Genomic DNA, 224,536 nt, shown 5'->3' on the forward strand with positions numbered 1-224,536 from the left:
TTCGCCCCCACGCCCGAGGATCTGGAAGATGACCTCTTCTCCGTCCCCGTCCTCACCTTTGCCCCGCCCCTGACCGATGAGACGGCGGAAGAAGAAGAACAGGGCTGACGCCCACCCCCGCCCCGTGCCATCCTGCCGCGGTCCACAGACCGGAGCCTTTCGCCATGACCAGTGACACCCGTCCCCCCTGCCGCAAGCTGCGCCCCTCGGCCGATCATACCTATGCCGGCAAACAGGGGTTCAGCTATTTCGAAGGCATCGCCCGCGAAACGACCGGCGCCCACGCCATCTGCATGCACCTCCTGACCATCCCGCCGGGCGGCCGCGCCAAGGCACACAAGCACGCCACGCACGAAACCGCGATCTTCATGCTGGAAGGCACCACCACCATGTTCTGGGGCGACGCGCTCGAACATCGGATGGAGGTAGAGGCCGGCGATCTCCTCTACATCCCCGCCGACATGCCGCATCTGCCCTTCAACCCCGGCCCCGGCCCCGCCCGCGCCGTCATCGCGCGCACCGATCCGCATGAACAGGAAAGCGTGATCCTGCTGCCGGAGCTTGAGGCGCTGGTCGCGGACTGACCTCATACCGACCTCGTCAATCCGCCATCGACGCGCAGGTTCTGCCCGGTGATATACCCCGCCCCGTCCGAGGCCAGGAAACCCACCACGGCGGCAATCTCCGCCATCGTGCCATAGCGGCGCATCGGCACCATCGCCGCGCGCTCCTCCGTCCCCGGCAGGCTGTCGATCCAGCCCGGCAGCACATTGTTCATCCGGATATTCGCCGCCGCATAGGTATCGGCGTAGATCTTGGTGAATGCCGCCAGCCCCGCCCGCGCGACCGCGCTGGTGGGAAACATCGCGGATGGCTCAAAGGCCCAGGCGGTGGAGATGTTGATGATGGCCCCCCCGCCCTGCGCCTGCATGATGGGCGTCACCAGCCGCGTCGGGCGCACCACGTTCAGGAAATACACCTCCTGCCCGCGCATCCAATCCTCGTCCGTGATGTCCAGAAGCGCCCCGCGCGGCCCGTGGCCTGCACTGTTCACCAGCACATCCACCCGCCCCCAGCGCGCCATCGCCCCATCCACCAGTGCCTGCAGATCAGCGACCGACTGATTGGATCCCGTCACCCCGAACCCGCCCAGCGCCGCCCCCAGGGCCTCGCCCTTGCCCGACGAAGACAGGATGCCCACGGCAAACCCGTCCTCGGCCAGCTTGCGCGCCGCAGCGGCCCCCATGCCGCTGCCCCCTGCGGTGACGAGGGCGACCTTCACATCACACCCCCGTCGCCGGAATACCCGTCCGCACCACAGGGCGCGGCGCGGTCAGGTCCTTCCACTGGCTCAGCGCCCGGTTCACCGCAGGCCGCGCCTCGCGCCCGACGAATTTCCCGTGCCCTTCCTGCGTCTTGACCGCCCCGTCATCCACCGCAACCTGCCCCCGCGTCAGAACATAACGCGGCAGCCCCTTCACCTTCTGGCCCTCGAACACGTTGTAGTCGATCGCCGATTGCTGGGTGCTCGCCGAGATGACCTTCTCCTTCTCGGGGTCCAGCACCACCAGATCGGCATCCGCCCCCACCAGCACCGCCCCCTTCTTCGGGTACAGGTTCAGGATCTTGGCGATATTGGTGGACGTCACCGCCACGAACTCATTCGGCGTCAGCCGCCCCGTCCCCACTCCATGCGTCCAGAGCATCGGGATACGGTCCTCAAGGCCGCCCGTCCCGTTCGGGATCTTGGCGAAGTTGCCCACCCCGAACCGCTTCTGCTCGGTCGTGAAGGCGCAGTGATCGGTGGCCACCACCGACAGCGACCCCGACATCAACCCCGCCCAGAGCGACGCCTGATGTTCCTTATTGCGGAAGGGCGGGCTCATCACGCGCCGCGCGGCATGGTCCCAATCGGGATGGAAATACTCGCTCTCATCCAGCGTCAGATGCTGGATCAGCGGCTCCCCCCACACCCGCTTGCCCGCCGCCCGCGCGCGCCGGATCGCCTCATGCGCATCCTCGCAAGAGACGTGGACGACATACAAAGGTACGCCCGCCATATCGGCGATCATGATGGCGCGGTTCGTGGCCTCGCCCTCTACCTGCGGCGGGCGGGAATAGGCATGGCCCTCCGGCCCGGTATTGCCCTCGGCCAAAAGCTTCGCCGTCAGTTCCGCCACCACATCGCCATTCTCGGCATGCACCATGGCAAGCCCGCCCAGATCGCCCACGCGACGGAAGGACGAGAACAGCTCGTCATCATTCACCATCAAGGCGCCCTTATAGGCCATGAAATGCTTGAAAGAGGTAATCCCCGCTTTCACGCTGTCGGCAATGCCCTCCCAGACCTTCTCGCCCCACCATGTCACCGCCATGTGGTAGGAATAGTCGCAATTCGCCCGGCCCGATTTGTTGTGCCACATCTGCGCGGCATCCATCAGCCCCTGCCCCTGCCCCGGCAGCACGAAATCCACCACCATCGTCGTCCCGCCCGACAGCGCCGCCCGCGTCCCGCTCTCGAAATCATCCGCGCTATAGGTGCCCATGAAGGGCATCTCCAGATGCGTATGCGGATCGATCCCGCCCGGCATCACATAGCAGCCCGTCGCATCCAGCTCCGTCCCGCCCTTGAGGCCCTGCCCGATCTCGGTGATCTTCCCGTTCTCGATCCGCACATCGGCCTTGTAGGACAGGTCGGCGGTCACAACGGTGCCGTTCTTGATGATGGTGGTCATGGTACGCCCCCGTTTCTATCGCTTGACTGTCTTTTCGGACATCAACTGGACTATTCCCTTGATGTCAGTTCCCTTCAGAAACTCAAATTCAACCATACCCATCCCAGACAACCAAACCTTAAACTCAGCGTCCAAGTCAAAGCTTCCAGCACTTTCGCAAGAAAACGCAGTGATGGCGGAGAACGAAATTGACATATACTCTTTCTTTCGACCTGTAATTCCTTGAGGGTCAACGGTAATGAGCCTGCAATCGGTCAATAGCAGCACATCCCTAATGGATTTAAACTCCATTATAACATTTTCACCCGGAAGGAGCATGTACTCGTAAAGATCCTTACTCTCACCAACTTTTCTTGGCGAAAGTGCGATTATTTTTTTGCCATCCCAACCCAATCTCTTAATCTCCTATGCAGATAAACTGGAACAAGGCGCGAGTACTCACGCCACCACCTCCGCCACCTCAAGCGCCGCATGCAGCAAAACATCCGTCCCCGCCGCCGCCCATTCCGGGGAAATCGCCTCCGCCTCATTATGCGAAAGCCCGTCCACGCAGGGACACATGATCATCACCGTCGGCGCCACGCGGTTGATCCAGCAGGCGTCATGCCCCGCGCCCGACACGATATCCATGTGGCTATAGCCCAACCGCTCCGCCGCGCCCCGCACCACCTCCACCAGACCGGGGTCAAAGGTGACGGGGTCGAAATGCCCCACATCCTCGATCTCGCAGCCCAGACCCAACTCCTTCGCCACCGCATGGGCCGCGCGGATCACTTCCGCCTTCATCGCATCCAGCTTGCCCTGTTCCGGGCTGCGGATATCCACCGTGAAGACGACCGTCCCCGGAATCACGTTGCGCGAATTCGGGAACACCTTCACCTGCCCCACCGCGCCCACCGCGTTCGGCTGATGGCTCATCGCGATCTGATGCACCCGCTCGGTGATCCGCGCCATGCCCAGGCCCGCATTCACCCGCATGTTCATGGGCGTCGATCCCGTATGCGCATCCTTTCCCGTCAGCGTGATCTCCAACCACCACAGGCCCTGCCCATGGGTCACCACGCCGATCGTCTTCCCTTCGGCCTCAAGGATCGGCCCCTGCTCGATATGCAGCTCCAGCATCGCATGCATCTTCCGCGCGCCGACCTTCTCGTCGCCGACCCAGCCGATCCGCGCCAGCTCCTCGCCAAAGACCTTGCCCTCAAGGTCGCGGCGGCCCTTCGCATATTCCTCCGTATGGATCCCCGCAAACACGCCCGAGGCCAGCATCGCCGGCGCGAACCGCGCCCCTTCCTCATTCGTCCAGTTCGTCACCACGATGGGGCGCCGCGTCCGCACCCCCATGTCGTTCATCGTCCGCACCACCTCCAGCGCGCCCAGAACACCCAGCACGCCGTCGTATTTCCCGCCCGTCGGCTGCGTATCCAGATGGCTGCCCATATAGACGGGCAGCGCGTCCGGGTCCGTCCCCGCCCGTGTGGCGAACATGTTGCCCATGGTGTCCACCCCCATGGTCATCCCCGCCGCCTCGCACCAGCGTTTGAACAGATGCCGCCCCTCGCTGTCGGCATCGGTCAGCGTCTGGCGGTTGCAGCCCCCGGCCACGCCCGGCCCGATCAGGGCCATCTCCTCAAGGCTGTCCCAAAGCCGCGCGGAATTGATCCGCAGGTTCTCCCCGGGTGCTGGCATAAGCTTGCTCTCCCTGTGCGCTGCGGGCGTCTTCCGGCCCGCTCACCCACGTCGTTGATCGACTCGCATCCTGACCGTATGGTCAATACGAAGGCGACCACAACCTGACCATACGGTCAACGAAAAACACGAGGCCGAATGCCCGACACTGCCCGCATTTCACGCATCCGTTCCGGCCGCCGCACAGATATCCGGCAACAGAACGAACGCCTCATCCTCGAAGCGGCGGAACGCGTCTTTGCCGAGGCGGGCTTCGGCGGCGCGACCATGCAGCTGATCGCCGACATGGCCGGTCTGCCCAAGGCCAACCTGCATTACTACTTCCCCACGAAAGAGGCGCTCTATCGCCGCGTGGTGCAGAACATCTTCGAAATCTGGCTCGATGCCGCCTCCTCCTTCGATGGGGCGGCTGGCCCGGTGGAAGGCATCGGCGCCTATGTGCGGGCGAAGATGGACATCTCCCGCCGCCATCCGCACGGATCCAAGGTCTGGGCGGCAGAGGTGATGCACGGCGCGCCGGTCATTCAGGATTACCTCGAAACCACCCTGCGCGCCTGGACCGAAGGGCGCATGGCCGTGATCCAGCGCTGGATCGACGAAGGCAAGATGGCCCCCATCGACCCGCGCCATCTGCTCTACATGCTCTGGGCCACCACGCAGCATTATGCCGATTTCGGGCACCAGATCGAAACGCTGAACGCAGGCGAGGCGCTCTCTGACCGGCAATGGCGCGAGGCAACCGAAAGCGTGACGCAGATCATCCTGCGCGGCATCGGCGCCATCTGACGGCGGCCCGCAGACCCACGCCCCCGGCCCCAGTCCCGGCCAAGACACAGCCCAGCCCCCATCCCCGCCACCCCATCCCGTCTGCCATGACGGATGCAGACAGGAGACACCGCATGACCCTCGAAGAGCTCGAAGCCGAAGCCGCCCGGCTGATCCTCTCCGAATTCACCGAAGAGACGGCCCTCCGCCTTGGCCTCACGCTGATGAACATGTCCAAGCTCGACCGCCTGCCGGTGGTGATCAACATCCGCACCAATGACCGCACCCTCTTCCATCTTGCCATGCCGGGCTCGGCCCCGGTCAATGACCGCTGGGTGCGGCGCAAGTCGAACACCGCGCTGCATTTCCACCTCGCCTCGCTCCATGTCGGCCGCAACATGGAGGCCAAGGGCGAAACGCTGGCCAAGCACGGCCTGTCGGATGCCGAGTTTGCCGTGCAGGGCGGTGCCGTGCCGCTCTGCGTGGCAGGCGCCGGTCTGGTGGCCTGCGCCACGATCTCGGGCCTTCCGCAGCTTGAAGATCACCGCCTCGTCGTGCGCGGGATCGAAACACTGCTCCCGGGCCGCTAGGGCAGGCGCGCAAGGGGAAGCGGTGCCATGGGCAGGGGCGCAAAACTCGGGCCTGCGGCACCCTTCAAAATGCCGGTCCCTGCCCTATCTTTGCGTCACGGACACAACAGACAACGAGGGAAGCCATGAAATTCAAGGGATTGACCCGCTCACTCGCCATCATCACCGGGATGCTGGTGGGTGTGCCTTATCTGATGATCCTCGCCGTCGAATGACGGCCCTGGCATGGGGGGCCACGCCCCCCGCGCCGCCATCCGCCCCACCGCCATCCGCAGCACTGGCCCCCCAGCGCCCTACAGAATCTCCACCTCGACAAAGCGCATGTCGGCCGTCCCGGCATTGATGACATTGTGCTCGACGCCCGCCGCGCGCCGATAGGCCGTGCCCGCCGGAACCAGCACCCGCCGCCGCGCGCCCCCCGGCTCTTCCAGTTCCATGTCGCAATCGGTCAGGGCGGTGATCACATAATCCGCCTCATGCCGATGCCACCCCGTCTCGGCCCCCGGCGCAAAATCAAAGCGCGTCACCCGCACCCGGGCATCCTCCACCAACACTGTCGCCTGACACGCGATCCGCATCCTGTCCCCCACCCTTGCCGTTACCGCTTTGCATCCGGCGCAGAATTCCGCCAAGGTCGCCAAAGCGGCCGCCCCGCGCAAGAACAAAGTCCCGACCGATGACCAGACCTCGAACCCGCATCCAGCAGAAGAATTCGGAAACCATTCTGGAAGCCGCGCTTGAGGTGTTCTCCACCTACGGCTTCCGGGGCGCGACGCTCGACCAGATCGCCGATGTGGCGGGCCTGTCCAAACCCAACCTTCTCTACTATTTCCCGTCGAAAGAGGCGATGCATCAGGCCCTGCTGACGCGCCTTCTCGACACCTGGCTCGATCCCTTGCGCGAATTGGATGAAGCCGGGGATCCCGTCACCGAAATCCTGGCCTATGTGCGCCGCAAGATCGAACTCAGCCGCGACTATCCCCGCGAAAGCCGCCTCTTCGCCAACGAGATCCTGCAAGGCGCCCCACGGATGCAGGCCGCCATCGAAGGCGATCTGAAGCGGCTGGTGGACGAGAAATCCGTCATCCTGTCGCGCTGGATGGATCAGGGCCGCATCGCCCGCCTGCCCCCCCAGCACCTGATCTTCTCAATCTGGGCGCTGACGCAGCATTACGCCGATTTCGACAGTCAGGTCCGCGCCGTGCTCGGCCCCGGCCACGATCCCTTTGCCGAGGCGGGCGACTATCTCGACACGCTGTTTCGCAAGCTGCTCGCCCCCTGAAGCGCAGCCAAGAAATCATCTTGGCCCAAATACCCAAGACGGCACCGCATCAAGGCAAACCACGGCCTGTGAAAGCGCGTGTCAGGCCGCCCGCGCCTTGTCCACCAACCCCGCCAGAACCCCCGCCGCGATCTCGAAGGACCGCAGCCGCGCCACGGGATCGTGGATCATGCCGGTGACCATCACCTCGTCCGGCTGATAGCGGTCCAACAACGCGCGCAACTGCCGCGCCACTGTCCCCTCCGCCCCGACCGCCGAACATCCCAGCGCCATCTCGACCTCTGCCCGCATCCCTGCGGGGATCTCGGACAGATCCTCCACCGGGCGGGGCAGCGGCCCCGGCCGCCCCATCCGCAGCCGGGAAAAGGCCAGGATCTGCGACGACCGCAGGAACTGCGCCTCGGCATCCGTCCCCGCCGCACAGACACCCACGCCCATCATCGCATAAGGCGCCTGCAACCATTGCGACGGCCGGAACGTCCGGCGATACACCTCAAGCGCTTCGTCCAGCATCTGCGGCGCGAAATGCGACGCAAAGGCATAGGGCAGCCCCAGCCACGCCGCCAGTTGCGCCCCGTAAAGGCTCGATCCCAGAATCCAGACAGGCACCTTGGTGCCGACCCCCGGAATCGCCCGCACCCGCGCCTCCGGATGATCCTCATCGAGGTAGGAGATCAGCTCCGTCACATCCTGCGGAAAGGTATCGCTCTGCTCCATGTGCCGCCGCAAGGCCCGCGCCGTGGCCATATCCGTACCCGGCGCCCGCCCCAGCCCAAGGTCGATCCGCCCCGGAAACAGCGTGGCCAGCGTGCCGAACTGTTCGGCAATCACCAAGGGCGCATGGTTGGGCAGCATGATCCCGCCTGCCCCCACCCGGATGCGCGACGTCCCCGCCGCGACTTGCCCGATGACCACCGCCGTGGCGGCCGAGGCGACACCGGCCATGTTGTGATGCTCGGCCAGCCAAAAGCGGTGATAGCCCCATCTTTCAGCATGACGGGCAAGATCAAGGGTGCCCGCCAAGGCGTCAGCGACCGTGGCGCCCTCTGGCACCGGCGACAGGTCAAGGATCGAGAAATGCTGCATAGGATAAGGATAGGCATCGCAGAAGGTGGGGACAATGCCGGATTAACCCGTCCTTAACGCGATTCGCGCAACGCTCTCCGCCATGGCACAAGACATGACCGTTTCCCGCCGCCCATCATGGGCAGACAGCCTCTTTGCCGCCAAAGCGGTGGCCAAGGGTGGCGTGATCCGCCGCGCCATCCGCGATGTCGCGCGCGACATCGGTCGCGCTGCGTTTGAACTGGAGGTGCGGCGCCGCGGCTATCACCTGATCGAGTGTGACACGCAGTACATCGTGATCTGCAACGCGGGCCGCATCAACGTCATCTGCTGAACGGGCGCGCAAGAGGCGGAAAGTTTTTCAAAAAACTTTCCGCCCTCGCCACACCAAAATTTTCCATTGGAAAATTTTGGTCCTCCGCCCCGAAAATCTTTCAGGAAAAATTTTCGGATCCGGGGTTCGCGCGAAGGCCTGTCCGGGACAGGCTACTCCGCTGCCTTGGACATCGGGTTGTTGGGATGGCTCGTCCAGTTGGCGTAATCCGCCACGACACGGCCCGTACGCGGATCGGTCGCCCCTTTTGGCATTTCCACCATGGTGATGCAGTTCTCCACCGGGCAGACATTGACGCACAGGTTGCAGGCCACGCATTCATCGTCCTTCACGGTGAAGACGCGTCCGGGCCCCATGTCGATGGCCTGATGGCTGGTATCCTCGCAGGCCGCATAGCAGCGTCCGCATTTGATGCAGGCGTCCTGGTCAATATGCGCCTTGGTGACGTAGTTCAGGTTCAGATACTGCCAGTCCGTCACATTCGGCACTGCCCGCCCGATGATCTCGTCAACCGAGGCGAAGCCCTTCTCGTCCATGTATTGCGACAGGCCCGAGATCATCTCCTGCACGATCTTGAACCCGTAGGTCATGGCGGCCGTGCAGACCTGCACGTTCGATGCCCCCAGCGCCATGAACTCCACCGCATCGCGCCATGTGGTCACGCCACCGATGCCCGAGATGGGCAGACCCCGCGTCTCGGGCGACCGCGCAATCTCGGCCACCATGTTCAGCGCGATGGGCTTCACCGCAGGCCCGCAATAGCCGCCATGGGTGCCTTTCCCGTCGATCATCGGTTCAGGCGAAAAGCTGTCGATATTGACCGACGTGATCGAATTGATCGTGTTGATCAGCGACACCGCATCCGCACCGCCGCGCTTGGCGGCCTCGGCCGGGCGGCGGATATCGGTGATGTTGGGCGTCAGTTTCACGATGCAGGGAAGTTTGGAATACATCTTCACCCATTCGGTGACCATCTGGATGTATTCCGGCACCTGCCCCACGGCCGAACCCATGCCGCGTTCGGCCATGCCGTGCGGGCAGCCGAAGTTCAACTCCACGCCATCCGCCCCGGTATCCTCGATCCGGTGCAGGATGTCCTTCCAGCTTTCCTCGTCGCAGGGCACCATCAGGCTGATGATCATGGCGCGATCGGGGTAGTCCTTCTTCACGCGCCGGATCTCATCAAGGTTGGTCTGCAAGGGCCGGTCGGTGATCAGTTCGATATTGTTCAACCCCAGCAGCCGCCGGTCTGCCCCCCAGATCGCGCCATAGCGCGGCCCGCTCACGTTGACGACGGGCGGCCCCTCGCTGCCCAGCGTCTTCCACACCACGCCGCCCCAGCCCGCCTCGAAGGCGCGGCGGACATTGTATTCCTTGTCCGTGGGCGGGGCCGAGGCCAGCCAGAACGGGTTGGGCGAGCGAATCCCCAGAAAATTGGACGTCAGGTCAGCCATCAAAGCCTCCATGTTGGCGCGCGGGACCGTCGCCCGAAGGCGCGCCCGTCGTTTTGCTATGTGTGAAGGAAGGGGTCAGAACCCCAGCAGGTTCCAGATCCAGCCGACGATGATCCCGCCGACCTCGCCGAATTTCGGGATGACATAAGCCCAGGCCAGCGCCGCGGCCACGTTCACCCCGCAAAACAGCGGAAAGTTCATCCGCGTCATGCCTGCGAACAGAAAGATCACCGGGCGCAAGGGGCCGAAGAAATGGCCCACGATCACCGCGCCGATCCCCCATTTGCGAAAGGCGTCGCTCGCCTGTTCCACCAGATCGGGATGGTCCCGCAGCGGCCACATCCCGATGATGCGCCCGCCATAGCGCCGCCCCAGCCAGTAGCTGAAGGTCGAACCGATCACCGCTCCCAGCGCGGCCCCCGCCCAGATCGGGAAGAAGGGCAGCGCCCCGGTCGCGACCGTGGCGCCCACGCCCACCAGAATGGCCGTGGATGGCACCGCGATGGACAGAAAGGCCGTCGTCTCGGCCGCTGCAAACACCAAGGCCAGCCAGAACGACCATTCCTGATGCCGTTCGATGAAGGCGATTACCGCCTCGGTCCACGATTCCATGCGGCGCCTCCTGCAACGGCACCGCATGTGGGGCCTTTCCGCGCCCCGGTAAAGGGGGGCGGGCGAAAATCATGCCCGCGCCGCCATCAGCGTGGCATGGATGTCCTCAGCCGCATCGCGCCCCTCGGCCACGGCTGTCACGGTCAGGTCATCGCCCCCCGCCGCGCAATCGCCCCCGGCCCAGACGCCCGCCACCGAGGTCCGCCCCGCGCCCGACACGGCGATCTTGCCCCCTGAAACGGTCAGCCCCTCGGGTGCGCCGGTCAGCGTTTGGCCGATCGCCTTGAACACCTGATCCGCGCGCAGCCGGAACGTCTCGCCCGTGGGCTTCAACCCGTCCGGGCCGTCGGCCATATAGGCAAACTCCACCTCCACCCCGGCGCCTGCGGGATGCACCGCCACCGGGGCCGCGTTGCAGATGATCCGCACGCCGGCGCTGGTGGCATGCTCCTGCTCATAGCCGCTCGCGCTCATGCGGTCCTGCCCACGGCGATAGACGATGCTCACCGTCTCGGCCCCCAGAAGCCGCGACTGCACCGCCGCATCCACCGCCGTCATGCCGCCGCCGATCACCACCACATCGCGCCCGACGGGCAGCGCGGCCTTGTCCTTGGCCTGACGCAGCTCTGCGATAAAATCCACCGCATCGCGCACCTGCGCCAGATCCTCGCCCGGTGCGCGCAGCGCGTTAACGCCCGCCAGCCCCATGCCCAGAAACACCGCGTCATGGCCCGCCTGCAATTCGGCCAGCGAAACCTCGCGCCCCAGCGCCATCCCGGTCTTCACCGTGATTCCGCCGATCCGCAGCAGCCAATCCACCTCGGCCTGCGCGAAATCGCCCACGGCCTTGTATTGCGCGATCCCGTATTCGTTCAGGCCGCCCGCCTTGGGCCGCGCGTCATAGATCACCACGTCATGGCCCTTCATGGCCAGCCGGTGCGCACAGGCCAGCCCCGCCGGCCCCGCCCCTACGACCGCCACCTTCCGCCCCGTTGCCGCCGCCCGTGCAAAGGGATGCACCCCCTTCTCCATCAGCGTATCGGTGGCAAAGCGCTGCAGCCGCCCGATCTCCACCGGCTTGCCCTCGGCCACCTCGCGCACGCAGACCTCTTCGCACAGCGTCTCGGTCGGGCAGACGCGGGCGCACATGCCGCCCAGGATGTTCTGCGAAAGGATCGTCCGCGCCGCCGCCTCCGGCGTGCCGGTGGCGATCTGGCGGATGAAAAGCGGGATGTCGATGCTGGTGGGACAGGCCGTCATGCAGGGCGCGTCATGGCAGAAATAGCAGCGATCCGCCGCCACCCGCGCCTCATGCGCGGCAAGGGGTGGTTCGTGATCGCTGAAATTCCGGGCAAGCACGTCGGCTGGCAGACGCCCCGGCACCACGCCGGGCGTAAGCGGGCTGTTGGACAAGGCCGTTTCTCCCTGTTTGCTGTTCTTGTTCCCGAAACGCTGCCATGGGTTCCTTTTTTTATCAAACGGTAAAATTCATGCGATCCAAGATTTTTCGCCCCTCCCCGACCCAAGCCGCTTTGGATGCCCGAAAATCAGGCGTTCCCGCCCCGCAGATCGCCGCTTTTCACCCCCGGCATCGTGGCGTATAAGCACCCAGCACAACATACCGCATCTGGCGCGGCCCCTCTGGCCACCCCAGATGAACAGGCAGAAACAACACGGGCGCAACGTCGCCAGCAGAGGACCGGCATGAGCAAGCACACTTCCGAAGCCGATGTCGCCTTCATTCAGGCGCTCGCGGAACTTCTGAACAAGAACGAACTGACGGAACTGTCGGTCAAGCGCGAATATGGCGAAGATGACAGCCTCGAGGTGCGCGTGGTCAAGCAGGCCAATGTCGTGACCGTGGCCGCCGCCGCGCCCGCCTATGCCGCCGCGCCCGCCGCTGCCGTGGCCGCCCCGGCCGCCGCTGCCGCAGCGCCCGCAGCGCCGGAAGACCCGGCCCAGCATCCGGGCGCGGTCACCTCGCCCATGGTGGGCACCTGCTACCTCGCCTCCGAACCCGGCGCCGCCCCCTTCGTGACCATCGGCGCGACCGTGGCCGAAGGCCAGACCGTCCTCATCATCGAAGCGATGAAGACGATGAACCAGATCCCCGCCCCCCGCGCAGGCACCGTCAAGCGCATCCTCGTCGAAGACGGCACGCCGGTCGAATACGGCGCGCCCCTCCTGATCATCGAATAAGGGAAAGCCCATGTTCGAAAAGATCCTGATCGCCAACCGGGGCGAAATCGCGCTGCGCGTCATCCGCGCCGCCCGGGAAATGGGGATCAAGTCGGTCGCCGTGCACTCCACCGCCGATTCCGACGCGATGCATGTTCGCATGGCCGACGAATCCGTCTGTATCGGCCCGGCCTCCTCCACCGCCTCCTACCTCAACAAGGCCGCCATCATCTCGGCCTGCGAGATCACGGGCGCGCAGGCGGTGCATCCCGGCTATGGCTTCCTGTCCGAGAACGCCGCCTTCGCGCAGGCGCTGGAAGACCACGGCATCACCTTCATCGGCCCCTCCGCGGAACATATCCGCATCATGGGCGACAAGATCACCGCCAAGGAAACGGCCAAGGAACTGGGCATCCCGGTCGTCCCCGGCTCTGATGGCGGCGTGCCGGATTTCGACACCGCCCGCGGTGTGGCCGAAGGCATCGGCTACCCCGTCATCATCAAGGCCACCGCCGGCGGCGGCGGTCGCGGGATGAAGGTGGCCAGGAACGCCGAAGAGCTGGAGGTCGCCTTCCGCACCGCGCGGAGCGAGGCCAAGGCCGCCTTCGGCAATGACGAAGTCTATATCGAGAAATACCTCCAGAAGCCCCGCCATATCGAAATTCAGGTCTTCGGCGATGGCAAGGGCCGCGCGGTGCATCTTGGCGAACGCGATTGCTCGCTCCAGCGCCGCCACCAGAAAGTGTTCGAAGAGGCGCCGGGTCCCGCCATCACCCCCAAGATGCGGTCCGAGATCGGCAAGATCTGCGCCGAAGCTGTGGCCAAGATCAATTACATCGGCGCCGGCACGATCGAATTCCTCTACGAGGACGGCAAGTTCTACTTCATCGAGATGAACACCCGCCTGCAGGTCGAACACCCGGTGACCGAGGCCATTTTCGGTGTCGATCTGGTGCGCGAACAGATCCGCGTGGCGGCAGGCCTACCCATGTCCTTCACCCAGGAGGATCTGGAAATCAACGGCCACGCCATCGAGGTGCGCATCAACGCCGAGAAACTGCCGAACTTCGCCCCCTGCCCCGGCAAGGTGCGCGTCTTCCACGCGCCGGGCGGCCTTGGCGTGCGGATGGATTCGGCGCTCTATGGCGGCTATTCCATCCCGCCCTATTACGACAGCCTGATCGGCAAGCTGATCGTCCACGGCCGCGACCGCCCCGAGGCGCTGGCGCGCCTCAAGCGCGCGCTGGGGGAATTGATCATCGACGGGATCGACACCTCGGTGCCGCTCTTCCACATGCTGCTGGCCGAGCCCGACATCCAGAACGGGGATTACAACATCCACTGGCTGGAAAAATGGCTGGCCGCGCAATTCGCGGAATGATCTGTAGGATGGGCAGAATTGCCCATCCTACGCCCATGCCATGATCGCCAATGCCCTGACCCCGGATATCCTGCTGCGCGCCTATGCGGCGGGTATCTTCCCCATGGCCGAAAGCCGGGACGATCCGCAGATCCACTGGGTCGATCCCCGCCGCCGGGGCATCCTGCCGCTGGATGGCTTCCACATCTCGCGCTCGCTCCGCCGCCGCATCCTGCGCAGCGATTGGCGCGTCAGCGCCGACACCGCCTTCGCGCAGACTGTGCAGGCCTGCGCCGCGCGGGATGAGACATGGATCAACGCCACGATCTATGACACCTACCTCGCCCTCCACCGCATGGGCTTTGCCCATTCTCTTGAGATATGGGATGGCGACACCCTCATCGGTGGCGTCTATGGCGTCACCCTCGGCCGCGCCTTCTTCGGCGAAAGCATGTTCTCCCGCCGCACCGATGCGTCAAAGCTCGCGCTGGCCTACACCGTTCACCGCCTGCGCGCCGGAGGCTTCACCCTGTTTGACACCCAATTCCTGACCGCCCACCTCGCCACGCTGGGCGGGATCGAAATCTCGCGCGGCGATTACCACCGCCGCCTCGGCGCGGCGCTCGAAGGCCGCGCGCAGTTCCACCCCGACAATTACTCGCCCGCGCCCTCGGACGTGGCCGGATCGGCGGGGGCGGCCGCCTCGGGATAGGCGCAGCGCAGCACCCAGACGTCATAGCGCGGATGATCCAGCGCCGACAGCGCCGGCGAAGACGCCACCATCCACCCTTCAAACACGGGCGCCTCCACCCCCGCATCGCGGATCGTCAGATGCGCCTGCGCGTCCGAGGCCGGGTTATCCGCCGGATAGCGGCAGGCATCCAGCCGGATCGACAGCCGCCCCGACACCGCCTCCTGCCCCAGCACCAGTTCGATATCCGCCGTCTCGCCCGTCAGCTTGTCAAGCCAGCGCAGGATGCCCGCATCGCTGTCCGTAAAGCCCTGCGCCCCGGCAGACCCTGCCCACAGGACCATCAGCAGCACCGCCCCGACCGCGCGGATCCTCATTCGACCGCCGCCCCGTCCTCCGGCGCCGCCGCCTCATCCCCGCCGCCCGCGAATTTCATCATCAGCGAGATCACGGACACCGCGCCCTGCGTATCCTCGATCTCCGCCCCGGGCGTCAGGTTGTCCAAGGCCCCACCCGGCACCAGTTCCACGAAATTCCCGCCCAGCAGCCCTTCCGACGAAATCAGCGCCGCCGAATCCTCCGGCAGCAGCACATTGCCCTGTACCGACAGACGCGCATCGGCAAAGAAGGTCTGCGGGTTCAACGCCAGCCCCGTCACGGTGCCGACCTTCACCCCCGCCAGCCGCACATCGGTGCCCACGCGCACCCCTTCGACCGACCGGAACGAGGCTACAAGCTCATAGCTGTCCCCCGCGGCGGTCGTGGCCCCGGTCTCCCGCCCGGCATAGACAAGAAAGCCGATCGCCGCCGCCAGAACCGCTGCCCCGGCCAGAATTTCTGTCCGATTTTCCGCCATCACTCGGGCTGCCACGCCTCATAGTCCCGCCGCGCCACCGGCTCGGGCCGGCGGATGGATCCGGGCGGCGCATAGGCGGCCTCGGTCCCGGTCAGGTTCTCCTGATGCGGCTTCTCCCACGCCTTGTGCTTCAAGGGCGCCTTCGTCGGCGGCTGGTCCCAGGTGTGGTGCAGCCAGCCATGCCAATCGGGGGCCACACGGCTCGCCTCTGCCTCGCCGTTGAAGATCACCCAGCGGCGCTTGCCGTCGCGCGTCTCGTAATAGACATTGCCCTGATCGTCCTCACCCACCTTCACGCCCTTGCGCGAGGTGTAAAGCTGCGTGCCCAGCGTCTGGCCGTTCCACCATGTGACAAGCCGCTTGAGGAAATCCATCGTAACCCTCCGGGAACCCTTTGCGTTCCATATGGCCGAAGCCCGCGCAAAGGTCCAGCGCCAAGCCGCCGCGCCCAGCGGAAAGTGACTGTCTCTGCTTAACCTCATGTTCACTTTTCCCTTCGACCGTATATTGTGTATCTGAAATCAGGAGCGGCTATTGATGGATTCCGTTGAACTCTGTGCGGGCGCTGGCGGTCAAGCTCTCGGGCTTGAACTGGCCGGTTTTTCGCATCGCGCAGCTGTCGAGATTGACGAGGCCTGTCAAGCAACACTTAGACACAATCGCCCACACTGGAATGTACAAAGCGGAATTCAGGCCGACGTCACTCAGTTTGATGCCGCTGCATACAAGGGGATAGACCTTCTTGCGGGTGGCTTGCCCTGCCCTCCTTTTTCGGTGGCCGGTCACCAGCTTGGCGAAAAGGATGAACGAAACCTGTTTCCCCATGCAATCAGGATCATAGACGAGTGCAAACCGAAAGCCGTAATGATTGAGAACGTCAGGGGGTTCCTTGATCCCGTCTTCTCCGACTATCGAGAATTCCTACGGCATCAGTTTTCGAGGCTCGGCTATCACGTGGATTGGCGGCTGTTCAACGCTTCGGACTTTGGCGTTTCTCAACTGCGTCCGAGGGTCGTCATTGTAGCAGTCCGCAACACTCTCAAAGACCGTTTCACTTGGCCGAAAAGGCATGAGACCCCTCCTCAAGACGTCGGTTCGCTTTTGCGCGATCTCATGGCCGCTGATGGATGGCAAGGTGCGGATGCATGGGCAAGACACGCCAAGGGAATTGCTCCAACCCTCGTTGGCGGTTCCAAGAAGCATGGCGGCCCCGACCTAGGGCCTACCCGCGCACGGAAGGCGTGGGAATTGCTCGGCGTCGACGGGAAAGGCGTTGTTGACTGTCCACCTTCTCCCGATTTCTCTGGGATGCCTCGTCTAACGGTTCGGATGGCCGCGCGCATTCAGGGCTTCCCTGACGATTGGCATTTCGTCGGTCGCAAGACGGCAGCCTACAGACAAGTGGGCAATGCCTTTCCACCTCCCGTCGCAAAAGCGGTCGGACACAGCCTCTCCCTCGCACTCGGTGCGGGTCACGCTGATGAAAAATGGGTGGTGAATGGTTAGGGCTTCCAGCGGTGGCGCGAGAGCGCGGTTGCGCCAGCATTTCTTGGCAAATCTCGGCCGCGTGATGGACACGGAAGAGTTGCGTGACGTCGCTGGTGGAATCTCGGAATGGGCACGACGCGTTCGGGAATTAAGGACCGAGGAAGGCTACCAGATCCTTACGCATAACGACCGAAGTGATCTGAAACCGGGACAATATCTGCTGCTTACACCTAAGCCGGAGCCCGCCTTCGAAAGGGCGATCTCGAAAGAAACGCGCGCCTTCGTTCTTGATCGCAATGGGTTCACCTGCCAGATGTGCGGTGCCGTGGCAGGTGAGCCTCACCCCTACGATGACACGCGCAAAACCCGGTTACACATCGGGCATGTTATCGACAAATCCATGGGTGGTTCGGACGACCCGGCCAATCTGCGGGCGATCTGCTCCGTCTGCAACGAAGGCGCCGCCAACTTGACAGCTGACCGTCCGAGCTCACAGAAACTTTTGGCGCAAGTGCGGCGCGCCACCGCCACGGATCAGCGCGAGGTTCTGCGTTGGCTGTTGCGCAAATTCCCGCAAGAGCTTGACTCCAAAAGATAAAAAAGAGCGGCCAAGTCTTGGCCGCCCCCCTGCTGGAACCGATTAAATCATCACCCCGCCGTGGCAGGTTCCTTCTTCTTGGCATCGGTGTAGACAAGCATCGGCTTCGCCTCGGCGGCATTGACCGCCTCTTCGTTCACCACGACCTCGGCCACGCCATCCATGCCCGGCAGTTCGAACATGGTATCCAGAAGGATATCCTCCATGATCGACCGCAGCCCCCGCGCGCCGGTCTTGCGCTTGATCGCGCGCTTGGCGATGGCCGACAGGGCATCCGGCGTGAAAGTCAGCTTCACCCCTTCGATTTCGAACAGGCGCTGATACTGCTTGACCAGCGCATTCTTCGGCTCGGTCAGGATGGTGACCAGCGCCGCCTCGTCCAGATCGTTCAGCGTGGCGATCACCGGCAGACGGCCCACGAATTCCGGGATCAGCCCGAATTTCAACAGGTCCTCCGGCTCCAGCTCCTTGAACAACTCGCCCACGCCGCGCGCGTCCGGGTCTTTCACATCGGCGCCAAAGCCGATGCCCGATCCCTTGTTGCGCTGCGCGATGATCTTCTCCAGCCCGGCAAAGGCGCCGCCGCAGATGAACAGAATGTTCGTCGTGTCCACCTGCAGGAATTCCTGCTGCGGATGCTTGCGCCCACCCTGCGGGGGCACGCTCGCCACGGTGCCTTCCATGATCTTGAGCAGCGCCTGCTGCACGCCTTCGCCGCTCACATCGCGGGTGATCGACGGATTGTCCGACTTGCGGGTGATCTTGTCCACCTCGTCGATATAGACGATCCCGCGCTGCGCGCGTTCGACGTTGTACTCGGACGCCTGCAACAGCTTCAGGATGATGTTCTCCACATCCTCGCCAACGTAACCCGCTTCCGTCAGCGTCGTCGCATCCGCCATGGTGAACGGCACATCAAGGATGCGCGCCAGCGTCTGCGCCAGCAGCGTCTTGCCGCAACCCGTGGGTCCGATCAGCAGGATGTTCGACTTCGACAGTTCGATATCCGTCTTCGACGAATTGTTCAGCCGCTTGTAATGGTTGTGCACCGCAACCGACAGCACCCGCTTGGCATGGATCTGCCCGATCACATAATCATCCAGCACCTTGCAGATCTCGCGCGGGGTCGGCACCCCTTCGCTGGATTTCAGCCCGGTCGTCTTGGTCTCTTCCCGGATGATATCCATGCACAGCTCGACACATTCGTCGCAGATGAACACGGTCGGCCCGGCAATCAGCTTGCGCACCTCATGCTGGCTCTTGCCGCAGAACGAACAGTAAAGCGTGTTCTTGCTGTCGCTGCCGGAGTTATTCGCCATTCGGTCGTCCTTTGCCAGAACCCGGCCCCGCGACCGGTCGTAATCGGGAAGTCTAGGCCAAGGCCCGCGCCCCCACAATGCCAAAAAGCCCCCGCCCGGCCCGCCCGGCGGGGGCGCACTCTCACTTCGACGTGTCGTCCGCCTTGCCGCGGCTTTCCACGATCTCGTCGATCAGGCCCCAGGCCTTTGCATCCTCGGCCGACATGAAGTTGTCCCGCTCCAGCGCCGCCTCGACGGTGTCGTAATCATTGCCGGTATGCTTTACATAGATCTCGTTCAGCCGACGCTTCAGCTTTTCGGTCTCGCGCGCATGGATCATGATATCCGTGGCCTGCCCCTGATAGCCGCCGCTCGGCTGGTGCACCATCACGCGGCTGTTGGGCAGCGAGAAACGCATCCCCTTCTCCCCCGCCGTCAGCAGAAGCGACCCCATGGATGCCGCCTGCCCGATCACCAGCGTGGAAACCTTGGGCTTGATGTATTGCATCGTGTCATAGATCGACAGACCGCTCGTCACCACGCCGCCGGGGCTGTTGATATACATGCTGATCTCCTTGGACGGGTTCTCCGCCTCAAGGAACAGAAGCTGCGCGCAGATCAGGCTCGACATGCCGTCATGCACCGGGCCGGACAGGAAGATGATCCGCTCCTTCAACATGCGCGAGAAGATGTCATAGGCCCGCTCGCCCCGGCTCGTCTGTTCGACGACCATGGGAACGAGGGTATTCATGTAGTGGTCGACGGGATCGCGCATTTCGGCCTGCCTTTGTGTCTCACATGATCTAAACGACGGACTGTTGCCAGAGTCTTAGTTGCGTGGACGGGGGGCTGCAAGGGCACCCGGTCCGAATGGCGCAAAGCGACCGCCCGATGTCGCGGGCAACGCGGGCCTGACGCACCCCGCCCCCACCCGACCGCCCCTCCTTTCGGCCTCCTGCGGCGGCCCGCCGCGCCGCCTTGCGGATCGCGCTTTCACGCCTAGCTTGCCCGCCCATGACACAGCTTCCCCTCCCCCTCCCTGCCACCCGTGCCGCCGCCACCGCACGCCTTGCCGCCTTCCTGCCCCGCGCCGGCGCCTCCTACGCCGCCCGCCGGAACGAGGATCTGCCGGGCCATCCTTACGTCTCGGGCCTCTCGCCCTATATCCGCCACCGCCTCGTGACCGAGGCAGAGGTGCTCGATGCCACGCTGCGCGCCCATCCCCAGGGCGCCGACAAGTTTCTGGCCGAGGTGTGGTGGCGCACCTACTGGAAGGGCTGGCTCGAACGCCGCCCCGCCATCTGGTCCGCCTACCGGCAAGGCCTGACCGAGGCGCTCAACCGCGTGCAGACCGAGGCAGGCCTGCGCGCGCAGTGGGAGGCCGCCTGCAAGGGCGACACGGGCATCGACGGCTTTGATCACTGGGCGCGCGAACTGGCGGCGACCGGCTATCTCCACAACCACGCCCGGATGTGGTTCGCCTCGATCTGGATCTTCACCCTGCGCCTGCCTTGGGAGTTGGGTGCCGATTTCTTCCTGCGCCACCTGATCGACGGCGACCCTGCCTCGAACACGCTGTCCTGGCGCTGGGTGGGCGGGCTGCACACACCCGGCAAGACCTATGCCGCCACGCCCGACAACATCGCCAAGAACACCAACGGCCGCTTCCGCCCCACGGGCCTTGCCCGCGACTGCCGCCCACTGTCCATGGCCCCGCACCCCGCCCCGCGCCCGGTGCCGGATGGCGATGCGCTGCATCCGGGCGCGGCAACCGCGCTTCTCCTGCATGAGGATGACCTCGCCGGCGATGGCTTCCCCGGCCTGCCCGCCGCGACCCCGCTCCTCTTCCTTGTCACCACCGCGCGCCGCTCGCCGCTCGCGGTCAACCCGCTCGTGACAGGCTTCGTCGATGCAGCGCTCACCGATACGGCGGCGCGGCTGGGCCAGCCCGACGCCCCCCGCTTCACCGAAGGCGATCTCGACGCGCTGGCCGATCACCTCGCCGCGCAGGGCATCCGCCAACTGGCCACGCCCTATGCGCCGATCGGCCCCACCGCCGCCGCGCTCCAGCGCCTCGCCCCGCTGCTAGATGCGCGGGGCATCCGCCTCGCCCGCCTCCTGCGCGATCATGACGCGCAGGCCTGGCCCTACGCGACGCATGGCTTCTTCCGCTTTCGCGAAGGCGTGATGGCCTGATCCAACGGCCCCGGGAGGGCGCGGCATCCCACCGCCACACCCTTACCAACGTCAAAAGACACCGTGCGCTGCGTGCATACATTTTGCTGCACGCCTGTCTGCATACGCTCCTGCACGCCTCACGACAGCCGCCGAAACGTCCGCACCGCCAGCCAGACCCGCGCCCCCGCCGTCACGAAACACAAGGCGCCGAATACCCATGCGAGGGGCGCAAACCACCCCGGCACAAGGCACAGGATCACGAAAAACCCGATCGTCTCCGTCCCTTCCAGCAGGCCCGCGGTGAAGTACAGCGACTTCTCCCCCCGCTCCCGCGTCGCCATCCCGCGCTTCTCGGCCAGCACGGCATAGCCCAGAAAGGTGGTGCCATTCACATAGAACGAGGCCAGCAGAAATGCCCCCGCCACCGCGTTCACGCCCGGATCGCGCAGCACGAAAGCCATTGGAATCGCAGCGTAAAAGACAAAATCGCACACGATGTCCAGATAGCCGCCGAAATCGGTCTTGCCGCGCGCCCGCGCCACCGCCCCATCCAGCCCATCCGCCACCCGGCTGGCCAGCAAAGGCATCAGCGCCACCCAGCCCGCCCCCCCCAGCGCGATCACCCCCGCCGCCACCAGCCCCAGCGCCAGCCCCGCCAGCGTCACCCCATCCGCCGTCACGCCCCGCGCCGCCAGCCGCAGCCCCGCCGCATCCAGCCCCGGATCCATCCACCGCCGCATCCAGCCATCCAGCACGCCATCACCTTCCCGTTGTCATCCTGAAAAACTGTTGCCACCCGCCCCACGCCCTAGCTATCCCGTCAAAGCCGCACCCCACAAGGACAAGCCATGCACCGCCGCAGCGCCCTCAAACTGATTGCCAGCCTTCCCGCCTTCGCCGGGCTTTCCACAAAAGCCCTTGCTTCGGAATGGGATGGCATCCTGTCCCAGGCGCGCGGCCAAACCGTCTACTGGCACGCCTGGGGCGGCGATCCCAAGATCAACGACTTCATCGCGTGGATCGGCGCGACGGCCTCTGAACGCTACGGGGTCACGCTGGAACATGTGAAACTCGCCTCCACCGCCGATGCCGTGGCCCGCGTGCTGGCCGAACAGCAGGCCGGGCAGACAACGGGCGGCGCGGTCGATCTCATCTGGATCAACGGCGAGAACTTCGCCGCGATGAAGGCGCAGGGCCTGCTGTTTGGCCCCTTCACCGAAACCCTGCCCAACTGGCCCCTTGTCGATACCACCGGCAAACCGGCCACGGTGACGGATTTCACCCTGCCCACCGAAGGTTTCGAATCCCCCTGGGCCATGGCGCAACTGGTGTTCGAATATGACAGCGCGCGCCTGTCCCAGCCGCCGCAAACCCTTGCTGCGCTTGCAGATTGGGCCGCCGCGAACCCCGGCCGCTTAACCTATCCCCAGCCGCCCGATTATCTTGGCACCACCTTCCTCAAACAGGTGCTCTACGGCGTGATGGACGACCCCGCCCTTCTGCAATCCCCGGTGGACGAGCCGCGCTATGACGCGCAGGTGGCCCCCCTCTGGGCCTTCCTCGACCGCCTCCACCCCAATCTCTGGCGCGCGGCACAGGCCTTCCCGCAGAACGAACCCGCGCTTGGCCAACTGCTCGCGGATGGCGAGATCGACATCGCCTTTGCCTTCAACCCCGGCCGCGCCAGCGCCGAAATCGCTGCCGGAAACCTGCCCGACAGCGTGCGTACCTTCGTGCTGGAAGGCGGCACCATCGGCAACGCCTCCTTTGTTGCGATCCCCTTCAACGCCGCCCATCAGGCGGGCGCGCTTGTCATCGCCAACCTGATCCTCGACCCCGAGGTACAGGTGCGGGCGCAGGATCCGGCCATCCTCGGCTTCCAGACCGTGCTCGACCTCGCCCGCCTCTCGCCCGAAGACCGCGCACGGTTCGAGGCGCTGGAACTCGGCGTGGCCACCCTGTCGCCCGCCGAACTCGGCCCCGTGCTGCTGGAGCCCCACGCCTCGTGGATGACCCGCATCGCGCAGGACTGGACCGCGCGCTACGGGGTTGCCCAGTGACCGACGCGGCGGCGCCGGGCTGGCTTCGGCTGGTCCCGCCCCTGACACTGGCGCTGATGGCGCTGCCGGTTGCGGCAGGGCTGGCGGGAACCGCGCTTCCCGCCTTTCGCGACGGGGCCGCCGCCTTTGCGACGCTGGCCGCGTGGCCCGGCCTGCCCCGCGGCGCGCTCCTGTCGCTCGGCACCGGGATCGCCGCCACGCTGCTGTCGCTGACCCTCACGCTCCTGATCCTTGCCGCCTTTGCCGGCACCCCGACCTTTGCCCGCATCCGGCGGCTGATCGCGCCGCTCCTGTCGGTTCCCCATGCCGCGGCGGCCCTCGGCCTTGCCTTCCTGATCGCGCCGTCAGGCTGGATCGCCCGCGCCCTTTCGCCGTGGGCCACCGGCTGGCAGGCCCCGCCCGACCTGCTGATCCTGAATGATCCATGGGGGGTGTCGCTGACGCTGGGCCTTGTGGCCAAGGAATTGCCCTTCCTCCTGCTCATGGCGCTGGCCGCCCTGCCACAGATCGACGCCGACCGCCGCCTCGCCACCGCCGCCACGCTGGGCTACGGGCGCATCGCGGGCTTTGCCTTCACCACCCTGCCCGCGCTTTACGCCCAGCTGCGCCTGCCCGTCTACGCGGTCCTCGCCTATGGCATGACGGTGGTGGACATGGCGATGATCCTCGGCCCGACCCTGCCCCCCACGCTTTCCACCCAGATCGTGCTCTGGATGGGCGAGGCCAGCCTTGGCCAGCGCGACACCGCCGCCGCCGCCGCCGTGCTGCAATTCGCCCTCGTCCTAGCGGCCATCGCCCTGTGGCGCCTTGCCGAGGTCGCAGGCCGCCGCCTGCTCATTTCCATCGCCGTCCGGGGCCACCGCCATTGCGCGCTCGACCGGCCCGCCGCAGGCGCCGCGCGGCTGGCCGCGGCGATCACGGGCGGCAGCCTGATCCTCGGGCTGGCGGGCCTTGCGCTCTGGTCGGTCGCGGGGCTGTGGCAGTTTCCCGATGCGCTGCCCGAAAACCTGTCCTTGCGCACCTGGGCGGGCGCGGCCCCGGTCCTGAGCGAAACCATGGCCCTCACCCTCGCCATCGCCGCCGCCGCCACGCTGGCCGCCCTCGCCCTCAGCCTCGGCTGTCTGGAGGCCGAGGCGCGCTTCAACCTCACCCCCACCCACCGCGCGCTCACGCTTCTCTACCTGCCGCTTCTCGTGCCGCAGGTGGCCTTCCTGCCGGGCCTGCAGGGGCTGGCCCTGGCGGCCGGGCTGGACGGGGATGCCCTCGCCGTGGCGGCCGCCCACCTGATCTTCGTGCTGCCTTACGTCTTTCTCTCGCTCGCCGGTCCCTTCCGCGCCTGGGACCGCCGCATCGCCATCAGTGCGGCCACCCTCGGCGCCTCGCCCGCTGCGATCTTCTGGCGCCTGCGCCTGCCCATGCTGCTGGCCCCCGTCCTGACCGCCAGCGCGGTGGGCATCGCTGTGTCCGTCGGGCAATACCTGCCCACGCTCCTGATCGGGGGCGGCCGCGTCGAAACCCTGACGACCGAGGCCGTCGCCCTGTCCTCGGGCGGCAACCGGCGCCTGATCGGCGCTTACGCCGTGCTGCAGATGGTGCTGCCCGCGCTCGGTTTCGGGCTGGCCCTGCTCATCCCCGGGCAAATCTGGCGGAACCGGCGCGACATGCGGGGGGTGGCATGAGCGGCACGCTGGACCTGCAAGATCTGCGCATCACCCTGGGCGACCGGCGGCTGGTTGACCTGTCGCTTGCCATTCCGGCGGGTGGCACGCTCACCATCATGGGGCCGTCGGGGGCAGGCAAATCCACCGCGCTTGCCGCGATCACGGGCACACTCGCGCCTGCTTTCCGCCTGTCCGGGCGCATCCTGCTGAACGGGCGCGACATCACGCATCTGCCCACCCGCGCGCGCAGCGTCGGGCTGATGTTTCAGGACCCGGTCCTGTTCCCGCATCTCTCGGTGGGCCAGAACCTCGCCTTCGGCCTGCCCGCCCATGTCTGCGGCCAGACGGCCCGCACCGCCCGGATCGCGGCCGCGCTCGCCTCGGCCGGACTGGACGGCTTCGCCAACCGCGATCCGGCAACGCTGTCGGGCGGGCAGAAGGCCCGCGTCGCCCTCCTGCGCACGCTGCTCGCCGAACCCTGCGCGCTTCTGTTGGATGAACCCTTCTCGCGGCTCGATACCGATCTGCGCGACCAGATCCGCCGCTTCGTCTTTGACCGCGCCGCAGCGGCGGGCATCCCCACGCTCCTTGTGACGCATGATGCCGATGACGCCCGCGCCGCGGGCGGCCCCGTCGTCGATCCGCTCGGCAAGCCGTTGCCGCTCTGACGCGTCCCGCTTCCCGCCCCCCGGTCCGGCAGGCTAGACTGCGCGGACCCCGTCCGCCCCTCCTGCCCAAGGTGCCCCATGCCCCGCCGCGCCCTCGCTTCGCTTTTGTCCGTGGCCATGCTCCTTGCTGCTGGCCCGGCCCTCGCCTGCCGCCTGCCCGAAGGCGCCGCCCGTCTGGCCGACGCCACGCTGGCCGCGATCAATGCCGAACGCGGCCAGCGCGGCATGGCCCTTCTCGACCCTGATCCGCAACTGACCGCCGCCGCGCAGGCCCATGCCTGCGACAGCGCCGCCCGCAACCGGATGAGCCATCGGGGCAGCGACGGCAGCACCATCGCCCGCCGCGTGCAGCGCGAAGGCTACGCCTATCGCATCATCGCCGAAAACGTGGCCGCAGGCTATCGCAGCGCGGGCGCGGTGATGCAGGGATGGATGAACTCGTCCGGCCACCGCCGCAACATCCTGGACCGCACCGCCCGCGACGTGGGCATCGGCCTTGCCACCGCCCGCGACGGGACGCTGCACTGGGTGCTCAACCTCGGATCGCGGCGCTGACCGCGCCGCCGCCGCCCTGCGCCTCAGCCCCGCGTCACGTCATGGCCGTATAGCCAGTCGAACCGCCGCAGCGCCAGCCCCGGCGCCACCCGCCCCGCCACGTGTAGCGCGGTATGGCCCACGACCCGCGCCATCCCGCGCAGGTGATAGTTGCGCGCATTGGCATCCGCCGCCGCCACGATCCGCGCACAGCGCGCGGCCCGCGCCTGACGATAGGCCGCAAGCGCCGCCGCGTCCCCGTCATGCCCGGCCAGCGCCGCCGCCAAAACCCACGCATCCTCCAGCGCCATATTCGCCCCCTGTGCAAGGAAAGGCAGCGTCGGATGCGCCGCATCACCTAGGATCGCCACCGCCCCCTGCGGCAGCGCCCGCCCCCAATCCGCGACCACGGGATGGCGGAACAGCCCCCACAGCCACACATCCTCCACCCGCTCCAGCCAGCCCCGCACCCGCGGGCCGAACCGGGAAAAGGCCAGACGCAGCTCCATCGGATCGTCGCGCAGCGACCAGCCTTCCTCGACCCAGCGCCCCCGCTCTTCCACCGCCACGATGTTGCGCCACGCCCCGCCGCGCAGGGGATAGCTCACCAGATGCCGCCCGGGGCCCATATGCACCTCGGCCTCGACCGGATCGCCGGGATCGTTCGGCACCACCGCGCGCCACGCCACCTGATGGGTAAAGAACGGCGCCACCCGGCCATTCAGCGCCACGCGCACCGGGGAATGCAGCCCATCCGCCCCGATCAACAGCCCCGTCTCCACCTCCCCGCTCTGCGCCATCCTAAGCCGGGGCCGGTCGCCCGACAGATCCACCGCCTCCGCCCGCTGCAACAGGCGCAGCGTGACCCCGGCCTCTTCGGCCCCCGCGCGCAGAAGCGCGATCAGATCCGCCCGGTGGATGAAGTGCCAGCCCTGCCCGGGGCGCAGCCCCGCCAGATCCATCCGCAGCACGGCCGCGCCGTCCCGCCCATCGCGCAAGACCACCGCCTGCGCCCGGAGCGACGCCGCCGCCAGTTGCGGGCCAAGGCCCAATGCCGCAAGCACCGCCGCGCCATTGGGCGAAACCTGCAGGCCCGCGCCCACCTCGCGGATGGCGTCGGCCTGTTCCAGCACCGTGACCGCCGCCCCCCGCAGGGCCAGCGCCCGCGCCACCGCCAGCCCCGCCACGCCCGCGCCCAGCACCGTCACCGGCCGCCCGATCAGGCTCATCCCCCGCCCCTCTCCGCCACAGCAAAACGCCGGACCCGCAGGCCCGGCGTCAGTTTCTGCCGATGGGTGCCGCCCCGCAAGGGCCGCGCCCGCGTTCAGTCGTCGCGGTGCACCTTTTCGCGCCGTTCGTGCTTTTCCTGCGCCTCAAGCGTCATCGTGGCGATCGGGCGCGCATCCAGCCGCTTCAGGCTGATCGGTTCCCCCGTCATCTCGCAATAGCCGTATTCGCCATTCTCGATCCGCCGCAGCGCCGCGTCGATCTTGGCCACCAGCTTGCGCTGCCGATCCCGGGTGCGCAGTTCTAGCGCGCGGTCGGTCTCTTCGCTGGCGCGGTCGGCGATATCGGGCACGTTGCGCGCCGAATCCTGCAGGTTGTCGATCGTCTCGGCGGATTGTTCCAGCAGCTCGTTCTTCCAGTTGATCAGCTTGCGCCGGAAATATTCCAGCTGCCGATCATTCATGAACGGCTCGTCTTCTGCCGGGCGATAGTCGTCTGGAAGAAAAACCTCGGGCTTCATCACTGCTTTCTCCGTCTGGTCGGATCGCGCCGACAGGGGGTCTGCTGGCATGGCGCGCTCCTGTTGGCGCTGCGTCTAGACCATAGACAAAGGATTGTCACTAGCAGTTGCGACGGAAAAGCGCGGGCGCTAGGGTCCGCGCTGCCCTGTCCCGTCGCCCTGCGAGCCCTGATGAAATTCTCCTCAACCTCCGGTTATGTCGCCACCGATGACCTGACCCTTGCCGTCAACGCCGCCGTCTCGCTGCAGCGCCCGCTCTTGGTCAAGGGCGAACCCGGCACGGGCAAGACGGAACTGGCGCGGCAGGTGGCGCAGGCGCTGGCCATGCCGCTGATCGAGTGGCATGTGAAATCCACCACCAAGGCGCAGCAGGGCCTTTACGAATACGATGCCGTCTCGCGCCTGCGCGACAGCCAGCTCGGCGATGCCCGCGTCCATGACGTGAAGAACTACATCCGCAAGGGCAAGCTCTGGCAGGCTTTCGAGGCGCCCGCGCGCGTGGTCCTGCTGATCGACGAGATCGACAAGGCCGATATCGAATTTCCCAACGACCTTTTGCAAGAACTCGACCGGATGGAATTCCACGTCTACGAGACGGGCGAAACCATCCGCGCCACCCACCGCCCCGTGGTCATCATCACCTCCAACAACGAAAAAGACCTGCCCGACGCCTTCCTGCGCCGCTGCTTTTTCCACTACATCCGCTTCCCGGACATCGACACGATGCGCGCCATCGTCGAGGTGCACTTTCCCGGCATCAAGCCCGCGCTGCTGACCGCTGCGCTCACCCAGTTCTACGAGCTGCGCGATGTGCCGGGGCTGAAAAAGAAACCCTCTACCTCCGAGGTGCTCGACTGGCTGCGCCTCCTTCTGGCCGAAGACCTCTCGCCCGAAGACCTGCGCCGCGAGGGCGGCCCCGCGCTGCCCCGCCTGCACGGCGCGCTGCTGAAGAACGAACAGGACGTCCACCTGTTCGAACGGATGGCCTTCCTTGATCGGGCCCGGCGCTAGCGCGACTCACCCAATCTTTGCCGCAACTTGGCCGCAGTTTCGCCACAAAGCGGTCACGGAAAACCGCATTTCTGACACAATCCGCAACACGGCGTGATCGTGCCGTGCAGATAGAGTATGCTGGCGCGCTGCTGCCGCGATCCTTAGTCCGACCTCTGTCTCGGACTTTTCCCGGAATTGACACAGGCGCGCCCTCGTAGGGACATTCTCTAATATCTTTCTGCGGGCAACCGTTTCTCAGTTTGATGGTGTTCTGGTGCCTGTGGTTCTGTTCGAAATCCGGCTTTCTGCCCCGCGCTGCGCGGGTCTGGCCGGTCGCGGACAGGCTGCCGGCCAGAACGGATGGAGCGGTTCCGGTCTGATGACGCGGGGGCGTCAGCGGGTCCGGGGTGACGGAACCGCAGCCTGCGGAGCGTGTTCCGGTGTTGGTCGGGTCGCAAGGCCCCTTGGTAAAAAAGAAAGCAGAGCTGCCACTCATGCGCATGTTCCCGGCCGTTGCGGCCCTGTCCCTGATCCTCTCCGCCTGTTCACCCGCCCCGGTGGCGCAAGTGACCATGAACCGTCCCGCCCAAGCCATGTCCGGCACGGCGCTGCCGCCCCTGCAGGCCTTCGCGCCGCAGGCGGCCCCGGCCGCCGGGCGCAGCAACGCTGACATCGCCCGCGACATCCTCGATCTGGAGTTTCTGCTCGAAAGCGGCCGCGCCCTGCCCGCCCTGTCGCGGTTCGAAGGGCCCATCACCGTGGCCATGACCGGGGACGTCCCCGCCACCGCCCCGCCGGATCTGGCGCGCGCCCTGTCGCGCCTGCGGGCCGAAGCCGGGCTTGACATCCGCGCCGCCACCACCGGCGCGCCCGCCTCCATCACCATCGACTTCCAGCCCCGCGCAACGATGCGCAGGCTGGTCCCCTCCGCCTCCTGTTTCGTGGTGCCGCGCGCCACATCGCTGGCCGAATACCGCGCGCTGCGCGGATCGCCGCAGGTGGATTGGGCCAGCGTCACGCGGCGCGACCGCGTGGGGATCATCGTGCCCTCCGACACCACCCCGCAAGAGGTGCGCGACTGCCTGCACGAGGAACTGGCCCAGGCCGTGGGTCCCTTGAACGACCTCTACCGCCTGCCCGACAGCGTGTTCAACGACGACAACTTCCACACCGTCCTGACCGGCTTTGACATGCTGGTGCTGCGCGTCCATTACGATCCCGCGCTGCGCCCCGGCATGTCGCGGCAAGAGGTGGCCGCCCGCCTGCCCGCGATCCTCGCCCGGCTCAATCCCGCCGGCGAAGGGCGCGCCAGCGCCGGGGGCACCAACATGGCCCCGCGCGCCTGGATCGACGCGGTGGAAACCGCCATCGGCCCGCGCGGCTCGGATGCCGCCCGGCGCCGTGCGGCGGAACGGATGCTGTCCATCGCCCGGGCGCAGGGCTGGCAGGACAACCGTCTCGCCTTCTCGTGGTTCGCGCTGGGCCGCGCGCAGGTGGGCAGCGACATGGCCGCCGCCAGCCGCGCCTTCCTCGAGGCGCGCCGCATCTGGCAAGGCCTCCCCGGGGGCGACATCCGCGCCGCGCATGTGGATATGCAGCTTGCCGCCTTCTCGCTGGCCCAAGGCCGCTTTGCCGAGGCGCTGGCCCTGTCCGACCGCGCCATTCCCGTGGTGCGCCGGGCGGAAAACGCGGCGCTCCTTGCCACGCTCCTTATGATCCGGGCCGAGGCGCAAACCGCCCTTGGCCGCCCCGATCTGGCGAAATCGGCCCGTCTCGACAGTCTGGGCTGGGCGCGCTATGGCTTCGGCACGGATGCGATGGTGCGCGCGCGGCAATCCGATATCGCGGGCCTCGCCGCATCCGGCCGCAGCGGCTGAGACGGGCGGGCCCGGCCTGCCCCGGCCACCGCAAAGATAGGGGCAGAACGGGCATGATCGTGATCGCGGGTCTGGTGTTGGGCGCAGCTTACGGCGCGCGCAAGGCGCTGAAAGCGGGGGGCAAGCGGCTGGACGCGCTGCAATATGGCGCAGGCTTCGGCATCGCCTTCGCGCTTCTGGGCCTGTTCCTGACGCTGTTCATCGACCGCATGGTGTAAGGGCGCGGCATGTTCCTGCCCTTCTTCGCAAGGCTCAGGCAGGAGGGCGTGCCGGTCAGCTTGCGCGAATACCTCGCCTTTCTGGAAGGCATGGAGGCAGGCCTCGTCACCTATGACGTGGACGGGTTCTACCACCTCGCCCGCGTGGTGATGGTCAAGGATGAACGCCATCTGGACCGGTTCGACCGCGCCTTCGCCGCCGCCTTCAACGGGCTGGAACAGATCAGCGCCGATCAGGTGCTGGAGGCCATCGACCTGCCGCGCGACTGGCTCGAAAAACTGGCCGAGCGCCACCTTTCGCCCGAAGAACGCGCCCAGATCGAAGCCCTGGGCGGGTTCGAGGCGCTGATGGAAACCCTGCGCCAGCGGCTGGCCGAACAGAAGGGCCGCCATCAGGGCGGATCGAAATGGGTGGGCACCGCCGGCACCTCGCCCTTCGGCGCCTATGGCTACAACCCCGAAGGCGTGCGCATCGGGCAGGACCAAAGCCGCCACCAGCGCGCGGTCAAAGTCTGGGACCGGCGCGAATTTCGCAATCTCGACGATGGGGTGGAACTGGGCACCCGCAACATCAAGGTGGCGCTGCGCCGCCTGCGCCGCTGGGCGCGCGAGGGCGCGGCGGATGAGCTTGATCTCGAAGGCACGATCCGCGCCACCGCAGGTCAGGGCTGGCTCGATGTGCAAACCCGGCCCGAACGGCGCAACGCGGTGAAGGTGCTGCTCTTCCTCGATGTCGGCGGCAGCATGGACCCCTATGTGAAGGTGATGGAAGAGCTTTTCTCCGCCGCGCGGTCCGAATTCCGCCACCTCGCGCCCTTTTACTTTCACAACTGCCTCTACGAAGGCGTCTGGCGCGACAACCGCCGCCGCTGGGATGACCAGACCCCGACGATGGATCTCTTGCGCACCTATGGCCCCGACTGGAAATGCATCTTCGTGGGCGATGCCAGCATGTCGCCCTACGAAATCCTGCAGGCGGGCGGCGCCAACGAACACTGGAACCCCGAACCCGGCAAACTGTGGCTGGAACGCGCCTGCGCGCAATGGCCGCGCCATCTCTGGATCAACCCCCTGCCCGAGGCACATTGGCACTACACCCAATCCACCCGGCTGATCCGTGACATCTTTTCAAACCGCATGGTTCCGATGACACTGGACGGAATCGCGCGGGGGATAAGGGAACTCAGATGATCGGGCGGCTCTGGCGCAAAAGTCCGGCCCTGACGCTTGCCTTCGCGCTTGCGCTGGCCGCGACGCTGTTCTTCGGCGGGCGGGCGATCATGTTCGCGCTCACCCTGTCCTACCGTGCCGAACTGCCCGTCGCGGGTTGGATGACCCCGCGCTACATCGCGCGCACCTATGACCTCGACCGCGACGATCTGAAAGACATCCTCGACATCGCCGACCGCGACGATCTGCGCCTGCCGCTTTACACCATCGCCCGCGAACAGGGCGCGCCGGTTACCGATCTGATCGACGCCGTGCAGGCCGCCGTTGACGCGCAGGACAAAGACGAATGACCCAAACCCTTCTCGCCCTCGTGCCGGAATGGGGGGCGATCCTTCTGGCCTTGGCCAATCTTCTGGCCTGCCTTGCCCTGCCGATCCCGGCTTCGCTGGTGATGCTGGCCGCCGGGGCCTTTGCCGCGGCGGGGGATCTTGATGCCCTGCCGCTCTGGATCGGGGCGATGGCGGGGGCGCTCTTGGGCGATCAATGCGGCTACTGGATCGGGCGCGGCGTCGGGCCGCGGCTTCTGGTGCGCCTGTCGCAGCGGCGGCGCAGCGCGGCGCTTCTGCGCCGCGCCGTGGCCTGGCTTGAACATCGCCGCCTGCCGGCGATCTTCCTGTCGCGCTGGCTGGCCTCGCCGCTGTCGCCCTACATGAACTTTGCCGCCGGGGCCGCGCGCATCAACTGGCTGGGCTTCACCCTGCCCGCCATGGCGGGGGCCAGTGTCTGGGTCTCGATCTATATCGGTCTCGGCTACAGCTTTTCCGGCGATCTCGAGGCGCTGGGCTCCGTCCTCGGCAACCTTGTCGCCGCCATCGCGGCAGGGGTCGTGGCCATCGTGCTGTGGCAGCTTCTGGGCCGCAATGGCGATGGGCTGGCCGAAGATGACCTGCCCAACGATCCCGCCAGCGATCCCGTCACGCCCCCAGCTGCGCCCGCCTCCCTGGATGCCGCCGCCCCGTCTGCGCCGTCTGCGGATCGCCCTGCGGCGGATCGTCCCCCCACGATCCCGCCCACCACGCCGCCCTGACCCTTCCCCCGCGCGAATTCCTCCCCATATTCTGCCCCATGGCCGCGCTACTCATTCCCACCCTTCTCGCCATCGCCTATGCGCTGATGATGTACCGCTTCTCCGTCTGGCGGACGGCGAAGATGCTGGATGCGCAGTCCCGCCCCCTGACCGATCCCTCCATCACGCGGCTGGCCGACCGCATGGCCGCCGCGCTCGATCTGCCCGCGATCCCGGTCCATGTGTTTGAGGTGGACCCCGTCAACGGCCTTGCCGCCCCCGACGGGCGCATCTTTCTCACCCGCGGGTTCCTCAACCGCAAGATGCGGGGCGAGGTGACGGCCGAGGAACTGGCCTCCGTCATCGCGCATGAGATGGGCCATGTCGCCCTCGGCCATACGCGCCGTCGCATGATCGACTTCACCGGTCAGAACGCCGTCTTCGTCGTGCTCTCGGCAGTCCTGAACCGCTTCCTGCCCTTCATCGGCTTCTGGATCGCCAACCTGATTTCCGCCGCCCTCGCCGCCCGCCTGTCGCAACGCGATGAATATGAGGCGGACGCCTATGCCACGGCGCTGCTCCTCAAATCCGGCATCGGCACGGCACCGCAGAAATCGCTCTTCCGCAAGCTCGACGCGATGACCAAGGCCAACCGGGGCGACACGCCGGCATGGCTCTTGTCGCACCCCTCCAGCGCCGACCGCATCGCCCAGATTGAGGCGAACGAACGCCGCTGGCTTCAACCCGCCCGGCTGCCGTCCTGAGTGACGGCCTTCGCCAGCCGCGGCAGCGATGCCCGCTTGAGCAGCGCCTTCAGGGACACAGGCCCCCCCGCCATCTCTTCCGCCCGGGCGTGAACCCGCGCGATCACCGCGCCCGCCCCCGCGGTGTCGCCCGACCACAATTCCCACAGAAACCCGTCCGGGTCGCGCCGATCCACCCCTTCGCCCGCCAGCACATGGCGCGGAAAATCGGCTGCATTGAAAGTGACGATCGCATCCGCCCCGCTGGCCACCGCCGCCGCCAGCACATGGCGGTCATTGTCATCGGGCAGCACCAGCCGCGCCTCCACCCCCGGCGCGGGCGCCACCATCGCGCGGGGAAACACCTCGCGCATCAGCACGGCCGTCCCGCGTGCCTGCGCCTCGGCCCCCGGCCCCAGCTTCACCGTGGCCCGCGCCCATTCCTCCAGGATCCGCTCCGACCAGCGCGGCTCGTAAAGCCCCGCCTCGGCAAAGCCCAATAGCAGGTCCCGCAACACCGGCGGGAACAGGACGCAGGCATCCAGAACCGCCCGCATCAATCCAGTCGGAAGAACAGCGATTTCAGATAACCGCTTTCCGCCAGTTGCGGCAGCATCGGATGGTCCGGCCCGGCAAAGCCCGTATGCAGAAGCTGCCCCCGCCGCCCGCCGCGCCCGATGCCCCGCGCGCTGGCATTGCGGAAGGCCGCCAGATCGGCCGCATGGGAACAGGAACACAGCACAAGGTATCCCCCCGGCGCCACCAGGGGCGCTGCCAGCCGCGCGATCCGCTCATAGGCCCTGAGCCCCGCCTCCAGCGCAGGTTTCGCAGGCGCAAAGGCAGGCGGGTCGCAGATCACCAGATCGAAGCGCGCCCCTTCGCCGCCCAGCGCCTCCAGCACGGCAAAGGCATCGCCCTGCCGCGTGCTGAACCGCTCCGCCACGCCCGTGGCCCGCGCCCCCGCTTCCGCCAAGGCCAGCGCCGGGGCCGAGGCATCCACCGCCAGCGCCTGCTCTGCCCCGCCCGCCAGCGCGGCAAGGGCAAATCCCCCCACATGGGTGAACACATCCAGAACCCGCGCCCCGCGCGCCAGCCGCGCCGCAAAGGCGTGGTTCGGGCGCTGGTCATAGAAGAGGCCGGTCTTCTGCCCCCCCGTCACATCCGCCATATAGACTGCGCCATTCATCGGCACCGGCACGGGCGCATCGACGCCGCCGCACAGCACCGCCGTCTCTTCCGCCAACCCTTCAAGACCCCGCGCCCGCCCCGTGCCGTTCTTGACGACCGTCGTCACCCCCGTCACCGCCCGCAACGCGGCAACCAGCGGCTCCAGCAACATATCGGCCCATGCCGCATTGGGCTGAACCACCGCCACATCGCCGAAACGGTCGATCACCACGCCGGGCAGACCATCCGCCTCGGCATGGACCAGCCGGTAGAACGGCGCCTCGAACAGCCGCTCCCGCAATTCCAGTGCGCGGGTCAGACGCGCCGCGAACCACGCCTCATCCACCACCGCCGCCGGATCGCGGTCGATCATCCGCGCCACGATCTTCGATTTCACATTGACGGTCACAAGGCCCAGCGCCCGCCGCTCGCCATCTTCCAGCACGGCCAGCGCGCCGGGCGCTATGTTGCCGGTCCGCCGGTCCATGACCAGCTCATCGGCATAGACCCAAGGGAAACCATGGCGGATCGCCCGCGCCTCGGCCTTGGGCTTCAGCCGCACCACGGGAAGGCCGCGCGCGGCGGCCCCATCATCGGAAAATGAGGAAGGGGAGGACATCATGCCCTCCCCTTACCCCGTCCTGTCCGTTTGCGAAAGGCTCAGCGCGCGACGATCACCGGCACGGCCGGGTTCTGCGTGGCCCGGGCGACCAGCGACGGATCCGTCACCGGCCCCGAAAGCTCGCGCCGCAGCGTCTCGACCAGCTTCTCGACCACCACAACCTTCTGCGTCCGTCCGGCCTGTTCCTCGGCAATCGCAGCCTGCCCACCGGCGGCCCGCGCATTGGCCTCCACCCGGCGCGGTCCGTCGATGACCGCCCCCGTGGCCGCATCGCGCACCGTCAGGTTGAACACCATGTTATGCGTGCCGCCCACCGTATAGCGGGTCTTCTCAGTCACCCCGTGGAAACGCACGATCTCCAGCGCCAGCACGGCCTGCCGCGGCCCAGCCATGCCCGCCGTGGCCCGATCCGCCGCCGCCTGGAACAGCGCGGCCACCTGCTGGTGGCGGTCCCCCATGGGGTCGCCCCGCCACACGATATCGGCCAGCGGATAATAGCCATTCGCTTCCGACACCTGCAGCGACCGCGGCACCGCGATCTGCACATCGGTGATCGTGTAGCGCGGTGCCACAACCCGTGCCGCGCCCGTCGCGCCGCTTTCCGCCCCGCGCGAGGCCAGCGTCAGCGGATCATTGGAAACGCTGCGGCTGGCAGGCTCGCTGCTCACACAGGCCGAAAGCGCCATTGCCATCGCCAGACCTGCGAATTTCGTGAAACCGTTCATATCCATACCTCCGGGCTCCTGCCCAATGCACTGGGAAGAGGTATGCGAATCGATTATGGCCAAAATTGGTTAACGGCAGAGCCTTTTCAGGATTTAGTTTTGTTTTGGAAACAATCCCTGCCACAATCGCCATTCCGGCAACAAAACCCGCACCTTTGCCACGCGCCTGCGCAGAAAGCCGCGCATCGGCCCCCGGCCGACGCGGCGCCTGATCCGGGACATCCTGTCACAACCTTCCCGATGCGAGGTGGTTGTTAGCGCTAACACATTCTGCTACCCTGCCGCCAGCCGCCGCCGAAGGAGTCGTCCATGTCCCTCAACCCCGCCATTGCCCGCGTCACCGACCGCATCCGCGCCCGGTCCGAGAACAGCCGTGGCACCTATCTGGAGCGGCTGGCAAAAGCCGCCAAGGACGGCCCCGCGCGCAGCCATCTCGCCTGCGGCAATCAGGCCCATGCCTATGCCGCCATGGGCGCCGACAAGGACAGCCTCGCCGCGGGCCGCGCCCCGAATATCGGAATCGTGACCGCCTATAACGACATGCTCTCCGCCCATCAGCCGTTTGAAACCTACCCCGCACTGATCCGCGCCGCCGCCCGCAAGGCAGGCGCCACGGCGCAGGTGGCGGGCGGCGTTCCCGCTATGTGCGATGGCGTGACCCAAGGCCAGCCGGGGATGGAACTGTCGCTCTTCTCGCGCGACGTGATCGCGCTGGCGGCGGGCGTGGCCATGTCGCACAACACCTTCGATGCGGCCCTCTATCTCGGCGTCTGCGACAAGATCGTTCCCGGCCTCATCATCGCCGCCGCCACCTTCAGCCATGTCCCCACCATCTTCGTCCCCGCCGGTCCCATGACCTCGGGCCTGCCCAATGACGAAAAGGCCCGCGTCCGCAACGCCTATGCCGCGGGCCAGATCGGGCGCGAAGCGTTGATGGCGGCCGAAATGGCCTCCTATCACGGCCCCGGCACCTGCACCTTCTACGGCACCGCCAACACCAACCAGATGCTTATGGAGTTCATGGGCCTCCACCTGCCCGGCGCCTCCTTCGTGAACCCCGGCACGCCCCTGCGCGACGCGCTGACCACGGCCGCCGTGGAACGCGCGGCCCAGATCACGGCACTGGGCAACGATTACCGCCCCGTGGGCGAAATCCTCGACGAACGCGCCTATGTGAACGGCCTTGTGGGCCTGATGGCCACGGGCGGCTCCACCAACCTCGTCCTGCACCTGCCCGCCATGGCCCGCGCCAGCGGGGTGATCCTCGATCTGCAGGATTTCGCCGATATCTCGGAAGCCGTGCCGCTGATGGCCAAGGTCTACCCCAACGGCCTTGCCGACGTGAACCATTTCCACGCTGCGGGGGGCTTGTCCTACATGATCGGCCAACTTCTCGATGCAGGCCTCCTCCACCCCGATGCCAAGACGGTGGCGGGCGACGGCCTCTCCCTCTACAGGCAGGAGCCAAAGCTGAAGGACGGCAAACTGCACTGGGAAGACGGCGCGAACGCAACCCTCAACGACAAGATCCTGCGCCCCGCCACCGATCCGTTCCAGCCGACCGGGGGCCTCAAGCAACTCACCGGCAATCTCGGCCGCGGCGTGATCAAGGTCTCCGCCGTCGCCCCCGAACGCCATGTGATCGAGGCGCCCGCCCGCATCTTCCACGATCAGGACGATGTGAAAGCCGCCTTCAAACACGGCGAATTCACCTCCGATTGCGTGGTCGTCGTTCGCTTCCAGGGGCCGAAGGCCAACGGGATGCCCGAACTGCACTCGCTCACCCCCACCCTCTCCGTCCTGCAGGAACGCGGTCTGAAAGTCGCCCTCGTCACCGATGGCCGCATGTCGGGCGCCTCGGGCAAGGTGCCGGCCGCCATCCATGTCTCGCCCGAAGCGGCGACCGGTGGCCCGCTCGCGCGCCTGCGCGACGGCGACATCATTCGCCTTGACGCCACCGCAGGCACGCTCACCGTGCTCGCCCCCGATTTCGACAGCCGCACCCCCGTCACCGCCGACCTCTCCGCCAATGAGTTCGGCATCGGGCGCGAACTTTTCGCCGCCTTCCGGGCCCATGTCGGCCCCGCCGAAACAGGGGGCGCGGTCGTCGTCTGACGCCGCACCTTCCCCTCCTTCCCCGTTGCGAAAACATCCTGCGGGGGTCCGGGGGCGCAAAGCCCCCGGGTCTTTCCACCAGACCCACGCCAGAGGATCGCCATGACCCCCGCCGAACAATCCGCCGCTGCCCTCCGGGTTTGCCAACTCGCCCCCGTCGTCCCGGTCCTCGTGATCGACGATCTCGCCCATGCCGCCCCCCTCGCCCGCGCGCTGGTCGCAGGCGGCCTGCCCGCGCTCGAGGTCACGCTCCGCACCCCCGTCGCACTCGACGCGATCCGCGCCATGGCCGATGTCGAAGGTGGCACCGTGGGCGCAGGCACCCTTCTCACCCCCGCCGATGTGAAGGCCGCGAAGAAGGCCGGTGCCACTTTCGGCGTCTCCCCCGGCGCCACCGACCGCCTCATCAAGGCCTGCGAGGATGAGGGCCTCCCCCTCCTGCCCGGCGCGGTGACGGCGACGGAAATCATGACGCTCCTCGAACGCGGCTATACGGTGCAGAAGTTCTTCCCCGCCGAACAGTCGGGCGGCGCGGCTTTCCTCAAATCCATCGGCTCCCCCATCCCGCAGGTGCGCTTCTGCCCCACCGGCGGCATCAGCCTGAAAAACGCGCCCGATTACCTGTCGCTCAAGAACATCCTCTGCGTGGGCGGCTCCTGGGTCGCCCCGAAAGAGGCGATGGCCACGGGCGACTGGGCCGCGATCACCAAACTCGCGACCGAGGCGCGCGCCCTGCGCTAGGCGCGGGTCCCGCCCCTGCGGCGCGCGCGCTCTCCCCGCGATCTGTGGGCGGGCGCATAGGCCCCCCCTGCCGCCCTGATCGCAGCCCCCCTATCCGAAGGGGATGGCACAGACCTGGCTACTGCGGTGCAGGCGGGGTCACATCCGCAAGAAAGCGCCTGATCTCCGCCTCAAGCCGGCTCGGTGACGTTTTCAGATCAATCGTTGGGATGTGAATTCGGTCGATCTGCATCAGAAGACCAAGGCGCCCAAAGACCCGATAACTGCCATTCCAGTCCAACCGCCGCAGCCCTTCCGCCGAAAGCGTAAGCATGAGTTGTGCGCCTCCCCACCAATTCACAGGGGTGATGGTCACATCCGTCACATCCGTCCAGGGAATCTCGCTGCGGAACTGGCGCCTGTCCAGTATCCCGGTTGACCGCAACCGCACCGGAAACCTCGGGCCGAACACAAGGCGCCGCAGCGCCACAAGCGCCGCGATCCCACTGAACAAAAAACCGAACCAGCCCATGACGATGCTGACGGGGCCATCCCGCCGCAACACGATCCACCCTTCCCCGATGGCCAGTGAGACAGCCGCAAAGCCCAAGGCGCCTGCCAGCAGGCCAACCAGCCCCGCGACAGAGCGCGCGATCCTCACCTCATCCCTGGCGCCGTGATCGGCCATGCTGCCTCTCGCCCTGACTGCGGATCCGACATGTCCCGACAGGCCGCCCGCCTAACGCCACTCTGGCCCACATCCACTTGCCAAAAAAGGGCTTTACCTCGGTCCATCCCAAATCCGCCCGCGCTGCGGGGGGCGGGCGTGACGGGGTCAGTGTGCGGCCTCCCTGCCCCGCAAGACCGCAAACGTCAGCGGCACAGGCACGCCCACCCCCCCGGTCTGTTTGGACCACGCAAAGGTCGCACCCGACGGCGCGACCTCCCCCCAAACTTTCCCAAGAGTTTCCCTCAGACCCCGCCCACCCGCGCGGCGCGCCCCCCGCGCCGCTTCGGCGCGTCCGGCGTCTTCAACCCGTCTTCCAACACCTGCGACATGGGATGGCCGGGCGCGCCCAGCGCATATTCCGCGATCAGCACCCGGACCGCATCCTTCATCGGCGCATCCACCGGCAGGCTCAGCGCCCAGTCGACAAAGATCGACCGGCACTCCCCCAGCGTGATCCCCTCGATCCGATAGCTTTCCCGCACCAACCCCTTGGGGTCCGCCTCATCCAGCCGCACTGCCCGTCTCCCCATCCTCTGCCCCTCGCGCCGCGCCCCCAAGCAGGGCAAGGATCACCGCCTCGGCCTGCCCCGCCACCCGTTCCAGCCGGTCGGTCAGGCCCGCCTCCGCAGCCTCTCCCGTCTCGCGCAGCAGGAAGGCCCGTCCCCCCTCGCCCAGCCGCGCCGGGTCCAGCGTGCCTTCCGTGATCAGCCGGGTCCCGGCCTGCAGGCGCCACATCAACCTGTAGGCCGCCAGCAGCGCCGTCGCGCCCGAATCCGACAGGATACCGCCCTTTCGCCCCGCCTCGATCTGCCGTTCCACCCCGCGCGCGGGCGACCCGGTCAGCAGCGCTGCCATCTGCGCCGTCAATTCGATGTCCATCAACCGCCCGGGACCGTTCTTCGCCTCCCACACCCCGCGCGCGGGTTTCGCCTGCGCCAGCCGCGCCCGCATCTCGGCCACGTCGCGCCGCACGCCCGGCCCCTGCCCCTTGCTGGCGACAACCGCGCGCCGCACGGCCTCCACCTCTGCCATCACCTCGGGCGCCCCCGCCATGGGCCGCGCCCGCGTCAGCGCCAGATGCTCCCAGGTCCAGGCCTCGGTCTCCTGATAGCTGGTGAAAGACTGGATCGACGTCGCCACCGGCCCACCCCGCCCGCTCGGGCGCAGCCGCATGTCCACCTCGTAAAGCCGCCCCTCCGCCATCTGCGCCGTCAACGCCGTGACCAGCGCCTGCGTCAGCCGCGCATAATAGGCCCGCGTCGCCAGCGGGCGCGGGCCCTCCGACATCTCCACACCCTGCGCATCATAGATCACGATCAGGTCAAGGTCCGATCCCGCATTCAGCCGCGCCGCGCCCAGCGATCCCATGCCCAGCACCGCCGCGCCCCGCCCCGGCATCGCGCCATGCCGGCCCGCAAACTCGGCCACCACCACGGGCCACAGGGCCACGATCACCGCCTCGGCCAGATCGGCATAATGCTTGGCCGCCTCGAAGGCATCGACCAGCCCGCGCAGGTGATGCACCCCCACCCGGAAATGCCACTCCTTCATCACCCGCCGCGCGGCATCCAGCTTCTTCTCATAATCCCCCTGTTCCGCCATCGCGCGGCCCAGCGCCTCGGCCAGCGGCCCCACCTCTGGCCAGGGCGCAAAGAAGGACCCGCCGATCACCCCGTCCAGCACGCCCGCATTGCGCGACAGATACCGCGCCAGCAGGGGCGAGGTACCTGCGATGTCGATGATCAGGTCCACCAGCGCAGGGTTGGCCTCGAACAGCGCAAAAAGCTGCACCCCCGCCGGCAGCCCCGCCAGAAACCCGTCCAAGGCCAGCAGCGCCTCGTCAGGATTGGCCGCCCGCATCAGGCGCTTCAGAAGCACAGGCCGCAGGCGGCGAAAGATGGCCTGCGCCCGCTCGCTGCGCAGGGCGGGATACTGGCCCCAGCCCTCCACGACCGCCCGCGCGGTGGGCGACAGGTCCGGCAGCGCCTCCACCTCGCCCGGGGCAAAGAACCCCTCGGTCAGCGCATCCACCCGCGCCAGCCGGTCCAGAAGGCCCGCCCGAAAGGCATCCTCGCGCTGGCCGCAAAAGGCCGCGATCCGCGCCACGCCCTCCGCCGTGACCGGCATCACATGGGTCTGCGCATCGCCCACCATCTGCAGCCGGTGCTCCACCTCGCGATGCGCGCGGTAAAGCGTGGTCAACTCCGCCGCCACATCCGCCGGGATCCACCCCTTCGCCGCCAGCGCCGCCAACCCGCCCACCGTGCTGCGATCCCGCAGATCGGGATCGCGCCCCCCCGCAATCAACTGCCGCGTCTGGGTGAAGAACTCGATCTCGCGGATGCCGCCCTGTCCCAGCTTCATGTTATGCCCCTCCACCGTCAGGGGGCGGTTCAACTGCCGATGCTCGCGGATGCGCAGCCGCATGTCATGGGCATCCTGGATCGCCGCGAAATCCAGATGCTTGCGCCAGACAAAGGGCGTCAGCGCCCGCAGGAACCGCTCCCCCGCCGCCAGATCGCCGCCACAGGGCCGTGCCTTGATATAGGCCGCGCGCTCCCATGTGCGCCCAACGCTTTCGTAATAGCTCTCCGCCGCCGCCATCGAGATGCAGACCGGCGTCACCGCCGCATCGGGCCGCAGCCGCAGATCCGTGCGGAACACATAGCCCTCCGCCGTGTTGTCCGACAAAAGCGCCGCCATCTTGCGCGTCACGCGGATAAAGGCCGCCCGCGCCTCCTGCGCGGCCTCGCCATAGCGGGCATCATCGAACAGGCAGATCAGGTCGATGTCGGACGAGTAATTCAACTCCCCCGCCCCCATCTTCCCCATGGCCAGCGCCACCATCCCCGCCCCCGTCGCCGCATCCTCCGGCACCGCCCCGGGCAGCTTGCCGCGCCGGATCTCTTCGGCCACGAAGGCCCGCACCGCCAGATCCACCGCCCGGTCGGCCAAGGCCGTCAGCGCCCCCGTCACCGCCTCCAGCGGCCAGACCCCCCCCAGATCGCACAGCGCCGTCAGCAGTGCCGTGCGCCGCTTGGTCACCCGCAGCGCCACGCCCAGCGCCTCGGCCCCCTCAACGGCATGAAGATCGGCCAGCATCCCCGCCATCGCCGTCTCCGGCGTCGCCTCCAGCGCGCCGCGCAGCCAGGCCCCCTCCTGTGCCATCAGCCCCTTGAGAAACGGGCTACACCCCGCAACAGCCCCGATCAGCCCCGCCACCTCGGGCGGCAGATCGGAAAAGGCACGCGCGGAATCCCGCGCCGCCTCGGTGTCATGGGCGATGGGGGAACGGGTCAGGCGGGCGGCGAAATCGGCATGGGTCATGACCCGCACCATGCGCCGCAGGCCACATCCCCGTCAACGCACCCCCGTCAACGAACCCTCAACGTACCCCTCAACGCGCGCCCCCCCGCAGCCCCCCACAGCACCCCCCGTTGCCCTCCCCCCATCCGCAGGCTACACCGTCCTTCCGCAATCGGAGCCCCGCATGAGCAAGAGCCTCGCCCGCGTCACCGCCGCCCTGCACGCCTCCGGCCTGTCGATCACCCCGCTCGAGATGCCCGCCGAAACCCGCACCGCCGCGCAGGCGGCCGCCGCGGCTGGTGTGACCATCGACCAGATCGCGAAATCCATCCTCTTCGCCGGGGCCACCACGGGGCAGCTCTACCTCTTCCTCACCGCAGGCGGCAATCAGGTGGATCCCGACCGCGCCGCCACCCTCGCGGGCGAGGCGCTGGGGCGCGCCGACATCAACAAGGTCCGCGACATCACGGGTTTCGCCATCGGCGGGGTCGCCCCCCTGGGCCACCTCACCCCGCTGCCCACATGGTTCGACCCGCGCCTGATGGAATTCTCCGTGATCTGGGCCGCCGCCGGCACACCGCGCCACATCTTCCCCATCGCGCCCGCCGACCTGCACCGCATCACCGGCGCCACCCTGGCCCCCTTCACCGCCTGACCCCCAAGCGCCCCCCTCACGGCCCCTCGCTTCATCTTGGCCCCAAATACCCTCAGGGGGTGAATTGGCGCACGCGCCAAGAGGGGGCGGAACGCCCCCCAACGGGCCCCGCACGCGCCGCATGGCGCGGGTGGGGAGAACAGGCTTGCGCGGGCCGCGCCCGCGCGCCGCAAGATCACCGCAGCCACGGCAGGGCAGCGATGTAAATTATTTTAACATACCCCCTTGATCCGACCCCCCGCACCCCTCATCTTCCCCAATGTGAAAGAGCTTCACATACACGATCAACGGGAGAACGCCGATGAACACCTCCTCCACCGCCGCCCGGGTCCAGGCCTATGTTCCCGGCGGCCTCCTCTCCTGGCCCCGCCGGGCCGAGGCCTGGCTCGACGGCCATGGCCGCAAGGCCTGGATCACCGCCATGGTGCTGGGCTTCATCTTCTTCTGGCCCGTGGGCCTTGCCCTCGTCGCCTATATGACCATGACCAACCGCTGGAGCAAAACCATGTTCGGATCCACCTGCCGCAAGTCCCGCCGCGCCGAATGGGGGGCGCACCGCGTCTATGCCTCTTCGGGCAACAGCGCCTTTGACGCCTACAAGGCCGAAACCCTGCGCCGTCTGGAAGACGAACAGGCCGCCTTCGAGGGCTTCCTCAACCGCCTGCGCGAAGCCAAGGACAAGCAGGAGTTCGACGCCTTCATGGCAGACCGCGCCCGCACTCCCCGCCCGGGGAACGACCTTCCCCCGCCGGCCGAGGCCTGATCGCCTGACGCCACGACACCGGCTTGATCCGGTGGCACTTGATCCGGTGGCCCGCAAGGGCCACCTCTTCCCCATCCGCCCGCAGGAACCCGCCGCAATGATGACCGACAGCCTGATCCACGTCCAGCCCGACCCCGACCGCCACGCCGAATTCTACAGCGGTGTCGCCTTCAAGCGGGGCATCGCCTGGATCGTCGATACGATCTTCGTCACGCTCATCGTGGCCCTCGTCGCCATCGTCACGGCGCTGACGGCGCTGTTCATCCTGCCGCTCGTCTGGCTGGCCGTGGGCTTCCTCTACCGCTGGATCACCCTGTCGGGCAATTCGGCGACCTGGGGCATGCGGCTGATGTCGATCCACTTCCTCGATCGCTACGGCCAGCGGTTCGACGCCGCCACCGCCTTCCTGCACACCTTGGGCTATTCGCTCTCCATGGCCTTCGTGCTGCCGCAGATCCTCTCGGTCGCGCTGATGATCATCAGCCGCCGCGGTCAGGGCCTGACCGACTTGGTGCTGGGCTCCGTCGCGATCAACCGCGCCGCCTGATCCCCGCACCCGGCCCCCCCACGCCCGCCCCCCGCACCTTCCGGCACCCTCCGCCCGGGGGCGCTGCGGCGGTTTTCGCAAGGCGGCGGTGTTTTCCACGGAAATCGGCGGAAAACGCCCCGCTCTCGCCCCAATCCCGGCTTGGCGGCGACCATCTCCCTTGCTAGGGTTGCCTCTGTCCCGAGGTTGATCGCAAGATGCGCCACACCCTTCCCATCGCGCCCCAGTTCTATGTGACGGCCCCGCAGCCCTGCCCCTATCTCGAGGGGCGGATGGAACGGAAGCTGTTCACCGCGCTGCAGGGGGAACATGCGCAGAAGCTGAACGACACGCTGTCCAAACAGGGCTTCCGCCGCAGCCAGAACGTGCTCTACCGCCCCTCCTGCGCGGAATGTTCGGCCTGCCTCTCCGCCCGCATCCGCGTGGCGGATTTCGAACCCCGCCGCACCCAACGCCGGGTGCTCAAGCGGTGCGGGGACCTGCGCCGCAACGCCACCTCGCCCTGGGCGACCGAAGATCAGTTCTCGCTCTTCCGCCGCTATCTCGACACGCGCCACGCCGATGGCGGGATGGCCGACATGGACATCTTCGAATTCGCCGCCATGATCGAAGAGACGCCGATCAAATCCCGCGTGATCGAATATACCCGCCCCGCCGGCCCCGGCGAACGCGGCCGCCCGCTGGCCGCCGTCTGCCTGACCGACGTCTTCGATGACGGGCTGTCGATGGTCTACAGCTTCTATGACCCCGACCTCGCCGATCTGTCGCTGGGCACCTACCTGATCCTCGACCACGTCGCCATCGCGCGCGAAGCGGGGCTGCCTTACGTCTATCTCGGCTATTGGGTCCCGGGCAGCCGCAAGATGGGCTACAAGGCGGGCTTCTCGGCGCTGGAGATCTACAAGGGCGGGCGCTGGCAGGACATCGGCGATCCCGCCGCGCACAAGGCCGAACTGCACCCGCTGTCGGTCGATCCCATCGCCGAACAGGTGGCGCGCATCAGCCTGCCCGAAACCCGCACCCCGCGCGACGCCTGATCCCGCGCGCGCCGGACGTGACCTTCGCGCCACGCGCGGCGGCAATTCCCTGCCGGAACGCGGAAAATCGCCACCCGGCACCTTGTCCCGGCCGATCCGCACCCGATGTGGGGCACACAGCGTTCGCTCATGCGGGGAATTAAATGACCTACCTTCTGTTCGTGCTGGGCCTTGTCGCCCTTTTCTTCGGCGGCGAATACCTCGTCCGCGGGGCCACCGCGATCGCCAAGCACTTCCGCCTCTCGCCCATGGTGATCGGCCTGACGATCGTGGGCTTCGGCACCTCTGCCCCCGAAATGCTCGTCTCCGTGCAGGCCGCGCTGGCGGGCCAGCCCGCCATCGCCATCGGAAACGTGCTCGGATCGAACATCGCCAATATCCTGCTGATCCTCGGCCTCTCCGCGCTGATCGCGCCGCTGATCATACCGGTGCGCAAGCTCTGGCGCGATCTGGGCTTCATGCTGCTGGCGTCCGCCGTGATCTGGGTGATGCTGCTGGATGGCAATGTCACCCGGCTCGATGGCGCGCTCCTGATGGCGGGTCTCCTGATCTTCCTCATCGTGGCCTTCCTCACCGGCAAGGCCGAGGATGACGATGCGGCCTCCGGCGACATGCCGCAATGGAAGGCCTGGGCCATGACGCTGGGCGGTCTCGTGGTGCTCGTGATCGGCGCGCGCCTGCTGGTTGACAGTTCAACCGAAATCGCCCGCGCCCTCGGCATATCCGAAGCGGTGATCGGCCTGACCATCGTCGCCGTCGGCACGTCGCTGCCGGAACTGGCCACCTCCGTGATCGCCGCGATCCGCAAGCAGACGGAAATCGCCGTCGGCAACATCGTGGGGTCGAACATCTTCAACATCTTCGGCATCCTCGGCACCACCGCACTCATCGCCCCCATCCCGTCCGAGGCGCGCTTTGCCGCGATCGACATGCCTTGGGTGGCAGGCTCGGCCATCGGTCTGACGGTCCTCGCCTTCGTGCTGGGCGGCCTGCCGCGCATCGCCGGGGTGATCCTTCTTGTCACCTATGCAGGCTATGTCGCGCTGATCGGCTCCTGACCACGCATCCAGCATGCAAAAGGCCCGCGCTTCCCGCGCGGGCCTTTTTTCGTTCCTGAACCCACAGGCTTACTTCAGCAACCCTTCCGCCTTCATCGCCGCCTGCACCGCAGGCCGCCCCGCGATGCGCGCCCGCAGCGCCTGCAACAGCGAGAAGGCCGACAGGTCATGCCCGATCCCCTTCGACCAGTTGGTGACGGTGAAGAGATAGGCATCCGCAGGGGTGAAGTCCGCACCCAACAGGTACTCCCGCCCGTCGGCCAGCTTCGCCTCCACCAGCGCCAGACGGCTGTTCAGAAGCGCGATCTGCGCCTCCTTCGCCGCGCCCTCCAACCCCCGGAAGAAGGGCGAGTAGGTCTTGTGCACCTCGGTTGACACGAAGTTCAGCGCCTCCTGCAACCGCGCCCGCGCCAGCGTGCCCGGCGCGGGCAGCTTGCCCGGCGTCACGCTGTCGGCCACGAACTGCATGATCGCCACGCCCTCGGTCAGCACTTCGCCATCCTCCAGCACCAGAACCGGCACCGCCCCGCGCGGGCTGATCGCGGTGAAATCCGCCCCCGTCTCGGTCTTCTTGGCCCGGATGTCGGCCCGCTCCACGCTGTAGGTGGCCCCGCTCTCGGCCAAAACGATATGCGAGGCCAGCGAACAGGCCCCCGGAGAATAGTAAAGCTTCATCAAAGCAACCCTTTCGGCATCGGGGCCGCACCGCACCGCCCCTTTCCGCGCCACATAGGCAAAGTCGCGCGCGATGCCACCCCCCTTTTGCGACTCATGGGGGCAAAGCCCCTGTGCATATCTGCAAGATTTGCATTAGTTGCGCCGAAATAGACGTCAAGGAAAGGAAGTTGCAAAATTTCCCCCCGATGCGACACTTTAGGCCCGCTTTTGCGGTTGACGCCCCATCCGGCCCGCCCTAGTGTCCCCGCCGATGGCAAGGAGAACGGATATGTCCGGCATTCTCGTACTTGTAGGACGATGGCGCATGGGGCGGTAACGCTGGCCATATGGCACCCATGCGCCCCCGGATCGAACCCGGGGGCTTTTTGTTGCGCGATGACGGGGCGGATGCCCGGCAAGGGGAACACAGACGATGACGAAGGCGATGAGCGGCGCGAAGATGGTGGTGCAGGCCCTGAAGGAACAGGGGGTCGAGGTCGTGTTCGGCTATCCGGGCGGGGCCGTGCTGCCGATCTATGACGAAATCTTCCAGCAGAATGACATCCGCCACATCCTCGTGCGGCACGAACAGGGCGCCGTCCACATGGCCGAAGGCTATGCCCGCTCCACCGGCAAGCCCGGCGTGGTGCTCGTGACCTCCGGCCCCGGCGCGACCAACGCGGTGACGGGCCTTGTCGATGCGCTGATGGATTCGATCCCGCTTGTGGTCCTCACCGGTCAGGTCCCCACCTTCATGATCGGCACCGACGGCTTCCAGGAAGCCGATACCGTGGGCATCACCCGCCCCTGCACCAAGCATAACTGGCTGGTGAAGGACACGGCCAAACTGTCCGAGACGATCCATCAGGCCTTCCACGTCGCCACCTCGGGCCGCCCCGGCCCGGTGCTGATCGACATCCCCAAGGACGTGCAATTCGCCACCGCCGACTACACACCCAAGGAAAAGACCCGCGTCGCCCATTACCAGCCCCGCCTGAAGGGCGACCCCGACGCCATCCTGCGCCTCGTCGAGATGATGGAGGCGGCCGAACGCCCCATCCTCTATACCGGCGGCGGCGTCATCAACTCCGGCCCCCATGCCAGCCGCCTGCTGCGCGAACTGGCCGCCGCCACCGATTTCCCCGTCACCTCCACGCTGATGGGCCTTGGCGCCTATCCGGCCTCGGGCAAGAACTGGCTCGGCATGCTCGGGATGCACGGCCTCTATGAGGCCAACCTCGCCATGCACGGCTGCGACCTGATGATCAACATCGGTGCCCGCTTCGACGACCGCATCACCGGCCGCGTCAAGGATTTCTCGCCCCATTCGAAAAAGGCCCATATCGACATCGACCCCTCGTCGATCAACAAGGTGATCCGCGTCGATGTGCCGATCCTCGGCGATGTGGGGCAGGTGCTTGAAGACGTGCTCACCCTGTGGAAGGCGCGCGGATCGAAGGTCAACAAGGCCGGCCTCACCAAATGGTGGAAACAAATCGAAGATTGGCGCGCGGTCAACTGCCTCGCCTTCAAGAACAGCGAAAAGACGATCAAGCCGCAATACGCCCTGCAGCGGCTCGAGGCGCTGACCAAGGGGATGGACCGCTACATCACCACCGAGGTGGGCCAGCACCAGATGTGGGCGGCCCAGTTCCTGGGCTTCGAAGACCCCAACCGCTGGATGACATCGGGCGGCCTCGGCACCATGGGCTACGGCCTGCCCGCCTCCATCGGCGTGCAGATCGCCCATCCGCAGGCGCTGGTGATCAACGTGGCGGGCGAGGCGTCGTGGCTCATGAACATGCAGGAAATGGGCACCGCGATGCAATTCCGCGCGCCCGTCAAGCAGTTCATCCTGAACAACGAACGCCTCGGCATGGTCCGCCAGTGGCAGGAGCTTCTGCATGGCGAGCGCTATTCGCACAGCTGGAGCGAAAGCCTCCCCGATTTCGTGAAACTGGCCGAGGCTTTCGGGTGCAAGGGTATCAAGTGCCAGGATCCCAAGGATCTCGACGACGCGATCATGGAGATGATCCGCTACCCCGGCCCGGTCATCTTCGATTGCCTCGTGGAAAAGCACGAAAACTGCTTCCCCATGATCCCGTCGGGCAAGCCGCATAACGAGATGCTCTTGGGCGAGGCCGACACGCAGGGCGTCATCGGGGCCAAAGGGGCGGTTCTGGTGTGAGGCGTCGGACCGGGGGTTTCACACCCCCGGACCCCCGTGGGATATTTTCAAACAAGTGAAGGGAGTGGCGGATGTCCGCGCTCAATATCAAAAAAGGCTCCACCAGCCATTCGGCCTATGACCTGCGCGATCACAACGCGACCGTCATCGAAAGCCACACGCTGGCCGTGATCGTCGAGAATGAACCCGGCGTCCTCGCCCGTGTGATCGGCCTCTTCTCAGGGCGTGGCTACAATATCGACAGCCTAACCGTGGCCGAGGTCGACCATACCGGCCACCGCTCGCGCATCACCATCGTCACCTCCGGCACCCCCGCCGTGATCGACCAGATCGAGGCGCAGCTGGGCCGCATCGTATCGGTCTACGAGGTGCATGACCTCACCGCCGAAGGGCCCTGCGTGCAGCGCGAGCTTGCGCTGTTCAAGGTGGCGGGCAAGGGCGAGGCACGGATCGAAGCCCTGCGCCTGGCCGAGATCTTCCGCGCGAATGTGGTGGATTCGACGCTCGAAAGCTTTGTCTTCGAGATGACGGGAACGCCGGAAAAGATCGACGCCTTCGCCGAACTGATGCGCCCCCTCGGCCTGCGCGAAATCGCCCGCACGGGCGTGGCGGCCCTGTCCCGCGGCGCCTGACCCCCGCAGGACACAGCGCGCTGGTAGGATGGGCAATATTGCCCATCCTACGCGTCAGGCCCCGGTAAACCGCGCCGGGCGCTTTTCCAGAAACGCCGCCACGCCTTCGCGGAAATCCGACGTCGCCCCCGCCTCGCCCTGCAGGCGCGCCTCCAGCGCCAACTGCTCCGCGAGCCCGTTGCCCGGTGATGCCCGCAGCGCCTGCTTCACCAGCCGGTAGGCCGCCGTCGGCCCCGCCGCCAAGGCCCCTGCCCGCGCCGCCACATGGGCGGCGAAGCCCTCATCCGGCACCGTCTCCCAGATCATGCCCCAGTCGGCGGCCTGCCGCGCCGTCACCTTCTCGGCAAACAGCGCCGCGCCCATCGCCCGGGCCATCCCCACCTGACGGGGCAGCCAATAGGTCCCCCCCGCATCGGGGATCAGCCCGATCCGCGTGAAGGCCTGGATGAAGCTCGCGCTCTCGCAGGCGATCACCACATCGCAGGCCAGCGCCAGGTTCGCCCCGGCCCCCGCCGCCGCCCCGTTCACCGCGGCGATGGTCGGCACCGGGCAATCGTAGATCGCCTTCAGAAGCGGCTCGTACTCCTCGGCCAGCACGCGCCCCAGATCAAACGATCCCAGCGCCATCGCGTCCTGCAGATCCTGACCCGAACAGAAGGCCCGCCCCGCCCCCGTCAGCACGATGCAGCGCGCCCGCGCCTCCACCTCGCGCCACGCGGCCAGAAGTTCGCCCCGCAGCCGCGCCGACAGCGCGTTCATCACCTCGGGCCGGTTCAGCGTGATCGTCGCCACCCCGCCTGCCTCGGCCAACGTGATCGTCTCATAAGCCATCGGATTCCTCCCCTTTGCGCCCACCCTATCCGGGCGGCGCGCCGGGAAAAGCCCGACGGCACGTCACTCCTTCAGGATTTCCGCCAAGCGCGCGCGCTCCGCCTCGTCCAGCGTGTCCCCGCTCACGGCCGAACGGCGCCGGAACGAGGCAAAGGCGATCCCCACCCCGGCCAGCAGCATCGCCGGCCCCGCCACCCAGAGCAGCAGGTTGGCCCCCGTCGCCGGCGGGTTCAGCAGCACATATTCGCCATAACGGTCCACGAGGAAGGCCACCGCCTCCGCATCCGTATCCCCGGCCACCAACCGCTCGCGCAGCAGGATCCGCAGGTCGCGCGCCAGTTGGGCATCGCTGTCGTCGATGTTCTCGTTCCGGCACACAAGACAGCGCAACCCTTTCGACAGCGCGCGCGCCCGGCTTTCCAGCGCCGGATCGGCCAGCATCTCATCGGGCTGTACCGCCTGCACCGGGGCGGCCACCAGCAGGCCAAGGGCCACGGCCGCCGCCTGCAGGCCAAGGGTCACCCGGCCGCGCGTCCCCGCCCCGCTCATTCCGCAGGCACCCCCGCCACGGGCGCGCGCCGCGCCCCCGCCGCCACGCGATACCGCCGGTCGCTCAGGCTCAGCAACCCGCCCAAGGCCATCAACATGCAGCCGCCCCAAAGCCAGTTCGCAAACGGCTCGATATAGGAACGCACCGCCCAGCCGCCATTCTCCTGCGGATCGCCGATCACCAGATAGACATCGCGCCAGAAGCCATAATCGATCGCGGCCTCGGTCGTGGGCATGCCCGCCACCGGATAGATGCGCTTCTCGGGGAAGAGGACCGCCACCTCCTCGCCCCCGCGCATCACGCGCAACTCGGCCATGGTGGATTGGTAATTCGGCCCCTCCACCTCGCGCACATCGACGAGCGTCACCTCATAGGGACCCAGCGCATAGCTTCCCCCCGGCATCACCACGCGGATATCCTCGGTCTTCCAGGCAAGCATCGCGGCCACCGCAAAGATCGTCACGCCAAGGCCGCCATGGGCCACGGCCTTGCCCCAGTCGGCCCGCGGCAGGCGACCCAGCCGCGCGAACCGCCCAGCCAGAGCCCCGCGCCCCGTGCGCGCCCAAAGGTCCACCAAAGCCCCGCCCAGCACCCAGACACCCAGGATCACCCCCACCGGCCCCAGCGCCGTCCGCCCCGTCTGCATCGACCAGGCCAGGGCACCGAGCGCCATCGACAGCACCAGCACCGGCCACAGGGGCCGCATCGCCCGCGCCCCGTCGCCCCGCTTCCAAGGCATCATCGCGCCCAAAGGCAGGATCGCCGCCAGCGCCACGACAAAGGGCGAAAAGGCCGCGTTGAAAAACGGCTCCCCCACGCTCAGCTTGCGGTCAAAGACCATCTCCGCGACCAGCGGCCAGATCGTGCCGAAGAACACCACGAAGGCCGACACCGCCAAAAGGATGTTGTTGGCCACCAGCGCGCTTTCGCGGCTGACCATCCCGAACACCCCCTTCGCCTCCAGCACCCCGGCCCGCGCGGCAAACAGCGTCAGCGCCCCCCCCATGAACACGCCCAGGATCAGCAGGATGAACACCCCCCGCTCCGGATCATTGGCAAAGGCATGGACCGACGTGATGACGCCCGACCGCACGATGAAGGTGCCCACCAGCGAAAAGCCGAAGGCAAGGATCGCCAGCAGGATCGTCCAGGCCTTCAGGCTTTCCCGCTTCTCCACCACGATGGCCGAATGGAGCAGCGCCGCCGCGATCAGCCACGGCATGAAGGACGCATTCTCCACCGGGTCCCAGAACCAGAACCCGCCCCAGCCCAGCTCGTAATAGGCCCACCACGATCCCAGCGCGATGCCGATGGTCAGAAACACCCAGGCCGCCAGCGTCCAGGGCCGCACCCAGCGCCCCCAGGCCGCATCCACCCGCCCCTCGATCAGCGCGGCCACCGCGAAGGAGAACGACATCGAAAGCCCTACATAGCCCAGATACAGAAATGGCGGATGGATGGCGAGCCCCGGATCCTGCAACAGCGGGTTCAGATCCTGCCCATCCAGGGGCGGCACCGCCAGCCGCAGAAAGGGGTTCGACGTCAGCAGCATGAACAGCAGGAACGCCACCCCGATCATCCCCTGCACCGCCAGCACCCTCGCCTTCAGCTGCGGCGGAAGGTTCCCCCCGAACCACACCGCACAGGCCCCGAACAGGGCAAGGATCAGCACCCAGAGCAGAAGCGATCCCTCATGGTTCCCCCAGACCCCGGTGATCTTGTAGATCATGGGTTTGAGCGTGTGCGAATTGCTCACCACCAAGGACAGCGAAAAGTCCGACACGACAAAGGCATAGGTCAGCGCCGCGAAGGAAAAGCCAACCAGCAGGAACTGCACCACCGCCGCCGGATCGCCCACCGCCATCCAGGCCGCATTGCGCCGCTCGGCACCGATCAGGGGCACGGTGGATTGGATGATCGCCACCGCCAGCGCCAGGATCAGCGCGAAATGTCCAAGTTCCACGATCATCGCGGACCCTCCCTCTTGTCGCGCAGACCATAGGCGCAAACCGCGCCCGCTCCAATGGGGATGCGCCCCCGCGTCGCAGGCCCTGACGAAGGCTTGATCGCGCCCCGCGTCCGCCCCCACCGGCCCGGACATGGCCCTGCCACGGCCCTTTCACCTTGGCACAAATACCCCTGACTCCGGCCGACACCCCTCCCCCGGCCGACTTTCGGCGCCCTCCCCTCCCCCGCATTCGGGGGAGGGGCCGGGGGTGGGGGTGTCGCGCCCTTAGCGTCGTCCCGCCTTCCGCGTGGACAAAAGCAGGTTCGTCTCCGACACCGTCACCCCCTCCATCGCGCGGATGCGGTGGATCGTCTCGTCCAGTTCCAGCAGGGTCTGCGTCCCCAACTCCACGATCACATCCCAGCGCCCGTTCGTCGAATGCACCGCCTGCACCTGCGGCAGGCCGCCCAGCCGCGCCATGATCTTCTCGCCCCCGCGCCCCTCGATCCCGATCATCATCAAGGCCCGCACGGGCGAGGCACTCACATCCCCCCGCGTCAGCACGGTAAAGCCCGCGATCTCGCCCTTCGCCGTCAGCCGCTCCATCCGCGCCCGCACCGTGGCCCGGCTCAGCCCCAGCCGATCCGCAAGGTCCGACAGCGCCGCCCGACCGTCGCGGCGCAACTCCGCCACCAGCCGCTGGTCCACCTCGTCCATCATGGCCACGATCTCCGCCGTTTCGATCAAAACCTTGTCCATATTGACCATAACAACGCTAGAATTCGCCGCAAGCCGGAAAGACCCTGCACAGCAAGGAGAACCTCCATGTCCAACACCATCCTCATCGGCGCCCCCATCGACTCCGGCCAGCGCTATCCCGGCTGCCTCATGGGCCCCGCCGCCTATCGCGTCGCAGGCCTCGCACAGGCCATCCGCGATCTGGGCCACGGGGTGCAGGACTGGGGCGATGTCGGCCTGCCCGACCTCAGGCCCGTCACCTGCGCCAACCCCGCCGTCCATTCTCTGGCCGAAACCGTCGGCTGGACCGAGGTCCTCGCCGACCGCACCGATGATGCGCTGTCAAAAGGCGGGCTTCCCATCATCCTGGGCGGCGACCATTCCCTCGCCCTGGGTTCCGTCGCCGGGGCCGCCGCCTATGCGCGGCGTCAGGGGCGCCCGCTCTTTCTCCTGTGGCTCGATGCGCATAGCGATTTCCACACGCCGCTCACCACCACGTCGGGCAATCTGCACGGCACGCCCGTCGCCTATGTCGCGGGGCGCGACGGCTTTGACGCCTTCCCCCCCTTCCCGCATCCGATCCCGCCGCAGAACATCTGCCTCTACGGCATCCGCTCGGTCGATCCTGCGGAACATGCCGCCCTTCTCACCCATGACATCGCCATTAACGACATGCGCGTGCTGGATGAGGCGGGCATCGTCGCCCCCCTGCGCGAATTCCTGACCCGCGTCCGCGCGGCAGGCGGGATGCTGCATGTCTCGCTCGACGTGGATTTCCTCGATCCCTCCATCGCCCCCGCCGTCGGCACCACCGTCCCCGGCGGCACCACCTTCCGCGAGGCGCATCTGGTGATGGAGCTTCTCCACGAATCCGCCCTCGTCACCTCGCTCGACCTCGTGGAACTCAACCCCTTCCTTGATGAACGCGGCCGCACCGCGCGGCTGATGGTCGATCTCGTGGCCTCCCTCATGGGCCGCAAGGTGTTCGACCGCCCCACCAGAGGCCATATGTGATGCTGACCCAACCGGAAAAACTGAACGTCGTCCCCTTCGTCTCCGTGGACCGGATGATGAAACTCGTCCACCGCATCGGGGTGGAGCGGATGCTTGCCGATCTGGCACAGGCCATCGAAACCGACTTCCTCCGCTGGGGCCAGTTCGACAAGACGCCGCGCATCGCCTCCCATTCCGAGGTGGGGGTGATCGAGCTTATGCCCACCTCCGACGGGCAGACCTACGGCTTCAAATACGTCAACGGTCACCCCTCGAACATGAAGCGCGGGTTGCAGACCGTCACCGCCTTCGGCCTTCTGGCCGATGTCGAAACCGGCTACCCGGTCCTGCTGTCCGAAATGACCATCCTCACCGCGCTGCGCACGGCAGCCACCAGCGCGATGGCCGCCAAATGGCTCGCCCCCAAAGGCGCCGCCACCATGGCCCTGATCGGCAACGGCGCGCAGGCCGAGTTTCAGGCGCTGGCCTTCAAGGCCGTCTGCGGCCTGCGCGAGGTGCGCCTTTACGACATCGACCCCGCCGCTACCGCCAAATGCGCCCGCAACCTCGCAGGTTCGGGCCTGACCGTCACCCAATGCCGCACGGCGGAAGAGGCCATCCTCGGCGCGCAGATCATCACCACCGTCACCGCCGACAAGACCAACGCCACCATCCTGACCGACAACATGGTCGGCGCAGGCGTCCACATCAACGGCGTGGGCGGCGATTGCCCCGGCAAGACGGAACTGCACCGCGACATCCTCACCCGCTCCGCGATCTTCGTCGAATACCCGCACCAGACGCGGATAGAGGGCGAGATCCAGCAACTCGCCCCCGACCACCCGGTGACCGAACTCTGGGAGGTCATCGCCGGCCGCGCCGCAGGCCGGACCGACGCCGCGCAGGTCACGCTCTTCGACAGCGTGGGCTTCGCGATCGAGGATTTCTCGGCGCTAAATTACATCCGCTCCAAACTGGCGGAAACCGGCCTCTACGAAGACCTCGACATGATCGCCGACCCCGACGATCCGCGCGACCTTTTCGGGATGCTTCTGCGCGCCGCCTGACCGCGATCAACCCCGCCCCGGCCCTGCGCCGGGGCCGCCAGCCGACTACCGGCATCCCTCATGGCCCTTGCCAAACCCTCACCAGGGCGCCCGCTGCGTGCATACGCTTTGCTGCACTGCGCTGCTGCACCACTGGCTGCACCCGTCAATGCAGCCGGAACTCCCCCACCACGTTCCGCCACTCGCCGGGGTTGATCAACTTGCGATGGGTGAATCGCACCGAATGAAGCGGCCCCTCGATCTTTTCCTGCCAGAACTCGATGAAGCGGAAAAGTTCCGGGTAATCGGGTGCCAGATCATAGTGCTGCCACACGAAGGTATTGAGAACATTACGATAATCCGGCATCCGGTAGAAGATCTCCGCCGTCGTCAGACCATATCCCCGCAGCATCAACTCCGTCTCGCTGCGCCCGTCCAGTGAAGCCATCCGCGCCTCCTTGCTTGCCCCCCCAAGGAAAGGCTGCATCGATTCGCGCTTTCTCGCAATGATTTCAATATGTTGTCACTCACCCGACCATGCTGCCAAAACCCCCGCCCTTCGCGCATTGCACCCCATATGCGGGATGGTGTAAGGTCGCGCGCAACAAGATATAGCGCACGCGCAGGAAGTCAGAGGCCCACGTGAACGACACGCCCGAAACCCCTGAAAACGCAGATGATTCCGCCCCCAAGAACCCGTGGCATGGCCCCCAGGTCTCCATCGCGGACGAGATGAAGACCGCCTATCTCGACTACGCCATGAGCGTGATCGTCTCCCGCGCCATCCCCGACCTGCGCGACGGGCTGAAGCCGGTCCACCGCCGCATCCTTTTTGCGATGCAGGAATCCGGCAACACCCACGACAAACCCTACCGCAAATCCGCCCGCCCCGTGGGCGACACGATGGGGAAATACCACCCCCATGGCGATAGCGCGATCTACGATGCCCTCGTCCGCATGGCACAGCCCTTCAGCATGTCGCTGAAACTCCTTGATGGACAAGGGAATTTCGGTTCCATGGACGGCGACGCCGCCGCCGCCATGCGCTACACCGAAGTGCGGATGGACAAGCCCGCCGCCTTCCTTCTGGCCGATATCGACAAGGAAACGGTCGAATTTCAGGACAATTACGATGGCAAGGACCGCGAACCCACCGTCCTTCCCGCCCGCTTCCCCAACATGCTCGTCAACGGTGCGGGCGGCATCGCCGTCGGCATGGCGACCAACATCCCGCCGCATAATCTGGGCGAGGTGATCGACGGCACGCTTGCCCTGATCGAAAACCCCGACCTGTCGACCGAAGCCTTGATGGACATCATCCCCGCCCCCGATTTCCCCACGGGCGGCGTGATCCTTGGCCGTTCTGGTGCGCGCAAGGCTTACCTCGAAGGCCGCGGCAGCGTCATCATCCGCGCCAAAACGCGGGTGGAAGAAATCCGTAAGGATCGCTTCGCTATCATCGTGGACGAGATTCCCTATCAGGTGAACAAGGCGTCGATGATCGAAAAAATCGCCGAAATGGTGCGCGACAAGAAGATCGAAGGAATCTCCGGCGTCGCCGACGAATCCGATCGGATCGGCGTGCGCGTGGTGATCGAACTAAAACGCGACGCCACGCCCGATGTGGTGCTGAACCAGCTTTACCGTTTCACGCCGATGCAAACCTCCTTCGGCTGCAACATGCTGGCGCTGAACGGCGGCCGCCCCGAACAGCTGTCCTTGCGCGATTTCCTCACGCATTTCATCACCTTCCGCGAAGAAGTTGTCGCCCGCCGCACGGCGTTTGAACTGCGCAAGGCGCGCGAACGCAGCCACATCCTCTGCGGTCTCGCCGTCGCCGTGTCCAACGTCGATGAGGTCGTCCGCACCATCCGCGCCTCTGCCGACGCCGCCGAGGCGCGCGAAAAACTGATGACGCGCCGCTGGCCCGCCGCCGATATCGCCGCCTATATCCGCCTGATCGACGATCCGTCGCACACGATGAACGAGGACGGCACCTACAACCTGTCCGAAGCGCAGGCCCGCGCCATCCTCGATCTGCGCCTGCAACGCCTCACCGCGCTGGGCGTCAAGGAAGTCACGGACGAGCTGGAAGAGCTTGCCGCCAAGATCAAGGATTACCTCGACATCCTGTCGTCGCGCGACCGCATCATGGCGATCATCTCGGATGAGTTGCGCGAGGTGAAATCCCTCTTCGCCGTCCCCCGCCGCACCGAGATTCAGGATTGGTCCGGCGACATGGAGGATGAAGACCTCATCGAGCGTGAGGATATGGTCGTCACCATCACCTCGGGCGGCTATATCAAGCGCACGCCGCTGGCCGAATTCCGCGCGCAAAACCGCGGCGGCAAGGGGCTTTCGTCGATGCAGACGAAAGAGGATGACGTCGTCACCACCCTCTTCGTCGCCAACACCCACACCCATCTTCTCTTCTTCACGACCGATGGCATGGTCTACAAGATGAAGACTTGGCGCCTTCCCCTCGCGGGCCGCACCGCCAAGGGCAAGGCCATCGTCAACATCCTGCCCATCGAAACCGGCGTCTCCATCGCCGCCCTGATGCCCGTCGATGTGCCGGAAGAGGACTGGGCCAGCCTGCAGATCGTCTTCGCCACCTCCGATGGCGATGTGCGCCAGAACGACCTCAGCGACTTCACCAATGTCAAACGCAACGGCAAGATCGCGATGAACCTGCCCGAAGGCGTGTTCCTCGTGAACGCGGCCATCGCGGATGAAAACGATGACGTCATGCTGGTCACCGCAGGCGGCCGCGCCATCCGCTTCCCCACAACCGATATCCGCGTCTTCAAATCGCGCGGCTCCACCGGCGTGCGGGGCATCCGTTTGGCCGAAGGTGACAGGGTCGTCTCCATGGCCATCATCCGCCACTTCGAAGCCACGCCGGAAGAACGCGAAGCCTATCTGAAACAGCGCCGCCTCATGGCAGGCGCGGTAGAGGACGACGCCGAAGCAGACGATGATGAAGAAAGCGTCACCGCAGCGGTCGGCCAGCTTTCGCCTGAACGCTATGCCGAAATGTCCGCCGCCGAAGATCTGATCCTGACGATCACCGCAGGCGGATCGGGCAAGCTCTCCTCCTCGCACGGCTACCCGGTCCGGGGCCGGGGCGGCATGGGCGTCAAGGCGATGGATGGCGCGATGCGCGGCGGCAAGCTGGTGGCCAGCTTCCCGGTGGAGATGTCGGATCAGATCATGCTCGCCACCTCCACCGGCCAGTCGATCCGCGTGCCGGTAGACCAGATCAGCTTCCGCTCCCGCTCTGCCGGGGGGGTGAAGGTGTTCAACGTCGGCGCGGATGAGGAGGTCGTCTCCGTCGCCCGCGTGGCCGAACAGGGCGATGATTGATGGCGGAATGGGTCATCTACGCCATCGGCGCGCTGACCCTGATCGCGGTGCTCTTCGGCATCGTGCGCTATCAGTCGCGGCAGTATCAGGTCTATCTGTCGCGCCATACGGAAACCTCCGAAGGCATCCTCGCCGAACAGCGCCGGACACAGGCCGCCATCGACCGCCAAACGCTGGCCCTCGAACGCATCGCCCTTGCCCTTGAACAGCGCAAGTCTTGAGGCGCGGCTCGACGCGCTGGCGGCCTCTGGCGGCACCATCACCTATGGCGCGCTGGCCCGCGATCTGGGCTGGCGCGTCGCCGACCTGACGGCGGCGCTGGAACGCCTGATGGAGGAAGACGCCGCCGCAGGCCGCCTCCAGCGCGCCGCCCTTCTGGAAGGGCGCCTGTCGAACGGCATGCCCGCCCCCGGCTTCTTCCTGAAACTGGCCGAACTGGGCCACACCCCCGCCGATCCTGCCGCCTATGTCGCGGAAACCCGCACCCGACTGCGCGGTTAACCACCTCTGCATCTGCGCACATCGGCGGCGCGTTCAGCGCTATTTGGTGCGCACCCGTCCGATGCTATCCCTTGCCGCAACCGGCCGACATGCCGGGAATGTACAGTCAGGGACAGAACCTATCATGCAAGCACTCTCCACCTTCGGCCCGCTCGTGGGCCGCATCCTCATCGGCCTGCTCTTCCTCATCGCCGGCATCGGCAAGACCGGCGACGTCGCGGGTTTCTCCGGCTATCTCGCCTCGGGCGGCCTGCCTGCCTTCCTCGCCTGGCCTGCGGTGATCTTTGAAATCGCCGTCGGCATCCTGCTGATCATCGGCTACCAGACCCGGATCGTGGCGCTCGCCACCGCCGCCTTCTGCGTGGTCGCAGGCGTGCTCTACCACTTCGCCCCGGCCGACCAGATGCAGATGGCCATGTTCCTCAAGAACCTCGCCATCGCGGGCGGCCTGCTGATGTTCGCGATCCACGGCCCGGGCAAGTTCGCGCTCGACAAGGCCTGATCCAAACCCACCGCGCAAAGGGCCGGGGCCATCGCCTCGGCCCTTTCCTATTCCCGCCAAAGCGCCTAAATCCGCCGCATGACAGAGACACTCCACATCATCGGCGGCGGCATGGCCGGGGCCGAGGCCGCCTGGCAGGCCGCCCGGATGGGCGTGCGCGTCGTGATCCATGAAATGCGCCCCAAGGTCGGCACCTTCGCCCATCGCACCGGCAGCCTTGCGGAAATGGTCTGCTCCAACTCCTTCCGCTCCGACGATGACGAACGCAATGCCGTGGGCCTTCTGCATTGGGAAATGGGCGCCGCCGATGGGATCATCATGGCCACCGCCCGCGCCCATCGCCTTCCCGCAGGTGGCGCGCTGGCCGTGGACCGCGACCCCTTCGCCGAGGCCGTCACCCGCGCCCTGCGCGACCATCCCCTGATCACCGTTGAGGACGGCGAGATCACCGAACTCCCCACCTCCGGCCACTGGATCATCGCCACCGGCCCCCTCACCTCCAACGCGCTGGCCGAAAGCATCCGCGCGGTCACGGGCGCCGAACACCTCGCCTTCTTCGACGCCATCGCCCCCATCGTCTATGCCGAAAGCGTGGACATGTCGGTGGCCTGGATGCAGTCGCGCTACGACAAGGGCGAAACGGCGGAAGAACAGACCGCCTACATGAACTGCCCGATGGACAAGGCGCAGTATGACGCCTTCATCGACGCGCTGCTGGTGGCTGAAAAGACCGAATTCCACGAAGGCGAAACCGCCGGTTACTTCGACGGCTGCCTTCCCATCGAAGTCATGGCCGAACGCGGCCGCGAAACCCTGCGCTTCGGCCCGATGAAGCCGGTGGGCCTCACCAACCCCCACCGCCCCGATGTCAAACCCTATGCCGTTGTGCAACTGCGCCGCGACAACAAGCTCGGCACGCTCTACAACATCGTGGGCTTCCAGACCAAGATGAAGTATGGCGCACAAACCGCTGTTTTCAAAACCATTCCCGGCCTTGAAAACGCCTCCTTCGCGCGCCTTGGCGGCATCCACCGCAACACCTTTATCAACTCGCCCACGCTGCTCGATGATCGGATGCGCCTGAAATCCCGCCCGAACCTCCGCTTCGCAGGCCAAGTCACGGGCGTCGAAGGCTATGTCGAATCCGCCGCCATGGGCCTGCTTGCAGGCCGCATGGCCGCCGCCGAAATCCTCGGCCGCGACCTCGCGCCCCCGCCCCCCGACACGGCCATGGGGGCGCTGATCACCCACATCACGGGCGGCGCCGATGCCAAGACCTTCCAGCCCATGAACGTCAATTTCGGCCTCTTCCCCCCGATCGACGCCAAGGGCGGGCGCCGTGGCCGCAAGGACCGCTACAAGGCCTATACCGACCGCGCGAAGGACAGCTTCCAAGGCTGGCTTGCCACCCAATGACCTTCCGCACCCGGTTCGCCCCTTCGCCAACCGGGCCGCTGCATCTCGGCCACGCCTATTCCGCGATCCTTGCCCATGACATGGCCCGCGCGGCGGGGGGCGCGTTCCTCCTCAGGATGGAAGACACCGACCTCGACCGCTGCCGCCCGGAATGGGAAGCGCAGATCGCCGCAGATCTTATCTGGCTTGGCCTCACATGGGACGGCCCCATCTACCGCCAATCTGACAAGATCGCCGCCTATAACGCGCGCCTCGAACCGCTGGCGGAACGCGGCCTCCTCTACCCCTGCGCCTGCACGCGCGCCGATATCCGCGCCGCCCTCTCCGCCCCGCAGGAAGGCGTGGCGTTCAACGTCTATCCCGGCACCTGCCGCCACCGCCCGATGTCCAGCCGCCAGCCCGGCGATGCCCTGCGCCTGAACCTCGCCGCCGCGCTTGACGCCCTGCCCGCCCCCCCCCGCTTCACCGAAACGGGCTCCGCCCATGCCGGCACCCACCAGATCGACCGCGCCACCGCGCTGACCCGGATCGGCGACGTCGTCCTGTCGCGCAAGGGCGAAGACATCGTCGCATATTTCCTCGCCTCAGCCTTCGACGATGCCGATCAGGGCATCACCCATGTGATCCGGGGCGAGGATCTCTTCGACTTTACCCCCGTGCAGGTGATCCTCCAGCGCCTCTTCGCCCTGCCCACCCCCACCTATCACCACCACAGGCTCATCCGCGACGACGCGGGCAAGCGCCTCGCCAAACGCGACGACGCCCGCGCCATCGCAAAGTACCGCGCCGAGGGTGCCACCCCGCAGGACATCCGCCAATTGGTCGGCCTCTGACGCAGTCCCCCTGACACCGCCCCTGACACCGCTCCTGCCGTTTCCCCGTTGTCCAAATATCCTCAGGGGGTGAATGGCCCGCAGGGCCAGAGGGGGCGCGAGCGCCCCTTGCCCGTCACACCATCGGCTCCGAGATCACCACCTCGCCGCCATCCCGCACCGCCGTATAGAAACAGGACCGCCGGTTCGTATGGCAGGCCGGCCCCTCCTGCTCCACCAGCGCCAGCAGCGCGTCGCGGTCGCAATCCACCCGCAACTCCACCAGCCGCTGGGTATGCCCCGACGTCTCGCCCTTCACCCAGAACGTCCCCCGCGACCGGCTCCAATAGGTCACCCGGCCCGTCGCCACCGTCCGCGCCACCGCCTCTGGCGTCATCCAGGCCATCATCAGCACCTCGCCCGTGGCATGATCCTGCGCGATACAGGGGATCAGCCCGTTCGCGTCATACTTTAGGCTTGCAGGGTCAAAGGACATCGGTCCTCTCCTTGGCAGGGGCGTCAGACGGGTCTATCTAAAGAACAGTCAGCCGGAGGGAAAGGCATGAGCGACAGCGACCTCGTCAAGCTCTATTCGGGCCGCATCCTTGAACTCGCGGCAGATATCCCGCATCATGGCCGCCTCCCCGCGCCCGACGGGACCGCGCGCAAACGCTCGCCCCTTTGCGGCTCCACCGTCACTGTGGACCTCACGCTGGAGGGCGACCGCATCGCCAGCTACGGGCAGGACGTAAAGGCCTGCGCGCTGGGTCAGGCTGCGGCCTCTCTCACCGCCCGCGCCATGATCGGCCGCACACGGGACGAGGTGGCCCGCGCCCGCGCCGAACTCGAAGCCATGCTGAAACGCGGCGGCCCCGTCCCCGCCGCCCCCTTCGACGGGCTCGAGGTTCTGCTCCCCGCCCGCGACTATGCCAACCGCCACGCCTCCATCCTTCTGTCCCTCGACGCAACGCTCGCCGCGATGGACGCGGCGCTGACGGCCCGCGCAGCGGGCTGACCGTCAACCCTGCCTTAACCCGCGCATGAAAAAACCGCCGCACGTCCTGAGACGGCGGCGGTCAGTGACTTCGTTCGATTTGGACAGGCAGGGCTGCCATCCGCGCGCCGCTTGGGGACAGGCGCATCAGAACAAAGCAGGCAGAAAATCAGGCAGACAGAATGTGCAGTGACAGCACCAGCATGGAAAACAGCGCGACGACACCCACCAGATCCTCGATCACCGTGGCACGGGAGCGGGAGAGAATATCCTTCATATCCGTCAGCATTGTGGCCTCCATGTTTCTGTTGCTACTTTGTTCTCATGATTCTCGGGTTCTGTAAAGAACTTTTTAAGAACATTTCGGATCATATCCAGAACGCTCCCTCCCCCAGTCATGGGGGAGGGTCGGGGAGGGGGTTGCCACGTCAGGAAAGAACGGCGGCATCGGCAGCACAGGTGACGCCCGTCCGCCCGCTCACCCCACCCCGATCAACCGGATCGCCCGGTCCTGATCCAGCAGCCACAGCAGCATCCGCGCCGCCTTGCCCCGCGGCCCGTCCAGCGCAGGATCATCCGCCAAAAGTCGCCGCGCATCGCTCTGCGCAATCTCCATCAGCGCCCCCTGCCGCTCCAGATCCGCCACCCGGAACCGGGGCAGCCCCGATTGCGCCGTCCCGATCAGATCGCCCGCCCCCCGCATCGCCAGATCCTCTTCCGCAATGCGGAATCCGTCCTCGGTGTCGCGCAGCACCTTCAGCCGCCGCTCGCCCCCCTCGCTCAAAGGCGCCTGATACATCAGCAGGCAGGTGGATTCCGCCGCCCCCCGCCCCACGCGCCCCCGCAGCTGATGCAGTTGTGCAAGGCCAAAGGTCTCTGCCCGCTCGATCACCATGATCGACGCATTGGGCACATTCACCCCCACCTCGATCACCGTCGTCGCGACCAGAACCTTCGTCTCGGCTGAGACAAACCGCGCCATGGCGGCATCCTTTTCGGCAGGCGGCATCTGGCCATGCACCATGCCCACCACATCGCCCAAGGCGGCGCGCAGATGCTGGAACCGCGCCTCGGCACTGGCATAATCCAACACCTCCGACTCCTCGACCAAGGGGCAAACCCAATAGGCCTGCCGCCCCTCATCCACCGCACGGGCCAGATGCCCCACGACTTCCTCCATCCGCGCCGTGCTGACCAGCGCCGTGCGGATCGGCTTCCGCCCCGGCGGTTTCTCGTCCAGCACGGACACATCCATATCCCCATAGGTCGCCAGCGCCAGCGATCGCGGGATCGGCGTCGCCGTCATCACCAGCGTATCGGTCGCCGCCCCCTTGGCCCCCAGTTCCATCCGCTGCGCCACGCCAAAACGGTGCTGCTCATCCACCACCGCAAGCCGCAGGTCATGGAACAGCACATCCTTCTGAAACACCGCATGCGTGCCCACCAGCACCGCGATCCGCCCCTCGGCCAGCTCGCGCAACTTGGCCGCCCTCTCCGCCCCCTTGTCGCGGCCCGTCAGCAACTCCAGCCGCACCCCCGCCGCCGCCGCCAAGGGCTCCAGCCCCGCGAAATGCTGCCGCGCCAGAATCTCGGTGGGCGCCATCATCACGCCCTGCCCCCCCGCCTCCACCGCGATCAGCAGCGCAAGGAACGCAACCAGCGTCTTCCCCGCCCCCACATCCCCCTGCAACAGCCGGTTCATGCGGAACGGGCCTTCCATATCCCCCGCAATCTCCGCCACCGCCCGCGCCTGCGCCCCCGTCAGCGCATAGGGCAACCCCGCCACCACCTTCGCCCGCAAGGACCCGTCGCCAACCGTCGGCACCCCCTTCTGCTTGCGCAGCGTCGCCCGCGCCAAAGCCAGCGTCAGCTGATGCGCCAGCAACTCGTCATAGGCCAGCCGCTGCCGCGCCGGATGGGTGGGCGCCAGATCCGCCGCCCCCGCAGGCCCATGCACCGCCAGAAGCGCAGCGCGCCATGAAGGCCAGCCCTCCCGCGCCAGCAAGGGCCCGTCGATCCATTCCGGCAGGTCAGGCGCGCGGGTCAGCGCGCCCGCCACCGCCTTCGCCACCACCTTCTGCGTCACCCCGGCGGTCAGGGGATAGACCGGCTCGAACAGCGGCAGTTCTCCCGCCTCCTCGGGCCGCAGCACATGGTCGGGATGCACCATCTGCGCCACCCCGTCGAACAGCTCCACCTTGCCGGAAATCAGCCGCCGCTGCCTCGTCGGCAGCAAGCGCTGCAGGAAATCCCCCCGCGCATGAAAGAAGACCAGCGTGAAGTCCAGCGCCGCATCGCGCACCTGCACGCGGTAGGGCTTGCCCTTCGTGCGCGGCGGGGAATGCGCGCCGACCTCCACCTCCACCGTCACCGTGCAGGGCGGCACCACATCCCGGACCGACGCCTTCCGCGCCCGGTCCACCCCGGAATGCGGCAGCAGGAACAGCAGATCCTTCGGCCGCTCCACCCCCAGCCCGGCAAAGGCCTTGGCCGTCTTTTCCCCCACGCCCTCCAGCGTGTCCAATCCCGCAAACAGCGGGAAAAGTTCCACAGGCCGCGTCATTTATCCCCGATGAGGGCGAGCCACGCATCCTCGTCGATCATTTTCACGCCCAGCCGTTCCGCATCCTTGGCCTTCGACCCCGCACCGGGACCGGCCACCAGAAGATCGGTCTTGGCCGAAACCGACCCCGCCACCTTGGCCCCCAGCGCCTCGGCCCGTGCCTTGGCCTCGGCCCGCGTCATCTTCTCCAGACTACCGGTAAAGACCACGGTCAGCCCCGCCACCGGCGATTGCGTCGCCCGCGCCTCGGGCGGCAGCACCTCCAGATGCGCGACCAGCCGCGCGATGGAGGCGCGCTCTTCCGGATTGGCCAGCGTATCGGACAGCGACAGCGCCAGAACCGGCCCGATCCCATCGCCCGTGATCAACTCCTGCCAGGCCGCCGCCGCCGTCCCCGGCACGGCCAGCGCCGCCACGGCCCGATCCCGCGCTTCCTTCACCCGCGCGCGCCGCCCGTCGGCCTGCGCCGCCGCGCGTTCCTCCATCTCCGCCTCATCCGCCGCGCGATGGGCCAGCGCCGCAGGGCGCGCCTGATCGACCGCCGCCACCAGCGCGTCCCACGTCAGGTAATGCCGCGCCAGATCCTGCGCCGCCACCTCGCCCACATGCCGCATCCCAAGCGCAAAGATCAGCCGCGCCAGCGAGATGCGCCGCCGCTCCTCGATCGCAGCCCAAAGATTGGTCACCGACTTGTCGCCGAACCCGTCGCGATTGCGAAGCTTCTGCAAGGGGTTGGCGGCATCTCTTGCAGCAAGGGTGAAGATGTCCGCAGGCTCCTTCACCGGCAGGATGTCATCGGCAAAGAACATCTCCACCTGCTTGCGCCCCAGCCCTTCGATGTCAAAGGCCGCGCGCGACACGAAATGCACCAGCCGCTCCACCGCCTGCGCGGGGCAGATCAGGCCCCCGGTGCAACGGCGCACCGAATCCCCCTCTTCCCGCACGGCCTCAGACCCACATTCCGGGCAGCGATGCGGAAAGACGTAAGGCACCGCCCCCTCGGGCCGGCGCGCAAGGTCCACATCCGCGACCTTGGGGATCACATCGCCCGCGCGATAGACCTGCACCCAGTCGCCCACGCGGATATCTTTGCCCTCCCGGATCGCCTCGCCGCGCGAGTCGCGCCCCGCGATGTAATCCTCGTTGTGCAGCGTGGCATTCGACACGACCACGCCCCCCACAGTCACCGGCGCAAGCCGCGCCACGGGCGACAGCGCGCCGGTGCGCCCCACCTGGATGTCGATCGCCTCCAGCCGCGTCCAGGCGAGTTCGGCGGGAAACTTGTGCGCGATGGCCCAACGCGGCGTCGTTGCCCGGAACCCCAGTCGCGCCTGAAGCGACAGGTCATCCACCTTGTAGACCACCCCGTCGATATCATAGCCCAAGGATGCCCGCATCGCCTCGATCCGGGCGTAATGCGCCAGCATCTCTGCCGGTCCAGCACAAAGAACCGTCAGCGGATTAGTCTGAAATCCCAACGCCTTGAGCCGCTCAATTGCCGCGAACTGCGAAGCGGCCAGCGGTTCGGACAGCGCCCCCCAGGCATAGGCAAAAAACCGCAGCGGCCGCGCCGCTGTGATGCTGGCATCCAACTGCCGCAGCGACCCCGCCGCCGCGTTGCGCGGATTGGCAAAGACCTTGCCGCCCGACGCCGCCTGCCGCGCGTTCAGCGCGGCGAAATCGGCATGGGACATATAGACCTCGCCCCGCACCTCCATCACCTCGGGCGCGCCCACCACCCGATGGGGAATGTCGGCGATGGTCAGCGCGTTCTCGGTGACATTCTCGCCCACCTCGCCATCGCCGCGCGTAGCAGCCTGCACAAGGACGCCCCCCTCATACCGCAGCGAGAGCGACAGCCCGTCAATCTTCGGCTCTGCCGTGTAATGGATCGCACCGCCCGCCCCTAGGAAACTGCGGACACGCGCATCGAAATCCACAACCTCCGAATCCTCAAACGCATTGGCCAGCGACAGCATCCGCACCGCGTGGCGGATCTGGCCAAACCCCTCGGCCAAGGCAGCGCCCACCTGCTCGCTGGGGCTGTCGCCCCGCTTCAGTCCGGGAAAGCGCGCCTCGATCGCCTGATTGCGGCGCTTCAGTGCATCGTAATCGGCATCCGAAATCTCGGGCGCGTCCAGCGTGTGATAGGCCGTGTTTGCCGCCGCAATCTCATGGGCAAGGCGGGCCAGTTCCGCCTTCGCCTCAGCTTCCGACAGCAGCCCTACATCTTTTTCCGCCGCCATGACTTCCCCCACTAGCCGCCCCCAAAGGTTTAGGGGGCGACCATGGGACAGTCCAGCCTCGGGCGATCAGCTTGCCGCCGCAATCGCAACGCGGCGCAGCGCCACCTCCGGCACCGGGTCGCGCATGACATAGCCACGGCCCCAGACGGTTTCGATATAGTTCTCGCCCCCCGTCGCCTCGGCAAGCTTCTTGCGCAGCTTGCAGATGAACACGTCGATGATCTTCAACTCCGGCTCGTCCATTCCGCCATAGAGGTGGTTCAGGAACATTTCCTTGGTCAGCGTAGTGCCCTTGCGCAGGCTGAGGAGTTCAAGGATCTGATACTCCTTCCCGGTCAGATGCACGCTCTTGCCGCCCACATCGACAGATTTGGCATCCAGGTTCACGTTGACCTGCCCGGTGCGGATGATGGATTGGGAATGTCCCTTCGACCGGCGGATGATGGCATGGATCCGCGCGATCAACTCTTCCCGATGGAAGGGTTTCGTCATGTAATCATCGGCGCCGAAGCCGAAACCGCGGATCTTGTTGTCCGTGTCATCCGACCCCGACAGGATCAGGATCGGCGTCTCGATCCGGGCCATGCGCAACTGGCGCAGCACTTCATGGCCGCTCATGTCGGGCAGGTTCAGATCCAGCAGGATCAGGTCGTAATCGTAAAGCTTTGCCAGATCGATCCCGTCCTCACCAAGATCGGTGCAATAGACGTTCAGGTTGGCATGGGTCAGCATCAGCTCGATGCTCCGCGACGTCGCGGGGTCGTCTTCAACCAGAAGTACTCGCATTTTTACACTCCGTAAGGTCGCCTTTCGGCAACTTTGCAGACCACTCATTAAACAAAGATTACTATGGCAGCATTTGCACCAAAGACAACTTAAAATTGACGATACTGCTGGATCTTGGTGACCCGCAGCGCCGCCTCTCCGTGGCTGCGCACGGCGGTTTCCCACAGACCGAACTCCTCATCCGTCAGGGCATAGCGCGCCAGCGCCTCTTCCCGCTCGATCAAGCCATGGGTGACCGCCTGCACCACCACGGCCTTGCGCCGCGCCACCCAGCGCCGCGTGTCGGCAGGTGGCAGGTCGGCCCGGGTCAGAATGGTACCATCCGGCAGCGTCACATGGCGCGGGCCGGATACGCGCTTGATGTACATGGGCAGGTCTCCTTCGCTCTGCACCCAGTATCGCGCCCGTTCCTTAAGTCTTGCTGAACGCGTCCGCGCCACAGGAACCCGCCTGCGACGGGGCGCCCCTTGTGCCTGTGCCCTGTTTTCCTGTATTCCGACGGTCTTCCGCATCCGAACGCCCCGCCGCGTAAAGGCCCGCCCCATGCCGCTTGACCAACCGCTCAATTCCCTCGGCCTGCCAAAAACCCCGGCCGATACCCGTGTGGTCGTCGCCATGTCGGGCGGCGTGGATTCCTCGGTCGTCGCCGCGATGCTGGCGGAAGAGGGCTATGATGTGGTGGGCGTCACCCTGCAGCTTTACGATCACGGCGCCGCGCTGGCGAAAAAAGGCGCGTGCTGTGCGGGCCGCGACATCCACGACGCCCGGCGTGTGGCCGAAACCATGGGCTTTCCCCATTATGTCCTCGACTACGAGAACACCTTCCGCGAAGCAGTGATCGAGGAATTTGCCGATGCCTATCTCGCGGGCGCGACCCCGGTTCCCTGCATCCGCTGCAACGAACGGGTGAAATTCAAGGACCTGCTCGCCACCGCAAAGGACCTTGAGGCCGATTGCATGGCGACCGGCCATTACATCCAGCGCAAACTGGGCGCACAGGGGCCGGAATTGCACATGGCCACCGACCCCAACCGCGACCAAAGCTATTTCCTCTTCTCCACCACGGCGGAACAGCTGTCCTACCTGCGCTTCCCCCTCGGCCATCTTGCCTCCAAAGCCGAAACCCGCGCGCTGGCGGCGCGCTACGGCCTGCCCGTAGCCGACAAACCCGACAGTCAGGACATCTGCTTCGTCCCCAACGGAAACTACGCCGCCGTGATCGAAAAGCTGCGCCCCGGCGCCGCCGATCCGGGCGAGATCGTGGATCTGTCGGGCCGCGTGCTGGGCCAGCATCGCGGTGTGATCCACTACACCATCGGCCAGCGCAAAGGCCTTGGAATCGGCGGCCTGGGCGATCCGCTTTACGTAGTGAAGCTTGACCCCGACACCCGCCGCGTGATCGTCGGGCCAAAAGAGGCGCTCTCCACCCGCACCGTGCCACTGCGCGAGATCAACTGGCTGGGCGATGCCCCCCTGACCAGCCGCCCGGAATGGCACCTCAACGTCAAGGTCCGCTCCACCCGCCCCCCCCGCCCGGCGGTGATCCGCCCGCTGTCCGAAACCGAGGCAGAGGTGGAACTCCTCTCGCCCGAGGATGGGGTGAGCCCCGGTCAGGCCTGCGTCTTCTACGCCCCCGAAGGCGGGCGCGTCTTTGGCGGCGGCTGGATCTGGAAAGGACGAGAAGCCTAAGATTTTTCTCGAAAAATCTTAGGCTGACCCCATCAAAATTCTTCTGGAAGAATTTTGATTCATCCTGCGCCAAAATTCTTCCAGAAGTATTTTGGCGCTTCGGCTTGCGTCAGAGCACGGCAAGAACAGATCGCGCGGCCCGCACACCCGGCGCCTCGCCACCCTTGCCAAGGCGCTCCATCGTCAGGGCCATCGCGGCCTGCTGTGCAGACGGATCACCCAGCACCGCCTCCACTGCCGGCACGATCAGATCCGACCGGCACCGCTCTCCGATGAACTCGGGCACAACCCGTGTTTCGGATACAAGGTTCACCAGCGTCACCGTGTCGATCAGCGCGGCCCGCCGCATGAGCCACAGGGTCAGCGGGTTCATGTCATAGGCGATGACCATGGGGCATCCGACCGCCGCAAGTTCCAGCGACACCGTGCCAGAGGCCGCGACCGCCACATCCGCCGCCGCAAAGGCCCCACGCTTCGCACCGGCCTCTTCCACGATCTGCGGTGCGACCGTCCAGCCCGCGGAAAAACTGCGCACGAGGCCTGCCACAGCGCCAACTGTCGGCAAGGCCACGCGCACCCCCGGATGCTGCGCCGCAAGCCGCCCCACGACCTCACCCAAGACCGGCATCAGCCGCGTCACCTCGCCCCGCCGCGATCCGGGCAGGGCCAGCACCAAGGGCCCGGTGCCTGCCCAGGCCGCCCGCTCGGCATCGGATGCGCGGGGTTCGGCCACCACCGGATGACCCACGAAATCGCAGGTCATGCCCGCCGCCTGCATCAGCGGCGGCTCGAAAGGCAGGAGCGCCAGCACATGATCCACATGCCGCGCCATCTTGGCCGCCCGCCCCGGCCGCCACGCCCAGACCGAGGGCGCCACATAATGGATCGTCCGCAGCCCGGGCCGTGCGGCCTTGACCAAGGCCGCCACCCGCAGCCCGAAATCGGGCGAATCGATCGTCACCAGCGCCGCGGCATCGCTGGCAATCACGGCGTCCGCCACCTCGCGGATGCGCCGTTTCAGGTGGAAGTATTTGGGCAGAACCTCGGCGATGCCCATGACCGAAAGCTCTTCCATCGGGAAGAGCGACGCCATCCCCTCCACCTGCATCAGCGGTCCCGCAACACCCGCAAACGCCACCCCCGGTGCAAGCTGCTTCAGCCCCGCCATCAACGCCGCGCCCAGACGGTCGCCCGAAGGTTCCCCGGCGACGAGGAAGATCTTCATGGCTCCCGCGCCCAGAGGAACAGGCCGGCGGCCTGCGCTTGTGCCACCATCGCGGGTTGGTCCAGACAGATCACCCCGCCCGCCTCCCATGCGATGCCGCCAAGACCCGCCGCCGCCACGCGGCGCACGGTTTCCACCCCAAGCGCGGGCAGGTCGATCCGCCGATCCTGCGCGGGTTTCGGCGCCTTGAAGAACAGGCCCCGCGCCCCGGCAGGCCGCAGCGCGGCCGGGATCGCCGCAACACCGGCCAGCATCGCATCCGTGCCGGGCAAGGCCTCGACCGCCAGACACAGCCCTTGCTGCACCACCGCGCCCTGCCCGACATCCACCCGTCCCAGCGCGCCCACGATCTCTGCCGCCCGCGCGGCATCCGCCCGGTCTCGCTCTGTCACCGTGCCGCACAGGACCTCGGCCCCCGGCACCAGCGCGGGCGCGATCTCCGGCACGCCCGCCAGCGCGAAACCCGCCTCCTCGAAAATCGCCAGCACCTCGCGCAGCGTGGCATCGTCGCCCTGCCCCATCGCCGCCAACAGGCGGGGAACCATCCCCGCCGTGTCGGGATCAAACAGCGCCGGGTCCAGCCGGGGCCGCTGCACCGCGCCTGCGAAACAGACCCGCGTCACCCCTGCATCCTCCAGCGCGCGCAGGAAGGGTACCAGCCGCTCCACCCGGAAGCGCATATCAGGCGTCACGCCGGCCGGATCGAACCCCTCAAGCGCCGCCACAAAGGGCCGCTCGGTCATCGCCGCCACCAGCGCCGCGGGCAAGCCGCCCGCGCCTGCAATGATCGCCGTCCGCGTCATTTCGGCGTCAGGAAAGACCGGTCCGAGGCGGACAGGATGAAATCCGTCACCTCGCGCACATGAGCACTGTCGGTTTCCTCGGCCAGCCGCCGCGCCCGGTCAAGGAACGTCCCCTCGCCCTGCGCCAGCATCTGATAGGCCGCCCGCAGCGCCGTGATCTCGGCCCGCTCCACCCCACGCCGTTTCAGGCCCACAAGGTTCAGCCCGTCCAACTCGCCCCGCGGTGCCTGCACCAGGCCATAAGGGATCACGTCATTCGTCACCATCGTGACCGCGCCGATGATCGCGCCCTGCCCGATCCGCACCCATTGATGCACGCCCGACAGCCCGCCCACGATCACATCATCGCCCAGCACGCAATGGCCCGCGATGGCCACATTGTTCACAAGGATCACCCGGTTGCCGATATGGGCATCATGGCCCACATGCGCGCCGGTCATGATCAAGACGTCATCGCCCACTGTCGTGACGCCGCCGCCGCCTTCCGTGCCAAGGTTCAGCGTCGCCCCCTCGCGGATGCGGCAGCGCTTGCCCACCACCAGCCGGGTCCGTTCGCCCTTGTATTTCAGGTCCTGCGGCACCTCGCCCACGGTGGCAAAGGGAAAGATCACCGTCTCTTCCCCGATCTCCGTCCGCCCGGTCACCACGGCGTGGCTCTTCACCACCACCCGGTCATGCAGCACCACATCCGGGCCGATCACGCAGAACGGCCCCACCTCGCAGCCCGCGCCGATCACCGCACCGGGTTCGACAACGCTGGTCGGGTGGATGCGCGCCTCAGGGTGAATTGTCATCCGCGTCACGCCTTCGGCACGTCGAACATGGCCATGAAGGTGGCCTCGCAGGCCAATTCACCCTCGACCATCGCGCGGCCCTCGAATTTCCAGACCCGCCCGCCGCCGCGCAGCGCCCTGACATGCAGTTCCAGCACATCGCCCGGCACCACCTTGCGGCGGAACTTCACCCCATCCACGCCCATGAAGAAGACATTGGCATTCTTGTCCACCAGATCCATCGACAGGCCCACAAGGATGCCGCTCGTCTGCGCCATCGCCTCGATGATCATCACGCCCGGGAAGATCGGCATTCCGGGGAAATGGCCGGTGAACTGCGGCTCGTTTACGGTCACGTTCTTGATGCCCACGCAGCTTTCGTTGATCACGATATCGCGCACCTTGTCGACCAGAAGGAACGGATAACGGTGCGGGATGATCCGCTGGATCAGGGCGAGATCGGCGAAAGTGACGGGGCTTTCGGTCATCTGGGTCTCCTAGACGGCTGCGGCTGCATCCGGCCCGGTCCGCGGCCACTGCATGCACCCGATGGTGACTAGCAACTTGGGTGGGCCGAAACAAGCGTCCCCGGCCTAGGGTGCCACGTCCCCGCCCATCCCCGGGGCTGGCGTGACCCCGGCGCCGTCATCGGGTGCCTCAGGCGGTTCGGGGTCGCCCTCAACCGAAGGCAGGGAAGATCCATCACCAAGCGCCGCGTCGATCCTCTGGATCGCCTCATCCGTGATATCCACCCCGCGCAGCGACAGAATCACCATCTCCTTGTCGAAAATGGCCACTGCCCCGGCATCGCCCATCAATTCGCCCAGAACGGGCACCGCCGCCTGCAGGAAGCGCTGCCGATCAGCTTCGCGTTGCGCGGTGATCGCGCGCGATTTGGTATCCTGCGCGGCGCGGATTGCCTCGGTCTTGGCATCAAACTCCTGCGCCAGCGTCTGAAACGCCTCAGGCTCCAGCGTGGCACGCTGATCGGTCAATTCCCGCTCTTCCGTCTCCAACGCCTGTTCCAGCCGTAGGTTTTCGGCGATCAGCGCCTTGCTCTCTGCCTCGAACCGCGCCTCGGCGGCACGGCCAAAGGCCGATTCTGCAAAAAGGCGGTTGCGGTCGATCATCAGGATCGGCGCGCGCGGAAGCGCGGCCTCCTGCGCGGCCACGGGCGCAGTGATTGGCGCGGCGCTGGCCAGCAGCACCACCACCAGCCCCGCCGCGATCCGGCCTGTCCAGCGCCCGCGCGGCATCAGAACGTGGTCGAAACCGTCAGGTCGAAGTTCTGCTCGAGGTCATAATCTTCTTTGACCAGCGGGGTCGAGAAGTTCAACCGCAGTGGCCCGACCGGCGTTGTCCAGAACACCGAGAAGCCGACGGAAGACCGCAGGTTGAGCGAGTCGTCCACCGCCACACCGCCACCCACACCACCATTGATGTTATCAAGGCTCCAGACGGAGCCGACATCAAGGAACAGGCCGCCCGTGATCCCATACTCTTCCGGCAGGCCCAGCGGGAAATCCGCCTCGAACCGCGCCACGGCGAACATGTTGCCGCCCAAGGCTTCGTTGTCGGCCGACAATTCCCGCGGCCCGATCCCGCCCGGCTCAAAGCCGCGGATCTTTCCATTGCCGAAGAAGCGCTCGGTGATACGGCTGTTGGTCCCGCCCAGACTGTTGATCATCCCGCCTTCAAAGATGGCGCGCAGCGTCACCTCTTCCTGACGGATGCGCGTCTCGGCCAGGGCCAGCACGTTCGTCATCACATATTCGCTGTCGCCGCCAAGCCCCGCGAAATCTTGGCCAAAGCGCAGCAACACCCCGCCCCGCGGGTTCAGACCGCTGATACGGGAATCGTAGCTGTAGGTATATCCGACAGAGCTGGTCGTCACCGCGCCCTGCGCCTGTTCCAGCTGAAGGATGTCGGACGCCGTCGCGGGAAGGCCGGTGATCTTGCTGTCCTGATAGGTATAGCGGATCTCCAGCCGGCTCAGTTCGCCCACCGGGAATTCCAGCGCGGGCGAGATGCGCCCGACCCGCGTGTCAAAAGTGGCCGAATTCTCGTTGTCGGATTCGCGGTACGAGATGCCGAACTTCAACGCCACATCCCGGCCAAGGAAGGCCGGTTCGCGGAACGTGAAGCTGCCCTCCGATGCGTCCGTCCCCGATGTCAGCGACAGGCCCACCGCCTGCCCGCGGCCAAGAAAGTTCTGCTCGCTAAGGCTGATGTTGAACCCGATGCCGCTGGCCACGCCATAGCTTGCCCCGAAGGTGAGCGAACCCGTGGGCTGCTCTTCCACATCCACGTTCACCACCACCTGATCCGGGGTGCTGCCCGGCTCGGCATTCACCTGCGCATCCGAAAAGAAACCCAGCGCCCGGATCCTTTCCGCCGACTGGCGGATTTCGCGCGCGTTCAGCGGGTCGCCTTCCGCCGTGCGGAACTGGCGGCGCACCACCTGATCCAGCGTCGTGGTGTTGCCCTCGATGTCGATGCGTTCGACAAAGATGCGCTCGCCGCGCACGATGGCGAATTCCACATCCAGCACGCCGCCACGTTCGTCCCGCGTGATCCGCGGATCGACGCGCACAAAGTTCAGCCCCTTGCGCAGCGCCAGATTTTCCATCCGCGCGATGTTGTTGTCGATCAGCGCGGGCGACCACACCTCGCCCGGACGGATCCGCTGTACGGCGGCGAATTCGGCCGCCTCCAGCCCCTCGATCTCGGACACGGTCGATACATCGCCGATGCGGAACTGCTGGCCTTCGCGGATGGTGATCGTCACGAAAAAGGCATCACGCTCGCGCGCCACATCCGACGTCGCATCCAGAACCTGCACATCGGCATAGCCGCGCGCCAGATAGAAATCGCGCAACAGCTGCTTGTCGAGTTCCAGCCGCTCCGCCACGAAGGTATCGCTGCGGATGATCTGGCGCAGCAGACCTGCCTGTTTCGTCTCCAGCACCTGCCGCAGGCGGCGGTCGCTGAAGGCGCGGTTGCCGACAAAGGCCAGACGCTCGATCTCGGCCACGCGGCCTTCGGTGATCTCGAACACCAGATCCACGCGGTTGCCGTCGCGGCGGATGATGCGCGGCTCCACCGTCGCGGCGATCCGGCCCCGCTGCCGGTAGGCATCGGCGATGTTCGCGGCATCCTCTTCGGCCTGCGACGGCGAATAGACCAGCCGCCCCTTCGACTTCGCGATCTCGGCCAGTTCCTCGTCGTCGAGGCGGCGGTTGCCCTCAAAGTTCACGATGTTGATCATCGGGTATTCCACAACCCGGATCAGCAGCGTGCCGCCCTGCGGGACCAGCTCGACAGATTCGAACAGGCCGGAGTTCACGATGGCCTGATAAGCATCATTCAGACGCGCGGCCGAAACCGTCTCGCCCCGCCCGATTCCGGCATAGGCGACGATCGTCGCGCTCTCGATGGCCTGATTGCCTTCGACCTGAACGCTGGAAAAGCTGTAGCTCTGCGCCGCCGCCGGTGTGAGGAACGGGCCAGAAATCGCTGCGCTGGAAAGGAAAAGGGCCATAAGGGCGGGCCGCATAACCCCCGTGCGCGAACGCGCCTTCAAGGTCGCTTGCGCTTCGAACGCCCCTGTCGTGTCCCGCATTGCCCTGGCCCCGCCTTTAACAAAGTCTTGTGCTCTGACTACTCGGAAGCGCAGGACTTGTCAAAAGGCTGAGGCCGTTTTGACAGATTTCAGTAGCCGATCAGGGTCGAGCCGAGGAAGGCCCCCGCCATCAGCCCGGCCACCATCGTGCCGACCGTAAAGATACGGTCCGTATTCAGCACCATGATCAGGGAAAGACCACGATAGCCCTTGTTAAACGTCCGCATGATCCAATCTCCGTCCCGGTCTGCAGGGTGACAGCTAGGGTCGGAATGTGGCGCGAGTTTGGCCCGCGCCCGGCAGTTTCAGGACGCAAGGCGCCACGCAGCCCAACCGGCACGCCGCTTGCAACCGGGGCCTTTCGCCCCTTCAGGGGCAGAACAGATCGTTGCTCAGCGCGAAGACCATCAGCGTCAGGATCGCCGCCAGCCCGATCGACATCAGCACCCGCAGCGCCTTGGCATTTGGCGGTTTGCCCGCCACCGCCTCATAGGCGTAGAACACCAGATGCCCGCCATCCAGCACCGGCACCGGGAACAGGTTCATCATCCCCACCGCCGTCGAAAGCATGGCGATGAACCAGATGAAATTCGTGATCCCCGCGCTGGCCGCCGCGCCGGATGTTTCGGCAATCCCGATGGGGCCGCGCAGGTTGCACGATGAAATCGCCCCCGTGATCATGTGCCAAAGCCCCGAAAGCGAGGTGGTGGCGATATCCCAGCTTTGCGTCGCGCCAAGCCCGATGCTTTCCAGCACACCCGGAACCCGCGTTTCGGGATCGAAATACAGCGCCCCCGTCAATCCGATCAGCCAGCGTGTCTCGAACCCGCCCTCGGGCAGGGGCAGATCCACCCGGCGCGGCTGCAAATCCAGCGTGATCTCCTCGCCCCCGCGCATCAGCGTCAGCCGCAATGGCCCACCATCCGACGCCCCCACCACCTCGCGCAGTTGCGCGAATGTCGTGACCGGCTGGCCATCCACCGCCGTCACGATGTCGCCCGCCTGCACGCCCGCCTCAGACGCCGCCGAATCCGGCTGCACCGTCTCCACCAGGGGCGGCAGCGGATGCGAGTCGGTCACCTCAAGCGTCTGGCCGCCCCGCTCTACCCGGTAGGTCGTCTCTGCCGCCGTGGGCAAAGCGGCGGCCGCCGCCATGAAGGCCGGAAAATCCGGCGTCTCCTGCCCCCCCAGCGCGATGATCCGGTCCCCCGGCTCCAGCGCCGTGGCGATGCCCGGCACGGGCTTCACCGTCCCCACCGTCGGCGCATCCGTCGCCACGCCAGACAACAGGAAAATGCCCGCGAAAACCGCAATCGACAGGATAAAGTTGAACACCGGCCCCGCCGCCACCGTCGCCGTCCGCGCCCAAAGCGGCGCGCCCTGCATCGTCGCCCGCCGCTGTTCGGCGGTCAGGTCGCCCAGATCCTCCACATGGCCTGCCGAGGCCGCGTTGGAATCCCCCATGAACTTCACATAGCCACCCAAGGGCAGCGCCGCCAATTGCCAGCGCGTCCCCCGCCTGTCCACCCGCGACCAGATCACCGGCCCAAAGCCCAGCGAGAATACCTCCGCATGGATGCCCGACCAGCGCCCCACGATGTAATGGCCGTATTCATGCACAAAGACGATGATCGACAGCGCCAGCACAAAGGCCAGGATCGTATAGGCCAGCCCGCCAAAGCTCGGGATCAGGTTGATCAGTTCCACGCGCGCCCACCTTCTTTGCGTTTCAGGGCCAGTTCACCCGCCCTCGTCCTTGCCAGATGGTCCATCGCCAGCACGTCTTCAAGCGTTCCCACCGGCGATGTCAGCGCCACCTCGGCCGACAGCCGCTCCAGCGTGTCCTCGACCACCGCCGCCATGTCCAGAAATCCGATCCCGCCCGCCATGAAGTGATCCAGCGCGATCTCCTTGGCCGCGTTGAACGCCGCCCCCGCAAGCCCGCGCAGTGCCATCACCTCGCGCGCCAGCCGCAGCGCCGGAAAGCGCCGGTCATCGGGCGCCTCAAAGCTCAGGCTGCCCAGCCGCGCCAGATCCAGCCGTTCCACCGGGATATGCCCACGGTCCGGCCAGTGCAGCGCAAAGCCTATTGCGTGCCGCATGTCGGCCGGCCCCAGATGCGCCATCACGCCGCCATCGCGGAACCCCACCAGCGCGTGCACGATGCTCTGGGGATGCACCAGCACCTCGATCATCTCGGGCGGAAAGCCGAAGAATTCCCGCGTCTCGATCAATTCCAGCGCCTTGTTGAACATCGACGCGCTGTCGATGCTGATCCGGTTGCCCATCGACCAGTTGGGATGTGCCTTTGCCTCGGCCACCGTCGCGCGCGCCAGCCGCTCCAGCGGCCAGTCGCGAAACGGCCCGCCGGATGCCGTGATGATCACCCGCTCCACCGCGCCGGCATCTTCGCCCGTCAGGGCCTGAAACACCGCCGAATGTTCGCTGTCCACCGGCAGGATCGTCGCGCCATGCGCCGCCGCCGTCGCCATCAGCAAGGGCCCCGCCGTCACAAGGCTTTCCTTGTTGGCCAGCGCCAGGGTCCGCCCGTGGCGCAGCGCGCGCATCCCCGGCACCAGCCCCGCCGCGCCCACGATCCCGCTCATCACCCAATCGGCAGGGCGATCCGCCGCCTCGGCAAGCGCCGCCGCGCCCGCCGCCGCCTCGACGCCCGATCCCGCCAGCGCCGCGCGCAGATCGGGCAGCAGCGCCTCATCCGCCGTCACCGCCACCTCGGCGCGCAGTTCCCGCGCCATTTCGGCCAAGCGGGCCACGTTGCGCGCCCCTGTCACCGCCACGGTACGATAGGCCGCAGGCCCCCCCGCCCGCTGGATCAGGTCAAAGGTGCTCTCCCCGATAGAGCCGGTCGCCCCGAAGATGGAAATCGAACGCATGGACATCTCAGCCGATCGGAAGATCCTTGAAGAACAGCCCCAGCGTCATGACCAGCACGGTCGCCCCGATCAGCGCATCGAACCGGTCCAGCAGGCCGCCATGCCCGGGGATCAGGTTTGAACTGTCCTTCACCCCCGCCCGCCGCTTCAGCCAGCTTTCCACGATGTCGCCCATCTGCCCCGCCAGGGCGATGAGCGGGGACAGGATCACCAGCACCCAGCCGCCAAAGCCCGCCAGCACGAAGCCAAGCCCCACCACCGCCGCCCCGATCCAACCCGCGATGGTGCCTGACCATGTTTTCTTGGGGCTGACCTTGGGCCAGAACTTCGGCCCCCCCACATAACGCCCCACGAAATAGCCCAGCACATCCGATGTGATGACGATGATCACCAGCCACAGGATGCCGATCGTCCCCGATTCCTCGCGGAACTCCACCAGCCCGTAGCCCGCCACCATGATCGCCGCCGCATAGATCGCCGCGATCTGCCGGTCGCGGCGCGGCGTCAGCGCCAGCGCCAGCGCAGGCACCATCAGGAAGGCCGCCGCCAGATCCGACCGCAGGACGAGGGCCGCCGCCAAAGCGCCGCCCGCCACCCCCCACAGGACAAGCGGCCGGTTCTTCTGCTGCGGCGCCGTCATCTGCGCCAGTTCCCAGATCATGCCCGATGTCAGCAGCACAATCAGCGTGGCAAAGGAACCGCCCCCCAGCCAGATCTCTGCCGCCCCGATGGCGATCATCACGATGGCCGATACCACGCGCGGGCGCAGATCGTCCCACCGCCCGATCACCGCGGCGAGTGTCGGCTCCGGCGGCTTGTAATCCTCGGTCTCGACCTGCGGCGCGGCGTCGGGTGCGGCGGCCCGATCGGCATCCGCCGACGCCGCTGCAAGATCCGGCCCCGGCTGCGGGCCGGGGTCGCTGTCGCCGTCCCCCCCCGTCATTCGCCCGCCACGCCACCAAAGCGGCGTTCACGATTGCCATAGGCACCCATGATCAGCGCAAGGTCCTGCGCACTGAAATCCGGCCACAAGGTGGGTGTGAATTCGTATTCCGCATAGGCCGCCTGCCACGGCAGGAAATTCGATGTCCGCGTCTCGCCGCTGGTGCGGATCACCAGATCGGGATCGGGCAGATCGCCGGTGTCCAGCCGCGCCGAAATCAGCGCCTCGTCCACCGCTTCTGGCGCAAGCAGGCCCGCCGCCACGTCGCGCGCGATCGCGCGCATGGTCCGGGCGATCTCATCCCGCCCGCCGTAATTGATCGCCACCGTCAGGTTCAGCCGCCCTCCATGCGCCGTGCGCGCCTCGATCCCCGCCATCATCTTCTGCAGCTTCGGATCCAGCCGGGTGCGATCCCCGATGAAGCGCAACCGCACGCCTTCCACCGACAGCCGATCCGCCTCGCGCTCGATATAGCGGGCAAAGATCGCCATCAGACCCAGCACCTCTTCGGTGGACCGTTTCCAGTTCTCGGTCGAGAACGCGTAGATGGTCAGCCAGCGGATGCCCAGATCCGGGCAGGCGCGCACGATCTCGCGCACCCGTTCCGCCCCGCGCCGATGGCCCACAAGACGCGGCCATCCGCGCGAGGTGGCCCAGCGTCCGTTCCCATCCATGATGATGGCGACGTGCTCCGCAGGGCGGGGCCGGCGCTTCGGATCGGTGGTGTTGCCTGTGCCCAAGCCCTGCTCCCCCCACACACAGCCAGACAGGGCACCCCGCCCTGTCCGCGCCATGTCAGACCTGCATGATTTCCGCCTGCTTCTGTTCCAGCTGCTTGTCGACCGCGGCGATCGCCTTGTCGGTCAGGTCCTGCACCTCGTCCGACCACATCTTCTGGTCATCCTCAGACATGCCCGCCGCCTTGGCCTTCTTGATCTGGTCCATCCCGTCGCGCCGCACGTTGCGGATCGCCACCTTGGCGCTTTCGGCATATTGCGCCGCCACCTTGGTCAGCTCCTTGCGGCGCTGCTCGTTCAACTCCGGGATCGGCAGGCGGATCAGCGGCCCGTCGGTGACCGGGTTGATGCCCAGCCCGCTTTCGCGGATCGCCTTCTCGATCTTGGCGATCATGCCCTTGTCCCAGACATTGATCACCACCATGCGCGGCTCGGGCACGTTCACCGTGCCAAGCTGGTTGATCGGCGTCATCTGCCCATAGGCATCCACCTGAATGGGCTCAAGCATCTGCGCCGAGGCCCGCCCCGTGCGCAGCGACGCGAATTCCGTCTTCAGCGCATTCATGGCGCCATCCATGCGCCGCTGCAGCGCATCGAGATCGATGTCGAGATCGTCAGCCGACATAGGGTCTTCCTTCCTTCTCCAGCCCGCGCCCACCTCTGGGACCGGGGCCGTTCGTTGCTCTATACCAGAGCCTTACCGCAACGGAACAGGTAGAATGGCCGGAACTGCGGGTCCACGCGCCCGCCCGGCCTGCCGTGCCGGGTCAGCCCTGCACGCGGGTATAAGTGCCCTGCCCGCTCAGGATGCCGCGGAACCCGCCCGGCTCGTCCAGCGAAAAGACGATGATGGGCAGGTTGTTGTCGCGCGCCAGCGCGATGGCCGAGGCATCCATCACCCCCAGATGCTTGGCCAGACATTCATCATAGGTGACGGTCTCATAGCGCGTGGCATCGGCGTGCTTCTTGGGGTCCTTGTCATAGACTCCGTCCACCTTGGTGCCCTTGAAGATCGCCTGACAGGCCATCTCGTTGGCACGCAGCGTGGCCGCCGTGTCGGTGGTGAAATAGGGGTTGCCCGTTCCGGCCGCAAAGATGCAGACGCGCTTCTTCTCCAGATGCCGCACGGCGCGGCGGCGGATATAGGGCTCGCAGACCTGATCCATCGGAATCGCGCTGATCACCCGGGTGAACACGCCCACCTGTTCCAGCGCCGATTGCATCGCCAGCGCGTTCATCACCGTGGCCAGCATCCCCATGTAATCGGCCGTCGTCCGCTCCATCCCCTGGGCCGACCCTGCCAGCCCGCGAAAGATGTTGCCGCCCCCGATCACCATGCAGATCTCGACGCCCAGATCATGCACCGATTTCACCTCGCGCGCGATCCGCTGCACCGTTGGCGGATGCAGGCCGAACCCCTGATCCCCCATCAGCGCCTCGCCCGAGATCTTGAGCATCACGCGGCTGTAGGTGACCGCAGCGTCAAGACCCGGTTTGGACATGGAGGACCCCGCTTAATGCTATATCAGTTGGACTGCGGCGCAAAATGTATGAAAAGCGCAGCAGGTTCAACCGGGATCGACAGCCCCCCCGCCGGGGAGGGCGCCCCGCCCTCCCCGGACCCCTCCCCTGCGCGGACGGCGTGCCGCGCGGCCAAGCTGAAACCGAAAGGACCCGCCCCGCCTTGCGCTTCGACATCTCCACCCTCTCGCGCGAGGCGCCCGTCCTGATCGCCGGCCCCACCGCCAGCGGCAAATCGCAGCTTGCCATGGACATCGCCGCCCGCGACGGGCGGATGATCGTGAACGCCGATGCACTGCAGGTCTATGACCGCTGGCGCCTTCTGACCGCGCGGCCCAGCCCGCAGGACGAGGCCGCGCTTCCCCACGCCCTTTATGGCCATGTTCCAGCGCAGGCGACCTATTCCGTCGGCCACTGGCTGCGCGAAGTGGCGCCCCTCCTTGCGCGCCCCGTTGTCATCGTGGGCGGCACCGGCCTTTACCTTTCGGCCCTGACCGAAGGTCTGGCCGATATCCCGCCCACGCCCCCCGCCATCCGCGCCGAAGCCGACCACCGCATCGCCACCCAGGGCGCCGCCGCCCTGCTGGCCGAACTGGACCCCACTACCGCCGCCCGGATCGACCGCCTCAACCCTGCCCGCATCCAGCGCGCGTGGGAGGTGCAGGCCGCCACCGGGCGCGGCCTTGCCGCCTGGCAGGAGGAAACCGCCCCCCCGCTCCTGCCCCTGTCGCAGGCCGAGGCCCTGGTCCTTCGCCCCGATGTGGACTGGCTCAACACCCGCATCGACCGCCGTTTCGACCAGATGATCGCCCAAGGCGCGCTGGACGAGGCGCGCGCCGCCCTTCCCGGCTGGACGCCCACCCTGCCCTCGGCCCGCGCCATCGGCGCGCCCGAACTCATCGCCCATCTGCGGGGCGATCTGTCCCTGCCTGATGCCATCGCCGCGGCAAAGACCGCCTCCCGCCAATATGCCAAACGCCAGCGCACATGGTTCCGCTCGCGCATGGGCGGCTGGCGCGGCATCACGCTGCCCTGATCCGTCGCCGCGCGCGCCCGCGCGCCCCGCGCCCCCGTCGGATGCGCGCGGCAGAACTGCAACAACCCGAGGTTATCAACAGACTTCTTTCGCCTTGTGGATAACTCCACGCCTTTGCCATTTTTTTGCTTGGGTTCGTTGCGATAGGATGGCAATGATTTCTGAAGAACGCGACGAAAGCCCAAGTATGCACGACGAAAACCACTCAGCGGCCGGGTCGGGCTTGGCGGGCGGGGAACCCCGTCTGCTGGCGATTCCGCGTCTGGCCGCAGGTGGCCGCTGGCGGGTGGAGGCGATGCGCGCCATCTCGGAACCGTTGCTTTTGTGGTTCACCAAGGGGCAAGGCCGCATCACCGTGGCGGGCGTCACGCGCGGCTACACCGCGCACAACGCCATCTTCATCCCGGCAGGCGTAATGCACGGCTTCGAGGTCGGCCCGCAGGTCTTTGGCAATGCGATGTTCTTCGGCAAGGATTGCGGCATCCCGCTGCCCGCCACGCCGCAGATCCTGCGCATCCGCGAAGTGCACGCCCAGCAAGAGGCGAATGTCATCTTCGACATGATACTGCGCGAGATGAATTCCGACAGCCCCGCCCATGAACGCGCCACCCGCCATTACATGGGCCTTCTGGGCGTCTGGCTGGAACGGCAGGTCGCCAAGGCCGCACCCGAACAGACCAAACCCGATGCCGCGCGCCGCCTCGTCGCCCGCTACACGGCCCTGATCGAACGCGATTTCCGGACCGGCGCGGGCGTGGGCGATTTCGCCGCCGCGCTGGGCGTGACCCCCACCCACCTGTCGCGCTGCTGCCGTCAGGCCTGCGGGCGTTCCGCCATCACCATCCTGCAGGACCGCCGCATCTTCGAGGCGCGCCGACTTCTGGCCGAAACCCGGATGCCCGTGGGCGAAATCGGTGCCAGCCTCGGCTTCACCTCGGCCGCCTATTTCACGCGCGCCTTCCAGCACCTGACCGGCAAATCCCCCACCGAATTCCGCCGTTCGCTCTGACAGCGGCACCGACACCGCGCCCCCCGCCGACACCGGCGGCGGGCGTTTTTGGCCTGTCTAAGGGTTGCACTCCCGCCCAAAGTCTGGAACCGTCAGAGATATGTCGCGATCAGGCAACGAACTGGCGAATCCAAGCGTTGACGGAACGCCGAAAAAGATGCGCTATGGTGTTTACGCATGCTGCGTGACGGCTTTTTCGGGGGCTTCCCCGTCCTGAAAATGACAGGACGGCCCCGATCAACCGGAACGCGAAACCGCCATAACAAAAACAACACGACTGCCAATTCAGGGAGACCGAAATGAAAGACACGCTCGACACCGCCGTTCTGCATCCGGCGGCCAGAATGTATGCCGAAGAGGTCCGTCAGGGCCTGCTGTCGCGCCGCGAATTCCTCGCCCGCACCACCGCGCTCGGCGTCTCTGCCGCGGCCGCCTACGCCCTGATCGGCGCCGACGCCCCCGCCATGGCGCAGGACACCCCCGCGATGGGCGGCACGCTGCGCATGTCGATGGAGATCAAGGCGTTGAAAGACCCGCGCACCGCCGACTGGTCGCAGATCGCCAACGTCACCCGCGGCTGGCTGGAATACCTTGTCGAATACAACAATGACGGCTCCATCCGCGGGATGCTGCTGGAATCGTGGGAGGCCAATGCCGACGCGACCGAATACACGCTCAAGGTCCGCCCGGGCGTGAAATGGAACAACGGCGAGGATTTCACCGCCGATGACGTGCTGCACAACTTCACCCGCTGGGGCGATGGCAGCGTCGAGGGCAACTCGATGCCGGGCCGCATCACCAACCTTGTCGATGCCGAAGCCAAGACCCTGCGCGAAGGCGCGGTCACCGTGGTCGATCCGCTGACGGTGAAGCTCACCCTCAGCGCGCCGGATGTCAGCCTGATCGCAGGCCTTGCCGACTATCCCGCCGCCGTCGTCCACAAGACCTATGAAAACGGCGATCCGACGCAGACCCCGGGCACCGGCCCCTATTTGCCCGAAACGGTCGAGGTGGGCGTGCGCGCGCATCTGGTCAAGAACACCAACCACACCTGGTGGGGCACCGCCGTCTATGGCGGCCCGTATCTCGACCGGATCGAATATACCGACCTCGGCACCGATCCTTCGGCCGAGGTGAACGCCGCCGCCGCGGGTGAGATTGACGCCACCTATCAGTCCACGGGCGAATTCATCGAACAATTCGATGCACTGGGCTGGACCAAGTCCGAAGCCGTGACCGCCGCGACGCTGGCCGTCCGCTTCAACCAGCTGGCCGAAGAATACAAGGACGTCAACGTCCGCAACGGCCTGATCAAATGCGTGGACAACAACGTCGTCCTCGAACTGGGCTATTCGAACCTCGGCAGCGTGGCGGAAAACCACCATGTCTGCCCGATCCATCCCGAATACTATGCCCTGCCCCCACTGACGGCCGATCCGGCCGCCGGCAAGCAGATGGTCGTCGATGCGGGCAGGGGTGATTTCGAGTTTGAACTGATCTCGCTCGATGACAGCTGGCAGGCTGCGACCTGCGACGCCATCGCCGCGCAGATCCGCGACGCGGGGCTCAACATCAAGCGCACCGTTCTGCCGGGCTCGACCTTCTGGAACGACTGGCTGAAATACCCCTTCTCGGCCACCGAATGGAACATGCGTCCGCTCGGCGTCCAGATCCTGGCGCTGGCCTACCGCTCGGGCGAAGCGTGGAACGAGGCGGCCTTCTCGAATGCCGAATTCGATGCCGAACTGGCCAAGGCGATGTCGATTTCCGACGCCAAGGCACGTTCGGAAGTGATGAAGCGTCTGGAAGAGATCATGCAGGAACAGGGCGTCATGGTGCAGCCCTACTGGCGCTCGATCTACCGCCACTTCGACCCCAAGGTGAAGGGCGCCGACATGCACGCCACCTTCGAACACCACCACTACAAGTGGTCGATCGCGGCGGCTTGATCGCCCTGCCCACGACACAGCACGCGCGGAGGCCCTTCCCCGCGCGTGCAGCCGTCATCCGCCAATCCTGACCATCGCCTGCGATCCCATGACCGGGAAAGGATGAGCCATGCTCATGTTCGTGCTGCGACGCATCGGCGTCATGATCCTGACCGCCATCGCGCTCACCTTCATCGTCTTCTACATGACGAACCTGCCGCCGAACCTCGAGAAACTCGCCAAGTCCGAGGCATCGGTCCGCATGGATGATGACGCCGTCGCCAGCTGGCTCGAACGCAACGGCTATGGCGGATCGGTCTTCGTCCGCTATGGCGAATGGCTGGGCGTGATGCCCGGCTGGACCCTGACGGACGAGGACGGCACCACCCGCGGCCGCTGCATCGCCGAAGGCACCGATCCGGCCGCAGCGCCCACCTTCTGTGGCCTCCTTCAGGGAAATTGGGGCTTTTCCACCGTCTTCAAGCAGCCGGTGACCGAGGTGCTGGCCCGCTCGCTGGGTGCCACCGGCTGGCTGATGCTCTGGGTGATGATCGTGATGGTGCCCTCGTCTCTCCTCCTTGGCGTGCTGTCCGGTATGCGCGAGGGCAGCCGCACCGACCGCGTGCTCTCCACCTTCGCCATCACCACCACCGCCACGCCCGAATATGTCTCCGGCGTGATCCTCATCGCCCTTCTGGCCTCCGCCACCGCCGGCATCTCGCCCATCCTTGCCGATGCAGGCTGGATCTCGGGCAAGACGCTCTTCCCCGGCACCGCCACCTCCGCCATGGATGACATCACCTTCTGGAACTTCTTCCTGCCCGTGATGACCATCGCGCTTTACGGCATCGGCTACATCGCCCGCATGACCCGCGCCAGCATGACCGAGGTGATGACCCAGCAATACATCCGCACCGCCCGGCTGAAAGGCGTGGGCTTCCGTCAGGTCGTGATGCGCCACGCGCTGCGCAACGCGCTCATCGCGCCCTTCACGGTGATCATGCTGCAATTCCCGTGGCTTCTGAACGGCGTGGTGATCGTGGAAACCCTCTTCAACTACAAGGGCTTCGGCTGGACGCTGGTCCAGGCCGCAGGCAACAACGACATCGACACCCTGCTCGCCTGTTCGGTCGTCGCCGTCTTCGTCGTGCTGGTCACGCAGCTGATCTCGGATATCGGCTACGTCTTCCTCAACCCCCGCATCCGTCTCGCGTAAGGAAGGCCCAGAATGGACGACGCACTTTCCTGGGGCTCGATCTTCCTGCGCATCGCCGCGCAGCTCCTGCCGGTCTGGGTGGCCCTCATCGCCACCTTCGCGCTCTCGATGCAGTTCAAGCGCCGCCTCGGCCTCTATGGCCGCATCTTCGACAGCCCGGTGGGGATGACGGGTTTTGGCCTTGTGATGTTCTGGGTCTTCACCGCGATCTTCGCCAACTGGATTATCACCCATGATCCCTTGGCCCAGTTGTCGGGGATGAAGAACATCGCCCCCGGCGCCCCCCTCGCCGACCCGGCAGAAGGCGCCTATCCCTATTACCTCCTCGGCGGCGACCACCTCGCCCGCGACGTCTTCAGCCGCATGATCATGGGCGCACGCGAGGTGCTGAAAATCGCCCCCGCCGCCACCGTCATCGCCTTCATGGTGGGCATCACGCTGGGCCTGCCTGCGGGCTATCTGGGCGGCAAGCTCGACACCACGATCAGCTTCCTGTCGAACCTCGTCCTCGCCTTCCCGGTGATCCTGCTCTTCTACCTGCTGGTCACGCCCGAAATCCGCGTGACCGGCATTCCCATCGTGCTGGCCGCGATCCTGTTCATCTTCCCCGTCATCTTCCTCGTCATCCTCTTCAACTCGCGCTTCTTCACCACACCGGCCAAGCGCAACCTCTATGTGGGCCTCACCCTCCTCTTCGGGCTCTGGGCCTATTCCGGCCTCGCCTTCAACGCCGATCCCTTCGGCGTCTGGTCGATGGACCCGAACATGCTCAACGTCTTCGTCTCGGTCGTCTTCGTGAACTCGCCTGGCGTTTTCCGCATCGTTCGCGGCATGGTGATGGACATCAAGACCCGCGACTATGTCGCCGCCGGCCAGACCCGCGGCGAAGGCCCGTGGTACATCATGCTCTGGGAAATCCTGCCCAACGCCCGCGGCCCCCTGATCGTCGATTTCTGCCTTCGCATCGGCTACACCACGATCCTGCTCGGCACGCTCGGCTTCTTCGGCCTCGGCGTCACACCCGAATCCCCCGACTGGGGCTCGACCATCAACTACGGCCGCCGCCTCCTCGCCATCGCCCCCCACCCGGCAGTGGTCCCCGCCTTCGCCCTCATGTCGCTCGTCCTCGGCCTCAACCTTCTGGCCGACGGCCTGCGCGAAGAAAGCATGAAGGACTGATCGGCATGACACAGCGCGCCAGCCGCCCCTCCTCCTTCCCCGTTGTGCAATTATCCCACGGGGGTCCGGGGGTGTGAAACCCCCGGTCCCGCAGCCAGCCAAAAGCGCGAGGCCAGAATGTCCGACACCACCTGGGACCCGTCCAAACCCATCCTGGAAATCGAGAACCTCTCGATCTCCTTCTTCACCCGCCTGCGCGAAATTCCCGCCGTGATGGATTTCTCCTGCACCGTGATGCCGGGCGAGGCGATGGGTCTGGTGGGCGAATCCGGCTGCGGCAAATCCACCGTGGCGCTGGCCGTCATGCGCTACTTGGGCAAGAACGGCCGCATCACCGGCGGCTCCATCCGGTTCAAGGGGCGCGACCTGACGAACATGGACGATGAGGAACTCCGCAAGATCCGCGGCTCCGAAATCGCCATGATCTATCAGGAACCGATGGCCAGCCTGAACCCGGCCATGAAGATCGGCGCGCAACTGGCCGAGGTGCCGATGATCCACCAAGGCATGTCCAAGCAGGACGCCTGGAAACTCGCCCGCCAGATCGTGGCCGATGTCCGCCTCCCCGATCCCGACCGCATCATCAACGCCTATCCGCATCAGCTGTCCGGCGGCCAGCAGCAGCGCATCGTCATCGCCATGGCGCTGATGTCGAAACCCGCACTCCTGATCCTCGACGAACCCACCACCGCGCTTGATGTGACGGTGGAGGCGGGCATCGTCGATCTGGTCAAGGATCTGGGCGAAAAATACGGCACCTCAATGCTCTTCATCAGCCACAATCTCGGCCTCGTGCTGGATGTGTGCGACCGGCTCTGCGTGATGTATTCGGGCGAGGCGGTGGAGACCGGCAATGTCGAAGAGGTCTTCGACAAGATGCGCCACCCCTACACGCAGGCGCTCTTCCGCTCCATCCCGCTGCCCGGGGCCGACAAGAACGCGCGCCCCCTCGTCGCCATCCCCGGCAACTTCCCCCTGCCGCATGAACGCCCGAAGGGCTGCAATTTCGGCCCGCGCTGCGACTACTTCATCGAAGGCCGCTGCAACGCGCAGGATGTGGCCATGGTCCCGGTGCCGGGGGATGACCGGCACGAAACCCGCTGCCTCCGCTCGACCGAGATCGACTGGCACGCCCCCCTCGCCGCCGCCAAGGTGACGGAAAAGACCGAGGTCGGCCGCGTCGTGCTGAAACTCGATGACCTGAAGAAATACTACTCCGTCTCCGGCTCTGCCTTCGGCGGTGGCGTGGGCAAGGTCGTCAAAGCCAATGAGACCCTCACCTTCGAGGCGCGCGAAGGCGAAACCCTCGCCATCGTGGGCGAATCCGGCTGCGGCAAGTCCACCTTTGCCAAGGTCCTGATGGGGCTGGAAACCGCCACCTCCGGCCAGATCATGCTGTTTGACGAAAACGTCCAGAACACGCCCATCCAGATGCGCGATACGGGCACGATCTCAAAGCTGCAGATGGTGTTCCAGAACCCCTTCGACACGCTCAACCCCTCCATGACGGTGGGCCGCCAGATCATCCGCGCGCTGGAGATCTTCCAATACGGCAATTCGGATGAGGAACGCCAGGCGCGGATGCTGGAACTCCTCGACCTCGTGAAACTGCCCCGCGCCTTTGCCGACCGGATGCCGCGTCAGCTTTCGGGCGGCCAGAAACAGCGCGTGGGCATCGCGCGGGCCTTCGCGGGCGGGGCCAAGGTGGTGGTGGCCGATGAGCCCGTCTCGGCGCTGGACGTGTCGGTTCAGGCCGCGGTCACCGATCTGCTGATGGATATCCAGCGCAAGAACAAGACGACGCTGCTCTTCATCAGCCACGACCTGTCCATCGTGCGCTACCTGTCAGACCGGGTGATGGTCATGTATCTGGGCCATGTGGTCGAGATGGGCACCACCGAGCAGGTCTTCCAGCCGCCCTACCACCCCTATACCGAGGCGCTCCTCTCTGCCGTCCCGATCGCCGATACCCGCGTGCAGAAACAGCGCATCGTGCTCGAAGGCGATATCCCCTCGGCGGTAAACCCGCCCCCGGGCTGCCCGTTCCAGACGCGCTGCCGCTGGAAATCCCGCGTCGCGGGCGGGCTGTGCGAAAGCGAGGTGCCACCGGTGCGGATGCTGGAGGGCGGGCATCAGATCAAATGCCACCTGCCCGATGACGTGCTGGCCAGCATGGAACCCGTCATCAAGATCGCTGCGGAGTAAGCGAATTCTGACGCAGATTTGGTGCCGTTTCCTGCCCACAGGAAACGGATCCCACCCGGTATGAATCCGGAATTTGCGCCAAATCCCGATGCGATATTTGCGTCAGAGATCGCCCTCAGATCCGATTCGCAGGGCCGAAATTCTTCGAAGAATTTTGCAAGAATTTTCGAAAGTTCTTGCCCGCGCCCGCCCGAAAGCGCTGCGCGGCGACCCTAGCCGAGGATCGCCTTCACATAATTCTCGGTCTCGGCATAGGGCGGGATGCCGTCATGCGTCTCCACCGCCATCGGCCCAGCATTATAGGCCGCCAGCGCCAGCCGCCATGATCCGAACCGGTCATACATCATCCGCAAATAGCGCGCACCGCCGTCAAGATTCTCTTCCGGGTCGTTGATATCGACCCGCAGCAGCCGCGCCGTATCGGGCATCAGCTGGGCCAGCCCGGTCGCGCCCTTGGGGCTGACCGCGCCCGCGTTCCACCCACTCTCCTGCTGCACCAGCCGCAGGAAAAGGTCCTCGGGGATGTTGTGCCGCCGCGCTGCCGCCTTGGCCACCTCAAGGAATTCCCCCTTGTAGTTGCCGCGGAAGGCCGGCAGCGGCCCCTCGTCCTCGTCATCCTCGCTCTTGGGCTTCAGCCGTTCGGAGCCGGAATACTGTTTGGCGAGGCGGCCATCGAGCAGTTCCTTTTGCCGCTCAAAGATTGCCGTCCGCGACATGCCCGATCCGGACAGCGTCAGACCATCGGCCAGCACCGCCCCCGAAGGCAGCGCCGCCCAGACCGCGACCAGTGAGCCAAGACCGAACCGACGCATCATCCCACCCGGAAAACCAACCGGGCGGAGACTATAGGATCAGGCCCCCGCTTGACCAGACCCTTCATGCCGATCCGTCGCGGATCCCGCCGTCCCGCGCGGCAGGCGCCGCCACTGCCCCCGGCAGGGGCACCATGCCCAGCCGCGCTGTCGCGCTCTCGCCGGGAAGCAGGGGCGCGTTCAGCAGATCCTCGATCAGCACGCTCACCAATTGCCCGCGCCCCTGCACGCCCGCCTTGCGGTAGATGGCGTTCAGATGCGTCTTCACCGTGCCCTCGGCCGATCCCCGCATCGCCGCGATCTCTGCGATCGAACAGCCCTTGATCGTAAAGGCCGCCACATCCGCCTCGGAAGGTGTCAGCCCCCATTCGCGGAAATAGGCCTCCATCAGCGCGCCCAGCGCGCCCGCCGCCACGCCCAGAGACCGCTCCATCACCGCCTGCCGACGCAGCAGGTCAAGCAGCAGCCGCACCTCGAAGACCAACCCCACGAACAAGCCCAGCGTCGCCCCGAGTTCGGGCAGCATATGCGCGAGGGTAACGCCGCCCTCGGCAAAGTCCTCGACGATATCCACCACGAAGAAGGCCGAACACAGCAGCTGGAACGCGATCAGCGCCATCAGCATCCGGGGCCCCCGCGCGCCGGACCTTGCCGTTGCACGGGTCAAAACGTCCTGCTCCGACATCGGCACACCCTTCCTTCGCAGATCATGGCCCAAATCACGGCAATGTCTTGTAGCCCGTCACCATGGATTTCGGAAGGTTCACCCCAAGCCTGCGGCTTTCCACCACCACCGCCAGCACATGCACGACCACCGAAATCTCGGCCCAGACCACCAGCATCTCATGCACCTCTTCCACCCAGCCCACGCCGAAGAACGTCACCGTGGTCATGGCATAGCCAGACGCCGCCAGCCCGGCCATCGTCAGGATCAGGTTCACGATCATCAGCGCACCCAGCGGCGAATGGCCCTCATGCACCCGGCGCCGCCCCGTCGCCATATCGGTCAGCTGCCCGACCACCGCTTCGGGGCGCGGCAGGAAACCGGCCAGACGCGCGTGCCGCGTCCCCACGATCCCCCAGATCAGCCGCAGCACGATCAGCCCGGCCACCGCATAACCCACCCAGCGATGCGCCGCCTTGCCATGCGCCGTCACAAAGATATTGGCCGCGAACCCCGCCACCAAGGACCAGTGGAACAGCCGCACCAGCGGATCCCACACCTTCACGACACGTGCCATCTTTCCGCTCCCTTCTGCATCAGAGGGGCGGCCGCATCACCGGCCGCCCCGCATGTATAGGCCGCGCGATCAGCCCTCTTCGCCTTCCTCATGCTCAACCTGCTTCAGGCTGGCATCGAACCACAGCTCCTCCATCTCGCCATCCTTGACGACATAGACCTCGATCAGCCCGTCCTCGGCCTTGAACTGGCGCACCTCATAGCCCTCGGCCTGCAGCTGCGCGGTCAGCGTGGCCTGCGCGGCGGCATCCACCTCGCCCTCCCCGGCAAAGGCGGCGGGCGCGGCGAGCGAAGCCGCGAACAGCGCGGCGGCAGTCAATGTACGGATCATTTCATCTGCTCCATCTGGTTTGGCCCGACGCAGCCCTGCCGCGCCGGATGCCCCCCATCTGCCCGCCGCAGCGCAGCGCCGCCATCCATCGCAGGTCTGGGATGGCCCCCACGCGGCCCATCTCATCCCAAAGGTGCAGATGCCCCCCACCCCCGATTGCGGCTTTCGGCCCGGGGGTCTATAGCGTTTTTTAACCATCAGGGGGCTAGGCTCCCCACGCGATCATTCAACGGGAGAGAACGCCATGGCAGGGTCGGTCAACAAGGTTATCATCATCGGCAATCTGGGCCGCGATCCTGAGGTGCGCAGCTTCCAGAACGGGGGCAAGGTGGTAAACCTGCGCATCGCCACCTCGGAAACGTGGCGTGACCGCAACTCGGGCGAACGCAAGGAACGCACCGAATGGCACTCCGTCGCCATCTTCAACGAGGCTTTGGCAAAGATCGCCGAACAGTATCTGCGCAAGGGATCGACCGTTTACATCGAAGGCGCGCTGGAAACCCGCAAATGGCAGGACCAGTCCGGTCAGGATCGCTACACCACCGAAATCGTGCTGCGCCCCTATAACGGCAACCTCACCCTGCTCGGTGGCCGTGGCGAAGGCGGCAGTGGCGGCGGTGCCTCGGGCGGCGGCGATTATGGCGGCTATGATGATTATCAGGGCGGCGGCGCCAGCAGCGGCGGTGGCGGCTACTCGGGCGGCGGGCGCAGCGGCGGCGGCGCCCCGGCGGGCGGGCGCAGCGACATGGATGACGAAATCCCGTTCTGATCGCGCGGCACCGCAGGGCGGAACCTGACATAACGGCAAGGGCGCCCCCCTCCTGGGGCACCCCGCTTCCTGCACTGGACCTTGGCCCGCAGATTCCCTATATAATTGCTCAACAAACCCATCCGGAACCGCCATGACCAGTGTGGAACAGATCGAAGGCGCCCCGCTCATCGCGCCTTCCAGCACCGACCATCCGCTGTACGATGATGTCGTCGAGGCGTGCCGTACGGTCTTCGACCCCGAAATTCCGGTCAACATCTTCGACCTCGGCCTTGTCTATACGATTGATATTTCGTCTGAAAACGATGTCGATATCACCATGACGCTCACCGCGCCCGGCTGCCCCGTCGCGGGCGAGATGCCGGGTTGGGTGGCCGATGCGGTGGAACCGCTCGCCGGGGTGAAATCGGTCAACGTCAAGATGACCTTCGATCCGCCCTGGGGCATGGACATGATGTCCGATGAGGCGCGGCTCGAACTGGGCTTCATGTAAGGCAAAAGATTTACCTTGCATTTTTGCCCTGCAAGCTTTTTCCTTTGCAAGTCACCCATGCAAGGAAATCCGCTTGCCAGACACTGCCGCCCTCCATGCCGTCATCACAGGCGATCTTGTCGCCTCCACCCGCCTGCCCGATGATCGGCGCGACCGCGCCGTGATGGCGCTGCAAGGCGCGGCAGAGGTTTGGGGGGATCTGCACTTCACCCGCTTCCGGGGCGATGGCTGGCAGGTCCTGATCCACCCCGCAGGCCGCGCCCTGCGCATCGCCCTGTCGCTTGCCGCCGCGCTCACCGCCGCCGATACGGGCCTTGCCACGCGGCTTGCCATCGGCTTCGGCCGCGCCACCCGCGTGACCCCGGGCGATCTGTCAGCAGCGACCGGGTCCGCCTTCCACCGTTCGGGCCGCGCGCTTGATGCGCTGCCGCGCGGGCGCCACTGGGGGATCGCCGCAGCACCCGGCCTGCCCGACTGGATCGCCGCCGCCATTCCCCTCGCGGAATGGCAGGCCGCAGGCTGGACCCGGGGGCAGGCCGCGGTGGTTGCGCAAGTCCTCCACCCGGACGCGTTGACGCAAGAGGAATGGGCCGCCCGCATGGGCCTCTCGCGGCAGGCCTGGGCGTCGCGTCTTGCAGGCTCTGGGATCACCGCATGGCTGCCGACCCTGCAGGTCTGGGAAGGCTGGAACGGCGCAGGCCTCACCGATGATTGAAACCCTCGCCGCCCTCGTCCTCGCCCATGTCGCGGCCGATTTCCTCCTCCAGCCTGACCGCATGGTGGCCGGGAAACGCAAACCCCTCTGGTTCGCCGCCCATATCGCCATCGTGCTGGCCACGGCCTGCGCCACCACCGGCACCCTGCACCCCGCGCTCCTTGCCCTTGCCTTTGCCCATGCGGTGATCGATGCGGGCAAGCTGGTCCTGCCCCGCCAGAACGCCGCCTCCTTCGCGCTGGATCAGGTGGCCCATGGCGCCACCCTGATCGCCACCGCCACTTTCCTGCCCGGCCTTTTCGCCAGTGGCCTCTGGTCCGCACAACCGGCCCTTCCCGCGCTCTTCGCCCTTGCCGCAGTCGCCATCTGGACGGTGCGCGCGGGCGGCCATGCCATCGGCCTCCTGATGGCGCCATGGACGGCGCTGATCCGGCTCGACGGGCTGCCCAATGGCGGCCGCGCCATCGGCCAGCTGGAGCGCGGGCTGATCTTCCTGATGATCCTCGGCGGCCTGCCCGAAGGCATCGGCTTCCTGATCGCCGCGAAATCCGTCCTGCGCTTCGGCACCGTGCGGGAAGAGGCGAAGCTGTCGGAATATGTCATCATCGGCACGCTCGCCTCCTTCGCCTGGGCGATGCTGGCGGCATATGCCACGCTTGCGGCCCTGCAGGCCCTGCCGCCTCTTGGAATTCCTGACTTTTCGCCTTAGGTTAGTGCAGACAAGGAGATCCCTCATGTTCGGCATCCCCGGCAAACAGGCCGTCACCCTCACCCCCGCCGCGATCCGGCAGATCACCCGGCTGATGGAAAAGCAGGGCAGCACCGGCCTGCGCATCGGCGTCAAGAAGGGCGGCTGTGCGGGCATGGAATACACCATGGATTATGTCAGCGACATCAACCCGATGGATGAGGTGATCGAACAGGACGGCGCCCGCGTGATGATCGCCCCCATGGCGCAGATGTTCCTCTTCGGAACCGAGATCGACTATCAGACCTCGCTCCTCGAATCCGGCTTCCGCTTCAACAACCCCAACGTGGCCGAGGCCTGCGGCTGCGGCGAGTCGATCAAGTTCAAGGATCAGCCCGCCGCCTGAGACGGCGCCAAATTTCTTCGAAGAAATTTGCAAAAATCTTCGAAGATTTTTGACCTCTGCGGCATCACCCGCAGCTTGGCCGCTCCGGCGCTTGCGCGCATACAGGTGTCTGCACCGTTTGCTGCACAAAACGCGGTACACCCCTTTTCCTTCAAACCCTTTCCCCGTAACGCTGTGCGCGCTTACACCACGGGAGGGGACAGATGCGCAAACTTGCCGCCGGAAACTGGAAGATGAACGGCACGCAGGCCGCCCTTGCCGAAGTCTCCGCCCTCGCCCAGGCCAATCCTGCGCCCGGCTGCGACGTGCTGCTCTGCCCCCCCGCCACCCTCATCGCCCGCATGGCCGATCTGGCGCGCGGCACGGCGATCCGGGTCGGCGGGCAGGATTGCCACGCAAAGGCCTCGGGCGCGCATACCGGGGATATCTCTGCCGAAATGCTCGTGGATTCAGGGGCTTCCCACGTCATCCTCGGCCACTCCGAACGCCGCACGGACCATGGCGAAACTGACGCGCAGGTCCATGCCAAGGCCGTGGCCGCGATCAAGGCGGGTCTGACCGCCATCATCTGCATCGGCGAGACCGAGGCCGAGCGGGACGCGGGCCGCACCCTGGATGTGGTCGGCACCCAGCTGCACGGCTCCGTTCCCGCCGATGCCACGGCGGCGCATCTGGTGATCGCCTATGAACCCGTCTGGGCCATCGGCACCGGCCGCACCCCCACGCTGGCCGAGATCGCGGATGTCCACGCCTTCCTCCGCGCCCGCCTCACCGCCCGCATCGGCGCGCAGGCGGCCAATGTCCCCCTGCTGTACGGCGGCTCTGTAAAACCTTCGAACGCCACGGAAATCTTCGCCATACCCCATGTCGATGGCGCGCTTGTGGGTGGCGCCAGCCTGAAGGCCGCCGATTTCGGCGCCATCATCGCCGCCCTCTCTGCCGCCTGAACGCGCCCTTTCACGTCGCCCCCGGAACAGCCTGCCGCCCCGGCAGGGCAGAAGCTGCGAGGATGATTCAGGACATTCGATGACAGCCCTTTCCCCCGCCCGTTCGCCGCTTTCGGCCAATCTGATCTGCATGGCCTCCATGCTGATCTGGGCCGCAGCCCTGCCCGCGGCCGAGGTGCTGATCCGCGCCGATCCCGCCCCCTTGCCCCCCATCCTTCTGAACGCCGGGCGCATGGTCATGGCGGCGGCCTTCCTGCTGCCGATCTGGTGGCTGGCAGAAGGGGCGCAAAGCCTGCGCCGCGCCAACTGGACACGCGGGATCATGGTGGGCAGCCTGCTTGCGCTGGGGGCGCTGTTTCTCGTCCTCGGCCAGACGCGGACCTCGGCGGTGATGGCGGCGGTGGTCTCTTCGGCCATGCCGCTGATCGGCATGACGCTCGAGGTGATCTTCGACGGGCGCAAGCTCACGCCCAACATCGCGCTCGGGCTGATCCTGTCGATCATCGGCGGCGTGCTTGCAGCGGGCAACTTCGACGGCGGCCTGTCCTTCGGCTTTGGCGCGCTGCTCTGCCTCGCCTCGGTCATCACCTTCACCCTCGCCTCGCGCTGGACCGTCACCGCGCTGCCCGGCCTCAGCCCCCTCGGCTCCACCAGCCTCACCGTCTGCGGCGCGGCGATCACCGGCACGGCCTTTGCGCTGGCCAGCCTCGCCTTCGGCCTGCCCGGCCCGAACCTTGAAGCCTTCGGCTGGACCGAATTCTCGGCGCTGGCCGTTTATGGCATCGGGGGCCTTGCGATCAGCCAGCTCCTCTGGATCATCGCCGTGGGCCGCCTCGGCATCGCCATGTCGGCCCTGCACATCAACCTCACGCCCTTCTATGTCATGGTGTTCATGCTCGCCCTCGGCGGAACGTGGAGCTGGGTGCAGGCGCTGGGCGCGGGCCTCGTCGCCATGGGCGTGCTGGTGGCGCAGGGCCTGATCGCCCTGCCCCGCCGCTGACAAGGCCCCACCCAACCGATGCAGACCCTCTCGCAATCCCCCACCGATCCGGCCTTCGTCCAGAACCCCTACCCCTTCTACGACAGCGCCCGCGCCACCGGCCCGTTCTTCCACTGGCAGGACTACGGCCTTCTCTGCACCCCGAACGCCGCCGCCGTGAACGGGATCCTGCGCGACCGCCGCTTCGGGCGCGAGGCCCCGGCCGAGCTTGCCCCCGCCATCCCCGATCACCTGCGCCCCTTCTACGCGGTCGAGGCGCATTCGATGCTGGAACTGGAACCGCCCCGCCACACCCGCCTGCGCGGGCTTGTGTTGCGCGCCTTCACCTCGCGCCGCATCGCGGCACTGGCGCCAGAGATCGCGCAGCTTTCCCATGACCTGATCGACGCGCTGCCATCGGGCGATATCGACCTGCTGCCAAGCTTCGCCCAGAAACTGCCCGTCATCATCATCGCCCGCCTGCTGGGCGTGCCGGAGGCGATGTCAGACGATCTCCTGCGCTGGTCCAACGCCATGGTCGCCATGTACATGGCCAACCGCACCGCGGCGATGGAAGACCGCGCCATCGCCGCCACCACCGATTTCGTGGATTTCCTGCGCGGCTACATCGCCGCTCGCCGCGCCGATCCGCGCGACGATCTGATCACCCACCTGATCGCGGCCGAAAGCGAAGGCGACCGGCTGACCACCGATGAACTGATCTCCACCTGCATCCTCTTGCTCAACGCCGGGCATGAGGCGACGGTCCACACCATCGGCAACGGCGTCAAGGCGCTGCTGGAAACGCACACATCCCCCACCGCCCTCGCCCCCGACCGCATCGAGGCAACGGTGGAAGAGATCCTGCGCTTCGACCCCGCGCTCCACCTCTTCACCCGCTGGGCTTACGAGGATGTCGATGTCATGGGCCACCGCTTCCGGCGCGGGGATCGCGTGGGGCTGCTGCTGGCCGCCGCGAACCGCGATCCGGGCGTCTGGGATCAGCCCAACCGCTTTCTTCCCGACCGCCCCGTCAAACCCCATGCCAGCTTCGGCGCGGGCCTGCATTTCTGCGTGGGCGCACCGCTTGCGCGGCTGGAATTGCAGGTGGCACTGCCCATCCTCTTTGCCCGCCTGCCGGGCCTGCGGCTTGCCGGGCGCCCGCGCTATGCCGACCTCTATCACTTCCACGGGCTGCAATCGCTGCGCCTGCACCGATAGGGGCGCCCCCGACTGCGCCTCAGACGGGCCCCGTCTCAGACGGGCAGCATCGTCGTGGCCTTGATCTCTTCCATGCTCAACAGCGCGGTTACGTTATAGATCCGCACCTCCGAAATCAGCGCCTGATAGAAGGTGTCATAGGCGCGGGCATTCTTCACCCGCACCTTCAGGATATAGTCGATGTCGCCGGCCAGACGGTGCGCCTCCAGCACTTCCGGCCGCTCGCGCAGCGCCTTCAGGAACCGCCGCTGCCAGTCTGCCTCATGCTCGCTCGTGCGGATCAGCACGAAGAAACAGGCCTCCAACCCCAGCGCCTCGGGGTCAAGGATCGCGATTTGCCGGGTGATGACGCCCGCCTCCTTCATCCGCCGGATGCGGTTCCAGACCGGAGTCTTGGAAGAGCCCACCTTGCGCGCGATCTCGTCCAGCGATTGCTCTGCATCGGCCTGCAACTCGGCAAGGATTTTCCTGTCCATATCGTCCAGCCGGACCGCCATTCGCGAATTCCCCCATTTGCCAGAAACACGTTCCATCAGGCGCCAGTATCGGAACGAATGTTCTTATCTGCAAGGGATACTGGCCCCAATCCGGGAAATAATCCTATATTCCTCCTATCTTTTGCCGGGACTCCCACCATGACCGACCTGCCCCAGATCGCCCCTGCACCCGTCGCCGTCACCTTTGTCGGCGCAGGTCCCGGTGCGGCCGCGCATCTGACGCTGGGCGCCTTCCGCGCGCTGCAGGCGGCCGATGTGGTGATCCATGACCGTCTGGTGGGGGCCGAGGTGCTGGCCCTCATCCCGCCGCATGTCGCGCGGATCGACGTCGGCAAAGAAGGTTTCGGTCCCTCCACCGCCCAGGCCACCATCAACGCCACCCTCGTTGCGCAGGCCATGACGGGTGCGCGCGTCGTGCGCCTCAAGGGGGGCGATTGCGGCATCTTCGCCCGGCTGGATGAAGAGATCGCCGCGCTCGATGCTGCGGGCCTGTCCTTCGCCATCCTGCCCGGCCTCACCTCTGCCACCGTTGCGGCGGCGGCGATCGGCCAGGGCCTCACGAAACGGGGCCGCAACCGCGCGCTGCGCATCGTCACCGGCCATGCGCTGGACGGCTTCGCCGAACAGGACTGGCGCGGCATGGCCCGCGCGGGCGAAGTGGCCGCGATCTACATGGGCAAGAAATCCGCCCGCTTCCTGCAAGGCCGCCTGATGATGCACGGCGCCGCCCCCGAAACACCCGTCACCGTGGTCGAGAACGTCTCGCGCGCCGATCAGCGCGTCCTTCCGGCCACGCTTGCCACCCTGCCTGACGCCGTGGCCTTGACGGACGGCCCCGCCGTCCTTCTCTACGGCATTGCCCCCCGTCGCGCCGCACAGGCGCTGACCGACCTGAAGGAAGCCACCGCATGAGCCGCCGCTTCACGCCCAAGATCGTGACCGCCAACCGCCTGCGCGAAGGCGATGTGGTCTACCTCACCGCCGATGACCGCTGGTCCCCGTTCCACCACGAGGCGGAACTGATCGAGGACGAGGCGCATGCCCAACTGCGCCTGCTGCATGCCACGGCGCAAAAGCTGGTGGTCGTGGGTGCCTATCTGGCCGATGCCAAACCCGGCCCCAACGGCCCCGAACCCACCCATTTCCGCGAAGAATTCCGCACCCGCGGACCTTCGAACTACAATCACGGCAAACAGGCCGATTACGCATGACCGGGGGCGGGCTGAACCCCGCCCCACCCAATCCGTCGCGCGGGGTGCACCCCGCCTCCCCCTAGGCAAGACCGATCCAAAGGCCGCACCGATGTACAGCTATTCCGAATTCGACGAAGCCTTCGTCCGCGCGCGCGTCGCCCAGTTCACCCAGCAGGTGGAACGTCGGCTGGACGGTTCGCTGACCGAAGAGGAATTCCGCCCTCTGCGCCTGATGAACGGCCTCTACCTCCAGCTTCACGCCTACATGCTGCGCGTGGCAATTCCCTATGGCACGATCAACCCGCGCCAGATGCGCCAGCTGGCCCATATCGCCCAGACATGGGACAAGGGCTATGGCCACTTCACCACTCGCCAGAACATCCAGTTCAACTGGCCGAAACTCGAAGACGTGCCCGCGATCCTGCAGGCCCTCGCCGATGTGGGCATGCACGCCATCCAGACCTCCGGCAATTGCGTGCGGAACGTCACCGCCGACCATTTCGCCGGTGCTGCGGCGGATGAAATCGAAGACCCCCGCCCCGTGGCCGAACTGCTGCGCCAATGGTCCACCGACCATCCGGAATTCCAGTTCCTGCCGCGCAAGTTCAAGATCGCCATCACCGGCGCGCCGCACGACCGCGCCGTCACGCGCGCCCATGACATCGGCCTGCGCATGGTCCGCAACGCCAAGGGCGAGCCGGGGTTTGAGGTGATCGTCGGCGGCGGCCTCGGCCGCACGCCCATGATCGGCCACACGGTGCGGGACTTCCTGCCCAAGGCCGACCTTCTGCCTTACGTCGAGGCCGTCCTCAGCGTCTACAACACGCTCGGCCGCCGCGACAACAAATACAAGGCGCGCATCAAGATCACCGTGCATGAGACAGGCAAGGAAGAGATCACCCGCCTGATCGAGGATCGCTTCGCCGAGTTGCGCCCCCTTTTCGGCGGCAACGACCAGAAACTTCTGGCCGAAATCGAAGAGGCCTTCGCCCCTCCCGCCTTCCGCAACGCGCCCACCGATGCCTATGACGCCTTCTACAAGGCTGACCCGACCTTCCGGTCCTGGGCCGATACCAACCTGACGGCCCATCGCAACGCCCAATATGCCATCGTCACCATCAGCCTGAAGGCCCATGGCGCCACCCCCGGCGACGCGACCGCCGATCAGATGCGCCTGATCGCCGATCTGGCCGAACGCTACGGCCATTCGGAAATCCGCATCAGCCACGAACAGAACGTCATCCTGCCCCATGTCCACAAATCCGACCTGCCCGCGCTCCATGCCGCGCTGGTGCAGGCCGGGCTCGGCACGGCAAATGTCGGCCTCATCTCCGATATCATCGCCTGCCCGGGGATGGATTACTGCTCCCTCGCCACCGCCCGCTCCATCCCGATCGCCCAGCAGATCGCCACCCGCTTCGATGAACTGAAACTGGAGCACGAGGTTGGCCCGCTGAAGATCAAGATCTCGGGCTGCATCAACGCCTGCGGCCATCACCATGTGGGCCATATCGGCATCCTCGGCCTCGACCGCGCCGGGGTGGAGAACTACCAGATCACGCTGGGCGGCGACGGCACCGAAACCGCCGCCATCGGCGAAAAGACCGGCCCTGGCTTCGCCTATGATGAAATCGTCCCGGCCATCGAACGCATCGTGCGCGCCTATCTCGACGTGCGGCAAAGCCCCGAGGAAACCTTCCTCGAATGCTTCCGCCGCACCGGGATCGACCCGTTCAAGGCCGCGCTCTATGATGGGGAAGGCGAGAAAGATGCCGCGTGACACTTCCACGCCCGAGGGGAACGTCGCCACCCGCGTCGCCCTCCTGAACGCACGCTACCGCCACCACGGCGCGACTGCGGTGCTGGAACATGCGCTCAAGGATGCCGATCTGGGCAAGGTGGCGCTCGTCTCCTCCTTCGGGGCGGAATCGGTGGTGCTTTTGCACCTCGTCTCCGTCATCGCGCCGGAAACCCCGGTCCTCTTCATCGACACGCGGATGCTGTTTCAGGAAACGCTCGATTATCAGCGTGAACTGGCCGAAAAACTCGCGCTTTGCGACATCCGCACGATCCGCGCCAACCCGTCCCGCGTAAATTTCGAAGATCCCGACGGCACGCTGCACCAGTTCAACACCGATGCCTGCTGCGCCGTCCGCAAGGTGGAACCCCTCGAACGCGCGCTGGCCGATTTCGACGGCTGGATCACGGGGCGCAAACGCTATCAGGGCGCGACCCGCGATCAGGTAGAGTTTTTCGAGGCCGAGGGCGAAACCCGCATCAAGGTCAATCCCCTCGCCCATTGGGGGCGCGAGGATCTTGAGGAATACATGGTCGAAAACCGCCTGCCCCGGCACCCGCTGGTAGCCAAGGGCTACCCCTCTATCGGCTGCGCGCCCTGCACCAGCCCGGTGAAACCGGGCGAAGACCCGCGCGCGGGCCGCTGGCGCGGCAGCCAGAAAACCGAATGCGGCATCCATTTCATCGACGGCAAGCCCGTCCGTACCCCCAAGGAGAACGCGGCATGACCGTGATCGTCACAGATACCGGCTTTGTGGGCGAAGACTGGAACGCCCCCATCGTGGCGCTGGCCGACATCGCCGCCCATCAGGGCGCGGTCGATCTGTCCCATACCGACGACCCGCAGGCGCTCAGCCCCCATCTTGCCGATCTCAAGCTGATCCGCGTGGCCTTCCCCGCCTTCAACGACGGCCGCGCCTTCACCATCGCCCGCCGCCTGCGCATGGCGGGCTTCACGGGCCGCCTGCGCGCCCTCGGCCCGGTGATCGCCGATCAATACGCCATGATCCGCCGCGTCGGCTTTGACGAGGTGGAAATCCCCGACGACCTCGCCGCCCGCCAGCCGGCCTCCCAATGGGCCTTCCGCGCCAATTGGCAGGATCACCATTATCAGGCCCGCCTGCGCGCCTGACCGGCCACACCCCTCCCCCTGCGACGCCCCGCGCTCTGGCGGCGCGGCGCACCCTGCCTTAAGGGACCCGCAACCATGACCGAACCGAGTGCCACGATGGACGCCCCGCAGAACGCCCCCGCCGCAACGACCGCTAAACCGCACCTGCCCGACGCGCAGACCGTCACGCAGGTCACCCATTGGACTGATCGCCTCTTCTCCTTCCGCGTCACCCGCCCCCGCTCCCTGCGCTTCCGCTCGGGCGAATTCGTGATGATCGGGCTCTTGGGCGACAACGGCAAACCGCTCCTGCGCGCCTATTCCATCGCCTCGCCCGCCTGGGATGAAGAGCTTGAGTTTTACTCGATCAAGGTGCCCGACGGCCCCCTGACATCGAAACTCCAGCATATCCAGCCGGGGGATGAGATCATCCTGCGCCCTAAACCCGTGGGCACGCTCGTGCATGACGCGCTTCTCCCGGGCAAGCGGCTCTGGTTCCTCGCCACCGGCACCGGCCTTGCCCCCTTCGCCAGCCTGATGCGCGAACCCGAGACGTATGAGAAATACGATCAGGTCATCATGATGCACACCTGCCGCGAGGTGGCCGAGCTTGAATATGGCCGCCAGCTGGTGGAAAGCCTCAAGGACGATCCCCTGATCGGCGAGCTTGTGGGCGACAAGCTCCTCTACTACCCCACCACCACGCGCGAACCCTTCCACCACATGGGCCGCGTGACCGACAACCTCACCTCCGGCAAGGTCTTCACGGATCTGGGCCTTCCCCCCATGAACCGCGACGAAGACCGCGCCATGGTCTGCGGCAGCCTCGCCTTCAACATCGACGTGAAGAAGATCCTCGAAGATTTCGGCCTGACCGAGGGCGCGAATTCCGATCCCCAGCAATTCGTGGTCGAAAAGGCCTTCGTGGGCGACGGCATCTGATCCCCGGGCCGCATCACCCCCGAATGAACAAAGGCCGCGCCGGACACCCCGCGCGGCCTTTGCCATTTCACCTTGGGAAAAATACCCAGATCCACATCTCCACCCCACCGACGTCAGGTCAGCGCGGCGAAGGGGGGGCCGGGGGGAAGACCTTCCCCCCGGGTCCGCGTCACAGACCCAGCGCCTGACGCACCTGGTCAATCGCGGGCTGCACCAGTTCCGGGCTGCTCGCCGCCGCCTCGACCGCCGCCTTCAGCGTGGTCTTGGTCGTGGCATCAAGCTGCGAGGCATCAATCAGCGCCGAAATGCGCGCCGGGTCGAAATTCGCCGGATCCAGGGCCGCGGCGGCCTCGGCCTGCACATTGGCCGCGCCTTCCGCCGCCCCCTCGGTCAGGGCCGCAGCCCCCTCGGACACGGCATCCGCCGCATTGGTCGCGGCCTCGCCCACAGCCTCCGCCGCCCCTTCGGCAGCTTCCGTCACGGCCTGCGCCGCGGCAGCGGCGGCAGCTTCTGCCTCGGCCTCAGCCTGTGCCGCGGCGGCAGCGGCCGCCTCGGCCTCGGCGGCGGCGGCGGCTTCCGCCTCGGCGGCAGCAGCGGCCGCCGCCTCTTCCGCAGCTGCGGCGGCTGCCGCGGCTTCTTCCGCCGCGCGCTGCGCAGGCACATAGCTGAACTGGTAGTATCCAAGCCCGGCCAGAACGACGACCGCAGCGCCAATCAGGACATTTCTGTTCATCTTCTGTCTCCCATTACCGGACCCACCTCCGGTTGCCCCGCCCATATGGACCCTTCGCCGCCGGATTTGAACCCCTTACCCGTTCCAAACATCGTGCGCCCCCGCCTTTCCATCGCCTCCGCACACCCCTTTGCCCTTGCGCGCAAAGCGATTCCCGTTGAAACAGCGCGCACCGCCGATTAGATTGCGCAGGCCGAGAAACCGCAGAAGGACCACCACCATAGCCCGCAGACCCCACAACGCCCCTCCGCAGCGCGAGACGGGCCCCCGCGTGAACGAGCGTATCCGTTCCCCCGAAATCCGCCTGATCGGCGCCGATGGCGAAAACATCGGGGTTGTCACCCCCGCCCGCGCCATGGCCATGGCCGAAGAGGCCGGTCTGGATCTTGTCGAGATCAGCCCCAACGCGGAACCGCCGGTCTGCAAGATCATGGACTTCGGCAAGTTCAAATACGAACAACAAAAGCGCGAGGCCGAGGCGCGCAAGAAGCAGAAGATCATCGAGATCAAGGAAATCAAGTTCCGCCCGGGGACCGACACGCATGACTATCAGGTCAAGATGCGCTCGGTGCTGAAATTCCTCGAAGAGGGCGACAAGGTGAAGGTCACGCTGCGCTTCCGTGGCCGCGAGATGGCCCACCAGGACCTCGGTCTGGAACTGCTCAACCGTGTGGCCGCCGATGTGGTGGATCACGGCAAGGTGGAATCGATGCCCAAACTCGAAGGCCGCCAGATGGTGATGATGATCGGCCCGAAGTAACGGCCGTCAATCCGGACAGAACCAGAAGGGCGCATCACCGATGCGCCCTTTGTCATTTTTCCGACGTCCACACCGAATTTTCGCAGGAAATTCGCCCGCCTCCCCCCGCGAACCGGCAGGGCAGAGGCAAACCGCCCCAGTTCCACCCGCGGGCCACGGGGTTCCACCCCGCCCGCCTTCCCCCGAATTTTCGCAGGAAATTCGCCCCTTACTCAGGCTCGCGCAGTTGCGGGCGCAGCGGGATCTCCTTCAAGAGCCCCCCCACCCCCATGGCCGCGATATCGGCGTCGCCCACCGTCAGCCCGCAGGCATAGCGCTCCAGCACCCAATCCGCCCCGTTCAGCGCGGGCGACCGCGCACAGCCCGGCAGGCCGATCACCGGCCGCGCGCCCAACCGGCCGTGGAACAAAAGATTGCCCGGATCGACCGGCATCCCGAAGCGGAACACCTCGCCGCCCGCCAGACGCACCCCCTGCGGCGCCGTGTCAAACAGATCAGACGTCGCCGTCCCGGTCAGGATCAACACCATCTCGCCGGGCAGGCGGCCCAGCGCCGCCGCGATCGCGCCCGCATCATGCGGCACGGTCTCCACCCCCGCAAGCCGCATGCCCAGCGCCCGCAACCGCCCCTCCATCGCCCGCCGCCCCTTGGCCACCAGCTTGGGCTCCAGCCCCGGCGCATCGGTCAGCACCAGCCCCGCATCGCGCAACACCACCGGGCGCACCCGGATCGCCCCCCGCGCCGCCGCGCAGGCCGCCGCCAGCGCGGCCTCGGCCACGCCATAGGCGATGATCTTCACCGTCCCAAGCAGCACCCCCTCCGACACCCGCTGCCACGGCGCCAGCGTCGCCAGCGTGATCGCCGGATGGATCAGGTTCAGCCGGTGGATCGCCGCCGCATCCACCTCCACGATCCCCGGCCCCACCGCGTTCAGGTTCACCCGGCCGGTAAAGGCCTGCCCCACACGGATCCCCTGCGCCACCGGATCGGGCACCAGCGCCGCCGCCAGACGCGCGGCGGCGGCATCCTCGCCCACATCGCCCGCCTCCATCCGCGCCACGGTCACGCGGTCCAGCCCTGCCGCCCGCAAGGCCGCGATCTCGCCCGCCCCCAGCACCACGCCCTTGCGGATACGCCCGCCCAGCACCGCCTCGGAATGGGCCAGCACCGCCCCTTCCGCCGCCTCCAGCGCCACCTCGCCAAAGAACATCTCAACCCTTCCGCAAGGTGGCGGTGATCTGCGCCATGACCGACACCGCGATTTCCGCCGGGGTCTTGGCCCCGATGTCCAACCCGACCGGGGCATGGATGCGGGCGATCTCGGCTTCGGTGAACCCCTCGGCGCGCAGCCGCTCCACCCGCTTGGCATGGGTCCGCGTCGATCCCAGACAGCCAAGGTAGAAGACGGGGGATCGCAGCGCCACGCGGATCGCCGGATCGTCGAGCTTTGGGTCATGCGTCAGCGTCACGATGGCCGTGCGCGCATCGGGGGCCAGCGCCTCCAGCGCTTCGTCGGGCCAGTCCTCGACGATCCGCTCCCCCGGAAAGCGCGCGACAGAGCCGAAGGCGGATCGCGGGTCGATCAACGCCGGATCATAGCCGCAGAGCCGCGCCATCTGCAAAAGCGGCTGCGCAATATGCACCGCCCCCACCACGATCAGACGCAGGGGCGGGTTGTGGATGGCGATGAACCGCCCGTCCTCTTCCATCCCCGACCGATCCGCCCGAAAGCGCGCATCCACCGCCGCCTCCACCCCGCGCCGGATCAGCGCGCGATGCCATCCCTCGGGCGTCACGGCCATCGCCACCGCCGCACGCGCCGCCCGCGCCGCCACCAGATCCGCCAGCATCGCCTCAGGCAGCGCCTCTGCGCCTTCCCCCACCGGCTCCACCAGCACCCGGATGGTGCCGCCACAGGCCAACCCCACGGCAAAAGCCGTCTCATCGCTGACCCCGAAGGTCAGCACCCGCGACCGCCGGTCCGCCAGCGCCGCCAGCGCCTCGGTCACCACCGCGCCCTCGACACAGCCGCCCGAGACCGATCCCATGATCTCGCTTGCGCCCGAAATCGCCAACTGGCTCCCCGCCTGACGCGGCGCCGATCCCCATGTCTCGATCACCGTCGCCAGCACCGCGCCGCGCCCGTCGCGGTGCCAGGCCAAGGCGATCTCGGGGATGCTGTCATGGTCGCTGCGCCCGGCAGACTGCGCGTGTATCTCGGTCATCGGCACCTCCATCGGCCGGGATCATGCGCCGCCTGCGCAATCCGCGCCACTGGCAAAAGGTGCCATCAGCGCAAGGCCGTGACGATCCCTCCGTCCGTCAGAGGCTTACCCCTGCCCCCCTGCCCGCCTCCCCGCGGGCGGCCTGCCGGATCGGACATCGCGCCCTCCCCGGGAAAGGCACTCGCACAGGCCAGGTTCTCGGCCATCACGATACAGGGCTCGCGGGTGACGATGGCATGGTAGAAGACCGGCTCATCCCCGCCTTCCATCCGCGCCCGATGGGGGCCAAGGGCATCCGCCCGCAGCGCGGACGAAACGCCCGCCCGCTCCACCACCACGCGATGCGCCGCCGACAGGCGCAGGTCGCGGCGCGGGATGCCGGGTCCGAAGGCATTGGCGAAGATGCGGATCGGACGGCCCGGATCATCGCTTGCGCCGCCCTGCGGCTGCCACGCACAGCCCCCCTGCCACAGCACGAAATGCGGCCGCCCCTGCGGATCCATGACCGCCTCGCCCGGTTCGATTTCTTCCACCGGGACGGGGCCATCCATCGTTAGGAGATGCGTCCCGCGCAAGAACCCCCCGCGCCCCCATGGTGAAAGCGGCGGGGCGGCCGAAAGCGGCAAGGGCGGTGCAAGGGCGGGCATATGTGCAATCATGGCTATCATGACGGCCAAACCCGCCCGCAGCTTAGCCAAGGCCCGGATCTATGGCCGAAAATGACCGCGCCGCGGATCCTGCGATCCGCGGCGCGCCCAAATCATTCAACGGCTGCGCCGGTCAGCGGATCTCTGCCGTCCGCAGAAGCGGCGTGATCACCCGCACCGCCACGCGGCGGTTCTGCCGCTCGGCCTCTTGCGTGTCGATCCGCAGGTCCGATTCGCCATAGCCCTGCACGACCAGGTTCTCCGGCGGCACGTCGAAATATTCAGTCAGCGCCAAGGCCACGCTTTCCGCCCGACGATCCGACAGCGTCAGGTTCAGCGCGGCCGAGCCGACGGCATCGGTATGCCCCTCGATCAGGAAGATCTCGTTGGGGTTCTCCTCGATCATCGACTGCATGAAGCGGCCCAGCGAGGCGAGCGATTCTGCCTGTCCCGGCTGGATCGCCGCCGACCCGGTCTCAAAGGTGATGTTGTTCACATCGACCGTCGCCGCCAGACGCCGCACTTCGGGCACGTCGCGGACCTGCCGCAAGCTGAAGCTGCGCCCCAGTTCCTGTGCATCCAGCGCCGCCATCCGGGCGCGCAGCAGCGCGTCCCCCTCAGACGAGGACAGGCTGATCACCCGCCCGCGCGGTTGCGGCAGGGTTGCCACGTCAATCCGCTCCTCGGGATAGAGGTCGTCGATCAGCACGATCTCGCGGCCCAGCTCATCATAGGTCGCCCGGCGCAGCACGCGGCCCGTCGCATCGCGGATCGTCACCACCTGCGTGCCATCCCCGCGCTCCACGATGGTGCGCGTCGATCCGTCACGGAAGGTTTCGGTCCGCACGTTCGACCCCGGCCGCCGCAGAAGCGTGTCATCATCGCGATAGACGTAGTAATCGCCGCTCCCGCGCTGCACCACGACCCGGTCGCCCGTATTGGCAACGACCCGATCCTGATTGGCGTTGATGATCGCGCCCACGGCCAGCGCGCCCAGCGCGACAAGCCCGAACTTCTGCAGATCGGTCAGGCCGTCATCATCGTTCGATGCCGCCGCCGCCGCCGCCAGATTGGCCGAGGCGGGGGCCGCGAAATCCTCGGCCGACGATCGGGTGGTGGCCTCGGTGATCTCTTGCACGATCACATCGGTCGCGTCGGGGGATTCCGTGATCTCCACCGGCTGGCCTTCGATCACCTCGACCGGGGCCAGCGCCGCCGCCTCGCCCACCGCTTCGGGGCTCACGCCTTCTGGCGTGGCGAGAAGGGTGCTCAGCGTCTCCACCGCTTCTTCGGTCGGGGCCTCGGGGGCGGCCGGATCCACCAGAACGGCGGGATCGGTAACCGCTTCCACAGCCACGGCCTCCTCGGCGGGGGCTTCTTCCGTCGCGGCGTCTTCGGTCACCACTTCTTCGGCAGGCGCTTCTTCCGTCGCAGCCTCGTCAGTCACCACCTCCTCGGCAGGGGCCTCTTCCGTCGCGGCCTCGTCCGTCACCACCTCTTCGGCGGGCGCTTCTTCCGTCACGGCCTCGTCGGTCACCACCTCTTCGGCAGGGGCTTCTTCTGTCGCGGCCTCGTCAGTCACCACCTCTTCGGCAGGGGCTTCTTCCGTCGCGGCCTCGTCAGTCACCACCTCTTCAGCAGGTGCCTCTTCCGTCGCGGCCTCGTCGGTCACCACCTCCTCGGCAGGCGCTTCTTCCGTCGTGGCTTCCTCGGTCACCACCTCTTCGGCAGGGGCCTCCTGCGTGGCCGTTTCATCAGGGGCAATTTCCTCCGGGGCAGCGTCTTCCGTGACGACCTGCTCTGCCGGGGCTTCCTCGATCACCAATTCCTCGGCGGGGGCCTCTTCCGCTGCGGCGGCTTCTGCGGCGGCTGCCGCCTCGGCCTCTTGTTGCGCGGCGATGGCAGCGGCAGCTGCCGCTTCCGCCTCAGCCTGCGCCGCCGCTTCGGCGTCGGCCTGTGCCGCAGCCTCAGCCTGTGCCGCAGCCTCCGCTTCCGCCTGCGCCGCGGCTTCCGCCTCGGCCTGTGCCTGCGCCTGGGCGGCGGCCTCTGCCTCGGCCTGCGCTGCGGCTTCTGCCGCGGCTGCGGCAGCCGCTTCCGCCTCTGCCTGCGCGGCGGCTTCCGCGGCGGCGGCGGCCTCTGCCTCTGCCTCTGCCTGCGCGGCCGCTGCCGCCTCGGCCTCGGCCTGGGCTGCGGCCTCGGCGGCCATCTGCTCCATCACGGCATTCAGATCACAGGGCGTCTCGCCGCCGCCTTGGCACAGAACGGTGCCGTCCGGCGCGATGATGCTGCCATCCTCGGTCATGCTCTGGGCCATGAGCGGCAAGGGCGCGATCTGCGTGAGCGCCACCGACAGGGCCGTGGTCGAGATCAAAAGCCTTTTCATACGCAACATCCTTCCAATTGATGCCCCCTACACTTGGGCGCAGCTGTCCCCTGATGCACGTTTTTGCCCCTGCTATGCGATATCATGCCCATATCCCGGGCCTGATTTCGGCAATCAGCCGCCTAATCCGCGCCGATCAGCGCCATAAGACGCGCCTTCTCGCCGGTGTCGTGCGCTTCGGATATGGCCTGCCCCAAAGCCTGCAACGAGGCGATGGAATGGCCCGCGCGAAAGCTGTCCACATGCGGCAGCATGGCGCGGATGCCGCTGGCGCGCGGGGCAAAGCCTTCCCAGCGCAGCAGGGGATTCAGCCAGATCAAGCGGCGACAGGACAGATGCAGCCGCTCCATCTCGGCCGCCAGCGCGCCGGTGTCGTCGCGATCCAGCCCGTCGGTGATGAGCAGGACCACCGCCCCCTGCCCCAGCACCCGGCGCGACCAGTCGCGGTTGAAGGCCCGCAAACAGGCCCCGATCCGCGTGCCGCCCGACCAATCCTGCGCCTCGGCCCCTGCCGCCTTCAGCGCGGCATCCACATCGCGGTTGCGCAGATGGCGGGTGATGTTCGTCAGCCGCGTGCCAAAGGTGAAGGCATGCACCCGCGCCCAACCTTGCCCCTTGCGGTTGGCCACGGCATGGACGAAATGCAGCACCAGCCGCGAATACTGGCTCATGGAGCCCGAGATATCGCAAAGCACCACAAGGTTCGGCCACCGCGCGCCGGGTGCCTTGTGCATCAGCCGCGTCACCTCGCCGCCCTGCCGCAGCGCCCCGCGCAGCGTGCGCCGACCGTCGATCCGCCGCCCGGCAAGATCGGCCACCATCCGCCGCGTAATCAGGGGCCGCACCGGCAGCGCCAGCCGCGCCAGCATCCGCTTGGCCTCGGCCACCTCGGCCATGCTCATCTGTTCGAAGTCGAGCGTCTTGAGCCGCTCTTCATGCGACATGGTAGAGGAGGCATCGATCTCGATCTGCGCGTCATCGTCCCGCGCCTCGCCCTCGCGGTCGGGCAGGTCGATCCCGTGGCCATCAAGCAGCGCCTCTGCCGCCCGCTTCTCGGCCGCATCGGCAAGGCGATCCTCCTGCACGCCGCGCACCGCGGGCAGAAGCAGCGTCATCATGTGTTCCAGAAACTGCGGATCGCGCCAGTAGAGCCGGAAGACCTGATCATAGACCGCGCGCTGTTCCGGGCGGCTGACGAAACAGGCATGCAGCGTCCAGTAGAAATCCACCTTCTCGGTAAATCCTGCCGCCTCCACCGCCCGGATCGCGTCGATCACGCGCCCCGGCCCGATGGGCAGCCCCGCCCGCCGCAGCGCGCGCGCGAAATGGGCGATGTTGTGGGAAAGCTTGCCATCCTCTGGCAGGGCCGGTGCGTCCATCACTGTGGCCTACCTTGGGCGAAGCGGGGGGGCAATCGTCCCCCCGTACCCCCCCGATCCCCTCCTTCACCGAAGGCGCCCGGGGCAGATGTCGCAAGATGGGTATTTGGGCCAAGATGAAGGGGCCATGTCACGTGAAGACCAAGCCTTTCTTGACTTCGTCGAGCAGTTTCTTCGCCTCGGATCCCTGCAGCTTCTGGATGTCGTCCTGATATTTCAGGATCGCCCCCAGCGTGTCGGCGATGACCTCGGGCGACAGCTGGATCACGTCAAGCGCCAGCAGGCATTTGCACCAGTCGATGGTTTCGGCCACGCCGGGTTTCTTGAACAGGTCCTCCGAGCGCAGGCGCTGCACGAAGGCCACCACCTCGCGGCTGAGGCGGTCCTGCGCTTCGGGGGCGCGGGCGCGCAGGATTTCAAGTTCGCGTTCAAAACCGGGATAATCCACCCAGTGATAGAGGCAGCGCCGTTTCAGCGCGTCATGCACCTCGCGCGTGCGGTTCGAGGTCAGGATGACGATGGGCGGCGCGGGCGCCTTGACCGAGCCAAGTTCCGGGATCGTGACCTGGAAATCCGACAATGCCTCAAGCAGGAAGGCCTCGAACGGCTCGTCGCTGCGGTCAAGCTCGTCGATCAGCAGGACCGGCGGGCCGCCCGCCTGCGGGCGCATCGCCGCCAGAAGCGGGCGTTCGATCAGATAATCCTCGGTGAAGAGTTCCGCCCGCAGCGTCTGCGCGTCGGCCCCTCCTCCCGCCTCGGCCGTGCGGATCGCGATCATCTGGGCCGCAAAGTTCCATTCACAGACCGCCGAGGCCGCATCCATCCCTTCATGGCATTGCAGCCGGATCAGCCGCCGCCCCAGCGCCGAGGCGAGGACCTTTGCGATCTCGGTCTTGCCGACGCCCGCCTCGCCTTCCAGAAACAGGGGCCGACCCAGCCGCAGCGACAGGAACACCACGGTGGCCAAGGCGCGCGAGGCAACATAGCCCTGCCCCGCCAGAAGCGTCTGCACCGCGTCGATGGATGATGGCAAATGCTGCACCGCTCTCTCCTGCCTCGGGCTGCCCGGCTGCGCGCGGGTCATGGCTATGCCCCGGTGGCGCCCGGGTGATGGTTGGCCCCTCCCCTCCATGGGGTCAAGCGGCCACAGGCTGGCATGCGACCAATGGAGGGGGGCGTTCCCATCCCCCCACCGCCCATGCTATCGCTGCTGTCATGCGTGTGCTTGCGATCCTGACCGTCCGCAATGAAGGCAGCTTCCTTCTGGAATGGCTCGCCCATCACCGCGCCGCGGGCGTGACGGACATCCTCGTGTTTTCGAACGATTGCACGGATGGCACCGACCTGATGCTGGACCGGCTGGCCGAACTGGGCTGGCTCACCCATGTCCGCAACGACGGCCCGCATGACAAGGGGCCGCAATGGCAGGCGCTGCATCTGGCGGCGCGCCATCCGCTGACCCGTGCGGCCGACTGGATCATCGTCCTCGACGTCGACGAGTTCGTGAATGTCCATGTGGGGGACCGCACTATTCCGGCACTGCTGCGCGCCCTGCCCGAGGCCGATGCCATCACCCTGACCTGGCGCATGTTCGGCAATGCCGGACAGGTGTCCCTGACCGATGCCCCGGTGACCGCAACCTTCACCCGCGCGGCGCCCGACCCGTTGGAATGGCCCTGGCGCGCGGTGATGTTCAAGACGCTCTACCGCAACGATGGCCGCTTCGGCCAGCCGGGTGTCCACCGTCCGAAGGGGCAGGTGAATGACCGCCAGCGCTGGTTCGACAGTGCCGGCCGTCCCCTGCCGGGCGGGCCGCAGCGCATCTTCTCGGCGCTGGGGCAACCGCATTACACGCTTGCCCAGATGAACCATTACGCGCTGGGAAGCATGGAGGGCTATCTCGTCAAGGCCGACCGGGGCCGCGCCAATCGCGATGCCTCGGGCTTTGATCTTGGCTACTGGATCGACCGCAACCTCTGCGACAGTGAGGATCGCACGATCCTCGGCCTGCCGAGCCACGCCCTTCTGGCCGAACTCATGGCCGATGCGGCACTTGCCCGCCTGCACCGCGCGGCTTTTGACTGGCGTCGCGCCCGGTTTCAGGCCTTGATGCGCGACGAAGCCTTCCGCGCCCTCTTCGGCCGCCTGCTGATGACGCCCCCCACGCGCCACCTTTCGGCGGCGGAGGCGCGGCTCATCTGGACCCACGCGGTGCCCCCCCGCTAGTCGGCAATTTCTTGCGGAAATCCCCAAGGACCGCCACCGAACGGCTTTCCAAATGCCCCGTTCCGCACCCTTCATGCCACAAACTTGCCGTTTGCCTTCGCTAGGCTGACGATCAAGTGTCGAAAGACCCGAGTCCGGGACATGCCCGCGACCGACCCGAGCAGAAAAGGCCAACGCCGATGAACGACCGCGCCGATGGCGATGTCACAGACATGGATCCCGACCTGGCCACGCCGTCCAACGACGCGGCAGCGCCAGCACTGCCGCGCGAAGACTGGATCGACCGGATCGAGGAGCTTTGTGCCGAAGAGGGGTATTTCGAACCGCTCGGATCCCGGCACTGGGCCTATTTCCACGATGACGGCCCGATCCTTCTGGTCTCCTTCGAATCGCTCGACCGCATCCTCGCCCGCAAGGGGCAGATGCCCTTTGGTCATGACGTGGCCGTCGCCAATGGCTGGTCGCATCTGACCGTCATCTGCGACGGCGAGACATGGTTCCGCGACCCCAAGGTCTGGGGTTATTTCGACCGGCTGGTGGATGAGGCGTTCTTCGAGGATTTCGACCGCGTCCTGTTCTACGGTGCAGGCGATGGCGGCTATGCGGCCTGCGCCTATTGCGTTTGCGCGCCGGGCGCCACGGTGCTGGCCATCAGCCCGCGCGCCACGCTCGATCCGGCAGTGGCCGGTTGGGATCAAAGGGCGACGGCCAAGCGGCGGCTCGATTTCACCTCGCGCTATGGCTACGCGCCGGACATGACCGAAGGCGCGGCACGGGTCTTCGTGATCTATGACCCGCACCTCCCCGAAAACGCCATGCATGCCGCGCTGTTCCGCGCCGATTGGGTAACCCCTCTGCCCGCCCGGCATTTCGGCGATTCGATCGAGAACGCGATCGAACATACCGGCCTCCTGCCCGCGCTTCTGACCGCGGCCTGCGAGGCGCGGCTTGACCGGCAGAGCTTTGCCCGCCTCTGGCGCATCCGTCGCCGCTTCGCCCCCTATTTGCGCAACATACTGCGCAAGGCCGAACTGGCCCAGCGCCCGCGTCTGGCGCTGATGATCTGCCGGTCCGTGGTGCGCCGCCTCGGCGGGCCGCGCTACCGCCGCAAGATGCTGGACCTTGAGGCGAAACTTGGCCTGCCGCCCGGGGCATCCCCCGCAATCGACCCCGCGCCATCCGCGCCAAACGGCGGCGCCGGCACCGGCAGCGCGACCACTGATTGACCTTTTGGGTGCGGGGCAGCGCCGACACAGCAGCGCGCCGATCGTCGCCCGCCGACGCGGCGCGTCATTCTGCACTGGAAAGCCTGCCAGCGTTGCGCTAGGCGCAAGGAATGACCCAGCGCCTCACCCTCCGTCGCCCTGATGACTGGCACCTCCACCTGCGCGACGGCGCGATGCTTCAGGGCGTTCTGCCCGAAAGCGCCCGCCACTTCGCCCGCGCCATCATCATGCCGAACCTCGTCCCGCCCGTGGTGACGGGGGCACAGGCCGCCGCCTATCGCGACCGCATCCGTGCCGCCCTGCCCGAGGGGATGACCTTCACCCCGCTGATGACCCTCTACCTTACCGAAGGCACAGATCCCGCGGATGTCGCGGCGGCCCATGCCGAGGGCATCGTGACCGCGGTGAAACTCTACCCCGCGGGCGCCACCACCAATTCCCATTCCGGCGTGCGTGACATCGCCAAGGTCATGCCGGTGCTGGAGCGGATGGCCGAGATCGGCCTGCCCCTCTGCGTCCATGGCGAAGTGACCACGCATGAGGTCGATATCTTCGACCGCGAGGCCGTCTTCATCGACACCGTCCTCGATCCGCTGCGACGCCGCCTGCCCGAACTGCGCGTGGTAATGGAACATATCACTACCGAGGAAGGCGTGGCCTATGCCCGTGCAGGCAATGACACCCTCGGCGCGACGATCACCACCCACCACCTGATCATCAACCGCAACCATATCCTCGCGGGCGGGATCAAGCCGCATTACTACTGCCTGCCCGTGGCAAAGCGCGAGAAGCATCGCCTTGCCCTGCGCGCGGCGGCCACCTCCGGCGACCCGCGCTTCTTCCTCGGCACCGACAGCGCGCCGCATGTGGATGCGCTGAAGGAACATGCCTGCGGCTGCGCGGGATGCTTCACTGCGACCAATACGATGCAACTTCTCGCCCATGTGTTCGAAGAAGAGGGCGCCCTCGACCGGCTGGAAGCCTTCGCCGCGCTCAACGGTCCGCGCTTCTATGGCCTTCCCCCGAACGAAGAGCGCATCACCCTCACCAAAGGTGCGGCGGCGCAGTGGCCCGCGAAGATCTTCACCGAAGCAGGCCCCGTCACCGTCTTTGATCCCGGCTTCCCCGTGCACTGGCATGTGGAGGCCTGACCTGCGCGAAAAATTTTCGCAGAAAATTTTTCGCCCCGCCGCCGCGCCGAAGAATTTTCGGCGAAAATTCTTCTCTCCCGCCCGAAAATCTTTCGTCGAAAGATTTTCGGGCTCGCCTACCGGAGTTGCCAGATGATCCCCACCGCCTTCCCCCCGAGAGAGGAAATCGCCCGCCTCACCGCCCGTGCCCTGCTGGAGATCAAGGCCGTCCATTTCAACGCAGAGACGCCCTTCACCCTGGCCTCTGGCCTGCCGTCGCCCACCTATATCGACTGCCGCAAACTGATCAGCTACCCGCGCATCCGCTCTGCCCTGATGGATTTCCTCGCTGTCACCGTGATGCGTGACGCGGGGTTCGAGGCGTTTGACAACATCGCCGGTGGCGAAACCGCAGGCATCCCCTTCGCCGCGCTGGTGGCGGAACGCCTCGCCCTGCCGATGACCTATGTGCGCAAGAAACCCAAGGGCTACGGCCGCAATGCCCGCATCGAAGGCGCGATGACCGAAGGCCAGCGCGTGCTTCTGGTCGAAGACCTGACCACCGATGGCGGCTCGAAGCTTTCCTTTGTCGATGCGATCCGCGAAACCGGGGCGACCTGTGGCCATACCGCCGTCATTTTCTACTACGGCATCTTCCCCGAAACGACCCAGCGCCTTGCCGATCACGGCGTGGCCCTGCACCATCTTTGCACCTGGTGGGACGTTCTGGCCGAGGCCCGGGCCAGCAAGGCCTTCGACAACGCGACACTGGCCGAAGTCGAGGCGTTCCTTCGCGATCCGCGCGCGTGGCAGGCCGCCCGCCAGTCCGCTGGCGTGAAATCCTGAACGACAGGTAAAGATTCCTGTGGGTGGCCTTGTGGGTAATTTGTGCAGGACTCAGCGCCTGCCAAATGGACACCAACCCCGGCTGGGGGCAGTCTCGGACAAGTCCCGCAAGATATGGTAGGATGAACCTCCGGCGCGCGACTCGCCGCGCGCTTTTCCACAGGGTTGTTCCCGCCTGTTCCCGCAGGCCGAACCGGGGCATATGCGACCCCGGCCGTCAATAAACCGAGGCAGACATGACCGAAATCGCGACCCTCCGCCCCAACCTGCCCAGCGTCGCCCCCGCCCCGGAACCCGAGGCGCTGCCGCACAACATCGAGGCCGAACAGCAACTGCTTGGCGCGATCCTCACGAACAACGATGTGTTCGACCGCATCTCCAGCCTTGTGAAGGCCGACCATTTCTTCGATCCGGTCCATCAGCGCATCTTCGACAAATGCGCCGCCCGCATCCAGAAGAACGCGCTTGCCTCCCCTGTCACCCTCAAACCTTTTTTCGAGGATGATGACGGGCTGAAGGAACTCGGCGGCCCCGCCTATCTCGTCCGCCTCGCCGGGGCCGCGATCTCGGCCTTCGCCGCCCGCGACTATGCCCAGATGATCTACGATCTCGCCGTCCGCCGCGAACTCATCTCGCTTGGCCGCGACATCGCCGCCAAGGCCGCCAAGGTCGATGTCACATCCGAGCCCCGCGAACAGATCACCGAGGCTGAACAGCACCTCTACAAGCTCGGCGAACAGGGCACCGCCCAGCGCGGCTTCGTCTCCTTCCTGCGCGCCACGACCGAGGCGGTGAATTCCGCCAATGCCGCCTATCAGCGCGGCGGTGGCCTTGCCGGCATTTCCACCGGTCTCGTCGATCTCGACCGCAAGCTGGGCGGTCTGCACCCCTCTGACCTTCTCATCCTCGCGGGCCGCCCCTCGATGGGCAAGACCTCGCTCGCCACCAACATCGCCTTCAACATCGCCAAGGCCTATCGCCGGGGCCGCACCCAGGATGGCAGCGAAGGCGCGGTGGATGGCGGCGTCGTGGGCTTCTTCTCGCTTGAGATGAGCAGCGAACAACTCGCCGCCCGGATCCTGTCCGAGGCGTCCGAAGTGCCCTCCGAACAGATCCGCCGCGGCGACATGACCGAAGAGGAATTCCGCCGCTTCGTCGACGCGGCCAAATCCCTCGAATCCTGCCCGCTCTATATCGACGACACGCCCGCCCTGCCCATCAGCCAAGTCGCCGCCCGCGCCCGCCGCCTGAAACGCACCCATGGCCTTGACGTGCTGATGGTGGACTATCTCCAGCTGCTCAAAGGCACCGGCCGGGGCGAGACGAACCGCGTGCAGGAAGTCTCGGAAATCACCCAAGGTCTCAAGGCCATCGCCAAGGAACTCAACATCCCCGTCGTGGCCCTGTCCCAGCTCAGCCGGACGGTCGAATCCCGCGACGACAAGCGCCCGCAACTGTCTGACCTGCGCGAATCCGGCTCCATCGAACAGGATGCCGACGTCGTCATGTTCGTCTATCGCGACGAATACTACCACGAACGCCTCAAGCCGCCGGAGGATGATCCGCGCTTCGCCGAATGGTTCGACAAGATGAACCGCGTCCATGGCAAGGCCGAGGTGATCATCGGCAAACAGCGCCACGGCCCCATCGGCACGGTGGAGCTTAGCTTCGAAGGCCGCTTCACCCGCTTCGGCAACCTCGCCCAGCCCTGGCAGGGCGACGGCGGCGGATATTGAGGGGGGCATCATGGACCTGCTGCTGACCGACAAGGTCGTCATCGTCACGGGCGGCGGCCAAGGCATCGGCGGCGCGATCAGCCGCCGCCTCACCGCAGAAGGCGCCATCCCCGTCATCCTCGCCCGCCGCGCGCCCGATCCGGCCTTCATGGCCGAATTGGCCGCGCTTCAGCCGAAATCGGGCTTCGTGCAGGTGGATCTGTCGCAAGACGACCAGATCACCCGCGCCGTGGATGATGTCCACGCCCGCTGGGGGCAGGTCTATGGCCTTGTAAACAATGCAGGCACGAATGACGGGGTGGGTCTCGACGCAGGCCCTGCCGCCTTCCGCGCCTCGCTCGACCAGAACCTGATCCATTACTACACCCTCGCCCATCTCCTGCAGGACGACCTCAAGGCGCAAAAGGGCGCCATCGTTAACATCTCCTCCAAGACCGGCGTCACAGGCCAGGGCTCCACCTCGGCTTACGTCGCCGCCAAGGCCGCGCAACTGGGCCTCACCCGCGAATGGGCCGCCGCCTTTGCCCCCCATGGCGTGCGCGTCAACGCCGTCATCCCGGCCGAGGTCCTCACCCCCATGTATGACGCCTGGCTCGACACCTTTCCCAACCGCGCCGAAAAACTGGCCGAGATCACGCGCCGCATCCCCCTTGGGCAACGCATGACGCTCGATAGCGAAATGGCCGACACGGTCGTCTTCACCCTCTCGCCCCGCGCAGGCCATACCACCGGCCAATGGCTCTTTGTCGATGGCGGCTATGTCCATCTCGACCGCGCCATGGCGGGCCTGCGCGACTGATCCGGATGCCACCCGCCTTCATCTTGGCGAAAAATACCCTCAAGGGGTGAATGGCCGGGCGCGCAGCGCACGGACAGAGGGGACGGAACGTCCCCTGACAGCGGAGCCGCAGCGCGGCAGCGCGCAGGCGACAGGAAAGGCACGCGGCGCGAGCCGCTCCCCAAGATCACGCCGCAAGATCACGCCTCCGCCACCCGATGCCCCCCGCCACCAGAATTCCCTTGACCCCGCACCCGCCCCTGCCGAAAACGCGCGGACCATGGCCACAGCACTCCTCACCATCGACCTCGACGCCATCGCCGCCAATTGGCGCGCGCTGGATCGCCACTCCGCCCCCGGCACCCAGACCGCCGCCGTCGTCAAGGCCGATGCCTACGGCCTCGGGATCGACCGTGTCGCCCCGGCGCTGGCCCGCGCGGGCGCGCGGCGCTTCTTCACCGCCGTCGCTGAGGAAGGCGCAAGATTGCGCCAGATCCTCGGCCCCGGCCCGCAGATCGGCATCCTTGGCGGCCATATGGCGGGCGATACCGAGATGATCCACGATCTCGACCTCACCCCGATGCTGAATTCGGTCCAGCAGGTCACCCGCCACCTCGAATCCCTGCCCGGCCATCCCTTCGGCATCCAGCTTGACACGGGCATGAACCGTCTGGGTCTGGAAGAACCCGAATGGCGCGCCATCGCGCCCATCGTGCTGAAGGCGGGGCCGGAATTCCTGATGTCCCACCTCGCCTGCGCCGATGAACCCGACCACCCGATGAACCAAGGCCAACTGGCGCAGTTCCACCGCATGACCGATGGCCTTGGCATCCCGCGCAGCTTTGCCGCCACGGGTGGCATCCTTCTCGGCCCCGACTACCATTTCGATCTCACCCGCCCCGGCGTGGGCCTTTACGGCGGCCAGCCCTTCGCGCAGGCCCACCCCGCCGTCACCCTCTCGCTTCCCGTCATCCAGACCCGCGCGGTGGCGCAGGGCGAAACCGTGGGCTACGCCAACAGCTGGACCGCCGACCGCCCCACCACCGTCGCCACCCTGTCAGCGGGCTATGCCGATGGCCTGCCCCGGACCCTGTCGAACAAGGTCCATCTCTGGGATGGCGACACGCCCGTCCCGCTGATCGGCCGCGTCTCGATGGACCTCATCACCGCCGATATCGGCCATCTGGCCGAGGTGCCGCGCAGCCTCGACATCCTCGGTCCGCATCAGGGTGTCGATGACCTCGCCGCGATCGCTGGCACGATCGGGTATGAAATACTCACCTCGCTCGGCCCCCGCTACGCCCGCCGCTACGTCACCCGTCAGGGGGGGCAGGCGTGACCGCGCTCACCGCGCCCCTTGCCGCAATCGGGCGGCCCGTGCTGGCAGCACTCGCCGCCATCGGGCGCGTGGCCCTTTTTGCCGCCAGCGTGATCGGCCATATCTTCCGCCCGCCCTTCTACCCGCGCGAATTTTTCCACGCGCTGATGCAGATCGGCTGGTTCTCGCTGCCCGTCGTGGGCCTGACCGCTGTCTTCACCGGCGGCGCACTGGCCCTGCAAATCTACTCCGGCGGCGCGCGCTTCAACGCAGAGGCCGTGGTTCCCTCCATCGTCGCCATCGGCATGGTGCGCGAGCTTGGCCCGGTCCTGGGCGGCCTGATGGTTGCCGCCCGCGTCGCCTCCTCCATCGCGGCGGAGATCGGCACGATGAAGGTCACCGAACAGATCGACGCGCTGGTGACCCTCTCCACCAACCCGATCAAATACCTCGCCGTGCCGCGCGTGTTGGCCGCCACGCTGGCCGTTCCCGTCCTCGTCGCCGTGGGCGATGCCATCGGCATCGCGGGCGGCTGGCTGGTGGGGGTCAACCGCCTTGGCTTCAACTCCACCACTTACCTGCAGAACACGGTTGATTTTCTGGAAACCTGGGACGTGGTGTCGGGCATCTGGAAAGGCGCCGCCTTCGGCTTCATCGTGGCGCTGATGGGCTGCTATCACGGCATGAATTCGGGGCGCGGCGCGCAAGGCGTAGGGACTGCCACCAAATCCGCCGTGGTGGGGGCCTCCGTCCTGATCCTTGCCGCCAACTACATCCTCACCGAACTGTTCTTCTCCGCATGATCACCCTCTCCGGCGTCACCAAGACCTTCGGCAAGAACCGCGTCCTGCGCGGGGTGGACCTGACCATCCCGTCAGGCCAGAGCATGGTCATCATCGGCGGCTCCGGCACCGGGAAATCCGTGCTGCTCAAATGCATCCTCGGCCTCGTCCAGCACGACACGGGCACCATCACGCTGGACGGGCAGGATGTCACCACAGCCGACCGCGATGCCTTCCTCGCCCGCTTCGGGATGCTCTTCCAGGGCGGCGCCCTCTTCGACAGCCTCCGCGTCTGGGAAAACGTGGCCTTCCGCCTGATGCGCGGCCCCACCAAACGCCCAAAGGCCGAGGCACGCGACATCGCCATCGAAAAACTCCGCCGCGTGGGCCTGAAACCCGAAACAGCCGACCTCTTCCCCGCCGAACTTTCGGGCGGGATGCAAAAGAGGGTGGGCCTCGCCCGCGCCATCGCGGCAAGCCCTGAAATCATCTTCTTCGACGAACCCACCACCGGGCTTGACCCGATCATGGCCGGCGTCATCAATGACCTGATCCGCGAGATCGTGACAGAGATGGGCGCCACCGCCATGACCATCACCCATGACATGTCCTCCGTACGCGCCATCGCCGACCGCGTCGCCATGCTACATGACGGCCTGATCCAGTGGACCGGCCCCATTGCCGATCTCGACACCACCACCGATCCCTACGTCCAGCAATTCATCCACGGTCGGGCCACTGGCCCCATCGCCGCGGTGCGCTGATGGAGGCGGTCGCGGAACAGGCGCTTGCCACCCTCTCCGCCTCCGGCCTGATCCGCGGCCTTGTCGCCGCCGTCCCCGCCACCATCGCCGTGGCCGCCCTTGCCGGATGGCGCCAGCGCGTCGAAGGCGCGGGCGCGCTGGCCCTGTTCGCCTGCGCCTTCTGCCTGTGGCTCGTGGCCCCTTGGCAGCCCGCACTCCCCGAGGCGCAGCAGATCAGCCTCGTCTTCTCCATCCTCTGCTGGCTCTGGCTCGTCTGGGCCTGGGGGCGGCATGTGCTGGGCGAATGGCCCGCGCCGATTTGGGGGCACTGGATCGTGGGCACGCTTCTCTGGGTGCTGCCCGTCTGCGCCATCGTGGTGCTTTTCCGCGCCTGATTGTTTCGCTTATCGAAACGATCACCCACCGCCCCCGCGCACTGTCCCAGTCCATCCCCGCCGCGCGCAAAACCATTTGCCGAATCTGGTGCGCCTGCGCTTGCCTGTGCAACGTGGTAAAGAGTGTGTGAGTACGCCCGATGTCCCCCGTCCTTTCCGGCAACCTGCGCATGGCCCTGCGCGCGCTGCAATCCGCTGCCCATGGCCTCTTGGTGATCCTCGCGCTCGCCCTCGTCACGCTCAGCGCCACCGCGGCCTTGGGCCACCTGCCCTGGCCCGCGCTCATACTTTCCTTTGGCCAGACGGCCCTGCCCGATGCCGGCATGTGGGCGCAGCTTGGCCTGACCGCGCTCCTCCTCCTCCTGTGCCTCTTTCTGCCTGCCAATGCCCGCATGGCCCGGCTGGAACGCAGCCACCGCAACTTCGCCATGGGTCTGGAAGACGTGGCGCAGGCCTATCGCATCGCCCATGCCGCCGATCGCGCCGGGGTCTTTGCCCTGTCCGGCGAATTCGAAGCCATCCGCGCCCGGCTCGCCCACCTGCGCCAGCATCCCGACCTTGCGCATCTGGAACCCGAATTGCTGCAACTCGCCGCCGAGATGAGCTTTACGACCCGCGACCTCGCCCGCACCTATTCCGATGCCCGCGTCACCCGCGCCCGCGCCTTCCTGCAACAGCGCCAGGAAGAGGTGCAGGCGCTGACCGACCGCATCATGCTGGCCCGCCAGACGACTGATGAACTGCGCCGCTGGCTCACCGATATCGAGGCCGAGGAACGTCAGGCCGAACAGCAGATCAAGCGGCTGGAGGCCGACCTGCGCGAGATCCTGCCCCAGCTTGGCTACGCGCTCGAGGCTGATGATCCCCGCGACGCGACCGTGGTGCAATTGCCCAAACCGGCCTGAGCCGCGCCCACGCAGGGGCTTGCACCGCACCGGCGCATGGCGCCCAATGCGCCCATGCGCGCGCCCGTCCTTCTGAACCTGTCGCTTCTGGTGCTTTTCCCCATCGCGTGGTTCGCGCCGCTCCTGCGCGCGGGCCTTTTGCCGCTGCTCGGGATGGCGGAAATCTCGGTCGTCACCGGCCTGCAAACGCTCTGGGATGCCGATCCCGCATTGGCCCTGCTGGTCAGCTTCCTCGCCCTCTTTGCCCCTTACGCAAAGGTGATCGGCGTGGCGCTCATCGACTTTGGCCTCCTCTCCCCCCGCGCCCTTCCCGCCCTGCGCCTGATGGGCCGGCTGGCCATGGCCGATGTCTTCCTCATCGCGCTCTACATCGTGCTGGCCAAAAGCACCGGCCTTGCCAAGGTCGAAACAGCCTGGGGCCTGTGGCTTTTCACGGCCTGCGTGGGCCTTTCCCTGATCCTCTCGCACCGTCACCGCGCTTGAACCCCCCGCCCCCAACCGCTACCAGAGGGGGCATGAGCAAAGCCCCCCCCGCCTTCACCTGCACCGCCTGCGGGGCCGTCCACCGCAAATGGGCGGGCAAATGCGATGCCTGCGGGGCGTGGAACACCATCGTGGAAGAGGCCCCCCTCTCCACCGGCCCCAAATCGCTGGGCGCCAAGGGGAAGACCATCCCCCTCACCGACCTCGCCACCGAAGAGGCCCCGCCCCCCCGCGCGGCCTCCGGCATGGATGAACTTGACCGCGTCCTCGGCGGCGGCCTCGTCCCCGCCTCGGCCATCCTCGTGGGCGGCGATCCCGGCATCGGGAAATCCACCCTTCTTCTGCAAGCCACCGCAAGCTTCGCCCGGCGCGGCCTCAAATGCCTCTACATCTCCGGCGAAGAGGCCTCGGCACAGGTCCGCATGCGCGCCCAGCGTCTGGGCCTTTCGGATGCCCCCGTGGCGCTTGGCGCCGAAACCGCGCTGCGCGACATCCTGACCACGCTCGATGCCGAACGCCCCCAGCTTGCCATCATCGATTCGATCCAGACCATGTGGCTCGACACGGTCGAAGCTGCCCCCGGCTCCGTCAGCCAGGTCCGCGCCGCCGCGCATGAACTTGTCACCTTCGCCAAACGGCGCGGCGTGGCCATCATCCTCGTCGGCCACGTCACAAAGGAAGGCCAGATCGCCGGCCCCCGCGTGGTGGAACACATGGTCGATACCGTCCTCTATTTCGAAGGCGAACGCGGCCACCAGTTCCGCATCCTGCGCGCGGTGAAAAACCGCTTTGGTCCCGCCGACGAAATCGGCGTGTTCGAGATGACGGGCGACGGCCTCGCCCAGGTCACCAACCCCTCGGCCCTCTTCCTGTCGGATCGCGGGCAAACCACCCCCGGCTCCGCCGTCTTTGCCGGGATCGAAGGCACGCGCCCCGTCCTGACCGAAATCCAGGCCCTCGTCGCGCCCTCGAACCTCGGCACACCCCGCCGCACCGTCGTGGGCCTCGACAGCGGCCGCCTCTCCACCATCCTCGCGGTGCTCGAGGCGCGCTGCGGCATCCCCTTCGCGGGCCTTGACGTCTTTCTCAACGTCGCGGGCGGGATGCGCGTCGCCGAACCCGCCGCCGATCTCGCCGTTGCCGCCGCCCTGCTGTCGGCGCGCGAAGACGTGGCCCTCCCCCCCGACATGGTGCTTTTCGGCGAAATATCCCTCTCTGGCGCCCTCCGCCCCGTCGGGCAGACCGAAAACAGGTTGAAAGAAGCCTCGAAACTTGGTTTCTCACAGGCGATTGCGCCGGACCGCTCCAAACTCGGGGCGGATGCGGGGATGCGGGTGCGTCAGATGCCCGACCTCACGGCCTTCGTGGGCGAGATGTTCGGGGCAGGTTGACGCCCCGGCAGGACAGGAGCAGGACGGCAAATGGAAGGTTTCACCCTGATCGACGCGGTCGTCGCCGGCGTCATCGTGCTCTCGGCGATCCTCGCCTATAGCCGTGGCTTTGTGCGCGAAGCCATGGCCATCGTCGGCTGGCTCGGGGCCGCTGTCGTGGCCTTCCTCTTCGCCGCGCCGGTGCAGCCCCTTGTCCGCGAATTGCCCGTGGTGGGTGAATTTCTCGGCGACAGCTGCGAATTGTCCATCATCGCGGCCTTCGCCGTGGTCTTCGCCGCCGCCCTGATCGTGGCCTCGCTCTTCACGCCGCTGCTGTCTTCGGCCATCCACCGCACCGCGCTGGGTGGTCTGGATCAGGGTCTGGGCTTTCTCTTCGGGGTGGTGCGCGGCGTCCTCCTCGTCGCGGTGGCCTTCCTCGTCTATGATCGCGCCATCGCCGCCGAGTCGATCCCGATGGTGGATGAAAGCCGCTCCGCCCGCGTCTTCGCCTCCTTCCAGGAAAACATCGACGCGCAGATGCCCTCTGACGCGCCCGGCTGGATCGTCGCCCGCTACAATGACCTGACCCAGGTCTGCGTGGGCGAGGCCGCCCCGGCCGAGACAGCCCCCACCACCTCTGGCTGATCCGCGCCCTGCCGATCTGTGCACCCCCGCACCGCCGCGGCGCGGCAAAGGGGGCGTGACAGCGGCATGACAAAGCACTAGATCATGCGGCAACCCATCCCCGGATTCGGAGGCCCCATGCGCCCCTTCCTCGCCCATCCCTTCGATGATGACAAATTGAAGGAGGAATGCGGCGTATTCGGCGTGATCGGCGTGGCCGACGCGGCGAATTTCGTGGCCCTCGGCCTGCACGCGCTCCAGCATCGCGGGCAAGAGGCGGGCGGCATCGTCGCCTACCACCCCGAACACGGTTTCAACTCCGCCCGCCGCTTCGGCTATGTGCGCGACAACTTCACCAAGGCCGAGGTGATGGACACCCTGCCGGGTGAATTGTCCATCGGCCATGTCCGCTATTCCACCGCAGGCTCCAAAGGCGCGACCGCCATCCGCGACGTGCAGCCTTTCTTCGGCGAGTTTTCCATGGGCGGCGCCGCCATCGCGCATAACGGCAACCTCACCAATGCCGCCGCCCTGCGCCGCGAACTGATCGAACGCGGCTCGATCTTCCAGTCTTCGTCCGACAGCGAATGCATCATCCACCTGATGGCGCGGTCGATCCAGAAGAACATCCCCGAACGCATCAAGGATGCGCTGCGCCGGGTCGAAGGCGCCTTCTCCGTCGTGGCCATGACGCGCACCAAACTCATCGGCGTGCGCGATCCCTTGGGCGTCCGCCCCCTCGTCCTCGGCCGCATCGCCGATCACGGTTGGGCGCTGTCATCGGAAACCTGCGGGCTTGACATCATCGGCGCCGATTTCGTGCGCGAGATCGAGCCGGGCGAAATGGTGGTCATCGAAAACGGCAAGGTCGAAACCTTCCGGCCCTTCGCACCGGCCAAATCCCGCTTCTGCATCTTCGAACATGTCTACTTCTCGCGCCCCGATTCGATCCTCGGCGGCCGCTCGGTCTATGAAACCCGCCGCCAGATCGGCGTGGAACTGGCGCGTGAGGCGCCGGTGGAGGCCGATCTCGTCTGCCCCGTGCCCGACTCCGGCACCCCTGCCGCCATCGGCTTTGCAGCCGAATCCGGCATCCCCTTCGGCCTCGGCATCACGCGCAACCAGTACATGGGCCGCACCTTCATCGAACCGACCGAACAGATCCGCAACATGGGCGTGCGGCTGAAACTCAACGTCAACCGCGCGCTGATCAAGGGAAAGCGGGTGATCCTCGTGGACGACTCGGTGGTCCGCGGCACCACCAGCCGCAAGATCAAGGACATGATCCTCGACGCCGGCGCCGCCGAAGTGCATTTCCGCATCGCCTCGCCACCCACCGCCTGGCCCTGCTTCTATGGCGTCGATACGCCCGAACGCTCAAAACTCCTCGCCGCCACCATGTCCGAGGATGAGATGCGCGACTGGATCGGCGTGGACAGCCTGAAATTCATCTCGCTCGACGGTCTCTACCGCGCCGCTGGCGAAGCGGCAGGCCGCGATCCTGCCAGCCCGCGCTATTGCGATGCCTGCTTCTCCGGGGACTACCCCGTTGCCCCCTCGGACAAGATCGAGGAAGGCTTCCAGATGAAGGCCGCCGAATAAGCCCCCCGCGTCCCGCAAGGCGCAAGGAACCGCCCCCGCTCCGGGGCGCGCGCGCCCTTGCCCCTTTACCTTGGATAAAATACCCACGCCCGGCCAGCCACGGAGCCTGACGCATGACCCAGAAGATCGCCCTCGTCACCGGCGCCTCGCGCGGCCTCGGCGCGGCTTTGGCAGAACAGCTTGCCCTGCGTGGCTGGCATGTCGTCGCCGTCGCCCGCACCGTGGGCGCGCTGGAGGAACTGGATGATCGCGTGAAATCCGCAGGCCTTCCCGGCGCAGGCGGCCTGACGCTTGCGCCCATGGACATCACGAATGACGATGCCATGCGCCACCTGTGCAGAAGCGTCCATGATCGCTGGGGCCATGTCGATCTCTGGGCGCATACGGCCATTCATGCCGCCCCGCTCGCCCCCGCCGCCAGCGTCGACGCCAAGGACTGGGACAAGTCCATCGCCATCAACGCCCGCGCCACGGGCCTGCTGATCCCGATGATCGACCCGCTCCTCCGCGCCGCCCCGCAGGGCACCGCCCTCTTCTTCGATGATCCGAAAGGGGCCGCGAAGTTTCACGCCGCCTATGGCGCAACCAAGGCCGCGCAGATCACGCTTGCCCGCGCCTGGGCGCTTGAGGCCGCCAAGCACGGCCCGCGCGTCCTGATCGCAGAACCCGCGCCGATGCCCACCGCCACCCGCGCCCGTTTCCATCCCGGCGAGGACCGCAGCCACCTCGCCGATCCGCGGGATGAAGCCGCCCGCCTGATCGGGCTGCTCTGATCCGCCCGCGCGGGCGCCACTAACATGTCAGTTTGCGCTTGCCCCCGCAGCGCGCATCCGCTTGACTGCCGCGGAACGCGATCAGGGGGGAACCAGCGATGCGCCTTGCCGGCAAGACAGCCTTTTGTACCGCCTCGGGCGCAGGCATCGGCCTTGCCACCGTGCGCGCCTTCCGCGCCGAAGGGGCGCGCGTCATCGCCACCGACATCAACAGCAAGGCCGTGGACGCCCTGCGCGACGAGGGGATCGAGGCGCACCGTCTCGACGTCACTGATGCCGCAGCCGTGGCCGCCATCGCCCGTGACACCGGCCCGGTGGACATCCTGTTCAACTGTGCAGGCTTCGTCCATCACGGCACCCTCCTCGACTGCGAAGAGAAGGATTTCGACTTCTCGTTCGAGCTGAACGTCAAGGCGCCCTACCGCGTCACCCGCGCCTTCCTGCCGGGCATGCTGGAACAGGGGGGTGGGTCCATCGTCAACATCGCCTCGGTCGCGTCCTCCATCATCGCCGCGCCCAACCGCTTTGTCTACGGCGCGACCAAGGCCGCCGTCATCGGCATGACAAAATCCATCGCTGCCGACTACGTGACGCGCGGCATCCGCTGCAATGCGATCTGCCCCGCCACGGTGGAATCCCCCTCGCTGGAGGCGCGGATGCGCGCGCAAGGCGATTACGAGGCCGCCCGCGCGGCCTTCATCGCGCGCCAGCCGATGGGCCGCATCGGCCAGCCGGAAGAGATCGCGCATCTTGCCGTCTACCTCGCCTCGGACGAGGCGGCCTTCCTGTCGGGTCAGGCCATCAGCATCGACGGCGGCTGGACGAATATCTGAACATACCGAAGGCCAAGATTTTTCATGAAAAATCTTGGCAAAGCGCCTGCTCTGCAGGCGCCGAATTTTCGGAGAAAATTCGCCCTCCGAAAATTCTTCTCCGAAGAATTTTCACACCACCGCCAACGCCTCTGCGATCCCGTCCCACAGCGCCTCGACCGGTTCCACCCCAATGGACAGGCGGATGAATCCTTCCGGCACCGCATCGCCCCAGCGCGCGCGCCGCTCGCCTGCCGAATGGGTGGCACCAAAGGATGTGGCCCGCGCCAGATAGGGGCAGGCCGCCAGAAAGGCCTCGGCCTGATCGGCACTGTCCAGCGTCATCCCGATCAGAAAGCCGAAGCCCCGCGCCTGCCGGACCGTCACCGCGTGCGACGGATCGTCGGGCAGGCCCGGATAGCGCACCGCGCGCACCTTGGGATGGGCGGCCAGCCGCTCGGCCACCACCTGCGCGCTGGCACACATGCGCGACAGGCGCAGTTCCAGCGTCTCCATCCCGCGATGGACAAGCCACGCCTCGAACGATCCCGGCACCGCGCCCGACAGCTTGCGCCAGTCGCGCACCCGCGCCATCACGGCCGCATCCCGGCCCGCGACATGGCCGAACAGCACATCCGAATGCCCCCCCGGCGCCTTGGTATCCGCCGCCACCACCAGATCGGCGCCAAGGTCGAGGGGCCGCTGCAGCACGGCGGTCATCGTCGTGTTGTCCACGATCACCACAGCCCCCGCCGCATGGGCCCGCGCCGCCACGGCGGCGATGTCGCAGACCTCAAGCCCCGGATTGGACGGCGTTTCCAGATAGACGATGCCTGCGCCGGTGAAATCGGCCTGCCCCATCGCGAGCGTCGGCACATAATCGACCGGCACCCCGAAGCCCTTCAGGAACTGCTCCGCAAAGAGCCGCACGGTGTAATACCCGTCCGACGGCAGCACCACCCGCCGCCCCGGCACCACCGCCGCCATCAGCGCGGCCGAGATGGCCGCCATCCCCGACGGAAAGCTCACGCAAGGCGCGCCTTCCAGCACTGCCATCTGCGCCTCCACCTCATCCCAGGTGGGCATCGTCGTCCGACCATAGACATATCCCCCCACATCCGCCCGCGGCAGATGGTAGGTGGCCGCGCTGACCAAGGGCGGGGTGATGGGATCCCCCTGTTCCAGCCTTGCGCTGCGGTGGTGCAGCAGATCGGCGAAGCGGCGGTCGTCGTCATTGCGGATGGTCATGGGTCGGGTCTCCTTTACGGTGATCCTTCCCCCGGCGCAGGGGCGGATGCAACCCCGCACCGTCGCCCGGCGCCACAGGCGCGGGAGGGCGACCTGCCCTCCCGCCCCTTCCCGGGGATCGTGTCAGACAGACGATGACCGGCTCATTCCAGCCGTGCCGGAAACCCGTCCGCCCGCAGATCGGTGCCCAGCGCATCCTCCAGCAGCTTCACGATCTGCGTCGATTGCGCGGACCCGCCATAGACGGCCTTGCCCTTCATGAAGGTCTGGTTGGTCAGCGAGGCAAGGTCCAGCGGCACCCCGAACTCGCGGCCGAAGCCCATGGCAAAGCCCAGATCCTTCAACGCCAGATCCATCGAAAACGCGATGTCATAGCTGCCGTTCAGGATCAGCTGCCCCTCCGTCTCATGCACGAAGGACGTACCCGACGAGGCCGCGATCGCCTCCCACGCGGTCTTGAGGTCAAGCCCCCCCCGCTTGGCCAGCATCAACGCCTCGCCATCCGCGACCAGATGGATGAAGGCCAGCATGTTGGTGATCACCTTGATCACCGCCGCACTGCCCAAGGGGCCCATGTGGAAGATGCGGTTGCCAATCGCCTCCAGCGCGGGTTTGTGCAGCGCGAACAGGTCCGCATCGCCCCCCACCAGCACCGTGATCTCGCCCCGAGCCGCCAGATGCACGCCCCCGGTGACGGGGGCCTCCAGCAGCCGCACGCCCCCCGTGCGCGCAAGCCCTGCCAGACGCAGGATGTCATCCCGGCCAAGTGTCGAGTTTTCGATCCAGGTCGCGCCCGGCTTCATCGTGGTGAGAAGCTGCGCCAGCACCGCCTCCGACACGGCAGGCGACGGCAGGCAGGTGAAGACGTCATCCACCTCCGCCGCCAAGGCTGCCGGGCTTTCGGCCACGCGCGCCCCCATCGCCCGGTGCCGTTCCGCCAGCGCCGGATCGCGGTCATAGACCGTCACCTCATGCCCCGCGCGGATCAGGCTGGCCGCCAGATGCCCCCCGAGGTTGCCGAGGCCGACATAACCATATTTCATGCCCGTTCCTTACGCCCCATGCCCCACGATGGCCTTGACCTCGCAGAAGTCATGGATGCCCCAATCCGCATATTCCCGCCCGTTGCCCGATTGCTTGTAGCCGCCAAAGGGCGCGAAGGTATCCCAGGCCGGGTAGTTCAGGCTGATCTGCCCCGCCCGCAGCCGCCGCGCCACGGCCACTGCTTCCGGCGTCGGCCCCTGCACATAGGCGGCAAGGCCGTAGACCGTGTCATTGGCCATCGCCACGGCGTCATCCACCGTGTCATAGCCGATCACCGAAAGGACGGGGCCAAAGATTTCCTCCCGCGCGATGGTCATGTCATTGGTGACATGGCCAAAGACCGTGGGCCGCACGAACCAGCCCCGGTTCACGCCCACCGGACGGCCCACACCGCCGGTGACCAGCGTCGCGCCCTCGTCGATCCCCTTCTGGATCAGCGCCTGCACCTTGTCGAATTGCAGCTTGGAAACCAGCGGCCCCATCGTCACCGCGGCATCCTTGGGATCGCCCACGACCACGGCCTCCGCCGCCTCCTTGGCGACGGCCAGCGCCTCGTCCATCCGGCCTGCGGGCACGAACATACGCGTCGGCGCATCGCAGGATTGCCCCGTATTGCCAAAACAGCCCTCGACGCCCCCCTTCACCGCCGCTGCCAGATCGGCCGTTGGCAGGATGATGTTGGCCGATTTCCCGCCCAGTTCCTGCGCCACCCGCTTCACCGTGGGCGCCGCCGCCGCCGCCACCGCCGTCCCCGCCCGGGTGGACCCGGTAAAGGACACCATATCCACCTCAGGGTGCGAAGACATCCGCGCGCCGACCTCCGGCCCGGTCCCGTTCACCAGATTGAACACTCCCGCCGGCACCCCCGCCGCATGGCAGACCTCGGCGAACAGGATCCCCGACAAGGGCGCGATCTCCGACGGCTTCAGCACCATGGTACAGCCCGCCGCAATCGCAGGCCCCACCTTGCAGGCGATCTGGTTCATCGGCCAGTTCCACGGCGTGATCAGCGCGCAAACCCCGATGCCTTCGCGCACCAGCAGCGTCTCGCCCCGCATCTCTTCCCAGTGGAATTCCTTCGCCGCCTTGATCGTGGCCTCCAGATGCACCTGCCCCGCCCAGGCCTGCGCCTCGCGCGCCCAGGCCATCGGCGCGCCCATCTCGGTGCTCATGGCAACCGCGAAATCCTCATAGCGCTTGTTGTACTCGGCCAGGATCGCCTCCAGAAGCGCGATCCGGTCCGCCGCCTTCCAGGCGGTAAAGCCGTCAAAGGCCGCCCGTGCCGCAAGGATCGCCCGGTCGGCATCGGCCACGGTCCCCAGCGCCACCTGCGCCACGATCTCCTCGGTCGCCGGATTCTCCACCCCCATCGTGGTGCCACCCAAGGGCGCCACCCATTCCCCGTTGATGTAGAACTTAGAAAGATTCGCGTAGGTCATTGTTCCCTCACCGGAAATAGATGTTGAACCGCGCGCGGATCGCGGCATCAATCTGGGGATCGACCACGCAGCCCGCCTTGGACAGGATGTCATTCTTGCGCCGGATTGCGGTGTCCAGCAACAAGGGTTTCCCCGCCTCGTTCCATTCCTTCGGGCTCATGCGGTTGCCCACCTTGGGATAGACATATTCCGTCTGCATCAGGCCCAGCGTCTGGTCCGACCCCAGGTAATGCCCCGGCCCGCCCAGACAGACCTCCTTCATCGCCTCGATCGAGGTACTGTCCTCCGTCACGTCGATCCCCCGCACCAGCCGCATCGCCTGCCCCAGCAAGTCATCGCCCAGCACCAAGGACTCCAGACAGAACCCCAGCAGCGAGGCATGCATCCCCACCGCCTCATAGCACATGTTCAGCCCCGCCAGACCCGCCAGCGCATTGGTGATCCCCTGCTCCCACCCGGCCTGCATGTCGGGCAGCTTGCTGTCCGAAATCCCCGATGCCGCCCCACCGGGCAGCCCATAGAAACGGTGCATCTGCGCGCAACCCGCGGTCAGCAGCGCCTGCTCCGCAGACCCCCCGCTCATCGCCCCTGTCCGCAGGTCCGAAACGAAGGGCCAGGTCCCGAAAATCGCGGGCGCCCCCTTCTTGATCGCGTTCACATAGACGACGCCCGCCAGACATTCCGCCACCGCCTGCACGATGGCCAGCGCGATGGGCGCAGGCGCCGTCGCCCCCGCCTGCCCCGCGCTCAGCAGCAGCATGGGCATCCCCCGCCGAATGCAATCCTCCATCGTGATGCAGGATTCTTCCGCAAACTTCATCGGCGGCACGACGAAACAGTTGGAATTGCTGACAAATGGCCGCTCCACCCATTTCTCCTCGCCGCCCGCCACCATGTAGAGCATCTCAAAACAATCGGCGACATGCGACGGATCGCTGAAGGATGTCCCCACATGCTTCCGCGTGCCCGCAAGGCAGGCATAAAGCGTGTTCAGGTCCATCTCGCGATTGTCCACCACATCGCGGCAGACCATCGTGCGCTGGTAGAAATGGATGTTGTCGAGGTTATCCACCAGCCGCGCCCCGTCATAAAGGTCCTGCGCGGTGGAATCGCGATAGTCCAGCGTGATCGGGTCCACGATATGCACCGCCGCCCCTGCCGTGCCGAAATGCACATTCGTCCCGGTCAGATGCAGGTCATGCTTGGGATCGCGCGCATAAAGCGTGATGTCCCGCGCCGCCACCGCCAGCATGTCCTCCACCAGCGCGCGGGGGAACCGCAGCCGCCCGTCATCGCCTTGGATGGCCCCGGCGGCGGTCATGATCTCCACCCCCGATTTCGGCGCCTGTGACAGCCCGATCACCTCCAGCGCCTCCAGCGCCGAGGCATGGATCTTCGCCATCCCGGCCTCCGTCAGCGGCTTGTACTGCCCCCCCGGCATGCCCCCGCGCACGGGCCGAACATCATCGGCCAGCGGCGCCGCCCGCAGCGCCACCCGCGCCGAGCGGCCCCCAGCCCTGCCCCCAGACCGCCCCCGCGCGCGCGCCGGTTCACAGACCTCGCCCACCGCGCCCGCATCCACGCCTTCAACAGCCTCAGCCATGACCCGCTCCCGTCATTCCCCGTTGTCCAAATATCCTGCGGGGGGTCCGGGGGGCGCAAAGTCCCCCGGTCCCGCAGCCGATCACCCGCGCACCCGCTCCGATTTCGGATCGTACATCGGCACCAGCGACGCCACGGCCGGGTGCCGCACCCCCGCCACCTCGATCTCATAGGCCGACGCCAGCACCTCTTCCTCGCTCTCGCCCGCGCAGGGCACATAGCCCATGCCCACCGCACCGCCGAGGAAATGCCCGTAATTCCCGCTCGTCACCGGCCCCACGATCCGCCCATCCCGCACGATCGCCTCATTGTGGAACAGCATGACCTCTGGGTCCTCCATCCGGAACTGCACCATCCGGCGCGACAGCCCCGCCTCCGCCTTCCGCAGCACCGCCTCGCGCCCCATGAACCCTGCCTTCTTCTTCGACACGGCGAAGCCCAGTCCCGCCTCCAGCACATGATCCTCGTCGGTGATGTCATGGCCCCAATGGCGATAAGCCTTCTCGATCCGGCAAGAATCCAGCGTGTGGATACCGCAGAGCGTGAAGCCCAACCCCGCGCCCGCCGCCTCCAGCGCTTCGAAGACATGCGCGGTCTGGTCGGAACTGACATACAGCTCCCACCCCAGCTCGCCCACGTAAGTCACCCGATGCGCGCGGGCCAACCCCATGCCCACCTCCACCTCGCGCGCCATCCCGAAGGGATGCGCGGCGTTGGAGAAATCGTCCGGCGACACCGCCGCCATCAGATCGCGCGCCTTGGGTCCCATGATGCACAGCACCGACTCCGCCGCCGTCATGTCGGTGATGGTGACGAACTCCTCCCCAAGACAGCGCCGCAGATGCGCCAGATTGCGCTGCAAGGTCGCGCCCGGCACCACCAGCAGATAGGCCGTCTCCGACAGCCGCGTCACCGTCAGATCGGCCTCGATCCCGCCCCGGTCGTTCAGGAACATCGTATAGACGATGCGCCCCGGCGCCACATCCACCTCCGCCGAACAGACCCGGTTCAGAAAGGCCGCCGCATCCCGCCCCTCCACCCGGATCTTCCCGAAGGACGTCATGTCAAAGAACCCGACCCCCTCGCGCACGGCCATATGCTCGGCCTTCTGGTTCTCAAACCAGTTCTGCCCCTTCCAGTCGTACCGATACTCCCGCTCCTGCCCCGGACGCGCGAACCAATTCGCCCGCTCCCACCCGGCAACCTCCCCGAACACGGCACCGCGCGCCTTCAGATGCTCATGCAACGGCGTCCGACGCACACCCCGGCTCGTCTCCACCTGCCGGAACGGGAAGTGATCGGCATAAAGCAGGCCCAGCGTTTCGCTCACCCGCTCCTTGAGGTAAGCCCGGTTCCGCTGGAACGGCTGCGCCCGGCGGATATCCACCTCCCACAGGTCAAAAGGCGGCTCCCCTTCCGTGATCCACGCGGCCAGCGCCATCCCTGCGCCACCCGACCCCGCGATACCCACGGAATTATACCCCGCCGCGATCCAATACCCCCGCAGTTCGGGTGCCTCGCCCAGATAATAGCGGTCATCCGGCGTGAAACTTTCGGGCCCGTTGAAGAACGTATGAATCCCGGATGTCTGGAACAGCGGCATCCGGTTCATCGCCTGCTCAAGGATCGGCATGAAATGATCCCAATCCTCGGGCAGCGTGTCGAACATGAAATCCTCGCGGATCCCCCCCATCCCCCAGGGCTTCGCCTTGGGTTCAAAGGCCCCGATCATCATCTTGCCCGCATCGGATTTGTAATAGGCGCATTCATCCGGCACCCGCAGCACCGGCAGATGGCCGAGGCCCTCCACGGGTTCCGTGATCAGGTAGAAATGCTCGCAGGCATGCAGCGGCAGCGTCACGCCGGATTGCGCCGCCAGATCGCGCCCCCACATGCCGCCGCAATTCACCACCACATCGGCGGCGATGAACCCCGGCTCCCCATCCGCGCCCACATACTCCACCCCGGTCACGCGGCCGCCCGCCTGACGCACCCCTGTCACCTTGGTATGCTCGAAAATTTGCGCGCCCCGCATCCGCGCGCCCTTGGCCAGCGCCATCGCGATGTTGGCCGGATCACACTGCCCGTCCAGCGGCAGATGCACCGCCCCCACCACATCCGACACGTTCAGATCCGGATACATCTCCTTCACTTGCGTGGGCGAAATCTCGGCCACATCCACCCCGAAGATGCGCGCCACCGTCGCCTGCCGCAACAATTCCTCGCGCCGATGCTCGGTCAGCGCGACCGAGATGCTGCCCACCTGCCGCATCCCCGTCGCCACCCCCGTCTCCGCCTCCAGCTTCACGTAAAGATCAGCCGAATACTTCGCGAGCCGCGTCATGTTCGCCGACCCGCGCAACTGCCCGATCAGCCCCGCCGCATGCCACGTCGTCCCGCTGGTCAACTGCTTGCGCTCCAGCAGCACCACATCGCTCCACCCGGCCTTGGCCAGGTGATAGGCCACCGAACAGCCCGACACGCCGCCCCCGATCACCACCGCCCGCGCAGTCGCCGGTATCGCTGCCATGATCCTCTATTCCCCGTTTTCCAAATATCCCACGGGGGTCCGGGGGTGTGAAACCCCCGGTCCCGTCCGAAATCACGCGCGCAACCGCTCGTTCTTCGCATCCCACAGCGGCGCGTCCTCGCAGACCACGGCCCTGTGGCGCTCCCCGAAAATCTCCACCTCGACCGCCGTCCCCGGCACCGCCAGATCCGCCCGCAGCATCCCCAGCGCCACCACCTTTCCCACCCGATGGCCGAAATAGCCGCTCGTCGTCTCGCCCACGACCTGCCCGCCCTGCCAGAGCGTGCTCATGTAGGGCGGGTCACACTCCCCCGCCTCCACGGTCAGCGTGACAAACCGCTTCGTCACCCCCCGCTGCCTTTCCGCCTCCAGCGCGGCCTTGCCCCGGAAATCGGGCTTGGTCCAATCGACGAACCGCTCCAGCCCGCCCTGCAGCACGGTGTAGTCGGTGGAAAGATCACCCTTCCACGCCCGATACCCCTTCTCCACCCGCAAGCTGTTCAGCGCGAACATCCCGAAGGGGCGCAGCCCCAGCGGCCGCCCCGCGGCCATCACGGCATCAAAGACCGCAGGCGTATCCGCCACGCGGGAATGGATCTCCCACCCCAGCTCGCCCGCAAAGCTCACCCGGAACAGCCAGACCTCCGCCCCCGCGATCCGCGCCGTCTGGAAGGTCAGCCAGCCCTTGGCAAGGTCCGCCTCCGCCCCCGCCGCCACCAGCACCTCGCGCGCCTTGGGTCCCGTCAGGATCTGCGTGGACCAGGCTTCCGTCTCATCCACCAGCGTCAAATGGGCGGGCAGCGTGGACAAGAGCCACTCCTTGTCATGCAGCTGCGCGGTGGCCGCCGTGATCAGCAGCACCTCCTCCTCCGCGATCCGCGCGACCGACATCTCGGTGACGATCCGCCCCTTCTCATCGGCGAAATAGGCCAGACCCAGCCGCCCCACCCCCGGCACCTTGCCCGTGATCTGCGCCGACAGCCAATCCACCGTCCCGGCCCCCGTCACCCGATACCGGCTGAACCCCGGCAGATCGAGGATGCCGCAGGCATCGCGCACGGCCAGACATTCCTCGCGCACCGCGCCGAACCACGGCCCTTCCCGCTCCCATGTCCGCTGGGCGTCCTCGCTCACATCATCGCCCGCACGCGCATACCACAGCGCCCGCTCCCAGCCGTTATAGGGGCCGAACTGCGCCCCCAGCGCCGCCGTCCGGTCATGCACGGCAGACAGCTTCTTGCCCCGCCCCACCGGCCAGACGTGATGCGGGAAATGGATGGCATATTCATGCCCGTACACCTCCATCCCCTTTTCGACGCAATATTGCGGGTCCTCGAACCCGGTGAACCGGCGCGGATCGCAAGACCACATGTCCCATTCCGTCGCCCCCTCCGTCACCCATTCCGCCAGCACCTTGCCCGCGCCCCCCGCCTGACAGATGCCAAAGGTGAAGACGCAGGCCTCAAAGGCATTGGGCACGCCGGGCATAGGCCCGATCAACGGGTTTCCGTCCGGGGTATAGGGGATCGGCCCGTTGATCACCTTGGTCAGGTTCGCCTGCGCCAGCAGCGGCACCCGCGCCATGGCGTCATTGATATGCCATTCCAGCCGCTCCAGATCGTCGGGGAAAAGCTGGAAGGAAAAATCCTCCGGCATCGGATCATCAGGGCTGGCCCAATGCGCGCGGCAGGGGTTCTCATACGGCCCCAGATTGAAGCCATATTTCTCCTGCCGCAGGTAGTAAGACGAATCCACATCCCGCAAGAGCGGCAGCTTGTGCCCCACCCCCTTCGACCAGCTTTCCAGTTCGGGGATCGTGTCGAACAGCAGATACTGATGGCTCATCACCATCATCGGCAGGTCGCGGCCGAACATCTTGGCCACCTCGCGGGCGTAGTAACCAGCCGCGTTCACCACGATCTCGCAGCGGATCTCGCCCTTGGGCGTCTCCACCACCCATTCGTCGCCTTCCCGCCGCACCCCCGTCGCGGGGCAGAACCGCTCGATCCGCGCCCCCATCTGTCGCGCGCCCTTGGCCAAGGCCTGCGTCAGTTGCGCCGGGTCAATGTCGCCATCGTAAGGGTCATACAGCGCGCCTTGCAGATCATGCGTCTCAAGAAAAGGATAGCGCGACCGGATCTCATCGGGGCCAAGGATATCAAGGTCCATCCCCTGATACCGCCCCATCCCCACCACGCGCTTGAATTCCTGCAACCGCTCGCGGCTATGCCCCAGCCGCACCGATCCGGTCACATGGTAGTTCATCGGGTAATCCACGGCCTCGCCCAGACCGCGATACAACTGCGCCGAATAGCGCTGCATGTTCATGATCGACCAGCTGCTGGAAAAGGTCGGCACATTCCCCGCCGCATGCCATGTGCTGCCAGCGGTCAGCTCGTTCTTCTCCAGAAGGACGCAATCCGTCCACCCCGCCTTGGCGAGGTGATAGAGCGACGACGCCCCCACCGCGCCCCCGCCAATGATCACCACCCGCGCGCTCGTGGGAAAATCCGCCATCACATCCTCCGGTCCTGTCGCGCGGAAGGATGACAGCGACAGCCTCCCCTTTCAATTCGGCGCAGACGCGCCTATTGATCGGAAAATCCGATCAGGGCCCGCCATGCAGATCGACCATCTCGAAACCTTCCTCGACCTCTGCGACACCCGCAGCTTCAACCGCACGGCGGAACGGCTGGGCCTCACCCAATCCACCGTTTCCGCCCGCATTGCCGCGCTGGAACAGGCGCTCGGCGCGAAACTCTTCACCCGCTCCCGCGCCGGCACCGACCTGACCACCGAAGGCGCCCGCTTCGAACCCCATGCGCGCGCGCTCCGCCACGAATGGCACGAGGCGCGGCGGAGGATTCAGGTCCCCGACCGCGCCGCCCATCTTGTCCGACTTGGCATCCAGAACGACCTTGCCGCCCAGCATATCGGCGAATGGATCGCCGATTTCCGCCGCGCGCTGCCCGATACGGCCTTCTACATCGAACCCGATTATTCCAACCAGATGTGTGCCGATGTGCTGACGGGCATCCTCGACTTCGCCGTGATGTATTCGCCCAAACCCCACCCCGATCTGCACTTCTCGGAACTGGGCGATGTGACCTATCGCATGGTCAGCACCGATACCGACCGGCGGGCCGGGGTGAACCCCGAAACCTTCATCTTCGCCCATTTCTCGCCGATGTTCGAAGCGATGCACCGCGAGCTTACGCCGGAATTCGCCTCTGCCCCCGTGTCGGTCGGCCAAAGCGCCACTGTCGCCTCGCTTCTCACCGCCATGGGGGGGGCGGGATATGTGCTGGAACGCACCGCCACCCAGATGCTGGCCACAGGCCGCTTCCGCGAGGTGGCCGATGCCCCCGTCCTGCGGCAGCCCGTCTATGCCGCCACGCATCTGCGCCACCGCGTGACGCCCCTGCACCGCCGCCTGCACCGCATCGTGCAGCGCCGCCTGTCCTCTCGCTAGCCGCGCACCGTCACGGCCAGAACAGGCACTTCTGTGCGCGGATTTGTATGCACACCCGTATGCACACCCGTCTGCACCGTGTTCTGCATCCCTGTCACAACATCGTCCGCAACCGATAGCCCGGTCCATGCAGCAGCCGGACAAAGGTGATCGGCGCCTCGGCGGCCCATGTCATCCGCTCGGTCACAAAGACCGGATCACCCGCGCAAAGCCCCAGTGCCGCGGCCTCTTCCCCGCTGGCGGCTTCGGCGGAAAAGGCAATGTCTCCCGTAGTATAGGCGATGTTCTGCACCAGCCATTCATTGGCGCTGACACGGTCGAAATCGGGGATTACACCCCCCGGCACTACCACGGGGTTAAGCCAGCGCACCTCATGCGCAAAGGGCCGCCCGCCCGCCAGATGCAGCGTCTCCAGAAACAAGAGCGCCGTCCCCGCGGCCACCCCCATCCGCACCGCCACGGCCAAGGGCACAGCCTCCATCCGCCGTGCCAGAACGCGGTGGCCGTAACTTTCACCCCGCGCCTCAACCTCCTGTCGGATAACGGGAATATCCAATGTCGCCCGGCGCACCGGCAACAGCGCCACCCGCGTTCCCGCCTTGCGCCGCCGCTCCAACAACCCCGCCTCGGCCAGATCGCGCAGCGCCCGGTTCACCGTTGCCCGCGCCACCCCGAACTCCACCGCCAAGGTCTCCTCACCCGGGATCACCGCCCCCGGCGCCCAGTCCCGCGCCCGGATGCGGCGCAGCACCTCGGCCCGCACATCCTCCCACCCCGTCATCATGCCCGCTCCCGCAGGTCGCGCATCACCGCGCGGAACCGCGCCGCCACGGCGTCGCGCGCCACATGCCGCCCGCCCTGCACGATGTGCCGCCCGCCAGACCAGACCTCGGCCACCAGCGCATCATGTCCGGCAAAAACAAAGGCATCAAGGATCTCATCCCCCCCGCGCCCCTCCAGATGCAGGCTTTCGGTGTCCAGCGCCACAAGATCCGCCAGCGCGCCCTCGGCGATCACGCCGCCCGCCCGGCCCGCCGCCTGCGCCCCGCCCGCGACCGCCCCCTCCCACAGCACCCGGCCCGTAGACCGCGCGCCCTCCGCCAGCATGGCCCGCCCCCGATCCCGCAGCCGCTGCGAATATTCCAGCAGCCGCAATTCCTCGGCGAGGCTGATCCTCACATTGGAATCCGACCCCACGCCCCAGCGCCCGCCCGCCCCGACAAAACGCACCCCATCAAAGATGCCATCGCCCAGATTCGCCTCGGTGATCGGGCACAGCCCCGCCACCGCGCCCGACCGCGCCAAGGCCAGCGTTTCAGTAGGCGTCATCTGCGTGCAATGGATGCCGCACCAATGCCCATCCACCGCGAAATTCCCCAAAAGCCATTCCACCGGCCGCGCGCCATAGGCGGCCAGAACCTCTTCAACTTCCGCCACTTGCTCGGCCACATGGATATGGATCGGCGCGCCCGGCGCGATCCCCTCCGCCAGCCGCAGCCCCGCCACATCCACCGCCCGCAACGAATGTGGCGCAACCCCCGTCACCCCGTCCGGCACGCGCCTCACCGCTGCCGCTGCCCCCTCCCACAGGGCGGCAAAGCGCTCCGCATCATTGCCAAACCGCATCTGCCCCTGCGTCAGCGCTCGCCCGTCGCAGCCCCCCCGCTGATACAGCACCGGCAGCAGCGTCAGGCCGAACCCGGTCTCATCCGCCGCGTTGACGATCCGTTCAGACATTTCTGCGAGGCTTGCATAAGGCGCGCCTCCGGGCTGATGATGCAGATAGTGGAATTCCGCCACGGCGGCGAACCCGGCCTCGGCCATCTCCACCATCACCTGCGCGGCGATGGCCTCCACATCCTCGGGCGTCAGCCGATCCAGAAAGCGGTACATCAGGCTCCGCCAGGTCCAGAAACTGTCCTGCCCCGCGCTGCGCCGCTCCGTCATGCCCGCCATCGCGCGCTGGAACATGTGGGAATGAAGGTTTACCGGCGCAGGCAACAGGCAGCCCACGCGCAGCCCCGCCCGCCATTGGCTTCCCGGCAGGGCGGAAGCGATGCGCCCGCCCTCGATCCGCAGCGCCACATCCCGCGCCCAACCCCCCGGCAAAAGCGCCCAATCGGCATGGATCTGCATAAGGCCCCTCGCTTGACATCCGTCATTATGTATAGACATAATACCGTCATGTGCAGACAAAAGGCAAGGGGCCATGGCGATTCTCCTGACCGGGCTACAAGCGGCAACGATGATCGGCGGCTACGGCCTGATCCCCGATGCCGCCCTTCTGATCGAAGGCCCCCGCATCGCCTGGATCGGCCCGCGCGACAGCGCCCCCACTGGCCACGAAACCCGTGATTTCCAAGGCCGCCTTCTGACGCCGGGCCTGATTGATGCGCATAGCCACATCGTCTTTGGCGGCCACCGCGCGGCCGAATTCGAGCAGCGCCTGCAGGGGGCCAGCTACGAACAGATCGCCCGCGCCGGAGGCGGCATCCTCTCCACCGTCACCGCCACGCGGGCAGCGACCGAGGATGACCTTGTCGCCCAAGCCCTGCCCCGGCTGGATGCGATGATCCGGCAAGGCGCCACCACGGTCGAGGTAAAGTCAGGCTACGGCCTGACTGTTCGGGACGAAATCAAGATGCTGCGCGCCGCCCGCCGCCTCGGCCAGATGCGCGCGGTCACGATCCGGACCACCCACCTCGCCGCCCACGCCGTCCCGCCCGAATATGCGGGCCGCGCCGATGCCTATATCGAAGAGGTGGCCATCCCCTCGCTGCGCGCCGCGCAGGCCGAAGGGCTTGTGGATGCGGTGGACGCCTTCTGCGAAACCATCGCCTTCTCGCCCGCGCAGGTGGATCGCCTCTTCACTGCCGCCCGCGCGCTCGGCCTGCGGGTGAAGCTGCACGCCGAACAACTATCCGATCTGGGCGGCGCCGCGCTGGCCGCCCGCCATGCCGCCCTGTCGGCCGATCACCTCGAATATCTCTCGGCGGAAGGCATCGCCGACATGGCGCTGGCAGGCACCGTCGCCACCATCCTGCCGGGGGCCTTCTACACGCTGCGCGAAACGCAAATGCCCCCCATCGCCGCCCTACGCGCGGCAGGTGTGCCGATGGCCGTTGCCACTGATTGCAACCCCGGCTCTTCCCCGATGACATCGCTCACGCTTGCCATGAACATGGCGTGCACCCTGTTCCGCCTCACGCCGGAAGAGGCGCTCCTCGGCACCACCGCACATGCCGCCCGCGCCCTTGGCCTGTCCGACCGTGGCACCCTCGCCCCCGGCCAGCGCGCCGATCTCTGCCTGTGGGACGCCACCCACCCCGCCGAACTGTCCTATCGCATCGGGGCCGAGGCCCTGCACACCCGCATCACCGGAGGCCGCCTTGACGCCTGAAACCCTGCCCCCCAAAACGCTGGTTCCAGAAACGCTGGTCCCGGGCGAAACCACACTGGCCCAGCTCGAACGTCTCTACCGCAGCGGCGCGCCGGCCCGCCTCGCCCCCGCCGCCCGCGCAGGCGTCGAGGCCGCCGCCGCCCGCATCGCAACTGCGGCGGCGGGCGACGCGGCGGTCTACGGGGTGAATACGGGCTTCGGCAAGCTCGCCTCGCTCAAGATCGCGGCCAAGGACACGGCGACGCTCCAGCGCAACCTGATCCTGTCGCATTGCTGCGGCGTCGGCCCGGCCATGCCGCGCGATATCGCGCGGCTCATGATGGCCTTGAAACTTCTCTCCCTCGGACGCGGCGCCTCCGGCGTGCGGTGGGAGGTGGTCGCCCTGATCGAAGCCATGCTAGAAAAAGAGGTTACCCCCATCATCCCCGCCCAAGGCTCCGTCGGCGCCTCCGGCGACCTCGCCCCCCTTGCCCATATGACCGCCGTGATGATCGGCGCGGGCGATGCCGAGTTCGCAGGAAACATTCTCTCCGGGGCCGAAGCCCTTGCAAAGGCAGGACTTTCCCCCGTAACGCTTGGCCCGAAAGAAGGCCTCGCCCTGATCAACGGCACCCAGTTCAGCACCGCCTATGCACTGGCGGGCCTCTTCGACGCCTGGCGCAATGCCCAAGCCGCCCTCGTCACCTCGGCCCTGTCAACCGATGCCATCATGGGCAGCACGGCCCCCCTCCACCCCCAGATCCACGCCCTGCGCGGCCATGCCGGCCAGATCGAGGCCGCCGCCACCCTGCGCGCCCTGCTCGACGGTTCGGAAATTCGCGAAAGCCACCGTGACGGCGATACCCGCGTGCAGGATCCCTATTGCATCCGCTGCCAGCCACAAGTGACCGGCGCAGCGATGGACATCCTGCGTCAGGCCGCCCAAACCCTTGAGATCGAGGCAAATGCCGCCACCGACAACCCGCTGGTGCTGGCCGACGGCCAGATCGTTTCGGGCGGCAACTTCCACGCCGAACCCGTGGGGTTCGCCGCCGACATGATCGCGCTCGCGATCAGCGAGATAGGCGCCATCGCCCAGCGCCGCGTGGCCCTGATGGTGGACCCGACCCTCTCCTTCGACCTGCCGCCCTTCCTGACCCCGAACCCCGGCCTCAACTCCGGCCTGATGATCGCCGAGGTGACCACGGCGGCGCTGATGAGCGAGAACAAACACCTCGCCCATCCCACCGTCACCGACAGCACCCCCACCTCAGCGAACCAAGAGGACCATGTCAGCATGGCCGCCCATGGCGCGCGCCGCCTTTGCCAGATGAACGCCAACCTCGCCCGGATCCTGGGGGTCGAGGCGCTCTGCGCCGCGCAGGGGATCGAGTTTCGCGCCCCGCTGCAAACCTCCGTGGCCCTGCAGGCCACGGTGGCCCGCCTGCGCCGCGACGTCGCCACGTTGGGCGAAGACCGCTACCTCGCCCCCGATCTCGAAACCGCCGCGCGCCTTGTCGCCAACGGCGATCTGGCACAAGCCGCAGGCCTCCCCCTTCCCACCCTCTGAAAGGGCAACCCCATGAACACCCGTCACAATCTCCGCGACATCTACCCCCCCACCGGCCCCGAGATCACCGCCAAAAGCTGGCTGACCGAGGCGCCGATGCGGATGCTCATGAACAACCTGCACCCCGACGTGGCCGAAAACCCGCATGAGCTGGTGGTCTATGGCGGGATCGGCCGCGCCGCGCGCACGTGGGAGGATTTCGATCGCATCGTCGCCACGCTGAAGACGCTGAACGATGACGAAACCCTGCTTGTGCAATCCGGCAAGCCCGTCGGCGTCTTCCGCACCCACAAGGACGCGCCCCGCGTCCTGATCGCCAATTCCAACCTCGTGCCGCACTGGGCGACCTGGGATCACTTCAACGAACTCGATAAGCGCGGGCTGGCCATGTATGGCCAGATGACCGCCGGGTCCTGGATCTACATCGGCACCCAGGGCATCGTGCAAGGCACCTATGAGACCTTCGCCGAAGCCGGCCGCCAGCATTACGGCGGCGATCTCAAGGGGCGCTGGATCCTCACCGGCGGCCTGGGCGGCATGGGCGGCGCGCAGCCGCTGGCCGCCGTCATGGCGGGGGCCTGCTGCCTTGCGGTGGAGGTGGACGAAACCCGCATCGATTTCCGCATCCGCACCAGATACTTGGACGCCAAGGCGAAGACGCTGGATGAAGCCCTCGCCCTCATCGCCGACTGGACGGCGAAGGGCGAGGCGAAATCCGTGGGCCTTCTGGGCAACGCCGCCGAGGTCTTCCCCGAACTCGTCACCCGCATGAAACAGGGCGGGCCAAGACCGGACATCGTCACCGACCAGACCTCGGCCCATGATCCCCTGCACGGCTACTGCCCCGTCGGCTGGACCACCGCCGAATGGCGCGCCAAACAGGAAACCGCCCCGAAAGAGGTAGAGAAAGCCGCCCGCGCCTCCATGCGCGCCCATGTTGCCGCGATGGTGGATTTCTGGAACGCAGGCGTCCCCACGCTCGACTACGGCAACAACATCCGTCAGGTCGCGCAGGATGAAGGGCTGGAAAACGCCTTCGCCTTCCCCGGCTTCGTTCCCGCCTATATCCGCCCCCTGTTCTGCAAGGGCATAGGCCCCTTCCGCTGGTGCGCGCTGTCGGGTGACCCCGAGGATATCTATGCCACCGACCGCGCGATGAAGCAGCTTTTCCCGGAAAATGCCCATCTCCACCGCTGGCTCGACATGGCAGGCGAACGCATTGCCTTTCAGGGCCTCCCCGCCCGCATCTGCTGGATCGGTCTTGGCGACCGCCACCGCGCAGGGCTGATGTTCAACGACATGGTGAAATCGGGGGAACTCAAGGCCCCCGTCGTGATCGGGCGCGACCATCTGGACTCAGGCTCCGTCGCCTCGCCCAACCGCGAAACCGAGGCGATGAAGGACGGCTCCGACGCCGTCTCCGACTGGCCGCTTCTGAACGCGCTGCTGAACACCGCCTCTGGCGCGACATGGGTCTCGCTCCACCACGGCGGCGGGGTGGGCATGGGGTTCAGCCAGCATTCCGGGATGGTCATCGTGGCCGACGGCTCTGACGACGCCGCGCGCCGCCTGAACAACGTGCTCTGGAACGATCCGGCCACCGGCGTGATGCGCCATGCCGATGCGGGCTATGACATCGCGCTCGACCACGCCCGGGCGATGGACCTGCGCCTGCCGGGCATACTGGGGAACTGAAACAGGAAGGGGGGCTTTGCGCCCCCCTCTTCGCCTGCGGCGAATTCACCCCCCGCAGGATATTTTCACAACGGGGAAGGCCACTTGGCCCTATCCCCCTCTTTTTCACTCCCCCGCTCCTTCCCCGTTGAGCAAATATCCTGCGGGGGGTCCGAGGGGCGCAAAGTCCCCCGGTCCAACCTCAGGTCCGGGGATTGCCCCCCTCCACTTCGCGCCAGAACGGGTTGGACCATGCCCGCCTTCCCGCCGCGTCGATCACCGTCACGCGCAGCCATGGGCTGTTCAGAAGCCGCGCCAGAGGCACCTCCGTCCGGGTCATGGACGCCCCATGCACCCCCTTCGCCCCTGTCCCCCACCCCTGCACGATCACCGAGGATACGGCGCTGCTTTCCACCACCAGCCTGTCGTCCTCGATCCGCACATCGCGCAATTCCGGCCCCTGCGAGGAATAGAAATCCCCCCGTTTCAGCGCCGCCAGCAGCGCCTCGGGTTCATTCGCCTGCGATTTCACCATCACCCAGCCGCCGAAATGATCGGGCTCGGAGAAATGCGCGTCATCCGTGGCGATCATGGTCAGGTTGCGCCCTTCGGTCAGCAGCAGGTCGGTGATGGCGAAACCGTCCGGCCTGTCGCAGCCGGTGGCGCAGCCATGATTGTAGACCTCCACCGCATGGGCGGCCGTCACCGCTCGCGCATCCGCCAGCGTAAGGCCCGACCATTGCGGATGGGCAATCGCCACGAAGGCCCCCGCCGCGACCGCCCGCGCCGCGATTTCGGCCGCTGTTTCCTGATCGGGGCGCGGCACGAAATCCGGGGAATTGGACGGCGCGAAATCGGGTGGCAGGCCAACGGCGAGGATATGCCACAACTCGCCATTCGCCATCGCCCCAGAGTGAAGTTCCGCCCCGAGGATGGTGGTGAACCCCTCTGTCCGGAACGGCACCGTATCCACGATCGGATAGTCCCACAGCCCCACGAAGTGATCGGTCAGCGCAAGGAAATCATACCCTTCCGCGCGATAGCGGCGACAGACTTCCTCTGGGGACAGAACACCGTCAGACCGGGTGGAATGGGTATGTAGGTTCCCCCGCCAGAAGCGGCCGGGGGCAGTGAAGGCGGAAAGCGGTCGGGTCATGTTCGGCATCCCTCATGAGTCGCCTTCAGAGTAGAACACCCCCCGCAGAAGGGCCGTCTGGTCGCGACCTCGACCACCAAAGGCGACCCGCTGCGACAAAATCGTGAACAAAACACCACAAACTTTGTGGCACGCGGTCTTCACAGATCGGCCTTTCGATCACATGTCTCACGTGGCGCGCGCCGTCTGCCTTCGTTTAACCGCCATCGCGTGGCATCGTGGGGGCCCGGTCGGCGCGCTGGCGATGGATGGGGGGGGACATGCAGGTTCACGCGCCAGAGGCGGGATTTGGGGTGGCAGTGGAAGCGGGCGACGCAGACAAGCTGCCCGTCGCCCAGATGACGGCCCGCGCAACGACGGCGGCGGCCTTTCTCAAGGCCCTGTCGCATGAGGGCCGCCTGATGATCCTGTGCCACCTCTCCACCGGCGAGAAATCGGTGACAGAGCTTGAACGCCTGCTCGACAGCCGTCAGGCCGCCGTGAGCCAGCAGTTAGCGCGCCTGCGGCTCGAAGGGCTGGTCGCCTGCCGCCGCGAAGGCAAGGCGATCTATTATTCCATCCAAGATCCCAAGGTCAGCCGGACCATCGCGCTGGTCTATGACATGTTCTGCTGCGGGGCGTGATCATCCCCGCCCGACAAACGGCATGTCCCGCGCCATGATGGTGAGGAACGGGATATTGGCCGACAGCGGCAGGTTGGCCATGTGCATCACCGCCTCTGCCACATGGGTGACATCCATCACAGGCTCGGCCCGGATCGACCCGTCGGCCTGCAGCACGCCTTGCGGAAAGGCGGCGGCCATCTCGGTCAGCGCGTTGCCGATGTCGATTTGACCGCAGGCAATGTCAAAGCGCCGCCCGTCCAGCGCCAGCGTCCGTGTCAGCCCCGTCACCGCATGTTTCGACGTGGTATAGGGCGCCGATCCGGGGCGCGGCGCATGGGCCGAGATGGACCCGTTGTTGATGATCCGCCCCCCCTGCGGCGATTGCCGCCGCATCTGCCCAAAGGCCGCCCGCGCGCAAAGGAACATGCCTGTAATGTTCACCTCGCACAGCCGCAGCCAATCTTCGACCGGGATCTCGTCGATCGGGGCGGCCTTGGCCGAGATTCCCGCATTGTTGAACAGCACATCCAGCCGCCCCCAATGCCGCGCAAGCTGTGCAAAGGCGCGATCCACCTGATCGGGCTTGCCCACATCGGCGGGCAGGATCAACGCCTGTTCCCCCGTCGCGGCCCCCTGCGCGGTTTCTTCCAGCGCGTCCGCGCGGCGCCCCATCAGCGCCACGCGCCATCCCGCCGCAAGGAAGGCGCGCGCCGTGGCCCGGCCGATGCCGCTGCCCGCGCCGGTGATCAGGATGGTCCGGGTCATGTATCCTCCGTTTCGGCATAGTCGTACTTCATCAGCCAAAGAAGGCAACGCTCCACCTGCGAGGGCGCGCGACCCAGAGCGGCGGCCAGTTCCGCCGCCGTGGCCGCGTCCCGCGCCGACAGGGCGGCGCCCACGGCCTCTACCGTCTCGGGCGTCTCGAAGATGCGCTTGGTCGCGGGGTAATCGCGCAGGGCCATCATCTGCACAACCGGCAGGCTGTTGCGGCCGGTCCAGCGATAGCGCGCCGTCTTCGACAGTTGCACCGTCGGGAAGGCCTGAAACAGGGCCATGGGTGACGGCGCGACCGGCAAGCCGGCGGCAGGAAGCGGGGGGTGGCGCGCGGGATCGGCGTGGCGGCGGCGGGCATCGAGATCGGCAAACAGGTCCTGCATCACCGGGACCACCACCTTCCAGTCGAACAGCGCCCGCGCCCGCGCCCGCCCCGCCGCTCCCATCGCCGCCCGCAGATCGCCATCCGTCATCAGCCGGCGCACGGCCTGCGCCATCAGCCCCACGTCGATCCGCGTCACGGCAGAGACCTGGCTCAGATACTGGATGTAGTTGTCGGTGCCCCCGTGATAGCGCTGCCCCGGCACGGTCACATGTTCGGGCCGTGCGCCCGTGGTCGGGATGCGGAACCCCGTCCCGTCGGCCACGGTATCCCGGATGCCATCCCAATCCGATGCAACGACTGGCAGCCCCGCCGCCATCGCCTCGACCGGGGCGATGCCAAAGCTTTCCTGAAGGTTGTCGATCGGAAAGAGAAACATCTCGGCCGCCGACAGCGCAGCCAGACGGCGCGCAGCATCGCGATGGGGCAGATGATGCAGCGCGACATCCGGCATCACGTTGCGCGCAGGGTCAAGAAAGACGCGCCGCGAATAGCCATCCGGGAAATCCCCATACAGGATCAGGTGCAGCCTCCGCCCCGCCCCCGCCTGCGCGCGCTGCAGGGCCAGATAGACCGGAAGGGGATCAAATTTCTCATGCGGGCTCAGCCGCGCCACGATCAGCGCCACGCAATCACCCGCCGGAATGCCAAGTTCGGCCCGCAGCGCCAGCCCGGCCGCGGGATCGGGTTGAAATGCATCACAATCCACGCCCAGCGGGATTACGGGCAGTTGCGGCCGGGGCGGCAGCACCCCGCCAAAGCGCTGCGAAAGGAAATCGTCGATCAGGTCCATCTGCAGGCCGACCGCCGCCCGTACCGCGCGCGAGGTGCAGATGATCGCGTCCCATTCCGCCTGTGGCGCGGCGCGCAGGTGCCAGAGCCCCTCCATCACCGCTTTGGTCGAGATGGTATGGGTGATCCCGCAGATCGCATAGGCCGTGGCGCCCCACTGGCTTCGCCGCCAGGCTTCGGTCGCGAAGTTGGGGCCGGAGATGAACAGACTGCCCACAGGGGCGATGGCGCGGGCATTCTCCAGCCGCTCCACCCTGGCGGGGATGTCCGGGCGGGCGGACCCTGCCAGATCGCGGAACACCTGCGCATCGGTCGGCCCATGGGTCAGGGCCAGCCATTCGGCCACCTCGGCATGGCGGAACCAGCCGCGCAGGAAGCTGTCCCCCGCCATGCGGCGCCCGTTCACCCCTTTGGCCGGATCATAGCCATCCGGGGCGAACCAGATGGCTGCGTTGCGCGCGGGATCGGCTGTCACGGCATCCTCCGGCGCATCCAGAGCCACGGCGTGGGCGTGGACCGCCATTCCCACAGCAAAAGCAACCGATCCAGATCGCCAAGGCCGTGGGACCAGTCCGGCAGGCCGCTGTCATCAATCCGGCGCTCGATCAGGCGGATGTCGTGGGTGGCGGCAAAGCGTTGCGACAAAAGGGAAAGAAGCCCGGGTCTCATGCCTTCATGCACCTCGACCAGCAGATCGACGCGCGCCAGATCAGGCGCGGCAACGGGATCGAGCAGGTCCCCTTCCCCGCTTTCGATATCGCAGATGATCACGGTCCGCCCCCGGATCAGGCTGGCGATGCTGCTGGGCACCACCGCGCCACCGATTTCCAGCCGCGCCTCCACCCCATTGGCGCGGGCCAGTTCGGCACAGGCGACCTGGGCCTTCGGATCGGTGTCGCGCGCGATCACCCGCGCTTGCGGCATGCGCAGCGCCAGCCCGACGGCGTAATACCCTTCTGCCGAACCGATATCGACGACCGTATCATAGCTTTCCGTCACGATCTCCTCGATCACCGGGGCGAGGCAGGCCTCATAGCAACCGATAAGGCGCGGGTTGCGCGCACCCTCAGATGTCGGCAGCGCGTAGAGCATGCCCTTGAACGGCCCCGCCAGCACGCGGTTCCCGGACCGCTCGACCAGCACCTGCTCCAAGGCCTGCGCCCGCCACTTCGCCAAAAGGCGCAGCGCGGCATTCAGGCGTTTCGGCGTCGGCTCGCCCGACAGCAGCTCCGTCACCCTGCGCCACACGCTTCTGCTTAGTTGCATCGTTACCACCGCACCCGCGACACTTCTCACCAGGATCATGCTAGGATGCCACGCTTGCCCGGTCCAGCCTGCGGGCCGGCGCGCAGGATGCTTGACGCCCGCTGCGGCAACAGGGCATCAGGGGAGGGTGAAACAGTGCAAGGGTCGCGGATGAAGGTGGATCGCAAGGCAGAACGGCCGCGCGGGGCCTCCGATCTCTGGGGAAGCGTTCCCTTAGCGCTGAAACGCCATATCAGCCCCCATGGTCAGGTCACTGCCGTGTCGATGATGAAGGACGAAGGTCCCTTCGTGATCGAATGGGTCGCCCATCATCTGGCCGTCGGCTTCACCGATCTGGTGGTCTATACGAATGACTGTTCCGACGGCACCGACGACATGCTCATCCGGCTGGAGGAGCTGGGGCTTGCCCATCACCGCCGCAACGTGATCCCCGAAGGCCTGCGCCCGCAGCCCAGCGCGTTGAACCACGCGCAGGAAGAGCCGGTTGTGGGCAAGTCCGACTGGGTCATGGTCTTTGACGCCGACGAATTCCTGTCGATCCGATATGGCGACGGCACGCTGGACGACCTGATCACCGCCGCCAAGGCGCAGGATGCCAATGGCATCGTGGTCACATGGCGCATCTTCGGATCGGGCGGCGTGGTGGATTGGTCGCGCGCCCCGGTGACAGAGCAGTACCTCTATGCCGCGCCGCCGATGTGGAACAAGGGCTGGGGCGTCAAGACACTCTTTACCTTCGATCCGGACTACTGGAAGCTGGGCATCCACCGGCCCAAGATGAAGAACCGCCACATCGACACAGGCTTTCCCGACACGGTCAAATGGCTGACGGGATCGGGGCGCGAGATGGAGGATTACTTCAAGTTCCGCGGTTGGCGGTCCATCACCCGCACCATCGGCTATGACTGGGTGCAACTGAACCATTACGCCGTGAAATCGGTGGACAGCTACGCCATCCGCAAGATGCGCGGCAACGTGAACAACAAGAAAGACAAATACAATTCCGACTACTGGTCGCTGCAGGACCGCAACGAGGTGTTTGACGACACGATGCTGCGCTATTCGGACCGGCGTAACGCGATCATGGCGCAGCTTCTGGAAGACCCGGTTCTGAACCGCCTGCACCACGCCGCCATCGACCGCGCCGAGGCGCGGCTGGCCGAGCTGAAGCAGACCGAGGCCTATCACGAACTGGTGGCCGATCTGGCCCGCGCCTCGGCGGTGCCCATCACCCAGATCACCGCCAAACCCCCGCAGGCGCGCGACAAGGAAAAGATCGCGGCCCTGATGTCGGATGTGGAAAAGCGCCGCAACGCCAAGGCGAAAGAGGACCGCAAGGCCGCCCCCGCCGCGCCAAAGCCGCCGATCACGCCGATGGGCAGCTATGTCACGGGCCGCATCGACGCGGCATTGGAGGCGCCGATGGACTGGAAGGCGAACCACGCGGTCGACGTGCCGATGGATCCGCGCGTGTTCACCCCGCCCGCCCTTCTGGTGATCGAGGCGGGCAAGTTTGAACGTGGCCTTGCGCGGCGGATGCCGCAGGTGCTACCCAAGGACGCGACGCTGCTGGTGGTGGGTGCGGGATGCGGCTTCTTGCCGGTGCATCTGTCGCGGGTGCGGCCCGATCTGGCCATCGTGATGCAGGAAAGCGAGGCCGGACTGCATCCTGTCATCACCCGGCTCTGCGCGCGCAACGGGCGCGCCTTCGACGACCGCTTTCGCCTGATCGACGGCCCGCTGGGCAAGGATGGGCTGGTCTCGCTGGTGGCCGTACATCGCCCCGGCGCGGTGATCCTTGCCGATGCGGGGCTTGGCCCCGACGACCTGATCGCCACCCTGCCCGCGGTTGCGCCGCTGCCCGCGCAGCTATTTCTGACCGGGCGCTGGATCGAGGCATGGCATCCCGACGTGGCCAGGGTTGAGGCCGCGCTGGCCGAGCGCGGCTGGCATGGACCGCAATTCGGCTTCGATCCTGTCCTGACCCGCGGCTACGGGCGTGTCGCAGGCCCCACACCCCCCACCGATGCGCGCGGATGACCCCGATTTTCTGGACAGCGCCCGCCCCCATCGGGCATCCTTGTGACAACGAAGAAGAAGCCCCCATCGGGCAATGTGAGGCATGATGTCAGTACCCCAGCGCCGTCCCGTCGCATCCCTCTGGATTGGTGAGACGCTCCACTACCTTAACCAGATCTGCCTGTTGTCGCATGTGCGCAACGGACATCCGACGATCCTGTATTGCACGCATGAGGTGAAGAACGTCCCCGAGGGCGTCGAGGTGCGCAAAGCCACCGACATCATGAAGATCGACATGGACATCGTGTCCCAGACATCGGAATCCTTTCTGTCCAACGTCTTTCGCTACAAGATGATCAAGACCATCGACGCGGTCTGGATCGACTGCGACGCCTATTGCCACAAGCCCTTTCCCGACGAGATGGATAACATCTTTGCCGGTCACGGGTTCCGCGGCGCGCTGAATTGCGGGGTGGTCTATATCCCGCCGAAGGGCGAGTTGATCGACCAATTGCTTGACTACTATGAAAACCTGCCCGAAGCGCCGGCATGGTTCAACAAACAGCAGCGCAAGAAACTGGAAAAACAGGATCGCAACCTGCCGCAGGCCGTGCGCATCTACAATGCCGAGCGCACCGCTTTCGGCCCGCAGGCCTTTACATGGTTTGCCCAGCAGACCGGCGATTATGACAAGGCGCTGACGCCGGATTACCTCTATCCGGTGCCGTTCCAATTGAACGACGTGTTCTATGATCCCTATGGCCGGGTCGAGGGGCATTTCACCGACAACACGCTGTCGGTCCATCTTTACACCAACGGGACGAAACCGTGGTGGCGCAGGAACCCGCCGCTGCCCAACAGCTATGCCGCGCGCATGTGCGAAGTGGAAGGCGTGGACCCGACCAAGGCCTTGGAGGAATGACCGCCTGCCTCTATTCGGCCATGCGAAACGAAGGGCCGGATGTCGTTGAATGGGTGGCATGGCACCGCTTGATCGGCTTTGACCGGATCGTTGTGTGGACCAACGATTGCACCGACAAGAGCGACGAATTGCTCGATGCCCTTCAGAATCTCGGCTGGGTTGAACACCACCGTCATCACCCGGCGGCCGGGGCATCGGTGCAGGGTCAGGTCGCAGAACACGCGCTGCGCTGCCAGACGATTGCATCTGCCGAATGGCTAATGTGGCTGGATGCCGATGAATTCCTTGTCGTGAAACAGAAAGATGGTCGATTATCCGATCTTCTTTCGGTACTTTCCGATGCGGATGGAATGGCGATCAATTGGCGCCTATTTGGTGACAGCGGTTACGACCACAGCCCGCCAGCGCCTGTGACGGAGAGTTTCGTTCAGGCGTCGCAACTGCGATTTCGGTTGAACCGCAGTGTCAAGACGATCCATCGCATGGATAAGCGAGTGAAGGAGCTGTTCATACATCGCCCGGTCTGGCACCGGGATGCCCTACCCGCGATACGGCTGCTCGCCGGGGACGGGCGGCCCCTGCCTGAAAGTTTTGTATATGGAATAAAGGACAACGGGAACCCGCAGGAAATGGTCGAGAAAGGCCGTCAAAGCTGGAAAATTGCCCAGATCAACCATTACGCCGTGAAGGCGCTGGAAAGGGTGGCGGCAAAGCGGCTGCGGGGGGATGGGCTTTATGCAAATTGGTCCGATCGCTTTGATTTCCGCTACTTGAAGCGGTTCAATAAGAATGACGAAACAGATACAACTGCGCACCGGCATTTGCCCGAATTGAAGGCGATGATAGCGCAGGCCCTGTCAGACGCAACGGTGGCCTCGGCCTATCGCGCTTGTGAGCAAGCGTTTAGTGCCATGCTTGCCGACTTGGGGCAGCAGACCCAGTTTCTTGCGAAAGACCGCTATGGTTTATCGGCTGGTTGATCCGCAGATGCATCTTTCCGGCGCTTGCTGCGGCGCGGGATGATGAGAAAATTCTCATTTGCGCGATAGCGGCGGTATCGAGATTTCACGGAGTACCCGTTGGTTTCCACCCAAGCGAGGAATGCCTCGCGATTTTCATTGTCCACTTCGATAAATATCGTCGGCTTATGTGCGGCAATGGTCTCGACAAGCCCTTTTAGTACGCGGATTTCCATACCCTCCACGTCAATCTTGAGAAAGGTCGGCGCTTCACCATGCAGAAGCTCATCGCCGCAGACGACCCGCAGTTCACCGGCGCCTTCGACCATGCGACCACCACCCAGATTTCGAGAAGGTGCGTCGATGTGAAGACCTTCTGCCGCCACATCGGACAGCCCATAACCCAGATGAGAAAGGTCGCAAATTCCAAGGACGCCGTTCAGACCCAGATTTGCGCGCAGATGCTGAATGGCTACAGGGTTCGGTTCGAAACAGATGACCTTTTTCGGATACAGAAATTTGGCGACATAAAGGGAATGGTTGCCGATATTCGCCCCGATATCTGCAAACACAGCGCCGGGTGGACAGGCAGCACGGATGATTTCCAGTTCTTCCTCCTCATAAAACCGCCCGGCGCGATGATGCTTCTGGATCGCGTCGCGCGGATTGGTGACGTTGAAGAAAATTGGTTCTCCCCAGATTACATTGCGCACTGTAATACCGGGTAAAGACTGGCAGAGGCCACCGTCCGCAGTGCTGCCGTCGGCATTTGTCGGTCGCATGTGCAGGAACCTATTCTTATACTGTTTCTGTTGACTGATCTTTGTCAGAGGCGGCAAGGAACTTGCCCACCTGCGCGATGCGCCGCACGCCGGCGTGTCGGGCCAGCATGTCCTTGGCGAAGCGCGAAAGCTTGTGTTCCTTCACGATCTCCCAGTTGCGGTAATGCACGGTGAAGATCTCGCGGTCCTGTGGCAGGGGTTCACCCCGCTTGCGACCGCCAAGGATATAGTGCTGTTCCTTGGGCAGGATGTGCCAGTTGAGCCCCGCCTTGCGGATCGCCAAGGGCAGCGTCATCTGATCCAGATAGGGCCGCTTTGCCGGGATCTCGGGATCCGCCTCGATCCGGGCAGCAACCTGCATCCAGACCTCGGGGAAGCGCAGCCCTTCGGCGTTGCGATGGTGTTCGGGGAACACAAAAAGGCCGGAACTGAAATAGGGCATCCGGTCCTTGCCCCCCGTCTGGTTCATCAGACGGATGCGTTCTTCGGGCATGTCCATCCCCGCCCTCTTGTAGATTGACGGCCAGATACCCTGCCCCGCCCAGCCCATGGAAGCGGCGGGGGTCAGGCTGACATGGCCGGGATGGACAAAGTTCGCTGGATCATTGGGTCGCAGGAAAAGGATGTCGGAATCCAGAAACCCGCTGAACTCTGTCGCGCGTGGCTGCAGGGCGGCGATCATCTTGTTGCCATGGGGATAGGGCGGGTCGAACCTGCCTTCGGTTTCCATCGCCCGCAGGGGGCAGCCCATGCGCGCAAGGATCGTTACGACGTCCGGGTCCACCTCGGCCATCCGATGGGCAGGGCAATAGCCGACCATGCCGACCTTGTCGCCGAACGCTTCGCGGATGGACGCGGCAAGATAGCAGGCCATGACCTGATATTTCTGCGGCTCCACGATGAAGAAAAAGGTCAGATCGGGCATCAGGCTTCCTCGTCATCGGCATGGCGTTCGCCCGGGCGCAGCGGGCGCAGGCTGCCGCCCCGGCGTTCGGTGAATTCGGCCAGAAGGGCAGCCATGCCCTTGGCATCCGGCAGGCGCGGACGGAAGGACTTGGTCACGTAGCCCTGCGCGGCCAGCGCGGCGAACAGCGCGGCAAAGTCAATCTCGCCGACAGAGCGGAAATCGACGCGGTCTGATCCGCCCGACACCCAATCGGTGCGCACGACGTCGATCACATCCAGCGCCACATCGCAGAACGCGCGGAACTGGCGTTGGTAATCCGCCGCCATCGCCTTGGACCGGCGCAGGATCATCGCCACGCGGGTGCCGGGATCGGTGACATATGCCGCCAGATGCAGCGCCGATCCGTCCAGCGCGACGATGCGTTCGGCCGCGCGGTAGCGGGCGATCTGCACATCGACGGGGTGCTTTTCGGGATGGAAGATCTCATACCCCGCACGGGCGAGGTTTTCCTCGATCACCGTCTCGCCCAAGATGCCGCCGCGCTGTGCGGCAAGGCGGGCGCGCGAGATGTAGAGCTTCTTGCCCCCCTCGGGGGCGACCGCCGCCCGCAGACGGCCCTGCATGAAGGCGCGGTAGGCGGGGCTTCCCGCATAGCGTTCGGCCCAGCCAAAGCCCAGTTCGGGGACGAACAAACGCTCTACCCGCAGCGGGGTGCCGAAGGTACGCACGGGGATGTCGATCCCCAGCAGACGGTAAAAGCGATCATGCCCCTCCATCACCCGCTCGATCGCCCCGACCTCGCCCCGATAGGGCAGGTAGAGGATGCTTTCGGGGGCGGTGGGCAGATGGTCCATCGCCCAGAGGCGCGCGGTGGACTCGACAAGGAAATGGCCGAAATGGCCCCGGAAGTTACCACCGAAAAGATGCGTGCCGGGAAGTGGCGTGATCGGTTCGTCTGGCCGCAGCGTGGGGGCGGGCATCGGGCGGCGGGCCCGGATCCAACCCTGCGACAGGGCGCAGAATTCGCCATCCGCGCGCAGGACCCCGGCGGCAAGCTTGGCGTCCCCGTCGCGTTCCGGCACCACGATTGCCTGCGCGAGGTCGAGGATCAGGCCTTCAAACGGCGGCTGCGGCGCGCCGTCCGTCACCACGATGCGGCGTTCGGGTTCCGGCGGCACCACAGGCGCAGGGGACGCCGCAGCAGCGGGATCGCCCTTGCGCAGGCGGCGCGCCTCGCGGCGGGCATAGCCGCTTTCGGGATTGGTGCGCAGCAACGCCTTTACCGCGCCGGGAAGAAGGCGGCTGTGGCCACGCGCGGTCACCTCGGCCACAAGGGACCGCTGCCAGGCCACGCCGGCGCGACGGGCGCGGAAGGTTTTCCAGAAGGCGGGCCAATCCGGGGTTCCCCGCAGGACACCTTCGATCAGTTCCTGCAGCCCGCCCACCGCCTTGATCTGACGGATCGCCTTATGCCCCATCAGGGGCACCGGCACATGCCTTACCCCAGCGCCCACGATGCGCCGCGCATGGGCGCGGTCTTCGGGAACGAAGGGATCATAGACCAGCGTCACCTCGGCCCCGGAGCGGCCGGCCTCGGCCCCGTCGAGATGGGCGGGGGTGGACCAGTCCCATTTGCGCTGCGCATAGCGGTAGCGCCGTTCGAAAGGCGCAAGGTCGTGCGACAGCGTGCTTTGCGGGCTGAAAGCCAGCACCGCAGCGCCGGGGACCATGGGCGCATAGGCCAGCGCAGAGAACCCGCCCATCGAGGCGCCGACAAAGACGATGCGGCGAAAGCGATCGAACAGCCCGGCCGCGCGCAGGGCAGCGATCAGGGCGGGCGTATCGGGGTTTCGGTACCAATCCTTGCGGCTGGCCATCAGACCCAGAAGCGAGACGCCTGCCTGCTCCACCCTCCAGCGGAGCCACGGTTGGGGCGGATCGTATTCCCCGATGGAGGACAGATTGTCGAAGGTGACGGCAAGGATATCCGATCCGGCCCGTGCCTCGAACCATGCGTCCACAAGACCGCCCCGGTAAAGGAAGCGGTCCGTCTGCACCGCCTGGGCGAGGTCCGTCATTTCGGGCGGAATCTGAACGGTGACCTTGCGGACGCGCCGTTCCTCGGGCGTCTCGTCGTTCATGTGCGGCGCATCCGTGCGGCCGCAGGGCCCGTCTGACCGCGCCGCTTCGATCTGGCCCTGTGCTGTGCCTGTCCGGGGTACTGATACATGGCCCCACTCACCCTTCTGCCCGTTGGCCTGCCCGCCGATCCGCCCTTCTGTCCATGCGGGGCGTGTGATGGTTTGGACGATAGGGGTCAAACGGGCATGGGTCAAACTGCGTGTCCGAAAGGGCGTAAAGGAAGGCCCGACTGTGGCGCGCGGATTTCACCGGATCGCGCGGTGGTTTGCCAAACGGGGGTTGCAACAGGGATGCGGCCACAACCCCTGATCGAGTTGCGCGGCTGCGCTTGCGCAAACCGGCATCTTTCCGGGGGCGGAAGTCCCCTGCGCGGTGGGGTTGTTGCGAAATCTTCTTTTGCGTCCTTCGCGAATCGTGCCACGAATAGTGGCAAGACCGGCAACAACGCACGGTCCTGAAACCATGTGCCGGACACTGGCACAGGGCCACACCATGGGGAGCCAAGATGAAGAAAACCTATTCTCGGATCGACCGCCGCACATTGCTCAAGGGCACCGCGCTGGGGATCGGCGCGCTGGCCGCACCCGCCATCGTGTCGCGCAAGGCGCTGGCATCTTCGGGCGAGCTGAACTTCACCGGCTGGGCCGGCTATCCGCTCTTCGCGGAAAAGGTCTTTCCCGCCTTTACCGCCGCGACCGGCATCACGATCAACTTCAAGGAACTGCCTGATCAGGACACGATGTTCGCCGATGCGAAGGTCGCGCTGGAGGCGGGCGGGATCGACCTGATCGAGCCGACGATCGACCGGGTCGGTGCGTGGAACGACAATGGCCTGCTGGGTGCCTTCGACGAATCCAAGCTGGCCATGGCCAACTACCTGCCGGGTCTGGCGGATGGCGCTGCGGGGGAACGGTCGCGCAAGGATGGCGCGCTACTCTATGTGCCGTCGGTCTGGGGCACCGAGTCGCTGGTGGTGAGCGAGGCTGACGCCGTGCTGTCGGACCCGCCGTCGCTGGGCGATCTGTTCAAGGCCGAGAACCAGGCCGTGCTGCGCCCCCATTCGGCGCTGGCCGCGATGGGCCGCTGGCTGGATGCGCAGGGCAAGCTGCCGCGTCCGTGGATGGATGGCTATACCGACATGGCGGCCATGGCCGAACTGTGGGATATCGCGCTGGCCGAGGCGACCAAGGCCAAGGGCAACGTGGTGCAGTGGTGGTCGGGCGAGAACGAGGCCAATGCCGGCTTCACCGCCAATGGCGCGACCGTGGGCCTGTGCTGGGATTCGACCGGCTTCAACCTGCGCAATGATGGCTACAAGTACCTCGCCCCGGTGGAAGGTGCCTTTGCGTGGCATCAGGGCTTTGTCCTGATGAAGAACGCGCAGAACGTGGATCAGGCGCATGAATTCGCGAAGTGGATCTCGTCGGCGGAAGGCGCGGCGATGTGGGCGACGGCCTTCTCGGCCAACCCGGTGGGCAAGGGCGCGGCAGATCTGATGGATCCCGAAGTGTCGGCCTATTACAACGGCACCTTCAACGACGAGGCGCTGTCCAAGCTGTGGTGGTGGCCGGACCAGTCGGCCGAATTCCTCGCCAAGCGGGCGGAATACGCCGACAAGTACAAGGCCGCCTGATCGGCCGCGCACGACAAACACGCCGGGCCATTGGTCCGGCGTGTTCATTTGTCGGGCATCGGCGCCGCACCTGGACCGATCCGGGGGCGCAATCTGGCGATACACATTGCACCCCGGCAGGGGCCTGCTAGCGTTACGTCAACGAAAACAAAATCACGACAGGGGACCACGACGCGATGAGCGCCGGAATTGATCTTGAAAATGTCAGCTGCGACTTCGGCACCTTTCGCGCGGTGGATCATGCGAATGTCTCCATCAAGCCGGGCGAGTTCTTTTCTTTCCTCGGGCCGTCGGGCTGCGGCAAGACCACGATCCTGCGGATGGTGTCGGGCTTTATCGAACCCACCCAAGGCGTGATCCGCATCGGCGGCAAGGACATGCGCGGCCAGCGGCCCAACCAGCGGCCCACCGCGCTGATCTTCCAGAACCTTGCGCTGTTTCCGTTGATGTCGATCTGGGAAAACATTGCCTTCGGGCTTGAGGTGCGCGGGGTGGACAAGGCCACGCGTCGGGCGAAGGCTGAGGAATTGCTCAGGCTTGTGGATTTGCCGGGGGCGGCGGACAAGATGGTTTCGCAACTGTCGGGCGGGCAGAAGCAGCGGGTGGCGATCGCCCGCGCCTTGGCGGTGGAGCCGCAGGTGATGCTTCTGGACGAGCCGCTTTCCGCGCTGGACCTGAAGCTGCGCCAGCACATGCGGGCTGAGCTGCGGGCGATCCAGAAGCGGACGGGGGTCACCTTCATCTACATCACCCATGATCAGGGCGAGGCGCTGGCCATGTCGGATCGGGTGGGTGTGATGAGCCATGGCCGCATCCAGCAGATCGCCGATCCGCGCGACATCTACAACAATCCGGTGAACGGCTTTGTTGCGTCTTTCGTGGGCGAAAACAATGTGTTCGAAGGTGATCTTGGGGCGGTTTCGGATGGCATGGCCACCCTGTCCACGCCGCATGGGCAGTTCCGCGCGCGCATCAATGCGGGCGTGTCGGGCAAAGGGGTAAAGCTTTATGTCCGGCCTGAACACACGATCATCAGCGCCGCCGCGCCGCCTGAGAACGGGGTGCACGGGACGGTGCACGAAGTATCCTTCGAGGGGGCCTTCATCGCCGTTCATGCGGTGTCGGACAGTGGCATGAAGATGGTGGCCGAGCTGCGCAATGACGGATCGCAGGTGGTTCCGGCCATCGGCGATCAGGTCTGGATGGGATTTGACGCGCAGCGCGCGGCGATCCTGCCCGATGCCGACACCAAGAGGTAAGCCATGCAGGATCTGATCCGCCGCTACGGATTGGGGCTGACGGGCCTGATGTGCCTGATCGTGGCCTTCTGGCTGTTGATGCTGGTGATCATTCCCAACATCACGCTGTTTGAAAGTTCCTTCCGCCCCTATCTGCCGGTCACCGAGATCGGGGGGCCGCGCGACACCTATTCCTTCGACAATTACCTGAAGGTGTTCGACGGCAGCATCGAGACCACCTTCCTCGGCATCCCGATCACGGTGCCGGTCCATGTGATGACCTTCTTCCTGACGATCTGGTATTCGGTCGTCGTGACCGTGATCTGCTTCGCGCTGGCCTATCCGATCGCCTATTACATGGCCAAGATCGTGAACCCGCGGTCGCTGCCCACGATCCTGCTGCTGCTTTTCGTGCCCCTGTGGGTGTCCGAAGTGCTGCGCGCCTTCGCGTGGTGGATCATCCTTGCCTTCAAGGGGCCGCTGAATTCGCTTTTGCTGTTCATCGGCGCGATCGACAAGCCGGTGCGCTGGATCACCGATTACGACGCGGTCATGATCGGGCTGGTCTATACCTATATCCTGTTCATGCTGTTCCCGCTCTACAATGCCATCTCTTCGCTGGACACCAACCAGATCGAAGCGGCCGAAGATCTGGGCGCGCCGTGGTGGAAGATCCACTGGCGGATCGTGCTGCCCCATGCCAAGCCGGGGGTCGCGTCGGGTTCGGTGATGGTGTTCATGCTGTCGGCCGGGTCCCTGCTGGTGCCTTCGATCCTTGGATCCACAACATCGCAATGGTTCACACAGACCATTCAACAATGGATGAACGATGCGCTCGACTGGAATACGGCCTCGGCCTATGCGTTCCTGCTTTTGTTCCTGTGCACCCTCTTTGTCAGCGTGGTGATGTGGATTTTCCGCGTCAAACTGTCTGATATCGCGAAGTAAGGGGGGCGGGACATGCACAAGCTTCGACAGAACCTTGCCCATCTCTACATGGCGGCCTTCCTGATCTATCTGCTGATCCCCTTGGCCGTGATGGCGGGGGCCGCGTTCAACGACAGCCGGTTGCCCTCCATCGTGCCATGGAAGGGCACGACGGGGCGGTGGTTCGTGGAACTGGCCGCGGATGAGCGGATGTGGGTGGCCTTCCGCAACACGATCCTTGTGGCGCTGGCGGTGGCGGTGCTGGCGGTGATCGTGGGGACGGCGGCGGCGATCCTGATCAACTCCATCTCCGGGCGGATGCGGTCGGTGATCTATGGGTTGATGATTTCCACCATCCTGATCCCGGGTGCGGTGATCGGCATCTCGACCCTGCTCATGTGGAACAAGCTGGGCGTGCCGCCGGGGCTGCATCTTTCGGTGCTGGGGCAGGTCAGTTACATCGCCGCCATGGTGATGCTGCTGGTGCTGGCGCGGTTGCAGAGTTTCGATGCAGCGCTGGAGGAAGCGGCGCTGGATCTGGGGGCGAGCCACGCGCAGGTGATGCGCCGCATCCTTCTGCCGCATCTCTACCCCGCGATCGGGGCGGGGGCGGCCGTGGCCTTCTTCCAGTCGATCGAGAATTTCAACGTCACGCAGTTCACCCGTGGCGGGGCGGATACGCTGACCGTCTATGTGTTCTCCAAGGTGCGCGCGGGGATCACACCGACGATCAACGCCTTGGCGGTGATCATGATCGGGATCACCATCGTGGCGGCCATCCTGTACGAAGTGCGGCGGCGGCGGATCGAACGTCTGATGGCGCGTGGGGCGGAAGAATAATCTCGCGCGTCCCCGCGTGAGACGGGTCTTGGGGAGGGGGGGCAATTCCGCCCCTCCCCCAAGCCGGAAAGCGGCCCAAAATCAGCCTCTTGACCTGTGCCGACTGTGCCGCTTGCCGGGCAGCAACGTGTGCAGTTGTCTGTGGTCACGCACAGGACGGCGCGTTTCCCAATGGGAAAGGTTTGATCCGCGATACTTTCGAGCGCGCGCGGGTGGATGGCGGCTTGACGCCGGGCGGCCCGCAACTGGTATGATGACCTGCTGAGTTTGAATTGGGATGCAGGCGTCATGGCATATCGCGGGGTTCTGATCGGCTGCGGCTTCTTTGCGCGCAACCACATGGCCGCCTGGGCCGATATCGCCGATGTCGATATCGTTGCTGTCATCGACCGCGATCCGGCCCGGGCCGAAGCCTATGCCCGCGATTTCGGCATCCCGCGCTGGGGCAGTGATGCCGAGGCGCTGCTGGCCGAGGTAAGGCCTGTTTTCGTTGATATCGCAACGACGGTCGCATCCCATCGCGCGCTGGTGGAACTGGCGGCCCGCCATGCGCGGCTGGTGATCTGCCAGAAGCCCTTTGCCGAGACGCTGGAGGATGCCACCGCCATGGTGGCGGCCTGCGCGGCGCAGGGCGTGCAGCTGGCGGTGCATGAGAATTTCCGCTGGCAGCGCCCGATCCGCGAGGTGAAGGCGCTGCTCGATCAGGGCGCGATCGGGACCCCGCGCTGGCTGCGGCTGTCGTTCCGGCATGGCTATGACATCTATGCCAACCAGCCCTATCTGGCCGAGGTGCGCGATCTGGCGCTGACGGATATCGGGTTGCATCTGTTCGACATGGTGCGCCACCTGATGGGTGATGCCGTGCGGCTGTCCTGCGAGGTGCAGCGTCGCAATCCGCAGGTGGCGGGGTTTGATGCCTTTCACGCGGTGCTGCGACATGGGTCAGGCGCGGTGAGCAGCGTAGAGTGCAGCTTTCATTCCCAGCGGTCGCCCGATCCCTTTCCGCAAAGCCTGCTGGTGGTGGAAGGCGATAGCGGGACCATCGAGGTGACGGAGGGGTTCCGTCTGCGTCTGCACCGGCCGGGCGGCGTGGAGGAGCGGGATGTCGAACCGCCCTGCCCCGTCTGGGGCGCGCGGCCATGGCACCTGATCCAGGAGTCAGTGGCGGCGTTTCAGGCGCAATTGCCCGCCGCCCTGTCCGGCGGGGCGGAGATGGAACCGTCCGGGGCGCATAACCTGCAGACGCTGGCCATGGTGATTGCCGCGATCCGGGCGGGCGATACCGGCGAGACGGTCACGCTTTAGCGCCAGCCGTCCGGGCCGCGCATCCACTGCGTCTGGGCGTCGGGCTGGAAATGGCCGTCGCGCGTGGCGCGGTAATGGGTGATGGCGGCGCCGTCTTCGGTCAGGTCGATGAGAGAGAAGGCATTGCCATCCTTGCGCGTCCGGGTGGACAGGCAGGTGCCCGCCTGAACCGACAGGATGCCCGGCGCGGCAGAGAGCGGGGCGACATGGGTGAAATGCAGATGGCCCGAAAGCAGCATCTGAACCCCCATTTCGGCAAAGGCGCGGATGGCCGCATCGGCCCCTGTCAGCGATGGCGCCTCACCCTCGGGCGGTTCGGGGGGGTGGTGCAGGGCCACGATGCGGCGACGATCCCCCGCGCGGGCAAAGAGCGCGGCGAGCCGATCGAGTTGCGCAGATCGGATCTGGCCATCCTTCCAGACAAGAGGATTGGCGGTGTTGATCCCTGCGATGATGGCGCGGGGGGTGGTCACCTCGGCCTCGAGCGGCAGGGACAGGCCCCGGTGCCAGTTGCGCCAAGGCGCGATCAGGCGCAGCGGCAGGTTGAAGAGCGGCGCGTCATGATTGCCCGGGATCGCCAGAACCGGCGGCGGGCAGGCCGCAAGGAACCGGCGCGCGGCGGCGAATTGCGGCGGGCGGGCGCGCTGTGTCAGATCGCCCGAGACGATTGTGACATCGGGGGAAAGATCCCGCAGCAGCGCGGCCAGCGCCTCGGGCAGGCCCGGCACATCAGTGCCGAAATGCGGATCGGACAGATGGATCACGCGCGTCATGGGGTGACGCGATCCCCGTCATCGGGGATGATGATGGACAGCGCGTCGGGCAGGATCTCGAATTGCAGGGGCGCCAGCATCTTGCGCTTTTCGCCGTCGAAGGCCACGCGCGGGCGGCGCTTGGCGGTGTGGATCGTCATGCGGTGGGCGCTGAACAGCTCGACATCCGTGCCCGGCACCAGTCTTTTCCGCGCAAGGTGGAAGGCCACCTTCATCAGGTGCCAGCGCGTGCCGGTGCGGGCGACGAAGACGGCGAAACGGTCATCGCTGATGATGTCGGCACCCGAAAGGCCGAAGCGTTCCAGCTGATAGGCCGAGCGGGCGATGAAGATGAGCGGGGTGCGCAGGGCGCGGGTGCCGTCCTCGGTTTCGATCCGGAAGGAGGGCGTACGCTGCGCCCGCAGGATGGTGGCGAGCACGGTCCAATAGGCCAGCACGCGAAAGCGGCCGTAGCGGGCATACATCGCCTCACGCTCCGACAGGATGCGGGGATAGAGGCCGAGGCTGACATTGTTGAGAAAAAGCTGGTCATTCACCGTGCCCACGGAGATGCGGTGCGGGTGTCCGGCGAGGATGGCGCGGGCGGCGGCCTCGGGGTCTTCCGACAGGCCGAGACCGCGGGAGACGAAGTTGAAGGTGCCAAGCGGCAGGATGGCAAGGTGCGCCTGCGTGCCGAGAAGCGCCTGCGCGATGCCGGTGACGGTGCCATCGCCGCCGGCGGCGACGATGGTGGTGAACCCATCCGCCAGCGCCACCTTGACCGCATCGGCGAAAGTCTGGCCTTCGGTCAGGCGGCGCAGGGGGACATCGGGGCCGAACACCGCCATGGCCTTGTCGATGGCCGTGGCGTCGCGGCTGGCACGCCCCGATCCGGGGTTGGCGAGGACACAGAGCGTGGCGGGATCGACTGGCATTGCGGAAAGATAGCGGGATTGCCCGTCGATGGAAGGGCTAGCCTGCGGCCAGCGTTTCGAGAAGCCGGGCCACGCCTTCGGCGCCGGGATCGTTGAAGCCTGCCAGTTTGTCGGCCGACAGATAGGAGGCGCGGCCCGCCTTGGCGCGGGTCATGCCTGCGGTGGCATCCGCCCCCTTGCGCGCGGCGGCGGCGGCGGCGGGCAGGCCTTGCGGCAGGGCGGCCAAGGCGGGGGCCAGCGCGTCGATCATGGTGCGGTGGCCGGGCGCGGCACCCCCCACCTGCATCACGCGATCAAGCCCGGCAGAGAGCGCGCCGATCCAATCCTTGCCGGAGGCAGAGGCATCGCCAGCAGCGGCGAAGAAGATGGCGAGCAGCACGCCGGACGATCCGCCCATCGTCTGCGCCAGTTCCACACCGATGGCGCGGTAAAGCTGCGTGGGATCGGCCAGCGGCAGGCGGTCCAGCGCGGCTTGCAGCGCGCGGGCGGCCCCGGCGAGGGTGGAGCCGGTATCACCATCGCCGGACTTGGCATCGAGCGCGTTCAGATCGGCTTCGCAGGCGATGAGCGCATTGCAGCAGCGGTCAAGCAGCGCGCGGCGGGCGGGATGGGCGGATGGGACAGGCTGGATGGGGGCGAGGCCATCCGGCAAAGGCCGCGTGAGGACAGGGCTGAGGGTGGCCAGCGGCGGCCAGGATGGCGGGGCGGCGGGGGCGCCGAGGTGGGCGACCTCTTCCGCCGTCACAGGCAGGAGCGATACGGAAAAGCCGTGCATGTCGAGCGAGGTCATCAGGGGCGCAGGACCGATCATCCATTTGATGCGCGCGCCGATGGGGGAGCGGGCCAGTTCTTCGGCCAGCACCGACATCTCAAGGGGCGTGGTGGCGCCAAGGTTGTTGAGAAGCGCCACATGGTCACCCTGCCCCGTATGCGGCATCAGCTTTTCCGCCACCATCTGCATGGCCGAGCGCGCGCCCGAGAAATCCACCTGTTCGATCCCGGCCTCGCCATGGATGCCAAGGCCAAGTTCGGCCTTGCCCGCGGCGATACGGTCTTCCTTGGGCGAGCCGGGGACGGTGCAGGTGTCCAGCGACATGCCGATGGAGATGGCCCCGTCGATCACGCGGCGGGCGGCGGCGGTGATGGCGTCGAGGTCGGCCCCGGCTTCGGCCATGGCGCCTGCGATCTTGTGGACAAAGAGGGTGCCCGCCACGCCGCGCGCCTGCGGCAGATCGGGCAGCGCCACGTCATCATCGACGATGACCATGGACACCTTCAAGCCGAAGGCGCGGGCGCGTTCGGCGGCAAGGCCGAAATTCAGCCGGTCGCCGGTATAGTTCTTGACGATCAGAAGGCAGCCCGCCTTGCCCGTGACGGCGAGGATGCCGGCGAGGACGGCATCGACAGAGGGCGAGGCAAAGACATCGCCACAGACGGCGGCGGTCAGCATCCCCTGCCCCACGAAACCGGCATGGCTGGGTTCATGCCCCGACCCGCCGCCCGAGACGAGGGCCACCTTGGAGCGGTCCCAGTCGGTGCGGACCACGACCTTGATATGCGGATAGCCATCGAGCCGCGCCAGCCGCCCGTTCGAGGTGCGGATCAGGCCATCCAGCGCCTCGGTCACGAGGGTTTCCTTGCTGTTCATGAACTGCTTCATGGCGGGCTCCTGTCAGATGCGGTTGCCGCTGGCGTCGAACCAGAGCGGGTTCTCGGGGCGGATGGAGAGGCTGTCGCCGGGGGCGAGCGGCGTGTGGGGATCGGCCAGGGTGACGATCTCATGCGGCTTGAGCGTCAGGTGCAGGCGAGTCTGGTCGCCCAGATGTTCCACGCGCCGCACGGTGGCGGGCTGGCCTTCCCCGACGGCCACATGTTCGGGGCGCAGGCCGATCTGGGCCGCCCCGGGGCGGCCCGGACCGAAGGCATCGGCGGGCAGGAGGTTGATGCGCGGCTGGCCCAGACGGCTTGCGACATAGGCCGAGACGGGGTTTTCGTAGATGTCGCGCGGGGTGCCGAACTGCACGAGCCTGCCCTGATCCAGCACGCCCACATGGGTGGCCATGGTCATCGCCTCGATCTGGTCATGCGTCACATAGAGAAAGGTTGCCCCCAGTTCGGCGTGGATGCGCTTCAACTCCACCCTGAGGTCGGCGCGGAGTTTGGCATCAAGCGAGGAGAGCGGTTCATCCATCAGGTAGATGCGCGGATTGCGCACCAGCGCGCGGCCGATGGAGACGCGCTGCATCTCGCCCCCCGAAAGCTGGGTGGCCTTGTTGTCAAGCTTGTGGGCGATGCGCAGCACCTCGGCCACCTCGCCCACCTTGCGGGCGATGTCGGCCTCGGGCCAGTTCAGGACAGGGGATCGCAGCGGGAAGGCGAGGTTGTCGCGCACCGTGAGGTGGGGGTAGAGCGAGTATTGCTGGAACACCATGGCCACGTCACGTTGGGCAGGTGTATCGGCAAGGACCGAACGGCCGGCGATGGCGACATCGCCGTTGTCGGGGCGGTCGAGCCCCGCGATCAGGCGCAGGGTGGTGGTCTTGCCCGCCCCGGTGGGACCGAGCAGCACCACGAAGGCGCCGTCGGGAATGGTCATCGTGACATCCGACAGGGCGCGGGTTGCGCCGAAGGATTTGGTCAGGCCGGACAGCGCGACTTCAGCCATGATGCACCCCCGCATTCGCCGCCGTGCGGAAGGCGCGGCCTGAGTTTGCATCAAACAGCGCGAGGGTGCGCGCGTTCAGGCGCAACCCCACCTTTTCGCCCACCCGCGCCACCTGCCCCGAGGGGATGCGCGCCTTGACCGGCCCATGCGCGGTGGAAAGCGTGACGATCTGGGTGGTGCCCAGATATTCCGCCGCCTCCACCCGCCCGCGATAGAGCGCGTCATCGGCCAGCGTCACATGTTCCGGGCGCACCCCAAGGACCAGGGCGCCGGCGGCATCCTCTTGCAGTTGGGGCAGGTCCATCACCGTATCGCCCAGCGCGATGCTTTGCGCCCCCGCGCGGGCCTGCCCGTCGAAGCGCAGGAAGTTCATGGCGGGGCTGCCGATGAAATCGGCCACGAAGAGCGTGGCGGGATGGTCGTAGATTTCCTGCGGGGTGCCGAACTGTTCCACAACGCCGTGGTTCATCACGACGATCTTGTCGCCCATCTGCATCGCCTCGAGCTGGTCATGGGTGACATAGACGGTGGTGGCGCGCATCCTGTCATGCAGGGCGCGCAGCTCTTCGGCCATGTGTTCGCGAAACTCGGCGTCCAGCGCGCCGAGGGGTTCGTCCATCATGAAGGCCTTGGGGTTGCGCACGATGGCGCGGCCCAGCGCCACGCGCTGGCGGTCGCCGCCCGACAGCCCGCCCACGGGTTTGTCGAGGATGTCTTCGATCCCGAGGATGCGCGCCACCTCGGCCACCTTGGCGGCGATCTGGGACTTTGGCACGCCCTGCGACACCAGCGGATAGCTGATGTTGCGCCGCACGTTCAGATGCGGATAGAGCGCGAACATCTGGAACACCATGGCGATGTCGCGCTGGCTGGCGGGTTTCTGGCTGACATCTTCGCCGTCGATCAGGATCTCGCCCGATGTGGGCAGTTCGAGCCCCGCGATCATGCGCAGCGTCGTCGTCTTGCCGCAGCCGGAGGGGCCGAGCAGCATGAAGAATTCGCCATCCCGGATGGTGAAGCTGGAGCCCTTGACGGCGGTGAAGGCGCCGAATTCCTTGCGCAGGTTTCGGATGACGATTTCGGCCATGGCTAATCCGGGAAATGCGAGACGATGATGAACATCACCGTGCCCGCCAGCGTGACGAGGAAGCTCCAGGTATAGAGCGCGAGGGCGAAGGGCTGCATCAGCATGAAGACGCCGAGGCCGATCAGCAGCGTGGCCAGCAGTTCCCACGGGCCGCGGCGCAGGCGCAGGAGGCCAGAAAGGAAGCGGGTCATCTGTGCCCCTCCGCGTGACAGGGGCGAATCTCCTTCGAAAATTCGGGCGTTGCGGGACGGTGCAAGGGTTTTTGGGTCATTTGCGCACGGCTCCGAAGGTGATCCCGCGCAGAAGGTGTTTGCGCAGAAGGATGGTGAAGATCATCACCGGCAGCAGGAAGATGGTGGCGCCGGCCGCGACGGCGGGCCAGTCCTGCCCGCCCACGCCGATGATGGTGGGGATGAAGGGCGGCGCGGTCTGCGCGGTGCCGGAGGTGAGGAGCACCGCGAAGGCGTATTCGTTCCAGGCAAAGATCAGGCAGAAGATGGCGGTGGAGGCGATGCCCGTCGCCGCCTGCGGCAGCACCACTTTGCGGAAGGCCTGAAAGCGGGTGTAGCCATCAATCAGCGCGGCCTCTTCGTATTCGCGGGGAATCTCGTCGATGAACCCCTTCAAGAGCCAGACGGCGAGGGAAATGTTCACCGCCGTGTAGAGCAGGATCATGCCCAGATGTGTGTCGGACAGGCCCAGTTCGCGATACATCAGGTAGATCGGGATGGCGACCGCGATGGGCGGCATCATGCGGGTGGAGAGGATGAAGAACAGAAGGTCATCCTTGAGCGGCACCTTGAAGCGCGAGAAGGCATAGGCCGCCAGCGTGCCAAGGAAGATCGACAGGAAGGTGGAGCCGAAGCCGATGATCACCGAGTTGAGGAAGCGTTCGCCAAAGCGCGAGGGGCCCGCGATGACCATGCCGCTGTCGCGGACGATCTCATCATACCATGTTTCGGGCGGTGGAAGGTTCTGGAACTCTTCCGCCGCGACGCGGGTGCGGGTGGTGAAGAGGTTCACATAGCCTTCGAGCGAGGGGTCGAAAACGACCTTGGGCGGGTAGCTGATGGAATCCGGCCCGGATTTGAAGCCGGTGGAGATGATCCAGACCAAGGGCAGCAGGGTGACGACCGCGTAAAGCGTGACGAGGAGGCCCGCGACGAGTTTTGAGCGACCGGTAGGTTCGGTGACGGAATAGGCGCTCATGCCTGGGCTCCCTTGGACTGTCTGGGTGACCCTGTGCCGGGCTTGACCCGGGGCCTTGCGGCGGCGGTGGCGCGCGGGCCGGTCAGAGGTTCCGGGGCATGCCCGGGACGGGGGTGGTGGGGGGCGGCGAGCGGGGACATCACCGTTCCTTCACCTTGTTCAGGGCCTTCACATAGATGGAGGCGAGGCCGAAGACGGTGACGAAGAGGATGATGGCATAGGCGGAACTGTATCCGGTGCGCCATTTCTCGAACGCCTCCCGCTTGAGGTCGATGGAGGCGAGCAGCGTCTCATTGCCGGGGCCGCCGCCGGTGAGCAGGACGACCATGTCGAACATCTTGAAATTCTCGATCCCCCGGAACAGCACAGCGAGCATCAGGAAGGGCAGCACCATCGGGATCGTGATCGTCCAGAACTGCCGCCATTTGGAGGCGCGGTCGATCTCGGCCGCCTCGTAGATGTAGTCAGGGATGGAGCGCAGCCCCGCGAGGCAGATGAGCATGACGAAGGGTGTCCACATCCATGTGTCCACGATGACGATGGACCAGGGCGCATAGCCGCCCGGGCCGAGCATCGAGAAGGACGAGGCCGGGGTGCCGGTGACCAGTTCGACGACGTAGTTCACGAGGCCGATCTGCGGCTGGTAGAGGAAGGTCCAGAAATTGCCCACCACGGCGGGCGACAGCATCATGGGCAGCACGATGAGGGTGGTGAGCAGATCGTTGCCCTTGAACTTGCGGTTGATGAGCCAGGCGAGGGTGAAGCCGATCAGGACCTGGAAGAACAGGGTCCAGAACAGGAAATGGGCCGTCGTCTGCATGTTGGCCCAGATGCCGTCATCGGTGAGGATGCGGACGTAGTTGCGCAGGCCCACCCATTCCACCTCTTCGTTCGGGCGGTTGGCGCGGTAGTTGGTGAAGGACAACCGGACCGTCCAGATCAGCGGGAAGATGTTGATCGCCAAGAGCAAAAAGATGGTGGGGGCGACGAAAAGCCAGGCGATGGCGCGGTCAGACAGGCCGCGCACCTTGCGGGCGATCGGATCGGGGGTGGCACGGGCGACGGCGGCGATGGGGTCTGGCATGATCTCGTTTCCCTGCGGGAGGAGAGGGCCGGGAAGGCCCCCTCACCCTGCCCTCTCCCCGATGGGGAGAGGGTGGCGTTGCGCTGTGAGAGGCCCCAGGCACCCGGCGGGGCAGCCGGGCGCACTCCCCTCTCCCCCGAACGGGGGAGAGGGGGCGGGGGAGAGGGGGATTAGAGCTTGCCTTCGTCTTCGAAGACTTCGGTCCAATCCGCGATCAGGCCATCGAGCGCCTCTTGCGCGGTGCCCTGATCGGCGACGACGTAGTTGTGCAGGCGTTCCTGCATCGCGAGCAGGAGCGAGGCGTAGGCCGGTTCCTGCCAGAAGTCCTGCACTGCCCCCATGGCTTCGAGGAAATCGCCCGCGAAGGGGGCGGAATTCACGAATTCCGGGTCCTCCAGCACGGCGCGATGGCAGGAATAGCCGCCCATCGACCACCACTTCTTCTGCACGTCGGGCTGCGCGAACCATTTGATATAGGCCAGCGCGCCATCCATGTTGTCGGTATAGGACACGACCGAGATGCCCTGACCGCCAAGGGTGGAGGCGGGCTGGTTCTGGGCCGGGTTCACGAAGAAGTCGATCTTGTCGCCCCCGGTGTTCGGATCGGCATAGAGGCCCGGGAAGAAGGCGAACCAATTCATCGCCATCGCCACTTGGCCCGATTTGAAGGCGTCAAGCGACTGTTCCATATAGGCGTTGTCATAGCCCGGAGGCGTGGCCGTCTTGTACAGTTCCTTGTAGAACTCCAACCCTTCGACCGCGGCGGGGGAGTTCACGGCGCCTTCCATATCATAGCTGCCGGGGGTGTTTTCGTACTTGAAGCCCCAGGCGTAAAGCGCGCCGGTCGCGCCCATCGTGATGCCTTCAGACCCGCGTTCGGTGAAGATCGAGGCGCCGTAGACCGTCTGGCCGTCGATTTCGCGCCCCTGGAAGAACTGGGCGATCTCGAGCAGTTCCTTCTGGGTCTTGGGTTCGGCCAGATCGCGGCCGTATTTCTCTTTGAATTCGGCCTGAATCTCGGGCCGCGCGAACCAGTCCTTGCGGTAGAACCAGCCGTTCGCATCGCCCATGGCCGGAAGCGCATAGTAGTTGGGCGTGCCCTTGGGCCATGTGGAATAGGCATAGACGGTCGCCGGGGCGAAATCGTCCATGCTGATGCCTTCCTTGTCGAAGAAGTCGTTCAGCTTGACGTAGTGGCCGTTCTCGGCCGAGCCGCCGATCCACTGGCTGTCACCGATCAAGAGATCGCAAAGCTGGCCGCCCGAGTTCAACTCGTTCAACATGCGATCGGCAAAGTTGGGCCACGGCACGAATTCGAAGTTCATCTTGATGCCCGACTGGGCCTCGAAATCCTTGGACAGTTCCACCAGCGCGTTGGCCGGATCCCAGGCCGCCCAGCACAGGGTCAATTCGTTGCTCTGCGCAGAGGCACCGCCCGCAAAACAGAGCGCAGCCGCCGAAGTGGCGGCAAGAAGTCTGGCCTTCATCGTCATTCCTCCCGGTTCAGATTTTGTCTGGCGGGCCTGTTGGGACGCTCCTCCATCCTCAGGCCTTCTGTGGGGAAACGATAGGCGCGGTTGGGCGAGTCTGTCCATCGAAATTTGAGGTACGTTCCTCAAATCTTAGTACGACATTTTTCCGCGCGGATTTCGCCTTTCAGATCAACCGTCAGGCGGCGTCGCTGTGGCGGCTTTCCTGTGGTTCTTGCGGCAGGTTCTCGCGGATCACGACCTCGATCCGCAGTTGTTCCTGCCCTTCGTCGATGGGCTGACGGTCGGCCTTGGCGCGCAGCACGCGCAGGGCGGAGCGCGCAAGATGACCGGGGTTCTGCGCGATGACGGCGTCGAGATGACCGGCCCGCAGCGCCTGCCGGGTATGCGGTGTCAGTTCGTGGCCGATCACCACGAAGCGGCCCAGAAGGCCGCGGTCGCGCAGGAAGGTGGCAAGGGCGCGATGTCCGGCGCCGAGAAGGTAGAGCCCCACCACGCCCGGCGTCGCGTCAAGGCAGTTGCCCAGCACGCTGTGCAGCGTTTCGGCCGTGCCATGGGTTTCCAGAGTCGGCAGCGCCTCGAGCGCGGGGAAATCGGTGAGCAGCACCTCATCAAAGCCGCGGCGGCGTTCGATGCTGTCACGCAGGAGCATGCTGTCGGCGATCACGAGCACGCGCCCGGAAAGCCCACGGCAGAAGCGGCCCATCAGCACCCCAGCCGTGCGCCCGGCGGCATGGCTGTCGATCCCGACGAAATGATCGCGCCCGGTGTTGGGCAGATCCGATCCGATGGCCACAAGCGCGATGCCCCGGGCGCGCAGGGCGCGCACGGCATCGCGGATCACCGGCGTCTCTGGGGCCATCAATGCGACACCGGCCACATCGGCGGGGTGAAGCGCGGCCAGATGGCCGACCAGAACATGCATGTCCTCGGGCGGGTAGCGCCGCAAGTCAAGCTGCAGGCGCGTCGCGGCGGCGAGCGCGGCGGCCTCTTCCAGCGCCTGTGCGAGGGTCTGCACAAACTGGCCGTCACCATCGGGGAGGAAGGCCACCATCCGATAGCTTCGGCTGCGGGCAAGGGTCGCTGCAGCCACGTCGCGGACATAGCCCAGACGGTTGATCGCCTCGGTCACGGCGTGGATGGTCTTGGGCCGCACCCCGGGGCGGGCGTTCAGCACGCGGTCCACGGTGGCGAGACTGACGCCCGCTTCGCGCGCAATGTCGTTCACAGTGGGTCTGGTCATTCTGCCACCCTCCCCCACGCGGTTGGGGAAGCATCCTTTATCCGGGCAGAAATGAGGTACGTCAATCAATCCTTGGTCGCGACATCGCGTCATAAGATGAAAAGGGCCCGATCACCCCTGCTGCCGGGTGATCGGGCCTGAGTATGTCGGCACGCTTTCAGGCGTGGGCGCGGGGTGCGCCGTGTCCGACGAGACAGACGATGCTTTCGATCCCCGTTGCAGAGATCGGCTTGGGAAGAAACCCGTTCATCCCGGCATCAAAACAGTTGCGGCGCGAGTCATCGTCGATGTGGCGGGTGAGCGCCACGATCGGCACCGTCGCGCCGCGGCGCGACGTGGCGCGCAGGCTGCGGGTGGTTTCCAGCCCGTCTTTGCCGGGCATGGCAAGATCCATCAGGATCAGGCCCACGTCATTCGTTGCTGCAAAGGCTGCGATGGCGGCATCGCCGTCTTCGGCCTCTACGACTTCGTAGCCGCGTGCCTCGATCAGCACACGGGCGACAAGACGGTTGATGGCGTCGTCATCCACGACAAGGATACGCGGCCTATCTGCGGGTGCGGGGCGATGAGCTGTCACGTCGTTAATCCTGCCTTGGGTAGCTTGAACTGTCGGCATTGCACTGACCTGCAATAAGGTATCGTCGGGCGCGGTGTGCTGCGGAGGCCCCCACCAAGACCTGACCCGCATCAACCTTGCATCCAAGGTGAGCGCAGTTCGGGAATCAGGCAATGGGGGGGAACGGCGCGCGGGGCGGATCCGGGGCCGGTTTGAATACCCCGTTTATCCCCCTAAACTTTGGTTTATGCGATTGTTTTGGCCGATTTGGCGGGGCTTTAGGGGGTTTGTTTCGCGCACCACACCAATAAGGCGAGCTGTGCGCGATTGTTTCCGTATCGGGCAAGGGCCGCGGGGGCGCTGTCAATCCGCCACGGGCGCCCAGAGCACGTCATCGATTCTCGGCGCCCCGGTGGCCAGCATGACAAGCCGGTCAAACCCCAGCGCGATGCCCGAAGCCGGGGGCATATGGGCCAGCGCGGCGAGGAAATCCTCGTCGATCGGATAGCGTTCGCCGTAGATGCGTTCCTTTTCGTCCATCTCGATCTGGAAGCGGCGGCGCTGTTCAGCGGGGTTGGTTAGTTCGCCAAAGCCATTGGCCAGTTCCACCCCGCAGGCATAGACCTCGAACCGCTCGGCTTCGCGCGGGTCGTCGGCGCAGGCGCGGGCAAGGGCGGCCTCGGCCGCCGGGTAGCGATCAAGCACGGTGATGCGGCCAAGGCCGAGATGTGGCTCGATCCGGGTGACGAGAACCTTGGAGAGGAGATCGGACCATGTATCATCCTCTGACACTGCCATCCCCTGCCCCGCCATCTGCGCGGCCAGCGCGGTGCGGTCAGGCGTGCCGTCGGCATGGATCGTGGCCAGAAGGTCAATCCCGGCATGGCGCGAGAAGGCCTCTGCCACCGAGAGCCGCTCATAGGGGGCGTGGGGATCGCAGGTGCGGTCGCGGTAGCGCAGAAGGGCCGCGCCAGCGGTGTCTGCGGCAAGGCGCAGGAAGGCGGCGGTGTCGTCCATGAGCACCGCATAATCCTCGCCCGTGCGATACCATTCGAGCATCGTGAATTCGGGCGAGTGCAGCGCCCCCCTTTCGCGGTTGCGCCAGACATGGGCAAAGGCCGCGATGCGGGTTTCGCCCGCCGCGAGCAGCTTTTTCATCGCGAATTCGGGGCTGGTGTGCAGATGCATCCGCCGCGCCGCGCCGTCATGGCCCAAGGCATCGGTGGTGAAGGCGTGCAGATGCGCCTCGTTCCCCGGGGACACCTGCAGCGCGGCGGGGTCCACTTCCGTGAAGCCCTGCGCATCGAACCAGCGGCGCAGCGCTGCCTGGATGCGGTTGCGCGCCAGCAGCACGGGGCGGCGGTCGGCGTGGCGGGTGGGATGCCACCAGGGGGTTGGTGCGGCGTGGTCGGTCATGGCATGGCGCTTTCGGTGCGGGGCGCGTTTGGGGCGTAGCGCTTTCGGTTTGAGATTTGGCGAAAGATGCGCTAGGTGCAGCGCCAATCGCCTGCTGGATTAAGCGGGCTTACCCGAAACCGCAAGGAAACGACCCCGTGAAAGTCATCGCTTCTTCCCTTCGCAAGGGCAACGTCGTCGAGATGGACGGCAAGCTTTACGCCGTGCTCAAGGCCGAAAACTTCCACCCCGGCAAGGGCACGCCCACGACCAGCGTGGACATGCGCCGCATCTCGGACGGTGTGAAGGTGTCGGAACGCTGGCGCACCACCGAGATGGTGGAGAAGGCCACCGTGGACGAACGGGAGTATGACTATCTGTACGAAGATGGCGAAGGCTATCACTTCATGGAGCCGAACACCTATGAACAGCTCGTCGCCACGCCCGATGTGGTGGGCGAGGACAAGGTGTTCCTGACGGAAGGGATCAAGGTCTTTCTGCGCACCTTCGAGGGCGTGCCGATCGCGCTGGAACTGCCGCAGAAGGTGGTGGTGGAGATCACCGAGACCGAGCCGGTGGTGAAGGGGCAGACGGCGTCTTCCTCGTACAAGCCGGCGATCTGCTCGAACGGGCTGCGCGTGATGGTGCCGCCGCATATCGGGGCAGGCACGCGGATCGTGATCAATACCGAGGATCATTCCTACGTGGAACGCGCGAAAGACTGATCCTGTCGCAGGGCGTGCGGCAGACCGGACGGGCGCCTTCGGGCGCCCCTTTTGCGTTTTTGCCGCGCGCCGCAGTGCAAGGCGGAAGGATGTTTCGCTGCATCGGCAAGGATGCACCTGCAGAAGAACAGCGTTTGGCGGATTGCCGCCAGTTGGAACGATGTTCTGGAACCGGGGAAGATTTCAGAACCCGAAACATTGCGTGATGCTGTATTCTTGGGTGGAATCGAGTCCGAGGAGCACTGCCATGCCAAAGACATTGTCGATGACCCGCGCCGCCCCTGCCCGTTCGGCAGCACCGTCCGACAAGGGCAGCCAGCGTGCGGCAATCGTTCTGTTCCTGCTGGCCTATATTGCCGTGCTGGGCGTGCTGTTCGCACCCAAAGGCTTTTTCCTGGGTGAACCCGCGCCGGTGACGCAGAACGCGTCCGTGACCGAGTGATGGGCGCGCGCCGCCCGGCGTGGCGGCGGATGCAACAGTGACCGTGCGACCTGCGATTGATCGGGGCTGACGCTTGCCCCCCCTTCCGCCCTGTTCTAATCAGAACGGGAGCAAGGCAGGGAAAGCATGCGTATCCTGATCACCAATGACGACGGCATCAACGCCCCCGGGCTGGCGGTGCTGGACGAAATCGCCCAAGCCATTGCCGGGCCGAAAGGCGAGGTGTGGACGGTGGCCCCGGCTTTCGAACAATCGGGGGTCGGCCATTGCATCAGCTACACCCATCCGATGATGATCGCGAAGCTCGCCCCGCGCCGCTACGCCGCCGAGGGAAGCCCGGCAGATTGCGTGCTGGCAGGCCTCTATGACGTGCTGGAGGGCGCGCGGCCCGATCTGGTGCTGTCGGGGGTGAACCGGGGGAACAACTCGGCCGAGAACGTGCTGTACTCCGGCACCATCGGCGGGGCGATGGAGGCGGCGCTGCAGGGTATCCCGGCGATTGCCCTGTCGCAGTTCTTCGGCCCCGAGATGGAGGGGATGGCCGATCCGTTCGAGACCGCCCGCCGCCATGGCACGGGCGTGGTGCGCGCGCTGTTGGACCGCGGGATCTGGACGAATGACGACTACCGGGTGTTCTACAACGTGAACTTCCCGCCCCTGCCCGCCGACCGGGTGAAGGGCGTGAAGGTCGCTGCACAGGGCTTTCGGCGCGACACCGCCTTTTCGGCCGAGGCGCAACTGTCGCCCACGGGACGGCGCTATCTCTGGATCAAGGGCGGGCCGCAGCAGACGCCCACCCTGCCCGGAACGGATGCGGCGGTGAACCTAGACGGCTATATCTCGGTCACGCCGATGCGGGCGGACCTGACGGCGCATGATCTTTTGTCTGATCTCGAGGCGCGGCTGGCATGACGGGGGGGGCGGACTTTGACGAGGATGGGTCCGCCGCCGAACGGAAGATGCGCTTTCTCTTTGCCTTGCGGTCGCGTGGCGTGACCGATGCCCGCGTGCTGTCGGCGATGGAGGCCATCGACCGGGGGCATTTCGTGCGCGGTCTGTTTGCCGAACGCGCCTATGAGGACATGCCGCTACCCATCGCCTGCGGCCAGACGATCAGCCAGCCCAGTATCGTGGGGATCATGACGCAGGCCTTGGCCGTGCAGCCGCGGGACAAGGTGCTGGAGGTCGGCACGGGGTCGGGCTATCAGGCCGCGGTCCTGAGCCAGCTCGCACGCCGGGTGTATACGGTGGACCGGCATCGCAGGCTGGTGCGCGAGGCGGATGCAATCTTTCGCGCGCTGGACCTGACCAATATCACGGCGATCACGGGCGATGGCAGCTTTGGCCTGCCCGATCAGGCGCCCTTTGATCGCATCATAGTGACGGCCGCCGCCGAAGACCCGCCCGGCCCCCTATTGGCGCAGTTGAAAACCGGGGGTATCATGGTATTGCCCGTCGGGCAGTCGGACACCGTGCAGAGCCTGATCAAGGTGACGCGGACCGAGAGCGGATTTGACTATGACGAGCTTCGCCCGGTGCGTTTCGTGCCGCTGGTCGAAGGCATTGGCACGGAATGAATGGAATGGCTTCGGGGTTTCAACCCGGACCGTCGGCAAAGAGGCAGAGCATGACCCATCCACCCCGGACGTTGCGCGCAGTTGCACTTTCGACGTCGCTTCTGGCGCTGGCCGCCTGCACCGGTGGCCAGCCGGGCATGCTGAGCGATCTGGACTGGGATTTCCGCAGCGGGGCGGGCACCTTTGACACGACCGATGCCGCGCGGCAGGCGACGGCCGCCCGGCCCACGCCGGATGCCAACGGGGTGATCAGCTATCCGGGGTATCAGGTGGCCGTGGCGCGGCGCGGGGATACGGTGGGCAGCGTGGCCGCGCGGGTGGGGCTGAACCCGGCAGAACTGGCCAGCTACAACGCCATCCAACCCAACGCCCCCCTGCGCGATGGCGAGGTGCTGGCCCTGCCCCGCCGCGTGGCGGCGGCGGGCAGCGGGGCAGGCGCGGGTGCAGTCATCAGCGGGGGCAATGTGGCGGCGGCACCGCTGCCCTCGACCGGGGGCGGCGCGGTCAGCGTGACGAGCATCGCCACCACCGCGCTGGACCGCGTGGACAGCGGGGCGGCGGCCCAGCCTGCGGCGGCACCGGCGCCGAATGACAGCGCGCTTGGCGCCATGGCGCCCACGCGGCATCAGGTGAAGCGGGGAGAGACGGCGTTCTCCATCGCGCGTCAGTACAACGTCTCGGCACGGGCGCTGGCCGACTGGAACGGGCTTGGCGCAAATCTGGAGGTCCGCGAAGGCCAGTATCTGATGATCCCCACGCCCTCGGGTGCGCCGCCCGAGCGCACGGTGGAGGCGGTGACGCCGCCGGGAGCAGGCTCACCGACGCCGGAGCCGCCGTCGGCGGCCAAACCCCTGCCGGATGAGGAGACGGTTCCGGCCGCGCAGGGGGCGCAGGGTCGGCCAGCTTCGCCCGATCTGGGCGAGGCACGCACGAGCGCCTCGGCCGCGCAATTCGCCATGCCGGCGGCTGGCAACATCATCCGCGGCTATGAACCGCCCCGCAATGAAGGCATCGACATCGCCGCCCCGGCAGGCACGCCGGTCAAGGCGGCGGCAGCGGGCACGGTGGCGGCCATCACGCAGGACACCGCCCAGACGCCCATCGTGGTGATCCGGCACGAAGGCGGGCTGCTGACCGTCTATGCCGGGGTGGCCGGGATCACCGTGAAGAAGGGCGACACGGTGACCAAGGGGCAGACCATCGCGAATGTGCGGTCGGGCGATCCGTCCTTCCTGCATTTCGAGGTGCGGCGCGGCGCGGCGAGTACCGACCCGATGCCCTTCCTTCGCTGAGGCAGGGGGGGCAACAGCCCCCCCCGGCCCCCCCTTGCGCCCCTGACTGAGGGCGTTTCGCGAGGGGTGATTTTCTTTTTGGGTATCTTTCCCAAGGTGAAAGGGCGAAGGGAACCAGCCAAGACCCCGCCGTTTGGCGTATGCCCATGGACCTGACGCGAGGTGGGGCGTCTTTGGTTGGGATGCGTCAGGCGATCCGGCTGACCAGCACCTTGTCGATGCGGCGGTCATCGAGGTCGATGATTTCGAACCGGTACCCTTCGGCGGCCGTCGATTCCCCCAGACCCGGCAGCCGCCCAAAGAGATTGAGCACCAGACCGGCCACGGTTTCATAGCCACCCGCCAATTCGCGCGGGATGGCAAGCCGATCGCAGAATTCATCGGCGGGCATCCAGCCCGAGACGAGGAGACTGCCATCCTCGCGCTCCAGCAGGGCGGGTTCGTCTTCTGACTGGACAGCGACGGTGCCGGTGATCGCCTCGAGAATATCGCCAGAGGTGATGATCCCTTCGAAATGGCCGTATTCGTCATAGACGAGCGCCAGATGGTGGGCCGATCCGCGCAGGATGTCCATCACGTCCAAGGCATCGGCCTTGTCCGACACTACCGGCACTTCGCGCAGGAGCCGCGCGGGATCGAGGCTTTGGCGGCGCGACAGGGCATCGAAGGCATCGGTCAGGGTGATGATGCCCACGACTTCGTCGGTTTCGGGGTTGCGCACGGGCATACGCGGGCGACCGATGCGGCGGATCGCGGCAACGGTTTCCCCGGGCGAGGCGGTGATGTCGAGCATCTGCACCTCGTGCCGCGGGGTCATCAGGGCGCGGGCGGTCCGATCGGCAAGGCGCATGACGCCGGCCATCATCTCACGCTCTTCGGGTTCGATGAGGCCTTCGGCATGGGCCTCGGTCAGAAGGGTGTGCACCTCTTCCTCGGTCACTTTCCCGCCGCCTTCGCCCGAGGCCCCGAGCAGGCGCAGCAGAAGCTTGCCCGACCGATCGAGCAGCCAGACGATCGGCGCGGCGACCCGGGACAGAAGGTTCATCGCCGGGGCCACGCGGATGGCGATCGCCTCAGGGTTGCGGAGGGCGAGTTGCTTGGGCACCAGTTCGCCGATGATCAGCGAAAGGTAGGTCAGCATCACCACAACACCGCCCACCCCGAGGGTGGAGGCGAGATCGGCATCAACCCCCTGCCCTGCCAGCCAGCCCGCCAGCCGCGCGCCCAGCGTGGCGCCCGAAAAGGCGCCGGACAGCACGCCAACAGCGGTGATGCCGATCTGGACGGTGGACAGAAAGCGACCAGGGTCTTCCGACAGTTGCAGTGCTGCCGCCGCGCCCCGCGATCTTGCCTCAAGCGATTTGAGCCGCGCCGGTCGGGCCGAAACGATGGCCAGTTCGGACATGGCGAGCACCCCGTTCAAAACGATCAGGGCCACGACGATAAGGATTTCGGTGAGCATCGGATGCCAAATGGAGAAAACAGGGGCGATAGATAGGGTAAACCACGGGCTGCCGCAAGCGGCCCGCCCCGCGCGAGATCAGAGACGAACGCCTTCGCGCGCGGCGAGATCGCAGAAGAACTGCCATGCCACACGGCCTGACCGCCCGCCGCGCGTGGCCTGCCATTCGATGGCCTCGGCCCGCAGGCGATCTTCCGCAACCATCACGCCATGCGCCGCGCAATAGCCGCGGATCATGTCGAGATAGTCATCCTGACTGCAGGGATGGAACCCGAGCCAGAGGCCGAAACGATCCGAGAGCGAGACCTTTTCTTCCACGGCCTCGGACGGGCTGATGGCGGTGGAGCGTTCGTTTTCGATCATGTCGCGCGGCATTAGATGGCGGCGGTTCGACGTGGCGTAGAAGAGCACGTTTTCCGGCCGTCCCTCGATCCCGCCATCCAGCACGGCCTTCAGGCTTTTGTAATGCTGGTCATCATGGCTGAAGGACAGGTCATCGCAGAACAGGATGAAGCGCAGGGGGGAAGCCGCCCGCAGATGGTGCAAGAGGCGGGTGACGGAGGGCAGATCTTCGCGCGAAAGTTCCACGATCTTCAGGTCATGGCCTTCGGCGCGGATCGCCGCATGAACCGCCTTCACGAGCGAGGATTTCCCCATACCGCGCGCGCCCCAGAGAAGCGCGTTGTTGGCCGGAAGGCCCATCGCGAAATGCCGGGTGTTTTCAAGCAGGGTGTCGCGCGACCGGTTCACCCCGAGCAGGAGGCCGATATCCACCCGCGCCACGCGGGACACGGGTTCCAGCCGGTCAGGCTGGGTGTGCCAGGCGAAGGCCTCGGCCGTGAAGTCGGGCGCGGGCATCGGCGCCGGGGCCAAGCGTTCCAGCGCGGCGGCGATGCGGGTCAGCGCGTCTTCGGTCATGCCTTGGGGCTGTCCTCATCGACGACATCATCAACCCAGAGCCCTTCGGCGCGCAGTGCCGCCTCGCGCTTCCTCTCGATCCGGCGGATGAGGAAGATGGAGATTTCATAGAGGGGGTAGATGGCAGAGAAGAGGATGATCTGCGACATCATGTCGGGCGGTGTCACAACCGCGGCGACGACGAGGATCAGCACGATGGCATAGCGGCGCATGCCTGCAAGACCGGCCGCCGAGACAAGCCCCGCCTTGCCCATCAGGGTAAGTAGCACGGGCAATTGGAAGCACAGGCCGAAGGCCATGACGAAGCTGGTCGTCAGCGAGAGGTATTGTTCCATCGAACCCTGGAACACGATGCCCGCGGGCGCGTCCGTCGCCGGGGTGCCGGTGGTCAGGTCGCCGCCGTAGCCCTGCTGGAAGTTCAGGAAGAAATCGAAGGCGATCGGCAGCACAAGGTAATAGGCGAAGGCCGCGCCGAGGAAGAACATCGCGGGCGAGGCCAGAAGGAAGGGGAGGAACGCCTGTTTTTCAGATTTGTAGAGGCCGGGCGCGACAAAGCGCCAAAGCTGATAGCCGATGATCGGGAAGGACAGCGCAAAGCCCCCCATCACCGAGATGCGGATCGCCACGAAGAAACCTTCCTGCAGCTTGATCAGCACAAGCCCGCAATCCTGCTGCCGTGAGGCGAGCGCGTCGCAGATGGGCTGCGTGAGGAAGTTGAAGATCGGGTTCCACACGCTGAAACAGATCACCATGGCCACGAGAAAGGCCGCAAGCGAATAGAGGATCCGGTTGCGCAGTTCGGTCAGGTGTTCGATCAGCGGGGCAGAGCTGTCGTCTATCTCTTCGGTTTTGGCGGTCATCTCATTCCTCGCCGGTCAGGTCGCCAAGGATGCCGTCGCCGGTCTCCTTGCGGGCGGGCGGGGGTGCGGCAGGTGTGGCTGCGGGCGCGGGCGGCTGGCCCACGGCGCGCAGCTTTTCTGCGGCTTCCTGCGCGATGGCCTTGCGTTGCGCCTGTTGTTCGGCAAGCGCGGCGGTGGCAGGCCCCATCGCGGGCGCGGCGACCGCCTCAGCGGCTTGCGTGGGCGTTGCGGCGGCCGTCTGGGCTGGCGTCGCGGGCATTGGCGGTGGGGTGAGCGGTGCGCGGGGCGGGGTGGGTGATGTGGGGCGTGCCGCGTTCTTGAGCGGGTCCCATTTTTCGAACTTGTCGGCCGCGCTTTTCACGGCTTCCAGCCCCATGGATTTGGGCGATGCCACGGTCTTGAGGTCTTTTGCCACCTCATCCACCCCGGTTTCGCGCGCGGCCTGTTCCATCGCGCGGCTGAAATCGCGCGCCATGGCACGGGCCTTTGCAGTAAAGCGCCCGAGCGTCCGGAACATTTCCGGCAGGTCCTTGGGGCCGATCACGATCAGCGCGACCACCCCGATGACCATCAACTCGGTCCAGCCGATTTCCATGCGCGATCCTCCAGCCTGTCAGCCCGTGGGGGCGTTCAGACCTTGTCCTTGTCAGCAGCGGCCGGAGCGGCGGCGGTGGCGGGCGTCACATCACGCGCGCTGTCGGCGGCCTCTTTCTCGATCTCTGCCTGACCATCGTTCACGCCCTTCTTAAAGGCGGTGATCCCTTTGCCGACCTCGCCCATCAGCGCCGAAACCTTGCCCTTGCCAAACAGCACGAGCACGACAACGGCGATGAGAAGAAGGCCGGGAAGACCGATATTCTGTAGCATGGCATCTCTCCATCCTGAGGGCCCGGAGCGCGGGCGATGATCCATATCCTGAGCGTTTGAATAGGGCGAAGGGCGGGCGCGATTAAAGGGGAAAAGGGCTTTGCTCATCGCTCAACTGACAGTATTTTGTCAGTTGCCCCAGCAGGATGGCCCAATGAAACGCGACGACCGTCTTTACGACCTGATCCAGATCATGCGCGACGGGCGCCTCCACACGGCGGCGGAACTTGCGGCGGCGGTGGGTGTTTCGGCCCGTACGATCTGGCGCGACATGGCGGTGATGGCCCAGACCGGCCTGCCGGTGGAGGGGGAGCGGGGGCTGGGCTACATCCTGCGGTCGCCGCTGATGCTGCCACCCACGCTGATGACGGCGGATGAGTTGGAGGCGCTGGTCGAAGGGCTGCGCCATGTTGCCGAGGAGGACGCGAACCCGCGCGCGCGGGCGGCGCGGTCCCTGCTGAGCAAGGTCGCGACCCTGATGCCGCAGGCGGGGATCGAGCCGGAGGGGTAAAGGCTGCCGACAGGCTGTTGTCAGTTGGACCCTGTCAGAAGGGGCGCACCCTGATATGTCGAAGGCAAGACATGATGCGCCCGATCCTGACCCTTGCCCCAGCCTTTGCCATCGCCTTTGCCCTGGCCCCCAGCCTTGCCCCCGCAGATGGAGCGCGGGGCGCGCCTGCCCCTTGCGTGAAGGTGGTGACCTTCCGCCTTGTGCCCGGGACGGAAGAGGCGGCCTTCCTTTACGCCGCGCGCGCGACGGAGGGATCACTGCGGAAACAGCCCGGTTTCCTGCGCCGCCGTCTGGTGCAGGGGGGCGACAGGCAGTGGTCCGATTGGGTGGAGTGGCGCGACGCGGCCTCGGCCCATGCGGCGGCCGATCCGCCGGTCTGGATCTTTCCGGGGGCGGAAGCGCTGGCCGCAGCCCAGCACCTGCCGGACCTGCGGCGCGCGATCCGGCTGGGGGCGTGTCTGGACGCTGGCCACATGGTGCGAGGCGCGCGGGGATTTCCGCAGCTTCCGCGTGGACCAGATCGCGGAGGTGCGCGACACCGGGCGGGTGGCGCGCCCCGAGACGGGGCGTGATCTTGCAGCCTAGCAGGCGCAGGCGGGGATCAGCGGCTGACCGGGAAGACGAAGCAGCGGTCGCGGCGGATCATCAGCCAGAGCGCGGTGCCGGGCTTGGGAAGGAAAACCCCGGGGACAGAGGCGGTCAGGATGGAGCCGTCATGATCCATGCGGAAATCCACAAGGCTTTCGCGGCCCAGATAGCGGGCGCGCTGCAACACCCCGCGGGCGGGCGTGCCGTCCTGCGCGGTGGGATTGGGGCCGCGACCGCCGCGGTCAAAGTCGATCTTCAGGTGCTGGGGACGGATGATGATTTCCACCTCGGCCCCATCGGCGAAGCCGGGGGTGAGGAAGGCGCCGAAGGGCGTATCGGTCAGCGCCCCGCGCGACGTGCCACGGATCACGTTGATATCGCTGAAGAAAGCTGCCGCCGCCTTGTCTACGGGCTTGTTGTAGATGTTGTAGGGCGCGCCCCGCTGCACGATGCGCCCGCCGCGCATCAGCGCGATCTCGTCGGCCATGCGCATCGCCTCGTCCGGTTCATGGGTGACAAGGACGACCGCGGTGCCTTCCTCTTTCAACACCTCGAGCGTGGTGTCGCGGATGCCGTCGCGCAGGCGGTTGTCGAGGCCCGAGAAGGGTTCATCCATCAGCATCACGCGCGGACGCGGGGCCAGCGCGCGGGCCAGTGCCACGCGCTGCTGTTCGCCGCCGGACAGCTGATGCGGGTGTTTGGGGCCGTAGCCGGACAGGTTGACGCGTTCCAGCAATTCCTCCACCCGGCGCTGCCGCGCCGCGCGGTCGGTGCCCAGGCCGAACGCCACGTTCTGCGCCACCGTCAGATGCGGAAAGAGCGCGAAATCCTGAAACATCAGGCCGACAGAGCGCGCCTCGGGCGGGGTGAAGGTAGTGGTGTCGCAGATCAAGCGCCCGTCGATGCGGATGCTGCCGCGATCCGGCCTGTCCACCCCGGCGATCATGCGCAAGGTGGTGGATTTGCCGCAGCCGGAAGGCCCGAGGAGGCAGGTCACCTGCCCCGCCGCCACCTCGAGCGAGACATCATCCACGACCGGCGCGCCACCGAAGGCGCGCGACAGGCCAGAGACGACGAGGCGGGGCGGCGAGGTGTCGGGCATGGGTTCCCTAGAAAATTGATCGGGAATGTCCCTAGCAGGCAGGGCGGGCAGCGGCAAGCGCCGCGGGCCGCCCTGCCCTGCCCCAGCGATCACAGCGTGGCGAGGGTCTGCCCACCATCGAGAAGGATGTTCTGCCCTACGATGAAGGCCGCCTTCTGCGAGCAGAGGAACGCGCAGGCCGCCCCGAAATCCGCCGGGTCGCCATAGCGGCGGGCGGGGATCGACGCCTCGCGCCGGGCGCGCGCCTCTGCCATGCTGATGCCTTCGGCCTTGGTCACCCCCTGATCGAGCGATGTGGCGCGATCCGTGGCATGGATGCCGGGCAAGAGGTTGTTGATCGTCACGCCATAAGGCGCCACCTGCCGCGAGGTGCCCGCGACATAGCCTGTCAGCCCCGCGCGGGCCGAGTTGGAAAGGCCAAGCTGCGGGATCGGCGCCTTGACCGATTGCGAGGTGATGTTGACGACCCGGCCCCACCGCCGGTCGATCATGCCGGGCAGCAGCGCCTTCATCAGCGCGATGGGCGTCAGCATGTTGGCATCGAGCGCACGGATGAAATCGTCGCGCGTCCAATCCGTCCACAGCCCCGGGGGCGGGCCGCCCGCATTGGTGACCAGAATATCCACCCCAGCGGCGGCCTGAAGCACGCGGTCCCGGCCTTCATCGGTGGTGATATCGGCGGCAATTGCGGTGACGTTCACGTTATGGCGGGCGCGGATGGCGGCGGCGGTCGCCTCCAGCGCCTCAGCCCCGCGCGCGTTCAGGATGAGGTCCACCCCGGCCTCGGCCAGCGCCTCGGCACAGCCTTTGCCCAGCCCCTTTGACGAGGCACAGACCAAAGCGCGCCTTCCCCTGATGCCCAGATCCATCCCGGCCTCCCTGTCTGATTTGCCTGCCATGCGTAGCGGCCCGGGCGCGGGGCGGCAAGGGCGCGCTGCACCAGTGGACGCGCCGCGCGCTTTGGGATAAGGGCGCGTCATGCTGGACAATCGCCCCACCCTTCCGCCCGAAATCGCCCGACGCCGGACCTTTGCCATCATCGCTCACCCCGATGCGGGCAAGACGACGCTGACCGAAAAGTTCCTGCTGTTCGGGGGCGCCATCCAGATGGCCGGTCAGGTGCGCGCCAAGGGCGAGGCGCGGCGGACGCGGTCGGATTTCATCAAGATGGAGCAGGAACGCGGGATTTCGGTCTCGGCCAGCGCCATGAGCTTTGATTTCCGCGAGTTCCGCTTCAATTTGGTGGATACGCCCGGCCACAGCGATTTTTCCGAAGACACCTATCGCACGCTGACGGCGGTGGATTGCGCGGTGATGGTGATTGACGGGGCCAAGGGCGTGGAAAGCCAGACGCGCAAGCTGTTTGAAGTCTGCCGCCTGCGCGACCTGCCCATCCTGACCTTCTGCAACAAGATGGACCGCGAGGCGCGCGACACCTTCGAGATCATCGACGAGATCCAGGAAAACCTGGCCATCGACGTGTCGCCGGCCAGTTGGCCCATCGGTCAGGGGCGGGATTTCCTTGGCTGCTATGACATCCTGAACGACCGGCTGGAACTGATGGACCGGGCCGATCGCAACCGGGTGGCCGAAACCATCCAGATCAACGGGCTGGACGACCCGAAACTGGCGGAACATGTGCCTGCCGACCTGCTGGCCAAGTTGCGGGATGAACTGGAGATGGCGCGGGAACTTCTGCCCGCCTTTGACCGAAACGCCCTGCTGAACGGGTCCATGACGCCGATCTGGTTCGGGTCGGCGATCAATTCCTTTGGCGTGAAGGAATTGATGGATGGCATCGGGAAATATGGCCCCGAACCGCAGCCGCAGCCCACCGCGACGCGCAAGGTGGCGCCGGAAGAGGCGCCGGTGACGGGCGTGGTCTTCAAGGTGCAGGCCAATATGGATCCCAAGCATCGCGACCGGGTGGCCTTTGTCCGCCTTGCGTCGGGGCATTTCGAGCGGGGCATGAAACTGCTGCATGTGCGGTCGAAGAAGCCCATGGCGGTATCGAACCCCGTCCTATTTCTGGCCGCCGACCGGGAATTGGCCGAAGAGGCCTGGGCGGGCGACATCATCGGCATCCCGAACCACGGCCAGTTGCGCATCGGGGACGCGCTGACCGAGGGCGAGGCGCTGCGGTTCACCGGCATCCCGTCCTTCGCGCCGGAACTGTTGCAGGGCGTGCGGGCGGGCGATCCGATGAAGGCCAAGCATCTGGAAAAGGCGCTGATGCAGTTTGCCGAGGAAGGCGCGGCCAAGGTGTTCAAGCCCATGATCGGATCGGGCTTCATCGTGGGCGTGGTGGGCGCGCTGCAGTTTGACGTGCTGGCCAGCCGGATCGAACAGGAATACGGCCTGCCCGTGCGGTTCGAGCCGTCGCAATTCACCAGCGCGCGCTGGGTGGCAGGCCCGAAGGATGAGGTGGACCGCTTCGTCAACGTCAACAAGGGGCATATCGCCACCGACAATGACGGCGACATGGTTTATCTCACGCGCCTGAAATGGGACATCGACCGGGTGGAGCGGGATTATCCCCTGCTGAAACTGACCGCGACCAAGGAAATGATGGCCTGACCCGGCCTGCGCGTCACATGCGACGGCAGGCTCGGACAGGACGCCCTGCAACCCGCGGGACTGGTGCGCCAGATCACGGCGTCGTTGCCATCCCGCCCTCCCAACAGGCCGCCAAGGCCACAAAACCCGTGATTTCTTGGGGTCTCAAGGGTTGTCAGCCATGGCAAACCTTGACCCTGCAGGCCATTTCCGCTAGATGCCCGACAGGTGGCGTGGCCACCCTCGACGCCGGGACGCCCGGACAGCAGCGTCCCTTCACCTTTGCGGGCCGATCCCGCATCTACAAGGACGCTTATGACCAAATTCTCCGATCTCGCGCTGGACCCGCGCGTACTTCAGGCCGTTGCGGAAGCGGGCTATGAAACCCCGACGCCTATTCAGGCGCAGGCCATTCCCCATGCGCTGCAGGGCCGCGACGTGCTGGGCATCGCCCAGACCGGCACGGGCAAGACCGCAAGCTTCACCCTGCCGATGATCACCCTTCTGGGGCAGGGCCGCGCCCGCGCGCGGATGCCGCGCAGCCTCGTGCTGGCGCCCACGCGGGAACTGGCCGCGCAGGTGGCCGAAAACTTCGACATCTATGCAAAGCACACCAAGCTCACCAAGGCACTGCTTATTGGCGGCGTGTCCTTTGGCGAACAGGACAAGCTGATCGATCGGGGCGTGGACGTGCTGATCGCCACGCCGGGCCGTCTGCTTGACCACTTCGAACGCGGCAAGCTTTTGCTGACCGGCGTGCAGATCATGGTTGTGGATGAAGCGGACCGCATGCTCGACATGGGGTTCATCCCCGACATCGAACGCATCTTCCAGCTGACTCCCTTCACCCGCCAGACGCTGTTCTTCAGCGCCACCATGGCGCCCGAGATCGAGCGCATCACCAACACCTTCCTATCGAACCCGGCCAAGATCGAAGTGGCACGCCAGTCCACCACATCGACGACGATCGACCAGAAGCTGATCCAGTTCACGCCTTCGCGCAAGGATCGCAGCTTCACCGAAAAGCGCGCGCTGCTGCGGGCGTTGATCCGGGCCGAAGGCGAAAGCTGCACCAACGCCATCATCTTCTGCAATCGCAAGATGGATGTGGATGTGGTGGCCAAATCGCTCAAGTCGCATGGCTTCAATGCCGCCCCGATCCACGGCGATCTGGATCAATCCGTGCGCACGCGCACTCTGGACGGTTTCCGGGATGGGTCTGTTCATCTGCTTGTCGCCTCTGACGTGGCGGCGCGCGGGCTGGACATCCCGGCGGTGAGCCATGTGTTCAATTTCGACGTGCCGAGCCACCCGGAGGACTATGTCCACCGCATCGGGCGCACAGGGCGCGCGGGCCGTCTGGGCAAGGCCTTCACCATCGCCGTGCCGATGGATGACAAGTATCTCAGCGCCATCGAGAACCTCGTGAAGCAGCCGATCCCGCGCGGCGAGATGCCCGAGGGTCTGGATCTTGCGAGCGAGGCGTCAGACCGCCCGCGCGAAGAGCGCAACCCCCGCGGCGGCCGCGAGTCCGGTCGCAGCCGGGGAGGAAACGGCCGCAACGACCGCGCCCCGCGTGACCCGCGGGCCGAGGCCCCCGCCGCCGTGGAGAAGCCCATCGAACTGGCCGAGAACCCCACACCGCAGCCGCGCCGCGAAGACCGGCCGCGCCGCGAGGATGAGCGTCGCTCGGACGGGCGCGGCGATGACCGTCGGACGGATGGGCGTGACCGCCGGGATGATCGCAGGGATGACCGTCACGATGACCGCCGCGATGACCGTCGGTCGCGGGATCGCGACGACCGCAGCGGTCCGCCGGTGGTGGGCATGGGTGATCATGTGCCGGACTTCATCCTGCGCAGCTTCAAGATCGCCAGCCCGGCGAGCGACGACACTGAAGAAGACATGGCCGCCAGCGGCACCGAAGGCTGATCTGCGAGACGCTTCGACCCAAGACGCAAAAGCCCCGCATCGCGGGGCTTTTTTGTAGCTTGGGGGGCGAAAATTCTTCATCGAAGAATTTTCCAGTCACAAATTTTCCATGAAAAATATGGCGTCCTTCGCAGAAGGACGCGTTGGAAAATCTTCGTCGAAGATTTTCCGCCCTACTCCGCCATCAAGCGGCTGACCACGACCGTCACCTCGGGCTTCTTGCCGATTTCCTCCATCGCGACCTGCCGCACGATCCGGCGCAGCGCCTCGTCCAGCTTGTCGTCGTCGCGCAGGATCTTGCGCCCTGCCCCGTTCAGGAACTCGGCGAGATCGGCTTCCATCGTTTCGGCCAGCGGGCCCGATCGCCCCTTGGTGGACAGACCCATGATCTCCACCCATGCGTCGCCCAGAACTTCGGCATCATCGTCGAGGATCACGGTCACCATCACATGCCCGTTCAGCGCCATGCGGATGCGGTCACGGATCACCCCTTCCAGCGCGCCCACAAGCGAACTGCCGTCCAGGTAAAGGCGTCCTGTCTCGATATGGCCGACAACGGTCGGGGCCTCGCCGCTCAGGTCCACCATCATGCCATTCGTCACCACGGCCGTACTGATGCCCGCTTCGGCCCCGATGCGGGCGTGTTCGCGCAGGTGGCGATGTTCGCCATGCATGGGGATCAGCATGTCGGGCACAAGCAGCCGGTGGACATGTTCCAGATCGGGGCGGTTGGCATGGCCCGAGACGTGGTATTTGCCCCCCGCATCGTCCATCACATCCACGCCCATCTCCGAAAAGTTGTTCACGATGCGCAGAACGTCGCGTTCATTGCCCGGGATCGTCTTCGATGAGAACAGGAACAGATCGCCCTGCTTCATTTCCATCCCCAGATACTTGCCGCGCGACAGCTGGGCGCTGGCCGCCCTGCGTTCGCCCTGCGACCCGGTGACGATCAGCATCAGGTTGCCGCGCGGGATGTCGGCGGCGTCTTCGGGCGCGACAGTGCGGGGAAAGTCGGTCAGGACGCCCGCCTGTTCCGCTGCCGCGACCATGCGCTTCATGGCGCGGCCCATCAGGCAGATGGACCGGTCCGCCGCGCGCGCGGCTTCGGCCAGCGTCTTCAACCGGGCCACGTTCGATGCGAAGGTCGTCGCCACGACAAGACCGCCGCGCCCGGCGACCAGGTCACGGATCGGTTCGCGGATCGAACTTTCCGATCGCCCCGGATGCAGCGAGAAGACATTGGTGGAATCGCACATCAAGGCCTTGATCGGGCGCTCGGCGGCCAGTTCCGTGAAGCGCCCATCTTCCCATGGCTCGCCCACAACCGGATTGTGATCCAGCTTGAAATCGCCGGAATGGACGATGCGGCCGGCAGGCGTGTCAATCACAAGCGCGGCGCTTTCGGGGATCGAATGGCTGACAGGCACGAACTGCACCTTGAACGGCCCCGCTGTCACCGTTTCTGGTCGCGGCAGGACGGTGCGGATCATCTCGACAGGCAGACCGTGCTCTTCGAACTTCAGGCGTCCGACCGTTGCCGTGAAGCGGCGGGCATAGACCGGTTTCTGCAGGCGGGGCCACAGGTGCCCCAGCGCGCCGATGTGATCTTCATGCGCGTGGGTGATGAAGATCGCCTCAAGCCGGTCGAGATTGTCCTCAAGCCAGCCCAGATCGGGAAGGATCAGGTCCACCCCCGGCGTCGTGTCCATGTCGGGGAATGTGACCCCAAGATCGACAAGGATCAGCCGTTCCTTGCCGGCCGGGCCATAGCCATAGACATAGGCATTCATGCCGATCTCCCCGGCGCCGCCGAGGGGAAGATAGATCAGCCGGTTTGCGGTCATGCGGTTTCCATTTCCTTGTTGTAGCGGTCGATGAGCATCAGGCCATGCATGGTCAGGTCATCCTCGACGCTGTCAAATAGTGCGGTATCCTGCGCGAAAAGGGAGGCGAGGCCGCCGGTTGCGATCACCTTCATCGGGCGGTCGCGTTCCTTGCGGACCTCGCGCACGATGCCTTCGATCAAGCCGATATAGCCCCAGTACACGCCCGACTGCATGCAGGCCACCGTATTCGTGCCGATGGCGCGGGCGGGGCGGCTGACATCCACATGCGGCAGGGCCGCGGCGGCCATGTGCAAGGCCTCGAGGCTCAGGTTCACGCCGGGCGCGATGACGCCGCCGATATAGGCCCCATCGGTATCCACCACATCGAAGGTGGTGGCGGTGCCGAAATCCACCACGATCAGATCCCCGCCATGCCGGTCATGCGCGCCCACCGCATTCACCAGCCGGTCGGGGCCGACGGTCGTACCCTGATCCACGCGGGGGGCCACGGGCAAGCGACATTCCGGCTTGCCCACGACCAGCGGACGGCAGTCGAAATAGCGGTTGCACAGGACGCGCAGGTTGAAGACCACGCGCGGCACGGTGGAGGAGATGATGGCATCGGTCACCGTGGCTTCGGTCTTCGTCAGCATCATCAGGGAGGACAGCCAGACATAGTATTCATCCGCCGTCCGCTTGTGATCGGTCGCGATGCGCCAGGTGGCGATGAAGCGGTCGCCGTTCCAGATGGAAAAGACGGTATTTGTATTGCCGCAGTCGATGGCGAGGAGCATGCGTGTTCCCCTGTCAGAAGAAGACTTCCGCCGCCGGGATGGCGACAGGACCATGGGATTGGCGCAGGATGAGGGCGCCGGTTTCGTCAATCGTCTCGAACCGGCCTTCGCGGGTTTCCGTGCCGGTGCGGGCGCGTATGGTTTCGCCAAGACGGGCCGCATGGGCCAGCCACGCGGCGCGCAAGGGGGCAAAGCCTTCGGCGGCGAAGATCGCCTCCCACCGCGCATAGGCGGGGGCGAGGGCGTCAAGAAACACCTCGGGTGCGATGCGCAGGCCGGTTTCTTCCAACAGCGACACGGGCCGCAGCGCGCCCTGTTCCACCTGCGTGGCCTCTGGGGCGGCAATGAGATTGACCCCGATCCCGATGGCAAGGTGCTGCACCCCCTGCCCCGCCCCGCTGCTTTCCAGCAGGATGCCTGCGACCTTGCCACCGTTCAGCAACACGTCATTGGGCCATTTCAGCTTGAACGCATCAGGCAATCCGGTCAACGCAACGAAGGCATCGCGCAGCGCCAGCGCGGCGGCGAAGGAGCGCAGCGCGACGGTCGCGGCGGGTTCCGTGGGATGCAGCAGAAGCGTGCCGTGGAAATTGCCGCGCGGGCTGGTCCAGGCGCGGGCGCGGCGGCCCCGGCCTGCGGTCTGTTCGCCCGCCACGAACCAGCACGGCCCCGTCAGATGCGGGGCCGCGCGGAACGCCTCGGCATTGGTGCTGTCGACCGTATCGAGGAGGCGGCGCGCCACCCCCTCGGGCCAGTTGGCCTTACCGGACAAGGGCTTCTGCCGCGATGGCCGCGGCGGGTTCGATGCCGAACAGGTTCACGATCCCCGCCACCATGATCACCGCGACCGCCACCAGCATCGCCCATTGCGCCGGGGCCATGCGGGATTCCATGCCATCGGCTTCCTTGCCGAAATACATGAAGAAGACGATGCGCAGATAATAGTAGGCCCCGATCACCGAAGCCACCGCCCCCGCCAAAGCAAGCCACGCCATATCGGCATCGACCGCGGCCTTGAGCACATAGAACTTGCCGAAGAAGCCAACCATCGGCGGCACGCCCGCGAGGCTGAACATCAGGACGAGCATCGCGAGGGCCTTCAACGGCTCGGCCTTGGCAAAGCTGTTCAGGCTGTCGATCGAGGTGACGGGGCGGCCGTCGCGTTCCATCGACAGGATAAAGGCGAAGGTGCCCACGTTCATGGTGACGTAGATCGCCATGTAGACCAGCATCGCCTGCACGCCTTCGGCCGTGCCGGAGGCGAGGCCCACCAGCGCATAGCCCATATGCGCGATGGAGGAATAGGCCATCAGCCGCTTGATGTCGCGCTGGCCGATGGCGGCTAGGGCACCGAGGAACATTGACACCACCGCGAGCGCGGCCAGAACCTGGCTCCAGTCGCCCGGGATCGCGCCGAAGGCATCCCAGGACAGGCGGGCCAGCAGGGCCATGGCGGCCACCTTGGGCGCGGTGGCGAAGAAGGCCGTCACCGGGGTGGGTGCACCTTCATAGACATCCGGCGTCCACATGTGGAAGGGCGCGGCGGAAATCTTGAAGGCCAGACCTGCGACCATGAAGACCAGACCGAAGAGCAGGCCCAGCGGTGCGCCTTCCTCGAGCGTGGACAGGATCCCCGAGAACAGCGTGGTGCCTGCATAGCCATAGGTCAGCGACGCACCGTAGAGCAGGATGCCCGAGGAAAGGGCGCCGAGGACAAAGTATTTCAGACCGGCTTCGGTCGATTTCACGCTGTCGCGCCGGATCGCCGCCACGACGTACAGCGCCAGCGACTGCAACTCGAGCCCGAGGTAGAGCGCCATGAGATCGCCGGCAGAGACCATCATCATCATGCCGACCACCGCCAATGCCAGCAGGATCGGGTATTCGAAGCGCAGCAGATCGCGCCGGATCATATAGTCCTGCGACATGATAAGCACGGCGGCGGCAGAGATCAGGATCGTCACCTTGGCGAAGCGGGCAAAGGGATCGTCGATGAACATGCCGCCAAAGGCAGCGCGCTCCCCCTCACCGCCCGCGCCGATCCACAGGGCGAGCGCAAGGAACAGCCCGGCGGTGGCCCAGCTGATCAGCGGGGCGACCTTGTCCTTGCTGGTATAGACGCCGAACATCAGCGCGCCCATCGCAAAGAGCGCCAGCACGACCTCGGGCAGAACGGTCGAGAAATCTTGCGGGGTCATCTTGTCCCGTCCCTTCAGTTGTTCGCAAGCTGCGTATCGCCCGCATCAGCGGGGATCGCGGCCTGATAGTCGGTGACCAGCGCCTCGACCGAGGGGCCGATGATATCGGTGACCAGCGCGGGATAGACGCCGAGGAGCAGCGTCATCGCAACGAGCGGGGCGAAGATCGCCTTTTCGCGGCGGGTCATGTCGGTGATCGACTTCAGCGCTTCCTTGATCAGTTCGCCCATCACCACCCGGCGATAGAGCCACAGCGCATAGGCCGCCGACAGGATCACCCCCGTCGTCGCGATGGCCGCCACCCACGTGTTGACCTGGAACACGCCCATCAGCGTGAGGAACTCACCGATGAAGCCCGAGGTCCCCGGCAGGCCCACGTTTGCCATGGTGAAGAACATGAAGATCAGCGCATAGGCCGGCATCCGGTTCACCAGCCCGCCATAGGCATCAATCTCGCGCGTGTGCATCCGGTCATAGATCACACCCACACAGAGGAAGAGCGCGCCCGAGATGAAGCCGTGGCTCAGCATCTGGAAGATCGCGCCATCCACGCCCTGCTGGTTGGCCGAGAAGATGCCCATAGTCACATAGCCCATGTGGGCCACGGACGAATAGGCGATCAGCTTCTTCATGTCCTGCTGCGCCAGTGCCACCAGCGAGGTGTAGACGATGGCGATGGCCGACATCCACAGCACCAAGGGCGCCAGCAGATCGGACGCCACGGGGAACATGGGCAGGCTGAACCGCAGGAAGCCATAGCCCCCCATCTTCAGCAGGATCGCCGCCAGAACCACCGATCCCGCGGTCGGCGCCTGCACGTGGGCATCGGGCAGCCACGTATGCACCGGCCACATCGGCATCTTCACCGCGAAAGAGGCGAAGAAGGCCAGCCAGAGCAGCGTCTGCAACCCGCCCACGACATGGATGCCCAGAACCTGCATGTCCTCGGACCCGAAGTTATGCGCCAAGAGCGACGGGATGTCGGTGGTGCCCGCATCCATATACATCGCGATCATGGCAACCAGCATCAGCACCGACCCAAGGAAGGTGTAGAGGAAGAACTTGAAGGCCGCATAGATGCGCTCCTTCCCGCCCCAGATGCCGATGATCAGGAACATCGGGATCAGCCCTGCCTCGAAGAACAGGTAGAACAGCACGAGGTCCAGTGCGCAGAACACGCCCAGCATCAGCGTTTCCAGCAGAAGGAAGGCGATCATGTATTCCTTGACGCGGTGCTCCACATCCCAGCACGCCGCAATGGTCAGCGGCATCAGGAAGGTGGTCAGCATCACGAAAAGGACCGAGATGCCATCGACGCCCATCTTGTATTTCAGGCCAAGGATCCAGTCGTATTCCTCGACAAACTGAAAGCCGGTATCCGCAGGATCAAAGCCTGCAAGCACGAAGAGCGACAGCAGGAAGGTGGCCGTGGTGGCCAGAAGCGCCAGCCACTTGGCATTGCGCTGCGCCGCCGCGTCATCGCCGCGCAGGAACAGCGCAAGGATCGCCGCCGCCACCGCCGGGATGAAGGTGATGATGGAGAGAAGGTTATCCATATCAGTTCGCGCCCCCTGCGAGCGTCACCCAGGTGATCAGGGCGGCAATGCCCAGAACCATGGCAAAGGCATAGTGGAACAAGTAGCCAGACTGCGCCCGCGCGGCGAGCCGGGTGAAGAAGGGGATGATCCCCATGGCGATGCCGTTGATCGAACCGTCGATCACCGTGCCGTCGCCCTTCTTCCAGAGGAACCCGCCCAGCCATTTCGCAGGCCGCACGAAGACCCAGTCATAAAGCTCATCGAAGTACCACTTGTTCAAGAGGAACAGGTACAGCGGGCGCTGCTGTTCGGCCAGACGGCCGGGCAGATCCGGACGGCGGATGTAGAACTGGAAGGCCAATAGGAAGCCCAGCACCATGGCCACGAAGGGCGACACCTTTACCCATTTCGGCACCAGATGCGCCTCGTGCAGCACGTCGTTTTCCGGGCCGATGAAGATTGCACCCTGACCGGGCAGCGGCTGCGGATAGGAGTGGGCCTCGCCGTGGTCGCCCTCGGTGCCATGGGCGGCATCGGCCGTGACCGTGGCCTCGCCCTCGGGCGCGGCGGCCGTGTCGGCCGTGGCCTGATCGGTGCCGTGATCGGCACCCTCGGCATGGTCTGCCCCGGACGCGCTGTCTTCGGTTGCGGTGTCTGCGGTCGCAGAATGTTCGGTCGCGGCATGTTCGGCCACGGGCAGGCCGAACCATGCACGAACCTTACCCTCTTCGCCGAAGAACACGTTGTACCAGATCATGCCCGAGAACACCGCCCCCAGCGCCAGCACGCCCAGCGGGATCAGCATCACTGTCGGGCTTTCATGCGGCTCGTGGTGGTGGTCATCATGGTGATCATCATGGCCGTGCCCATGCCCATGACCATGACCATGGCTGCCGGCCCGGCTTTCGCCATAGAAGGTCAGGAACATCAGCCGCCACGAATAAAAGGACGTGAAGCCCGCCGCCACGACCAGCAGCCAGAAGGCATACTGGCTGCCGACATAGGCGCTTTCGATCACCGCGTCCTTCGACAGGAAGCCGGCAAAACCGTAATGCGTCAGGGGGATGCCCACGCCCGTGATGGCCAGCGTGCCGATCATCATCGCCCAGAAGGTGACGGGGATCTTCTTCCGCAGGCCGCCATAGTTGCGCATGTCCTGTTCGTGATGCGTGGCATGGATGACCGAGCCTGCGCCGAGGAACAGCATCGCCTTGAAGAAGGCGTGGGTGAAGAGGTGGAACATCGCGACTGAATAGACGCCCACGCCCGCGGCCACGAACATGTAGCCCAGTTGCGAGCAGGTCGAATAGGCGATCACACGCTTGATGTCGTTCTGCACCAGACCGACGGTTGCCGCGAAGAAGGCGGTGGTCGCCCCCAGCACCGTGATGAAGGCTGTGGCCTGCGGCGCGTATTCATAGAGCGGCGACATCCGGCAGACGAGGAATACACCCGCCGTCACCATGGTGGCGGCGTGGATCAGTGCCGACACCGGCGTCGGCCCCTCCATCGCATCGGGCAGCCAGGTGTGCAGGATGAGCTGCGCCGATTTCCCCATCGCCCCGATGAACAGCAGAACCCCGATCAGGTTGGCCGCGTTCCATTCCCCCCAGAGGAAGGTGAGGTTCGTCTCGGCCAGTTCCGGCACCTTCGCGAAGATCACGTCAAAGCTGACGGAGTCAGTCAGGAAGAACAGCGCGAAGATCCCCAGCGCAAAGCCGAAATCGCCCACGCGGTTCACGACAAAGGCCTTGATCGCCGCGGCATTGGCGGACGGTTTCTTGTAGTAGAAGCCGATCAGCAGATAGGATGCCACCCCCACCCCTTCCCAGCCGAAGAACATCTGAACAAGGTTGTCAGACGTCACCAGCATCAGCATGGCAAAGGTGAAGAAGGACAGATAGGCGAAGAAGCGCGCCCGGTAGGGCTCGTCCTCCCGCCAATTGTCATCATTCGCCATGTAGCCAAAGCTGTAGAGGTGGACGAGGGCAGAGACAGAGTTCACCACCACCAGCATGATCGCCGTCAGCCGGTCCAGCCGGATCGCCCATTCCGTGGCAAGGCTGCCGCTCTCGATCCAGCGCATTAGGACGACCTGTTCGGTCACGCCGTCATGCGTCAGGAAGATGATCCACGACAGGATGGCCGCAAGGAACACAAGCGCGGTGGCGATCACCTGCCCGGCCTTTTCGCCGATGAAACGCCAGCCGAAGCCGCAGATCAGCGCGCCGATCAGCGGCGCAAAGAGGATGATCGTTGCCATGGCGGCTTAACCCTTCATCACGTTGACGTCTTCCACGTCGATCGTTCCGCGGTTGCGGAAGAACACGACGAGGATGGCAAGGCCGATGGCGGCCTCGGCGGCGGCGACGGTCAGGACGAACATGGTGAACACCTGCCCGACCAGATCGCCCAGGAAAGAGGAGAAGGCGACAAGGTTGATGTTGACCGCCAGAAGCATCAGCTCGATCGACATCAGGATGACGATGACGTTCTTCCGGTTCAGGAAGATGCCAAAGATCCCGATCACGAACAGCGCCGCAGCGACCGTCAGGTAATGTTCAAGTCCAACCATCGTCTCAATCCCTCAGCGCGGTTTGCGCCCTACATACGTTTGGGGCCGCATCACGCGGCCCGGTCCTCTCAGGCCGCGCTGGCGGCCAGTGTCGTGCATTGTTCGGCGCCCTGCCCGGGCAGCAGCGTGACCGGCACGCCTGCGGCGCGCAGCGCGGCCTCGGTCGCGGCGAGATCGACCAGACCCACGCGCAGGCGCAGCCGGGCCTGCTCTACCGCGGCCGTGTTGTTGTAATCCGGGCCGCGGCGGGCCTGATCGGCGCTGGTGCGGGTGACGCCCGCGCGCAGCGTGGCGTTGCTGCGGCAGTCGATCAGGTCGAGCGTGCTTTCGGTATAGCTGTCACGGCGCGGCCCACGGCACACTTCGGTATTGGCACGGGTCACATAGCGATCCACGGGATCGCCCAGCTTGGCCACCACGCCATCGGCATCGCATTGCGTGGCAAGGCCCATGTCGACGGCCTGCTCATCCGAGATGCAGCCCGACAGGGCCAAGAGCGCGGCACAGCCCAGTGCCGCGCCCCAGAGGCGCGCGCGTCCCGATCCTTGCATCCACTGTCCAACCATCTTCGGTTCCCTCGGGCCTTTGGCCCTTTTCTTGTTCAGGATGGGCAGCCTGCCCATCCTACACTTCTGTAGGATGGGCAAATTGCCCATCCTACCTTTTGGTCACAGCCCCTGCCCCGGTTTCACGTCTTTCAACTCCATCGCCTTGGCCGGATCGCGCCACATCTGGGCCAGAACATTCTGACGCTTCACATCCTTGCGGTGGCGCAGGGTCAAGAGGATCGCCCCGATCATGGCGACCAGCAGCACAAGGCCGGACGCCTGGAACAGGTAGATATACTTGTCATAGATCAGCAGACCCAGCGCCTTGGTGTTCTCCACCTGTGCCGCATCGGGCGCTACCGCCTGCCGCAGGCCCAGTGCGCCATCGGCCTGCACCCATGCGCCGATGCCAAGGGTCAGTTGCATCAAGAGGATGACCCCGATCAGCAGGCCAAGCGGCATGTAGCGCGCCATCTCGCCCTTCAGTTCGGCAAAGTCGATATCCAGCATCATGACGACGAACAGGAACAGAACCGCCACGGCGCCCACATAGACGATGATCAGGAGCATCGCCACGAACTCTGCCCCCAAGAGCACGAAAAGCCCGGCCGAGGACAGGAAAGCCAGGATCAGCCACAGCACCGAATGCACCGGGTTGCGGCTGACCGTCACCAGAAGTCCGGCCGTGACCGCGACGATGGCAAAGGCGTAGAAGGCGTAATCGGCCACGGTCATGCGTCTTTCTCCTCAACTTCCGCGAAGACGGTCTGGGCGATTTCCAGGGCCTTCTGCATGGCGGGCAGGCCGCCGAACATGCTCATCTGCCAGATCACCTCGGCGATCTCGCGTTGGGTGGCGCCGGCCTCCAGCGCGTGCCGGACCGCCAGTTTCAATTGCGGCTCCGCCTGCGCGCCCAGCACTGTCAGCGCGGCGATTGTCACCAACAGCCGCGTCTTGGCATCAAGGCCTTCGCGGTTGAAGGTCTTGCCGAACCACATCTCCATCATGTCCTTGGACATGGTGGGGAAGAACTGATCGAACCCCTTCACCTGCAGGTTCTCCAGCGCAGGATTGAAGGCGCGCACCATTTCCTGGCTGCTTTCCATCATCTGCTGGAACATCTTGGTGAAGGCGTCATTCATGGCCGGTCACCGATAGGGCGCGTCAAGTTCAAGGTTGCGCGCGATTTCGGCTTCCCACCGGGCGCCGTTTTCCAGAAGCTTTTCCTTTGTGTAGAACAGCTCTTCCCGCGTTTCGGTGGAAAACTCGAAATTCGGCCCCTCGACGATGGCATCCACCGGGCAGGCCTCCTGACAGAAGCCGCAATAGATGCACTTGGTCATGTCGATGTCGTAACGCGTGGTGCGGCGGCTGCCATCGTCGCGCGGTTCGGCGTCGATGGTGATGGCCTGCGCCGGGCAGACCGCCTCGCACAGCTTGCAGGCGATGCAGCGTTCTTCGCCATTCGGATAGCGGCGCAGCGCATGCTCACCCCGGAAGCGGGGCGATAGCGGCCCCTTCTCATGGGGATAGTTCAGCGTGGCCTTGGGCGCGAAGAAATACTTCATCCCAAGGGCAAAGCCCTTGATGAAGTCCTGCAAGAGGAAATAGCGCGTGGCGCGGGTCCAGTCGATGTTGCTCATCTGTCAGCCTCCAATCGTCCATTTGGCCCGGAAGAAATCCGAACCCGCATACTTCACGTGGTGGGTAATCATGTCTGCCTGCATGTCATGACCCTGGACAATGTTTGCCCGCGGCAGCGATTATCCGCCTGAGGATTTGGACCTCCTCACCTGATCGGGCAATCGGCATTGCGAGGCTCGACATGTTCTCGCACATGAACTTCCCACTTTCGCTGGCGCATGGCTCATCACGCATAAATGTGCAGGACTCAAGCCTGACCGTATGCAGGACGGCCAAAAGCGCGTTAGTGTTGGGATACCTGTCGTTGACAAGCGCCAGCAGGTACTCTGCCTCAGATCTAGCGTCCACCGGGTTCATGGCAGGCGACGCCCGCATGAACGCGAACTCCAGTTGCGCACCAAGGATGGTAAGTCTGCCGTTCGGGGTCAGAAGTTCCGTGTCCGTGGTGTCAAGGCATATGCGGGCCTCAGTGTAAGCGCAGGCATAGTCGCCAGCCTTTCCGCAGGACTGGAGCTTGTCAGAATTGCAAGTATCCGCCAGCGACGGACCACCCGAAGCAAGACACAAGGCAAGAGCCATTAGGCGAACTGCGACCGTGTCGTGCACGCTCATCCTCCAATCGCCCAGCGGGCCCAGAAGCCGCCGAGCACTTCGAATTTCGCCAGGAACGCCACGATCACCACCCAGGCGAGCGACAGCGGCAGGAACACCTTCCAGCCGATCCGCATCAGCTGGTCATAGCGGTAGCGGGGCACGATCGCCTTCACCATCGCGAATAGGAAGAAGAAGAAGGCCATCTTCGCCACCATCCACCACCACCCGTCGGGCAGGCCCGGGATGGGCGACAGCCAGCCACCGAAGAACAGGATGCTCATCAGCGCGCACATCAGGTAGATGGCGATGTATTCGCCCGCCATGAACAGAAGGAACGGGGTGGAGGAGTATTCCACCATGAACCCCGCCACCAGTTCGGATTCCGCTTCCGGCAGGTCGAAGGGCGGGCGGTTCGTCTCGGCCAGCGCCGAGATGAAGAACAGCGCCACCATCGGCAGATGCGGCAGCCAGAACCAGTTGAACAGGCCGAGGTTGCCATCCTGCGCCTCGACGATGGCGGACAGGTTCATGGACCCGGTCGAGATGATGATGCCGATGATGATCAGGCCCAGCGACACCTCGTAGGAAATCATCTGCGCCGCCGACCGCAGCGACCCGAGGAAGGGGTATTTGGAGTTCGACGCCCAGCCGCCCATGATCACGCCGTAGACTTCGAGCGAGGACATGGCGAAGACGAACAGGATCGCCACGTTGATATTGGCCAGCACCCAGCCGTCATCGAAGGGGATCACCGCCCAGGCCATCAGCGCCAGCACGAAGGACAGCATCGGCGCGAGGAAGAAGACCGGGCGATCCGCCCCGGCGGGAATGACGATTTCCTTGAAGACATATTTCGCGGCATCGGCCACGGTCTGCAACAACCCCCACGGCCCCACAACGTTCGGCCCCCGGCGCATCTGGACGGCTGCCCAGATCTTGCGGTCGCCGTAGACGAGGAACAGCATCGACAGCATCACGAAGCCGACGAGCAGCAGCGTCTGCGCCGCCACCAGAACCGCCGTCCCCATCCCCGTTGCAAAAAACTCGTTCATGATGCCTTTCCCTCAGACCGTCGGTATCCCGAGTGACCCGCAATCGCGCACCGTCACTTCGGCGTCGATCGTGCGAAAGCCCTTCGGAAGGGCGGCAGAGATGGTATAGACCGCATCCCCCCGCCAGATTTCACCCGTTTGCGCCACAGTCGTGCGCACGTGCCGCGCAAAGCCCGCGCCGCGGATCAGCGCATATTGGGCCGCCGCGCAGCGCGCATAGGCCTCGACATCCGCATTGTTGCGCGCGCCTGTCATGGCCACACGAAAATTTACCAGATCGCCATCCAGCAGGATCGTTTCGATCCCGTCATAGCCGGGGGTGAAGCTGCCCATGCTGGACACGTCTGCCGCAGGCGCGCAGGCGGCCAGCGCCGCTGCCGCGACCCCTGCCCTTGCCATGCTGCCTGCGTTGCGTGTCATGCCCTGCCTCATTCCGCCGCAAGTGCCACGCGGGCACGGTCGGCCGCAAGGGCCGACAGTTCCGCCATGAGAACTGATGCCCGCGCAACCGGGTTCGTGAGATAGAAATCACGGATCGCGGGGCGGAAGTCGGCCTTGGCCGGGGCCTTCACCTCCAGCGGTTGCCAGTCATTGCCGGCCACCTCGTCGATCCGGCCCAGATGCGGATGCGCCTTCACCAGTGCCGCACGCAGCCCGGCAAGGCTGTCCCAAGGCAGGGTGGCCCCCAATTCGCCCGACAGGGCGCGCAGGATGGCCCAGTTCTCTTTCGCCTCGCCCGGCGCAAACCCGGCGCGCAGCGCAAGTTGGGGGCGGCCCTCGGTGTTCACGAAAAGGCCGTTCTCTTCCGTCCAGGCGGCACCCGGCAGGATGACATCGGCGCGCATCGCGCCCCGGTCACCATGGCTGCCGTGATAGATGACGAAGGGGCCCGGCGCGATCTCCACCTCATCGGCGCCGAGGTTGTAGATCACCTCTGCCCCGTCGGTCGCCGCAGCCAGACCGCCCTCGGTCACCGCGCCCACATCCATCGCGCCCACGCGCGACGCCGCCGTGTGCAGCACCAGAAGCCGCGCCCCCGTCGCTGCACAAAGCGCCATGGCTTGGGCTAGCACTGCTTCGCCATCCGCTTCGTTGATGGCACCCTGCCCCACGATCACCACACCGGGCTTGTCAGACGGCTTGGCCGCTGCCACCGCTGCCACCAGCGCGGCGCGATCCGTGCCCGCATGGGTGTAATCATAGGTCAGATCGTCCGCCGGGCCGATCACGGTGACCGCCGCGCCGTTGAGCCACGCCTTGCGGATGCGCGCGTTCAGCACCGCCGCCTCTACACGCGGGTTGGTGCCGATCAGGGTGATCGACTTGGCGCTGTCGATATCCTCGATCGCCGCAATGCCGACATAGGCCGACCGGTTGCCCGCAGGCAGGCGCGCGCCATCGGTGCGACATTCCACATGTCCGCCCAGACCTTCGATCAAAGTCTTGAGGCTGAAGACAGCCTCGACCGGGGCCAGATCGCCCACCAGACCGGCAACCTTCTTGCCCCTCATGGCGGCGGCCGCCGCTGCCAGCGCCTCACCCCAGCCTGCTTTGCGCAGCTTGCCATTCTCGCGGATATAGGGCGTATCGAGCCGCTGGCGGCGCAGGCCATCCCAGACAAAGCGCGTCTTGTCGGAAATCCATTCCTCGTTCACGCCGTCATGGTTGCGCGGCAGGATGCGCATGACTTCGCGGCCCTTGGTATCGACCCGGATGTTCGATCCCAGCGCATCCATCACGTCGATGGTTTCGGTCTTGGTCAACTCCCAAGGCCGCGCGGTAAAGGCATAGGGCTTGCTGGTCAGCGCGCCGACCGGGCAGAGGTCGATGATGTTGCCCTGCAGGTTGCTGGAGAGCGTTTCGTTCAGATAGCTGGTGATCTCGCTATCCTCGCCCCGCCCGGTCTGGCCCATCTGGGTGATGCCCGCCACTTCCGTCGTGAAGCGCACGCAGCGCGTGCAGGAAATGCAGCGCGTCATCTTCGTGGCGACCAGCGGGCCGAGGTTCAGGTCATCGGACGCACGCTTGGGTTCGCGGTAGCGCGAAAAGTCCACGCCATAGGCCATGGCCTGATCCTGCAAGTCACACTCGCCGCCCTGATCGCAGATCGGGCAATCGAGCGGGTGGTTGATCAGCAGGAATTCCATCACGCCCTCGCGGGCCTTCTTGACCATTGGCGACTTGGTCTTGACGACCGGAGCTTCGCCATTCGGGCCGGGGCGCAGGTCGCGCACCTGCATGGCGCAGCTGGCCGCAGGCTTTGGCGGGCCGCCCACCACCTCGACCAGACACATCCGGCAGTTGCCCGCGATCGTCAGGCGTTCGTGATAGCAAAAGCGCGGGATTTCCACGCCCGCCACCTCGGCGGCCTGAATGATGGTCATGGCGCCATCCACCTCGACCTCGATGCCGTCGATGTTGATCTTCTTGAGGTTAGACATGAACCCGGTCCTTCCGCAGCAGCCCGAACGCCGCGTCGCGCAGCCGGGCCAGCAGCCCCGTCTGGCGCGCGCCGGGGGCTGCCTGTTTCGTCCTATCCTGTTCAGATGACAGGTGTTTCACACGCGCCTCGATATCGCGCATCGCAAGTTTCGGATCGAGGTTTCCGTAGCACATGCCCGTCACTCCGCCGCCACTTGAGTGCAACGGTGGGATTTCCACAGCTGCGCCTGTTCCAGATATGTCCAGCCGAAGGCGTGGTCGCTGTCGCCATGCGCCTGAAGGTGCGCCAGCCGCGCCAGCGCCTCGTCCAGAGAAGGGCGATGCCCGGCGGGCACCCACCACATCACGAAATGCATCTTTCCCAGAACCTCGAACCATTCCGCGCGGCGTTCATAGAACTGGCGGTGGACGGTGTTCCAGACAAAAGCCTCCAGCGTCTCGACACTTTCCCAGACGGTCAGGTTCGACACGAATTGCGGATCGCCGCCGATCTTGGCCTCGGTATTGCCGGTCCCGGGTTCGCCCGAGCCTTCCATCATCCAGACAAAGCCCGGCATCCGCTTGCCCAGACCGTTGACACGGTCCAGCGCCGCCATGAACTCGGCCACGCGCGGGTCGTCGGTGGGGGCCAGCAGGCGCCCCACGTTCAATTCGGCAAGGTGCATCGCTTGGGTCATTCGGTATCCCTCAGCAGATATCCGATCAGCGAGTTCTTCGCGATCTCTTCCCGCCCGATGCGGCAGTATTCCTCGGTCTTGCCGGGTTCGGCCCCCTTGGCGCGCAGCCAATCGGCGGCCTGCGCCTTGCCGCGCGCCTTCTCGGTATCGCTGGTTACGAAGGCGCGGATCTCGGACACGCTGTAACCCTTTTCCTGCGCATAGGCGCGCAGCTTGTTCAACTCGCCCAGCGCACGCATCCGGCGTGGCTCCAAGGCGGGGCAATTGTCGGCGATGGCATCCCCGATGAAGCCCTGGAGCAGGACGTTGTTGATATGCGGTTCGGTGTTGATCGGCTCCAACGCGTGGGCGGGAAGCGCGGCCAGCAGCGCAACGAGGGAAAGGGGGGCGGAAAGGGGGGCAAGTTTCATCGGTATCTCCTTGGCTATCCGTGCCATGAAGATGGGGGCTTTGGGCGATGATATGCCATCACAAGGCCGGGTGCGGCGGAAGGCAAGCGGTGTGCCAATCATGCGCAACCCCCCGGATAGACCCAGACGCCCGCCTCGAACCGGTCGTAGATGCCGGTGCGCAGGGTTGTGCCACGGGCCGCACATTCCGCCTCGGCCATCTGGCGCGCAGCGGCGCCTTCGTGATTGGCGAAGGGTGTGCCGTTGTTGGTCACGCGCAAGGGGCCTGACGATGCAGGCGCCACGGCCGCAGGGGCGGCCACGCACCCCGTCAGTGCAAGCGCCACAAGGCAGGGCGCGAGGGCATGGGGACGGGCGGCGATCACGAAAGCCTCCCCACCCGGGAATGAACCGGGCGATGCGCCGGCCCCTTTTCCAGCACGACAAAGGAGTCATGCAGATGCAGGCCCGTCACCCGGCCTGCAAGCGCCGGATAATGCGCCGCACCGTCATGATACCAGTGATGCATATCATCGACCATGCGGCGGATATCGTTGAAGAAATTGCCGGCCACGTCGCGACCGCCCCCATAACCGGGCCAATAGGCGGTGTGCAGATCCTCGATCACATAGAGCCCGCCATCCGACAGATGCGGAAACAGGGTCATCAGGCTGCTGCGGATGTGGTCCATGACGTGGCTGCCATCATCCAGCACCACATCGACGCCCCCCATTTCTTCCACCACTTGACGAAGGAAGTCCGGGTCATCCTGCGAACCGATCCTTACCCGCCCAGCCAGACCGTCGAACTCGGCGCAGTTCGGTTCAATGTCGATACCGAACAGGATCGCCTCCGGGCCAAGGTAGTTTCGCCAGATTTGCAGCGACCCACCCCGGGAAACCCCAAGTTCAAGGAAACGTACGGGCTGGCCGCGATAACGGCCAAAGTAACGATCGTAAAGCGGGATGTAGTGATGCCATTTGTGGACAACGGCACCCTCGTTCTGCGCATAGATCGTCAGCAGATCGCCATCGAACCCATATTTCGAACGGATGTCGGCGGCGACATCCTTATCTTGTTCGAATTTGAAGGGTTTGATGGCCATCTGCTTATACCTGACTTGTCACTGGCACTTATTCCGCAGCGACCGCCGACAGGCGGCCCGTCTTCTTGGCCTTGATGCGGTCCTCGATCTCATCCCGGAAAGCCCGGACGAGGCCCTGGATCGGCCATGCCGCCGCGTCGCCGAGGGCGCAGATCGTGTGGCCTTCCACCTGCTTCGTCACCGACAGCAGCATGTCGATCTCTTCCACTTCGGCGTCGCCGCGCACGAGGCGATCCATCACGCGCATCATCCAGCCCGTGCCTTCGCGGCAGGGCGTGCACTGGCCACAGCTTTCGTGCTTGTAGAACTTGGACAGCCGCCAGATCGCCTTGATCACGTCGGTGGACTGATCCATCACGATCACCGCCGCCGTGCCGAGGCCCGAGCGCTGTTCACGCAGCCAGTCGAAATCCATGATCGCGTCATCGCACTGCGCCTGCGTCAGAAGCGGCACTGATGACCCGCCCGGGATCACGGCCTTGAGGTTCTTCCACCCGCCGCGCACGCCGCCACAGTGGCGATCCAGCAATTCCTTCAGCGGGATCGACATCGCCTCTTCCACCACGCAGGGGTTGTTGACGTGGCCAGAGATGCCGAACAGTTTGGTCCCCGCATTGTTCGGGCGGCCAAAGCCTGCGAACCATTCGGGGCCACGGCGCAGGATCGTGGGGACCACCGCGATGGATTCCACGTTGTTCACCGTGGTCGGGCAGCCGTAGAGGCCCGACCCCGCCGGGAACGGCGGCTTCATCCGGGGCATGCCCTTCTTGCCTTCAAGGCTTTCCAGCAGCGCGGTTTCCTCGCCGCAGATATAGGCCCCGGCCCCGTGATGCAGATAGAGGTCGAAATCCCAGCCAGACTTGGCCGCGTTCTTCCCCAGAAGGCCCGCGTCGTAACATTCGTCGATCGCCGCCTGCAGCGCCTCGCGCTCGCGGATGTATTCGCCGCGGATGTAGATGTAGCAGGCATTCGCCCCCATCGCGAAGGACGCAATCAGCGCGCCTTCGATCAGGGTGTGCGGATCATGGCGCATGATCTCGCGGTCCTTGCAGGTGCCGGGTTCGGATTCATCGGCATTGATCACCAGATAGGACGGGCGCCCATCGCTCTGCTTGGGCATGAAGGACCATTTCAGGCCCGTGGGAAAGCCCGCGCCGCCCCGGCCGCGCAGACCCGATGCCTTGACCTGTTCGATGATCTTGTCCCGCCCGCGCGAGATGATCTCGGCCGTGCCGTCCCAATGGCCGCGCTTCTTCGCCCCGGCAAGGGTGCGGTCATGCATCCCGTAGAGGTTGGTGAAGATGCGGTCCTGATCCTTGAGCATGTCTTGCCCCTCAATTGCCCCGGCGCTTGCGCCAGATTCCGAAAGTCACGACCAGCGCCCAGATGAACGCGGCGATGGCGGCGAGGTCGAAGAGAAAGGCAAAGCGGGTTTCCCAGCCCAGCCTTCCCCCGAGGAAGCTTGCGCCCATCCACAGGATCATGGTCCCCGCCAGCACGAAGGCGACGGTGCGCGCCTGCCGGGCTAGGGCCTTGTCCTGTTCGCTGGGCGCGGTCATCCCTGACCTCAGTAGTCGTTCGTCTTGGCGCGACGGAGGAACTCTTCGATCCCCACCTCGCCGATCAGTTTCGCCTGCGCCACCCACTTGTCACGGGTCACGCGGCCCTTGAAGCCTTTCAGGTTGCCATCCATCCACGCCACCTCAGCCGCGCCCCAGGACGCGATCTGATCGATGTGGAAGATGCCGTTCTCATTCAGCAACCGCTCCAGCGCGGGGCCGACGCCTTCGATCACCTTCAGGTCATCGGCCACACCTTTGCGAGCCGCCTTCAGCGCCTTGGGCTTTACCCCGCCTTCGGGCGCGGGCGCGGAGGTGGCCCTCGCCTTGGGTGCGGCCTTCGCCTTGGGTGCGGGCGCAGGGGCGGCGGGGGCTTCGGCCAGCGGGGCCGACGCCGCCACAGCAACCGGGGCGACGGGCGCCGGGGCCGCAGCGACCGGTTCGGATGTCACGACCGCCGCCATCAGCGGTGCGGCTTCGGCCACCGGCGCGGCGGGTACCGCAGCGGGCGCGGCCACAGATGCGGCCACTGGCGCGTCATGGCCATGGTCTGCCGCCACTTCGGGCTTTGGGATACGGTCCGCCGCGCCCCAGGGCATGCCCATCACAAGACCGGCCACCCCGGTGATGACGGCCGCAAAGAACCCCGAGGTCGTGTAGTCAAAGCCACCCACGACCTTGGCCACCACAAAGGCCAGCACCCCTCCCGCAGCGGCGATGATCCAGCCGTTGAGAGAAGGGGCATTCAGATTGTCGACTCGTTTCATGCGCGTATCCCTGTTTGCGGGGCGTCAGGTCCGCCCCTCCCTTCAGTGTTCCGTCATTCCTTGTCGGTCTTTTTGGCGCGCGGGGCGCGGGCAGGCTTGGCCGGGGCGTCGGCGGCTGCCTCTGCCTTGGCCTTGGTCGTGGTTTTCCGCGCGGGCGCGGGTTTGGCCGGCGCGTCAGCAGCGACAGCCGTCGCTGCCGCCTTCTTCGCCGGGGCGGCCTTGGCGGGCTTGCCCAGCCACGGCGTCAGGATCGGCACCTCGGTGCCGTCGATCCGCTTCACCGTATCGCCGATATCCACCGCAAGCTGTGCCGAGGCATTGAACTGCTTGCGCCCGCTTTCGAACTCTTTCAGCGTGGTCAGGCCCGACAGCGGCTCTGCCGCGTAACGGCCATTCTGCGGCCCCGGCACCGGCACCTCGCCCTTGGAGAAGCGCGCGATCAGATCGCGCAGCTTGTCGGCGGTCAGGTCTTCGTAATAATCCTTGCCGATCTGGGCCATGGGCGCATTGGCGCAGGCGCCCATGCACTCCACCTCTTCCCACGAGAACTGGCCGTCCTTCGACAGGGTATGGGGCGCGGGCGCGATCAGTTCCTTGCAGACCTTGATCAGGTCTTCCGCCCCGCAGATCATGCAGGATGTCGTGCCGCAGATCTGCACATGGGCGACAGAGCCCACGGGTTGCAGCTGGAACATGAAGTAGAAGGTCGCCACTTCCAGCGCACGGATATAGGCCATGCCCAGCATGTCGGCCACGGTCTCGATCGCTTTGCGGGTGAGCCAGCCTTCCTGTTCCTGCGCGCGCCACAGAAGCGGGATGATGGCCGAGGCTTGGCGGCCTTCGGGGTATTTCGAAATCTGCCCCTTCGCCCATTCCAGATTGGCGGGCGTGAAGGCGAAGCTGTCAGGCTGGACAGGATGCAGGCGGCGCAGCATTAGCGGTCGATCTCCCCGAACACGACATCCATCGTGCCGATGATGGCGGACACGTCGGCAAGCTGGTGGCCCTTGCAGATGTAATCCATGGATTGAAGGTGCAGATATCCCGGCGCGCGGATCTTGGCGCGATAGGGTTTGTTGGTGCCATCGGCGACAAGGTAGACGCCGAATTCGCCCTTCGGCGCCTCGACCGCGGCATAAACCTCGCCCGCGGGGACGTGGAAGCCTTCGGTATAGAGCTTGAAGTGATGGATCAGCGCCTCCATCGAGGTCTTCATCTCGCCCCGCTTGGGCGGCGTGATCTTGCCCCGCGCCAGCACATCGCCTTTTTCCACCCGCAGCTTGGCGATCGCCTGCCGGATGATGCTGGTCGACTCGCGCATTTCGGCCATCCGGCAGAGATAGCGATCATAGCAATCGCCGTTCTTGCCGACGGGGATCTTGAAGTCGAACTCGTCATAGCATTCGTAGGGCTGCGCGCGGCGCAAATCCCACGCCAGACCAGATCCGCGCACCATCACGCCAGAATAGCCCCAGTTCTGGATATCCTCTTCCGTGACGATCCCGATATCGGCGTTGCGCTGCTTGAAGATGCGGTTTTCCGTGAGCAGTGTGTCGATGTCGTCCAGCACCTTGGGGAACCGCTCGGCCCAGGCGTCGATGTCATCCAAGAGCGCGGGCGGCAGGTCCTGATGCACGCCGCCGGGCCGGAAATAGGCCGCGTGCAGGCGCGCGCCGCAGGCACGCTCGTAAAAGATCATCAGCTGTTCGCGTTCTTCGAACCCCCAGAGCGGGGGCGTCAGCGCGCCTACGTCCATCGCCTGCGTGGTCACGTTCAGAAGGTGGTTCAGCACACGGCCAATCTCGGAAAACAGCACCCGGATCAGGCTGGCGCGACGCGGCACGACCGTGCCGGTCAGCCGCTCGATCGCCAAGCACCAGGCATGTTCCTGGTTCATCGGGGCCACGTAATCCAGCCGGTCGAAATAGGGCAGGTTCTGCAGGTAGGTCCGGCTTTCCATCAGCTTTTCGGTGCCGCGATGCAAAAGCCCGATATGGGGATCGCAGCGCTCCACGATCTCGCCATCCAGTTCCAGCACGAGACGCAGCACACCATGCGCCGCCGGGTGCTGCGGCCCGAAGTTGATGTTGAAATTGCGGATCTTCTGTTCGCCCGTCAGCGCGTCGTCAAAGCTGCCGTCCATCATCTCACCTCGCATCGCGTGCAGCCCCGCCCGTCACCGGATGGGGATGTGCCCTCAGGCCTTCTTCTCGTCGCCGGGAAGGATGTATTCAGCCCCTTCCCACGGGCTCATGAAATCGAACTGGCGGTATTCCTGCACCAGCTTGACCGGCTCATAGACCACGCGCTTCTGCGCCTCGTCATAGCGGACCTCGGTATAGCCCGTGGTGGGGAAATCCTTGCGCAGCGGAAAGCCCCGGAAGCCGTAATCCGTCAGGATGCGCCGCAGGTCGGGGTGGCCCGAGAAGAGGATGCCGAACATGTCGAACACCTCGCGTTCGAACCAGTTGGCGGAGGGGTGGATCGCCGTCAGCGACGGCACCATTTCCTCTTCCCCGATGGCGATCTTCACGCGGATGCGGTGGTTCTGGTACATCGACAGGAAGTGATAGACCACGTCGAAACGCTCTGCCCGGTCCGGGTGATCCACCGCCGTGATGTCCACCAGGCTGCTGAAGCGGCAGGCGCTGTCGGCGCGCAGGAATTCCACCAGCGCCTCCAGACGTTCCGGCACCGCGACCAGCGTCAACTCACCGAAGGCGACGGTGGCGGATTGCACCGCATCGGCCTGTTTCAGCGCGATATGGGCGCCAAGTTCCTGCAAGGCTTCCGACATGGCCCCCTCCCTCAGCGCGTGATCGTGCCGGTGCGGCGGATTTTCCGCTGCAACTGCAGGATGCCGTAAAGCAGCGCCTCGGCCGTCGGCGGACAGCCGGGCACATAGACATCAACCGGAACCACCCGGTCGCAGCCACGGACGACGGAATAGGAATAATGGTAATACCCCCCGCCATTAGCGCAGGAGCCCATCGAAATCACATAGCGCGGCTCGGGCATCTGGTCATAGACCTTGCGCAACGCAGGCGCCATCTTGTTGGTCAGGGTGCCCGCCACGATCATCAGATCCGATTGCCGGGGCGAGGCGCGCGGCGCCGTCCCGAACCGCTCCAGATCATAACGCGGCATGGAAGTGTGCATCATCTCCACCGCGCAGCAGGCCAGACCGAACGTCATCCAGTGCAAGGACCCGATCCGCGCCCAGTTGATGATGTCCTCGGTCGAGGTGAGCAAAAAGCCCTTGTCCTGCAACTCGCGGTTCAGCGCCTGCACGGCCACCTCGTGGTCGCCCCCGGCCTGGTTCAAGGATGTGCTCACTCCCATTCGAGTGCCCCTTTCTTCCATTCATAGGCAAAGCCGACCGTGAGGATGGCGAGGAACACCATCATCGACCAGAAGCCCGTCATGCTCATCTCGCCAAAGGCCACGGCCCAGGGGAACAGGAAGGCCACCTCGAGATCGAAGATGATGAACAGGATCGACACGAGGTAGAACCGCACGTCGAACTTCATCCGCGCGTCGTCAAAGGCGTTGAAGCCACATTCATAAGCCGACACTTTTTCCGGATCCGGATTGCGCACCGCCAGCACGGCCGCCGCCAACAAAAGGACCAGACCCAGACCGACCGCCACGGCCAGAAGAATGAGTATGGGAAGATACTCTCGGAGAAGTGGGTCCACGAGGCGCTCCTTCGGCTGGCGACATGCGAGCTGCTGGCCACTGGCGGGCCGCTTGTTCTCTGCGGATCGTTTACCCCGCCCCCCGGCCTTGGTCAACCAATGGCAGGGCCTAAAGTCGGGCCTGCGACAAGGGGATGCGCCCCCCTGACCGGCCTTGTATGCAACGGCACACGATCCGCACCGCCGGTTCGCGCCGCATCGCGGCATGTGATTTCGGATCGACGCCTGTCCCGCCACCCGTGCAACCGGCACCATGGTGCCGAATCTGCGCATCGCTCTGGCATCCGCCACGGGCTTGCGCTTCACTGCGCTGGCCACAACCGGAGTGACCGCCATGACCGCCCTGCCCCGATCAGACGCCAGACCCGTGACAGCGGCGCTGCTTGCGCTCTGCCTTCTCTCAGCGCCGGCCTTGGCCGAAGAAGTCGGCACCGTGGGCGTGGACTGGATCGGCAACGACATTCTGATCGAAGCGCTGCCCGATCCCGACGTGCCGGGCGTCACCTGCCATCTGGCCTATTTCGAACGCTCCACGCTGGACCGGCTGGTGCAAGGCAACTGGTTCGAGGACCCGTCCAATTCCTCCATCGCCTGCCGCCAGACCGGGCCGATCACGCTGGGCGACGTCGCGCGCGGATCCGAAGGCGAAGAGATCTTCTCCGAACGCCAGTCGCTGCTGCTCAAGACCCTGTCGATCACCCGCATCTATGACGAGGCGAACAACACGCTGATCTACCTCGCCCATGCCCGCGAGGTGACCGAAGGGTCCGCCAAAATGTCGATCTCGACCGTGCCGCTCTGGCAGGCCGCCCCGGCCCCCTAGCGCGCAGAATTTTCCACGAAAATTCTGTCCCTGGCGATTTTTCTCCGAAAAATCGCGATCCTTCGCAGAAAGATCGACGCGAAGAATTTCCCGTGGAAATTCTTCGCCCCTCAGTCGGCCAGAGGCACCGCCGCGTCGGCCTCTTCGCCCGCCTGCTGCACGGCCAGCACCTCGGCCCGGATGATGCGCGCGATCAGCGCGCAATCCTCGGGCGTGAATGTCAGCGGCACCCGCATGTCGATCAGACCGGCAAGCAGCCGGTCGGTCTGCGGCAGGGGCGTGGGGTTGGCATAACGCCAATGGTCATAGCGGCTGGTAAAGGCCACAGGGTCGGGCGCGCCGAACCACTTCAACTCCACCCCGCGCGCGGCGCAGCGCGCGATCAGCGCGCGGATACGGCCTGCGGACCAGTCAGGCAGCAGGAACTGGAACGACGAGCCTACATAAACCTCATGCGCGGGTCGCGGGATCAGGCGCAGCGCGGGCGTGTCCGCTAGCCCTGTCTCCAACGCACGGTACAGTGCGCCCCAGCGCGCCACGCGGTCGGCCAGCAGCCGCAATTGCGGGCGCAGGATCGCCGCGCGCAGATTGTCCATCCGGCCCGAGATGTTGGGCGTGTCCAGCCGGATGCCATCGAACGCCTCGGGCGGGGGCGCGGCGCGGTGGCGGGCATAGAGCATGTAGGACCCCGACAGCAGCACCGCCCTTGCGGCAACCTGTGCGTCATCGGTGATGATGAAGCCGCCCTCGCCGGAATTCACATGTTTGTAGGTCTGCATCGAATAGCAGCCCACCCGTCCGTGCCGCCCCGAGGGCACACCGCGCCAGGTGGCGCCCATCGTATGGGCGCAATCCTCGATCACCGCGACATCCAGCCGGTCGCACAGCGCCATCAGCGCCTCCATGTCGCACACATGCCCGCGCATGTGCGACAGGAGCAGCACCCGCGCGCCGCTGGCCTGCGCCTGCACCTCCAGATGCGCAAGGTCGATGGTCAGATCTTCCGTCACCTCCACAAATACTGGCCGCGCCCCGACCGAGGCGATGGCGCCCGGGACCGGCGCAAGGGTAAAGGCGTTGGACAGAACAGGATCACCCGGCCCCACCCCCACAGCGCGCAGCGCGCAGGCCATGGCATAGCCGCCCGAGGCCACGGCAAGGCAATAGCGCGCCCCGGTCAGGGCGGCGAATTCCTCTTCCAAAAGGGCCGTCTCTGCCACCTCGCCCGGTGCGGTGTTGTAACGGTGCAGCCGCCCGTGGCGCAGAACGGCGAGCGCGGCCTCGATCCCGTCTTCGGGGATCGGTTCCTGCTGGGTGAAACTTCCCTCGAACCGTTCCATCAGCGCACCAGCCTTTCCGCAAGTTCCGGCAGATGGTCGAAATGATCCAGCAGGGCGTCGGGTTCAAGGCGCGCGATGTCGCGCCCCTCGGGCCCGAAGGTGACAAGCGCAACCGGAACGCCCGCCGCGCGGGCGGTCTTGCGGTCGGTGTCGGTATCGCCCACCAGCATGGACCGCGGCACCCGGCCCCCGGCCCGTTCGACCGAGGCCGCATAGGGTGCCACGTCCGGCTTGCGCGTGGGCAGCGTATCCGCCCCGATCAGCGCATCGAACAGGCCCCGCACCCCAAGGCGGGTGACCAGCGTCTGCGCCAGACCTTCCGGCTTGTTGGTGCAGATCGCGGTGGCAAAGCCCGCTGCCCGCAGGGCCTCCACCGCCTGCACCGCGCCGGGATAGAGACGGGTATGGGTGTCGATGCCGTCGGCATAGGCCGCCAGCAGGCGGGGATATTGGGCATCCACATCGGCCTCGGACAATGCGCCCAGCCGCGAAAAGCCCAGCCGCAGCATGGCCCGGCCGCCGTGAAAAGCTGTCAGCGCATCGGCGGGGGTCAGCAGGTCGCCATGGCCCAGATCGCGGAAGCAGGCATTGGCGGCGGCCAGAAGATCGGCCGAGGTATCGGCCAGCGTGCCATCCAGATCGAAAACCACCGTGCGCATCGCCTGCAATACCCCGAAATCTCATGTGAAGCGGGCAAGGCTTGCGGCCCGCCTTAATGGGGGTAAAACGGGCGCAACACAAAGGAAAGGGGCAGTATGCCGGTCTCGCTCATCATTCTGGCCGCGGGCCAAGGCACGCGGATGAATTCCGACCTGCCCAAGGTGCTGCACAAGGTGGGGGCCGCGCCGCTTCTGCATCATGCCATGCAGGCGGGCCGCGCGCTGGAGCCGGAGGTGACGATCGTCGTCACCGGCCACGGGGCCGAGGCCGTGGCCAAGGCCGCCCGCGCCTTTGACGAAGACGCGCAGACCGTCCTGCAGAAAGAACAGAAAGGCACCGCCCATGCGGTGCTGCAGGCCGCACCGCTGTTGCAGGGCGTGGCGGGGGATGCGCTTGTCCTTTATGGCGACACGCCCTTCATCCGCGCCGAGACGCTGGCCGCGATGCTGGCGGCGCGCAAGCGCCATGCGGTGGTGGTGCTGGGCTTCCATGCCGCCGATCCGGGCCGCTACGGCCGCCTGATCGCCACGGGCGAGGATCTGGAACGCATCGTCGAATGGAAGGACGCCTCGCCCGAGGAACGGGCGGTAACCCTCTGCAATTCGGGGGTTCTTTGCGCCGATGCGGCCACACTGATGCGGCTGTGCGCGGCAGTGGGCAATGCCAATGCGGCGGGGGAGTATTACCTGCCCGACGTGGTGGCGCTGGCGCGGGCCGAGGGGCTGTCGGCCGGTGTGATCCTGTGCGACGAGGCCGAAACACTGGGCGTGAACACGCGGGCGGAACTCGCCGGGGCCGAGGCGGCCTTTCAGGCGCGCGCGCGGGCCGAGGCCTTGGCAAATGGCATCACCCTGACCGCACCCGAGACGGTGTTCTTCGCGCTGGATACGGTCGTGGGGCGGGATGCGATCATCGGGCCGAACGTCATCTTCGGCCCCGGTGTCACGATGGAAAGCGGGGCCGAGGTGAAGGGGTTCTGCCATCTGGAAGGCTGCCATATCAGCCGGGGCGCGCAGGTGGGCCCCTTCGCCCGCCTGCGCCCGGGCGCCGAACTGGCCGAAGATGTGCATGTCGGCAATTTCGTGGAAATCAAGAACGCCATCCTCGATGAAGGCGTGAAGGTGGGCCACCTGACCTATCTCGGCGATGCCCATGTGGGCGAGCATACAAATATCGGCGCAGGCACCGTTACCTGCAACTATGACGGCGTGATGAAGCACCGCACCGTGATCGGCAAACGCGCCTTCATCGGGTCGGACACGATGCTGGTGGCGCCCGTCACGGTGGGCGATGGCGCGCTGACGGGATCGGGGTCGGTGATCACCGAGGATGTGCCGCCGGAGGCTGTGGCCATCGGCCGGGCCAAACAGGTGAACAAACCGGGGCTGGCGACCAAATTGTTCGAAAAGTTAAAATCCATCAAGGCAAACAAGGCCAAGGGGCAGGAATAATGTGCGGAATTGTAGGGGTCTTGGGAAATCACGAAGCGGCGCCCTTGCTGGTGGAGGCGCTGAAACGGCTGGAGTAT

The 224,536-nt window shown here is 66.1% G+C and carries 226 protein-coding genes and 1 pseudogene (2 of these 227 only partly in view); 105 read left to right on the forward strand and 122 right to left on the reverse strand.

Features of this window, described 5'->3' with window-relative positions; translation table 11 throughout:
• Both GU920_RS19755 and GU920_RS14660 read left to right on the forward strand, forming a co-directional pair.
• On the forward strand, window positions 1-108 hold the 3' portion of the coding sequence (locus GU920_RS19755) for a hypothetical protein (RefSeq protein WP_268894651.1). It extends 18 nt beyond the left edge of the window; only the last 108 of its 126 coding nucleotides appear in the window; its start codon lies off the left edge, out of view; the stop codon is at window positions 106-108.
• Window positions 109-164: 56 nt separating this feature from the next.
• Window positions 165-584, forward strand: a complete 420-nt coding sequence (locus GU920_RS14660; RefSeq protein WP_161767819.1) for a cupin domain-containing protein — start codon at window positions 165-167, stop codon at window positions 582-584.
• A gap of 2 nt (window positions 585-586) precedes the next feature.
• Here GU920_RS14660 and GU920_RS14665 read toward each other — a convergent pair whose 3' ends face one another.
• Genes GU920_RS14665 through GU920_RS14680 form a run of 4 tightly spaced genes read right to left on the reverse strand, consistent with a single transcriptional unit; the run spans window position 587 to window position 4,424 of the window.
• Window positions 587-1,282, reverse strand: coding sequence for an SDR family oxidoreductase (locus GU920_RS14665; protein ID WP_328799284.1), 696 nt, complete (start codon window positions 1,280-1,282; stop codon window positions 587-589).
• Window position 1,283: 1 nt separating this feature from the next.
• The gene (gene hydA, locus GU920_RS14670; protein ID WP_161767820.1) at window positions 1,284-2,735 is read right to left on the reverse strand and encodes a dihydropyrimidinase; all 1,452 of its coding nucleotides are present in this window, start codon (window positions 2,733-2,735) and stop codon (window positions 1,284-1,286) included.
• Window positions 2,736-2,750: 15 nt separating this feature from the next.
• The gene (locus tag GU920_RS14675; RefSeq protein ID WP_161767821.1) at window positions 2,751-3,128 is read right to left on the reverse strand and encodes a PH domain-containing protein; all 378 of its coding nucleotides are present in this window, start codon (window positions 3,126-3,128) and stop codon (window positions 2,751-2,753) included.
• Window positions 3,129-3,173: 45 nt separating this feature from the next.
• A complete protein-coding gene (locus GU920_RS14680; protein WP_161767822.1) occupies window positions 3,174-4,424 on the reverse strand; it encodes a Zn-dependent hydrolase in 1,251 nt (416 codons plus the stop codon).
• A gap of 138 nt (window positions 4,425-4,562) precedes the next feature.
• Here GU920_RS14680 and GU920_RS14685 point away from each other — a divergent pair, with 138 nt between their 5' ends.
• Together GU920_RS14685 and GU920_RS14690 are read left to right on the forward strand one after the other, a co-directional pair.
• A complete protein-coding gene (locus GU920_RS14685; protein ID WP_161767823.1) occupies window positions 4,563-5,210 on the forward strand; it encodes a TetR/AcrR family transcriptional regulator in 648 nt (215 codons plus the stop codon).
• A 113-nt stretch (window positions 5,211-5,323) separates the two neighbouring features.
• Entirely contained in the window at window positions 5,324-5,779 is a 456-nt protein-coding gene (locus GU920_RS14690) for a heme-degrading domain-containing protein (RefSeq protein WP_161767824.1), read from the forward strand.
• A 293-nt stretch (window positions 5,780-6,072) separates the two neighbouring features.
• Here GU920_RS14690 and GU920_RS14695 read toward each other — a convergent pair whose 3' ends face one another.
• The gene (locus GU920_RS14695; RefSeq protein ID WP_161767825.1) at window positions 6,073-6,357 is read right to left on the reverse strand and encodes a cupin domain-containing protein; all 285 of its coding nucleotides are present in this window, start codon (window positions 6,355-6,357) and stop codon (window positions 6,073-6,075) included.
• 98 nt (window positions 6,358-6,455) lie between these two features.
• Between GU920_RS14695 and GU920_RS14700 the strand changes: the two genes are divergently transcribed.
• Window positions 6,456-7,061: a TetR family transcriptional regulator C-terminal domain-containing protein gene (locus GU920_RS14700; protein WP_161767826.1), complete on the forward strand. Its 606-nt coding sequence runs from the start codon at window positions 6,456-6,458 to the stop codon at window positions 7,059-7,061.
• An 81-nt stretch (window positions 7,062-7,142) separates the two neighbouring features.
• Here GU920_RS14700 and GU920_RS14705 read toward each other — a convergent pair whose 3' ends face one another.
• Window positions 7,143-8,147: an LLM class flavin-dependent oxidoreductase gene (locus tag GU920_RS14705; protein ID WP_161767827.1), complete on the reverse strand. Its 1,005-nt coding sequence runs from the start codon at window positions 8,145-8,147 to the stop codon at window positions 7,143-7,145.
• Between the two features lie 94 nt (window positions 8,148-8,241).
• On the opposite strand from GU920_RS14705, the gene GU920_RS14710 reads away from it, so the two are divergent.
• Window positions 8,242-8,460: a hypothetical protein gene (locus GU920_RS14710; protein ID WP_235933311.1), complete on the forward strand. Its 219-nt coding sequence runs from the start codon at window positions 8,242-8,244 to the stop codon at window positions 8,458-8,460.
• A 152-nt stretch (window positions 8,461-8,612) separates the two neighbouring features.
• Here the strand turns inward: GU920_RS14710 and preA are convergent, their stop codons facing one another.
• The 3 genes from preA to GU920_RS14725 form a co-directional block, all read right to left on the reverse strand.
• Window positions 8,613-9,914, reverse strand: a complete 1,302-nt coding sequence (preA, locus tag GU920_RS14715; RefSeq protein ID WP_161767829.1) for an NAD-dependent dihydropyrimidine dehydrogenase subunit PreA — start codon at window positions 9,912-9,914, stop codon at window positions 8,613-8,615.
• Between the two features lie 75 nt (window positions 9,915-9,989).
• Complete coding sequence (locus tag GU920_RS14720; protein WP_161767830.1) at window positions 9,990-10,526, reverse strand: DedA family protein; 537 nt, start codon at window positions 10,524-10,526, stop codon at window positions 9,990-9,992.
• Between the two features lie 69 nt (window positions 10,527-10,595).
• Complete coding sequence (locus GU920_RS14725) at window positions 10,596-11,939, reverse strand: NAD(P)-dependent oxidoreductase (protein ID WP_161767831.1); 1,344 nt, start codon at window positions 11,937-11,939, stop codon at window positions 10,596-10,598.
• A 291-nt stretch (window positions 11,940-12,230) separates the two neighbouring features.
• On the opposite strand from GU920_RS14725, the gene accB reads away from it, so the two are divergent.
• From accB to aat, 3 genes are read left to right on the forward strand one after another with little or no spacing between them, the layout of a single operon-like run.
• A complete protein-coding gene (gene accB / locus GU920_RS14730; RefSeq protein WP_161767832.1) occupies window positions 12,231-12,725 on the forward strand; it encodes an acetyl-CoA carboxylase biotin carboxyl carrier protein in 495 nt (164 codons plus the stop codon).
• A gap of 10 nt (window positions 12,726-12,735) precedes the next feature.
• The gene (gene accC, locus GU920_RS14735; RefSeq protein ID WP_161767833.1) at window positions 12,736-14,085 is read left to right on the forward strand and encodes an acetyl-CoA carboxylase biotin carboxylase subunit; all 1,350 of its coding nucleotides are present in this window, start codon (window positions 12,736-12,738) and stop codon (window positions 14,083-14,085) included.
• Between the two features lie 40 nt (window positions 14,086-14,125).
• Window positions 14,126-14,776 carry a leucyl/phenylalanyl-tRNA--protein transferase gene (gene aat, locus GU920_RS14740; protein WP_161767834.1) on the forward strand — a complete coding sequence of 217 codons (651 nt, stop codon included), beginning with the start codon at window positions 14,126-14,128 and terminating at the stop codon, window positions 14,774-14,776.
• Here the strand turns inward: aat and GU920_RS14745 are convergent.
• From GU920_RS14745 to GU920_RS14755, 3 genes are read right to left on the reverse strand one after another with little or no spacing between them, the layout of a single operon-like run.
• On the reverse strand, window positions 14,719-15,132 hold the full coding sequence (locus GU920_RS14745; protein ID WP_394351567.1) for a DUF2155 domain-containing protein: 414 nt from the start codon (window positions 15,130-15,132) through the stop codon (window positions 14,719-14,721). The genes aat and GU920_RS14745 overlap by 58 nt on opposite strands.
• A complete protein-coding gene (gene mlaD / locus GU920_RS14750; RefSeq protein WP_161768107.1) occupies window positions 15,129-15,611 on the reverse strand; it encodes an outer membrane lipid asymmetry maintenance protein MlaD in 483 nt (160 codons plus the stop codon). The genes GU920_RS14745 and mlaD overlap by 4 nt, the downstream gene beginning before the upstream one ends.
• Window positions 15,611-15,985, reverse strand: a complete 375-nt coding sequence (locus GU920_RS14755) for an NADH:ubiquinone oxidoreductase subunit NDUFA12 (protein WP_161767835.1) — start codon at window positions 15,983-15,985, stop codon at window positions 15,611-15,613. The genes mlaD and GU920_RS14755 overlap by 1 nt, the downstream gene beginning before the upstream one ends.
• A gap of 163 nt (window positions 15,986-16,148) precedes the next feature.
• On the opposite strand from GU920_RS14755, the gene GU920_RS14760 reads away from it, so the two are divergent.
• Window positions 16,149-17,117 carry a DNA cytosine methyltransferase gene (locus tag GU920_RS14760; protein WP_235933312.1) on the forward strand — a complete coding sequence of 323 codons (969 nt, stop codon included), beginning with the start codon at window positions 16,149-16,151 and terminating at the stop codon, window positions 17,115-17,117.
• A gap of 64 nt (window positions 17,118-17,181) precedes the next feature.
• Entirely contained in the window at window positions 17,182-17,697 is a 516-nt protein-coding gene (locus tag GU920_RS14765; RefSeq protein WP_161767837.1) for an HNH endonuclease, read from the forward strand.
• A gap of 50 nt (window positions 17,698-17,747) precedes the next feature.
• Here the strand turns inward: GU920_RS14765 and clpX are convergent, their stop codons facing one another.
• Window positions 17,748-19,016, reverse strand: a complete 1,269-nt coding sequence (gene clpX / locus GU920_RS14770) for an ATP-dependent Clp protease ATP-binding subunit ClpX (RefSeq protein WP_161767838.1) — start codon at window positions 19,014-19,016, stop codon at window positions 17,748-17,750.
• Between the two features lie 121 nt (window positions 19,017-19,137).
• Window positions 19,138-19,770: an ATP-dependent Clp protease proteolytic subunit gene (locus tag GU920_RS14775; protein ID WP_161767839.1), complete on the reverse strand. Its 633-nt coding sequence runs from the start codon at window positions 19,768-19,770 to the stop codon at window positions 19,138-19,140.
• A 239-nt stretch (window positions 19,771-20,009) separates the two neighbouring features.
• Here GU920_RS14775 and GU920_RS14780 point away from each other — a divergent pair, with 239 nt between their 5' ends.
• Window positions 20,010-21,191, forward strand: a complete 1,182-nt coding sequence (locus tag GU920_RS14780; protein ID WP_161767840.1) for an FAD-binding domain-containing protein — start codon at window positions 20,010-20,012, stop codon at window positions 21,189-21,191.
• A 119-nt stretch (window positions 21,192-21,310) separates the two neighbouring features.
• On the opposite strand, the gene GU920_RS14785 is transcribed toward GU920_RS14780, so the two are convergent.
• Window positions 21,311-21,928, reverse strand: a complete 618-nt coding sequence (locus GU920_RS14785; protein ID WP_161767841.1) for a CDP-alcohol phosphatidyltransferase family protein — start codon at window positions 21,926-21,928, stop codon at window positions 21,311-21,313.
• 93 nt (window positions 21,929-22,021) lie between these two features.
• Here GU920_RS14785 and GU920_RS14790 point away from each other — a divergent pair, with 93 nt between their 5' ends.
• The 4 genes from GU920_RS14790 to GU920_RS14805 all read left to right on the forward strand — a co-directional run bounded on the left by GU920_RS14790 (window position 22,022) and on the right by GU920_RS14805 (window position 26,117).
• Entirely contained in the window at window positions 22,022-23,233 is a 1,212-nt protein-coding gene (locus tag GU920_RS14790; protein ID WP_161767842.1) for an ABC transporter substrate-binding protein, read from the forward strand.
• A 56-nt stretch (window positions 23,234-23,289) separates the two neighbouring features.
• Window positions 23,290-24,912 carry an ABC transporter permease gene (locus GU920_RS14795; protein WP_161768109.1) on the forward strand — a complete coding sequence of 541 codons (1,623 nt, stop codon included), beginning with the start codon at window positions 23,290-23,292 and terminating at the stop codon, window positions 24,910-24,912.
• Window positions 24,909-25,562, forward strand: coding sequence for an ATP-binding cassette domain-containing protein (locus GU920_RS14800; RefSeq protein ID WP_161767843.1), 654 nt, complete (start codon window positions 24,909-24,911; stop codon window positions 25,560-25,562). The genes GU920_RS14795 and GU920_RS14800 overlap by 4 nt, the downstream gene beginning before the upstream one ends.
• 78 nt (window positions 25,563-25,640) lie before the next feature.
• Entirely contained in the window at window positions 25,641-26,117 is a 477-nt protein-coding gene (locus tag GU920_RS14805; protein ID WP_161767844.1) for a CAP domain-containing protein, read from the forward strand.
• A gap of 23 nt (window positions 26,118-26,140) precedes the next feature.
• Here GU920_RS14805 and GU920_RS14810 read toward each other — a convergent pair whose 3' ends face one another.
• Both GU920_RS14810 and dksA read right to left on the reverse strand, forming a co-directional pair.
• Window positions 26,141-27,325: an FAD-dependent monooxygenase gene (locus GU920_RS14810; RefSeq protein ID WP_161767845.1), complete on the reverse strand. Its 1,185-nt coding sequence runs from the start codon at window positions 27,323-27,325 to the stop codon at window positions 26,141-26,143.
• 95 nt (window positions 27,326-27,420) lie between these two features.
• Window positions 27,421-27,843 carry an RNA polymerase-binding protein DksA gene (gene dksA / locus GU920_RS14815; RefSeq protein ID WP_161768110.1) on the reverse strand — a complete coding sequence of 141 codons (423 nt, stop codon included), beginning with the start codon at window positions 27,841-27,843 and terminating at the stop codon, window positions 27,421-27,423.
• Between the two features lie 171 nt (window positions 27,844-28,014).
• Here dksA and GU920_RS14820 point away from each other — a divergent pair, with 171 nt between their 5' ends.
• From GU920_RS14820 to GU920_RS14845, 7 genes are all read left to right on the forward strand, one after another.
• On the forward strand, window positions 28,015-28,854 hold the full coding sequence (locus GU920_RS14820; protein ID WP_161767846.1) for an AAA family ATPase: 840 nt from the start codon (window positions 28,015-28,017) through the stop codon (window positions 28,852-28,854).
• 482 nt (window positions 28,855-29,336) lie between these two features.
• Window positions 29,337-30,713: a DUF2927 domain-containing protein gene (locus GU920_RS14825; RefSeq protein WP_235933313.1), complete on the forward strand. Its 1,377-nt coding sequence runs from the start codon at window positions 29,337-29,339 to the stop codon at window positions 30,711-30,713.
• 53 nt (window positions 30,714-30,766) lie between these two features.
• Window positions 30,767-30,931 carry a hypothetical protein gene (locus GU920_RS19360; RefSeq protein WP_201744150.1) on the forward strand — a complete coding sequence of 55 codons (165 nt, stop codon included), beginning with the start codon at window positions 30,767-30,769 and terminating at the stop codon, window positions 30,929-30,931.
• Window positions 30,932-30,940: 9 nt separating this feature from the next.
• Window positions 30,941-32,122 carry a vWA domain-containing protein gene (locus GU920_RS14830; RefSeq protein WP_161767848.1) on the forward strand — a complete coding sequence of 394 codons (1,182 nt, stop codon included), beginning with the start codon at window positions 30,941-30,943 and terminating at the stop codon, window positions 32,120-32,122.
• Entirely contained in the window at window positions 32,119-32,451 is a 333-nt protein-coding gene (locus GU920_RS14835; protein ID WP_161767849.1) for a hypothetical protein, read from the forward strand. Before GU920_RS14830 ends, GU920_RS14835 begins: the two co-directional genes overlap by 4 nt.
• Window positions 32,448-33,188 (forward strand): DedA family protein, encoded by a 741-nt coding sequence (locus GU920_RS14840; RefSeq protein ID WP_161767850.1) that lies wholly within the window; start codon window positions 32,448-32,450, stop codon window positions 33,186-33,188. The genes GU920_RS14835 and GU920_RS14840 overlap by 4 nt, the downstream gene beginning before the upstream one ends.
• Before the next feature lie 38 nt (window positions 33,189-33,226).
• Window positions 33,227-33,931, forward strand: a complete 705-nt coding sequence (locus GU920_RS14845) for a M48 family metallopeptidase (protein ID WP_161767851.1) — start codon at window positions 33,227-33,229, stop codon at window positions 33,929-33,931.
• On the opposite strand, the gene GU920_RS14850 is transcribed toward GU920_RS14845, so the two are convergent.
• The 3 genes from GU920_RS14850 to GU920_RS14860 are packed head-to-tail and all read right to left on the reverse strand — an operon-like array spanning window position 33,907 to window position 36,430.
• Window positions 33,907-34,467 carry an RSP_2648 family PIN domain-containing protein gene (locus tag GU920_RS14850; protein WP_161767852.1) on the reverse strand — a complete coding sequence of 187 codons (561 nt, stop codon included), beginning with the start codon at window positions 34,465-34,467 and terminating at the stop codon, window positions 33,907-33,909. The two genes, GU920_RS14845 and GU920_RS14850, sit on opposite strands and share 25 nt — an antisense overlap.
• Window positions 34,467-35,699: an RSP_2647 family RNA methyltransferase gene (locus GU920_RS14855; protein WP_235933315.1), complete on the reverse strand. Its 1,233-nt coding sequence runs from the start codon at window positions 35,697-35,699 to the stop codon at window positions 34,467-34,469. The genes GU920_RS14850 and GU920_RS14855 overlap by 1 nt, the downstream gene beginning before the upstream one ends.
• Before the next feature lie 38 nt (window positions 35,700-35,737).
• Window positions 35,738-36,430, reverse strand: a complete 693-nt coding sequence (locus tag GU920_RS14860) for a DUF6778 family protein (protein WP_161767853.1) — start codon at window positions 36,428-36,430, stop codon at window positions 35,738-35,740.
• 303 nt (window positions 36,431-36,733) lie between these two features.
• Between GU920_RS14860 and edd the strand changes: the two genes are divergently transcribed.
• Window positions 36,734-38,539, forward strand: a complete 1,806-nt coding sequence (edd, locus tag GU920_RS14865; RefSeq protein ID WP_161767854.1) for a phosphogluconate dehydratase — start codon at window positions 36,734-36,736, stop codon at window positions 38,537-38,539.
• A gap of 102 nt (window positions 38,540-38,641) precedes the next feature.
• Window positions 38,642-39,280 carry a bifunctional 4-hydroxy-2-oxoglutarate aldolase/2-dehydro-3-deoxy-phosphogluconate aldolase gene (gene eda, locus GU920_RS14870; RefSeq protein WP_161767855.1) on the forward strand — a complete coding sequence of 213 codons (639 nt, stop codon included), beginning with the start codon at window positions 38,642-38,644 and terminating at the stop codon, window positions 39,278-39,280.
• Window positions 39,281-39,398: 118 nt separating this feature from the next.
• Here eda and GU920_RS14875 read toward each other — a convergent pair whose 3' ends face one another.
• The 3 genes from GU920_RS14875 to GU920_RS14885 form a co-directional block, all read right to left on the reverse strand.
• Window positions 39,399-39,947 (reverse strand): hypothetical protein, encoded by a 549-nt coding sequence (locus GU920_RS14875; protein ID WP_161767856.1) that lies wholly within the window; start codon window positions 39,945-39,947, stop codon window positions 39,399-39,401.
• A gap of 284 nt (window positions 39,948-40,231) precedes the next feature.
• Entirely contained in the window at window positions 40,232-40,504 is a 273-nt protein-coding gene (locus GU920_RS14880; RefSeq protein WP_161768112.1) for a hypothetical protein, read from the reverse strand.
• A complete protein-coding gene (locus GU920_RS14885) occupies window positions 40,491-43,316 on the reverse strand; it encodes a [protein-PII] uridylyltransferase family protein (RefSeq protein ID WP_449301116.1) in 2,826 nt (941 codons plus the stop codon). The genes GU920_RS14880 and GU920_RS14885 overlap by 14 nt, the downstream gene beginning before the upstream one ends.
• A 163-nt stretch (window positions 43,317-43,479) precedes the next feature.
• On the opposite strand from GU920_RS14885, the gene GU920_RS14890 reads away from it, so the two are divergent.
• The 5 genes from GU920_RS14890 (at window position 43,480) to GU920_RS14910 (ending at window position 47,355) form a co-directional block, all read left to right on the forward strand.
• Complete coding sequence (locus GU920_RS14890) at window positions 43,480-43,950, forward strand: YbaK/EbsC family protein (protein ID WP_161767858.1); 471 nt, start codon at window positions 43,480-43,482, stop codon at window positions 43,948-43,950.
• A gap of 301 nt (window positions 43,951-44,251) precedes the next feature.
• On the forward strand, window positions 44,252-44,713 hold the full coding sequence (locus GU920_RS14895; RefSeq protein WP_161767859.1) for a DUF2852 domain-containing protein: 462 nt from the start codon (window positions 44,252-44,254) through the stop codon (window positions 44,711-44,713).
• Between the two features lie 100 nt (window positions 44,714-44,813).
• A complete protein-coding gene (locus GU920_RS14900; RefSeq protein ID WP_161768113.1) occupies window positions 44,814-45,260 on the forward strand; it encodes an RDD family protein in 447 nt (148 codons plus the stop codon).
• 197 nt (window positions 45,261-45,457) lie between these two features.
• Window positions 45,458-46,297: an arginyltransferase gene (locus tag GU920_RS14905; RefSeq protein ID WP_161767860.1), complete on the forward strand. Its 840-nt coding sequence runs from the start codon at window positions 45,458-45,460 to the stop codon at window positions 46,295-46,297.
• Between the two features lie 143 nt (window positions 46,298-46,440).
• The gene (locus GU920_RS14910; protein WP_161767861.1) at window positions 46,441-47,355 is read left to right on the forward strand and encodes a calcium/sodium antiporter; all 915 of its coding nucleotides are present in this window, start codon (window positions 46,441-46,443) and stop codon (window positions 47,353-47,355) included.
• A gap of 69 nt (window positions 47,356-47,424) precedes the next feature.
• Here the strand turns inward: GU920_RS14910 and gstA are convergent, their stop codons facing one another.
• Entirely contained in the window at window positions 47,425-48,030 is a 606-nt protein-coding gene (gstA, locus tag GU920_RS14915; RefSeq protein ID WP_161767862.1) for a glutathione transferase GstA, read from the reverse strand.
• 415 nt (window positions 48,031-48,445) lie between these two features.
• Between gstA and GU920_RS14920 the strand changes: the two genes are divergently transcribed.
• Complete coding sequence (locus tag GU920_RS14920) at window positions 48,446-50,200, forward strand: acetolactate synthase 3 large subunit (protein WP_161767863.1); 1,755 nt, start codon at window positions 48,446-48,448, stop codon at window positions 50,198-50,200.
• Window positions 50,201-50,271: 71 nt separating this feature from the next.
• Window positions 50,272-50,832, forward strand: coding sequence for an acetolactate synthase small subunit (gene ilvN / locus GU920_RS14925; RefSeq protein WP_161767864.1), 561 nt, complete (start codon window positions 50,272-50,274; stop codon window positions 50,830-50,832).
• Between the two features lie 54 nt (window positions 50,833-50,886).
• Here ilvN and GU920_RS14930 read toward each other — a convergent pair whose 3' ends face one another.
• From GU920_RS14930 to GU920_RS14945, 4 genes are all read right to left on the reverse strand, one after another.
• Entirely contained in the window at window positions 50,887-51,663 is a 777-nt protein-coding gene (locus GU920_RS14930) for an enoyl-CoA hydratase-related protein (protein WP_161767865.1), read from the reverse strand.
• A gap of 63 nt (window positions 51,664-51,726) precedes the next feature.
• On the reverse strand, window positions 51,727-52,173 hold the full coding sequence (locus GU920_RS14935) for a cytochrome c-type biogenesis protein (RefSeq protein WP_201744187.1): 447 nt from the start codon (window positions 52,171-52,173) through the stop codon (window positions 51,727-51,729).
• A 35-nt stretch (window positions 52,174-52,208) separates the two neighbouring features.
• On the reverse strand, window positions 52,209-54,182 hold the full coding sequence (locus GU920_RS14940; RefSeq protein ID WP_161767867.1) for a heme lyase CcmF/NrfE family subunit: 1,974 nt from the start codon (window positions 54,180-54,182) through the stop codon (window positions 52,209-52,211).
• 264 nt (window positions 54,183-54,446) lie between these two features.
• Window positions 54,447-54,878 (reverse strand): Lrp/AsnC family transcriptional regulator, encoded by a 432-nt coding sequence (locus tag GU920_RS14945; RefSeq protein WP_161768114.1) that lies wholly within the window; start codon window positions 54,876-54,878, stop codon window positions 54,447-54,449.
• 108 nt (window positions 54,879-54,986) lie between these two features.
• Between GU920_RS14945 and rocF the strand changes: the two genes are divergently transcribed.
• Together rocF and GU920_RS14955 are read left to right on the forward strand one after the other, a co-directional pair.
• Entirely contained in the window at window positions 54,987-55,913 is a 927-nt protein-coding gene (gene rocF, locus GU920_RS14950) for an arginase (protein ID WP_161767868.1), read from the forward strand.
• Window positions 55,913-56,959: an ornithine cyclodeaminase gene (locus tag GU920_RS14955; RefSeq protein ID WP_161767869.1), complete on the forward strand. Its 1,047-nt coding sequence runs from the start codon at window positions 55,913-55,915 to the stop codon at window positions 56,957-56,959. Before rocF ends, GU920_RS14955 begins: the two co-directional genes overlap by 1 nt.
• A gap of 145 nt (window positions 56,960-57,104) precedes the next feature.
• Here the strand turns inward: GU920_RS14955 and GU920_RS14960 are convergent, their stop codons facing one another.
• The gene (locus GU920_RS14960) at window positions 57,105-57,386 is read right to left on the reverse strand and encodes an usg protein (RefSeq protein ID WP_161767870.1); all 282 of its coding nucleotides are present in this window, start codon (window positions 57,384-57,386) and stop codon (window positions 57,105-57,107) included.
• Between the two features lie 194 nt (window positions 57,387-57,580).
• Here GU920_RS14960 and gyrA point away from each other — a divergent pair, with 194 nt between their 5' ends.
• The 6 genes from gyrA (at window position 57,581) to gluQRS (ending at window position 63,556) form a co-directional block, all read left to right on the forward strand.
• Window positions 57,581-60,304, forward strand: coding sequence for a DNA gyrase subunit A (gene gyrA, locus GU920_RS14965; RefSeq protein WP_161767871.1), 2,724 nt, complete (start codon window positions 57,581-57,583; stop codon window positions 60,302-60,304).
• Complete coding sequence (locus GU920_RS14970) at window positions 60,304-60,525, forward strand: hypothetical protein (RefSeq protein WP_161767872.1); 222 nt, start codon at window positions 60,304-60,306, stop codon at window positions 60,523-60,525. Before gyrA ends, GU920_RS14970 begins: the two co-directional genes overlap by 1 nt.
• On the forward strand, window positions 60,506-60,805 hold the full coding sequence (locus GU920_RS14975; protein ID WP_161767873.1) for a hypothetical protein: 300 nt from the start codon (window positions 60,506-60,508) through the stop codon (window positions 60,803-60,805). The genes GU920_RS14970 and GU920_RS14975 overlap by 20 nt, the downstream gene beginning before the upstream one ends.
• Window positions 60,806-60,929: 124 nt before the next feature.
• The gene (locus GU920_RS14980; RefSeq protein WP_161767874.1) at window positions 60,930-61,307 is read left to right on the forward strand and encodes a DoxX family protein; all 378 of its coding nucleotides are present in this window, start codon (window positions 60,930-60,932) and stop codon (window positions 61,305-61,307) included.
• Window positions 61,308-61,385: 78 nt separating this feature from the next.
• Window positions 61,386-62,723 (forward strand): methylenetetrahydrofolate--tRNA-(uracil(54)-C(5))-methyltransferase (FADH(2)-oxidizing) TrmFO, encoded by a 1,338-nt coding sequence (gene trmFO, locus GU920_RS14985; protein ID WP_161767875.1) that lies wholly within the window; start codon window positions 61,386-61,388, stop codon window positions 62,721-62,723.
• The gene (gluQRS, locus tag GU920_RS14990; protein WP_161767876.1) at window positions 62,720-63,556 is read left to right on the forward strand and encodes a tRNA glutamyl-Q(34) synthetase GluQRS; all 837 of its coding nucleotides are present in this window, start codon (window positions 62,720-62,722) and stop codon (window positions 63,554-63,556) included. The genes trmFO and gluQRS overlap by 4 nt, the downstream gene beginning before the upstream one ends.
• 115 nt (window positions 63,557-63,671) lie before the next feature.
• Here gluQRS and hisI read toward each other — a convergent pair whose 3' ends face one another.
• Window positions 63,672-64,031 (reverse strand): phosphoribosyl-AMP cyclohydrolase, encoded by a 360-nt coding sequence (hisI, locus tag GU920_RS14995; protein ID WP_161767877.1) that lies wholly within the window; start codon window positions 64,029-64,031, stop codon window positions 63,672-63,674.
• Window positions 64,032-64,097: 66 nt separating this feature from the next.
• Between hisI and GU920_RS15000 the strand changes: the two genes are divergently transcribed.
• Window positions 64,098-64,550 carry an iron-sulfur cluster assembly scaffold protein gene (locus tag GU920_RS15000; RefSeq protein ID WP_161767878.1) on the forward strand — a complete coding sequence of 151 codons (453 nt, stop codon included), beginning with the start codon at window positions 64,098-64,100 and terminating at the stop codon, window positions 64,548-64,550.
• A gap of 457 nt (window positions 64,551-65,007) precedes the next feature.
• Here the strand turns inward: GU920_RS15000 and recG are convergent, their stop codons facing one another.
• The 4 genes from recG to sciP form a co-directional block, all read right to left on the reverse strand.
• Window positions 65,008-67,092, reverse strand: a complete 2,085-nt coding sequence (gene recG / locus GU920_RS15005; protein WP_161767879.1) for an ATP-dependent DNA helicase RecG — start codon at window positions 67,090-67,092, stop codon at window positions 65,008-65,010.
• Window positions 67,089-69,338 (reverse strand): NAD-dependent DNA ligase LigA, encoded by a 2,250-nt coding sequence (gene ligA / locus GU920_RS15010; protein ID WP_161767880.1) that lies wholly within the window; start codon window positions 69,336-69,338, stop codon window positions 67,089-67,091. The genes recG and ligA overlap by 4 nt, the downstream gene beginning before the upstream one ends.
• 66 nt (window positions 69,339-69,404) lie before the next feature.
• Entirely contained in the window at window positions 69,405-70,124 is a 720-nt protein-coding gene (ctrA, locus tag GU920_RS15015) for a response regulator transcription factor CtrA (RefSeq protein WP_161767881.1), read from the reverse strand.
• Window positions 70,125-70,213: 89 nt separating this feature from the next.
• The gene (gene sciP / locus GU920_RS15020) at window positions 70,214-70,492 is read right to left on the reverse strand and encodes a CtrA inhibitor SciP (RefSeq protein WP_161767882.1); all 279 of its coding nucleotides are present in this window, start codon (window positions 70,490-70,492) and stop codon (window positions 70,214-70,216) included.
• Window positions 70,493-70,667: 175 nt separating this feature from the next.
• Between sciP and mnmA the strand changes: the two genes are divergently transcribed.
• Window positions 70,668-71,813, forward strand: a complete 1,146-nt coding sequence (gene mnmA / locus GU920_RS15025) for a tRNA 2-thiouridine(34) synthase MnmA (protein WP_161767883.1) — start codon at window positions 70,668-70,670, stop codon at window positions 71,811-71,813.
• A 109-nt stretch (window positions 71,814-71,922) separates the two neighbouring features.
• Here mnmA and lpxB read toward each other — a convergent pair whose 3' ends face one another.
• The 13 genes from lpxB to pyrH all read right to left on the reverse strand — a co-directional run bounded on the left by lpxB (window position 71,923) and on the right by pyrH (window position 84,312).
• Entirely contained in the window at window positions 71,923-73,038 is a 1,116-nt protein-coding gene (lpxB, locus tag GU920_RS15030) for a lipid-A-disaccharide synthase (protein WP_161767884.1), read from the reverse strand.
• Window positions 73,035-73,841 carry an LpxI family protein gene (locus GU920_RS15035; RefSeq protein WP_161767885.1) on the reverse strand — a complete coding sequence of 269 codons (807 nt, stop codon included), beginning with the start codon at window positions 73,839-73,841 and terminating at the stop codon, window positions 73,035-73,037. Before GU920_RS15035 ends, lpxB begins: the two co-directional genes overlap by 4 nt.
• Window positions 73,838-74,635: an acyl-ACP--UDP-N-acetylglucosamine O-acyltransferase gene (lpxA, locus tag GU920_RS15040; protein WP_161767886.1), complete on the reverse strand. Its 798-nt coding sequence runs from the start codon at window positions 74,633-74,635 to the stop codon at window positions 73,838-73,840. Before lpxA ends, GU920_RS15035 begins: the two co-directional genes overlap by 4 nt.
• Before the next feature lie 5 nt (window positions 74,636-74,640).
• A complete protein-coding gene (gene fabZ, locus GU920_RS15045) occupies window positions 74,641-75,102 on the reverse strand; it encodes a 3-hydroxyacyl-ACP dehydratase FabZ (RefSeq protein WP_161767887.1) in 462 nt (153 codons plus the stop codon).
• A 105-nt stretch (window positions 75,103-75,207) separates the two neighbouring features.
• Window positions 75,208-75,870 (reverse strand): OmpH family outer membrane protein, encoded by a 663-nt coding sequence (locus GU920_RS15050; protein ID WP_161767888.1) that lies wholly within the window; start codon window positions 75,868-75,870, stop codon window positions 75,208-75,210.
• Entirely contained in the window at window positions 75,870-78,155 is a 2,286-nt protein-coding gene (gene bamA, locus GU920_RS15055) for an outer membrane protein assembly factor BamA (protein ID WP_161768115.1), read from the reverse strand. Before bamA ends, GU920_RS15050 begins: the two co-directional genes overlap by 1 nt.
• A 170-nt stretch (window positions 78,156-78,325) precedes the next feature.
• Window positions 78,326-78,463 (reverse strand): hypothetical protein, encoded by a 138-nt coding sequence (locus GU920_RS19365; RefSeq protein ID WP_201744152.1) that lies wholly within the window; start codon window positions 78,461-78,463, stop codon window positions 78,326-78,328.
• A 142-nt stretch (window positions 78,464-78,605) separates the two neighbouring features.
• The gene (gene rseP / locus GU920_RS15060) at window positions 78,606-79,943 is read right to left on the reverse strand and encodes an RIP metalloprotease RseP (RefSeq protein ID WP_161767889.1); all 1,338 of its coding nucleotides are present in this window, start codon (window positions 79,941-79,943) and stop codon (window positions 78,606-78,608) included.
• On the reverse strand, window positions 79,934-81,130 hold the full coding sequence (gene dxr, locus GU920_RS15065; RefSeq protein ID WP_161767890.1) for a 1-deoxy-D-xylulose-5-phosphate reductoisomerase: 1,197 nt from the start codon (window positions 81,128-81,130) through the stop codon (window positions 79,934-79,936). The genes rseP and dxr overlap by 10 nt, the downstream gene beginning before the upstream one ends.
• Window positions 81,131-81,137: 7 nt before the next feature.
• Complete coding sequence (locus GU920_RS15070) at window positions 81,138-82,073, reverse strand: phosphatidate cytidylyltransferase (protein ID WP_161767891.1); 936 nt, start codon at window positions 82,071-82,073, stop codon at window positions 81,138-81,140.
• Window positions 82,070-82,747 (reverse strand): polyprenyl diphosphate synthase, encoded by a 678-nt coding sequence (gene uppS / locus GU920_RS15075; protein ID WP_235933317.1) that lies wholly within the window; start codon window positions 82,745-82,747, stop codon window positions 82,070-82,072. The genes GU920_RS15070 and uppS overlap by 4 nt, the downstream gene beginning before the upstream one ends.
• 121 nt (window positions 82,748-82,868) lie before the next feature.
• The gene (gene frr, locus GU920_RS15080; RefSeq protein WP_161767893.1) at window positions 82,869-83,435 is read right to left on the reverse strand and encodes a ribosome recycling factor; all 567 of its coding nucleotides are present in this window, start codon (window positions 83,433-83,435) and stop codon (window positions 82,869-82,871) included.
• Between the two features lie 142 nt (window positions 83,436-83,577).
• Window positions 83,578-84,312, reverse strand: coding sequence for a UMP kinase (pyrH, locus tag GU920_RS15085; RefSeq protein WP_161767894.1), 735 nt, complete (start codon window positions 84,310-84,312; stop codon window positions 83,578-83,580).
• Between the two features lie 44 nt (window positions 84,313-84,356).
• Here pyrH and miaA point away from each other — a divergent pair, with 44 nt between their 5' ends.
• The 6 genes from miaA (at window position 84,357) to GU920_RS15115 (ending at window position 92,904) form a co-directional block, all read left to right on the forward strand.
• A complete protein-coding gene (miaA, locus tag GU920_RS15090) occupies window positions 84,357-85,367 on the forward strand; it encodes a tRNA (adenosine(37)-N6)-dimethylallyltransferase MiaA (RefSeq protein ID WP_161767895.1) in 1,011 nt (336 codons plus the stop codon).
• A gap of 187 nt (window positions 85,368-85,554) precedes the next feature.
• Window positions 85,555-86,376, forward strand: coding sequence for a helix-turn-helix domain-containing protein (locus GU920_RS15095; RefSeq protein WP_161768116.1), 822 nt, complete (start codon window positions 85,555-85,557; stop codon window positions 86,374-86,376).
• A gap of 299 nt (window positions 86,377-86,675) precedes the next feature.
• Window positions 86,676-88,325: an ABC transporter substrate-binding protein gene (locus GU920_RS15100; RefSeq protein WP_235933321.1), complete on the forward strand. Its 1,650-nt coding sequence runs from the start codon at window positions 86,676-86,678 to the stop codon at window positions 88,323-88,325.
• Between the two features lie 109 nt (window positions 88,326-88,434).
• Window positions 88,435-89,520, forward strand: coding sequence for an ABC transporter permease (locus GU920_RS15105; protein WP_161767896.1), 1,086 nt, complete (start codon window positions 88,435-88,437; stop codon window positions 89,518-89,520).
• Window positions 89,521-89,532: 12 nt separating this feature from the next.
• Entirely contained in the window at window positions 89,533-90,699 is a 1,167-nt protein-coding gene (locus tag GU920_RS15110; RefSeq protein WP_161767897.1) for an ABC transporter permease, read from the forward strand.
• Window positions 90,700-90,816: 117 nt separating this feature from the next.
• On the forward strand, window positions 90,817-92,904 hold the full coding sequence (locus tag GU920_RS15115; protein WP_161767898.1) for a dipeptide ABC transporter ATP-binding protein: 2,088 nt from the start codon (window positions 90,817-90,819) through the stop codon (window positions 92,902-92,904).
• Window positions 92,905-93,116: 212 nt separating this feature from the next.
• On the opposite strand, the gene GU920_RS15120 is transcribed toward GU920_RS15115, so the two are convergent.
• The 4 genes from GU920_RS15120 to GU920_RS15135 form a co-directional block, all read right to left on the reverse strand.
• Entirely contained in the window at window positions 93,117-93,719 is a 603-nt protein-coding gene (locus GU920_RS15120; protein WP_161767899.1) for a lytic transglycosylase domain-containing protein, read from the reverse strand.
• A 61-nt stretch (window positions 93,720-93,780) separates the two neighbouring features.
• Window positions 93,781-94,341 carry a helix-turn-helix transcriptional regulator gene (locus GU920_RS15125; RefSeq protein ID WP_161767900.1) on the reverse strand — a complete coding sequence of 187 codons (561 nt, stop codon included), beginning with the start codon at window positions 94,339-94,341 and terminating at the stop codon, window positions 93,781-93,783.
• Window positions 94,342-94,435: 94 nt separating this feature from the next.
• The gene (locus GU920_RS15130; RefSeq protein ID WP_161767901.1) at window positions 94,436-94,957 is read right to left on the reverse strand and encodes a cytochrome b/b6 domain-containing protein; all 522 of its coding nucleotides are present in this window, start codon (window positions 94,955-94,957) and stop codon (window positions 94,436-94,438) included.
• A 69-nt stretch (window positions 94,958-95,026) separates the two neighbouring features.
• Window positions 95,027-95,287: a PepSY domain-containing protein gene (locus tag GU920_RS15135; RefSeq protein WP_161767902.1), complete on the reverse strand. Its 261-nt coding sequence runs from the start codon at window positions 95,285-95,287 to the stop codon at window positions 95,027-95,029.
• A 244-nt stretch (window positions 95,288-95,531) separates the two neighbouring features.
• On the opposite strand from GU920_RS15135, the gene ssb reads away from it, so the two are divergent.
• The 8 genes from ssb (at window position 95,532) to GU920_RS15175 (ending at window position 101,505) form a co-directional block, all read left to right on the forward strand.
• On the forward strand, window positions 95,532-96,056 hold the full coding sequence (gene ssb, locus GU920_RS15140) for a single-stranded DNA-binding protein (RefSeq protein WP_161767903.1): 525 nt from the start codon (window positions 95,532-95,534) through the stop codon (window positions 96,054-96,056).
• Window positions 96,057-96,189: 133 nt separating this feature from the next.
• Window positions 96,190-96,549 (forward strand): SUF system Fe-S cluster assembly protein, encoded by a 360-nt coding sequence (locus tag GU920_RS15145; protein ID WP_161767904.1) that lies wholly within the window; start codon window positions 96,190-96,192, stop codon window positions 96,547-96,549.
• A 73-nt stretch (window positions 96,550-96,622) separates the two neighbouring features.
• Window positions 96,623-97,264, forward strand: a complete 642-nt coding sequence (locus GU920_RS15150; protein ID WP_161767905.1) for a hypothetical protein — start codon at window positions 96,623-96,625, stop codon at window positions 97,262-97,264.
• Window positions 97,257-97,973: a DUF3307 domain-containing protein gene (locus GU920_RS15155; RefSeq protein ID WP_161767906.1), complete on the forward strand. Its 717-nt coding sequence runs from the start codon at window positions 97,257-97,259 to the stop codon at window positions 97,971-97,973. Before GU920_RS15150 ends, GU920_RS15155 begins: the two co-directional genes overlap by 8 nt.
• A gap of 25 nt (window positions 97,974-97,998) precedes the next feature.
• Window positions 97,999-98,358: a HesB/IscA family protein gene (locus GU920_RS15160; protein ID WP_161767907.1), complete on the forward strand. Its 360-nt coding sequence runs from the start codon at window positions 97,999-98,001 to the stop codon at window positions 98,356-98,358.
• Between the two features lie 203 nt (window positions 98,359-98,561).
• Entirely contained in the window at window positions 98,562-99,305 is a 744-nt protein-coding gene (gene tpiA, locus GU920_RS15165; protein WP_161767908.1) for a triose-phosphate isomerase, read from the forward strand.
• Window positions 99,306-99,384: 79 nt separating this feature from the next.
• Window positions 99,385-100,305 (forward strand): DMT family transporter, encoded by a 921-nt coding sequence (locus GU920_RS15170; protein WP_161767909.1) that lies wholly within the window; start codon window positions 99,385-99,387, stop codon window positions 100,303-100,305.
• Between the two features lie 18 nt (window positions 100,306-100,323).
• Complete coding sequence (locus tag GU920_RS15175; protein WP_161767910.1) at window positions 100,324-101,505, forward strand: cytochrome P450; 1,182 nt, start codon at window positions 100,324-100,326, stop codon at window positions 101,503-101,505.
• A 35-nt stretch (window positions 101,506-101,540) separates the two neighbouring features.
• Here GU920_RS15175 and GU920_RS15180 read toward each other — a convergent pair whose 3' ends face one another.
• Window positions 101,541-102,002, reverse strand: a complete 462-nt coding sequence (locus tag GU920_RS15180) for an Lrp/AsnC family transcriptional regulator (protein WP_161768118.1) — start codon at window positions 102,000-102,002, stop codon at window positions 101,541-101,543.
• Between the two features lie 138 nt (window positions 102,003-102,140).
• Here GU920_RS15180 and cobA point away from each other — a divergent pair, with 138 nt between their 5' ends.
• The 6 genes from cobA (at window position 102,141) to GU920_RS15210 (ending at window position 107,045) form a co-directional block, all read left to right on the forward strand.
• Window positions 102,141-102,914, forward strand: coding sequence for a uroporphyrinogen-III C-methyltransferase (cobA, locus tag GU920_RS15185; RefSeq protein ID WP_161767911.1), 774 nt, complete (start codon window positions 102,141-102,143; stop codon window positions 102,912-102,914).
• Entirely contained in the window at window positions 102,911-103,213 is a 303-nt protein-coding gene (locus GU920_RS15190) for a DUF2849 domain-containing protein (protein ID WP_161767912.1), read from the forward strand. Before cobA ends, GU920_RS15190 begins: the two co-directional genes overlap by 4 nt.
• Window positions 103,214-103,304: 91 nt before the next feature.
• Window positions 103,305-104,975: a nitrite/sulfite reductase gene (locus GU920_RS15195; protein ID WP_161767913.1), complete on the forward strand. Its 1,671-nt coding sequence runs from the start codon at window positions 103,305-103,307 to the stop codon at window positions 104,973-104,975.
• The gene (locus tag GU920_RS15200; RefSeq protein ID WP_161767914.1) at window positions 104,965-105,720 is read left to right on the forward strand and encodes a phosphoadenylyl-sulfate reductase; all 756 of its coding nucleotides are present in this window, start codon (window positions 104,965-104,967) and stop codon (window positions 105,718-105,720) included. The genes GU920_RS15195 and GU920_RS15200 overlap by 11 nt, the downstream gene beginning before the upstream one ends.
• Complete coding sequence (locus GU920_RS15205) at window positions 105,717-106,124, forward strand: DUF934 domain-containing protein (protein ID WP_161767915.1); 408 nt, start codon at window positions 105,717-105,719, stop codon at window positions 106,122-106,124. Before GU920_RS15200 ends, GU920_RS15205 begins: the two co-directional genes overlap by 4 nt.
• A 96-nt stretch (window positions 106,125-106,220) precedes the next feature.
• On the forward strand, window positions 106,221-107,045 hold the full coding sequence (locus tag GU920_RS15210) for a ferredoxin--NADP reductase (RefSeq protein WP_161768119.1): 825 nt from the start codon (window positions 106,221-106,223) through the stop codon (window positions 107,043-107,045).
• Window positions 107,046-107,214: 169 nt separating this feature from the next.
• Here GU920_RS15210 and GU920_RS15215 read toward each other — a convergent pair whose 3' ends face one another.
• On the reverse strand, window positions 107,215-107,778 hold the full coding sequence (locus GU920_RS15215; protein WP_161767916.1) for a hypothetical protein: 564 nt from the start codon (window positions 107,776-107,778) through the stop codon (window positions 107,215-107,217).
• A 271-nt stretch (window positions 107,779-108,049) separates the two neighbouring features.
• On the opposite strand from GU920_RS15215, the gene infC reads away from it, so the two are divergent.
• Window positions 108,050-108,538 (forward strand): translation initiation factor IF-3, encoded by a 489-nt coding sequence (gene infC, locus GU920_RS15220; protein WP_328799291.1) that lies wholly within the window; start codon window positions 108,050-108,052, stop codon window positions 108,536-108,538.
• Between the two features lie 208 nt (window positions 108,539-108,746).
• Here the strand turns inward: infC and GU920_RS15225 are convergent, their stop codons facing one another.
• From GU920_RS15225 to GU920_RS15250, 6 genes are all read right to left on the reverse strand, one after another.
• Window positions 108,747-109,748: a molybdopterin-binding protein gene (locus GU920_RS15225; protein ID WP_161767917.1), complete on the reverse strand. Its 1,002-nt coding sequence runs from the start codon at window positions 109,746-109,748 to the stop codon at window positions 108,747-108,749.
• Window position 109,749: 1 nt separating this feature from the next.
• Window positions 109,750-110,763: an XdhC family protein gene (locus GU920_RS15230; RefSeq protein ID WP_161767918.1), complete on the reverse strand. Its 1,014-nt coding sequence runs from the start codon at window positions 110,761-110,763 to the stop codon at window positions 109,750-109,752.
• A gap of 65 nt (window positions 110,764-110,828) precedes the next feature.
• The gene (locus GU920_RS15235) at window positions 110,829-111,431 is read right to left on the reverse strand and encodes a Hint domain-containing protein (RefSeq protein ID WP_328799292.1); all 603 of its coding nucleotides are present in this window, start codon (window positions 111,429-111,431) and stop codon (window positions 110,829-110,831) included.
• A gap of 112 nt (window positions 111,432-111,543) precedes the next feature.
• Entirely contained in the window at window positions 111,544-113,793 is a 2,250-nt protein-coding gene (locus GU920_RS15240) for an OmpA family protein (protein WP_161767920.1), read from the reverse strand.
• Between the two features lie 122 nt (window positions 113,794-113,915).
• Entirely contained in the window at window positions 113,916-115,172 is a 1,257-nt protein-coding gene (locus GU920_RS15245) for a vWA domain-containing protein (RefSeq protein ID WP_161767921.1), read from the reverse strand.
• 130 nt (window positions 115,173-115,302) lie between these two features.
• Entirely contained in the window at window positions 115,303-116,256 is a 954-nt protein-coding gene (locus GU920_RS15250; RefSeq protein WP_161767922.1) for an AAA family ATPase, read from the reverse strand.
• A gap of 131 nt (window positions 116,257-116,387) precedes the next feature.
• Between GU920_RS15250 and GU920_RS15255 the strand changes: the two genes are divergently transcribed.
• From GU920_RS15255 to GU920_RS15335, 17 genes are all read left to right on the forward strand, one after another.
• Entirely contained in the window at window positions 116,388-117,398 is a 1,011-nt protein-coding gene (locus GU920_RS15255) for a glycosyltransferase family 2 protein (protein ID WP_161767923.1), read from the forward strand.
• Between the two features lie 179 nt (window positions 117,399-117,577).
• The gene (locus tag GU920_RS15260) at window positions 117,578-118,624 is read left to right on the forward strand and encodes a hypothetical protein (protein ID WP_201744156.1); all 1,047 of its coding nucleotides are present in this window, start codon (window positions 117,578-117,580) and stop codon (window positions 118,622-118,624) included.
• A gap of 110 nt (window positions 118,625-118,734) precedes the next feature.
• Entirely contained in the window at window positions 118,735-119,775 is a 1,041-nt protein-coding gene (pyrC, locus tag GU920_RS15265; protein WP_161767924.1) for a dihydroorotase, read from the forward strand.
• Window positions 119,776-119,907: 132 nt separating this feature from the next.
• Window positions 119,908-120,600, forward strand: a complete 693-nt coding sequence (locus tag GU920_RS15270) for an orotate phosphoribosyltransferase (protein ID WP_161767925.1) — start codon at window positions 119,908-119,910, stop codon at window positions 120,598-120,600.
• A 236-nt stretch (window positions 120,601-120,836) separates the two neighbouring features.
• Window positions 120,837-122,336, forward strand: coding sequence for a replicative DNA helicase (locus GU920_RS15275; protein WP_161767926.1), 1,500 nt, complete (start codon window positions 120,837-120,839; stop codon window positions 122,334-122,336).
• Between the two features lie 10 nt (window positions 122,337-122,346).
• Window positions 122,347-123,135 carry an SDR family oxidoreductase gene (locus GU920_RS15280; RefSeq protein WP_161767927.1) on the forward strand — a complete coding sequence of 263 codons (789 nt, stop codon included), beginning with the start codon at window positions 122,347-122,349 and terminating at the stop codon, window positions 123,133-123,135.
• Between the two features lie 259 nt (window positions 123,136-123,394).
• Entirely contained in the window at window positions 123,395-124,453 is a 1,059-nt protein-coding gene (gene alr / locus GU920_RS15285) for an alanine racemase (protein ID WP_161767928.1), read from the forward strand.
• A complete protein-coding gene (locus GU920_RS15290; RefSeq protein WP_161767929.1) occupies window positions 124,450-125,235 on the forward strand; it encodes an MlaE family ABC transporter permease in 786 nt (261 codons plus the stop codon). The genes alr and GU920_RS15290 overlap by 4 nt, the downstream gene beginning before the upstream one ends.
• Entirely contained in the window at window positions 125,232-125,978 is a 747-nt protein-coding gene (locus GU920_RS15295) for an ABC transporter ATP-binding protein (protein ID WP_161767930.1), read from the forward strand. The genes GU920_RS15290 and GU920_RS15295 overlap by 4 nt, the downstream gene beginning before the upstream one ends.
• The gene (locus GU920_RS15300) at window positions 125,978-126,352 is read left to right on the forward strand and encodes a hypothetical protein (protein ID WP_161767931.1); all 375 of its coding nucleotides are present in this window, start codon (window positions 125,978-125,980) and stop codon (window positions 126,350-126,352) included. Before GU920_RS15295 ends, GU920_RS15300 begins: the two co-directional genes overlap by 1 nt.
• Window positions 126,353-126,492: 140 nt before the next feature.
• Window positions 126,493-127,257 (forward strand): DNA repair protein, encoded by a 765-nt coding sequence (locus GU920_RS15305; RefSeq protein ID WP_235933325.1) that lies wholly within the window; start codon window positions 126,493-126,495, stop codon window positions 127,255-127,257.
• A gap of 54 nt (window positions 127,258-127,311) precedes the next feature.
• On the forward strand, window positions 127,312-127,740 hold the full coding sequence (locus GU920_RS15310; RefSeq protein ID WP_161767932.1) for a paraquat-inducible protein A: 429 nt from the start codon (window positions 127,312-127,314) through the stop codon (window positions 127,738-127,740).
• 32 nt (window positions 127,741-127,772) lie between these two features.
• Window positions 127,773-129,131 carry a DNA repair protein RadA gene (gene radA, locus GU920_RS15315; RefSeq protein WP_161767933.1) on the forward strand — a complete coding sequence of 453 codons (1,359 nt, stop codon included), beginning with the start codon at window positions 127,773-127,775 and terminating at the stop codon, window positions 129,129-129,131.
• 30 nt (window positions 129,132-129,161) lie between these two features.
• Window positions 129,162-129,755, forward strand: coding sequence for a CvpA family protein (locus GU920_RS15320; protein WP_161767934.1), 594 nt, complete (start codon window positions 129,162-129,164; stop codon window positions 129,753-129,755).
• A gap of 117 nt (window positions 129,756-129,872) precedes the next feature.
• On the forward strand, window positions 129,873-131,336 hold the full coding sequence (gene purF / locus GU920_RS15325; RefSeq protein WP_161767935.1) for an amidophosphoribosyltransferase: 1,464 nt from the start codon (window positions 129,873-129,875) through the stop codon (window positions 131,334-131,336).
• A gap of 113 nt (window positions 131,337-131,449) precedes the next feature.
• Entirely contained in the window at window positions 131,450-132,109 is a 660-nt protein-coding gene (locus GU920_RS15330; RefSeq protein WP_161767936.1) for an SDR family NAD(P)-dependent oxidoreductase, read from the forward strand.
• A 98-nt stretch (window positions 132,110-132,207) separates the two neighbouring features.
• Complete coding sequence (locus GU920_RS15335; protein ID WP_161767937.1) at window positions 132,208-132,942, forward strand: SDR family oxidoreductase; 735 nt, start codon at window positions 132,208-132,210, stop codon at window positions 132,940-132,942.
• Between the two features lie 111 nt (window positions 132,943-133,053).
• On the opposite strand, the gene GU920_RS15340 is transcribed toward GU920_RS15335, so the two are convergent.
• The 6 genes from GU920_RS15340 to GU920_RS15365 all read right to left on the reverse strand — a co-directional run bounded on the left by GU920_RS15340 (window position 133,054) and on the right by GU920_RS15365 (window position 143,301).
• The gene (locus GU920_RS15340) at window positions 133,054-134,169 is read right to left on the reverse strand and encodes a cystathionine gamma-lyase (protein ID WP_161767938.1); all 1,116 of its coding nucleotides are present in this window, start codon (window positions 134,167-134,169) and stop codon (window positions 133,054-133,056) included.
• A 143-nt stretch (window positions 134,170-134,312) separates the two neighbouring features.
• A complete protein-coding gene (locus tag GU920_RS15345) occupies window positions 134,313-135,212 on the reverse strand; it encodes an NAD(P)-dependent oxidoreductase (protein ID WP_161767939.1) in 900 nt (299 codons plus the stop codon).
• A 9-nt stretch (window positions 135,213-135,221) separates the two neighbouring features.
• Window positions 135,222-136,652 (reverse strand): aldehyde dehydrogenase family protein, encoded by a 1,431-nt coding sequence (locus GU920_RS15350; RefSeq protein ID WP_161767940.1) that lies wholly within the window; start codon window positions 136,650-136,652, stop codon window positions 135,222-135,224.
• A 7-nt stretch (window positions 136,653-136,659) separates the two neighbouring features.
• A complete protein-coding gene (locus GU920_RS15355; protein WP_161767941.1) occupies window positions 136,660-138,255 on the reverse strand; it encodes a trimethylamine methyltransferase family protein in 1,596 nt (531 codons plus the stop codon).
• An 81-nt stretch (window positions 138,256-138,336) separates the two neighbouring features.
• Window positions 138,337-140,784, reverse strand: a complete 2,448-nt coding sequence (locus GU920_RS15360; RefSeq protein WP_161767942.1) for a GcvT family protein — start codon at window positions 140,782-140,784, stop codon at window positions 138,337-138,339.
• 72 nt (window positions 140,785-140,856) lie between these two features.
• The gene (locus GU920_RS15365) at window positions 140,857-143,301 is read right to left on the reverse strand and encodes a GcvT family protein (protein ID WP_161767943.1); all 2,445 of its coding nucleotides are present in this window, start codon (window positions 143,299-143,301) and stop codon (window positions 140,857-140,859) included.
• Between the two features lie 103 nt (window positions 143,302-143,404).
• On the opposite strand from GU920_RS15365, the gene GU920_RS15370 reads away from it, so the two are divergent.
• Window positions 143,405-144,256, forward strand: coding sequence for a LysR family transcriptional regulator (locus tag GU920_RS15370; protein WP_161767944.1), 852 nt, complete (start codon window positions 143,405-143,407; stop codon window positions 144,254-144,256).
• Window positions 144,257-144,350: 94 nt separating this feature from the next.
• Here the strand turns inward: GU920_RS15370 and GU920_RS15375 are convergent, their stop codons facing one another.
• On the reverse strand, window positions 144,351-145,040 hold the full coding sequence (locus tag GU920_RS15375; protein ID WP_161767945.1) for a GntR family transcriptional regulator: 690 nt from the start codon (window positions 145,038-145,040) through the stop codon (window positions 144,351-144,353).
• Window positions 145,037-146,392: a formimidoylglutamate deiminase gene (locus GU920_RS15380; RefSeq protein WP_201744157.1), complete on the reverse strand. Its 1,356-nt coding sequence runs from the start codon at window positions 146,390-146,392 to the stop codon at window positions 145,037-145,039. Before GU920_RS15380 ends, GU920_RS15375 begins: the two co-directional genes overlap by 4 nt.
• 73 nt (window positions 146,393-146,465) lie before the next feature.
• Here GU920_RS15380 and hutI point away from each other — a divergent pair, with 73 nt between their 5' ends.
• The 3 genes from hutI to hutU are packed head-to-tail and all read left to right on the forward strand — an operon-like array spanning window position 146,466 to window position 150,900.
• Complete coding sequence (gene hutI, locus GU920_RS15385; protein WP_161767947.1) at window positions 146,466-147,656, forward strand: imidazolonepropionase; 1,191 nt, start codon at window positions 146,466-146,468, stop codon at window positions 147,654-147,656.
• Between the two features lie 19 nt (window positions 147,657-147,675).
• Entirely contained in the window at window positions 147,676-149,205 is a 1,530-nt protein-coding gene (hutH, locus tag GU920_RS15390; protein WP_161768122.1) for a histidine ammonia-lyase, read from the forward strand.
• A 12-nt stretch (window positions 149,206-149,217) separates the two neighbouring features.
• Complete coding sequence (hutU, locus tag GU920_RS15395) at window positions 149,218-150,900, forward strand: urocanate hydratase (protein ID WP_161767948.1); 1,683 nt, start codon at window positions 149,218-149,220, stop codon at window positions 150,898-150,900.
• A 181-nt stretch (window positions 150,901-151,081) separates the two neighbouring features.
• On the opposite strand, the gene GU920_RS15400 is transcribed toward hutU, so the two are convergent.
• Window positions 151,082-152,035, reverse strand: a complete 954-nt coding sequence (locus tag GU920_RS15400) for a PHP domain-containing protein (RefSeq protein ID WP_161767949.1) — start codon at window positions 152,033-152,035, stop codon at window positions 151,082-151,084.
• A 338-nt stretch (window positions 152,036-152,373) separates the two neighbouring features.
• Here GU920_RS15400 and GU920_RS15405 point away from each other — a divergent pair, with 338 nt between their 5' ends.
• Complete coding sequence (locus tag GU920_RS15405) at window positions 152,374-152,658, forward strand: ArsR/SmtB family transcription factor (protein WP_235933351.1); 285 nt, start codon at window positions 152,374-152,376, stop codon at window positions 152,656-152,658.
• On the opposite strand, the gene GU920_RS15410 is transcribed toward GU920_RS15405, so the two are convergent.
• Genes GU920_RS15410 through GU920_RS15420 form a run of 3 tightly spaced genes read right to left on the reverse strand, consistent with a single transcriptional unit; the run spans window position 152,659 to window position 155,824 of the window.
• Complete coding sequence (locus GU920_RS15410; RefSeq protein WP_161767951.1) at window positions 152,659-153,405, reverse strand: SDR family oxidoreductase; 747 nt, start codon at window positions 153,403-153,405, stop codon at window positions 152,659-152,661.
• Window positions 153,402-155,111: a glycosyltransferase family 4 protein gene (locus GU920_RS15415; protein WP_161767952.1), complete on the reverse strand. Its 1,710-nt coding sequence runs from the start codon at window positions 155,109-155,111 to the stop codon at window positions 153,402-153,404. The genes GU920_RS15410 and GU920_RS15415 overlap by 4 nt, the downstream gene beginning before the upstream one ends.
• The gene (locus GU920_RS15420; protein WP_161767953.1) at window positions 155,060-155,824 is read right to left on the reverse strand and encodes a hypothetical protein; all 765 of its coding nucleotides are present in this window, start codon (window positions 155,822-155,824) and stop codon (window positions 155,060-155,062) included. Before GU920_RS15420 ends, GU920_RS15415 begins: the two co-directional genes overlap by 52 nt.
• 180 nt (window positions 155,825-156,004) lie before the next feature.
• Here GU920_RS15420 and GU920_RS15425 point away from each other — a divergent pair, with 180 nt between their 5' ends.
• The 3 genes from GU920_RS15425 (at window position 156,005) to GU920_RS15435 (ending at window position 159,775) form a co-directional block, all read left to right on the forward strand.
• A complete protein-coding gene (locus GU920_RS15425; RefSeq protein ID WP_235933327.1) occupies window positions 156,005-157,894 on the forward strand; it encodes a glycosyltransferase family 2 protein in 1,890 nt (629 codons plus the stop codon).
• An 82-nt stretch (window positions 157,895-157,976) separates the two neighbouring features.
• Window positions 157,977-158,795 carry a hypothetical protein gene (locus tag GU920_RS15430; RefSeq protein WP_235933328.1) on the forward strand — a complete coding sequence of 273 codons (819 nt, stop codon included), beginning with the start codon at window positions 157,977-157,979 and terminating at the stop codon, window positions 158,793-158,795.
• Entirely contained in the window at window positions 158,792-159,775 is a 984-nt protein-coding gene (locus tag GU920_RS15435) for a glycosyltransferase family 2 protein (RefSeq protein ID WP_161767954.1), read from the forward strand. Before GU920_RS15430 ends, GU920_RS15435 begins: the two co-directional genes overlap by 4 nt.
• On the opposite strand, the gene GU920_RS15440 is transcribed toward GU920_RS15435, so the two are convergent.
• From GU920_RS15440 to GU920_RS15450, 3 genes are read right to left on the reverse strand one after another with little or no spacing between them, the layout of a single operon-like run.
• Window positions 159,754-160,536, reverse strand: coding sequence for an FkbM family methyltransferase (locus GU920_RS15440; RefSeq protein ID WP_161767955.1), 783 nt, complete (start codon window positions 160,534-160,536; stop codon window positions 159,754-159,756). The two genes, GU920_RS15435 and GU920_RS15440, sit on opposite strands and share 22 nt — an antisense overlap.
• 16 nt (window positions 160,537-160,552) lie before the next feature.
• Entirely contained in the window at window positions 160,553-161,461 is a 909-nt protein-coding gene (locus tag GU920_RS15445) for a hypothetical protein (RefSeq protein ID WP_161767956.1), read from the reverse strand.
• A complete protein-coding gene (locus tag GU920_RS15450) occupies window positions 161,461-163,584 on the reverse strand; it encodes a glycosyltransferase family 61 protein (protein WP_161767957.1) in 2,124 nt (707 codons plus the stop codon). Before GU920_RS15450 ends, GU920_RS15445 begins: the two co-directional genes overlap by 1 nt.
• A gap of 506 nt (window positions 163,585-164,090) precedes the next feature.
• Here GU920_RS15450 and GU920_RS15455 point away from each other — a divergent pair.
• The 5 genes from GU920_RS15455 (at window position 164,091) to GU920_RS15475 (ending at window position 169,528) form a co-directional block, all read left to right on the forward strand.
• Window positions 164,091-165,218, forward strand: coding sequence for an extracellular solute-binding protein (locus GU920_RS15455; RefSeq protein WP_161767958.1), 1,128 nt, complete (start codon window positions 164,091-164,093; stop codon window positions 165,216-165,218).
• 176 nt (window positions 165,219-165,394) lie between these two features.
• The gene (locus GU920_RS15460; protein WP_161767959.1) at window positions 165,395-166,477 is read left to right on the forward strand and encodes an ABC transporter ATP-binding protein; all 1,083 of its coding nucleotides are present in this window, start codon (window positions 165,395-165,397) and stop codon (window positions 166,475-166,477) included.
• Between the two features lie 3 nt (window positions 166,478-166,480).
• The gene (locus GU920_RS15465; RefSeq protein ID WP_161767960.1) at window positions 166,481-167,404 is read left to right on the forward strand and encodes an ABC transporter permease; all 924 of its coding nucleotides are present in this window, start codon (window positions 166,481-166,483) and stop codon (window positions 167,402-167,404) included.
• A 12-nt stretch (window positions 167,405-167,416) separates the two neighbouring features.
• Window positions 167,417-168,223, forward strand: a complete 807-nt coding sequence (locus tag GU920_RS15470) for an ABC transporter permease (RefSeq protein WP_161767961.1) — start codon at window positions 167,417-167,419, stop codon at window positions 168,221-168,223.
• Window positions 168,224-168,511: 288 nt separating this feature from the next.
• The gene (locus GU920_RS15475; protein WP_161767962.1) at window positions 168,512-169,528 is read left to right on the forward strand and encodes a Gfo/Idh/MocA family protein; all 1,017 of its coding nucleotides are present in this window, start codon (window positions 168,512-168,514) and stop codon (window positions 169,526-169,528) included.
• Here GU920_RS15475 and GU920_RS15480 read toward each other — a convergent pair.
• The 12 genes from GU920_RS15480 to epmA form a co-directional block, all read right to left on the reverse strand.
• Window positions 169,525-170,301 carry a metallophosphoesterase family protein gene (locus tag GU920_RS15480; protein ID WP_161767963.1) on the reverse strand — a complete coding sequence of 259 codons (777 nt, stop codon included), beginning with the start codon at window positions 170,299-170,301 and terminating at the stop codon, window positions 169,525-169,527. The two genes, GU920_RS15475 and GU920_RS15480, sit on opposite strands and share 4 nt — an antisense overlap.
• Window positions 170,298-171,215, reverse strand: coding sequence for a diacylglycerol/lipid kinase family protein (locus GU920_RS15485; RefSeq protein WP_161767964.1), 918 nt, complete (start codon window positions 171,213-171,215; stop codon window positions 170,298-170,300). The genes GU920_RS15480 and GU920_RS15485 overlap by 4 nt, the downstream gene beginning before the upstream one ends.
• Window positions 171,216-171,252: 37 nt before the next feature.
• Window positions 171,253-172,875 carry a dihydroxyacetone kinase subunit DhaK gene (locus GU920_RS15490; protein WP_161767965.1) on the reverse strand — a complete coding sequence of 541 codons (1,623 nt, stop codon included), beginning with the start codon at window positions 172,873-172,875 and terminating at the stop codon, window positions 171,253-171,255.
• 12 nt (window positions 172,876-172,887) lie between these two features.
• Entirely contained in the window at window positions 172,888-173,880 is a 993-nt protein-coding gene (locus tag GU920_RS15495) for an ABC transporter ATP-binding protein (protein ID WP_161767966.1), read from the reverse strand.
• Window positions 173,873-174,967, reverse strand: coding sequence for an ABC transporter ATP-binding protein (locus GU920_RS15500; protein WP_161767967.1), 1,095 nt, complete (start codon window positions 174,965-174,967; stop codon window positions 173,873-173,875). The genes GU920_RS15495 and GU920_RS15500 overlap by 8 nt, the downstream gene beginning before the upstream one ends.
• A gap of 2 nt (window positions 174,968-174,969) precedes the next feature.
• Window positions 174,970-175,158: a hypothetical protein gene (locus GU920_RS15505; protein ID WP_161767968.1), complete on the reverse strand. Its 189-nt coding sequence runs from the start codon at window positions 175,156-175,158 to the stop codon at window positions 174,970-174,972.
• 76 nt (window positions 175,159-175,234) lie between these two features.
• A complete protein-coding gene (locus tag GU920_RS15510) occupies window positions 175,235-176,176 on the reverse strand; it encodes a carbohydrate ABC transporter permease (RefSeq protein WP_161767969.1) in 942 nt (313 codons plus the stop codon).
• Window positions 176,177-176,315: 139 nt separating this feature from the next.
• The gene (locus tag GU920_RS15515; protein ID WP_161767970.1) at window positions 176,316-177,260 is read right to left on the reverse strand and encodes a carbohydrate ABC transporter permease; all 945 of its coding nucleotides are present in this window, start codon (window positions 177,258-177,260) and stop codon (window positions 176,316-176,318) included.
• A gap of 170 nt (window positions 177,261-177,430) precedes the next feature.
• The gene (locus tag GU920_RS15520; protein WP_161767971.1) at window positions 177,431-178,747 is read right to left on the reverse strand and encodes an ABC transporter substrate-binding protein; all 1,317 of its coding nucleotides are present in this window, start codon (window positions 178,745-178,747) and stop codon (window positions 177,431-177,433) included.
• Between the two features lie 181 nt (window positions 178,748-178,928).
• Window positions 178,929-179,993: a LacI family DNA-binding transcriptional regulator gene (locus tag GU920_RS15525; protein WP_161767972.1), complete on the reverse strand. Its 1,065-nt coding sequence runs from the start codon at window positions 179,991-179,993 to the stop codon at window positions 178,929-178,931.
• A gap of 157 nt (window positions 179,994-180,150) precedes the next feature.
• Window positions 180,151-180,570 carry a response regulator gene (locus tag GU920_RS15530; protein WP_161767973.1) on the reverse strand — a complete coding sequence of 140 codons (420 nt, stop codon included), beginning with the start codon at window positions 180,568-180,570 and terminating at the stop codon, window positions 180,151-180,153.
• A gap of 342 nt (window positions 180,571-180,912) precedes the next feature.
• Complete coding sequence (gene epmA, locus GU920_RS15535; protein WP_161767974.1) at window positions 180,913-181,965, reverse strand: EF-P lysine aminoacylase EpmA; 1,053 nt, start codon at window positions 181,963-181,965, stop codon at window positions 180,913-180,915.
• 137 nt (window positions 181,966-182,102) lie between these two features.
• Between epmA and efp the strand changes: the two genes are divergently transcribed.
• The 5 genes from efp (at window position 182,103) to GU920_RS15560 (ending at window position 185,980) form a co-directional block, all read left to right on the forward strand.
• Window positions 182,103-182,669 carry an elongation factor P gene (gene efp / locus GU920_RS15540; protein ID WP_161767975.1) on the forward strand — a complete coding sequence of 189 codons (567 nt, stop codon included), beginning with the start codon at window positions 182,103-182,105 and terminating at the stop codon, window positions 182,667-182,669.
• A gap of 247 nt (window positions 182,670-182,916) precedes the next feature.
• Window positions 182,917-183,111: a hypothetical protein gene (locus tag GU920_RS15545; protein WP_161767976.1), complete on the forward strand. Its 195-nt coding sequence runs from the start codon at window positions 182,917-182,919 to the stop codon at window positions 183,109-183,111.
• A gap of 126 nt (window positions 183,112-183,237) precedes the next feature.
• Window positions 183,238-184,023 carry a 5'/3'-nucleotidase SurE gene (surE, locus tag GU920_RS15550; RefSeq protein ID WP_161767977.1) on the forward strand — a complete coding sequence of 262 codons (786 nt, stop codon included), beginning with the start codon at window positions 183,238-183,240 and terminating at the stop codon, window positions 184,021-184,023.
• Window positions 184,020-184,688 (forward strand): protein-L-isoaspartate(D-aspartate) O-methyltransferase, encoded by a 669-nt coding sequence (locus GU920_RS15555; protein WP_161767978.1) that lies wholly within the window; start codon window positions 184,020-184,022, stop codon window positions 184,686-184,688. The genes surE and GU920_RS15555 overlap by 4 nt, the downstream gene beginning before the upstream one ends.
• A gap of 50 nt (window positions 184,689-184,738) precedes the next feature.
• On the forward strand, window positions 184,739-185,980 hold the full coding sequence (locus GU920_RS15560; protein WP_161767979.1) for a M23 family metallopeptidase: 1,242 nt from the start codon (window positions 184,739-184,741) through the stop codon (window positions 185,978-185,980).
• Between the two features lie 187 nt (window positions 185,981-186,167).
• Here GU920_RS15560 and GU920_RS15565 read toward each other — a convergent pair whose 3' ends face one another.
• The 5 genes from GU920_RS15565 to GU920_RS15585 form a co-directional block, all read right to left on the reverse strand.
• On the reverse strand, window positions 186,168-187,442 hold the full coding sequence (locus tag GU920_RS15565; protein WP_161767980.1) for a hemolysin family protein: 1,275 nt from the start codon (window positions 187,440-187,442) through the stop codon (window positions 186,168-186,170).
• 78 nt (window positions 187,443-187,520) lie between these two features.
• Window positions 187,521-188,360 carry an ATP-binding protein gene (locus GU920_RS15570; protein ID WP_161767981.1) on the reverse strand — a complete coding sequence of 280 codons (840 nt, stop codon included), beginning with the start codon at window positions 188,358-188,360 and terminating at the stop codon, window positions 187,521-187,523.
• Window positions 188,357-189,220: a twin-arginine translocase subunit TatC gene (gene tatC / locus GU920_RS15575; protein WP_161767982.1), complete on the reverse strand. Its 864-nt coding sequence runs from the start codon at window positions 189,218-189,220 to the stop codon at window positions 188,357-188,359. Before tatC ends, GU920_RS15570 begins: the two co-directional genes overlap by 4 nt.
• Before the next feature lies 1 nt (window position 189,221).
• Window positions 189,222-189,815: a Sec-independent protein translocase protein TatB gene (gene tatB / locus GU920_RS15580; protein ID WP_161767983.1), complete on the reverse strand. Its 594-nt coding sequence runs from the start codon at window positions 189,813-189,815 to the stop codon at window positions 189,222-189,224.
• 35 nt (window positions 189,816-189,850) lie between these two features.
• Window positions 189,851-190,087 carry a twin-arginine translocase TatA/TatE family subunit gene (locus GU920_RS15585; protein WP_161767984.1) on the reverse strand — a complete coding sequence of 79 codons (237 nt, stop codon included), beginning with the start codon at window positions 190,085-190,087 and terminating at the stop codon, window positions 189,851-189,853.
• A gap of 154 nt (window positions 190,088-190,241) precedes the next feature.
• Here GU920_RS15585 and GU920_RS15590 point away from each other — a divergent pair, with 154 nt between their 5' ends.
• Window positions 190,242-190,598 (forward strand): helix-turn-helix transcriptional regulator, encoded by a 357-nt coding sequence (locus tag GU920_RS15590; protein WP_161767985.1) that lies wholly within the window; start codon window positions 190,242-190,244, stop codon window positions 190,596-190,598.
• Window positions 190,599-190,952: 354 nt separating this feature from the next.
• Complete coding sequence (locus GU920_RS19845; RefSeq protein ID WP_328799296.1) at window positions 190,953-191,183, forward strand: WYL domain-containing protein; 231 nt, start codon at window positions 190,953-190,955, stop codon at window positions 191,181-191,183.
• A 16-nt stretch (window positions 191,184-191,199) separates the two neighbouring features.
• On the opposite strand, the gene GU920_RS15600 is transcribed toward GU920_RS19845, so the two are convergent.
• Both GU920_RS15600 and GU920_RS15605 read right to left on the reverse strand, forming a co-directional pair.
• Window positions 191,200-192,288, reverse strand: a complete 1,089-nt coding sequence (locus tag GU920_RS15600; RefSeq protein WP_161767987.1) for an ABC transporter ATP-binding protein — start codon at window positions 192,286-192,288, stop codon at window positions 191,200-191,202.
• Between the two features lie 89 nt (window positions 192,289-192,377).
• Window positions 192,378-193,157, reverse strand: coding sequence for an SDR family oxidoreductase (locus GU920_RS15605; protein WP_161767988.1), 780 nt, complete (start codon window positions 193,155-193,157; stop codon window positions 192,378-192,380).
• A 109-nt stretch (window positions 193,158-193,266) separates the two neighbouring features.
• Here GU920_RS15605 and GU920_RS15610 point away from each other — a divergent pair, with 109 nt between their 5' ends.
• Together GU920_RS15610 and GU920_RS15615 are read left to right on the forward strand one after the other, a co-directional pair.
• The gene (locus GU920_RS15610) at window positions 193,267-194,865 is read left to right on the forward strand and encodes a peptide chain release factor 3 (protein ID WP_161767989.1); all 1,599 of its coding nucleotides are present in this window, start codon (window positions 193,267-193,269) and stop codon (window positions 194,863-194,865) included.
• Between the two features lie 294 nt (window positions 194,866-195,159).
• Window positions 195,160-196,776, forward strand: coding sequence for a DEAD/DEAH box helicase (locus GU920_RS15615; RefSeq protein WP_161767990.1), 1,617 nt, complete (start codon window positions 195,160-195,162; stop codon window positions 196,774-196,776).
• 173 nt (window positions 196,777-196,949) lie between these two features.
• Here the strand turns inward: GU920_RS15615 and GU920_RS15620 are convergent, their stop codons facing one another.
• The 27 genes and pseudogenes from GU920_RS15620 to GU920_RS15750 form a co-directional block, all read right to left on the reverse strand.
• The gene (locus GU920_RS15620; protein ID WP_161767991.1) at window positions 196,950-198,623 is read right to left on the reverse strand and encodes a ribonuclease J; all 1,674 of its coding nucleotides are present in this window, start codon (window positions 198,621-198,623) and stop codon (window positions 196,950-196,952) included.
• The gene (locus tag GU920_RS15625; protein WP_161767992.1) at window positions 198,620-199,399 is read right to left on the reverse strand and encodes a type III pantothenate kinase; all 780 of its coding nucleotides are present in this window, start codon (window positions 199,397-199,399) and stop codon (window positions 198,620-198,622) included. The genes GU920_RS15620 and GU920_RS15625 overlap by 4 nt, the downstream gene beginning before the upstream one ends.
• 13 nt (window positions 199,400-199,412) lie before the next feature.
• Window positions 199,413-200,171 carry a biotin--[acetyl-CoA-carboxylase] ligase gene (locus GU920_RS15630; RefSeq protein ID WP_161767993.1) on the reverse strand — a complete coding sequence of 253 codons (759 nt, stop codon included), beginning with the start codon at window positions 200,169-200,171 and terminating at the stop codon, window positions 199,413-199,415.
• Window positions 200,161-201,597 carry an NADH-quinone oxidoreductase subunit NuoN gene (gene nuoN, locus GU920_RS15635; protein WP_161767994.1) on the reverse strand — a complete coding sequence of 479 codons (1,437 nt, stop codon included), beginning with the start codon at window positions 201,595-201,597 and terminating at the stop codon, window positions 200,161-200,163. The genes GU920_RS15630 and nuoN overlap by 11 nt, the downstream gene beginning before the upstream one ends.
• Before the next feature lie 14 nt (window positions 201,598-201,611).
• A complete protein-coding gene (locus tag GU920_RS15640; protein WP_161767995.1) occupies window positions 201,612-203,153 on the reverse strand; it encodes an NADH-quinone oxidoreductase subunit M in 1,542 nt (513 codons plus the stop codon).
• A 1-nt stretch (window position 203,154) separates the two neighbouring features.
• Entirely contained in the window at window positions 203,155-205,398 is a 2,244-nt protein-coding gene (gene nuoL, locus GU920_RS15645; protein WP_161767996.1) for an NADH-quinone oxidoreductase subunit L, read from the reverse strand.
• Window positions 205,399-205,404: 6 nt separating this feature from the next.
• Window positions 205,405-205,710 carry an NADH-quinone oxidoreductase subunit NuoK gene (gene nuoK, locus GU920_RS15650; protein ID WP_161767997.1) on the reverse strand — a complete coding sequence of 102 codons (306 nt, stop codon included), beginning with the start codon at window positions 205,708-205,710 and terminating at the stop codon, window positions 205,405-205,407.
• A gap of 68 nt (window positions 205,711-205,778) precedes the next feature.
• Complete coding sequence (locus GU920_RS15655) at window positions 205,779-206,276, reverse strand: hypothetical protein (protein WP_161767998.1); 498 nt, start codon at window positions 206,274-206,276, stop codon at window positions 205,779-205,781.
• A gap of 102 nt (window positions 206,277-206,378) precedes the next feature.
• The gene (locus GU920_RS15660; RefSeq protein WP_161767999.1) at window positions 206,379-206,993 is read right to left on the reverse strand and encodes an NADH-quinone oxidoreductase subunit J; all 615 of its coding nucleotides are present in this window, start codon (window positions 206,991-206,993) and stop codon (window positions 206,379-206,381) included.
• Window positions 206,990-207,400, reverse strand: coding sequence for a carboxymuconolactone decarboxylase family protein (locus GU920_RS15665; RefSeq protein ID WP_161768000.1), 411 nt, complete (start codon window positions 207,398-207,400; stop codon window positions 206,990-206,992). Before GU920_RS15665 ends, GU920_RS15660 begins: the two co-directional genes overlap by 4 nt.
• A gap of 6 nt (window positions 207,401-207,406) precedes the next feature.
• The gene (gene nuoI, locus GU920_RS15670; protein WP_161768001.1) at window positions 207,407-207,901 is read right to left on the reverse strand and encodes an NADH-quinone oxidoreductase subunit NuoI; all 495 of its coding nucleotides are present in this window, start codon (window positions 207,899-207,901) and stop codon (window positions 207,407-207,409) included.
• A gap of 609 nt (window positions 207,902-208,510) precedes the next feature.
• Window positions 208,511-209,548, reverse strand: coding sequence for an NADH-quinone oxidoreductase subunit NuoH (gene nuoH, locus GU920_RS15675; protein ID WP_161768002.1), 1,038 nt, complete (start codon window positions 209,546-209,548; stop codon window positions 208,511-208,513).
• 12 nt (window positions 209,549-209,560) lie between these two features.
• On the reverse strand, window positions 209,561-209,968 hold the full coding sequence (locus GU920_RS15680) for a hypothetical protein (protein ID WP_161768003.1): 408 nt from the start codon (window positions 209,966-209,968) through the stop codon (window positions 209,561-209,563).
• Between the two features lie 8 nt (window positions 209,969-209,976).
• Window positions 209,977-211,989, reverse strand: a complete 2,013-nt coding sequence (gene nuoG / locus GU920_RS15685) for an NADH-quinone oxidoreductase subunit NuoG (protein ID WP_161768004.1) — start codon at window positions 211,987-211,989, stop codon at window positions 209,977-209,979.
• On the reverse strand, window positions 211,982-212,164 hold the full coding sequence (locus tag GU920_RS15690; protein WP_161768005.1) for a hypothetical protein: 183 nt from the start codon (window positions 212,162-212,164) through the stop codon (window positions 211,982-211,984). Before GU920_RS15690 ends, nuoG begins: the two co-directional genes overlap by 8 nt.
• Before the next feature lie 5 nt (window positions 212,165-212,169).
• A complete protein-coding gene (locus GU920_RS15695) occupies window positions 212,170-212,667 on the reverse strand; it encodes a DUF3291 domain-containing protein (RefSeq protein ID WP_161768006.1) in 498 nt (165 codons plus the stop codon).
• Window positions 212,664-213,077 carry a DUF5333 domain-containing protein gene (locus GU920_RS15700; RefSeq protein WP_161768007.1) on the reverse strand — a complete coding sequence of 138 codons (414 nt, stop codon included), beginning with the start codon at window positions 213,075-213,077 and terminating at the stop codon, window positions 212,664-212,666. Before GU920_RS15700 ends, GU920_RS15695 begins: the two co-directional genes overlap by 4 nt.
• Before the next feature lie 98 nt (window positions 213,078-213,175).
• Window positions 213,176-213,442 (reverse strand): hypothetical protein, encoded by a 267-nt coding sequence (locus GU920_RS15705; protein ID WP_161768008.1) that lies wholly within the window; start codon window positions 213,440-213,442, stop codon window positions 213,176-213,178.
• Window positions 213,439-214,161 (reverse strand): class I SAM-dependent methyltransferase, encoded by a 723-nt coding sequence (locus GU920_RS15710; protein WP_161768009.1) that lies wholly within the window; start codon window positions 214,159-214,161, stop codon window positions 213,439-213,441. The genes GU920_RS15705 and GU920_RS15710 overlap by 4 nt, the downstream gene beginning before the upstream one ends.
• A gap of 28 nt (window positions 214,162-214,189) precedes the next feature.
• Complete coding sequence (gene nuoF, locus GU920_RS15715) at window positions 214,190-215,485, reverse strand: NADH-quinone oxidoreductase subunit NuoF (RefSeq protein ID WP_161768010.1); 1,296 nt, start codon at window positions 215,483-215,485, stop codon at window positions 214,190-214,192.
• A gap of 10 nt (window positions 215,486-215,495) precedes the next feature.
• Window positions 215,496-215,720, reverse strand: a complete 225-nt coding sequence (locus GU920_RS15720) for a DUF5337 domain-containing protein (protein ID WP_201744158.1) — start codon at window positions 215,718-215,720, stop codon at window positions 215,496-215,498.
• An 8-nt stretch (window positions 215,721-215,728) separates the two neighbouring features.
• The gene (locus GU920_RS15725; protein ID WP_161768011.1) at window positions 215,729-216,487 is read right to left on the reverse strand and encodes a hypothetical protein; all 759 of its coding nucleotides are present in this window, start codon (window positions 216,485-216,487) and stop codon (window positions 215,729-215,731) included.
• 68 nt (window positions 216,488-216,555) lie between these two features.
• Window positions 216,556-217,422 (reverse strand): annotated as a pseudogene (nuoE, locus tag GU920_RS15730) (NADH-quinone oxidoreductase subunit NuoE); the annotation flags it as partial.
• Window positions 217,422-218,630, reverse strand: coding sequence for an NADH-quinone oxidoreductase subunit D (locus GU920_RS15735; RefSeq protein WP_201744193.1), 1,209 nt, complete (start codon window positions 218,628-218,630; stop codon window positions 217,422-217,424). The gene GU920_RS15735 and the pseudogene nuoE, both read right to left, overlap by 1 nt.
• 54 nt (window positions 218,631-218,684) lie before the next feature.
• The gene (locus tag GU920_RS15740; protein ID WP_161768013.1) at window positions 218,685-219,284 is read right to left on the reverse strand and encodes an NADH-quinone oxidoreductase subunit C; all 600 of its coding nucleotides are present in this window, start codon (window positions 219,282-219,284) and stop codon (window positions 218,685-218,687) included.
• Window positions 219,285-219,295: 11 nt separating this feature from the next.
• The gene (locus tag GU920_RS15745) at window positions 219,296-219,829 is read right to left on the reverse strand and encodes a NuoB/complex I 20 kDa subunit family protein (protein WP_161768014.1); all 534 of its coding nucleotides are present in this window, start codon (window positions 219,827-219,829) and stop codon (window positions 219,296-219,298) included.
• Window positions 219,820-220,185: an NADH-quinone oxidoreductase subunit A gene (locus tag GU920_RS15750; RefSeq protein ID WP_161768015.1), complete on the reverse strand. Its 366-nt coding sequence runs from the start codon at window positions 220,183-220,185 to the stop codon at window positions 219,820-219,822. The genes GU920_RS15745 and GU920_RS15750 overlap by 10 nt, the downstream gene beginning before the upstream one ends.
• A gap of 334 nt (window positions 220,186-220,519) precedes the next feature.
• Between GU920_RS15750 and GU920_RS15755 the strand changes: the two genes are divergently transcribed.
• Complete coding sequence (locus GU920_RS15755) at window positions 220,520-221,008, forward strand: CreA family protein (RefSeq protein ID WP_161768127.1); 489 nt, start codon at window positions 220,520-220,522, stop codon at window positions 221,006-221,008.
• Window positions 221,009-221,118: 110 nt separating this feature from the next.
• On the opposite strand, the gene GU920_RS15760 is transcribed toward GU920_RS15755, so the two are convergent.
• On the reverse strand, window positions 221,119-222,351 hold the full coding sequence (locus GU920_RS15760) for a DegT/DnrJ/EryC1/StrS family aminotransferase (protein ID WP_161768128.1): 1,233 nt from the start codon (window positions 222,349-222,351) through the stop codon (window positions 221,119-221,121).
• A complete protein-coding gene (locus GU920_RS15765) occupies window positions 222,348-223,007 on the reverse strand; it encodes an HAD hydrolase-like protein (protein ID WP_161768016.1) in 660 nt (219 codons plus the stop codon). Before GU920_RS15765 ends, GU920_RS15760 begins: the two co-directional genes overlap by 4 nt.
• 96 nt (window positions 223,008-223,103) lie before the next feature.
• Between GU920_RS15765 and glmU the strand changes: the two genes are divergently transcribed.
• Both glmU and glmS read left to right on the forward strand, forming a co-directional pair.
• The gene (glmU, locus tag GU920_RS15770; RefSeq protein WP_161768017.1) at window positions 223,104-224,459 is read left to right on the forward strand and encodes a bifunctional UDP-N-acetylglucosamine diphosphorylase/glucosamine-1-phosphate N-acetyltransferase GlmU; all 1,356 of its coding nucleotides are present in this window, start codon (window positions 223,104-223,106) and stop codon (window positions 224,457-224,459) included.
• Window positions 224,459-224,536, forward strand: the start of a protein-coding gene (gene glmS, locus GU920_RS15775; protein WP_161768018.1) for a glutamine--fructose-6-phosphate transaminase (isomerizing). It continues 1,746 nt past the right edge of the window; 78 of the gene's 1,824 nt are visible here — the first part of the coding sequence; its start codon is at window positions 224,459-224,461; its stop codon lies beyond the right edge, outside the window. Before glmU ends, glmS begins: the two co-directional genes overlap by 1 nt.

Origin of the sequence: Paragemmobacter ruber, from assembly GCF_009908315.1 — a bacterium.
Lineage (GTDB): Bacteria > Pseudomonadota > Alphaproteobacteria > Rhodobacterales > Rhodobacteraceae > Paragemmobacter > Paragemmobacter ruber.

Excerpts from the sequence above, each read along its gene's own strand:
- GU920_RS14660 (WP_161767819.1), top strand. The coding sequence starts at position 165 with ATGACCAGTGACACCCGTCCCCCCTGCCGCAAGCTGCGCCCCTCGGCC.
- hydA (WP_161767820.1), bottom strand. The coding sequence starts at position 2,735 with ATGACCACCATCATCAAGAACGGCACCGTTGTGACCGCCGACCTGTCC.
- GU920_RS14680 (WP_161767822.1), bottom strand. The coding sequence starts at position 4,424 with ATGCCAGCACCCGGGGAGAACCTGCGGATCAATTCCGCGCGGCTTTGG.
- GU920_RS14685 (WP_161767823.1), top strand. The coding sequence starts at position 4,563 with ATGCCCGACACTGCCCGCATTTCACGCATCCGTTCCGGCCGCCGCACA.
- GU920_RS14690 (WP_161767824.1), top strand. The coding sequence starts at position 5,324 with ATGACCCTCGAAGAGCTCGAAGCCGAAGCCGCCCGGCTGATCCTCTCC.
- GU920_RS14695 (WP_161767825.1), bottom strand. The coding sequence starts at position 6,357 with ATGCGGATCGCGTGTCAGGCGACAGTGTTGGTGGAGGATGCCCGGGTG.
- GU920_RS14700 (WP_161767826.1), top strand. The coding sequence starts at position 6,456 with ATGACCAGACCTCGAACCCGCATCCAGCAGAAGAATTCGGAAACCATT.
- GU920_RS14705 (WP_161767827.1), bottom strand. The coding sequence starts at position 8,147 with ATGCAGCATTTCTCGATCCTTGACCTGTCGCCGGTGCCAGAGGGCGCC.
- GU920_RS14710 (WP_235933311.1), top strand. The coding sequence starts at position 8,242 with ATGACCGTTTCCCGCCGCCCATCATGGGCAGACAGCCTCTTTGCCGCC.
- preA (WP_161767829.1), bottom strand. The coding sequence starts at position 9,914 with ATGGCTGACCTGACGTCCAATTTTCTGGGGATTCGCTCGCCCAACCCG.
- GU920_RS14720 (WP_161767830.1), bottom strand. The coding sequence starts at position 10,526 with ATGGAATCGTGGACCGAGGCGGTAATCGCCTTCATCGAACGGCATCAG.
- accB (WP_161767832.1), top strand. The coding sequence starts at position 12,231 with ATGAGCAAGCACACTTCCGAAGCCGATGTCGCCTTCATTCAGGCGCTC.
- accC (WP_161767833.1), top strand. The coding sequence starts at position 12,736 with ATGTTCGAAAAGATCCTGATCGCCAACCGGGGCGAAATCGCGCTGCGC.
- aat (WP_161767834.1), top strand. The coding sequence starts at position 14,126 with ATGATCGCCAATGCCCTGACCCCGGATATCCTGCTGCGCGCCTATGCG.
- GU920_RS14745 (WP_394351567.1), bottom strand. The coding sequence starts at position 15,132 with ATGAGGATCCGCGCGGTCGGGGCGGTGCTGCTGATGGTCCTGTGGGCA.
- mlaD (WP_161768107.1), bottom strand. The coding sequence starts at position 15,611 with ATGGCGGAAAATCGGACAGAAATTCTGGCCGGGGCAGCGGTTCTGGCG.
- GU920_RS14755 (WP_161767835.1), bottom strand. The coding sequence starts at position 15,985 with ATGGATTTCCTCAAGCGGCTTGTCACATGGTGGAACGGCCAGACGCTG.
- GU920_RS14760 (WP_235933312.1), top strand. The coding sequence starts at position 16,149 with ATGGATTCCGTTGAACTCTGTGCGGGCGCTGGCGGTCAAGCTCTCGGG.
- GU920_RS14765 (WP_161767837.1), top strand. The coding sequence starts at position 17,182 with ATGGACACGGAAGAGTTGCGTGACGTCGCTGGTGGAATCTCGGAATGG.
- clpX (WP_161767838.1), bottom strand. The coding sequence starts at position 19,016 with ATGGCGAATAACTCCGGCAGCGACAGCAAGAACACGCTTTACTGTTCG.
- GU920_RS14775 (WP_161767839.1), bottom strand. The coding sequence starts at position 19,770 with ATGCGCGATCCCGTCGACCACTACATGAATACCCTCGTTCCCATGGTC.
- GU920_RS14780 (WP_161767840.1), top strand. The coding sequence starts at position 20,010 with ATGACACAGCTTCCCCTCCCCCTCCCTGCCACCCGTGCCGCCGCCACC.
- GU920_RS14790 (WP_161767842.1), top strand. The coding sequence starts at position 22,022 with ATGCACCGCCGCAGCGCCCTCAAACTGATTGCCAGCCTTCCCGCCTTC.
- GU920_RS14795 (WP_161768109.1), top strand. The coding sequence starts at position 23,290 with ATGGCGCTGCCGGTTGCGGCAGGGCTGGCGGGAACCGCGCTTCCCGCC.
- GU920_RS14800 (WP_161767843.1), top strand. The coding sequence starts at position 24,909 with ATGAGCGGCACGCTGGACCTGCAAGATCTGCGCATCACCCTGGGCGAC.
- GU920_RS14805 (WP_161767844.1), top strand. The coding sequence starts at position 25,641 with ATGCCCCGCCGCGCCCTCGCTTCGCTTTTGTCCGTGGCCATGCTCCTT.
- GU920_RS14810 (WP_161767845.1), bottom strand. The coding sequence starts at position 27,325 with ATGAGCCTGATCGGGCGGCCGGTGACGGTGCTGGGCGCGGGCGTGGCG.
- dksA (WP_161768110.1), bottom strand. The coding sequence starts at position 27,843 with ATGAAGCCCGAGGTTTTTCTTCCAGACGACTATCGCCCGGCAGAAGAC.
- GU920_RS14820 (WP_161767846.1), top strand. The coding sequence starts at position 28,015 with ATGAAATTCTCCTCAACCTCCGGTTATGTCGCCACCGATGACCTGACC.
- GU920_RS14825 (WP_235933313.1), top strand. The coding sequence starts at position 29,337 with ATGTTCCCGGCCGTTGCGGCCCTGTCCCTGATCCTCTCCGCCTGTTCA.
- GU920_RS19360 (WP_201744150.1), top strand. The coding sequence starts at position 30,767 with ATGATCGTGATCGCGGGTCTGGTGTTGGGCGCAGCTTACGGCGCGCGC.
- GU920_RS14830 (WP_161767848.1), top strand. The coding sequence starts at position 30,941 with ATGTTCCTGCCCTTCTTCGCAAGGCTCAGGCAGGAGGGCGTGCCGGTC.
- GU920_RS14835 (WP_161767849.1), top strand. The coding sequence starts at position 32,119 with ATGATCGGGCGGCTCTGGCGCAAAAGTCCGGCCCTGACGCTTGCCTTC.
- GU920_RS14840 (WP_161767850.1), top strand. The coding sequence starts at position 32,448 with ATGACCCAAACCCTTCTCGCCCTCGTGCCGGAATGGGGGGCGATCCTT.
- GU920_RS14845 (WP_161767851.1), top strand. The coding sequence starts at position 33,227 with ATGGCCGCGCTACTCATTCCCACCCTTCTCGCCATCGCCTATGCGCTG.
- GU920_RS14850 (WP_161767852.1), bottom strand. The coding sequence starts at position 34,467 with ATGCGGGCGGTTCTGGATGCCTGCGTCCTGTTCCCGCCGGTGTTGCGG.
- GU920_RS14855 (WP_235933315.1), bottom strand. The coding sequence starts at position 35,699 with ATGATGTCCTCCCCTTCCTCATTTTCCGATGATGGGGCCGCCGCGCGC.
- GU920_RS14860 (WP_161767853.1), bottom strand. The coding sequence starts at position 36,430 with ATGGATATGAACGGTTTCACGAAATTCGCAGGTCTGGCGATGGCAATG.
- edd (WP_161767854.1), top strand. The coding sequence starts at position 36,734 with ATGTCCCTCAACCCCGCCATTGCCCGCGTCACCGACCGCATCCGCGCC.
- eda (WP_161767855.1), top strand. The coding sequence starts at position 38,642 with ATGACCCCCGCCGAACAATCCGCCGCTGCCCTCCGGGTTTGCCAACTC.
- GU920_RS14875 (WP_161767856.1), bottom strand. The coding sequence starts at position 39,947 with ATGGCCGATCACGGCGCCAGGGATGAGGTGAGGATCGCGCGCTCTGTC.
- GU920_RS14885 (WP_449301116.1), bottom strand. The coding sequence starts at position 43,316 with ATGACCCATGCCGATTTCGCCGCCCGCCTGACCCGTTCCCCCATCGCC.
- GU920_RS14890 (WP_161767858.1), top strand. The coding sequence starts at position 43,480 with ATGAGCAAGAGCCTCGCCCGCGTCACCGCCGCCCTGCACGCCTCCGGC.
- GU920_RS14895 (WP_161767859.1), top strand. The coding sequence starts at position 44,252 with ATGAACACCTCCTCCACCGCCGCCCGGGTCCAGGCCTATGTTCCCGGC.
- GU920_RS14900 (WP_161768113.1), top strand. The coding sequence starts at position 44,814 with ATGACCGACAGCCTGATCCACGTCCAGCCCGACCCCGACCGCCACGCC.
- GU920_RS14905 (WP_161767860.1), top strand. The coding sequence starts at position 45,458 with ATGCGCCACACCCTTCCCATCGCGCCCCAGTTCTATGTGACGGCCCCG.
- GU920_RS14910 (WP_161767861.1), top strand. The coding sequence starts at position 46,441 with ATGACCTACCTTCTGTTCGTGCTGGGCCTTGTCGCCCTTTTCTTCGGC.
- gstA (WP_161767862.1), bottom strand. The coding sequence starts at position 48,030 with ATGAAGCTTTACTATTCTCCGGGGGCCTGTTCGCTGGCCTCGCATATC.
- GU920_RS14920 (WP_161767863.1), top strand. The coding sequence starts at position 48,446 with ATGACGAAGGCGATGAGCGGCGCGAAGATGGTGGTGCAGGCCCTGAAG.
- ilvN (WP_161767864.1), top strand. The coding sequence starts at position 50,272 with ATGTCCGCGCTCAATATCAAAAAAGGCTCCACCAGCCATTCGGCCTAT.
- GU920_RS14930 (WP_161767865.1), bottom strand. The coding sequence starts at position 51,663 with ATGGCTTATGAGACGATCACGTTGGCCGAGGCAGGCGGGGTGGCGACG.
- GU920_RS14940 (WP_161767867.1), bottom strand. The coding sequence starts at position 54,182 with ATGATCGTGGAACTTGGACATTTCGCGCTGATCCTGGCGCTGGCGGTG.
- GU920_RS14945 (WP_161768114.1), bottom strand. The coding sequence starts at position 54,878 with ATGGACGAGGTGGACCAGCGGCTGGTGGCGGAGTTGCGCCGCGACGGT.
- rocF (WP_161767868.1), top strand. The coding sequence starts at position 54,987 with ATGTCCAACACCATCCTCATCGGCGCCCCCATCGACTCCGGCCAGCGC.
- GU920_RS14955 (WP_161767869.1), top strand. The coding sequence starts at position 55,913 with ATGCTGACCCAACCGGAAAAACTGAACGTCGTCCCCTTCGTCTCCGTG.
- GU920_RS14960 (WP_161767870.1), bottom strand. The coding sequence starts at position 57,386 with ATGGCTTCACTGGACGGGCGCAGCGAGACGGAGTTGATGCTGCGGGGA.
- GU920_RS14970 (WP_161767872.1), top strand. The coding sequence starts at position 60,304 with ATGGCGGAATGGGTCATCTACGCCATCGGCGCGCTGACCCTGATCGCG.
- GU920_RS14980 (WP_161767874.1), top strand. The coding sequence starts at position 60,930 with ATGCAAGCACTCTCCACCTTCGGCCCGCTCGTGGGCCGCATCCTCATC.
- trmFO (WP_161767875.1), top strand. The coding sequence starts at position 61,386 with ATGACAGAGACACTCCACATCATCGGCGGCGGCATGGCCGGGGCCGAG.
- gluQRS (WP_161767876.1), top strand. The coding sequence starts at position 62,720 with ATGACCTTCCGCACCCGGTTCGCCCCTTCGCCAACCGGGCCGCTGCAT.
- hisI (WP_161767877.1), bottom strand. The coding sequence starts at position 64,031 with ATGTCCTTTGACCCTGCAAGCCTAAAGTATGACGCGAACGGGCTGATC.
- GU920_RS15000 (WP_161767878.1), top strand. The coding sequence starts at position 64,098 with ATGAGCGACAGCGACCTCGTCAAGCTCTATTCGGGCCGCATCCTTGAA.
- recG (WP_161767879.1), bottom strand. The coding sequence starts at position 67,092 with ATGACGCGGCCTGTGGAACTTTTCCCGCTGTTTGCGGGATTGGACACG.
- ligA (WP_161767880.1), bottom strand. The coding sequence starts at position 69,338 with ATGGCGGCGGAAAAAGATGTAGGGCTGCTGTCGGAAGCTGAGGCGAAG.
- ctrA (WP_161767881.1), bottom strand. The coding sequence starts at position 70,124 with ATGCGAGTACTTCTGGTTGAAGACGACCCCGCGACGTCGCGGAGCATC.
- sciP (WP_161767882.1), bottom strand. The coding sequence starts at position 70,492 with ATGTACATCAAGCGCGTATCCGGCCCGCGCCATGTGACGCTGCCGGAT.
- mnmA (WP_161767883.1), top strand. The coding sequence starts at position 70,668 with ATGCCGCTTGACCAACCGCTCAATTCCCTCGGCCTGCCAAAAACCCCG.
- lpxB (WP_161767884.1), bottom strand. The coding sequence starts at position 73,038 with ATGAAGATCTTCCTCGTCGCCGGGGAACCTTCGGGCGACCGTCTGGGC.
- GU920_RS15035 (WP_161767885.1), bottom strand. The coding sequence starts at position 73,841 with ATGACGCGGACGGCGATCATTGCAGGCGCGGGCGGCTTGCCCGCGGCG.
- lpxA (WP_161767886.1), bottom strand. The coding sequence starts at position 74,635 with ATGACAATTCACCCTGAGGCGCGCATCCACCCGACCAGCGTTGTCGAA.
- fabZ (WP_161767887.1), bottom strand. The coding sequence starts at position 75,102 with ATGACCGAAAGCCCCGTCACTTTCGCCGATCTCGCCCTGATCCAGCGG.
- GU920_RS15050 (WP_161767888.1), bottom strand. The coding sequence starts at position 75,870 with ATGCCGCGCGGGCGCTGGACAGGCCGGATCGCGGCGGGGCTGGTGGTG.
- bamA (WP_161768115.1), bottom strand. The coding sequence starts at position 78,155 with ATGGCCCTTTTCCTTTCCAGCGCAGCGATTTCTGGCCCGTTCCTCACA.
- GU920_RS19365 (WP_201744152.1), bottom strand. The coding sequence starts at position 78,463 with ATGCGGACGTTTAACAAGGGCTATCGTGGTCTTTCCCTGATCATGGTG.
- dxr (WP_161767890.1), bottom strand. The coding sequence starts at position 81,130 with ATGCGTTCGATTTCCATCTTCGGGGCGACCGGCTCTATCGGGGAGAGC.
- GU920_RS15070 (WP_161767891.1), bottom strand. The coding sequence starts at position 82,073 with ATGACGGGGGGGGACGGCGACAGCGACCCCGGCCCGCAGCCGGGGCCG.
- uppS (WP_235933317.1), bottom strand. The coding sequence starts at position 82,747 with ATGGATGGGAACGGACGCTGGGCCACCTCGCGCGGATGGCCGCGTCTT.
- frr (WP_161767893.1), bottom strand. The coding sequence starts at position 83,435 with ATGTCGGCTGACGATCTCGACATCGATCTCGATGCGCTGCAGCGGCGC.
- pyrH (WP_161767894.1), bottom strand. The coding sequence starts at position 84,312 with ATGTCCAAACCGGGTCTTGACGCTGCGGTCACCTACAGCCGCGTGATG.
- miaA (WP_161767895.1), top strand. The coding sequence starts at position 84,357 with ATGTATGAAAAGCGCAGCAGGTTCAACCGGGATCGACAGCCCCCCCGC.
- GU920_RS15095 (WP_161768116.1), top strand. The coding sequence starts at position 85,555 with ATGCACGACGAAAACCACTCAGCGGCCGGGTCGGGCTTGGCGGGCGGG.
- GU920_RS15100 (WP_235933321.1), top strand. The coding sequence starts at position 86,676 with ATGAAAGACACGCTCGACACCGCCGTTCTGCATCCGGCGGCCAGAATG.
- GU920_RS15105 (WP_161767896.1), top strand. The coding sequence starts at position 88,435 with ATGCTCATGTTCGTGCTGCGACGCATCGGCGTCATGATCCTGACCGCC.
- GU920_RS15110 (WP_161767897.1), top strand. The coding sequence starts at position 89,533 with ATGGACGACGCACTTTCCTGGGGCTCGATCTTCCTGCGCATCGCCGCG.
- GU920_RS15115 (WP_161767898.1), top strand. The coding sequence starts at position 90,817 with ATGTCCGACACCACCTGGGACCCGTCCAAACCCATCCTGGAAATCGAG.
- GU920_RS15120 (WP_161767899.1), bottom strand. The coding sequence starts at position 93,719 with ATGATGCGTCGGTTCGGTCTTGGCTCACTGGTCGCGGTCTGGGCGGCG.
- GU920_RS15125 (WP_161767900.1), bottom strand. The coding sequence starts at position 94,341 with ATGCTGATGGCGCTGATCGCGTTCCAGCTGCTGTGTTCGGCCTTCTTC.
- GU920_RS15130 (WP_161767901.1), bottom strand. The coding sequence starts at position 94,957 with ATGGCACGTGTCGTGAAGGTGTGGGATCCGCTGGTGCGGCTGTTCCAC.
- GU920_RS15135 (WP_161767902.1), bottom strand. The coding sequence starts at position 95,287 with ATGATCCGTACATTGACTGCCGCCGCGCTGTTCGCGGCTTCGCTCGCC.
- ssb (WP_161767903.1), top strand. The coding sequence starts at position 95,532 with ATGGCAGGGTCGGTCAACAAGGTTATCATCATCGGCAATCTGGGCCGC.
- GU920_RS15145 (WP_161767904.1), top strand. The coding sequence starts at position 96,190 with ATGACCAGTGTGGAACAGATCGAAGGCGCCCCGCTCATCGCGCCTTCC.
- GU920_RS15155 (WP_161767906.1), top strand. The coding sequence starts at position 97,257 with ATGATTGAAACCCTCGCCGCCCTCGTCCTCGCCCATGTCGCGGCCGAT.
- GU920_RS15160 (WP_161767907.1), top strand. The coding sequence starts at position 97,999 with ATGTTCGGCATCCCCGGCAAACAGGCCGTCACCCTCACCCCCGCCGCG.
- tpiA (WP_161767908.1), top strand. The coding sequence starts at position 98,562 with ATGCGCAAACTTGCCGCCGGAAACTGGAAGATGAACGGCACGCAGGCC.
- GU920_RS15170 (WP_161767909.1), top strand. The coding sequence starts at position 99,385 with ATGACAGCCCTTTCCCCCGCCCGTTCGCCGCTTTCGGCCAATCTGATC.
- GU920_RS15175 (WP_161767910.1), top strand. The coding sequence starts at position 100,324 with ATGCAGACCCTCTCGCAATCCCCCACCGATCCGGCCTTCGTCCAGAAC.
- GU920_RS15180 (WP_161768118.1), bottom strand. The coding sequence starts at position 102,002 with ATGGCGGTCCGGCTGGACGATATGGACAGGAAAATCCTTGCCGAGTTG.
- cobA (WP_161767911.1), top strand. The coding sequence starts at position 102,141 with ATGACCGACCTGCCCCAGATCGCCCCTGCACCCGTCGCCGTCACCTTT.
- GU920_RS15190 (WP_161767912.1), top strand. The coding sequence starts at position 102,911 with ATGAGCCGCCGCTTCACGCCCAAGATCGTGACCGCCAACCGCCTGCGC.
- GU920_RS15195 (WP_161767913.1), top strand. The coding sequence starts at position 103,305 with ATGTACAGCTATTCCGAATTCGACGAAGCCTTCGTCCGCGCGCGCGTC.
- GU920_RS15200 (WP_161767914.1), top strand. The coding sequence starts at position 104,965 with ATGCCGCGTGACACTTCCACGCCCGAGGGGAACGTCGCCACCCGCGTC.
- GU920_RS15205 (WP_161767915.1), top strand. The coding sequence starts at position 105,717 with ATGACCGTGATCGTCACAGATACCGGCTTTGTGGGCGAAGACTGGAAC.
- GU920_RS15210 (WP_161768119.1), top strand. The coding sequence starts at position 106,221 with ATGGACGCCCCGCAGAACGCCCCCGCCGCAACGACCGCTAAACCGCAC.
- GU920_RS15215 (WP_161767916.1), bottom strand. The coding sequence starts at position 107,778 with ATGAACAGAAATGTCCTGATTGGCGCTGCGGTCGTCGTTCTGGCCGGG.
- GU920_RS15225 (WP_161767917.1), bottom strand. The coding sequence starts at position 109,748 with ATGTTCTTTGGCGAGGTGGCGCTGGAGGCGGCGGAAGGGGCGGTGCTG.
- GU920_RS15230 (WP_161767918.1), bottom strand. The coding sequence starts at position 110,763 with ATGACCGAGATACACGCGCAGTCTGCCGGGCGCAGCGACCATGACAGC.
- GU920_RS15235 (WP_328799292.1), bottom strand. The coding sequence starts at position 111,431 with ATGATAGCCATGATTGCACATATGCCCGCCCTTGCACCGCCCTTGCCG.
- GU920_RS15240 (WP_161767920.1), bottom strand. The coding sequence starts at position 113,793 with ATGAAAAGGCTTTTGATCTCGACCACGGCCCTGTCGGTGGCGCTCACG.
- GU920_RS15245 (WP_161767921.1), bottom strand. The coding sequence starts at position 115,172 with ATGGACGCACCGGCCCTGCCAGAGGATGGCAAGCTTTCCCACAACATC.
- GU920_RS15250 (WP_161767922.1), bottom strand. The coding sequence starts at position 116,256 with ATGACCCGCGCGCAGCCGGGCAGCCCGAGGCAGGAGAGAGCGGTGCAG.
- GU920_RS15255 (WP_161767923.1), top strand. The coding sequence starts at position 116,388 with ATGCGTGTGCTTGCGATCCTGACCGTCCGCAATGAAGGCAGCTTCCTT.
- GU920_RS15260 (WP_201744156.1), top strand. The coding sequence starts at position 117,578 with ATGAACGACCGCGCCGATGGCGATGTCACAGACATGGATCCCGACCTG.
- pyrC (WP_161767924.1), top strand. The coding sequence starts at position 118,735 with ATGACCCAGCGCCTCACCCTCCGTCGCCCTGATGACTGGCACCTCCAC.
- GU920_RS15270 (WP_161767925.1), top strand. The coding sequence starts at position 119,908 with ATGATCCCCACCGCCTTCCCCCCGAGAGAGGAAATCGCCCGCCTCACC.
- GU920_RS15275 (WP_161767926.1), top strand. The coding sequence starts at position 120,837 with ATGACCGAAATCGCGACCCTCCGCCCCAACCTGCCCAGCGTCGCCCCC.
- GU920_RS15280 (WP_161767927.1), top strand. The coding sequence starts at position 122,347 with ATGGACCTGCTGCTGACCGACAAGGTCGTCATCGTCACGGGCGGCGGC.
- alr (WP_161767928.1), top strand. The coding sequence starts at position 123,395 with ATGGCCACAGCACTCCTCACCATCGACCTCGACGCCATCGCCGCCAAT.
- GU920_RS15295 (WP_161767930.1), top strand. The coding sequence starts at position 125,232 with ATGATCACCCTCTCCGGCGTCACCAAGACCTTCGGCAAGAACCGCGTC.
- GU920_RS15300 (WP_161767931.1), top strand. The coding sequence starts at position 125,978 with ATGGAGGCGGTCGCGGAACAGGCGCTTGCCACCCTCTCCGCCTCCGGC.
- GU920_RS15305 (WP_235933325.1), top strand. The coding sequence starts at position 126,493 with ATGTCCCCCGTCCTTTCCGGCAACCTGCGCATGGCCCTGCGCGCGCTG.
- GU920_RS15310 (WP_161767932.1), top strand. The coding sequence starts at position 127,312 with ATGCGCGCGCCCGTCCTTCTGAACCTGTCGCTTCTGGTGCTTTTCCCC.
- radA (WP_161767933.1), top strand. The coding sequence starts at position 127,773 with ATGAGCAAAGCCCCCCCCGCCTTCACCTGCACCGCCTGCGGGGCCGTC.
- GU920_RS15320 (WP_161767934.1), top strand. The coding sequence starts at position 129,162 with ATGGAAGGTTTCACCCTGATCGACGCGGTCGTCGCCGGCGTCATCGTG.
- purF (WP_161767935.1), top strand. The coding sequence starts at position 129,873 with ATGCGCCCCTTCCTCGCCCATCCCTTCGATGATGACAAATTGAAGGAG.
- GU920_RS15330 (WP_161767936.1), top strand. The coding sequence starts at position 131,450 with ATGACCCAGAAGATCGCCCTCGTCACCGGCGCCTCGCGCGGCCTCGGC.
- GU920_RS15335 (WP_161767937.1), top strand. The coding sequence starts at position 132,208 with ATGCGCCTTGCCGGCAAGACAGCCTTTTGTACCGCCTCGGGCGCAGGC.
- GU920_RS15340 (WP_161767938.1), bottom strand. The coding sequence starts at position 134,169 with ATGACCATCCGCAATGACGACGACCGCCGCTTCGCCGATCTGCTGCAC.
- GU920_RS15345 (WP_161767939.1), bottom strand. The coding sequence starts at position 135,212 with ATGAAATATGGTTATGTCGGCCTCGGCAACCTCGGGGGGCATCTGGCG.
- GU920_RS15350 (WP_161767940.1), bottom strand. The coding sequence starts at position 136,652 with ATGACCTACGCGAATCTTTCTAAGTTCTACATCAACGGGGAATGGGTG.
- GU920_RS15355 (WP_161767941.1), bottom strand. The coding sequence starts at position 138,255 with ATGGCTGAGGCTGTTGAAGGCGTGGATGCGGGCGCGGTGGGCGAGGTC.
- GU920_RS15360 (WP_161767942.1), bottom strand. The coding sequence starts at position 140,784 with ATGGCAGCGATACCGGCGACTGCGCGGGCGGTGGTGATCGGGGGCGGC.
- GU920_RS15365 (WP_161767943.1), bottom strand. The coding sequence starts at position 143,301 with ATGGCGGATTTTCCCACGAGCGCGCGGGTGGTGATCATTGGCGGGGGC.
- GU920_RS15370 (WP_161767944.1), top strand. The coding sequence starts at position 143,405 with ATGCAGATCGACCATCTCGAAACCTTCCTCGACCTCTGCGACACCCGC.
- GU920_RS15375 (WP_161767945.1), bottom strand. The coding sequence starts at position 145,040 with ATGATGACGGGGTGGGAGGATGTGCGGGCCGAGGTGCTGCGCCGCATC.
- GU920_RS15380 (WP_201744157.1), bottom strand. The coding sequence starts at position 146,392 with ATGCAGATCCATGCCGATTGGGCGCTTTTGCCGGGGGGTTGGGCGCGG.
- hutI (WP_161767947.1), top strand. The coding sequence starts at position 146,466 with ATGGCGATTCTCCTGACCGGGCTACAAGCGGCAACGATGATCGGCGGC.
- hutU (WP_161767948.1), top strand. The coding sequence starts at position 149,218 with ATGAACACCCGTCACAATCTCCGCGACATCTACCCCCCCACCGGCCCC.
- GU920_RS15400 (WP_161767949.1), bottom strand. The coding sequence starts at position 152,035 with ATGACCCGACCGCTTTCCGCCTTCACTGCCCCCGGCCGCTTCTGGCGG.
- GU920_RS15405 (WP_235933351.1), top strand. The coding sequence starts at position 152,374 with ATGACGGCCCGCGCAACGACGGCGGCGGCCTTTCTCAAGGCCCTGTCG.
- GU920_RS15410 (WP_161767951.1), bottom strand. The coding sequence starts at position 153,405 with ATGACCCGGACCATCCTGATCACCGGCGCGGGCAGCGGCATCGGCCGG.
- GU920_RS15415 (WP_161767952.1), bottom strand. The coding sequence starts at position 155,111 with ATGGCGGTCCACGCCCACGCCGTGGCTCTGGATGCGCCGGAGGATGCC.
- GU920_RS15425 (WP_235933327.1), top strand. The coding sequence starts at position 156,005 with ATGAAGGTGGATCGCAAGGCAGAACGGCCGCGCGGGGCCTCCGATCTC.
- GU920_RS15430 (WP_235933328.1), top strand. The coding sequence starts at position 157,977 with ATGATGTCAGTACCCCAGCGCCGTCCCGTCGCATCCCTCTGGATTGGT.
- GU920_RS15435 (WP_161767954.1), top strand. The coding sequence starts at position 158,792 with ATGACCGCCTGCCTCTATTCGGCCATGCGAAACGAAGGGCCGGATGTC.
- GU920_RS15440 (WP_161767955.1), bottom strand. The coding sequence starts at position 160,536 with ATGCGACCGACAAATGCCGACGGCAGCACTGCGGACGGTGGCCTCTGC.
- GU920_RS15445 (WP_161767956.1), bottom strand. The coding sequence starts at position 161,461 with ATGCCCGATCTGACCTTTTTCTTCATCGTGGAGCCGCAGAAATATCAG.
- GU920_RS15450 (WP_161767957.1), bottom strand. The coding sequence starts at position 163,584 with ATGAACGACGAGACGCCCGAGGAACGGCGCGTCCGCAAGGTCACCGTT.
- GU920_RS15455 (WP_161767958.1), top strand. The coding sequence starts at position 164,091 with ATGAAGAAAACCTATTCTCGGATCGACCGCCGCACATTGCTCAAGGGC.
- GU920_RS15460 (WP_161767959.1), top strand. The coding sequence starts at position 165,395 with ATGAGCGCCGGAATTGATCTTGAAAATGTCAGCTGCGACTTCGGCACC.
- GU920_RS15465 (WP_161767960.1), top strand. The coding sequence starts at position 166,481 with ATGCAGGATCTGATCCGCCGCTACGGATTGGGGCTGACGGGCCTGATG.
- GU920_RS15470 (WP_161767961.1), top strand. The coding sequence starts at position 167,417 with ATGCACAAGCTTCGACAGAACCTTGCCCATCTCTACATGGCGGCCTTC.
- GU920_RS15475 (WP_161767962.1), top strand. The coding sequence starts at position 168,512 with ATGGCATATCGCGGGGTTCTGATCGGCTGCGGCTTCTTTGCGCGCAAC.
- GU920_RS15480 (WP_161767963.1), bottom strand. The coding sequence starts at position 170,301 with ATGACGCGCGTGATCCATCTGTCCGATCCGCATTTCGGCACTGATGTG.
- GU920_RS15485 (WP_161767964.1), bottom strand. The coding sequence starts at position 171,215 with ATGCCAGTCGATCCCGCCACGCTCTGTGTCCTCGCCAACCCCGGATCG.
- GU920_RS15490 (WP_161767965.1), bottom strand. The coding sequence starts at position 172,875 with ATGAAGCAGTTCATGAACAGCAAGGAAACCCTCGTGACCGAGGCGCTG.
- GU920_RS15495 (WP_161767966.1), bottom strand. The coding sequence starts at position 173,880 with ATGGCTGAAGTCGCGCTGTCCGGCCTGACCAAATCCTTCGGCGCAACC.
- GU920_RS15500 (WP_161767967.1), bottom strand. The coding sequence starts at position 174,967 with ATGGCCGAAATCGTCATCCGAAACCTGCGCAAGGAATTCGGCGCCTTC.
- GU920_RS15505 (WP_161767968.1), bottom strand. The coding sequence starts at position 175,158 with ATGACCCGCTTCCTTTCTGGCCTCCTGCGCCTGCGCCGCGGCCCGTGG.
- GU920_RS15510 (WP_161767969.1), bottom strand. The coding sequence starts at position 176,176 with ATGAGCGCCTATTCCGTCACCGAACCTACCGGTCGCTCAAAACTCGTC.
- GU920_RS15515 (WP_161767970.1), bottom strand. The coding sequence starts at position 177,260 with ATGCCAGACCCCATCGCCGCCGTCGCCCGTGCCACCCCCGATCCGATC.
- GU920_RS15520 (WP_161767971.1), bottom strand. The coding sequence starts at position 178,747 with ATGAAGGCCAGACTTCTTGCCGCCACTTCGGCGGCTGCGCTCTGTTTT.
- GU920_RS15525 (WP_161767972.1), bottom strand. The coding sequence starts at position 179,993 with ATGACCAGACCCACTGTGAACGACATTGCGCGCGAAGCGGGCGTCAGT.
- epmA (WP_161767974.1), bottom strand. The coding sequence starts at position 181,965 with ATGACCGACCACGCCGCACCAACCCCCTGGTGGCATCCCACCCGCCAC.
- GU920_RS15545 (WP_161767976.1), top strand. The coding sequence starts at position 182,917 with ATGCCAAAGACATTGTCGATGACCCGCGCCGCCCCTGCCCGTTCGGCA.
- surE (WP_161767977.1), top strand. The coding sequence starts at position 183,238 with ATGCGTATCCTGATCACCAATGACGACGGCATCAACGCCCCCGGGCTG.
- GU920_RS15555 (WP_161767978.1), top strand. The coding sequence starts at position 184,020 with ATGACGGGGGGGGCGGACTTTGACGAGGATGGGTCCGCCGCCGAACGG.
- GU920_RS15560 (WP_161767979.1), top strand. The coding sequence starts at position 184,739 with ATGACCCATCCACCCCGGACGTTGCGCGCAGTTGCACTTTCGACGTCG.
- GU920_RS15565 (WP_161767980.1), bottom strand. The coding sequence starts at position 187,442 with ATGCTCACCGAAATCCTTATCGTCGTGGCCCTGATCGTTTTGAACGGG.
- GU920_RS15570 (WP_161767981.1), bottom strand. The coding sequence starts at position 188,360 with ATGACCGAAGACGCGCTGACCCGCATCGCCGCCGCGCTGGAACGCTTG.
- tatC (WP_161767982.1), bottom strand. The coding sequence starts at position 189,220 with ATGACCGCCAAAACCGAAGAGATAGACGACAGCTCTGCCCCGCTGATC.
- tatB (WP_161767983.1), bottom strand. The coding sequence starts at position 189,815 with ATGGAAATCGGCTGGACCGAGTTGATGGTCATCGGGGTGGTCGCGCTG.
- GU920_RS15585 (WP_161767984.1), bottom strand. The coding sequence starts at position 190,087 with ATGCTACAGAATATCGGTCTTCCCGGCCTTCTTCTCATCGCCGTTGTC.
- GU920_RS15590 (WP_161767985.1), top strand. The coding sequence starts at position 190,242 with ATGAAACGCGACGACCGTCTTTACGACCTGATCCAGATCATGCGCGAC.
- GU920_RS19845 (WP_328799296.1), top strand. The coding sequence starts at position 190,953 with ATGCGGCGGCCGATCCGCCGGTCTGGATCTTTCCGGGGGCGGAAGCGC.
- GU920_RS15600 (WP_161767987.1), bottom strand. The coding sequence starts at position 192,288 with ATGCCCGACACCTCGCCGCCCCGCCTCGTCGTCTCTGGCCTGTCGCGC.
- GU920_RS15605 (WP_161767988.1), bottom strand. The coding sequence starts at position 193,157 with ATGGATCTGGGCATCAGGGGAAGGCGCGCTTTGGTCTGTGCCTCGTCA.
- GU920_RS15610 (WP_161767989.1), top strand. The coding sequence starts at position 193,267 with ATGCTGGACAATCGCCCCACCCTTCCGCCCGAAATCGCCCGACGCCGG.
- GU920_RS15615 (WP_161767990.1), top strand. The coding sequence starts at position 195,160 with ATGACCAAATTCTCCGATCTCGCGCTGGACCCGCGCGTACTTCAGGCC.
- GU920_RS15620 (WP_161767991.1), bottom strand. The coding sequence starts at position 198,623 with ATGACCGCAAACCGGCTGATCTATCTTCCCCTCGGCGGCGCCGGGGAG.
- GU920_RS15625 (WP_161767992.1), bottom strand. The coding sequence starts at position 199,399 with ATGCTCCTCGCCATCGACTGCGGCAATACAAATACCGTCTTTTCCATC.
- nuoN (WP_161767994.1), bottom strand. The coding sequence starts at position 201,597 with ATGACCCCGCAAGATTTCTCGACCGTTCTGCCCGAGGTCGTGCTGGCG.
- GU920_RS15640 (WP_161767995.1), bottom strand. The coding sequence starts at position 203,153 with ATGGATAACCTTCTCTCCATCATCACCTTCATCCCGGCGGTGGCGGCG.
- nuoL (WP_161767996.1), bottom strand. The coding sequence starts at position 205,398 with ATGGCAACGATCATCCTCTTTGCGCCGCTGATCGGCGCGCTGATCTGC.
- nuoK (WP_161767997.1), bottom strand. The coding sequence starts at position 205,710 with ATGGTTGGACTTGAACATTACCTGACGGTCGCTGCGGCGCTGTTCGTG.
- GU920_RS15655 (WP_161767998.1), bottom strand. The coding sequence starts at position 206,276 with ATGGTTGGACAGTGGATGCAAGGATCGGGACGCGCGCGCCTCTGGGGC.
- GU920_RS15660 (WP_161767999.1), bottom strand. The coding sequence starts at position 206,993 with ATGACCGTGGCCGATTACGCCTTCTACGCCTTTGCCATCGTCGCGGTC.
- GU920_RS15665 (WP_161768000.1), bottom strand. The coding sequence starts at position 207,400 with ATGAATGACGCCTTCACCAAGATGTTCCAGCAGATGATGGAAAGCAGC.
- nuoI (WP_161768001.1), bottom strand. The coding sequence starts at position 207,901 with ATGAGCAACATCGACTGGACCCGCGCCACGCGCTATTTCCTCTTGCAG.
- nuoH (WP_161768002.1), bottom strand. The coding sequence starts at position 209,548 with ATGAACGAGTTTTTTGCAACGGGGATGGGGACGGCGGTTCTGGTGGCG.
- GU920_RS15680 (WP_161768003.1), bottom strand. The coding sequence starts at position 209,968 with ATGACACGCAACGCAGGCAGCATGGCAAGGGCAGGGGTCGCGGCAGCG.
- nuoG (WP_161768004.1), bottom strand. The coding sequence starts at position 211,989 with ATGTCTAACCTCAAGAAGATCAACATCGACGGCATCGAGGTCGAGGTG.
- GU920_RS15690 (WP_161768005.1), bottom strand. The coding sequence starts at position 212,164 with ATGTGCTACGGAAACCTCGATCCGAAACTTGCGATGCGCGATATCGAG.
- GU920_RS15695 (WP_161768006.1), bottom strand. The coding sequence starts at position 212,667 with ATGACCCAAGCGATGCACCTTGCCGAATTGAACGTGGGGCGCCTGCTG.
- GU920_RS15700 (WP_161768007.1), bottom strand. The coding sequence starts at position 213,077 with ATGAAACTTGCCCCCCTTTCCGCCCCCCTTTCCCTCGTTGCGCTGCTG.
- GU920_RS15710 (WP_161768009.1), bottom strand. The coding sequence starts at position 214,161 with ATGGCCATCAAACCCTTCAAATTCGAACAAGATAAGGATGTCGCCGCC.
- nuoF (WP_161768010.1), bottom strand. The coding sequence starts at position 215,485 with ATGCTCAAGGATCAGGACCGCATCTTCACCAACCTCTACGGGATGCAT.
- GU920_RS15720 (WP_201744158.1), bottom strand. The coding sequence starts at position 215,720 with ATGACCGCGCCCAGCGAACAGGACAAGGCCCTAGCCCGGCAGGCGCGC.
- GU920_RS15725 (WP_161768011.1), bottom strand. The coding sequence starts at position 216,487 with ATGAAACGAGTCGACAATCTGAATGCCCCTTCTCTCAACGGCTGGATC.
- GU920_RS15735 (WP_201744193.1), bottom strand. The coding sequence starts at position 218,630 with ATGGACGGCAGCTTTGACGACGCGCTGACGGGCGAACAGAAGATCCGC.
- GU920_RS15740 (WP_161768013.1), bottom strand. The coding sequence starts at position 219,284 with ATGTCGGAAGCCTTGCAGGAACTTGGCGCCCATATCGCGCTGAAACAG.
- GU920_RS15745 (WP_161768014.1), bottom strand. The coding sequence starts at position 219,829 with ATGGGAGTGAGCACATCCTTGAACCAGGCCGGGGGCGACCACGAGGTG.
- GU920_RS15755 (WP_161768127.1), top strand. The coding sequence starts at position 220,520 with ATGACCGCCCTGCCCCGATCAGACGCCAGACCCGTGACAGCGGCGCTG.
- GU920_RS15765 (WP_161768016.1), bottom strand. The coding sequence starts at position 223,007 with ATGCGCACGGTGGTTTTCGATCTGGATGGCACGCTGGCCGATACCTCG.
- glmU (WP_161768017.1), top strand. The coding sequence starts at position 223,104 with ATGCCGGTCTCGCTCATCATTCTGGCCGCGGGCCAAGGCACGCGGATG.